This is a genomic window from Desulfosporosinus sp. FKB (genome assembly GCF_002196705.1).
Taxonomy (GTDB): domain Bacteria; phylum Bacillota; class Desulfitobacteriia; order Desulfitobacteriales; family Desulfitobacteriaceae; genus Desulfosporosinus.
In genome coordinates, this window is the sequence record NZ_NADJ01000040.1 from 57,672 (window position 1) to 288,357 (window position 230,686).

Annotated in this window: 225 protein-coding genes, 3 tRNA genes, 1 other RNA gene and 1 riboswitch (1 of these 230 running past the window's edge); of the genes, 22 read left to right on the top strand and 207 right to left on the bottom strand. The window is 43.7% G+C overall.

The features are described 5' to 3' along the window. Window positions 1-32: 32 nt before the first annotated feature. Both def and priA read right to left on the bottom strand, forming a co-directional pair. Complete coding sequence (def, locus tag B5Y67_RS21760; RefSeq protein ID WP_088228495.1) at window positions 33-485, bottom strand: peptide deformylase; 453 nt, start codon at window positions 483-485, stop codon at window positions 33-35. Between the two features lie 73 nt (window positions 486-558). Next, a complete protein-coding gene (priA, locus tag B5Y67_RS21765) occupies window positions 559-2,814 on the bottom strand; it encodes a primosomal protein N' (protein WP_088228496.1) in 2,256 nt (751 codons plus the stop codon). Between the two features lie 430 nt (window positions 2,815-3,244). Here priA and B5Y67_RS21770 point away from each other — a divergent pair, with 430 nt between their 5' ends. The 3 genes from B5Y67_RS21770 to B5Y67_RS21780 all read left to right on the top strand — a co-directional run bounded on the left by B5Y67_RS21770 (window position 3,245) and on the right by B5Y67_RS21780 (window position 5,561). Beyond that, a complete protein-coding gene (locus B5Y67_RS21770) occupies window positions 3,245-4,471 on the top strand; it encodes a solute carrier family 23 protein (protein ID WP_170932769.1) in 1,227 nt (408 codons plus the stop codon). Window positions 4,472-4,647: 176 nt separating this feature from the next. After that, window positions 4,648-5,196: an NADH peroxidase gene (locus B5Y67_RS21775; protein ID WP_088228498.1), complete on the top strand. Its 549-nt coding sequence runs from the start codon at window positions 4,648-4,650 to the stop codon at window positions 5,194-5,196. A gap of 41 nt (window positions 5,197-5,237) precedes the next feature. Next, window positions 5,238-5,561 (top strand): DUF1540 domain-containing protein, encoded by a 324-nt coding sequence (locus B5Y67_RS21780; RefSeq protein ID WP_088228499.1) that lies wholly within the window; start codon window positions 5,238-5,240, stop codon window positions 5,559-5,561. A 223-nt stretch (window positions 5,562-5,784) separates the two neighbouring features. Here the strand turns inward: B5Y67_RS21780 and B5Y67_RS21785 are convergent, their stop codons facing one another. The 10 genes from B5Y67_RS21785 to B5Y67_RS21830 form a co-directional block, all read right to left on the bottom strand. Next, entirely contained in the window at window positions 5,785-6,186 is a 402-nt protein-coding gene (locus B5Y67_RS21785) for an ACT domain-containing protein (protein ID WP_088228500.1), read from the bottom strand. Between the two features lie 12 nt (window positions 6,187-6,198). Next, a complete protein-coding gene (locus B5Y67_RS21790; RefSeq protein ID WP_088228501.1) occupies window positions 6,199-7,446 on the bottom strand; it encodes a phenylacetate--CoA ligase in 1,248 nt (415 codons plus the stop codon). 262 nt (window positions 7,447-7,708) lie between these two features. Next, on the bottom strand, window positions 7,709-8,899 hold the full coding sequence (metK, locus tag B5Y67_RS21795) for a methionine adenosyltransferase (RefSeq protein WP_088228502.1): 1,191 nt from the start codon (window positions 8,897-8,899) through the stop codon (window positions 7,709-7,711). Between the two features lie 7 nt (window positions 8,900-8,906). Beyond that, window positions 8,907-10,115 carry a bifunctional phosphopantothenoylcysteine decarboxylase/phosphopantothenate--cysteine ligase CoaBC gene (coaBC, locus tag B5Y67_RS21800; RefSeq protein ID WP_088228503.1) on the bottom strand — a complete coding sequence of 403 codons (1,209 nt, stop codon included), beginning with the start codon at window positions 10,113-10,115 and terminating at the stop codon, window positions 8,907-8,909. Further along, window positions 10,109-10,321, bottom strand: coding sequence for a DNA-directed RNA polymerase subunit omega (gene rpoZ, locus B5Y67_RS21805; RefSeq protein ID WP_088228504.1), 213 nt, complete (start codon window positions 10,319-10,321; stop codon window positions 10,109-10,111). Before rpoZ ends, coaBC begins: the two co-directional genes overlap by 7 nt. After that, the gene (gene gmk, locus B5Y67_RS21810; protein WP_088228505.1) at window positions 10,321-10,926 is read right to left on the bottom strand and encodes a guanylate kinase; all 606 of its coding nucleotides are present in this window, start codon (window positions 10,924-10,926) and stop codon (window positions 10,321-10,323) included. Before gmk ends, rpoZ begins: the two co-directional genes overlap by 1 nt. Window positions 10,927-10,935: 9 nt before the next feature. Further along, window positions 10,936-11,211 (bottom strand): DUF370 domain-containing protein, encoded by a 276-nt coding sequence (locus B5Y67_RS21815; protein WP_014828567.1) that lies wholly within the window; start codon window positions 11,209-11,211, stop codon window positions 10,936-10,938. A 13-nt stretch (window positions 11,212-11,224) separates the two neighbouring features. Beyond that, window positions 11,225-12,103 (bottom strand): YicC/YloC family endoribonuclease, encoded by an 879-nt coding sequence (locus B5Y67_RS21820; protein ID WP_088228506.1) that lies wholly within the window; start codon window positions 12,101-12,103, stop codon window positions 11,225-11,227. A gap of 174 nt (window positions 12,104-12,277) precedes the next feature. Continuing rightward, complete coding sequence (dapF, locus tag B5Y67_RS21825) at window positions 12,278-13,120, bottom strand: diaminopimelate epimerase (RefSeq protein WP_088228507.1); 843 nt, start codon at window positions 13,118-13,120, stop codon at window positions 12,278-12,280. 206 nt (window positions 13,121-13,326) lie between these two features. Then, entirely contained in the window at window positions 13,327-16,062 is a 2,736-nt protein-coding gene (locus B5Y67_RS21830; protein WP_088228508.1) for a calcium-transporting P-type ATPase, PMR1-type, read from the bottom strand. A gap of 210 nt (window positions 16,063-16,272) precedes the next feature. Between B5Y67_RS21830 and B5Y67_RS21835 the strand changes: the two genes are divergently transcribed. After that, complete coding sequence (locus tag B5Y67_RS21835; protein ID WP_088228509.1) at window positions 16,273-18,120, top strand: NFACT RNA binding domain-containing protein; 1,848 nt, start codon at window positions 16,273-16,275, stop codon at window positions 18,118-18,120. A gap of 49 nt (window positions 18,121-18,169) precedes the next feature. Here the strand turns inward: B5Y67_RS21835 and B5Y67_RS21840 are convergent, their stop codons facing one another. Continuing rightward, window positions 18,170-18,736 (bottom strand): class I SAM-dependent methyltransferase, encoded by a 567-nt coding sequence (locus B5Y67_RS21840; RefSeq protein ID WP_088229037.1) that lies wholly within the window; start codon window positions 18,734-18,736, stop codon window positions 18,170-18,172. Window positions 18,737-18,861: 125 nt separating this feature from the next. Further along, complete coding sequence (locus B5Y67_RS21845; protein ID WP_088228510.1) at window positions 18,862-19,545, bottom strand: DUF2225 domain-containing protein; 684 nt, start codon at window positions 19,543-19,545, stop codon at window positions 18,862-18,864. A 323-nt stretch (window positions 19,546-19,868) separates the two neighbouring features. On the opposite strand from B5Y67_RS21845, the gene B5Y67_RS21850 reads away from it, so the two are divergent. Next, window positions 19,869-21,893: a penicillin-binding transpeptidase domain-containing protein gene (locus B5Y67_RS21850; protein WP_170932770.1), complete on the top strand. Its 2,025-nt coding sequence runs from the start codon at window positions 19,869-19,871 to the stop codon at window positions 21,891-21,893. A gap of 53 nt (window positions 21,894-21,946) precedes the next feature. Here B5Y67_RS21850 and B5Y67_RS21855 read toward each other — a convergent pair whose 3' ends face one another. The 71 genes from B5Y67_RS21855 to B5Y67_RS22210 form a co-directional block, all read right to left on the bottom strand. Further along, window positions 21,947-22,405 (bottom strand): peptidoglycan recognition family protein, encoded by a 459-nt coding sequence (locus B5Y67_RS21855; RefSeq protein WP_088228511.1) that lies wholly within the window; start codon window positions 22,403-22,405, stop codon window positions 21,947-21,949. A gap of 176 nt (window positions 22,406-22,581) precedes the next feature. Further along, window positions 22,582-24,063, bottom strand: a complete 1,482-nt coding sequence (locus B5Y67_RS21860) for an alkaline phosphatase family protein (protein ID WP_088228512.1) — start codon at window positions 24,061-24,063, stop codon at window positions 22,582-22,584. Window positions 24,064-24,340: 277 nt separating this feature from the next. Next, window positions 24,341-25,195, bottom strand: coding sequence for a YihY/virulence factor BrkB family protein (locus B5Y67_RS21865; RefSeq protein WP_088228513.1), 855 nt, complete (start codon window positions 25,193-25,195; stop codon window positions 24,341-24,343). A 92-nt stretch (window positions 25,196-25,287) separates the two neighbouring features. Beyond that, window positions 25,288-25,881 carry an orotate phosphoribosyltransferase gene (gene pyrE / locus B5Y67_RS21870; RefSeq protein ID WP_088229039.1) on the bottom strand — a complete coding sequence of 198 codons (594 nt, stop codon included), beginning with the start codon at window positions 25,879-25,881 and terminating at the stop codon, window positions 25,288-25,290. Between the two features lie 84 nt (window positions 25,882-25,965). Continuing rightward, complete coding sequence (gene pyrF / locus B5Y67_RS21875) at window positions 25,966-26,676, bottom strand: orotidine-5'-phosphate decarboxylase (RefSeq protein WP_242976083.1); 711 nt, start codon at window positions 26,674-26,676, stop codon at window positions 25,966-25,968. 51 nt (window positions 26,677-26,727) lie between these two features. Then, on the bottom strand, window positions 26,728-27,648 hold the full coding sequence (locus tag B5Y67_RS21880; RefSeq protein WP_088228514.1) for a dihydroorotate dehydrogenase: 921 nt from the start codon (window positions 27,646-27,648) through the stop codon (window positions 26,728-26,730). Further along, window positions 27,635-28,483 (bottom strand): dihydroorotate dehydrogenase electron transfer subunit, encoded by an 849-nt coding sequence (locus tag B5Y67_RS21885; protein WP_088228515.1) that lies wholly within the window; start codon window positions 28,481-28,483, stop codon window positions 27,635-27,637. Before B5Y67_RS21885 ends, B5Y67_RS21880 begins: the two co-directional genes overlap by 14 nt. Window positions 28,484-28,534: 51 nt before the next feature. After that, window positions 28,535-31,708, bottom strand: coding sequence for a carbamoyl-phosphate synthase large subunit (gene carB / locus B5Y67_RS21890; protein ID WP_088228516.1), 3,174 nt, complete (start codon window positions 31,706-31,708; stop codon window positions 28,535-28,537). Then, complete coding sequence (gene carA, locus B5Y67_RS21895) at window positions 31,708-32,847, bottom strand: glutamine-hydrolyzing carbamoyl-phosphate synthase small subunit (RefSeq protein WP_088228517.1); 1,140 nt, start codon at window positions 32,845-32,847, stop codon at window positions 31,708-31,710. The genes carB and carA overlap by 1 nt, the downstream gene beginning before the upstream one ends. Before the next feature lie 76 nt (window positions 32,848-32,923). Further along, on the bottom strand, window positions 32,924-34,234 hold the full coding sequence (locus B5Y67_RS21900; protein WP_088228518.1) for a dihydroorotase: 1,311 nt from the start codon (window positions 34,232-34,234) through the stop codon (window positions 32,924-32,926). Then, on the bottom strand, window positions 34,221-35,156 hold the full coding sequence (locus tag B5Y67_RS21905; protein ID WP_088228519.1) for an aspartate carbamoyltransferase catalytic subunit: 936 nt from the start codon (window positions 35,154-35,156) through the stop codon (window positions 34,221-34,223). Before B5Y67_RS21905 ends, B5Y67_RS21900 begins: the two co-directional genes overlap by 14 nt. 218 nt (window positions 35,157-35,374) lie before the next feature. Then, complete coding sequence (gene pyrR / locus B5Y67_RS21910) at window positions 35,375-35,920, bottom strand: bifunctional pyr operon transcriptional regulator/uracil phosphoribosyltransferase PyrR (RefSeq protein ID WP_088229041.1); 546 nt, start codon at window positions 35,918-35,920, stop codon at window positions 35,375-35,377. Window positions 35,921-36,085: 165 nt separating this feature from the next. Next, window positions 36,086-37,120 (bottom strand): RluA family pseudouridine synthase, encoded by a 1,035-nt coding sequence (locus tag B5Y67_RS21915; RefSeq protein WP_088228520.1) that lies wholly within the window; start codon window positions 37,118-37,120, stop codon window positions 36,086-36,088. A 316-nt stretch (window positions 37,121-37,436) separates the two neighbouring features. Next, on the bottom strand, window positions 37,437-37,922 hold the full coding sequence (lspA, locus tag B5Y67_RS21920; RefSeq protein WP_088228521.1) for a signal peptidase II: 486 nt from the start codon (window positions 37,920-37,922) through the stop codon (window positions 37,437-37,439). Window positions 37,923-38,002: 80 nt separating this feature from the next. Further along, a complete protein-coding gene (locus tag B5Y67_RS21925; protein ID WP_088228522.1) occupies window positions 38,003-38,677 on the bottom strand; it encodes a TraR/DksA C4-type zinc finger protein in 675 nt (224 codons plus the stop codon). A gap of 363 nt (window positions 38,678-39,040) precedes the next feature. Further along, window positions 39,041-39,619 (bottom strand): phosphate propanoyltransferase, encoded by a 579-nt coding sequence (locus B5Y67_RS21930; protein ID WP_088228523.1) that lies wholly within the window; start codon window positions 39,617-39,619, stop codon window positions 39,041-39,043. Between the two features lie 167 nt (window positions 39,620-39,786). Beyond that, entirely contained in the window at window positions 39,787-40,599 is an 813-nt protein-coding gene (locus B5Y67_RS21935) for a lipoate--protein ligase family protein (RefSeq protein ID WP_088228524.1), read from the bottom strand. A 4-nt stretch (window positions 40,600-40,603) separates the two neighbouring features. Then, on the bottom strand, window positions 40,604-41,575 hold the full coding sequence (locus B5Y67_RS21940) for a radical SAM protein (RefSeq protein ID WP_088228525.1): 972 nt from the start codon (window positions 41,573-41,575) through the stop codon (window positions 40,604-40,606). Next, a complete protein-coding gene (locus B5Y67_RS21945; protein WP_088229042.1) occupies window positions 41,572-42,453 on the bottom strand; it encodes a radical SAM protein in 882 nt (293 codons plus the stop codon). The genes B5Y67_RS21940 and B5Y67_RS21945 overlap by 4 nt, the downstream gene beginning before the upstream one ends. A gap of 95 nt (window positions 42,454-42,548) precedes the next feature. Further along, on the bottom strand, window positions 42,549-44,009 hold the full coding sequence (gene gcvPB / locus B5Y67_RS21950) for an aminomethyl-transferring glycine dehydrogenase subunit GcvPB (protein WP_088228526.1): 1,461 nt from the start codon (window positions 44,007-44,009) through the stop codon (window positions 42,549-42,551). After that, window positions 44,006-45,346, bottom strand: coding sequence for an aminomethyl-transferring glycine dehydrogenase subunit GcvPA (gene gcvPA, locus B5Y67_RS21955; RefSeq protein ID WP_088228527.1), 1,341 nt, complete (start codon window positions 45,344-45,346; stop codon window positions 44,006-44,008). Before gcvPA ends, gcvPB begins: the two co-directional genes overlap by 4 nt. Before the next feature lies 1 nt (window position 45,347). Then, window positions 45,348-45,734, bottom strand: coding sequence for a glycine cleavage system protein GcvH (gcvH, locus tag B5Y67_RS21960; RefSeq protein ID WP_088228528.1), 387 nt, complete (start codon window positions 45,732-45,734; stop codon window positions 45,348-45,350). A gap of 37 nt (window positions 45,735-45,771) precedes the next feature. Further along, on the bottom strand, window positions 45,772-46,866 hold the full coding sequence (gcvT, locus tag B5Y67_RS21965; RefSeq protein WP_088228529.1) for a glycine cleavage system aminomethyltransferase GcvT: 1,095 nt from the start codon (window positions 46,864-46,866) through the stop codon (window positions 45,772-45,774). A gap of 204 nt (window positions 46,867-47,070) precedes the next feature. Further along, a riboswitch (glycine riboswitch) is annotated at window positions 47,071-47,181 on the bottom strand. Between the two features lie 328 nt (window positions 47,182-47,509). After that, window positions 47,510-47,986, bottom strand: coding sequence for a hypothetical protein (locus tag B5Y67_RS21970; protein ID WP_088228530.1), 477 nt, complete (start codon window positions 47,984-47,986; stop codon window positions 47,510-47,512). A 91-nt stretch (window positions 47,987-48,077) separates the two neighbouring features. After that, a complete protein-coding gene (locus B5Y67_RS21975; RefSeq protein ID WP_088228531.1) occupies window positions 48,078-48,539 on the bottom strand; it encodes a DivIVA domain-containing protein in 462 nt (153 codons plus the stop codon). 12 nt (window positions 48,540-48,551) lie between these two features. After that, on the bottom strand, window positions 48,552-49,349 hold the full coding sequence (locus B5Y67_RS21980) for a YlmH/Sll1252 family protein (protein ID WP_088228532.1): 798 nt from the start codon (window positions 49,347-49,349) through the stop codon (window positions 48,552-48,554). Next, window positions 49,350-49,613 carry a YggT family protein gene (locus tag B5Y67_RS21985; protein WP_088228533.1) on the bottom strand — a complete coding sequence of 88 codons (264 nt, stop codon included), beginning with the start codon at window positions 49,611-49,613 and terminating at the stop codon, window positions 49,350-49,352. Between the two features lie 13 nt (window positions 49,614-49,626). Then, the gene (locus tag B5Y67_RS21990) at window positions 49,627-50,064 is read right to left on the bottom strand and encodes a cell division protein SepF (RefSeq protein WP_088228534.1); all 438 of its coding nucleotides are present in this window, start codon (window positions 50,062-50,064) and stop codon (window positions 49,627-49,629) included. Window positions 50,065-50,129: 65 nt separating this feature from the next. Continuing rightward, complete coding sequence (locus tag B5Y67_RS21995) at window positions 50,130-50,825, bottom strand: YggS family pyridoxal phosphate-dependent enzyme (protein WP_088228535.1); 696 nt, start codon at window positions 50,823-50,825, stop codon at window positions 50,130-50,132. 78 nt (window positions 50,826-50,903) lie between these two features. Further along, the gene (locus B5Y67_RS22000; protein ID WP_088228536.1) at window positions 50,904-51,833 is read right to left on the bottom strand and encodes an HlyD family efflux transporter periplasmic adaptor subunit; all 930 of its coding nucleotides are present in this window, start codon (window positions 51,831-51,833) and stop codon (window positions 50,904-50,906) included. Between the two features lie 60 nt (window positions 51,834-51,893). Beyond that, the gene (locus B5Y67_RS22005) at window positions 51,894-53,264 is read right to left on the bottom strand and encodes a HAMP domain-containing sensor histidine kinase (protein ID WP_088228537.1); all 1,371 of its coding nucleotides are present in this window, start codon (window positions 53,262-53,264) and stop codon (window positions 51,894-51,896) included. A gap of 4 nt (window positions 53,265-53,268) precedes the next feature. Further along, a complete protein-coding gene (locus tag B5Y67_RS22010; RefSeq protein WP_088228538.1) occupies window positions 53,269-53,955 on the bottom strand; it encodes a response regulator transcription factor in 687 nt (228 codons plus the stop codon). Next, window positions 53,956-54,765: a peptidoglycan editing factor PgeF gene (gene pgeF / locus B5Y67_RS22015; protein WP_088228539.1), complete on the bottom strand. Its 810-nt coding sequence runs from the start codon at window positions 54,763-54,765 to the stop codon at window positions 53,956-53,958. It abuts the gene before it with no gap. Window positions 54,766-54,988: 223 nt separating this feature from the next. Beyond that, complete coding sequence (locus B5Y67_RS22020; RefSeq protein ID WP_088228540.1) at window positions 54,989-55,267, bottom strand: YlmC/YmxH family sporulation protein; 279 nt, start codon at window positions 55,265-55,267, stop codon at window positions 54,989-54,991. A gap of 229 nt (window positions 55,268-55,496) precedes the next feature. After that, window positions 55,497-56,270, bottom strand: a complete 774-nt coding sequence (gene sigG, locus B5Y67_RS22025) for an RNA polymerase sporulation sigma factor SigG (RefSeq protein ID WP_047810773.1) — start codon at window positions 56,268-56,270, stop codon at window positions 55,497-55,499. Between the two features lie 57 nt (window positions 56,271-56,327). Beyond that, on the bottom strand, window positions 56,328-57,053 hold the full coding sequence (gene sigE, locus B5Y67_RS22030) for an RNA polymerase sporulation sigma factor SigE (RefSeq protein ID WP_088228541.1): 726 nt from the start codon (window positions 57,051-57,053) through the stop codon (window positions 56,328-56,330). After that, window positions 57,053-57,970: a sigma-E processing peptidase SpoIIGA gene (locus B5Y67_RS22035; protein ID WP_088228542.1), complete on the bottom strand. Its 918-nt coding sequence runs from the start codon at window positions 57,968-57,970 to the stop codon at window positions 57,053-57,055. The genes sigE and B5Y67_RS22035 overlap by 1 nt, the downstream gene beginning before the upstream one ends. 337 nt (window positions 57,971-58,307) lie before the next feature. Next, a complete protein-coding gene (locus tag B5Y67_RS22040) occupies window positions 58,308-59,678 on the bottom strand; it encodes a methyl-accepting chemotaxis protein (RefSeq protein WP_088228543.1) in 1,371 nt (456 codons plus the stop codon). Window positions 59,679-60,134: 456 nt separating this feature from the next. Continuing rightward, window positions 60,135-61,199 carry a cell division protein FtsZ gene (gene ftsZ, locus B5Y67_RS22045; protein WP_047810777.1) on the bottom strand — a complete coding sequence of 355 codons (1,065 nt, stop codon included), beginning with the start codon at window positions 61,197-61,199 and terminating at the stop codon, window positions 60,135-60,137. A 246-nt stretch (window positions 61,200-61,445) separates the two neighbouring features. After that, window positions 61,446-61,775: a small basic family protein gene (locus tag B5Y67_RS22050; protein WP_047810778.1), complete on the bottom strand. Its 330-nt coding sequence runs from the start codon at window positions 61,773-61,775 to the stop codon at window positions 61,446-61,448. A gap of 20 nt (window positions 61,776-61,795) precedes the next feature. Continuing rightward, window positions 61,796-62,521, bottom strand: coding sequence for an FtsQ-type POTRA domain-containing protein (locus B5Y67_RS22055; protein ID WP_088228544.1), 726 nt, complete (start codon window positions 62,519-62,521; stop codon window positions 61,796-61,798). Between the two features lie 110 nt (window positions 62,522-62,631). Then, entirely contained in the window at window positions 62,632-63,897 is a 1,266-nt protein-coding gene (gene murA / locus B5Y67_RS22060; protein ID WP_088228545.1) for a UDP-N-acetylglucosamine 1-carboxyvinyltransferase, read from the bottom strand. A 43-nt stretch (window positions 63,898-63,940) separates the two neighbouring features. Further along, complete coding sequence (murB, locus tag B5Y67_RS22065; protein ID WP_170932772.1) at window positions 63,941-64,819, bottom strand: UDP-N-acetylmuramate dehydrogenase; 879 nt, start codon at window positions 64,817-64,819, stop codon at window positions 63,941-63,943. After that, entirely contained in the window at window positions 64,734-65,582 is an 849-nt protein-coding gene (locus B5Y67_RS22070; RefSeq protein ID WP_088228546.1) for a hypothetical protein, read from the bottom strand. The genes murB and B5Y67_RS22070 overlap by 86 nt, the downstream gene beginning before the upstream one ends. 100 nt (window positions 65,583-65,682) lie before the next feature. Continuing rightward, the gene (gene murG, locus B5Y67_RS22075) at window positions 65,683-66,792 is read right to left on the bottom strand and encodes an undecaprenyldiphospho-muramoylpentapeptide beta-N-acetylglucosaminyltransferase (RefSeq protein WP_088228547.1); all 1,110 of its coding nucleotides are present in this window, start codon (window positions 66,790-66,792) and stop codon (window positions 65,683-65,685) included. 17 nt (window positions 66,793-66,809) lie between these two features. Next, entirely contained in the window at window positions 66,810-67,904 is a 1,095-nt protein-coding gene (spoVE, locus tag B5Y67_RS22080) for a stage V sporulation protein E (RefSeq protein WP_088228548.1), read from the bottom strand. Between the two features lie 14 nt (window positions 67,905-67,918). Continuing rightward, on the bottom strand, window positions 67,919-69,289 hold the full coding sequence (gene murD / locus B5Y67_RS22085) for a UDP-N-acetylmuramoyl-L-alanine--D-glutamate ligase (RefSeq protein WP_088228549.1): 1,371 nt from the start codon (window positions 69,287-69,289) through the stop codon (window positions 67,919-67,921). 142 nt (window positions 69,290-69,431) lie between these two features. Beyond that, window positions 69,432-70,433, bottom strand: coding sequence for a phospho-N-acetylmuramoyl-pentapeptide-transferase (mraY, locus tag B5Y67_RS22090; protein ID WP_088228550.1), 1,002 nt, complete (start codon window positions 70,431-70,433; stop codon window positions 69,432-69,434). 3 nt (window positions 70,434-70,436) lie between these two features. After that, entirely contained in the window at window positions 70,437-71,870 is a 1,434-nt protein-coding gene (gene murF / locus B5Y67_RS22095; protein ID WP_088228551.1) for a UDP-N-acetylmuramoyl-tripeptide--D-alanyl-D-alanine ligase, read from the bottom strand. Beyond that, window positions 71,863-73,341 carry a UDP-N-acetylmuramoyl-L-alanyl-D-glutamate--2,6-diaminopimelate ligase gene (locus B5Y67_RS22100; RefSeq protein WP_088228552.1) on the bottom strand — a complete coding sequence of 493 codons (1,479 nt, stop codon included), beginning with the start codon at window positions 73,339-73,341 and terminating at the stop codon, window positions 71,863-71,865. Before B5Y67_RS22100 ends, murF begins: the two co-directional genes overlap by 8 nt. A 74-nt stretch (window positions 73,342-73,415) precedes the next feature. Then, window positions 73,416-75,470, bottom strand: a complete 2,055-nt coding sequence (locus tag B5Y67_RS22105) for a penicillin-binding transpeptidase domain-containing protein (protein WP_088228553.1) — start codon at window positions 75,468-75,470, stop codon at window positions 73,416-73,418. 55 nt (window positions 75,471-75,525) lie between these two features. Continuing rightward, a complete protein-coding gene (locus B5Y67_RS22110) occupies window positions 75,526-76,014 on the bottom strand; it encodes a septum formation initiator (protein ID WP_088228554.1) in 489 nt (162 codons plus the stop codon). A 30-nt stretch (window positions 76,015-76,044) separates the two neighbouring features. Beyond that, window positions 76,045-76,977: a 16S rRNA (cytosine(1402)-N(4))-methyltransferase RsmH gene (gene rsmH, locus B5Y67_RS22115; protein ID WP_088228555.1), complete on the bottom strand. Its 933-nt coding sequence runs from the start codon at window positions 76,975-76,977 to the stop codon at window positions 76,045-76,047. A 16-nt stretch (window positions 76,978-76,993) separates the two neighbouring features. Then, complete coding sequence (mraZ, locus tag B5Y67_RS22120) at window positions 76,994-77,425, bottom strand: division/cell wall cluster transcriptional repressor MraZ (RefSeq protein ID WP_170932773.1); 432 nt, start codon at window positions 77,423-77,425, stop codon at window positions 76,994-76,996. Between the two features lie 368 nt (window positions 77,426-77,793). After that, window positions 77,794-79,176, bottom strand: a complete 1,383-nt coding sequence (lpdA, locus tag B5Y67_RS22125; RefSeq protein ID WP_242976084.1) for a dihydrolipoyl dehydrogenase — start codon at window positions 79,174-79,176, stop codon at window positions 77,794-77,796. Window positions 79,177-79,554: 378 nt separating this feature from the next. After that, window positions 79,555-80,004 (bottom strand): LysM peptidoglycan-binding domain-containing protein, encoded by a 450-nt coding sequence (locus B5Y67_RS22130; protein WP_088228556.1) that lies wholly within the window; start codon window positions 80,002-80,004, stop codon window positions 79,555-79,557. Window positions 80,005-80,590: 586 nt separating this feature from the next. Then, window positions 80,591-80,791 (bottom strand): DUF1858 domain-containing protein, encoded by a 201-nt coding sequence (locus B5Y67_RS22140; RefSeq protein WP_088228558.1) that lies wholly within the window; start codon window positions 80,789-80,791, stop codon window positions 80,591-80,593. Window positions 80,792-80,840: 49 nt separating this feature from the next. Next, window positions 80,841-81,902 (bottom strand): methionine synthase, encoded by a 1,062-nt coding sequence (locus B5Y67_RS22145; protein ID WP_088228559.1) that lies wholly within the window; start codon window positions 81,900-81,902, stop codon window positions 80,841-80,843. Window positions 81,903-81,988: 86 nt separating this feature from the next. Further along, window positions 81,989-84,151: a glycosyl hydrolase gene (locus tag B5Y67_RS22150; RefSeq protein ID WP_088229046.1), complete on the bottom strand. Its 2,163-nt coding sequence runs from the start codon at window positions 84,149-84,151 to the stop codon at window positions 81,989-81,991. Window positions 84,152-84,304: 153 nt separating this feature from the next. Further along, window positions 84,305-84,733 carry a transcriptional repressor gene (locus B5Y67_RS22155; RefSeq protein ID WP_088228560.1) on the bottom strand — a complete coding sequence of 143 codons (429 nt, stop codon included), beginning with the start codon at window positions 84,731-84,733 and terminating at the stop codon, window positions 84,305-84,307. Window positions 84,734-84,862: 129 nt separating this feature from the next. After that, a complete protein-coding gene (locus tag B5Y67_RS22160) occupies window positions 84,863-85,033 on the bottom strand; it encodes a 4Fe-4S binding protein (protein WP_047810796.1) in 171 nt (56 codons plus the stop codon). A gap of 349 nt (window positions 85,034-85,382) precedes the next feature. After that, window positions 85,383-86,735, bottom strand: a complete 1,353-nt coding sequence (locus tag B5Y67_RS22165; RefSeq protein WP_088228561.1) for a VWA domain-containing protein — start codon at window positions 86,733-86,735, stop codon at window positions 85,383-85,385. Next, window positions 86,713-87,621, bottom strand: a complete 909-nt coding sequence (locus B5Y67_RS22170; RefSeq protein WP_088229047.1) for a MoxR family ATPase — start codon at window positions 87,619-87,621, stop codon at window positions 86,713-86,715. Before B5Y67_RS22170 ends, B5Y67_RS22165 begins: the two co-directional genes overlap by 23 nt. 37 nt (window positions 87,622-87,658) lie before the next feature. Then, window positions 87,659-88,795, bottom strand: a complete 1,137-nt coding sequence (gene bshA / locus B5Y67_RS22175) for an N-acetyl-alpha-D-glucosaminyl L-malate synthase BshA (protein WP_088228562.1) — start codon at window positions 88,793-88,795, stop codon at window positions 87,659-87,661. Between the two features lie 60 nt (window positions 88,796-88,855). Further along, window positions 88,856-89,215, bottom strand: a complete 360-nt coding sequence (locus tag B5Y67_RS22180; protein ID WP_088228563.1) for a YlbF family regulator — start codon at window positions 89,213-89,215, stop codon at window positions 88,856-88,858. Between the two features lie 82 nt (window positions 89,216-89,297). Next, window positions 89,298-89,993 carry a hypothetical protein gene (locus tag B5Y67_RS22185; protein ID WP_088228564.1) on the bottom strand — a complete coding sequence of 232 codons (696 nt, stop codon included), beginning with the start codon at window positions 89,991-89,993 and terminating at the stop codon, window positions 89,298-89,300. An 82-nt stretch (window positions 89,994-90,075) separates the two neighbouring features. Then, window positions 90,076-90,567: a hypothetical protein gene (locus B5Y67_RS22190; RefSeq protein ID WP_088228565.1), complete on the bottom strand. Its 492-nt coding sequence runs from the start codon at window positions 90,565-90,567 to the stop codon at window positions 90,076-90,078. A 12-nt stretch (window positions 90,568-90,579) separates the two neighbouring features. Beyond that, window positions 90,580-91,341: a histidinol-phosphatase gene (locus B5Y67_RS22195; RefSeq protein ID WP_088228566.1), complete on the bottom strand. Its 762-nt coding sequence runs from the start codon at window positions 91,339-91,341 to the stop codon at window positions 90,580-90,582. Between the two features lie 19 nt (window positions 91,342-91,360). Then, on the bottom strand, window positions 91,361-92,680 hold the full coding sequence (locus B5Y67_RS22200) for a metallopeptidase TldD-related protein (RefSeq protein WP_088228567.1): 1,320 nt from the start codon (window positions 92,678-92,680) through the stop codon (window positions 91,361-91,363). Continuing rightward, a complete protein-coding gene (locus B5Y67_RS22205; RefSeq protein WP_088228568.1) occupies window positions 92,677-94,170 on the bottom strand; it encodes a TldD/PmbA family protein in 1,494 nt (497 codons plus the stop codon). The genes B5Y67_RS22200 and B5Y67_RS22205 overlap by 4 nt, the downstream gene beginning before the upstream one ends. Before the next feature lie 275 nt (window positions 94,171-94,445). Beyond that, on the bottom strand, window positions 94,446-94,958 hold the full coding sequence (locus B5Y67_RS22210) for a GNAT family N-acetyltransferase (RefSeq protein WP_088228569.1): 513 nt from the start codon (window positions 94,956-94,958) through the stop codon (window positions 94,446-94,448). Window positions 94,959-95,087: 129 nt separating this feature from the next. Here B5Y67_RS22210 and B5Y67_RS22215 point away from each other — a divergent pair, with 129 nt between their 5' ends. After that, window positions 95,088-96,047, top strand: a complete 960-nt coding sequence (locus B5Y67_RS22215) for a Na/Pi symporter (protein ID WP_088228570.1) — start codon at window positions 95,088-95,090, stop codon at window positions 96,045-96,047. A gap of 119 nt (window positions 96,048-96,166) precedes the next feature. Here B5Y67_RS22215 and mobB read toward each other — a convergent pair whose 3' ends face one another. From mobB to selA, 7 genes are all read right to left on the bottom strand, one after another. Beyond that, window positions 96,167-96,718 carry a molybdopterin-guanine dinucleotide biosynthesis protein B gene (mobB, locus tag B5Y67_RS22220; protein WP_088228571.1) on the bottom strand — a complete coding sequence of 184 codons (552 nt, stop codon included), beginning with the start codon at window positions 96,716-96,718 and terminating at the stop codon, window positions 96,167-96,169. 1 nt (window position 96,719) lies between these two features. After that, window positions 96,720-97,934 (bottom strand): gephyrin-like molybdotransferase Glp, encoded by a 1,215-nt coding sequence (gene glp / locus B5Y67_RS22225; RefSeq protein ID WP_088228572.1) that lies wholly within the window; start codon window positions 97,932-97,934, stop codon window positions 96,720-96,722. A gap of 271 nt (window positions 97,935-98,205) precedes the next feature. Further along, window positions 98,206-100,152 (bottom strand): FapA family protein, encoded by a 1,947-nt coding sequence (locus B5Y67_RS22230; protein ID WP_088228573.1) that lies wholly within the window; start codon window positions 100,150-100,152, stop codon window positions 98,206-98,208. Window positions 100,153-100,279: 127 nt separating this feature from the next. Next, window positions 100,280-101,335, bottom strand: coding sequence for an LCP family protein (locus B5Y67_RS22235; RefSeq protein WP_088228574.1), 1,056 nt, complete (start codon window positions 101,333-101,335; stop codon window positions 100,280-100,282). Between the two features lie 373 nt (window positions 101,336-101,708). Beyond that, a complete protein-coding gene (gene bshC, locus B5Y67_RS22240) occupies window positions 101,709-103,286 on the bottom strand; it encodes a bacillithiol biosynthesis cysteine-adding enzyme BshC (protein ID WP_088228575.1) in 1,578 nt (525 codons plus the stop codon). A gap of 43 nt (window positions 103,287-103,329) precedes the next feature. Then, entirely contained in the window at window positions 103,330-104,403 is a 1,074-nt protein-coding gene (selD, locus tag B5Y67_RS22245; protein ID WP_088228576.1) for a selenide, water dikinase SelD, read from the bottom strand. A gap of 125 nt (window positions 104,404-104,528) precedes the next feature. Next, on the bottom strand, window positions 104,529-105,941 hold the full coding sequence (gene selA, locus B5Y67_RS22250; RefSeq protein ID WP_088228577.1) for an L-seryl-tRNA(Sec) selenium transferase: 1,413 nt from the start codon (window positions 105,939-105,941) through the stop codon (window positions 104,529-104,531). A 131-nt stretch (window positions 105,942-106,072) separates the two neighbouring features. Here selA and B5Y67_RS22255 point away from each other — a divergent pair, with 131 nt between their 5' ends. Continuing rightward, the gene (locus B5Y67_RS22255) at window positions 106,073-106,276 is read left to right on the top strand and encodes a hypothetical protein (protein ID WP_088228578.1); all 204 of its coding nucleotides are present in this window, start codon (window positions 106,073-106,075) and stop codon (window positions 106,274-106,276) included. A 174-nt stretch (window positions 106,277-106,450) separates the two neighbouring features. Here B5Y67_RS22255 and B5Y67_RS22260 read toward each other — a convergent pair whose 3' ends face one another. From B5Y67_RS22260 to B5Y67_RS22450, 39 genes are all read right to left on the bottom strand, one after another. Next, window positions 106,451-107,053 carry an adaptor protein MecA gene (locus B5Y67_RS22260; RefSeq protein WP_088228579.1) on the bottom strand — a complete coding sequence of 201 codons (603 nt, stop codon included), beginning with the start codon at window positions 107,051-107,053 and terminating at the stop codon, window positions 106,451-106,453. 235 nt (window positions 107,054-107,288) lie between these two features. Continuing rightward, window positions 107,289-107,735, bottom strand: a complete 447-nt coding sequence (locus B5Y67_RS22265; protein WP_088228580.1) for a hypothetical protein — start codon at window positions 107,733-107,735, stop codon at window positions 107,289-107,291. A gap of 458 nt (window positions 107,736-108,193) precedes the next feature. Beyond that, window positions 108,194-109,483: an Ig-like domain-containing protein gene (locus B5Y67_RS22270; RefSeq protein ID WP_170932774.1), complete on the bottom strand. Its 1,290-nt coding sequence runs from the start codon at window positions 109,481-109,483 to the stop codon at window positions 108,194-108,196. A gap of 23 nt (window positions 109,484-109,506) precedes the next feature. After that, window positions 109,507-110,130 carry a lytic transglycosylase domain-containing protein gene (locus B5Y67_RS22275; protein ID WP_088228582.1) on the bottom strand — a complete coding sequence of 208 codons (624 nt, stop codon included), beginning with the start codon at window positions 110,128-110,130 and terminating at the stop codon, window positions 109,507-109,509. Between the two features lie 43 nt (window positions 110,131-110,173). Beyond that, complete coding sequence (locus B5Y67_RS22280; protein ID WP_088228583.1) at window positions 110,174-110,638, bottom strand: chemotaxis protein CheW; 465 nt, start codon at window positions 110,636-110,638, stop codon at window positions 110,174-110,176. Window positions 110,639-110,650: 12 nt separating this feature from the next. Then, a complete protein-coding gene (locus B5Y67_RS22285) occupies window positions 110,651-111,400 on the bottom strand; it encodes a flagellar hook-basal body protein (RefSeq protein WP_088228584.1) in 750 nt (249 codons plus the stop codon). A 32-nt stretch (window positions 111,401-111,432) separates the two neighbouring features. After that, complete coding sequence (gene flgB, locus B5Y67_RS22290; RefSeq protein WP_088228585.1) at window positions 111,433-111,834, bottom strand: flagellar basal body rod protein FlgB; 402 nt, start codon at window positions 111,832-111,834, stop codon at window positions 111,433-111,435. Window positions 111,835-111,839: 5 nt separating this feature from the next. Next, complete coding sequence (locus B5Y67_RS22295; protein ID WP_088228586.1) at window positions 111,840-112,625, bottom strand: flagellar hook-basal body complex protein; 786 nt, start codon at window positions 112,623-112,625, stop codon at window positions 111,840-111,842. Between the two features lie 97 nt (window positions 112,626-112,722). Further along, window positions 112,723-113,529 carry a flagellar hook-basal body complex protein gene (locus B5Y67_RS22300; RefSeq protein ID WP_088228587.1) on the bottom strand — a complete coding sequence of 269 codons (807 nt, stop codon included), beginning with the start codon at window positions 113,527-113,529 and terminating at the stop codon, window positions 112,723-112,725. A gap of 78 nt (window positions 113,530-113,607) precedes the next feature. After that, entirely contained in the window at window positions 113,608-114,138 is a 531-nt protein-coding gene (locus B5Y67_RS22305; RefSeq protein WP_088228588.1) for a flagellar hook capping FlgD N-terminal domain-containing protein, read from the bottom strand. Between the two features lie 14 nt (window positions 114,139-114,152). Further along, window positions 114,153-115,940, bottom strand: coding sequence for a flagellar hook-length control protein FliK (locus tag B5Y67_RS22310; RefSeq protein WP_170932775.1), 1,788 nt, complete (start codon window positions 115,938-115,940; stop codon window positions 114,153-114,155). Between the two features lie 67 nt (window positions 115,941-116,007). Beyond that, a complete protein-coding gene (locus B5Y67_RS22315) occupies window positions 116,008-116,760 on the bottom strand; it encodes a FliA/WhiG family RNA polymerase sigma factor (protein WP_088228590.1) in 753 nt (250 codons plus the stop codon). A gap of 2 nt (window positions 116,761-116,762) precedes the next feature. Next, entirely contained in the window at window positions 116,763-117,146 is a 384-nt protein-coding gene (locus tag B5Y67_RS22320) for a hypothetical protein (protein ID WP_088228591.1), read from the bottom strand. 5 nt (window positions 117,147-117,151) lie between these two features. Next, window positions 117,152-117,634 (bottom strand): chemotaxis protein CheD, encoded by a 483-nt coding sequence (locus B5Y67_RS22325; protein ID WP_088228592.1) that lies wholly within the window; start codon window positions 117,632-117,634, stop codon window positions 117,152-117,154. After that, window positions 117,631-118,227 carry a chemotaxis protein CheC gene (locus B5Y67_RS22330; protein WP_088228593.1) on the bottom strand — a complete coding sequence of 199 codons (597 nt, stop codon included), beginning with the start codon at window positions 118,225-118,227 and terminating at the stop codon, window positions 117,631-117,633. Before B5Y67_RS22330 ends, B5Y67_RS22325 begins: the two co-directional genes overlap by 4 nt. Window positions 118,228-118,231: 4 nt before the next feature. Then, window positions 118,232-118,876 carry a flagellar brake domain-containing protein gene (locus tag B5Y67_RS22335; protein WP_088228594.1) on the bottom strand — a complete coding sequence of 215 codons (645 nt, stop codon included), beginning with the start codon at window positions 118,874-118,876 and terminating at the stop codon, window positions 118,232-118,234. 32 nt (window positions 118,877-118,908) lie between these two features. After that, the gene (locus B5Y67_RS22340; protein WP_170932776.1) at window positions 118,909-119,775 is read right to left on the bottom strand and encodes a MinD/ParA family protein; all 867 of its coding nucleotides are present in this window, start codon (window positions 119,773-119,775) and stop codon (window positions 118,909-118,911) included. Continuing rightward, window positions 119,768-120,922 (bottom strand): flagellar biosynthesis protein FlhF, encoded by a 1,155-nt coding sequence (flhF, locus tag B5Y67_RS22345; RefSeq protein ID WP_088228596.1) that lies wholly within the window; start codon window positions 120,920-120,922, stop codon window positions 119,768-119,770. Before flhF ends, B5Y67_RS22340 begins: the two co-directional genes overlap by 8 nt. Next, the gene (flhA, locus tag B5Y67_RS22350; protein ID WP_088228597.1) at window positions 120,912-122,981 is read right to left on the bottom strand and encodes a flagellar biosynthesis protein FlhA; all 2,070 of its coding nucleotides are present in this window, start codon (window positions 122,979-122,981) and stop codon (window positions 120,912-120,914) included. The genes flhF and flhA overlap by 11 nt, the downstream gene beginning before the upstream one ends. Before the next feature lie 72 nt (window positions 122,982-123,053). Beyond that, window positions 123,054-124,103 carry a flagellar biosynthesis protein FlhB gene (gene flhB, locus B5Y67_RS22355; protein ID WP_088228598.1) on the bottom strand — a complete coding sequence of 350 codons (1,050 nt, stop codon included), beginning with the start codon at window positions 124,101-124,103 and terminating at the stop codon, window positions 123,054-123,056. Beyond that, a complete protein-coding gene (gene fliR / locus B5Y67_RS22360; protein ID WP_088228599.1) occupies window positions 124,100-124,879 on the bottom strand; it encodes a flagellar biosynthetic protein FliR in 780 nt (259 codons plus the stop codon). The genes flhB and fliR overlap by 4 nt, the downstream gene beginning before the upstream one ends. Before the next feature lie 37 nt (window positions 124,880-124,916). Beyond that, window positions 124,917-125,189 carry a flagellar biosynthesis protein FliQ gene (gene fliQ / locus B5Y67_RS22365; protein WP_088228600.1) on the bottom strand — a complete coding sequence of 91 codons (273 nt, stop codon included), beginning with the start codon at window positions 125,187-125,189 and terminating at the stop codon, window positions 124,917-124,919. A gap of 18 nt (window positions 125,190-125,207) precedes the next feature. Beyond that, complete coding sequence (gene fliP / locus B5Y67_RS22370; RefSeq protein WP_242976110.1) at window positions 125,208-125,909, bottom strand: flagellar type III secretion system pore protein FliP; 702 nt, start codon at window positions 125,907-125,909, stop codon at window positions 125,208-125,210. Window positions 125,910-125,974: 65 nt separating this feature from the next. Beyond that, window positions 125,975-126,445 carry a flagellar biosynthetic protein FliO gene (locus B5Y67_RS22375; RefSeq protein WP_088228602.1) on the bottom strand — a complete coding sequence of 157 codons (471 nt, stop codon included), beginning with the start codon at window positions 126,443-126,445 and terminating at the stop codon, window positions 125,975-125,977. A 2-nt stretch (window positions 126,446-126,447) separates the two neighbouring features. Further along, window positions 126,448-126,795 (bottom strand): response regulator, encoded by a 348-nt coding sequence (locus tag B5Y67_RS22380; protein ID WP_088229048.1) that lies wholly within the window; start codon window positions 126,793-126,795, stop codon window positions 126,448-126,450. A gap of 137 nt (window positions 126,796-126,932) precedes the next feature. Continuing rightward, window positions 126,933-128,126, bottom strand: a complete 1,194-nt coding sequence (fliY, locus tag B5Y67_RS22385; protein WP_088228603.1) for a flagellar motor switch phosphatase FliY — start codon at window positions 128,124-128,126, stop codon at window positions 126,933-126,935. Further along, window positions 128,116-129,114: a flagellar motor switch protein FliM gene (fliM, locus tag B5Y67_RS22390; protein ID WP_088228604.1), complete on the bottom strand. Its 999-nt coding sequence runs from the start codon at window positions 129,112-129,114 to the stop codon at window positions 128,116-128,118. Before fliM ends, fliY begins: the two co-directional genes overlap by 11 nt. A gap of 33 nt (window positions 129,115-129,147) precedes the next feature. Beyond that, entirely contained in the window at window positions 129,148-129,576 is a 429-nt protein-coding gene (locus B5Y67_RS22395) for a flagellar basal body-associated FliL family protein (protein WP_088228605.1), read from the bottom strand. Window positions 129,577-129,584: 8 nt separating this feature from the next. Continuing rightward, the gene (locus B5Y67_RS22400) at window positions 129,585-129,785 is read right to left on the bottom strand and encodes a flagellar FlbD family protein (protein WP_088228606.1); all 201 of its coding nucleotides are present in this window, start codon (window positions 129,783-129,785) and stop codon (window positions 129,585-129,587) included. Window positions 129,786-129,800: 15 nt separating this feature from the next. Continuing rightward, window positions 129,801-130,256: a flagellar FliJ family protein gene (locus B5Y67_RS22405; RefSeq protein WP_088229049.1), complete on the bottom strand. Its 456-nt coding sequence runs from the start codon at window positions 130,254-130,256 to the stop codon at window positions 129,801-129,803. A gap of 61 nt (window positions 130,257-130,317) precedes the next feature. Then, window positions 130,318-131,625: a flagellar protein export ATPase FliI gene (gene fliI, locus B5Y67_RS22410; RefSeq protein ID WP_088228607.1), complete on the bottom strand. Its 1,308-nt coding sequence runs from the start codon at window positions 131,623-131,625 to the stop codon at window positions 130,318-130,320. Beyond that, window positions 131,582-132,448, bottom strand: a complete 867-nt coding sequence (locus B5Y67_RS22415; RefSeq protein WP_088228608.1) for a FliH/SctL family protein — start codon at window positions 132,446-132,448, stop codon at window positions 131,582-131,584. Before B5Y67_RS22415 ends, fliI begins: the two co-directional genes overlap by 44 nt. Beyond that, window positions 132,438-133,448 carry a flagellar motor switch protein FliG gene (fliG, locus tag B5Y67_RS22420; protein WP_088229050.1) on the bottom strand — a complete coding sequence of 337 codons (1,011 nt, stop codon included), beginning with the start codon at window positions 133,446-133,448 and terminating at the stop codon, window positions 132,438-132,440. The genes B5Y67_RS22415 and fliG overlap by 11 nt, the downstream gene beginning before the upstream one ends. Window positions 133,449-133,454: 6 nt before the next feature. After that, window positions 133,455-135,044 (bottom strand): flagellar basal-body MS-ring/collar protein FliF, encoded by a 1,590-nt coding sequence (gene fliF / locus B5Y67_RS22425; protein WP_088228609.1) that lies wholly within the window; start codon window positions 135,042-135,044, stop codon window positions 133,455-133,457. A 104-nt stretch (window positions 135,045-135,148) separates the two neighbouring features. Further along, entirely contained in the window at window positions 135,149-135,481 is a 333-nt protein-coding gene (fliE, locus tag B5Y67_RS22430; protein ID WP_088228610.1) for a flagellar hook-basal body complex protein FliE, read from the bottom strand. 6 nt (window positions 135,482-135,487) lie between these two features. Then, on the bottom strand, window positions 135,488-135,982 hold the full coding sequence (gene flgC, locus B5Y67_RS22435) for a flagellar basal body rod protein FlgC (protein WP_088228611.1): 495 nt from the start codon (window positions 135,980-135,982) through the stop codon (window positions 135,488-135,490). Between the two features lie 4 nt (window positions 135,983-135,986). Further along, window positions 135,987-137,171 carry a chemotaxis response regulator protein-glutamate methylesterase gene (locus tag B5Y67_RS22440; protein WP_088228612.1) on the bottom strand — a complete coding sequence of 395 codons (1,185 nt, stop codon included), beginning with the start codon at window positions 137,169-137,171 and terminating at the stop codon, window positions 135,987-135,989. 1 nt (window position 137,172) lies between these two features. Then, the gene (locus tag B5Y67_RS22445) at window positions 137,173-137,598 is read right to left on the bottom strand and encodes a chemotaxis protein CheW (protein ID WP_088228613.1); all 426 of its coding nucleotides are present in this window, start codon (window positions 137,596-137,598) and stop codon (window positions 137,173-137,175) included. A gap of 13 nt (window positions 137,599-137,611) precedes the next feature. Next, window positions 137,612-139,774 (bottom strand): chemotaxis protein CheA, encoded by a 2,163-nt coding sequence (locus tag B5Y67_RS22450; protein ID WP_088228614.1) that lies wholly within the window; start codon window positions 139,772-139,774, stop codon window positions 137,612-137,614. A 932-nt stretch (window positions 139,775-140,706) separates the two neighbouring features. Here B5Y67_RS22450 and B5Y67_RS22455 point away from each other — a divergent pair. Further along, window positions 140,707-141,753 (top strand): glycosyltransferase family 2 protein, encoded by a 1,047-nt coding sequence (locus B5Y67_RS22455; RefSeq protein ID WP_088228615.1) that lies wholly within the window; start codon window positions 140,707-140,709, stop codon window positions 141,751-141,753. A gap of 78 nt (window positions 141,754-141,831) precedes the next feature. Here the strand turns inward: B5Y67_RS22455 and B5Y67_RS22460 are convergent, their stop codons facing one another. The 23 genes from B5Y67_RS22460 to flgM all read right to left on the bottom strand — a co-directional run bounded on the left by B5Y67_RS22460 (window position 141,832) and on the right by flgM (window position 161,586). Next, a complete protein-coding gene (locus B5Y67_RS22460; protein ID WP_088228616.1) occupies window positions 141,832-142,323 on the bottom strand; it encodes a hypothetical protein in 492 nt (163 codons plus the stop codon). Between the two features lie 31 nt (window positions 142,324-142,354). Next, window positions 142,355-143,608: a 6-hydroxymethylpterin diphosphokinase MptE-like protein gene (locus tag B5Y67_RS22465; protein WP_088228617.1), complete on the bottom strand. Its 1,254-nt coding sequence runs from the start codon at window positions 143,606-143,608 to the stop codon at window positions 142,355-142,357. Between the two features lie 14 nt (window positions 143,609-143,622). Beyond that, window positions 143,623-143,979 carry a hypothetical protein gene (locus B5Y67_RS22470; RefSeq protein WP_088228618.1) on the bottom strand — a complete coding sequence of 119 codons (357 nt, stop codon included), beginning with the start codon at window positions 143,977-143,979 and terminating at the stop codon, window positions 143,623-143,625. 45 nt (window positions 143,980-144,024) lie between these two features. Beyond that, entirely contained in the window at window positions 144,025-144,765 is a 741-nt protein-coding gene (locus B5Y67_RS22475; protein WP_088228619.1) for an acylneuraminate cytidylyltransferase family protein, read from the bottom strand. Window positions 144,766-144,769: 4 nt separating this feature from the next. Further along, window positions 144,770-145,939, bottom strand: a complete 1,170-nt coding sequence (gene neuC, locus B5Y67_RS22480; protein ID WP_088228620.1) for a UDP-N-acetylglucosamine 2-epimerase — start codon at window positions 145,937-145,939, stop codon at window positions 144,770-144,772. After that, window positions 145,936-146,934, bottom strand: a complete 999-nt coding sequence (gene neuB / locus B5Y67_RS22485) for an N-acetylneuraminate synthase (RefSeq protein ID WP_088228621.1) — start codon at window positions 146,932-146,934, stop codon at window positions 145,936-145,938. Before neuB ends, neuC begins: the two co-directional genes overlap by 4 nt. Further along, on the bottom strand, window positions 146,927-147,571 hold the full coding sequence (locus B5Y67_RS22490; RefSeq protein ID WP_088228622.1) for an acetyltransferase: 645 nt from the start codon (window positions 147,569-147,571) through the stop codon (window positions 146,927-146,929). The genes neuB and B5Y67_RS22490 overlap by 8 nt, the downstream gene beginning before the upstream one ends. Before the next feature lie 4 nt (window positions 147,572-147,575). Beyond that, window positions 147,576-148,625 carry a sugar phosphate nucleotidyltransferase gene (locus B5Y67_RS22495; RefSeq protein WP_348982317.1) on the bottom strand — a complete coding sequence of 350 codons (1,050 nt, stop codon included), beginning with the start codon at window positions 148,623-148,625 and terminating at the stop codon, window positions 147,576-147,578. Window positions 148,626-148,745: 120 nt separating this feature from the next. Beyond that, a complete protein-coding gene (locus B5Y67_RS22500) occupies window positions 148,746-149,915 on the bottom strand; it encodes a LegC family aminotransferase (RefSeq protein ID WP_088228624.1) in 1,170 nt (389 codons plus the stop codon). Beyond that, entirely contained in the window at window positions 149,912-150,922 is a 1,011-nt protein-coding gene (locus tag B5Y67_RS22505) for an NAD-dependent 4,6-dehydratase LegB (protein ID WP_088228625.1), read from the bottom strand. The genes B5Y67_RS22500 and B5Y67_RS22505 overlap by 4 nt, the downstream gene beginning before the upstream one ends. A gap of 148 nt (window positions 150,923-151,070) precedes the next feature. Then, on the bottom strand, window positions 151,071-152,933 hold the full coding sequence (locus tag B5Y67_RS22510; protein ID WP_170932777.1) for a 6-hydroxymethylpterin diphosphokinase MptE-like protein: 1,863 nt from the start codon (window positions 152,931-152,933) through the stop codon (window positions 151,071-151,073). Window positions 152,934-152,948: 15 nt separating this feature from the next. Then, window positions 152,949-153,224 carry a hypothetical protein gene (locus B5Y67_RS22515; protein ID WP_088228627.1) on the bottom strand — a complete coding sequence of 92 codons (276 nt, stop codon included), beginning with the start codon at window positions 153,222-153,224 and terminating at the stop codon, window positions 152,949-152,951. After that, the gene (gene fliS / locus B5Y67_RS22520; protein WP_088228628.1) at window positions 153,211-153,645 is read right to left on the bottom strand and encodes a flagellar export chaperone FliS; all 435 of its coding nucleotides are present in this window, start codon (window positions 153,643-153,645) and stop codon (window positions 153,211-153,213) included. Before fliS ends, B5Y67_RS22515 begins: the two co-directional genes overlap by 14 nt. A 47-nt stretch (window positions 153,646-153,692) precedes the next feature. Continuing rightward, entirely contained in the window at window positions 153,693-155,189 is a 1,497-nt protein-coding gene (gene fliD, locus B5Y67_RS22525; RefSeq protein WP_088228629.1) for a flagellar filament capping protein FliD, read from the bottom strand. A gap of 14 nt (window positions 155,190-155,203) precedes the next feature. Next, window positions 155,204-155,572: a flagellar protein FlaG gene (locus tag B5Y67_RS22530; RefSeq protein WP_088228630.1), complete on the bottom strand. Its 369-nt coding sequence runs from the start codon at window positions 155,570-155,572 to the stop codon at window positions 155,204-155,206. A gap of 109 nt (window positions 155,573-155,681) precedes the next feature. Continuing rightward, window positions 155,682-156,509, bottom strand: coding sequence for a flagellin (locus B5Y67_RS22535; protein WP_088228631.1), 828 nt, complete (start codon window positions 156,507-156,509; stop codon window positions 155,682-155,684). Window positions 156,510-156,918: 409 nt separating this feature from the next. After that, complete coding sequence (gene csrA, locus B5Y67_RS22540) at window positions 156,919-157,158, bottom strand: carbon storage regulator CsrA (RefSeq protein ID WP_088228632.1); 240 nt, start codon at window positions 157,156-157,158, stop codon at window positions 156,919-156,921. Beyond that, window positions 157,159-157,626 carry a flagellar assembly protein FliW gene (locus tag B5Y67_RS22545; RefSeq protein ID WP_088228633.1) on the bottom strand — a complete coding sequence of 156 codons (468 nt, stop codon included), beginning with the start codon at window positions 157,624-157,626 and terminating at the stop codon, window positions 157,159-157,161. It abuts the gene before it with no gap. Window positions 157,627-157,692: 66 nt separating this feature from the next. Then, a complete protein-coding gene (locus tag B5Y67_RS22550; RefSeq protein WP_088228634.1) occupies window positions 157,693-158,250 on the bottom strand; it encodes a DUF6470 family protein in 558 nt (185 codons plus the stop codon). A 144-nt stretch (window positions 158,251-158,394) separates the two neighbouring features. Next, window positions 158,395-159,258, bottom strand: coding sequence for a flagellar hook-associated protein FlgL (gene flgL, locus B5Y67_RS22555; RefSeq protein WP_088228635.1), 864 nt, complete (start codon window positions 159,256-159,258; stop codon window positions 158,395-158,397). Between the two features lie 96 nt (window positions 159,259-159,354). Then, entirely contained in the window at window positions 159,355-160,800 is a 1,446-nt protein-coding gene (gene flgK / locus B5Y67_RS22560) for a flagellar hook-associated protein FlgK (RefSeq protein ID WP_088228636.1), read from the bottom strand. 3 nt (window positions 160,801-160,803) lie between these two features. Next, window positions 160,804-161,286, bottom strand: coding sequence for a flagellar protein FlgN (locus B5Y67_RS22565; RefSeq protein WP_088228637.1), 483 nt, complete (start codon window positions 161,284-161,286; stop codon window positions 160,804-160,806). A gap of 27 nt (window positions 161,287-161,313) precedes the next feature. After that, window positions 161,314-161,586 carry a flagellar biosynthesis anti-sigma factor FlgM gene (gene flgM / locus B5Y67_RS22570; protein WP_088228638.1) on the bottom strand — a complete coding sequence of 91 codons (273 nt, stop codon included), beginning with the start codon at window positions 161,584-161,586 and terminating at the stop codon, window positions 161,314-161,316. Window positions 161,587-161,996: 410 nt separating this feature from the next. Here flgM and B5Y67_RS22575 point away from each other — a divergent pair, with 410 nt between their 5' ends. Both B5Y67_RS22575 and B5Y67_RS22580 read left to right on the top strand, forming a co-directional pair. Next, window positions 161,997-162,812: a flagellar motor protein gene (locus tag B5Y67_RS22575; RefSeq protein WP_088228639.1), complete on the top strand. Its 816-nt coding sequence runs from the start codon at window positions 161,997-161,999 to the stop codon at window positions 162,810-162,812. After that, window positions 162,809-163,660, top strand: a complete 852-nt coding sequence (locus B5Y67_RS22580) for a flagellar motor protein MotB (RefSeq protein WP_088228640.1) — start codon at window positions 162,809-162,811, stop codon at window positions 163,658-163,660. The genes B5Y67_RS22575 and B5Y67_RS22580 overlap by 4 nt, the downstream gene beginning before the upstream one ends. Here B5Y67_RS22580 and B5Y67_RS22585 read toward each other — a convergent pair. After that, on the bottom strand, window positions 163,657-164,691 hold the full coding sequence (locus B5Y67_RS22585; RefSeq protein ID WP_088228641.1) for a M20/M25/M40 family metallo-hydrolase: 1,035 nt from the start codon (window positions 164,689-164,691) through the stop codon (window positions 163,657-163,659). The two genes, B5Y67_RS22580 and B5Y67_RS22585, sit on opposite strands and share 4 nt — an antisense overlap. A gap of 31 nt (window positions 164,692-164,722) precedes the next feature. Here B5Y67_RS22585 and B5Y67_RS22590 point away from each other — a divergent pair, with 31 nt between their 5' ends. Further along, on the top strand, window positions 164,723-165,160 hold the full coding sequence (locus tag B5Y67_RS22590; RefSeq protein WP_088228642.1) for a YaaR family protein: 438 nt from the start codon (window positions 164,723-164,725) through the stop codon (window positions 165,158-165,160). A 62-nt stretch (window positions 165,161-165,222) separates the two neighbouring features. Further along, window positions 165,223-166,011 (top strand): protein-glutamate O-methyltransferase CheR, encoded by a 789-nt coding sequence (locus tag B5Y67_RS22595; RefSeq protein ID WP_170932778.1) that lies wholly within the window; start codon window positions 165,223-165,225, stop codon window positions 166,009-166,011. Window positions 166,012-166,085: 74 nt separating this feature from the next. Here B5Y67_RS22595 and B5Y67_RS22600 read toward each other — a convergent pair whose 3' ends face one another. The 13 genes from B5Y67_RS22600 to dnaG form a co-directional block, all read right to left on the bottom strand. Further along, window positions 166,086-166,274 (bottom strand): hypothetical protein, encoded by a 189-nt coding sequence (locus tag B5Y67_RS22600; protein WP_088228643.1) that lies wholly within the window; start codon window positions 166,272-166,274, stop codon window positions 166,086-166,088. A 205-nt stretch (window positions 166,275-166,479) separates the two neighbouring features. Then, window positions 166,480-166,863 carry an EamA family transporter gene (locus B5Y67_RS22605; protein ID WP_088228644.1) on the bottom strand — a complete coding sequence of 128 codons (384 nt, stop codon included), beginning with the start codon at window positions 166,861-166,863 and terminating at the stop codon, window positions 166,480-166,482. 79 nt (window positions 166,864-166,942) lie between these two features. Then, window positions 166,943-167,149, bottom strand: a complete 207-nt coding sequence (locus B5Y67_RS26065) for a hypothetical protein (protein WP_242976085.1) — start codon at window positions 167,147-167,149, stop codon at window positions 166,943-166,945. A gap of 75 nt (window positions 167,150-167,224) precedes the next feature. Continuing rightward, the gene (locus B5Y67_RS22610) at window positions 167,225-167,962 is read right to left on the bottom strand and encodes an HD domain-containing phosphohydrolase (protein ID WP_242976086.1); all 738 of its coding nucleotides are present in this window, start codon (window positions 167,960-167,962) and stop codon (window positions 167,225-167,227) included. 486 nt (window positions 167,963-168,448) lie between these two features. After that, window positions 168,449-168,815: RNase P RNA component class A (gene rnpB / locus B5Y67_RS22615), an RNA gene on the bottom strand. 23 nt (window positions 168,816-168,838) lie between these two features. Then, window positions 168,839-169,000 carry a hypothetical protein gene (locus tag B5Y67_RS25490; RefSeq protein WP_162531698.1) on the bottom strand — a complete coding sequence of 54 codons (162 nt, stop codon included), beginning with the start codon at window positions 168,998-169,000 and terminating at the stop codon, window positions 168,839-168,841. Window positions 169,001-169,239: 239 nt separating this feature from the next. Beyond that, window positions 169,240-170,070, bottom strand: coding sequence for a Nif3-like dinuclear metal center hexameric protein (locus B5Y67_RS22620; RefSeq protein WP_088228645.1), 831 nt, complete (start codon window positions 170,068-170,070; stop codon window positions 169,240-169,242). Beyond that, window positions 170,055-170,855: a class I SAM-dependent methyltransferase gene (locus B5Y67_RS22625; RefSeq protein ID WP_088228646.1), complete on the bottom strand. Its 801-nt coding sequence runs from the start codon at window positions 170,853-170,855 to the stop codon at window positions 170,055-170,057. Before B5Y67_RS22625 ends, B5Y67_RS22620 begins: the two co-directional genes overlap by 16 nt. A 138-nt stretch (window positions 170,856-170,993) precedes the next feature. After that, window positions 170,994-171,068, bottom strand: a tRNA-Val gene (locus B5Y67_RS22630). A gap of 119 nt (window positions 171,069-171,187) precedes the next feature. Continuing rightward, window positions 171,188-171,262 (bottom strand) — tRNA-Ile (locus tag B5Y67_RS22635). Between the two features lie 18 nt (window positions 171,263-171,280). After that, window positions 171,281-171,355 (bottom strand) — tRNA-Asn (locus tag B5Y67_RS22640). Window positions 171,356-171,476: 121 nt separating this feature from the next. Continuing rightward, entirely contained in the window at window positions 171,477-172,664 is a 1,188-nt protein-coding gene (rpoD, locus tag B5Y67_RS22645; RefSeq protein ID WP_088228647.1) for an RNA polymerase sigma factor RpoD, read from the bottom strand. Further along, window positions 172,654-174,507, bottom strand: a complete 1,854-nt coding sequence (gene dnaG / locus B5Y67_RS22650) for a DNA primase (RefSeq protein WP_088228648.1) — start codon at window positions 174,505-174,507, stop codon at window positions 172,654-172,656. Before dnaG ends, rpoD begins: the two co-directional genes overlap by 11 nt. Before the next feature lie 385 nt (window positions 174,508-174,892). Here dnaG and B5Y67_RS22655 point away from each other — a divergent pair, with 385 nt between their 5' ends. Then, on the top strand, window positions 174,893-175,504 hold the full coding sequence (locus tag B5Y67_RS22655; RefSeq protein ID WP_088228649.1) for a GerMN domain-containing protein: 612 nt from the start codon (window positions 174,893-174,895) through the stop codon (window positions 175,502-175,504). 327 nt (window positions 175,505-175,831) lie between these two features. Here B5Y67_RS22655 and B5Y67_RS22660 read toward each other — a convergent pair whose 3' ends face one another. Continuing rightward, window positions 175,832-176,866 (bottom strand): deoxyguanosinetriphosphate triphosphohydrolase, encoded by a 1,035-nt coding sequence (locus B5Y67_RS22660; protein WP_242976087.1) that lies wholly within the window; start codon window positions 176,864-176,866, stop codon window positions 175,832-175,834. 320 nt (window positions 176,867-177,186) lie between these two features. Further along, on the bottom strand, window positions 177,187-178,038 hold the full coding sequence (locus tag B5Y67_RS22665; RefSeq protein ID WP_088228651.1) for a DegV family protein: 852 nt from the start codon (window positions 178,036-178,038) through the stop codon (window positions 177,187-177,189). A gap of 169 nt (window positions 178,039-178,207) precedes the next feature. Between B5Y67_RS22665 and B5Y67_RS22670 the strand changes: the two genes are divergently transcribed. The 6 genes from B5Y67_RS22670 (at window position 178,208) to B5Y67_RS22690 (ending at window position 184,262) form a co-directional block, all read left to right on the top strand. Beyond that, a complete protein-coding gene (locus tag B5Y67_RS22670) occupies window positions 178,208-178,684 on the top strand; it encodes an acyl-CoA thioesterase (RefSeq protein WP_088228652.1) in 477 nt (158 codons plus the stop codon). Between the two features lie 370 nt (window positions 178,685-179,054). After that, window positions 179,055-180,977, top strand: a complete 1,923-nt coding sequence (locus B5Y67_RS22675) for a sigma 54-interacting transcriptional regulator (protein ID WP_088228653.1) — start codon at window positions 179,055-179,057, stop codon at window positions 180,975-180,977. A gap of 316 nt (window positions 180,978-181,293) precedes the next feature. Beyond that, window positions 181,294-181,476, top strand: coding sequence for a hypothetical protein (locus tag B5Y67_RS25075; protein ID WP_140419140.1), 183 nt, complete (start codon window positions 181,294-181,296; stop codon window positions 181,474-181,476). 204 nt (window positions 181,477-181,680) lie between these two features. Beyond that, window positions 181,681-182,961, top strand: a complete 1,281-nt coding sequence (locus B5Y67_RS22680) for an ATP-grasp domain-containing protein (protein WP_088228654.1) — start codon at window positions 181,681-181,683, stop codon at window positions 182,959-182,961. Window positions 182,962-182,965: 4 nt separating this feature from the next. Continuing rightward, window positions 182,966-183,259: a hypothetical protein gene (locus tag B5Y67_RS22685; RefSeq protein ID WP_088228655.1), complete on the top strand. Its 294-nt coding sequence runs from the start codon at window positions 182,966-182,968 to the stop codon at window positions 183,257-183,259. A gap of 106 nt (window positions 183,260-183,365) precedes the next feature. After that, the gene (locus B5Y67_RS22690; RefSeq protein ID WP_088228656.1) at window positions 183,366-184,262 is read left to right on the top strand and encodes a CoA-binding protein; all 897 of its coding nucleotides are present in this window, start codon (window positions 183,366-183,368) and stop codon (window positions 184,260-184,262) included. A 140-nt stretch (window positions 184,263-184,402) separates the two neighbouring features. Here the strand turns inward: B5Y67_RS22690 and B5Y67_RS22695 are convergent, their stop codons facing one another. From B5Y67_RS22695 to B5Y67_RS22710, 4 genes are all read right to left on the bottom strand, one after another. After that, entirely contained in the window at window positions 184,403-186,475 is a 2,073-nt protein-coding gene (locus B5Y67_RS22695) for a hypothetical protein (protein WP_088228657.1), read from the bottom strand. Between the two features lie 432 nt (window positions 186,476-186,907). Continuing rightward, on the bottom strand, window positions 186,908-187,375 hold the full coding sequence (locus B5Y67_RS22700; RefSeq protein WP_088228658.1) for a VOC family protein: 468 nt from the start codon (window positions 187,373-187,375) through the stop codon (window positions 186,908-186,910). Between the two features lie 29 nt (window positions 187,376-187,404). Next, window positions 187,405-188,301, bottom strand: a complete 897-nt coding sequence (locus B5Y67_RS22705; RefSeq protein ID WP_170932779.1) for a slipin family protein — start codon at window positions 188,299-188,301, stop codon at window positions 187,405-187,407. After that, complete coding sequence (locus B5Y67_RS22710; RefSeq protein ID WP_088228659.1) at window positions 188,298-188,678, bottom strand: GntR family transcriptional regulator; 381 nt, start codon at window positions 188,676-188,678, stop codon at window positions 188,298-188,300. The genes B5Y67_RS22705 and B5Y67_RS22710 overlap by 4 nt, the downstream gene beginning before the upstream one ends. A 319-nt stretch (window positions 188,679-188,997) precedes the next feature. On the opposite strand from B5Y67_RS22710, the gene larA reads away from it, so the two are divergent. Beyond that, on the top strand, window positions 188,998-190,275 hold the full coding sequence (larA, locus tag B5Y67_RS22715) for a nickel-dependent lactate racemase (protein WP_242976088.1): 1,278 nt from the start codon (window positions 188,998-189,000) through the stop codon (window positions 190,273-190,275). A gap of 213 nt (window positions 190,276-190,488) precedes the next feature. Continuing rightward, window positions 190,489-191,910: a sodium:solute symporter family protein gene (locus B5Y67_RS22720; protein WP_088228661.1), complete on the top strand. Its 1,422-nt coding sequence runs from the start codon at window positions 190,489-190,491 to the stop codon at window positions 191,908-191,910. 299 nt (window positions 191,911-192,209) lie between these two features. Here B5Y67_RS22720 and B5Y67_RS22725 read toward each other — a convergent pair whose 3' ends face one another. The 33 genes from B5Y67_RS22725 to B5Y67_RS22885 form a co-directional block, all read right to left on the bottom strand. Further along, on the bottom strand, window positions 192,210-193,382 hold the full coding sequence (locus B5Y67_RS22725; RefSeq protein ID WP_088228662.1) for an iron-containing alcohol dehydrogenase: 1,173 nt from the start codon (window positions 193,380-193,382) through the stop codon (window positions 192,210-192,212). 93 nt (window positions 193,383-193,475) lie between these two features. Beyond that, entirely contained in the window at window positions 193,476-194,609 is a 1,134-nt protein-coding gene (locus tag B5Y67_RS22730) for an ATP-binding protein (RefSeq protein ID WP_088228663.1), read from the bottom strand. Further along, entirely contained in the window at window positions 194,557-195,246 is a 690-nt protein-coding gene (locus B5Y67_RS22735; protein ID WP_088228664.1) for a response regulator transcription factor, read from the bottom strand. Before B5Y67_RS22735 ends, B5Y67_RS22730 begins: the two co-directional genes overlap by 53 nt. A gap of 71 nt (window positions 195,247-195,317) precedes the next feature. Then, the gene (locus B5Y67_RS22740; protein ID WP_088228665.1) at window positions 195,318-195,935 is read right to left on the bottom strand and encodes a TlpA disulfide reductase family protein; all 618 of its coding nucleotides are present in this window, start codon (window positions 195,933-195,935) and stop codon (window positions 195,318-195,320) included. A gap of 15 nt (window positions 195,936-195,950) precedes the next feature. Continuing rightward, window positions 195,951-196,682, bottom strand: a complete 732-nt coding sequence (locus tag B5Y67_RS22745; RefSeq protein ID WP_088228666.1) for a cytochrome c biogenesis protein CcdA — start codon at window positions 196,680-196,682, stop codon at window positions 195,951-195,953. A gap of 149 nt (window positions 196,683-196,831) precedes the next feature. Continuing rightward, window positions 196,832-197,485 carry a hypothetical protein gene (locus B5Y67_RS22750; protein ID WP_170932780.1) on the bottom strand — a complete coding sequence of 218 codons (654 nt, stop codon included), beginning with the start codon at window positions 197,483-197,485 and terminating at the stop codon, window positions 196,832-196,834. Window positions 197,486-197,721: 236 nt separating this feature from the next. Beyond that, a complete protein-coding gene (locus B5Y67_RS22755) occupies window positions 197,722-199,626 on the bottom strand; it encodes an FtsX-like permease family protein (protein WP_088228668.1) in 1,905 nt (634 codons plus the stop codon). After that, complete coding sequence (locus tag B5Y67_RS22760) at window positions 199,613-200,377, bottom strand: ABC transporter ATP-binding protein (protein WP_088228669.1); 765 nt, start codon at window positions 200,375-200,377, stop codon at window positions 199,613-199,615. Before B5Y67_RS22760 ends, B5Y67_RS22755 begins: the two co-directional genes overlap by 14 nt. Window positions 200,378-200,466: 89 nt before the next feature. Continuing rightward, on the bottom strand, window positions 200,467-200,832 hold the full coding sequence (locus B5Y67_RS22765) for a hypothetical protein (RefSeq protein WP_088228670.1): 366 nt from the start codon (window positions 200,830-200,832) through the stop codon (window positions 200,467-200,469). A gap of 226 nt (window positions 200,833-201,058) precedes the next feature. Next, on the bottom strand, window positions 201,059-201,955 hold the full coding sequence (locus tag B5Y67_RS22770; RefSeq protein ID WP_088229053.1) for a hypothetical protein: 897 nt from the start codon (window positions 201,953-201,955) through the stop codon (window positions 201,059-201,061). A gap of 245 nt (window positions 201,956-202,200) precedes the next feature. Further along, on the bottom strand, window positions 202,201-202,776 hold the full coding sequence (locus B5Y67_RS22775) for a 4Fe-4S dicluster domain-containing protein (protein WP_088228671.1): 576 nt from the start codon (window positions 202,774-202,776) through the stop codon (window positions 202,201-202,203). After that, window positions 202,776-204,170, bottom strand: a complete 1,395-nt coding sequence (locus B5Y67_RS22780; RefSeq protein ID WP_088228672.1) for a [FeFe] hydrogenase, group A — start codon at window positions 204,168-204,170, stop codon at window positions 202,776-202,778. Before B5Y67_RS22780 ends, B5Y67_RS22775 begins: the two co-directional genes overlap by 1 nt. Window positions 204,171-204,221: 51 nt before the next feature. Further along, complete coding sequence (locus B5Y67_RS22785) at window positions 204,222-204,800, bottom strand: 4Fe-4S dicluster domain-containing protein (protein ID WP_088228673.1); 579 nt, start codon at window positions 204,798-204,800, stop codon at window positions 204,222-204,224. An 84-nt stretch (window positions 204,801-204,884) separates the two neighbouring features. Then, window positions 204,885-207,041, bottom strand: a complete 2,157-nt coding sequence (gene fdhF, locus B5Y67_RS22790) for a formate dehydrogenase subunit alpha (RefSeq protein WP_088228674.1) — start codon at window positions 207,039-207,041, stop codon at window positions 204,885-204,887. A gap of 168 nt (window positions 207,042-207,209) precedes the next feature. After that, window positions 207,210-207,584 carry a Na-translocating system protein MpsC family protein gene (locus B5Y67_RS22795; protein WP_088228675.1) on the bottom strand — a complete coding sequence of 125 codons (375 nt, stop codon included), beginning with the start codon at window positions 207,582-207,584 and terminating at the stop codon, window positions 207,210-207,212. A 169-nt stretch (window positions 207,585-207,753) separates the two neighbouring features. Beyond that, entirely contained in the window at window positions 207,754-209,076 is a 1,323-nt protein-coding gene (locus tag B5Y67_RS22800) for a radical SAM protein (protein WP_088228676.1), read from the bottom strand. A 266-nt stretch (window positions 209,077-209,342) separates the two neighbouring features. Continuing rightward, a complete protein-coding gene (locus tag B5Y67_RS22805; protein WP_088228677.1) occupies window positions 209,343-210,218 on the bottom strand; it encodes a DmsC/YnfH family molybdoenzyme membrane anchor subunit in 876 nt (291 codons plus the stop codon). Between the two features lie 35 nt (window positions 210,219-210,253). After that, a complete protein-coding gene (locus tag B5Y67_RS22810; protein ID WP_088228678.1) occupies window positions 210,254-210,805 on the bottom strand; it encodes a DMSO/selenate family reductase complex B subunit in 552 nt (183 codons plus the stop codon). Between the two features lie 14 nt (window positions 210,806-210,819). Continuing rightward, window positions 210,820-213,375 (bottom strand): molybdopterin-dependent oxidoreductase, encoded by a 2,556-nt coding sequence (locus B5Y67_RS22815; RefSeq protein ID WP_088228679.1) that lies wholly within the window; start codon window positions 213,373-213,375, stop codon window positions 210,820-210,822. A gap of 30 nt (window positions 213,376-213,405) precedes the next feature. Then, window positions 213,406-214,098 carry a molecular chaperone TorD family protein gene (locus tag B5Y67_RS22820; RefSeq protein WP_088228680.1) on the bottom strand — a complete coding sequence of 231 codons (693 nt, stop codon included), beginning with the start codon at window positions 214,096-214,098 and terminating at the stop codon, window positions 213,406-213,408. 193 nt (window positions 214,099-214,291) lie between these two features. Beyond that, a complete protein-coding gene (locus B5Y67_RS22825; RefSeq protein WP_088228681.1) occupies window positions 214,292-215,026 on the bottom strand; it encodes an FCD domain-containing protein in 735 nt (244 codons plus the stop codon). Window positions 215,027-215,139: 113 nt separating this feature from the next. Next, complete coding sequence (locus B5Y67_RS22830) at window positions 215,140-216,432, bottom strand: MFS transporter (RefSeq protein WP_170932781.1); 1,293 nt, start codon at window positions 216,430-216,432, stop codon at window positions 215,140-215,142. Between the two features lie 413 nt (window positions 216,433-216,845). Beyond that, window positions 216,846-217,790, bottom strand: a complete 945-nt coding sequence (locus B5Y67_RS22835; RefSeq protein WP_088228683.1) for an aminopeptidase — start codon at window positions 217,788-217,790, stop codon at window positions 216,846-216,848. 14 nt (window positions 217,791-217,804) lie between these two features. After that, a complete protein-coding gene (locus tag B5Y67_RS22840; protein WP_088228684.1) occupies window positions 217,805-218,479 on the bottom strand; it encodes an AroM family protein in 675 nt (224 codons plus the stop codon). Between the two features lie 36 nt (window positions 218,480-218,515). Then, complete coding sequence (locus tag B5Y67_RS22845) at window positions 218,516-219,451, bottom strand: DUF1177 domain-containing protein (RefSeq protein ID WP_088228685.1); 936 nt, start codon at window positions 219,449-219,451, stop codon at window positions 218,516-218,518. Between the two features lie 31 nt (window positions 219,452-219,482). Further along, window positions 219,483-220,445 (bottom strand): dipeptide ABC transporter ATP-binding protein, encoded by a 963-nt coding sequence (locus B5Y67_RS22850; protein WP_088228686.1) that lies wholly within the window; start codon window positions 220,443-220,445, stop codon window positions 219,483-219,485. Next, on the bottom strand, window positions 220,442-221,419 hold the full coding sequence (locus B5Y67_RS22855; RefSeq protein WP_088228687.1) for an ABC transporter ATP-binding protein: 978 nt from the start codon (window positions 221,417-221,419) through the stop codon (window positions 220,442-220,444). Before B5Y67_RS22855 ends, B5Y67_RS22850 begins: the two co-directional genes overlap by 4 nt. 62 nt (window positions 221,420-221,481) lie before the next feature. Next, window positions 221,482-222,738 (bottom strand): ArgE/DapE family deacylase, encoded by a 1,257-nt coding sequence (locus B5Y67_RS22860; RefSeq protein WP_088228688.1) that lies wholly within the window; start codon window positions 222,736-222,738, stop codon window positions 221,482-221,484. Between the two features lie 110 nt (window positions 222,739-222,848). Beyond that, window positions 222,849-224,417 (bottom strand): ABC transporter substrate-binding protein, encoded by a 1,569-nt coding sequence (locus B5Y67_RS22865; RefSeq protein WP_088228689.1) that lies wholly within the window; start codon window positions 224,415-224,417, stop codon window positions 222,849-222,851. 42 nt (window positions 224,418-224,459) lie between these two features. Further along, window positions 224,460-225,350, bottom strand: coding sequence for an ABC transporter permease (locus tag B5Y67_RS22870; protein WP_088228690.1), 891 nt, complete (start codon window positions 225,348-225,350; stop codon window positions 224,460-224,462). 18 nt (window positions 225,351-225,368) lie between these two features. Next, window positions 225,369-226,397: an ABC transporter permease gene (locus B5Y67_RS22875; protein WP_242976089.1), complete on the bottom strand. Its 1,029-nt coding sequence runs from the start codon at window positions 226,395-226,397 to the stop codon at window positions 225,369-225,371. Window positions 226,398-226,839: 442 nt separating this feature from the next. Beyond that, window positions 226,840-228,360, bottom strand: a complete 1,521-nt coding sequence (locus B5Y67_RS22880; protein WP_207652438.1) for a PucR family transcriptional regulator — start codon at window positions 228,358-228,360, stop codon at window positions 226,840-226,842. 423 nt (window positions 228,361-228,783) lie between these two features. Beyond that, window positions 228,784-230,199: an MFS transporter gene (locus B5Y67_RS22885; protein ID WP_088228692.1), complete on the bottom strand. Its 1,416-nt coding sequence runs from the start codon at window positions 230,197-230,199 to the stop codon at window positions 228,784-228,786. 130 nt (window positions 230,200-230,329) lie between these two features. Between B5Y67_RS22885 and B5Y67_RS22890 the strand changes: the two genes are divergently transcribed. Continuing rightward, on the top strand, window positions 230,330-230,686 hold the 5' portion of the coding sequence (locus tag B5Y67_RS22890) for a LysR family transcriptional regulator (protein WP_088228693.1). 516 nt of this gene lie beyond the right edge of the window; 357 of the gene's 873 nt are visible here — the first part of the coding sequence; the start codon lies at window positions 230,330-230,332; the stop codon falls past the right edge of the window.

Sequence of the window (230,686 nt, forward strand, 5' to 3'; positions counted from 1 at the left end):
AGTAGGAGTCTTACGATTGGATTAACCATCGTTTACTTCCGATAGGTCTTTTTAGCCAGATCGACAAACATAATTCCCTCGAGATGATCAATTTCATGTTGGAGTGCTCTTGCCATCAAACGATCGGCATGAATATCTACCATTTTCCCCTCACGATTTAACCCTTGAACATGAACTTTCGCCGCTCGCACCACGTCCCCTGTCATATTAGGGACGCTCAGACATCCTTCCTCGGCAACAGACTCTCCCTCTTTTTCTAAGATCACCGGATTTACGAGTTCAAGCAGAACATCTCCAACCTTAATGACGACGACTCTCTTGGAGACGCCAATCTGAGGCGCCGCTAAACCTACTCCATCTGCGGCTATCATGGTATCCACCATATTATCCAGGAGTTTGATGATCGAGGGATTAATCTCTTTAACCTCTTTTGCTTTCTCCCGTAATATATCTGCACCTATTTCAACAATTTGATAAACTGCCATAACCAGTACCCCTTTCTCTTAAACGATTTATTGTTCTGTCTTTATTTTACTACAATCAAACTAACCCATAGGCCTAATTTGTCAGTGGATCTACTTCAATATTTAATATAATACCATTACTCGCCGAAGTCTTGAAAAAATCTCGTATTCCCTGGTGTAAAAATTCTCTCAGTTCCTCAAGATTTATCCCGCGCACCGAAATTTGCCAGCGCCATTGATTTTTCAGCCTCGCCAAAACGGCTTGTGCCGGACCAAGGATATCTAAATCAGTATTTCCAAATTTAGGATTACACATTCTTTCTTTCAAACAGGCCCCTAAACTACTTGCTCCCATAATAACTCGTTCCTCCTTGTCATGAAGCAGCAGGACGCGAATGATATGGGTAAAAGGAGGATAGTTTCGGCCCTTGCGATAGCGAATCTCTTCCCAAAAAAACCCCTCATAATCATGATGGGAAGCCTTCTCAATGGCACTATCTCCCGGAGTATACGTTTGAATAATAACTTCACCCGCTTTTTCGCTTCGCCCGGCTCTGCCGGCGACTTGAGTTAATAGCTGAAAAGTCCGCTCTTTAGCTCTGAAATCCGGCATATTAAGCATTTGGTCAGCTGCGATAACCCCTACTAAGGTTACATTCGGAAAATCCAGACCCTTCGCCATCATTTGGGTCCCTACAAGGATTGACGCCTTCTGCCGGCGAAAACTTTCCAAGATCGTCGTGTGGGCTTCACGATTGCGAGTCGTATCAAAATCCAACCGAAGAATTGATGTTTCCGGCAATAGTACCTGCAGTTCCTCCTCAACTCTCTGAGTTCCTTGCCCAAAAAAGCGAATATACCGACTCCCGCATTTGGGGCACGTCAACGGCGGCTGTTCTTTATGATCACAATAATGACAACGCATGGACTGGCCTTGACTATGATACGTTAAAGCCACATCACAGTTAGGGCAGCTTACCACATAGCCGCATTCACGACAAACCACAAAGGTGGAATACCCTCTGCGGTTGAGGAAGAGCATCGCTTGCTCCCCTAGTTCTAATCGCTCACAGAGTTTTTGCTGCAAGACTTTTGAGAAGATACTTCGATTTCCCTGCATCAATTCTTTGCGCATGTCCACGATTTCAACGGGGGGCAATTGACTATGGCCAATGCGCCGAGACATGGTTAATAAACGAATTTTACCGGCTTTCGCCGCGGCGTAAGCCTCTAAAGAGGGTGTTGCACTACCAAGCAGAACCACCCCGCCGGCCTGCTCCATTCTTTTACGGGCCACATCACGAGCATGGTATTTAGGATTCTCGTCTTGTTTATAAGCGCCGTCATGCTCCTCATCCAAAATAATGAGCTGTAAATTGGCCAAGGGAGCAAACACTGCCGAGCGCGCGCCAATCACAATTCTCTTTGTCCCTTGCAGAATTTCTTCCCAAGCTTGCATTTTTTCTTTAGCACGCAAACCAGAATGTAAAATGATCACATTCTCACCGAATTGTGCCTGAAAATAACGAGCCACCTGAGCAGTTAAGGAAATTTCCGGAACTAAAAGAATCGCATCACCACCCCGGGAAAGTACTTGAGCAATTAGTTTCCGATAGACTTCGGTTTTTCCGCTTCCCGTCACCCCGTGCAATAAAATAGTCTCGCATGAGCCCGCTCTTAACGAAGTCATAACGTCCTTCACAGCCGCTTCCTGTTCCGCGGATAACGTGAACGTTCTTTCGCTAAACTCTTGCGGCCTATTCACCTTCTTCTCTCGTCTCTGTCCAACTCCCATGGAAATAAACCGGTATCCTTGCCTGATCATACCCTTTTGGAGTAGCAGCTCAACAGTCTCTTCAGAAATATGAGCTCGTTTTAAAAAGAGATTCCGTGAAATCTCTTTATTGCGGGTCCGGGCAAGCACTTCGATCCCTCGAAAGGCCTCTTCATTGAGCCAACGAAGAGTCTGGACATCAGAATCTTCCGGTGAGGCGAGAAGGAATAACCGTTTCTCCATCTTGCCTTTAAGAAGTGGCCAAACTGTATGTAAGCTTTGGGCCATGGAACAAAGTGTGGTTTTGGCCAGCCAATGCGATAATTCAATAAGATCTGGCGGCACAAGACTGTGTTCGTCTATGATTTCCAAAACCGGTTTGAGGGGAGTCCTCTCCAATTCTTCCGGCAAGTCCGATGTTATACCAACGATAAGCCCTTGGACCTTACGATTTTGGAGATTAACGAGCACTCTCATCCCGATCTTTAAGCTTAAATCCTCCGGAATAAGATAGTGATAGCTTTGATCTAAGCGTCGGTTAGCTACATCAAGCAAGACCTCAGCATAACGTAACATGACGACGCCTCCTTATCTGCAAAGAACTTCAATTCCAATCCTTATCAAGACACCTCCCTTATTTTATCATATTACTTGCTTCGAATATAATTAAAAGATTTTTCTATACTCCATCAGGATGAGAAATGCATAAAACTCTTGTCAAACCGATGTGAATTATGATATGCTCTTTACAGCAAAAAAACCTTTAAACCTTTAAATTAGTCCCGTGAGGCTAAGAAGGAAATGGCGGACCATGAATGTATATGGACACCTCTTTCTTGCTTGCGGGCAGGAAAGAGGTTTTTTAGTGCCAAAGAGGAGGTATAACGATATCAACCGCAGCCCAAATTAAAAAGGGAAACATCGACTGCAAGGAAGATTCCTTCAGAGTAAACCTGAGAGTTTACATGCCTGCAAGGCATTAAGTTGAATTAGGAGGATGACAGTTATGAAAGAAGTTCAAATTAACGAAAGGTTGCCACTAACACGAGCAATACCTTTAGGGGTTCAACATTTGTTTGCTATGACGGGTTCTACGATCCTTGTCCCCTTCCTTGTTGGATTGAGTCCTGCAACGGCCCTATTTTGTTCCGGTATTGGTACTATTGTATTCTTACTTCTAACACGCAGCAAAGTTCCAGCCTATCTCGGTTCGTCTTTCGCCTTTATTGCAAGTTTAACCGCATTTATTAAAGATCAGCATAATCTTGGTGGAGCAATGGCGGGAGTTTTGTCAGTTAGTTTAGCATATATTTTAATATTTATTATACTCCGTTTATTCGGTACGAAATGGATCAATAAACTCATTCCTCCCGTCGTTGCAGGAAGCGTCGTAGCAATTATCGGATTAAGCTTAACTCCAACAGCAGTTTCAATGGCTAGTGCAAATTGGATCATCGCCATATTTACTTTAGCAGTGGCAACTCTAGTTAGTGTATATGGAAAAGGGTTTTCTAAAGTTATACCAATTCTGATTGCGATTGTCGCAGGATACATCCTTGCTGGATTTATGGGATTGGTCGATTCAGCTAAGATTATGGCATCATTTAAAACCCCATTTGTTTTGCCTTTTCAAAGCTTCGGCGCAATCCACTTGAATGTGACCGCCATTATTACTTTCGCTCCATTAGCACTTATAACATTGATCGAAGATTTAGGACACATGATGATTCTTAGCAACATCACGCATACTGATATAATTGAAGACCCGGGTTTTGATAAAGTCGTCTTAGGAAACGGTCTGGCAACAGGTATTGCCAGTTTATTCGGTGGTGTTCCGCTTACGACCTACGCAGAAAATATCGGAGTCTTAGCGATAACGAAGGTATACAGCTCCTTGAACCTCTGGATAGCAGCGATTGCCGCGATCATCCTAAGTACCTTTAACCCCTTGCAAGCCTTAATTATGTCTATCCCAACCCCTGTTATGGGTGGTGTAGTAATCCTACTGTTCGGAATGATAGGTGCAGCCGGACTAAGAACTTTAATCGAGGCCAAAGTGGATTTCTCCAAAAACAAGAACCTTATTATCGCTGCGGTAATCTTCGCCATAGGAATTGGGTTAACCAATCATGGTATTATGTTCGCTACTCTAGCAGGAATCTTCTTGAATCTTGTCCTAAAGGATGAAAAAGAAGAAAATTCCTTGAGTTCTACTAAAGAGGCCGCAAAATAATAGAGTTAATGTTGCTATTCTAACATAAAAACATAGCCTAGCAGGGGAGTTACCCCTCGCTAGGCTATGTTTTTATGTCTTAAACTTCCCTTTGCTGGATAACAAATAGTTTTGAGGAAATAATATTACCTGAGGTTTTGGATACTCATACAAACCACTTTCTTGGAGGAATTTGCATGAAAAAATTTATTTGTACAGTTTGTGGCTATGTTCATGAAGGTAATAATCCGCCGGAAGTTTGTCCAATTTGTAAAGCAAGCAAAGACAAATTTAAAGAAATGACCACTGAACTAAACTTCGCTGATGAACATAGGATTGGAGTGGCAGCATCGGGATGTGACGATGAATTATTGGAAGGATTAAGAGCTAATTTTATGGGTGAATGCACTGAAGTTGGCATGTATCTTGCGATGTCCCGCCAAGCTGATCGTGAAGGTTATCCTGAGGTTGCTGAAGCTTATAAGAGAATTGCTTGGGAAGAAGCAGAGCATGCTTCAAAATTTGCCGAACTCCTGGGTGAAGTCGTGGTTGCTGATACTAAAGCAAATTTATCCGCTAGAGTTGAGGCTGAATATGGTGCTTGTGAAGGCAAAAAGAAGCTTGCCACAATAGCTAAGCAAAATAATTTGGATGCTATTCACGACACAGTCCATGAAATGTGTAAAGATGAAGCTCGACATGGCAAAGCTTTTAAAGGCTTACTCGATAGATATTTTAGTAAATGAGACATCTTAAGTGAAAATAAATCATAAAGGAGTGTGTATTAGTGCAAAGAATTAATTGCAGTGCAACAACTTGTTCACATAATAAAAGCGGTATTTGCTATTCAAATAGGGTTGATATCGGAGGCGTTACTGCTTCTACTGAGAGCGGAACGGTATGTGGTTCATTCTTAAATAAATATGAGTACAGCAGTTTAACAAATAATACGAATTCTTCAGGGCCATGTGATGCCCTTACTTGTAATGTGGTGAGCTGCAAACATAATGATAATAAGCTTTGTAATTTGGATTCTATACAAGTGTCTGGTAATGAAGCTCACATATATACTGAAACAGAATGTTCCAGCTTTAACGATAAAGATAAATAAATAATCACTCCTTCTCAGGACGATGACATTAAATCATTGTTAACAACTTTTCGTCGCAGCGCAATTTTTCCGGGAACACCTTCAATTTAATTACAACAAAGGCCGTGGGAAAACCAGTTTTCAGCACGGCCTTTGTTATATTATTGGAAAGTATAAACTTCAGTTAATTACTTCTTCCAGCCCACTCTTCAGCCAACGACTTCGCTTTCGCAAAGGCTCGTCACTACAACAAGGGCAGATTAAGTTCCCGCATAGCCTTCTCCATAACTGCCTGATCCTGAGCTCTGATAACAACGCGGGCTTGTTCGTTTTCTTTTTCCACAAACGCATACATGTACTCAATTACAACATCGTGTTTAACCAATTGATTAAGCACTTCGGCAAGTCCCCCGGTCCGATCTGGAACCTTAAGTACCCATACATGGGTTAATGAGACAACAACCTTACGTTCACGCAATTTTTCCGTAGTAAGTTCCGGATTATCGACGATAATACGCAGAACTCCGAAATCCTTTGTATCTGCTAAAGACAGGGCACGCAAATTTACCTTAAGTTCTGCAAGAAGACTGACGACCTCAGCTAAACGTCCTTTAGCGTTCTCCAGAAAAATAGATAATTGTAACATAAATTTACCTCCCTATCGACGTTTATCAATAACACGAACTGCTTTTCCTTCACTCCGCGGAATACTTTTAGGTTCTACTAAGCGAAGACGAATGGAAATGCCTAAGATTTCTTCAATTTTACGTTGTAAACGTTCCTGGCGGCCCTCTAACTCGCGGACTTCATCAAAGAAGCTGGTGTCATTGACTTCAACCTGTACTTCCAACTGATCCAAATTTCCCGAACGTTCTACAATAAGTAAATAATGGGGCTCAAACCCACCGAAGGACAGGATTGCTTCTTCAACTTGACTTGGGAAAACATTGACGCCTCGAATGATCAGCATATCATCCACCCGTGCTGAAACACGTTCCATTTTCCAGCCCGTATGTCCGCAGGAACAAGTCCCATAATGCAGAGTCGTCAGATCCTTGGTTCGATAACGTAAAACCGGAAAGCCCTCTTTATCTAAACTTGTTATAACCAATTCACCCTGGATGCCTTCCGCAACGGGATTCCCGTCAGAGCCCAACACTTCAGGATAAAAATGTTCATCGATATGCAAGCCATCATGAGCGGGACATTCCATGGCTACTCCCGGACCCATGGTTTCACTTAAGCCATATATGTCATAAGCCTTAATTCCCAGTCGAGCTTCGATCTGTTCCCTCATACCCTCTGTCCAAGGCTCGGCTCCAAAAACTCCAATTCTTAACTTCAACTCTTCGCGTGAAATCCCCGATTCCTCAAGGCTTTCTGCCAGATACAAAGCGTAAGAAGGAGTACAAGCCAACACTGTCGTTCCAAAGTCTCGCATTAACATAAGTTGACGAGCCGTATTCCCGCCTGAAATAGGGACAACCACCGCACCTAATTCCTCACAACCGTAATGCAGCCCCATTCCTCCCGTAAACAATCCATATCCATAGGCAATCTGAACAACATCCTTAGGAGTAACACCCGCTCTCCGAAGTTCGTTGGCGACAATTTTGGACCAAAGTTGAATATCACGTTTAGTATACCCCACTACGGTCGGTTTTCCAGTCGTCCCGGACGAAGCATGAAGCCGAACAATATTTTCCATAGGTTCTGCGAAGAGGCCAAAGGGATAATTTTGGCGCAAGTCTTCCTTTGTTGTCAGCGGAAGTTTTTGAAAGTCCCTAAGAGAGTGAATATCCTCAGCCTGACGAATCCCAAGTTTTCGAAACCTCTCTTGATAATAAGGAATCGGTAATACACGATCTACCGTCCTACGCAGGCCTTCCAGCCACTGTTTTTCCATTTCTACCATCCCTCTTTACCCATTATTTTTGAGTCTTTGTCATCATGCTATTGAGTATTACAACGGCTCCTCTTTTATAACTGCTATAATACAGTTTGCCTTATAATACCTAATTCTCTAACATTCTGTCAAGGAAACTTTAGGATAATAACAAATTCACTGGGGCAGAGGTTTAAAGGTATGAAAAATAATAGTTGCTGCTATGAAAGAAGGAGTCCCTCTCATAACATGATTGGAACTCCTCTAAAAGGACTCGGTCAATTTAAAGGCCGGCAAGTTTTTTCAAAACGTCAGCTTTATCAGTTCTTTCCCAAGGGAGATCAAGGTCGATTCTTCCGAAATGCCCATAAGCCGCTGTCTGACGATAAATCGGGCGTCGAAGGTTCAGACTCTTGATAATCCCCGCAGGACGGAGATCAAAGGTTTGCATTACCAATTCAACAATTTTCTCATCCGGTATCTTTCCGGTACCGAAGGTTTCAATAGAAACTGAAACAGGACGGGCAACACCAATGGCGTAGGCAATCTGAATCTCACAACGGTCCGCAAATCCCGCTGCAACTACGTTTTTCGCCACATATCGCGCGGCATAGGCAGCAGAACGGTCAACCTTTGTGGGGTCCTTCCCGGAAAAAGCGCCGCCGCCATGGCGAGCCATTCCTCCATAGGTATCAACAATAATTTTTCGCCCCGTTAAGCCGCAATCCCCTTGCGGTCCTCCGATAACAAAACGCCCTGTAGGATTGATAAAGTATTTTGTCTCTTCATTGAGCAATTCCTTGGGGACCGTCGGATAAACGACGTACTGAAGCAAATCCCGGCGGATTTGTTCTTGGGTAACATCCGGATGGTGTTGGGTGGAAATAACAATAGTATCAACACGCACCGGCTTATTTCCTTCATATTCCACTGTGACTTGAGTTTTACCGTCCGGCCGTAAATAGCCTAGAAGTTCAGTTTTCCGAACTTCCGTTAAACGACGGGCTAAGCGATGGGCCAAGTCAATAGGGACCGGCATATAACTTTCAGTTTCGTTCGTTGCATAGCCAAACATCATGCCTTGGTCGCCAGCACCGATTGCTTCTATATCAAGATCTGACATTTCCCCTGTTTTGGACTCCAAGGCCTGATTGACACCTAAGGCTATATCAGCGGATTGTTCTCCAATCGAGGTTAAAACGGCGCAGGTATCGGCATCAAAGCCATATTTGGCGCGAGTATAGCCTACTTCCCGAATGGTTTCGCGAACAACATGCGGGATATCAACATAACAAGATGTTGTAATCTCACCGCTGACAAGAACTAAGCCAGTCGTTACCATGGTTTCGCAGGCAACACGCGCATTAGGATCTTGAGCAAAAATCGCATCCAGAATGGCATCCGATATTTGGTCGCAAATCTTATCGGGATGTCCTTCGGTTACAGACTCTGAGGTAAACAACTTTTTTGTCATCAACATATCACTCCTTTACTTTAACTCCAAGGAGGTTAACAATCTCCTTAACGAGATGTCGAGCAACCTCAAGCTTGCTCATCTGAGGAAAATCTATTTTTCTTCCATCAGGAAAGAGAAAACTAACAATATTGGTGGGACTCCCAAACCCTGCCCCTTCCTTTGTAACATCATTAGCCACGAGAAGGTCAACATTCTTGCGCTGCATTTTTTCCTGGGCGTTAGCTAAGAGGTTTTCTGTTTCAGCAGCAAAACCAATTAAAACTTGAGTCGTCTTCTCTCGTCCTAGTTCAGCAAGAATATCCGGATTAGGAATTAACTCAAGGGTTCGCCCTGAGCCATCTTTTTTAATTTTTTGCTCAGCCTGCACTGCAGGACGATAATCGGCAACTGCAGCTGCTTTAACAATAATTTCAACATCCATAAAACGCGACAGGACTTCGTCACGCATTTGCCTTGCCGTTTGCACAGACACACGGGTAACTCCCTGAGGAACTGGCAAATCTGTTGGCGCGCTAACGAGTATTGTCTCAGCGCCGGCTTCTTGTAAAGCTTGGGCTACAGCATAACCCATACGCCCGGAACTGCGATTGCCTAAATAACGAACAGGATCTATGGGTTCTTGAGTTCCGCCCGCGGTCACAAGGGCTTTCTTTCCTTTTAAGCAAGTACTTAGATCAAAAAAACGCAGAAGCGTCTCCACAATCTCTTCCGGCTGACTCATGCGGCCGTCTCCCTCGGAACCACAGGCCTGAAAACCCGAATCAGGTCCAATGAAACGAATCCCCCGATCCTGAAGGATTGCCAGATTCTTTTGGGTTGCAGGATGATGATACATGGCATGATTCATAGCCGGGGCCACAAAGATCGGTGCTCTTGTCGCCAGCAAAACGGTTGAAAGAAAATCATCAGCTAATCCCATGGCCATTTTAGCTAAACTATTCGCCGTTGCCGGCGCAACAATTACAGCATCTGCCAACTCCGCTAAAGCTATATGTTCAACATTCCATACTTTTGGTTCTTCAAACAAGTCAATATAGACAGGATTTGCAGACAAGCTTCTTAAGGTTAGCGGGGTTATAAATTCCGTTGCTGATGGTGTCATCACAACATGAACATCAGCATGCAGTTTTCGCAAACGACTTACTATCTCAGCCGTTTTATAAGCCGCAATACCTCCGGAAACTCCAACCAGAATCTTGGTGCCTGCTAACATTGTGTATGCTCGTCAGGAATACATTCATAAGCACTCGTTGATCTAGAAATCTCTTCGAGAGATATACTTACGGATTTGACTCCCCTCGCCAAATCTTCATGCTTCCCTTCTTCCATAATTGCTCGTGCCCGCTTAGCGACCACAATAACCAGCGTATACTTGCTGTCAACCTTTTCCATCAGTTTATCTAGTGACGGTTGTTTCATCAGGATTCCCCCTTAAAGACAAACGGTTTTCGTTTAACCCGGCATTTTTCGGCGATAATAATACTCTTTAATTTATCAACAGCCACAGGAACTTCGTCATTAACAACAACATAATCATATTCACTGACGTATTCTAATTCCTGTATGGCAGTAGCTAAACGTTTTTGAATGACTTCCTCAGTCTCAGTACCTCGTTTATGTATACGCTCTGAGAGTACATCGAGGGAAGGCGGAACAATAAAGGTAAATACTCCCTGAGGAAAGCGCTTTTTAATCTGCAAAGCGCCTTGGATTTCGATCTCCAGAATAACATCCTGGCCGTCCATAATTGCCTGCTCTACAGCAAACCTGGGCGTACCATAGTAGTTTTCACAAAACTGAGCCCATTCCAGCAATTCATCTCTGGCGATCATAGCCTCGACGTCTTCCCGGGAGCGGAAAAAATAGTGAACCCCGTCCACTTCACCAGGACGCGGCGAGCGTGTCGTCAACGAAACAGAATAGTTTAAATTTGGCATCTGCCAAAGTAATTCTTTACATAAAGTTCCTTTCCCTGCTCCTGAAGGACCTGAAAGGACAATTAATAACCCATGACTTTTCTCCACACTACACCCCTAATCCGCTGGATCTTCCACATGATTGCTGGACTCTTTGGTGGAAAGACGATGAGCCACGGTCTCAGGCTGGACTGCAGAAAGAATAACATGATGACTGTCACAAATAATGACCGCACGTGTACGCCGGCCATAAGTCGCATCAATCAACATGCCCGCATCACGCGCCTCTTGAATGATCCGCTTGATTGGGGCAGATTCCGGACTCACAATCGAGATAATTCGGTTGGCAGATACTATATTACCAAAACCAATATTAATAAGCTTAATGTCCAAAATGAATCCTCCATTACTCTAAATTTTGAATCTGCTCACGTACTTTTTCGAGCTCGCTTTTAACGATAACAACCTGTTTTCCAATAATTAAATCATTGGCTTTAGACCCAATGGTATTGATTTCCCGGTTCATCTCTTGTACCAAAAAATCCAGTTTACGCCCCACTGAATCAGGGCTGTTCAACGCCTCACGGCTTTGAGCCAAATGGCTGTCAAAACGAACCAATTCCTCAGTAATTGATGCGCGGTCTGCAAAATAAGCCACTTCATTCGCCAAGCGAACCGGATCCAATTCTACCCCGCCCAATAACGTTTGAATCCGTTCCTGAAGACGTTCTTGATAGTCGGTCACAACATGAGGCGCTCGTTCAGAAATAAGGCGCAAATGCTCTGCCAGTTGATCCAATCTTTGCAGAAGATCGCAGGTTAACTTTTCTCCTTCAGCCCGGCGCATTTGTCCGAAACCCTCGGTTGCTTTCATCAGTGCCTCTGCACAAACATCCCATAGGGTATCCCCTTCGATTTCCGGTTCCTGCACTGAAAGCACTTCGGGCAAAGCCACTAAGCGATAAATATCCGTATCATAGGCCGTATGCAGAGCTGAGGCGAGATCCTTCAATGCCTTATCATACGACAGTGCCAATTCTTTGTCAACCTTCGCTAATCTCATTTTTTCTTCAGTTTCCACGATATTAATATGTACTTCAATCCGTCCGCGCTTAAATTTTTCTTGTAACGTTTTACGGACACGTTCTTCAAATTCCACAAAATTCCGCGGCAGACGAACAACGATTTCTAAAAAGCGATGATTGACTGCTTTCAGCTCCACAGAAAACTGATAACCACAGCCACTCGCTTCTCCCCGTCCAAATCCTGTCATGCTATATGCCATACTTAACCCGGCGAATCAAAACAGCCAGGCTTTTCACCCCTTTATAGTTAATGCCCTTACTATATTATAACAGATCAGCGAATAACTTTCCTAGTGAATCAAAGTTGGAAACCCGGACTAGGAGCTAAGCAAAATCGCATCTCCCGGCGAAGATGCGATTAAATGTTTTTTGTCTCAGCTTTCTAACCATTCTCCTTTAAACACGTAAGCCGCAGGACCAGTCATATAAACATGATTGTCAGACCCCCATTCTATCAATAAATCCCCACCTGGCAAATGAACCGTTGCAGAACGTTCAGTCTTTTGATTAAGTACGGCAGCAACCAAGGAAGCACAAGCACCTGTTCCACAGGCAAGGGTTGGCCCGGCTCCCCGCTCCCACACTTTCATCGTCATCTCCGTCGCAGAGTCAATCCGAATAAACTCCACATTCGTTTTACGCGGAAACAAAGGATGGCTCTCGATTGCCGGTCCTAGACGTTCAAAGTCCAGAGATGAATAGTCATCGACAAAAATGACACAATGAGGATTTCCCATTGAAACGGCAGTATAGGAAAATGTTTTTCCCAAGGCTTCAAGGGACTGGCCGACCACAGGTTCTCCAACACTAAGAACCGGAATAAGGTCCGCTTTTAAAATAGGCTCACCCATGTCAACCCTTACTCCACGAACCTGCCCGTCTTCGATATCAAGTCCCAAGGTTAAAACCCCGGCAAGAGTCTCCACCCGCATGGGGTTTCGGGAGACAATTCCTTGATCATAGACGTACCGTGCAAAACAGCGGATACCGTTACCACACATTTCCGGTTCTGATCCGTCTGAATTAATAATGCGCATCCGAGCGTCAGCAACTTGGGAAGGAAGAATGACAATTAACCCATCTCCCCCGATTCCAAATTGACGGTGGCAGAGTTTCTGGGCTAGCTGCGGATAATCTGCCTCTTCCTTCGGTGTATGAGAAAAATGATCCAGGAAAACAAAATCATTCCCCAGACCATGCATTTTTACAAAGTTCATTATGCTTGCTCCCCTCGCAGAATTTAGTCCCTATTATAATCTTAAACCATTCGCAGTGGAAGAATCCCCTTGCTAAGTATACCTAAAACGTTTAGATGGAGTTACCTCCATCTAAATCAAAAGTCTAGTATAGTTTACGTTATATCTCATTAAAGGATACTACGCAAGATAAAGGGGGTCAAGCTATTGAGTCAAGTATACACGGTTTATCCTTTGGCTATCGACGGTTTGCCCTGCCAGCTGTTTTTGAGAAGGCGGGCCAGACCAATTAGAATTGAAGGGCCTCCAGCTACGCAAAGAATTAAAATCCATTGCCAGCTGTGCAGGGCTGTCGTCTTAAAGATAGCTTGTAAAGGCGGCAGATAAATAACACTCAGCTGCATCATTGTCGAAACCAACACCGCCCCAACTAAGTAAGGGTTTGAAAAAAGTCCTACTTCAAAGATACTCCGTTCTTCAGAGCGACAATCAAAAACATGGAATAATTGGGAGAACACCAGCGTACTAAAGGCCATAGTTCGAGCCCCTAACATATTGGCTCCCATAAAGAGCCCGGCAACAAAAACGAAAAGTGTACCCAAACCTATCAAAGTTCCCCTGATGCCTATTTTACGAGCCAGTCCGCGGGCAAAAATGCTTTCTCCCGGGATTCTCGGAGGACGATTCATGATTTCCGGCTCCGCTCCGTCAACTCCCAGGGCCATGGCAGGCAAGCCATCGGTTACAAGATTTACCCATAAAATTTGAATAGGCAGGAGAGGCAGGGGCAGCCCGACAAGCGTTGCTAAAAACATGGTTAAAACCTCTCCCAGATTACAGGAAAGCAAGTAGCGGATAAACTTGCGGATATTATCATAAATTCCCCGTCCTTCTTCCACTGCGGCAACAATGGTCGCAAAGTTATCATCGCCTAAAACCATAGAAGACGCTTCTTTGGTAACATCTGTTCCGGTCACGCCCATAGACACTCCGATATCCGCTTCCTTGACCGCTGGTGCATCATTAACGCCATCGCCGGTCATAGCAACAACTTGGCCCTGGTTTTTCAAGGCTCGCACGATTCTTAATTTGTCTTTTGGAGTTACCCGGGCATAAACGGAAATATCCATAACCTTTTGGCTGAGATCCTGATCAGACATTCGCTCCAGTTCTTCCCCTGAGATTACTCCGTACTTCCCTTTGAGAATCCCTAATTCATGTCCAACTGCTTCAGCCGTTAGACGATGATCTCCTGTAATCATGACAGGCTTAACTCCCGCCTGCCGGCATAATTTAATTGCCCGAACTGCACTGGGACGCGGCGGGTCAATCATGCCCAATAAACCGACGAAGGTTAACCCCTGTTCAATCCCCTCATCATTCATCTCATATTCCGTTAACGATTTTTCTGCAACTGCCAGAACGCGCAGAGCATGCCTGGCCATTTCATCATTGGCCCGCATAATGCTTTGCCTGCGTGCGGAAGACAACTCCACAAAACCTTCCGAGGTTAATTCCTGCTTACAAAGCTGGACAATTTTGTCTGGTGCCCCCTTAACATAAGCTCTGGGCCCCTGCTTTGTCTTATATACCACGCTCATTCGTTTGCGGTCTGAATCGAAGGGCAATTCTCCAATCCGCTCTTCTTTTCGTTCCAAGACCTCACGCCAGATTCCTGCCTTAGCCGCTGCAACCAAAATCGCGCCCTCAGTTGGGTCACCTTCAATTCCCCAGGGAGCATCATTAGCTTTGGAGCGAAAGAGGCCTGCAACTTGAGCTCCCTTTTTCGTTAAGATGGCATTATTACATAAAGCAGCAATTTTTAAGCCTTCATGAAGAGGATCCTTTTCTTTCTCGGGATCGGCACCATAAAAATCCCCCTTGGGATCATAACCTTGGCCGGAAACGGTAATCTTTCTGCCATCCGAATAAATTTGACGCACGGTCATTTCATTTTGGGTTAAGGTCCCAGTCTTGTCGGAACAAATCACTGTCGCACAGCCCAAGGTTTCCACTGCAGGAAGTTTGCGAATAATTGCCTGCCGCTTTACCATTCGTTGAACCCCGACGGCCAGGGCCACAGTGACAATAGCCGGCAAACCCTCGGGAATAGCCGCAACGGCCAGAGATACTCCTGTAAAGAACATCTTATAAAAATCTTCACCCCGCAAAATCCCTGTAGCCACTACAGCTAAACAAACAAGAACACTAATTAAGACTAACCATTTTCCCAATTCCGCCAAACGTTTTTGTAAAGGGGTTTCTTCCTCTTCCACACTCTGAATCATCCCCGCGATAACACCCATCTCTGTATCCATACCTGTCGCCACGACGACACCGGCACCTCGGCCGTTGACGACAGAAGTCCCCATATAGCCCATGTTTCGTCGATCAGCCATGGGGGTCAATTCATCGATAAGAGGTGCGATACTCTTACTTACAGGATGAGATTCTCCCGTTAAGGCAGATTCTTCCACTTGAATATTGACGGCCTGAATCCAGCGCACGTCAGCAGGAATGCGATCACCCGCTTCCAAAAGCACGATGTCCCCGGGGACAAGCTCGGCTGCCGGAATTCGCTGCTCAAGGCCTTCCCTTAGAACCCGCGCTTCCGGAGCCGTGAGGGAACGTAAGGACTCCATAGAACGCTCGGCACGAAATTCCTGAATAAAGCCCAAAATTGCATTGACAATCAGAATTGTTAAAATCGTAACTGCATCTGCTATTTCTCCCAAAAGTCCTGAGACTACTGTTGCGGCCAATAAGACCAAAACCATAAAATCTTTAAATTGACCCAAGAACAGAAAAACAGGATGAACTCCCTTTTTTGCTGCCAGGACATTTTTCCCGACTTCTTGCAAGCGCTTCTGAACTTCTTTAACATTTAACCCTTTACCTGGATGCACATTCAATACCTTGGCCACATCAACCCAAGGCAGTACATGCCATGATTGTTGACGCATGTCTTAATCTCCTCCTCTTACCCAAAGAACTTAGCTCCTTCCTCTTTGTCCATTTCGTAGTACATGCTTATTCCGAAGACCGCTGAAAAATGCCTCCGTTGTCCAAGTGTGTTATACTAAAAACAATTCGCCCCCCACCGAAGCAAGGTAGGGGAACCACTCCCACTTGTAGAAGCGGGAGTCTTATGATTGGACGAAAGGAGATCCCTTATGGCCTTAGACGGTGTGACCCTCGCCTATTTAGTAAAGGAACTTGCTCCCCAGCTCAAAGGGGCACGTATAGATAAAATCTTTCAACCTGAAAAAGAAGAAATCCATCTTCAGTTGAGGCTGAGCCAAGGCAATAGGAGACTCTTGCTTAACGCTGGCGCTACCTCTCCACGCTTTCACTTGACTGCTGAAAACAAAAAAAACCCCCCTTCTCCGCCCATGTTCTGCATGATCCTGCGCAAACATCTCGAAGGAGGAAAAATAATCAGTATCTCTCAACGAGAGCTGGAGCGAGTCATCACCTTTGAAATTCAAAACTACAACGACCGCGGTGATCTCGTTACACTCCATCTCTATTTAGAAATCATGGGCAAGCACAGTAATTTAATTCTAGTGGATCAGGGTAGCGGAACAATCCTCGACGGACTCAAACGCTATTCCCACGCCCTTAGCCGCTACCGTGAAGTACTTCCCGGGCGCACCTATCTTGCACCTCCCTCTCAAGGAAAGAAACCTCCCCTTAAAGATGAAGAACTCTGGCGACAGACTTTCTCCATCGACGATCTCGACCGAAAGATCACAAAACTGCTCCTTACCCATTTCGCAGGAGTCAGTCCGGAATTGGCCCTGGAAATTGCCATTCAAGCCGGCTTATCTGCTGATACTTACCTCCATCAGTGTGGGGACATTGATTTTTCAAGACTTTTCCAAGCCTATCAAAGGTTATGCAACCCCGAAGATAAGACGGAAATCCAGCCCTGTCTCTACTATCCTCCTCAACCTAAATCACCTCCTATCGCCTTTACCTTTATTCCTTTTCAACAATACCAAACCTTAAAAAAAGTAAGTCCCGATTCTTTAAACGAGACTGTTCAGTGTTTTTATAGCGCCAAATCCGTCACCAATAATCTTGAAGCTAAACGAGGCTCACTACGGAAAATCGTCCAGGAACAGCAAACTCATCTTCACAAGAAGCTGAACGTCTATGGGGAAGCCATATCCGAAGCAAATTCCAATCTTGCCTATCAACGCTGGGGTGAACTCCTCACCGCCAACCTCCATCGAATTGCCCCCAGATCGAAGGAAGTTAGCGTTGAAGATTATTATGACCCCGCTCTTTCATCAGTTCTAATACCCCTTGATCCCCATCTTAGTGCCATCGACAATGCTCAGCGTTACTACAAGCTGTATAACAAAGCAAAGGCCACATTACTAAAAACCCAGCAGTTTCAAGAAGCTGCCCTCGATGAAGCCAATTATTTGAATTCCTTGCAAGTCAGTCTGGACCAGGCTTCCACTCTTTCTGAACTTGAGGAAATTTATGTCGAACTTATGGAACAAGGCTACGTAGCAGGTAAACATTTGCTCAAGGACACCTTCAAGGCGAACAAAAGCGGTTCAAAATCAAAGCCGCGACAGAAACCCAAGGTTAAATCCTCCAAAGAAATGCCTCATCCTCGCATCTATCGCTCAAGCCAAGACAGAATCATCTATGTTGGGAAAAATAATGCTCAAAACGATTGGCTCTCGCTGCGCAAAGGAAAACCTAATGATCTGTGGCTGCATGTCAAACAGATCCCCGGTTCTCATGTCCTGGTTCCCCTCGAGGAGGGAGAAGAGTTTCCTGACGACGCTACGTTAGAAGAAGCAGCTGCTTTAGCCATTTTTTACAGCCAGTCAAGAGGTTCTTCCCAGGTTCCCGTCGATTATACCCATGTAAAACAACTTAAAAAGCCCAACTCTGCCAAGCCTGGTATGGTCGTCTACGAGCAGAATTGGACCTTATATCTTACCCCCAAGCCAGAAATCCTGGAACGATTGCTGGCAACAGAAGAGGGGATAGAGTGAGTAAAAAAACAGCGCAGAAATTTCCAAAGTGAAATTTCTGCGCTGTTTTTTATCTCGGGAGAACCTTTTCAATACAAAGAAGTTCAGGAGGATTATTAACCTGATTGGTCAAGCATATATGAGCAACATTATAGGTTTTTTGATTTAAGGTTGAGGCAAAAGCGGCTAGAGCTTCTTGCTCCTCTCTTCCCCGTTCATGTCCCGGGTAGATAACCAATAAAATAAGGCCATCGGGCTCCAGAAGATCTAAACATTTCTGAACAGCTTGGAGAGTAGTGTCTTTTTGGGTTGTTATTTCATGATCTCCTTTAGGAAGATAACCAAGATTAAACATAAATAAGCGAATTGGCTCCTTGATGTAAGAATCAATGGTCTCATGCCCATCACGAATTAAGACAGCTCTGTCCTGAAGCTTTAATTGCTGCAGCTTCTCCCTGGTATTTGTAATTGCCTCTTCTTGAATATCGAAAGCATAAACCTTTCCTTCTTCCCCAACTAAGTCGCATAAGAAAGTGGTATCATTGCCGTTACCCATTGTGCAATCAACCGCTTTGTCTCCCTGCTTTAATTTTAACTGACAAATTTGCTTTGCTAATTCAACAACGTTCTTAAACATGTTCCTTTTGCCATTCAAGAATAATCACTTCTTCATTAAAGATTCACACAACTGAAGTGAACTTGTTATGTATAATTATACTCGAGGTGACGATGATAACAAGTTTCCAGCTCAATCCCCGAATGTTATTTAGACTCTCGATTTTCCTCCGCAGCAATCTGCCATTGAGTGCGAGCCATATTTAAGATCTTTGCTTCTTCATTACGCTTTGGATGTTCAATAATTTTGGAAAAATAGGAAACGGCTTTGGTATATTGGCCAAGTCGGCGACTTAGCTCCCCGATCATAAATAAGACTCGCAGTTCAGACATTGAGGTCCCATTAAAATCTGAATAAAGATAAGATTCTTCATATTCCTGAAGGGCTAACTGCAAAAACCGCTGTTCGTCGTTTTGCCTATTTTCCGTTCTGTATATCCAAGCCAACCGCAAACACAAACCAGCTAATACGGAATGCTTTTCTTTCTTCAAGGTAGCAGAGTATATCGCTAATTTTAGGGTTTCAATACCTTTAGCAGTATCCCGGAGCTGCCCAAGATCGTGCTTTCTCCATTCATAGGATATTTTGGCTTTAATGATTTCTTTGGTACCTGAAGGAAAGGTCTCGGAGAAATCATCTGAAAAGGCAAACCCACATTCCGGACAAACTCTAACATAGTAAAGATGCGGATTAGGTGTACCCTCTTTGTAATGGGGACAAAAGTCACTATCAATTTTATAGGGAACAGCCGACCTGGAACGTACTTTCAGGCTGCTAAAACTATGTCCGCAGCAAAGACAGTTTACTTCTTTTTCATAAAAAGCTTCCATTATATTCGCACTCCTTTTTGGGGAACCCATGACGTTACTGTAAGAAAAAACTTTATTATAGATGTTTAATTTCGACTCCATTAGCTATAATTCCTGCATATTTTACAAATCCAGTCCCTTGAATCCAAAAGATGGTTTATTTTCATGCTTATGGTTTAACATTTTTTTAATAGAAACTATATAGCTGATGAGCAAATCTAAGCTATAATAGTGTATGGACATTCTTCGGTTTTCCAAAGCCCCTCACAACGAGGGGACTTTTTGTAAATAAGAAACGATCTTTGTTCAACGGTTGACTAAAGAAGGGCAGGTAGAAGACAGCTTTGAAAATACAAAATAAACGTGTAACCTATTTTTCACGTAGCCGTTGGGTTCCATTATTCTTAGGAATTTTAATGCTTTTAGTCTTAGGCAGACTTATAGACTTGCAAATAGTTCAGGCTTCCGATCTCAAACAAAAAGGCATTGAGCGACGAACAAACGATGAAAATGTCCGACCCCAAAGAGGTGCTATTTTTGATGCTCAAGGAAATGTTTTAGCTCAAAGCATTCCCGTTAAAGAAGTTTATGCAGATCCCAAAACGTTGAATGACTTAATTTCCACGAAACAATTTAAAAGCACTAAAGAAGACGTTGCTAAAAAACTTGCAAGTCTCCTAGGGATCGAGCCCCAGAACATATTATCCGACCTTAATAAAACTAACCTTTCTTGGATTAGTCTGGCACATCACGTTGATGTTCAAAAAGCAGATCAGATTATGGCCTTAAAAATCCCTGGAGTCGGCCTGACTGATGAAGAGAAACGCGTAAATCCTATGGGTAGTTTTGCAGCCTCAGCACTTGGCATAGTAACTCAAGACGGTCATGGCGTGGAAGGTTTAGAAAACTATTACGACAAAGAGTTGTATGGTAAGCCGGGTTTTATCTCCCAAGAAGAAGATACCCGCGCGCGTTCCATTTTAGGTGCTCCTTCACAGGGAGAACCTCCAATTCCCGGCGACAACCTTACATTAACCCTTGATTCAACCATTCAATATTTAATTGAACAGCAACTTGACGGTTTAGAGCAAACAACTAAGGCTAAGAGTGTAACAATTTTAGCGATGGATCCGAAAACAGGCCGTATTCTGGGTATGGGATCTCGTCCAACCTTTGATCCCTCCAATTATCAAAAAGTAACCCCTGATGTCCGCCGCAACCTTGCCATCAGCATGACCTATGAACCAGGGTCCACTTTTAAGACCGTTACGGGCTCAGCCGCTTTGGAAGAAGGAGTTATAGCCCCGGATTCAGTATTCTTTGACCCAGGGTATCTTCAAGTGGGCCCTAAGGTAATCACGAACTGGGACTCTAATATAGCGTCCCGAGGAAACACAACCTTTACCCAAGGGATGCAATCCTCCTCCAACGTTGTTCTTGCGCAAGTTGGCATGAAACTAGGGATGAACGCCTTTTATACTTATCTCAGAGCCTTTGGATTTGGTTCTAAAACCGGCATTGATATTTCAGGTGAAGAAAGTGGTATTCTTGTTCCTCAGAACAAAGCCCGAGAACTTGACCTTGCAACCATGTCCTTCGGCCAGGCAAATTCAGTAACACCTATTCAATTATTAACGGCTATTTCAGCTATTGCTAACGGAGGAACTCTTTACAAGCCCTATATTGTTGACAAAATTACAACACCCGATGGACAGTTAGTCAAACAGCAAAAACCGACATCGGTTCGACAGGTTATTTCTAAAGAAACTGCGACTCAAATGACACAAGTCTTAGAGCAGGTTGTTAACAACGGAACCGGGTATCTGGCCAAAATCCCGGGAATTAATGTAGCTGGTAAGACAGGAACTGCCCAAAAAATCGATCCGTCCACAGGGGATTATTCAAGTACGGATTATATTGCTTCATTTGCAACTTATGCCCCCGCTGAAAATCCTAAAATTGCCTTGTTAGTTATTGTAGATACCCCCAAAATGGCGGATGGAGAACATGATGGCGGTCCTATCTGCGCCCTTCCGGCCAAAGCCATCCTCGAGGGAGCTCTGCAATATTACGGCATTCCGGTAGCGAGCAATACCCAAAGCAATGTCTCAATTTCTCCCACCGAAGCCTCTGTTCGTCCCTCTCCGAAACCTGTAACACCTGAACGCACACCAAGTGCCGAGGAAACCGTTGTCCCTGATTTAACCGGACTCACCATGCGTCAAGCCGGAATTGTCTTAGAAAAATCAGAACTTCACTTTAGTTTTTCAGGAAGCGGCCTGGCAAATCAGCAGTCACTCCCTGCCGGAAAAGTAGTCACCAAAGGAACAACGGTTACTGTCACCTTTTCTCCCCTAGCATCTCCGTAACGGGTCCTCCCACCGAAGCCCCGATGTTCAGCTTTAGCTGAACGAGTTCACTGTTAGGGTCCTCCAAGTGCTTCAAACTCAAGCTTCTTTTTTAGAGAATTCAAGGAGAAGTTTCGTCCCGGACATTCCGTAGCTGCTCCAGGCACATCCCGATGGAGCTCTACGTCATCAAGGCCTAAGTTATAATCCTGCAGCAGCTGTACGACTTTTTTCACTAACCCATTGAGTTGAGCTTCAGGTACATCTGTTTCACCAAAATTCCCCACCAAGCAAACTCCAATACCAATAGAATTTCGCTTACCTGCTTTGCAATGTGCCCCCTGTTGGGACAAGGGCCTTCCAGCTTGACAGTCTCCATCAGGCATGATGACAAAATTATATCCGATGTCTTTCCATCCCTTGGCTTTATGCCACTCTCGTATTATTTCACAATCGACAGGAACGCTCTTTCCTCCACGACGCACTGTCGTCGGACTTGCCGTATGATGAATCACGATCTTTTGCCAATCCATTTCGGATCCCCCTTCATAGTCTTTAAATTATGATTTATGCGTTTACCTTCGATCAAGTGAGAAAAAATAGTTTCCAGTACCTTCAAATCTTCAATCATAGTACAAAACGAAAAAGTATCGGTTGCCTGAACCGATACTTTTTTCTTCCTATGTAAACTTTTGGGCAATAATGTCCACTATTTTCCGACTCCAAAATACCTTAATATCAAAGGATAGAGATCCACAATCCGAGGATGTTTTAAATCAAAGGGCATTCCGGTCACAATCATAGGTACTGTGGAATCCTCTTTCTCCAACGAGCCATGGCTTCCTCCTCCGGGATGAGTCGGTGCTCCTTCCGCATAATACTCAAACCCTGAGAGGGCAGAAACAATCACGCGATCACCCTGGCGCGCTTCCAAAGCAGAGATAAGCCTCGAAAAAGCATCGGGATATTTACCAAACTCAATCATTTTCCCGTCGGTCACTTGGGCATCTACCACGGATAAATCTCCATCGCAAGACCAACTTTGCCCGTATTCATCCAGAATAGGACCCCCGCGGGAAAAGGAAAGCTGATTCTCACTACCGCCCTGTAGAACAATGTATTTATTATCAGCGACTTTCCATGAAATTTGGGCATTCCTCACATCTCTCGCTAAGATATCGACAATTTGAGGCAAAATTACCTCTTTTCGTTGTAAGACATAAATAAAAGCCATTCGTTCATTGGGACAAATAACAATTTCGTGATGTTCTCCTGCTTCTTCCCTTGGGCGTAACCGTTTGAAGGTCATTAAAGCCTGATCTAAATTGATCAGGTATTCTGAGCCTAATCCTACCGTAGACTGCGCATGATCTCCTGTAACGATGATGGCTGTTTTCTCGAGAGCAATTTCCCAGGAACCGAACTGATTCAGAATGGAAGCGATCTGCTGATCCGCCAGTTCTAAAGAGGGAGCTGTTCGCAAAGGGCCGTAATGGTGAGAATTCTTGTCATTATCCGGAAAATAAACAACTGTAAAATCCGGCAGGCCCCCCTCCTGAACAAGCTGGCGGGCTATCGTACCGGAAAAAACATCATTAAAACCAAAGCGGTGAAAAGGCCCCCTTGGATAAGCACATAACCGCTCAGAAAAAGGTAAATGGACAAGCTGGCCTAAGGTTAGATGAGAAGGTCCAAAAACGTCTGCCTCTTGGAGACGGAGTCTTGTGGCCAAAGCAATTGAAAAAGGAAGTTTTGCCTTAAACGCATGAGCGGCACGGTGCATAAAAAGATTGATATTCCCTGAGCTAACCCCTGAAGCTTCTAATACTTCGTAAAGTGTCGGCGTTTCCACGGCAAGATGCTCATCATTCAGCTTTAATAACAAATTACGAATAACCTTTTCTGGGCCAATCTTTAAAACATTTTGCCAGGTTGCACCATAATCGACTATTTTCCGTATAGTTTCATTATACCAAATAAACCCGGGAATGCCATGTCGATCAGGGCCTGCTCCAGTAATCATAGAACTCGTGGCCACAGGGGTCATAGTTGGGAACGTCGAAACAACCCCTTCTGTGTAAGTTCCATGTTCCGCTAAAAAAGCCAGAGCGGGAGCATTTCCTTCTGCCAGAATTCTTCCCAAGACGGTCGGATGCAAAGAGTCTATCACAAATAAGATGGCCTTTTTCATGATCGACCCCCTTTAAAATGTCCTGCAGAATTCATTATAGCAAAGTTTTCTCCCACTTGTCACGAAACACCTGTCATAACCGTTTTTTAAGAATATCTTAAGCTATTTTTAAGAATGAAATGATATTGTGAATGCAATAACACAAGCGAGGAGAGTTGGATATGAGCATCATTTCAGACCAGGGAACGAGCGCAGCCTTCTTTACTATAGTGCTATTCGTTGCAGCCTGGTATCATATTAAAAAAACAAAACAACAACTCAATCGGCAGAAAAATAATTAGCTTCTTGTAAAGGGTTTAAATAACATGTTCAGAGTGACTGCCACCTCGGCTCCAAACAGCACAATAATGCAGGAAATATAGGCCCAGAACGTAAACAGCATAATGAAGGTCAAACTCCCATAGATCATCTCATAGCGTCCTAAATGCTCTGTATACCAAACAAAGGCCACTCGTGAAAGATATATTCCTATAGTTGAAATCAATGCACCTACAAAAAGATAAGGGCTGCGAATAGCTTGGGAAGGTAAAAATCTGTAACAAAAAAGACAAGTCAGAAACAACAGCAAAGGAAAGGCTAAGTGCGATATCCCATGAAAAAGAGCTAACCATAAAGGGATACTCTGATTGGGAGTAAGGAAATTTTTTACGAGAGCCAGGGATACAATCGTTGCCAAGGAGGAAACAATCGTTAGACTGACGAGAATCATAAGCATACCAAAGCCAACGAGATACTGTTTAATAAAAGATCGTCTCTTGCGTACTTCCCAGATTGTATCTAAAATCCGCTGGAAGGATACAAAACCTCCCACGGTAGTCCATAGCAGCCCAAGGATTCCAAAGAGCCCTACTTTGTTCGAACCCAATAAAACCAATCTGGACACGTTTTGCGAAAGATAGAGTTTAGCATCCGGCAAGGCCGGAACATAGGACTGAAAAACAGCCGATATGAAGTTCTGTACGGTCTCCTGAGGAATAAAAATTGAAGCACCATAGATTAAAAGAAGCAGCAGCGGAATCATGGACGAAAAGCCAAAAAAAGCTATAACTGCTGCCAAAGCAGCAATATTATGTTCCATAATTGAAGTCACTAAAGTCCGGACAAAGGTAATGACCTTTTGGCCTATAATCATCTGTTAATCTCACCCGCCTCCTGGAAACAACTCTGACCTAGCATTCCCAAGAAACGGTTCCTTAAGCCAAATGCTTCCTAGAAAAGTTTACCTTAGAGTTTTCGGCTTCCTGGCTTTATAGCGGGGAGCCCTTGGACACAAAGAGGACACTCCTCAGCAGCATAGGACTCAATTTTAAGTTGAAGAACAGAACTCTGGGGCAAACCGAAATCCACTGTCCCACCGCTGCGATCAACCAAAACCCCAACTCCCACGGGAACAGCTCCCATCTCTTGAACCACCGCAATGACTTCACGTACAGATCCGCCTGTCGTCACAACATCTTCCACTACCAGAACCCGTTCCCCAGGTGAAAGCATAAACCCTCTGCGCAGCCGCATGATCCCATTTTCCCGTTCTGTGAACAAGGCACGTACGCCGAGAGCCTTGGCGACTTCATGGGCAACCAGGATCCCCCCCATAGCAGGTCCTATTACGGTTTGAATTTTGAAATCCCGAAAGAAATCGGCTAAGCCTTCTGCTAAAACTGCCGCTCGGTCGGGATACTGCAGGACTTGCGCACATTGCATATACTGCCCGCTGTGTTTTCCGGACGTTAAGAGGAAATGCCCCTCTAACAAGGCATTGCTTTTTCTGAATAAGTCAAGATATTCTTCAGTTTTAAGTGTCTTACTTTCCTTCTGCATCTGATTTTCCGTCATTGCTTTCGCTCCTTTTTCGTTTCTTTGCTTTACTTTACTTATCTTATCTGTGCTTTGCTTATCTGTGTCTTATCTTAGCCATAATCTCTCTAAAGCTTGTCTGGGATCCTTGGCACGCGTAATCGGCCTGCCAACCACAAGATAAGAGCTGCCCGCGGCTAAGGCTTCGTGTGGAGTTAAAACCCTCATTTGATCATCCGCTTCACTCCAAGCCGGTCGAATCCCCGGTGTAACGATCAAAAATTCCGACGCAGTATTCCTGCGAATTTCCTTGGCTTCCTGAGCAGAAGCGACAACCCCATCCAGGCCCGCCTTTTCAGCAAGCTTAGCCAGCATCACAACATGATCTTCCAGTTTACGCTCTACTCCTAGCTCTTCACGGAATTGGTGTTCCGACATACTGGTCAGAACGGTCACTCCTATAACTTTGGGCACTACTTCCAACATATCTCCTTCGTCATGAACCGCCGCAGCTGCCCGAGCCATCATCTCATAGCCTCCACTGCAATGGACATTGATCATATCTACCCCTGCTTGCACAAATCCTCGCATAGCCCGTTCAACAGTCGTTGGAATATCATGCAATTTCAGATCCAAAAAAATTGGGAATCCCAGTGCCCTTAGTTCACGAATCATTGCCGGGCCGGTATAGGCATAAAGTTCCATGCCGACTTTTAGCCAACAGCCGCTGCCTTGAAGAGCATTTGCTAAGACAAGAGCTTCTTCCCGCCCTTTGACATCCAAGGCGACCATAATTCTCTTATTTAAGTTGCTATCCACTCATAGCCCTCCCTTTTTTCTCTCGATCGCGTCCAATTAGGATTTGAAAATCTAACCCCGATGGGCTAAGCCTACTAATTCCTGTACTGAAGAATACCCTCTCTGTTCACAGTAATTTCGGATGCCTTCAACCACGTCCAAAGGAGCCTGCGGGTTATAGAAATTCCCTGTGCCGATACTGACAGCCGTTGCGCCGGCTAAGAGAAATTCCACCGCATCCTGCCAGGAAGTAATCCCTCCCATCCCGATGATGGGTAAATCCACTGCCTCAGCCACTTGCCAAACCATCCTCACAGCTACAGGCCGAACTGCAGGTCCGGAAAGCCCTCCAAAGGTATTCGCCAAAACTGGGCGTTGGGAATTCAAGTCGATAGTCATGCCTAAGAGTGTATTAATCAGAGAAAGCACATCGGCTCCCCCGCGCTGAACTGCTCGGGCCATCTCCACAATATCCGTAACATTAGGAGAAAGCTTGGCGATAATAGGCAAGTCCGTTTCAGCTCTGACGGCAGCAATAACTTCCTGTGCACTCCTGGGATCAGTACCAAAGTGCATCCCGCCATGTTTCACATTGGGACAAGATATATTAACTTCCAGGGCCGTTATTCCCGACCCCTTTTTTAAAGCCCGAGCCATACAGGCATAATCATCCAGGGAAAACCCCGATATATTAGCGATTACCGCCGTAGGGACCTTGTTTAGTTTGGGCAGATAAGATTTTAGAAATTCTTCCAGTCCCGGATTTTCCAGCCCAACAGCATTTAACAGCCCCGCCGGAGTTTCTGCGAGACGCGGCACAGGATTGCCCAAGCGAGGAAGCGGAGTAATTCCCTTTAAGGTTATCCCTCCCAACGCTTCTAGAGGACAGTAAGCCAGATACTCCTCACCAAAGCCATAGGTTCCCGAAGACGTAATTACGGGATTTCGGAGGGTAATTCCGCCAAGCTGAGTCGTCAGATCAACAGGTTTCATTCCACACAACCTCCTCACCCCTGAAAACTGGCCCATCTAAACAAACTTTCTTATGAATTTGACGTCCAGCCTTATCTTTTAAAGTACATACACATCCCAGACATGCTCCCACAGCACAGCCCATTCGTTCCTCCAAAGAAACTTCTATGGGAACATTGAACCTTTGGCAGAGTTCAGTAACGCTTTGCATCATTCCTTTGGGACCGCAAGCGGCCACACTTACTTTGACTTCCTTGGCTTCTGGTTTCGATTCTGTCGGTTTGTTTTGCGACAGCGCGCTTTGAACAAGTTCCGTCACTAAACCCTTTTCGCCCAGACTCCCATCCAAAGTGCTGAGACTTAGTTCAATCCCTAATTCTTTCCACGATGTCAATCCGGCGCTTTCCAAAAAGGCCTTACTTTCTCCTCCCCAAAACAGCCGTACTTTCAGCCCTTGACTTAGGGCGCTTTGGACTAAAGCAAACAACGGAAAAATGCCAATCCCTCCGGCAACTAACCAAAGTTCTCCCTCTTCAGGCAGTGAGAAACCATTTCCTAAAGGGCCCATGATACTGAGACTATCCCCGCAGCGGGCCTGAGCCAGAATTTCCGTTCCCCTGCCCTTGATCCGGTAAAAGAGCGTGATCTCATCACGCTCCTGAGAAATTTCAGCAATACTAATGGGGCGTCTCAACAAAGGATCAAAAGAAGTCCGCGCGGAATCCTGAACCTGAACCGTTACGAATTGTCCTGCCTTGGCAGTTTGGGCAACAGGCCCTTGGAGAACCAGCCGCCTGAGCTTTTGATTAGAGCTGCCCATTTGTTCATGACTAACGACAAGTCCTTGAGCAAGCATGGAATCCTCTCCTTTCTGAAAGAATTTAGTGAACTGAAGCGGGGGCCTTGCTTACAGCGGCAGGAGACTGGGAGAAATACTTTCTAAGACATGAAGCAGGGCTGCCGCCGTATCCAAACTCGTAAAACAAGGAATCCCGTACTCTACGGCCGCTCTCCGGATTGCAAAGCCATCGCTTTCCTGAACCCGGCCATGAGTCGTAGAATTTACGACATATTGAATTTTTTGTTTCCGGATCCCCTCAATAATTTCATCGGAACCGTCATGAATCTTAGCAATCGGATCAACTCTTATTCCCTTATTCTTTAAGTAGCGAGCCGTTCCTTCTGTAGCTAAGATACGAAACCCAAGTTCCACAAAACGGCGGACGAGATCGACTCCTTCAGCTTTATCTCTATCCGCCAGAGTGACAAGTACTGTCCCGTAGGGGGTAAAGGAAAGCCCCGCACTTAAGAGCGCCTTATACAGTGCCTTTTCATAAGTTCTGTCCATCCCCATCACTTCTCCGGTGGATTTCATTTCCGGTCCTAAAGAAGGTTCAACCTTTTGCAGCTTGGAAAAGGAGAAGACCGGTGCCTTGACAGCAACTCGATTCTCCAGCGGCCAAATACCATGGGGTATTCCAATGTCCTCCCAACCCCTGCCTAAGATAACCTGGGTTCCCCAATCCACGATAGGTACCCCTGTTACTTTGCTCAAAAAAGGCACCGTTCTGCTGGATCTCGGGTTGACCTCCAGAACAAATAGTTCCTTCTGATAAATGACATATTGAATATTTAAAAGGCCTTTGATGTTTAACGAACGCGCTAAGGATTCTGTCAAAGCAATAATTTTATTGTGCATCGTCTCTTCCAAGGATTGGGGGGGATATACGGCAATTGAATCTCCTGAATGGACTCCTGCCCGCTCCAAATGCTCCATAATGCCGGGAATAAAGACGTTCTTCGCATCGGAAATTGCGTCAACCTCCACTTCCTTGCCGAGGAGATATTGATCCATCCAGATTTCTTGATCGGAAGAAGCACTGAAAGCACGCCTGACGACAAACTCCAACTCTTTCTCTTCATAGACAATTTCCATAGCCCGTCCGCCAAGAACGTATGAAGGACGAACGACTAAGGGGAAACCTATCCGTTCTGCCACTTGCCAAACCTGTTCCATAGTTGTTGCTCCGCCGCCCCGCGGGCGCTTAGCCCCTAATTCCTGCAAGACACGATCAAAAGTACCTCTCTCTTCTGCCCGGTCAATATTTTCCACACTGGTGCCTAAAATACGGTAGCCCCGCCTCTCTAAGCCGCTGGCTAAACCAATGGCCGTCTGCCCGCCAAACTGGACGATAACACCCTCGGGTTGTTCTTTATCGAGAATCGCCGAAACATCCTCCAGCGTCAAAGGTTCAAAATAGAGCCGGTCAGCAGTATCAAAGTCTGTAGAGACAGTTTCGGGATTATTATTGATAATAATACTCTCATACCCTCTCCGCCTCAAGGCCAAGACGGCATGCACAGAACAATAATCGAATTCGATCCCTTGACCAATCCGGATCGGGCCCGACCCCAGGACGACCACCTTAGGCTTCCTATGGACTTCTCCCTCATCTTCAACATCATAGCTGGAGTAAAAATAAGGAGTCGTCGCTTCAAACTCTCCGGCACAAGTGTCAACCATTTTAAATACAGGTAAAATTCCGTTCTTACGTCTAAAATAATAGATTTCATCTTCTGTGCAATGCCAAAACTCTGCGATTTCAGAATCAGAAAAGCCCAATCGTTTGCCTTTTATTAATTTCTCTGCATCCCAAGGGAACATTTTTAAAACTTCGCCAAAGTCTGCCAAACGTTTAATGATCATGAGGAAGTAGGCATTCCAGCCTGTAAGATCAGCAAGTTCCTCGATGGGCCATCCTCGTCTTATTCCTTCGGCCAGAACAAACAATTGACGATCATCCGGCTGCTGACAGGCAGTTTTAAGTTCTTCATTCCTTAAGTTCTCCAGTTCCTGCAAAAGAACTCCGGAGACTTTAATATCCAGCGAGCGAATAGCTTTCAGCAAGGCCGTTTCTAAATTCCTGCCAATGCCCATAACTTCTCCGGTAGCTTTCATCTGCGTGCCTAACTTGCGGTCCGCATCTGTAAATTTATCAAAGGGCCAACGCGGAATTTTAACAACAACATAATCCAGTGCCGGTTCGAAACAGGCAGAGGTTTTACCCGTTACGGCATTTTTCAGTTCAGTCAAAGCGTACCCCAAAGCGATTTTCGCTGCAACCTTAGCGATAGGGTAGCCTGTAGCTTTAGAAGCAAGAGCGCTGGAACGGCTGAGTCGAGGATTAACCTCAATAACAACATATTCCATCGTTGACGGATGGAGAGCAAACTGAACATTGCAGCCCCCCTCAATCCCCAAGCCATTGACAATCCTGCGCGAAGCACTGCGCAGCATCTGAACCTCCCGATCGGTTAATGTTTGACAGGGCGCAACAACGATGCTGTCGCCAGTATGTATTCCCACTGGATCCATGTTCTCCATATGGCAGATGGTAATACAGTTGCCAATACCGTCCCGCAAAACCTCAAACTCAATTTCCTTCCAACCCGCGACGCTGCGTTCGACGAGTATCTGGCCAATAAGACTTGCTTGCAGGCCACTTCTGGCAATCTGTTCCAGTTCCTCATCACTCTCAACGATTCCGCCTCCTGTACCCCCCAGAGTGAAAGCAGGGCGCACAATCAACGGATAACCCGTTTCCCCGGCAAACTTCAGAGCATCCTCGATGTTTTCTACGATTTTGCTCTCTGGGATAGGTTCGCCTAAGCGCTGCATTAACTCCCGAAAACTTTCACGATCTTCGGCTTGATCAATGCTCTGCAAAGAAGTCCCCATCAGCGTGACACCACAACGTTCCAACACTCCGCCTTTAGCCAGTTGATAAGCTAAGTTAAGGCCCGTCTGTCCGCCCATGGTCGGGATTAAACCGTCAGGTCTCTCCCGTTCGATAATCCGCTCTACGGATTCTACGGTCAAAGGTTCAATGTAAATCCGATCTGCCGTCTCGCGATCAGTCATAATGGTCGCCGGATTAGAATTGACCAAAATAACTTCAATTCCCTCTTCACGTATTGCCCGACATGCCTGAGTTCCGGCGTAATCAAACTCAGCCGCCTGCCCAATTACAATGGGGCCTGAACCAATAACCAAAACTTTTCTCCACTCTTGCTTGGGCATTACCTTCTCCCCTTCCTCAGGCTATTTTCGTCCACCATTTTAGTAAAGCGATTAAAAATCTCACTATTTTCTTCTGGACCGGGAGCTCCTTCCGGGTGAAACTGGACGGATATTACCGGATATGTTGTATGCTCCATCCCTTCTACCGTTCCGTCATTAAGATTACGCATGGCCACTTCAAAACCGGATCCTTTTAAAGAATCTTCCCTGACTGCATAACCGTGATTTTGTGAGGTCATCGTTGCTTTACCTGTTCGCAAATCAAGGACCGGATGATTCCCTCCACGATGCCCATAAGGCAGCTTATAGGTCTCACCGCCAGCCGCCAGAGCGAGAAGCTGATGCCCTAAACAGATACCTAAAACAGGCAGCTTATCATACAATTGACGGACCACAGCAACTACTTCAGGCAACTCGCTGGGATCTCCGGGGCCATTGCTTAAGACCATCCCCCTTGGACGCTGCCTTAAGACTTCCTCAGCTGTTGATCCTGCCGGGAAAACCATAATTCGATAGCCTCTCTGCTGCAGAGAACGAAGAATATTTCGTTTGGCTCCGAAGTCAAGCAAAGCTATCAAAGGACCTGACCCCGGAATTTCATAAACTTCCTTAACTGTTGAGCGATAAACCCAATGTTCACTTGAACTGCAACTATGGCTTAATTGGCAGCTTCTCTGTATCTCGATGCCGTTTTTCTGCTTCTGCCAAAAATCAACCCCCGCTTCCCTTGTCTCTGTTAATACTCCCGGCAAGGTGCCAAATTCCCTCAGATAGCGCGTCAGTGCTCTCGTATCAACACCTTTTAGTCCTCGAACATCATGCTGCTGGCAATAGTCTTCCAAAGACCCCTCAGCATGCAGACTTCCCTCACCTTGGGAAAGCTCACGCACAATAAGCCCTTGCAGACGAGTTTTGTCCGCTTCATTTTCTTCATGATGCCAGCCATAATTTCCGATTTGTGGCTGAGTGAGTACCAGAATCTGCCCGGCATAGGATAAATCCGTAATCATCTCCTGATATCCACTCATGGACGTATTAAAGACTACTTCCCTTGCTGCCAATGAGGAAGAACATTTCTCCCACGCTCCAAACGTTTCCCCCTCGAAGGTTGTCCCATCCATAAAAACGAGATAAGCCACCTGCGACACTCCCTCTCAACTCTCATAACATTTTAGGCCTTAAATTAAATAGTACTAAGCAATGTTTCTCCATCAATTAAAGAAGCATGCGGTTTCTTTGGACTAACCGGCCCTCCACCCAGACCATCACTGGAAAGCCTTGCAGGGTTTTTCCCAAAAACGGTGTATTCCTGGCTTTGGATACTAAATTGCTCGGCTCGATAACTTCTTTATAGCCCGGATCAAAAAGGACCATATCCGCCGAAGTTCCCGGTTTGAGCGTTCCTCCCTTTAACCCGAAGCGCTTAGCCGGAGAATGACTCCAGGCCTCAATTACCCGCTCCCAGGAAAGTTTCCCTGTGAGCACCAGATACTGATAAACAGCACTAAGAGCCGTTTCCAAGCTGGCAATACCAAAGGGAGCTTCGGCAAAAGGACGAGCTTTTTCCGCCTGGGTATGCGGGGCATGGTCTGTCGCAATCATATCGATAGTTCCGTCTTGAAGCCCTTCAATAAGGGCAGCCCGATCTTCTTGGGAAGCCAGCGGCGGATTTACCTTAAGAGCAGTATCTGTAAGATGAATATCTTCGTCACAGAATATAAGATGGTGAGGATTAACTTCCGCAGTGACATTCACGCCTCGTGCTTTCGCCCTTCGAATCAACTCCACGCTTTCCGCTGTGGAAATATGGGCTAAATGAAGTTTTCCGCCTGTTTCTTCTGTTAAAATCAAGTCTCGGGCAACAATGACACTTTCGGCACTGGCCGGAATTCCTTTGAGTCCCATGCGTCCCGAGGCTGTTCCTCTGCGCATAAGTCCGTCTCCGGCTAAATATTTGTCTTCACAATGGCTAATGATCGGCAGTCCCGTTAATTTAACGTATTCTAAGGCCAGTCTCATGACTTCCGAATTTTGAATATTTTTTCCGTCATCCGAAAAGGCAACAACTCCGCCTTCTTTCATATCCGCCATCTCAACAAGTTCTTCGCCTTGCATCCCTTTAGTTACAGTTCCAATGGGCAGAACATGGGCATATCCGGCTCGTTCACCTTGAAGACGTACAAACTCCGCCAGGGCCCGCTTATCAATAACTGGTTGGGTATTGGCCATAGCTAAAATCGTCGTGAACCCTCCGCGCACGGCAGCGCGAGAACCGCTTAAGATATCCTCTTTGTCTTCCTGCCCAGGTTCACGCAAATGAGTATGGACATCGATTAAGCCTGGGAAAAGAAACTTGCCCTGACCGTTAATAGTCTCTATAGCTTCGCCCTGTGCTTTGAATTGAACCTCTTCATCACTCATGGACGAAGAAATTGCCAGGATTTTTCCTTCTTTAACAAGAACGCTCTGCGGACTCGATAGTTTTTGACTAGGATCAACAACCCAAACATCTTTAAGCCACAACATTAGCGGACCCTCCAATCAAGAGATAGATTAAGGCCATACGAATTGCCACACCGTTTGTCACCTGACGCTCAATTAAGGCCTGAGCACTGTCTGCCACCTCATCGGAAATTTCCACACCGCGGTTCATCGGACCGGGATGCATAACCACGCTTTGTTTGCCGGTCTTCTTTAAGCGCTCAGTCGTTAAACCATAAAGATGACTGTATTCCCGCAGGCTGGGAAATAGTCCGCTTTTTTGACGTTCCAATTGTAAACGCAGGGCCATCACCACATCGGCGCCCGGTAAAACGCTGTCCAAATCATGAGTCAGTTTAACCCCCAAGCCTCCCATCTCCGCCGGTGCCAAAGTCGGAGGACCCACCAAGGTAACATTGACTCCAAGTTTTCTAAGGCCCCAGGCGTTGCTCCTGGCCACACGGGAATGTAAAACGTCCCCAACAATAACCACATTTTTTCCTTCCAGGTCTCCCAGCTTTTCCTCCATCGTAAATATATCCAGCAAGGCTTGGGTCGGATGTTCATGTTGACCATCTCCCGCATTAATAACCCCTGCATCAAGAATATCCGCCAAAAAGCTTGCCGAACCTGAACTTGAATGTCTGAGAATGACTAAATCAGCGCGCATAGCCTGAATAGTTTTGGCAGTATCGTACAAACTTTCTCCTTTGCTCACACTGCTTTGAGCCACAGCGATGCTTGTCGTATCCGCACCTAAGACTTTAGCCGCCATTTCGAAGGACGTTCTTGTCCTTGTACTGGCCTCATAAAAAAGATTGACAACGGATTTTCCTTTAAGTGTAGGCAGCTTTTTTATGGGCCGCATCAAAATCCCCTTCATCACTTTTGCTGTCTGCAAGATCTGACGAATTTCTTCCACATCCATCTCTTCTAACCCAAGAACGTCTTTACGCTGCAATTTCATCGTAACCCTCCTAATAATGCTGTCACTTTTTGGTATCCCCTTCGCTGCAACTTTTATCCAAAACCAGATTGAGACTGAAAATCAAAAGTCCTCTCCCAAGAAGGGAGAGGACTAAAATAGGCATAGCCAAAAATCCTACTCGCCCCTTGCCCATCTCTCTGGATGGAATTTAAAGGGTTAGGTCACATTTCGTTGGTTATTCACTTGTTAACTTGCAATTAAACCCGTTCCAGGAGAAGTACCTCTTCTGCTTCATCAACTTCCTGTAATTGAACCGCGACGATTTCCCGGCGAGAAGTAGGCAAGTTTTTGCCGACATAATCTGCGCGAATGGGAAGTTCCCGATGTCCACGATCAACTAATACAGCAAGCTGAATCCGCTCCGGCCGGCCTAAATCCATGGTGGCATCTAAAGCTGCACGGGCAGTACGTCCGGTATACAAAACATCGTCAATCAGTATTACCGTTTTCCCTTCAACACTAACCGGGACATCCGTTTCATGGACAACCGGCTGAACATCAATCGTACTCAAATCATCCCGATAAAGTGTTATGTCCAAAATCCCCAGGGGTAACTGTACTCCTTCAAATTCCAGGATATACTTTTGGATACGCTCTGCTAAAGGTACGCCCCGACGTCGAATCCCAACTAAAATCAGTTTATCAGTTCCTTTATTTTTCTCCACAATTTCATGGGCAATCCTGATAACCGCCCGCCGAATTCCATCAGCATCCAATATTTTGCTTTTAACCGTTCCCTCCAAAGTATCCATCTCCTTCCTTCTGGAGTAACTTTAGAACACAGATCAGAGTGACAAAACAAACAGGACCGTCTCCCCCAGGCAGACAGTCCTTAGCTTACTTCCGTCTGCCTTCCCAAGCCTCACAGGACTTCATTTAAAGGCCATTCAACTGTCATTAAGTTTACTTTAGGTTGGCCAAAATGTCAATCCTTCCTGCAAACACTTGAGGAGGTTAGAGAACACTTCAGGAACCGGAACGTCAAACCTCATCCATTCCCCGCTCCGTGGATGTTTAAACCCTAAATGTGCCGCATGGAGAAGTTGGCCATTTATCCCGAACCTGTTTTTCGCAGGTCCGTAAACAGGATCCCCTAAAACGGGATGCTTAAGATAATTCATGTGCACACGGATCTGATGAGTCCTGCCGGTTTCCAGGTGCGCTTCTATGAAAGTCATATCCGGATAACGTTCCAGAACTTTGTAATGAGTGACAGCAGTTTTAGAATGATTCATAACAACAGCCATGCGCTTGCGATCCGACGGGTCACGTCCGATGGGCGCATCAACAGTACCTGAAGGTTCATGGATCACACCATGAACCAGGGCCAAATAGATTCGTTCCATACTGTGTACTTTAAGTTGGGCAGCTAAGTTTTGGTGAGCATCATCATTTTTAGCCACTACTAAAATTCCTGAAGTATCCTTATCAATTCGGTGTACGATCCCAGGCCTTAAAACCCCGTTAATTCCTGAGAGATTACGGCAGTGGCATAACAAAGCGTTAACGAGAGTGCCTGTCCAAGCACCGGGCGCCGGATGGACTACCATACCCTGCGGCTTGTTGACGACTAAGACATCCTCGTCCTCATAAAGGATATCTAAAGGAATATCCTCTGGTTCTGCCGTGGCCGGACGAGGTTTTGGAATTGACGCTTCAATTCTGTCACCCTTGTGGACTTTATAATTTCCTTTTTTAATCTGTCCATTAACTTTAACGTATTCCCTGGCAATAAGATCTTGAACAAAAGACCTGCTTTTTCCTAAGACTTTAGTAACCCCAACATCAAGTCTTATACCTTCCGAAAGCTCAAACCCCAAGTTCTCAATTTCGTCAGAACTTTCTTCTGCTCCCAACTCAATCTCGTTAATTTCTTCGTTGAAGTCTGCATCAACCTGTTCTGAGCCAATAACTTTTTCTACTTCCACGCCAATCCTAACCATCCCAAATTTAAAATTCTATCATCTGCGTTCACTCATGAATAGCCACTCTTCATGACTAAATTCGCCTATAATCTTTAGCCAATCGTAAGACCCCCACTTCAGTGAACTCGTTCAGCTTAAGCTGAACATCGGGGCTTCAGACACAATAATGTCCAGTGGACATTATTGCCGAGCCGCCTTTCCCAATAGGAATACTTAGCGGCGAAGGAGGACTCTACCCCACCTGAAGTTAACGAAGGACCCACCCCCACTTATAGAAAAACTCGATAAATGGGAGCGGTTCCCATAACAAGTTCACTTAACAATTACCTTATAATTATTCCTCAGTACTGCTGGGCTTGAGATCCTGGTCAAGGGTTTTGTGATCTTTTTCGTCCCAATATAACTTAAGCATAAGGAGCCCAACGCCAACAACGATCATACTATCAGCAAAATTAAAAACATAGGGCCAAATTTGCACGTCGATATAATCGACAACACGGCCAATCACAAGCCGGTCATATAAGTTACCAAGCGCCCCTCCGCCAATCATACCAATAGCCAATCGCAGAAGCACTTCTTTTTTGGGAATTCGAAATTGACCATAAATTACCCCGCCGACAACCACCAGAGCTGTAACAACAAAAATCCAGGTGCGTCCAGCCATCAAGCCGAAGGCGGCTCCTGGATTAAGGACATAGGTAATGTGAAATACCTTGGGAATGACTATCAGCGATTCGCCCGGCATAAAATTCTTCTGAATCAACACTTTTAAGAGGCGATCAACGATCCATACGCCAATCATTGCAAACCAGACCAACAATCCTTTAACCCCCCTGTTCTTTTTCATCTTAACACAGGGTTTTAAGGAGAGCAAATTATTCCTTATCGCCGGCAATTCATCTAAGTGCGCCCGTGTTTCTCACTGTAGTGGATTGTATTCCCTCGCCCTTCCTGTTCTCGGCCTGTCTCAATGGTTTCTATAAATTCGCTTGCTCCAATAACCTCATCAGAATCCTCATACAAATCATTGGGATCTGATATATCTCTATTTGTCCCTAAATCCTGAAGTGAATCAGATGTTCCATAACGTGCTACAGCCTGCCAGGCATCTTCACCGTCAAATTCGACTCGAGCCGTCCCGTCATTAAACGTTCGGGAAAAGGGACGGTTTAGAATTTCATCTTCGACAGGTTCACGATGCAAAGAATGCTGCTCCTCTTTCTCTTCCTCACGACTACATTGAGTACATACCGTCGTATAGGGCACAAGTTCAAGCCGTTCATAGGGGATCTCTTGACCACAGCGTTCACAGACTCCATAAGTCCCTTTCTCAAGACGCTCTAAAGCAGCATCAATAGCTTCAATCCTATGTACAGACCGATCATGATAGGCAACATCCTGGGAACGCTGATATACCTCCGTCGCTACGTCAGCTGGATGGTTGTCCGCTAGTGACAGTTCACCTAAGGACTCCCTCATATCCCCATTAATAAGTTCTGTTGCTGTCTCCATTAAGCTTTGCTTTTCAGCGCGCAGCGTATCCATTAATTTTCTATAACGAGAACTATTATTCATCTCACTGCCCCTTTCTAATGTACATAATTATTAAGGATTAAAAGATAAGCTGTTTCGCAATTACAAAAATAATCATTTTGATCACATTCTAATTATTTCAATTATCTCCAAGCAAACACCTGAATTTTTGATCTCGTTTCAATAATCTTAGTGTTCCCACGCGCTGACTATTTACCCAAAAAAACTAAATAACATAAAGAAAACTTAGCTGGCACTCGAAGACACTGTCTTCGCACGTATTAACTCTTCTTGCAGTATACAACCGAAAGTTATACTTTCTGATAGTACAAAAAAGAACTCCGCGCCACATAATTGTGACGCGAAGTTCACCATTTACCACAGAATATAAAGAATTTCAAAAACCTAATCCAAAAGAACCTCTAACTGCATGCCATTGGCGAGACTGAAAGCATTACCTTCATCTGTATCAATGTGCATATCTAAGGAATAATTCGGGCTGACACGGATAAGAACTTGATCGAAAATTCCGCCTCGTACACCTGGAACCACAACCCGGACATGGTCTCCATCCTTTAAGGAATATTTTTGAGCATCTTCAGGTGTCATATGAATATGGCGAGCTGCAATAATAGCCCCTTCATCGAGATGAACTTTTCCCTTAGGACCTTCAACATCGAGTCCTGGCGTCCCTTCAAGCTTTCCGGAGTCCCGAACGGGAGGTTTAACTCCTAACTTAAAGGTATCCGTGGCTGCCAATTCTACTTGAGACGCCTTTCTTGCCGGTCCTAAAACGCGTATTCCCGGCATGGAACCTTTGGGACCAATAAGCGTCACCGTTTCTTCACAGGCAAACTGACCCGGCTGACTTAAATCCTTTGTTCTCGTCAAAGTATGACCGGCGCCAAAGAGCTCTTCAATATGCGCCTGGGACAAATGAATATGTTTGTTGGAGATACCTACCGGAACCATAAAACTAGCCATTAGATTTATCACCCTCCATAGTTACTGCGAATGAAATGATAACATCTGCCCGAAACAAATTCCGGGTGTAAAAATTTCATTAAATAATAGTATACTCCATTTCAGCATAAAACGACACAAATCCAAGCGTAAATCCCAGTTTAAATTTATGTTAATAATTTCCTAGCTTAGCGTTTCTTATTCCACTCATCAGATCGATATTTGGGACGAATTTTTTGCATCAAAAGTCTTTCAGTATCTGTTAATTGACTTTGAAGCAGATCAATTTTCATAACTCTGGAAAACCCGCAGCAAATCTCCCGTTCCAAATCCTCTCGTCCAATGGGCTGGGGCCAAATTTCATCCAAAGCACACGCTTTCCGTTTAAATCGTTTCAACAAACGCTCCCTCAGCTCTTCATCGGGGAATTTCAGAAGCCGAAAGAGAAGATCGGCATCAAAATGGAGTAGGATGGACCCATGCTGCAAAAGCATCCCCTCTTTCCGCATCTGAGCGCTCCCCACCAATTTTCGGCCGTTGACAACAAGCTCATACCAAGAAGGAGCATCAAAACAGGCCGCAGTAGTTGTTTCTTTGGCAACCCCGCCAACGGACATCTCTGCCGGAATTCCCAGGGCTTGAAATCCTGATAATAAGGCTTTGCTGATCTTTAGATAGGATTCCGTTACAGTCCCTGAAACGTTAGGGTCCTTTTCCGTGGCTATGACACTATAGGTCAGCTCATATTGGTGCAAAACCGCCCGCCCCCCCGTCGGTCTGCGCACAATGTCAATTCCTTCGGCCTGACAGGCCCTTTCATCAACCTCTCGCTCATAGCTTTGAGCATAACCAAGGGATAAAGCTGCCGGGTCCCAGCCATAAAAGCGCAGAACGGGTTGAGGATCAGAAGCTTGAACCATCGTCAGTAATAATGCCTCATCAATAGCCATATTTTCAGCTCCCGAGGCTGCAGCATAAGGCAGGTAACGCCAAAAATCCATAGGATCACTCACTTTCCGTTGATTTCTCTAAACCTTTCCGAACTTGATCCCAAGCCCTTACCGCTTCATCTTGAGTCAGGGGCCTCGGATAATTATAGAGCTCTTCACCGGGTGTTTCGTTATAATAGGGACGATTGCAGCCTGTGCAACCCGAAGTTTGAAAGGGTATTCCTCCCCTTTTTTCTTTCAGCACGTCAATAGAAATACCATAGCTGATCAACTTTCCCTGTTCAAATGTAAAATTGTCCTTCCTCTCTAATTGATTTCGGAGGAGATCGTGGGCAACCTGTATCCGACGATAATGAGACAACTCAGGTTGAGCGACTCCTTCCATTCGCGTCCCCCGTACAGGGGTAAAAGCAAAGAGTGCTGTGGTAACACCGTGATCGTAGAGAGTTTGCAGGCAATGGATCATTTCCTCTTCACTCTCCCCTAAACCGACGATCAAATGAGTTGCTATATGACCAGGAAACATCTGAGCAGATCTAAAAAGCAGATCCCTTCGTTCCTGCCATGACCCGTCTTTACTGCGGGCATAGATCTCAGGAGTTGCGGCATCTAAAGCTATGCTTACATGGTCAACACCGAGATCCAAAAGTTCCTTAACCTCCTCGAGACTTCGGGGACCTGCCGACACGCAGATTGGCAGTCCAGTTTCTGATTGAACAGCTTTAACCCAATCCTTAGTTTCTTCTAGAGCCGCTTTATCCTGAACCACTTGAAAGCAAATTCGCTGCAGCCCAATATTAGCCTTGGTGGCCCTTAATCCTTGGAGGAACACCTCATTGGCATAATCCGGCCAGCTAACCCTCGACAGAAGATCTGCCCGAGCACCACTCTCGCGGGCTTGTGCACAGAAGGCACAATTAAAGCGGCAGCGTTCTCCGACCATCAGATAGGCGGTTGTAGGCAAAACATCAACCCTAACCCTTTTTAAGCCCAAGACTTTAGCTGTACCCAGAGAACATCGTATCATAATGCACAACACTCCTCACCGCGTATAACCTTAAGACCCAATTCTTCTGCTCTTCGCCGAGCTCCCGGAGTCGGCATAACCAAACGATTCAGACCTAAATCAATGGCGGCTTCATCCAGAACCTGTCGGTATTTTCCCTTGGGACGCATGCATCCCAAGACTAAAGGTATCTTGGAGAAACGGATCCTTGCCTTAGCCAAAAAATCAATAACCTCCTCCACCGGCAGCGGCCGCCTATCGGCATAGCGTGTTCCTGGCGTCGGAATAAACACATTAAAAATCAAGCCCCGGATATCCAGTTCAGAAAGCACTTCCAAAGCCACCTCTTCCCCCTGCCACTCTCCACCTTTCAAACCTAGAGTTACATGGGGCATCACCGGCAATACGTCCTGCAAAGCAAGAAAAACCCGACGGTAATCCTCCGGGCCAAACTCCAAGCCATATACTTCACGTATCGTTTCCCGATCGGCTACAAAGTCAAAGGAGATGACATCGGCTAAATCTTTTAGCAATGGAACTTCCTCATTGCTTAATAATCCCACGTGAAAATTTAAACGAACATTTCTTTTAAGCCCGCGCAGAAATTCCAAATGTTCCGGGAAAGGGACCTTCCCCTCCCGTGTACACCCTCCGCTGATAAGTGCACTGCGAAATGGATAACACTGATTAAGAGCCCCACGAATTTGAATCTCCTCAACACTAGACATCCCCTTCAGGTAGTGTCCGCCGCAATGAGCGCAATTTAGAGCACAGGAATGACCCGTAAGAGTGATGCTCTCTGTCTGAGTGGGAAAGTCAAAGAAGATCTCATCGTTAAAATTCGCCCGTCGCACCATCCATGCCTGTTGAATCAGGCTCAAGCCATCATCTTGCTCCATCTCTTCATCCTCACTTAACTTAAAACTCATGGGTGTGGAAAAAAGCCGCCCCAAAGAGCGGCATATTAAAAACACCCTAGTTCCCTGACAAAATGTTACTTCTTCCGATACCGCAAATCCGGTTTCCGCACCGCTGCCACCTCATCTAAACGAGTCACTAAAGTAGTATGGGGGGCGTTCTTAACCAAATCCGCATCTTCACGGGCTTCCTCAGCAATCTTAATGAGGACCCGGGCAAATTCATCGAGAGTTTCTGCGCTTTCCGTTTCGGTAGGTTCAATCATCATTGCCTCTTCAACGATCAGCGGAAAATAAATCGTGGGCGGGTGATAACCATAATCCAATAAGCGTTTGGCAATATCCAAGGTGTGAACTCCCGTCGATTTCAAGGTCTTCGGTGTAATTACAAATTCATGCTTACAAGTACGGTCGAAGGGCAGGTAATAATGATCTTTGAGCACTTGCATTAAATAGTTGGCATTAAGCACCGCGTTTTCTGACGCGGCCCTGAGCCCCTCTCCTCCCAAGGCTCGAATATAAGTGTAAGCCTTAACAAGTACCGAGAAATTGGCGTAAAATGAACGTACCCGGCCAATTGAAAGGGGCAGATTGTCCTCTAAGCCAAAGGTACCGTCATTTCTTCTAACCACAATAGGCTTGGGCAGGAAGGGCAGCAAAAATTCCTTTACGCCGACGGGACCGGCACCTGGACCACCTCCCCCGTGGGGCGTCGAAAAGGTCTTATGCAGATTAAGATGAACAACGTCAAACCCCATATCTCCGGGACGAGCAATACCCATGATGGCATTGGTATTGGCACCGTCATAGTACAATAAGCCGCCGACATCGTGAACGATCTTGGTGATTTCCAGAATATTTTCGTCAAACAGGCCAACGGTATTGGGGTTTGTCAACATTAGAGCAGCGACCTCATCGTTGGCAACTTTTCTTAGAGCCTCCAGATCTACGCCGCCACGCTCAGTAGAAGGCACCTGAATGATATCATAACCGACCATAGCAGCCGTCGCAGGATTGGTTCCATGAGCTGAATCGGGAACGATGACCTTCGTACGTTTCCGATCCTGCCTATGTTCATGATAGGCTTTAACAATTAACATCCCCGTCATCTCTCCATGAGCGCCGGCTGCAGGCTGGAGAGTAAATCCATCCATTCCCGCCAGCTCACAAAGATCTTCCTGAAGCTCGGCCATGAGCTGCAAAGCCCCTTGAGTCAAGACCTCCGGCTGATAAGGATGGAGGGCCGAAAACCCAGAGAGACGAGCCAAAGTTTCATTCACTTTGGGGTTATACTTCATTGTACAAGATCCCAGGGGATAAAATCCAGTATCTACTCCATGATTAAAGGTTGAAAGCCGGGTAAAATGCCGCACAACATCAACCTCGGACAGTTCGGGAAGCTGCGGTTCCTGACGGGTAAGCATATGCTCGGGGATCATTGTCTCGACGGGGATTTCCGGAACGTCACATTTTGGTAAACTGACTGCATTTCTGCCACCAGCGCTGAGTTCAAAAATTAGCGGTTCTAATGCTTTCATTGGATTTCCCCCAATCTGGCCACAAGCCGATCAATGTCAGCTTTACATTTAGTCTCGGTCACACAGAAGAGAAGATGATGATCAAGTTCTGGGTAGAATCGCGCTAAATCCAATCCGCCAATGATTTGATCTTTGAGAAGAGCCTCATTGATTTTCGAGGGTTCCATTGCTGTCTTTACTACAAATTCGTGGAAGAAAGGCCGTTGAAAGGCTAAACTCATCCCTGAAAGCTTGACGATCTCCCGAGCGGTATAATGAGCATTTTGGAAATTCAGATTGGCTAATTCTGAAACTCCTTTTTTTCCCAAAGCGCTCAAATGCATGGTAAAAGCTAAGGCACAAAGGGCTTCATTGGAACAAATATTGGAAGTAGCTTTTTCCCTTCGAATATGCTGTTCGCGGGCTTGCAATGTCAGAACGTAACCTTTTCGCCCGTTTTTATCTGTTGTTGCTCCTACAATCCTTCCCGGCATTCTCCGCACATACTTGTCCCGGCACGCCAAGAAGCCTAAATATGGACCGCCAAAATTAAGCGGATTTCCAAAGGCCTGACCTTCTCCGACAACAATATCTGCCCCGCATTCTCCCGGAGTCTTCAGCAGACCTAAAGACACGGGATTAACTGCCATCACAGCAAGTGCCCCTTTTCCATGAGCAGCGAGGGTAATTTGTTCTGCTTCTTCTATATTGCCGAAAAAGTTTGGAGTCTGCACCAAAACGCCTGCTATGCCTTCCTGAAGCTTAGTTTCTAAGGCTTCAAAGTCTGTGGCTCCACCCTTGGACGGAATTTCGATCAGTTCTACACCTCGCGGCGGCAAATATGTTTTTAGAACGCCACGATATTCCGGATGTACTGTTTCCATAACTAAGATTTTGTTTCTCTTTGTGGCATCGCAGGTCATGAGTGCGGCCTCAGCTAAGGCGGAAGCGCCATCATACATTGAAGCATTTGCAACATCCATTCCCGTTAACTCACAAACCAACGTCTGATATTCATAGATCGCTTGAAGCGTCCCTTGAGAAATTTCCGGCTGATAGGGCGTATAAGCAGTATAGAATTCAGAGCGAAGCAATAATTGATCCACAAAACTCGGGATATAATGTTCATAAGCACCCGCTCCCAAGAAGGAACTATACTCTTCAACGGTCTTATTTTTAGCGGCTAATCCTTTAACATGTTTGACTAATTCTTGTTCTGACATTCCTCCGCGAATATGGAGAGGCCGTTTTAAGCGAACTTCTTGGGGAACATCTGCAAAAAGGTCTTCGACGGACTCAACCCCAATACGGGCTAAGAGCCGCTCTTTTTGGCTGTCCGTATTTGGCACGAAGTTCATTCTAATGTTCCTCCTCAGCCACAAACTCCTCATACTCAGCAGCAGTCATTAAGGTATCCAGAGGGGACAAATCCTCTGCCTCAACTTTTATCAGCCAGCCGTCTCCATAGGGGTCACTATTTAACAATTCCGGCGAATCGATCACTAAAGTATTTACTTCAACGACCTTACCGCTTACCGAAGCCGTGATATCTGAAACTGCCTTCACCGATTCAACAGTCCCATAGGATTCTCCTGCAGTTACCGCAGCTCCCACTTCAGGCAGTTCAACGAAAACAACGTCTCCCAGACTTTCCTGAGCGTGATCAGTAATTCCAAAAGTTACTATATTCCCTGCTATCTTCGCATATTCGTGTTCTTTGTTATACTTTAATTCTACTGGATTCATGGTATCATCCTCCTCAATATTTTAGTTATTTTATCCGCTAGCCCCGTTTATAAAACAAACTGGGAATAATCTTTGCTTGAACAGCCTTTCCGCGAATCATCACATCCAAGGTTTCACCTAATACTGCTAAATCCGCTCGCATAAGACCCAAAGCGATATTTTTATCAAGAGTCGGGGAGTAGGATCCCGAAGTAACAAATCCGATCTCTTCCCCGTTCTTTTGCAATAGATAATGAGAGCGGGCAATTCCCCGTCCGATCATTTCCAGACCAACAAGCTTGCGTGGTACGCCTTGCTCCTTTTGCTTCAGCAGTGCATCCCTGCCAATAAAATCCGTCTTATCCAGTTTGACAAAGATACCTAGTCCGGCTTCTAAAGGAGTAATGCTCTCTCCTAATTCATTGCCGTATAGGGGTAAGCGGGCTTCAAATCTTAAGGTATCTCGAGCACCTAGGCCAATGGGTTGTATCCCTTTTGCTGAACCGACTTCCAAAATCCTGCGCCACAATTGTTGGGCAGACTGAGGAGATACATATATCTCAAAACCATCTTCTCCCGTATATCCTGTGCGAGAAATCAGACACCTAATATCATCAACTTCCCCATAGCGAAACGTATAATACGTTAAGGTCGACAAATCAACATTGGTCAGTCCTTGGAGGATTTTTTCCGCTTGCGGCCCTTGCAAAGCAAGCTGGGCATATTGGTCCGAGATATTCTCTGCGGTGACTTGAAAATTTTGAACTTGCTCAAGCATCCAGGCAAAATCTTTTGCTGTATTGGATGCATTGACAACAAGCAAAAAATGCTCCGGTGTATGCTGATAAACCAATAAATCATCTACGATTCCGCCATTCGGATAGCACATGGGAGAGTAAAGGATTTTTCCGTTTTCCAGCTTACTGGCATCATTTGTAATTATCCTTTGCACAAAAGCCAGAGCATCCTTTCCTCGAACATCAATTTCACCCATATGGGAGACATCAAAAAGACCTGCGTTTTTTCGTACTGCCTGATGTTCTTCGATCACTCCGGAATACTGAACCGGCATTTCCCAGCCGCCAAAATCAATAAGTTTTGCCTTGGCTGCTTTATGTTCTTCATAAAGTGGAGTTCGCTTCAGTTCTGCCATTTTGGCACCTCCTCAATTCTGTATAGTTTTCACTGAAAACTGAAACTTAACCTCTCCCATCGTAAAAAATTTGCTAGCCGCCTTAGATACAAAAAAGGACAGAAAAAGATGCCTTTCGCATCTTCTCTGTCCTTTAACCTGAGAGATTCGCCGTCTCCGGCTTCCCCTTTGGTGTTCCCTTTGAAGAGAAACTCTCCAGAGTACCGTCTACTAGCAGTACCTTTGCCTGAGAGTTTCCTCCCTTGAAAAGCGACTTCAAGAGATTTTCTCCTTCGGCGTCTGGAACTTCTCCCAGATCTCTCCTGCTAGTATCATTCGGTGACTATTACGTTATACAATATACTATGCCTTTTTTTCCATTTCGTCTATACCCTTTTTAAAAGTTTGACTGATTTTTTTCAATATTTAATTACCTAATTCGACAATTACCATTTTTCCAAAGATACTCAACCGTACGATCGTTCACATTTTTGCCCTTGGGCCGGCTGAACCAAGGTTTCCAAACCTTGGACCTTCTGTAATTCAAACTCCATAAATAACTAAAATCCCGTCCCTCCATAAAGGGACGAGATCACTCGCATGCCAACCGTTTCGCTAACGATTTCATCAATAATAATTACTAGTCTACTTATATAATAATTAGTTATGAGTCCTTCAAGATTACCTTACGTAAAATCGTGACTAATTTCGCCTGTCCCTCAGAATCGATGGGATCAACCATCCAAAGACACAAAAAAGAGACTTTACGTTGTTTCCATTCCTGAACCAGCGGCTCCATCGCTTCCTTAGAAAGGTATAAATGAGTGGAATCTTGATTAGGGATCAGACTTACCACAACACAACGCTGCTCAAGATCATCCATAATTTGAAATGCACGATCAAGCAAATCGTCGCTTCCGGTCATCAGTACATCCCCCGGGCGAAAATGATTACTGGCTTCAGCAATTCCCACACAAAGAATTTTCAAATCTTTGGTCTCTAAGTCTAAATCATGAAAGTCAGGTAAAAGCTGGATCTCTTGGCCTCCTACTTTACCAACAAAAATCTTCCTTTCATCCTCATGCAACCCAAATCCTTGAATGAGAAAGTCAGAAGATATCTCACTAATCAATCTATTCATCGGTGACAATCCTTCTCTTTCCAAGTTCTCTTTTAGAACATTTTACCACGAATGCAGACAGCTTAGCAACAACTGCAGTAGCCTTGACCCTTTAGGCTATACCTTCATTTCGCTCTTGCATCGTTTCTAAATCAAGATGGGAGAGCAAAAAGGACTTGAGTTGACTTCGAATCAAATCGCGTTTCCTTGATAATTCTTGTATGTCTCCCTGTATTTCTTCCCATTTTTCTTGAGCTTCAGACACTTTGGCTAACTTATTCTGTTCAGCCTCCTTCAACAAAAGTTCGGCCTCATGACGTGCAGCTTGCTTTACTTCTTCCGCAGTTTGCTGGGCTAAGACCAGGGTTTGCTGCAATGTATTCTCAATTTGACGGAAATGACTAATTTCAGATTCTAAAGCTTTTACTTTTTCGCGTAACTCGAAGTTTTCAGTGTAGGCAGATTCAAATTCCTGACTCACAGCATCCAGGAATTTTTCCACCTCTCCGCATTGATACCCTCGAATCCCTTTATTGAATTGCTTATTGCGTATATCAAGAGGAGTCATTTGCATCTTTGTTCCCTCCTACTGGCGTTGTGACTTATAAAGAATAAGCTGCCAAGCCGTACGTTCCTTGCGGGTCTGAGTACACTCCAATAGCTTAATGCGTCCGCGGCCCCGGCAGGAAATGGTTTCTCCAGGCTGCGGCTTAAGCTCCGCTTTGTTAACTACCAGGCCTTCGCGCCGTACCTTGCCCTGGTTAATCCATTCCTGCGCTAAGGCCCTCGAGACACCAAAGGAATGGGCAAGAAGAGCATCTAAGCGTGATGAACTTACTGTAACCCGTTTCTCCTCTCCCTCGTCAGACGAAATATTCGGTTTTTGGCTGCATAGTGCTGCGTTAATTCTTTCCCGTCCGGCTAATTGCCAATAATCGATTATAAAGGGAGCAATATCGGCCGAAGTTACTATATAATACTCGCCTTGACCGGCACGGATGTCTCCCAAAACCTCCCGCTCTATACCCAAACCCAACAGAGATCCAAGAATCTGACGGTGTTCGAGCCGAGCTTGAGGATTCGCAGGCAGAACCTCAAGAATTGACAAATTGGCATCCTCAGGATCTAGTGTCTCTCCCCATGGGCCAATAACGATACGAACACGTTCTGCGTCTGGAAACCCGCCTTCCAGTAAATACGCTAACCCTTCTTTCCTGAGAATCCCTTCAGTCCAATCCCGCAGGGCAAAACTTAAAAAAGGAGTGACCTGTTTAGTATTATGACGAAGTACTATATCGAGTTGATCTAAAAGATGAGCAGCCGTCAAACGTTGGTCTTTCTCGTTCCAAAACCCAAGCGCACTGCGATCTATAGAAGGTTTCATCTAATAGAAAAGCCTCCCAATCAATGACTGAATCAGGTTTAAGACGATAATAGCGATCAAAGGAGAAAAATCCAGCCCCATACCCCCTGAACTAATCTGAAAACGCTGAAACGGTTTCAGTAAAGGGTCGGTTATATCATATATGATCGTGATTAGAGGGTTCGGTTTTAATCTTGGAATATATGAGAGGAATGCTCGAACAATTATGGCGAAAATCAGGATTGTAATCACTTTATCAATAATCTGCGCAATTAGAGAAATCAATTAATAATCCCTCCTATTTTGACCAAAACAGACCTTTAACTTTTAGCTCATCTCGCATTTCCCCAGAAATATCGACGTTATTGGGAACAAACAGGAAAATCCCGCTGCCAACCTTCTGCATATTGCCATTTAGAGCATAGGTTGTCCCGCTGATAAAATCAACAATCCGTTTTGCTAATACCTTCTCGGCATTCTCCAGATTGACAATAACCGGCCGTCGGGATTTCAGCTGATCAGCGATATTTTGGGCATCTTCAAAAGTATTCGGTTCCAAAACGACCACTCGCATTTGTTTTTGCGTATGAATACTTACAACGGGAGCATTTTTTCTGCTAGTACGTACTTCTTCTTGGTCAATTTTCTCTTTTTCCTGTTCTTCAAAAACTTCATCTTCCTGTTCATCATCCGCAAATCCCATAATCCCAATCATCTTATCAATCAATTTTGCCATACCTGGCCCTCCCTTTCATATATCTCTTTACTTAGAGCTGAATACTACTTAACCTAACCTACTGGCTATCCGCGTTCACCAAAAATCTGACGTCCCACTCGAACAAGAGTGGCTCCTTCTTCAATGGCCAATTCAAAGTCTCGGCTCATCCCCATTGAAAGGTCCAGCAAATCAACACCAGGCCAGCTTTGAGATTGCAAAGAATCACGGAGATTTCTCAGTTGGCGGAAGAATTCCCGAGTTTCTTGCAAGCTTGCCTCCAGAGCTCCGATGGTCATCAAACCCCGGACGTTAACATAAGGATAATCCTTAATAGAGTTTAAAAAATCCGGAACTTCTTCGGGCGCTAACCCAGCTTTAGCAGGATCTCGAGCAATATTGACTTGGACCAATGCTGCCCAGATCAAACCTTGTCGTCTTCCTTGTTCATTTAAGGCTTCTAAAAGTGAAAGGCGATCCAAGGAATGAATGAGAGCAACTTTGTCATTCAAATATTTAATCTTATTAGTCTGCAGTCTTCCCACAATATGCCATTCGCAATCATCCGGCATATACGGAACCTTCTCCTGCCATTCTTGGATTCGGTTTTCCGCGAAAGCTCGCTGCCCAACCTGATAAGCCTCCTGAATTTTTGGAATAGGCTGAGTCTTGGAAACCGCCAACAATTTTACTGCGGCATAATTTCTATTGCTCCGCTCAACAGCCCGAAGAATTCGCTGACGAACTTCTATTAAACGTTGTTGAATACCCAAATCTTCCATTTCCTGAATATCCCCTTCGCAAAGAATTCTACGCTTTTCCTCCGTTTCCTGCTACGAAAGTCTGAAGCTTAATATTTTTTACCTTGCAATTAGCCCCTCAAGCCCATTTCGCGGATTCGTTACAACAGGTATTCCCACCGGTAAACTGTCTACGCAAGCTTGTTGATCATTTTTATCAAGTACTTTAACTTTTTTAAAATGGATTACCCCTTCAGTCGAAATAAAGACACCTTGTTCCTCTCCCTGTGTCCAAAGAGCGCTTCCAGGTATAAGAACGCCACTGGTCTGGGGCGCATAGATCCAAGTTATTTCTTGGTGTCTTTCAGTTGCTGACCCATCAACGTAATGAGGAAACTGAACGATTATACCCATGGGTTTTTCAGATTTACGCATAATCTGAGCATCCATCGTTTGATTTCCTGCTGTTAAACGGATGGTTTTTCCAACAGTGATATCATCAATACTTGGCAATTGGAGGAAAGCCAGCGTCGGCGAAAGATTATTCACGATTTTACCCACAATCTCTCCCGCCTGAACCGTCTGACCAGGGACTTTAACCTGGGAAGTTTGAGCAACTAATTTTTCCAAATCCATAGACATTATGTTCTCGCTGGTAATAATTGTTTCTAAACCATCGCTTTGATGAAAGAATAGCCCTCCCATATCAGCAGTTACCACAGTGCTGCTTAGCGAACTCTGATTACTTCCGGAAGCAGCGCCATTTTGATGAACTGCTGCCAAGGTTTCGCCTCGTCTAAAACGCTGACCATCTTTGCCGACAAACTGTATTGTTCCTGAACTGGGAGCTTTGACAGGCTGCTCCTGATTCGCAAAAACAGCAGAGACCTTTCGTTCATGAGTAATGATCCCCGGCTGAGCTGCAGTAAAGGTTATATTCCCAGAGGAAAAATTCTCTCGATAGTACCAAAAAGCTCCCCCAAATAAGATTAAGAATAAGATGATCCAAAGCCCATATGGGTTTCTTTTTTTTCGCTTTTTTTTCTCCATGGCCCCCTCCCAGAACCCGTCTCTTTTTTGATGTTCGATGCATAGGATCGTCAGGGAGCACTACCTGGCTCGGGGTAAATCACAGGTAAAAACAGTTCCGACACCAAGTTGGGATGTAACATCAATAGTTCCCCCCACTCCTTCGACCATATGCTTTACAATACTTAGACCCAAGCCTGTCCCTCCTTGTTCTCGGGATCGGGCTTTGTCCACACGGTAAAAACGCTCAAAAATTCTTGGCAGCATCTCTTCAGGTATACCACAACCGGTATCACCAAACTCCAGGCGAAGATACTCTTGAAAAACTTGCGCATTCAGCCATACTCTTCCTTCAGTTGTATATTTCACAGCATTCTCTAAAAGGTTTAAGAGAAGTTGGCTTAACAGATCTTCTCCTAAGGAAAGAGGCGGTAAATCCTCCGGAAGATTGACTTCAACCTCAATGTTTTTGACTTGAGCGAAACTAAGAATAACCGGCTGAATCTTTTTATAGGCTTGCTGAAGATAGCTTATTTTGCCGGAAACGAGTCCTCCCCGGTTCTCCCGCCCTTCAAAATGAGCTAACGTTAATAGATCTTCAATTAAGCGCTGCAGGCGCAAAGTCTCGGCCTGAATAATTTTCAGGAAACGTTCGCGTAACGAAGGGACATCCGCCGCACCATCCAATAATGTTTCCACAAACCCTTTAATGGACGTTAAGGGAGTTCTTAATTCATGGGATACATTAGCAACAAATTCCGTGCGCATTTGTTCTAAACGACGAAGTTCAGTAACATCATGCATGACAATCACAGCCCCTCGCGGCTGGCCATGTTCATTTAAAATCGGGTTTACTTGACTTTGAATGGTCTTTTGCCCAAAGTGGGTTTCCCTGGTCGCACTCGGTTCTCCGGAAAGGACGTTATGAATTAAATGTTCCAGTTCTGAATCATAGGTCAGCTCCAGCAAATATTTTAACTTGCGTTCCGTATCCTGACGTCCAAAAATTCTATTCGCTGCTGCGTTAACTAAAACAACCCTGCCTACATGATCAACTGAGACAACGCCTTCTTGCATTCCTGCTAATATTGCCTCCATCTTGTGAGCTTCTTGAGTCCCGCTTTGGACAATCATCTCCACATGCCTCGAAAGACTATTCAGTTCTGCCGTAAATTCTCCGATTTCATCCGTAGAGTCTGCAAAATCAATTCGTTCAAAGTTGCCTCTCGCAATACGTTGAGTGGCCAGATGGAGTTTTTCCAATCGCTTAGCCAAATAGCTGGCATAAACATAAACAGCCCCCGCCGGAAAGCAGATCGCCAGGATCACGACTTCAATGTCTATTTGCTGTCCGATCGTTTTTAATTTTACGCTCTCACCAACCCAAAACAAAAGCAAGGACAAGGCCGTCATAACAATGTACAGTCCCGTTAAGCGCCATTTTATGCTCATATTCTTACCCTTTAAAACGGTAGCCGATTCCGCGCAGCGTTTCAATGTACTCCGGATTCGAGGGATCACGCTCAATTTTTAGCCGCAAATGCCGCACATGAACATCAACAGTACGGGTATCCCCATGATACTCATAGCCCCAAATGCGTTCCAGAAGTTCATCTCTTGAATACACTTTGCCAGGATGGGCAGCAAAAACGCGTAAAAGCTCAAATTCTTTTGGCGTCAGCTCAACTTCTTCACCTCGGATGAGAACACGGAAACCGTTAATGTCAATACGCAGCTCTCCTCGTACAATTATAGCTTCCGAATCTTCCGGGACGTTTATGCGGCGTAAACGAGCTTTGATTCTCGCCAGTAGTTCCCGGGGACTAAAAGGCTTTGTCATATAATCATCTGCCCCAAGCTCCAAACCCAGAACCTTATCGATCTCTTCACCTTTCGCCGTTAACATAATAATTGGTATCTGCTGAAACTTTGTATTTAAACGAAGTCTGCGGCAGACCTCTAAGCCGTCCATTCCCGGCAGCATGACATCAAGAACAAGCAAATCCGGCTGTTCCTTTTCAATAGACACTAAGGCTTCCGGACCATCTTTTGCCACCCGAACCTGATATCCTTCTTTTTCCAAATTGAATCTAAGCAGTTCTTGAATGGGTTCCTCATCATCCACAACTAATATTGTTGCCACTTAAATCCCCCCAATTCTAATCCAACCTGCCATTCGTCCTGTTCGAGCACCATCACGACGATGAGAAAAAAACCATTCCGGGTTATCTTTTGTGCAAAGGGCCGCCACTGCAATATTATCCGGGCAAACACCTTTTTCTAACAATGTAGTCCTATTAGCTTCCCACAGATCAAGCTGGTACTGTCCTTCAGAGATCGGACGCAAAAAGGGAGTTTCTGCGTAGTTGGCGCGAAATTGACTAGCAACACGTTCATCGACAACGTAACAGCAGGGGCCGATACTGGGTCCGATGGCAGCCCAAGCCTTTTCCGTACAGCCTCCGGCTTCTTCAAAACACTCTAAGGCTCTGCAGCCAATTTTCTGCATCGTTCCCTTCCAACCCGCATGAGCGATGCCAACCGCCTTAAGATCAGGATAATAGAAATAAAGAGGAACACAATCTGCATAAAATGTCATGAGACCAACGGAACTCTTTGTAGCAAGACCATCGACACCTGGGATAACAGTTTCTTGATCACGAAGACCTCGGCCGCCATCTTCCTCATCAACCCATACAACCTTTGCTCCATGAATTTGTTCTCCCACGACAGCTCCCGACCAGGAGACGTCCCACAGACCAAGCCAACGCGAACGATTCTCCAAAACATCCCCAGCTTCATCCCCAACATGAAGTCCTAAATTCAAACTGTCATAGGGGGAGTGACTAACACCTCCCTTGCGCGTCGAGAAGCCTATATCAATTCCTTCTTCAAGCCACTTTGAAATTGTTAGAACGGTAAATTCTCCTTTTCTTTGCCAGTTCCAGTTCATCCTCTGACTCCTTTAATTTCTTTTTTAATATATCATTTAATAACCATAAGAACAAACCTGCTATTAGTCCTATTTCGACTAGTACTAGAAAAACATTGGCGAATATCCGGATAATATGTAGATAAAACCTGTCCTTTGCGGAACAAATATAAATAAAAGCATAAGCACATGTTCTTAGATTTAAGAACTATGACTTATGCCTATTGATTCAACTTAAGTACTCTTAGCGATGGTCATCATTCTCCGGATGGTATTCAGGCAGATCATGGGCATCAACTAAAATAACATCCACTCCAATTTTCTTAACCCGTTCCCAAGGAATTATAAAATCCTCAGGTTTTCCGCCGCCAAAAAGTCCCCAACTACTTCTTGCAGGCCCTGGTACCACCATTCCTTTAACAATACCCTTCTCTAGATCCAAATCGAGATCTTTAATTGGGCCTAACCTTCGGCCATCCTTGATATTGACAATATCCAATAAGCGCAAATCTGAGATTCTCATAGATTAATCCCCCCTGATGAGGCTCAACTGTCATATATCATTATATGTGGGATGGTCTTTAAATAGCCTTCGATTTTTATATTTTTTAATTTTCAGCGGATGATCAGTGAACCACTCCCATTTGTAGAAGAGGGAGTCTTACGATTGAATAAACTGACTCAGTTCAGGCAAATTTAGCCGCAGTGGCTGTAAAGGGTTCAGTTGGGATGACCTTGATCTTGCACAGTGCTTAAACGTACTTGCGCATATGCTGCATAGCCGCCTTTTCTAAGCGTGACACTTGGGCCTGGGATATCCCTATCTCATCGGCGACTTCCATCTGTGTCTTGCCATTAAAAAACCTTAACGATAAAATCAGCTTTTCCCGTTCACTTAAACGTCTAAGGGCCTCGCGGACTGCAAGCCCCTCTACCCATCCATTGTCTGTCTGTTTATCATCTCCGATTTGGTCCATAACAAAAATAGGGTCCCCGCCGTCATGATAAATCGGCTCAAACAAAGAAATCGGTTCCTGAATGGCATCCAAAGCAAAAATAACGTCTTCACGCGGCAAGGACAGCTTACTGGCGATCTCCGCAACCGTTGGTTCGCGCGAGCACTCACAAACTAATTGATCCCTTACTTGTAAGGCTTTATAAGCAATGTCTCTAAGTGATCGGCTTACCCTAATGGGATTATTGTCCCTTAAGTACCGGCGAATTTCTCCGATGATCATCGGCACAGCGTAAGTTGAAAACTTTACGTTTTGGCTAAGATCAAAGTTGTCAATCGCTTTCATCAATCCAATGCATCCAACCTGAAATAAGTCGTCAACATACTCGCCTCGATTTGTAAATCTCTGAATTACGCTGAGTACAAGGCGAAGATTCCCGTGGATTAATTTTTCTCGGGCACTGCGATCTCCGGCTTGATAAATCACAAACAGCTCTTTCATTTTTGCACTGGATAAAACAGGTAGCTTCGAGGTGTTCACGCCACAGATTTCAACTTTATTTAATGCCAACTTAAGAGCACCTCCCCAGACAATTCTGTTGGAAAGTATGCCCGTTGACCGTTTTACTTATTCTAAACGACAAAATTCTTTACGCAATCTGCGAATTATTCTTTTTTCGAGTCGTGAAATGTAGGATTGTGAGATACCAAGTCGATCCGCCACCTCCTTTTGGGTTTTCTCTACCCCATTATCTAAGCCAAATCTTAATTCCATAATAATTTTTTCTCGGTTCGTTAGTCTTTCCATAGCTAAATGCAATAACTGCCGGTCAACTTGTTCTTCAATAGGTTTGGAGATGACATCATTCTCTGTTCCCAGAACATCTGAAAGCAATAACTCATTTCCATCCCAATCAATGTTCAAAGGTTCATCAAAAGATACTTCAGAACGAGTCTTATTATTACGTCTAAGATACATCAAAATCTCATTTTCAATACAACGGGAAGCATAAGTTGCCAATTTAATCTTTTTCTGCGGATCAAACGTGTTAACTGCTTTGATTAAGCCAATGGTTCCGATAGAAACCAGGTCTTCAATGCCTATCCCGGTATTTTCAAACTTTCTGGCAATGTACACGACGAGCCTGAGGTTACGTTCAATTAAGATATCCCTGATCGAAGGATCGCCCATTTCCAGACGCTCTAAGAGCAGCCCTTCTTCGTCTGAATTTAGAGGAGGGGGCAAGGCTTCACTGCTTCCGACATAATAGATACCTCGAGCCGAAAAGAATTTCTGGCGAAACACGACCCAAAAACGGCTAATTTTATCGACAACATTACTCCACCACATAATTATTCATCTCCACCTTTCTGCAATAGTTCCGGGTGCAGTAACGCTTGATATTCACCCTCCGAACTTAATATTTGTTTGACAAGAGCCACAGTTGCCTGGATTTGGCGAGGGCCATCCTTATCAAAACAAGTGACCCGAGCAGGTCTGATCCCTAGAAGCCAACTTCGGCGATCAATAGTTTGAAAGGGAATAAAAACAAGACGTCTCATTAAACTAGGATTTTCTTTCCATAAGAATGGCCATGGATCCTTACTTTCCTCCCAGGGTATTTCAAGAAAGGACTGTATTTCCTGGGGTATCGAGGTCGCTGCAGCCTCTTCTTCCACAAGTAAGACAGGATTGCCATTCAACGGGTCCCTCAGCTGATTGCCCGTATCCAACAAGGCTTTAAAATTGACGAGTTTTTGGCCATCACCTTCAAAATCAATTTCCAGTTCAAAAAGGTTTTTTTCTAAGCGAGAACGTCCTGTCTGCCATCGCTGCCAGCGGTCTTGTAATATCCACCATAAAAATCCTGACAAGGGCAAAATCCAAAAAGTTCCTTTGACAAGGGTAAGCATGTCATTACCCAGACCCTTATCAAACTGTATCCACCCCCATAAAGCATAAACAAACCCCCCGAGTCCGGCGGAAAAAAGCCAAAACCCCAGGAAGACCTTAAGAAAAACCTTTATACTCCGGATCGGGTAGGCTGCTAAAACCATGAGGAAAGGGATGAGCCACTTGCTCAGAGTCGTCCAGGGCGGACCGGAATAACACACTAAGATTACCGGAATTTCCCCAAGCAATACCCCAGCCAATATTCGTTTCGATCGAATTGGCAGATGAAGCATTCGGCCTGCTAGAATAAGAAGTAGTGCATCTACGCCTCCATTCACGAGCATATCTAAATCGAGATAAGTCATCGCTCCATTCATTGACGCATCCTTTCCAGATCTATACTAAAAATTATAGCTTAGCGACGGAGGAAAAAGCTGTCGCTTTCAGTGACCTTGTTTGGGATTTTTTAGGAGAATGAATACGAGTAGTGTAGTTTTAGATCAAACTTGGCTGCTGCCAAGCCCCCAAGTATCGACGACACTCTGAATTCCCTAAGCACTTAACTGGCTGAAAATCTCAACAGAACTATTTAGCTGATGCTCGAAGACACAGTCTTCCACCCGCCAGCCTCTGGGGAGAAGTGAATAAAAAAAACCTGTCGGGAATGCTTGATTCATTCCCGACAGGCATAAAATGATCTTACGTAGAATTACGTTAACACTCTTGCTGTAGTTCTTGTAAAACAGCAACCACCTCTTGTGATGCTTGAGCCATTTTATGCAGCAGTTCTCCCCCTCTCGTTTTATCACCTTGTTCAATCGCTGAGGCCGCCTCTCGAGCCAGTTCATGAACTAGTTTATGCGGGGCTTCCAGCTTGGCCAAAACATTGGTGGAACGGAATTGGAGCGAATGGTCGCTTTCAACCCATTGACCTAAACGACAGCCATGATGGTCACCAATTTGTTTGGCAGTCAGATGTTCGTACCCCAAAAGTAAGTTGTAAATTCGCCATGTCCATAAGAGATGGTCTGTCTTACACAATTCTAAAGCTTGATAATCGGACATAGTAGGAACTCGTGTAACTTGTTCTGAACGAATTGTTTCTAGTTCCCGACTAAGATCATAAATTCCTTGACCGGTTACTTCAGCTATGTTTTTAATTTCTTCGGCAGCCAGAGTCAACGTGGAAATGCTTCCGGCTGCCTCTTGAACGGCTGCACTCTGCTCTTCACTGCTGGCTGCAATATTTTGGATATCCTCTGTGATAGACGTAAAGTTTTCGATAATTCCTTCTAAGGATGATGCTGCTTCCTGCATTATCGTTTTACCATTATACATCGTTTGCGATAGTGTCACAATTTTCTGGTTTGTCTCAAAAGAATTCTGACTAAGAACAGCAATTTTCTGACGAATATCCGTCACCGATGTCGTTGTATGTTCGGCAAGTTTACGAACCTCATCCGCCACAACAGCAAATCCCCGACCCTGCTCCCCGGCACGGGCCGCTTCGATAGCTGCATTGAGAGCCAGTAAGTTTGTTTGATCAGCCACACCGGCAATAACCGTCACAATCTTTTCAATGTCCTTCATGGAATTCAATACTTCTTGAACCTGTTGGCTGACTACAGAAAATTCATCAAAGGAACGTTCAACGAAGAGAATGGCTTCTTGTATTTTTTCACCTCCGGAAACAGCTGCCGAGGTTGCTTGTTCAACAAACCCCGAGGAATTGGTAGCAGACTGGGCAACCTGATCCGAAGAAGCGCCCAATTCTTCAGACTGAGCAGCAAGACCTGTTAAATGATCCGCTTGTTCCTCGACCTTATGCAGCATTTGGCGGATTGAGGTCATATCAATCAATCGCTTGACAGAATTATCGATATCCTTCAGGGAAGCCGAAGATGCCTCTTGTCTCTCGGCAATGACGCGGTTAAGAATTTCCACCACAGGGTAAAGGGGACTTGAAGGCTCAATATCGACTTCCAAGGGCCTGGTAAAATCAGATTGGCTTAAAGCCTTATATATTTTTTCACAATCGGAATTAGGCGTAAGAACTTCGGAGGTCTTACCTTTGAATAATCCCATACAGACATCATCCTTCTTATCTTAAATTCCCGAATTATTCTGCAACATTCTACATTATTCTTCGAATTCCTTCGTGGTAAACCAAGTTTCTAAAAATAATTACTATGTAAAACTTATAATACGAGGTTGATTAGCATACTCCTTTGTGACTGCCTGCCTTAGTCAATTCGATAATTAAGGATAAAACTAGCCAAAAGGACCTACCAAAACTTGTTAGCACCCTCCTTGAATCTCCAATTTTGCTTGCCAAATCATTAAATAAAGGCGTTCTTACTCCACTACTAGTGAAGCGAGAACGCCTTTGGTTATTTGCATCCACTTTGGATTTTTTGAGTTAAGTTTGTACACGGCCCCCAGCTAAGATCGATGGTTCATTTAAATGTTTCATTCAATCGCAAGGCTCCTACTTCTTCAAGTGGGAGTGAAGCCCCGATGTTCAGCTTTATCTGAACGAGTTCACTTTCGGCGCCGCAGAAACTCGGGAATATCAATATCCACTTCTTTTGTTACCGGTTTAATGATGGTAGTTTCCTGAGACTTACTTTGCGCTCCCGAAAGGCCTGCGTATTGCTGGTCAAAACCAGTGGCAATAACAGTAACCCTTAATTCCTCTTTAAGATTCTCATCGATTACAGCACCGAAGATAATGTTAGCCTCAGGATCTGCCGCTTCAGAAATAATTCCTGCCGCCTCATTGACTTCAAAGAGTGTTAAATTGATTCCACCGGTGATGTTAAGCAACACTCCCTTGGCACCTTCGATTGACGTTTCCAGCAAAGGACTGGAGATGGCTTTACGGGCCGCATCAACGGCTCGATTCTCGCCTGTAGCTTGTCCGATTCCCATTAAGGCAGAACCGGTATTGGACATAATAGTCTTCACATCTGCAAAGTCTAAATTGATCAGCCCAGGTACTGCTATTAAATCCGAAATCCCCTGTACCCCTTGGCGCAGAACATCATCGGCAATCCGAAATGCTTCATGGATCGTCGTGTGCTTGTCCACAACCTGGAGCAAACGGTCATTAGGTATTGTGATTAATGTATCTACTTTACTTTTAAGTTCAGCAATCCCCTTTTCGGCTTGCATAGCCCTTTTACGTCCTTCAAAAGTAAAGGGTCTGGTAACAACACCAACTGTGAGGGCTCCCATCTCCTTTGCCACTTCAGCAACAATTGGTGCTCCTCCTGTGCCTGTACCGCCGCCCATGCCAGCTGTTACAAAAACCATATCCGCGCCCTTAAGAGCCTTAGCCAATTCTTCGCGGCTTTCTTCCGCCGCTTTAGCACCGATATCAGGATTTGCGCCTGCTCCAAGACCTTTAGTTAACTTTATCCCAATTTGCACTTTTTGGCTCGCATGTGAAAGCTGCAGAGCCTGTGAATCTGTATTAACAGTTATAAAATTTACACCTTGTAAACCAGCGGTAATCATACGATTCACCGCATTATTTCCTCCGCCACCCACACCAATTACCCTTATTTCGGCTATTTGGTTTAAATCAGTTTCAAATTCTAGCATCTAGGTTTAACCCCCTCGCTTATTCTGACCGAACACAAAGAAAAATGAACCATGTTATAACAATTCTCTCTAAAAGCACCTTAGTCAATAGGTTATAATTCCTAACAAACTGCCGGTGCGAAAACTTAAAATCTCTTGCTCAACATTTTAATACATATGACCTTACAAATTCTATATGTACAGGCGTTATCCCTTTTTTTTATAATAAAAACTTTCAGCAAAATGAATAACTCATGCCCGGTATTGCTACTTTTTTAATAGGTGACGCCGAATACTTCCAAGGTTATTGAACAAGCGCACACCAAAGGCTACAATTGCCGCTAAATAAAGATCAACCCCAATTCGATCTCCGACGTAGGCTAAAGCTGCTGCTAAAAGCATGTTGCTGAAAAACCCGCTTAGAAATACGGTACTGTCGAAATGGTCCTCCTGAGCTGAACGAATGCCTCCTAAAACGGAATCCAAAGCAGCTAAAATTCCTACAGAAAAGTATTTAGCGTATTCTATCGGGACAGAAAAAGGGCTGACATACCCAATAGCTAACCCTAGCACTAAGCCTAAAAGCGGTAACCACATTTATAAGATCCTCCCCCGACTTAGCGGCCAATAACCGGTTTTGCCGCTGTAAAATCAATATAGCGTACCCCTTGTTGGAATGATTTATACTCTTTATCATTAATTAATTGCCAAAGAGCATTTAATTTATCCTTCCATTCTTTTGCTTGTCCAAGCCGAACCTCAACACCACTTGTTAAGAACAACGTCATTTGCTGGACTGAGTTAACATTAAGTTCTCCAATCTGCCCCAATAGTTCCTTAGGAGCTTGTCCTAATAAACTAAGAGCCGCAGTTAGAGAAGGATTACTTAAATTCTGACCCGGCCCGATAGTATCCGAGACTTTAACTCCCGTTATGACCGGATGATCTGTTTTAGGCCAACTCTCTAACCGCCGTAAAAAAGTTCCCTGGGCATCTACCTCCAATACTCCTTTTGGAACAACGACCAATGCTACAGGCGTCCGTTCAGTAATCTGGATCACTAAAGTGTGAGGCAGCACCCTCGTAAAGGTTACGTTTTGGACGAGAGGATGCAGAAAAATCTTATTCTTGAGGTCTTCTTGATCGAAGAGTAACAGATTCTGTCCTTGAACTCCATTGGCTAATTTTAGGATCTCATTTTCCGGAATAATACTTAGGCCTTGAACCTTAATAGTTCGTACGACAAACGCACTGGAGCGAAAGAATAAGGCCAAACCCAGTGCGAGTAATATAGTCAATGCCGTCAGATAGAGGAAGGTTGTATTTGTTTTCTTGGAAGTCATGGTGATTCCTCCTTGTTCCAAGTATAACGAATACAAACCTATTCTGTCATGCCCTTTGAAAAATTTTTTTCCCAACAAAATATTACAGATTCCTCATTAGTGAAGGAATTTTAACTTTTAGGCGCGACCCTCAGCAATTTGGCTCCTATATGACGGTATTTTTCTTCTAAATTTTCATAGCCACGATCGATATAATCGACTCTTTCCAAGACCGTCGCTTCATCAGCAGCTAAAGCGGCCAGAAAAAGAGCTGCCCCGGCCCTTAGATCTGTGGCCTCTACGAAGGCTCCCTCCAAAGTTTCAGCTCCGCGAATAATGGCAGTTCTGCCTTCAACCTTAATTTGAGCGCCCATCCGACACAACTCATCGACATGCTGAAAACGGTTTTCAAAAATCGTTTCAGTGATAACGCTGGTCCCCTCCGCGCAGGCCAACATAGCCATAAACTGCGGCTGCATATCGGTCGGAAATCCGGGGTATGGCATTGTTTTAAGATCGATGCTATGAATTTTGCCTTTCCGCACAACCCGAACTGCATCATCGAGGAGCGTGATCTTAGCCCCTGCCTGTCGTAATTTAGCAATAACAGGCTCTAGATGTTCCGGGACAACATTCTCGATCGTTAAATCTCCCCCAGTCATGACGGCTGCAATCATATGCGTTCCAGCCTCAATTCGATCCGGGATCACTGTGTGCTCAGCCGGTTTAAGGAAGTCTGCCCCGTCAATTCTCAGGACATCCATTCCCGCCCCACGCACTTTGGCTCCCATTTTATTGAGGAAGTTTTGCAGATCAACAATTTCCGGTTCACGAGCCGCATTTCGGATCACCGTAGTTCCCTTTGCTAGAACTGCTGCCATCATGATGTTTTCGGTAGCCCCTACGCTCGGTACATCAAGATAAACTTCCGCCCCCTCTAAGCGATCTGCCCAAGCTTCTATATAACCATGTCTTTCTTTAATTTTCACTCCAAGCTGCTGCAGCCCTTTAATATGTTGATCCATCGGCCGAGATCCTATAGCACACCCGCCGGGCCTTGAAATTTTCACCCGTCCGTAGCGTGCCAATAAAGGCCCTAAAATTAAATTAGAGGCACGCATTTTCCGCATCAGCTCTTCATCAACATCACAAAATTCCAAGGCTGCTGCATTGATGGTTAACCCTTCATTTTGACGTTGTACTTTGCAGCCCAAGTGTTCCAGAACCTCAATCATATGTCTGATATCTGCCAAGGCCGGGATTTCTAACAATGTGGAGGTTCCTTCGGCAAGCAGAGTTGCGGCTAGTAAAGGAAGGGAAGAGTTTTTGGCCCCACTGACACGAATTGTTCCCTCTAACCTTTGTTTTCCCGTAATGACATAGCGATCCATAGCCATAGTTTTTCTCCTCCTTGGTGTCACTACTTTACTGATAAACCTTTTATTTCCCCAAAAATTTTATTTCTGTCTGCAAAGCAATCCCATATTTATGTTGAATATCCTCCTGAATCTCCCCGATCAGAGCAAGGACATCGTAGGCCTTAGCACCACCCGTATTAACAATAAAATTAGCATGTTTCGTTGAAACCAGAGCACCTCCGACGCTCTTTCCTTTCCAACCGGCAGTTTCAATCAAACGCCCTGCAGAATCACCGGGTGGATTTCGAAAGATGCTCCCGGCATTAGGAACCTCAAGGGGCTGATTAATAGCTCTCTGTCTTAAATTTTCTTGCATACTGTGAAGAATGGTCTCCTTGTTCCCCGGCGAAAATTTAAGGGTAGCTTCCATAATCCAAGCCTCTCCGCTCAAAGAGCAATATCGATAACCGAACAGTATTTCCTCTCTCTTAAGCCTTCGCCAAGATCCCTCTGTTGTGAGTATCAATACACTCTCGATTTGCGAAGCCATTTCTCCACCGTGCGCACCGGCATTCATGATCACCGCTCCCCCAACAGAGCCGGGAATCCCACGTGCAAATTCCAAGCCGCTCCATCCACGCTCTCCGGTTTCCTGAGCTAAGCGTGCCAAAGGGTACCCTGCTTGAACTCGAACTGAATAATCATCCCAGTGAATAGAACGCAGTGACGTGGTTACCAGCGTAATTCCCGGAAGTCCTTGATCAGAAATTAAAAGATTAGAACCCCGCCCGATCAGCCAAAGGGGAACTTTGGCCGCCATAGCCCGTTCTATGACCTCTTTAAGATCGTCTGTCGTTTGCGGCCAATAAGCGAACTCAGCAGGTCCGCCGATTTTCCATGTCGTTAAATCCTTCAGCGGATAATTCCTCTCCACACGTCCGGGCATTCCATCCAAAACCATTACCATTCCACCTCAAATTATCCGTCATTATGTTATCTGTCCAAGCAGACTTAAGGGCTAATGTTATGTCAAACCAAGAAACTCCCAAGTTCAGGCACATTGCTATTGACGCCGCTGCGGAGGGTTCCTCTGCAGGATTGGGACGCCTGGGCAAATGCCCTACATAAGTCTCACCCTCTCCCCTATAAAAGTCAATCCCCATTTCGTTTCGTTTCCATAGGACTTCTGGACCAGAGTCGGCCACGCTTCTTCCCAGGGTCTCTTTTCCCGTCAGCATCAATAACCAAGACTTTGGCAGAACCCAGATGAAACCGGGCCTTTCCTCACATTTCCAAGTTCCATCCTTAGTCTGCCAAAGGATAGAAGGTTCAAAACCTGCTTCCTTCAAGATATGTCCAGCCAAGGGGTAACCTTCTGCCAAAACTTCCTGCTCAGAAAACGGTATAACGATTTCGTCTTCAAAAAAATTATGTAAATATACATTAATAGATTGGACCGGCAGGCTGTACTCCAAAATCTGCTGAGGCCGCCAATCATCGTCAAGACCTGGCCAAACAACGCCTTCGGTAAAAGGGCCTGTTTCATTGGCGCCGCAGGCAAATGGTTTTTCCAGCCAATCCTGGAACGAGACAGGGCTTAATTCTGTTGCTGCAGGATCAATTTCGTGAAAATCGAGATTGATCTCCTTAAAGAAAGCTCGAGCCCCATCAATTCCCGGAGCTCCGGAAGGAGCAATTAAAAGCAATCTTCTTCTCGGCCACACACGCCTCACTCCTCTTCTTTGTTACTGCCATATCCTATGCATTGAGGCCAGAAGGTGTGAGCAAAGGAGAAGTCGGTTATTCATGTTCGAGACATAAGGACTAGTGCCATGCCGTCTCTAAACAAAGATCCACAATTTTATTTAACGCTTGTGGTTTAGCCATGACACGAGATGCGCTGCCCATTTCTTTCAACCGAGAGGGGGAAGAAATTAATTCCTCAACATCCTTCCATAACTTTTCCCCAGTTAATTCACGGTCTAAGATCATTCGGGCAGCGCCGGAATTCACCATAGCTTGGGCATTATATTCCTGATGATTCTCAGCAGCGAATGGATAGGGTACCAAAATACCGGGAACGCCGGCAACTTGTATTTCAGCTAAAGATGCGGCTCCGGCACGGCCTATAAAGAGGTCAGAACAGGCCAAGGCTTCAGGCATATCTTTTAAATACTCAAGGATACGCCATCGGGGACTTTTCCAGGGGATCCCTTGGGCATCCAACCCCTCAATGGTCTCCTGATACGTAACATTCCCGGTAGCCCAAATCACCTGTAGCTCCGGATGTTGAAGCAGATGTTCCAGGACCACGGTCATAGCCCGATTCAGAGTTCTGGCACCGCGGCTTCCGCCTGTAACCAGGACAGTTAACTGATCCGGCCGCAATCCTAAATGCTTAGCACCAATGCTGCGAGTCACCCGGCCAATGTCCGGACGGACCGGCAAACCAACTAATTCCAACTTTTTTTGGGCTCCAAAACGAGCCATGCTTTCCGGAAACGTAACCATCACCCGCTTTACAACCCTGGCCAGGAGACGATTGGTAATACCCGGTAAAGCGTTTTGCTCATGAAGCATAGTTGGAACATGAAACAGGGCTGCCGTAAGCACAACAGGCCCGGATACATATCCACCCGTTCCAACAACTAAGTCAGGATGAAATTTACGCAATAATTCCTTGGTCTGCCAAAGAGCTTTTGTACTTTCCCCCATGACCTTAATCGTATCCAAGCTCAGCTTCCGCGGGAGACCTTTACCGGAAATTCCGGCGAACTCTATGCCGGCCTCTGGTACCAAGCGAGCTTCCATTCCCTCTCGAGTTCCTACATAAAGGATCTTAGTTCCGGAATCCCTTGCCAATAATCCCTTAGCAATAGCCAAAGCAGGATAAATATGACCGCCTGTTCCTCCGCCTGTCAGCATTACACGCACCGATCTATACCCCTTCCTTACCTAATTTCCCGGGAAATCCGAAGCAAGACTCCGACACCCAGCATTGTAAAAACCAAGGAGGTTCCTCCATAACTGATAAAGGGCAGCGTTATCCCTGTTACAGGCAATACGCCGCTTACAACCCCCATATTGATCATGGCTTGAATGGATATCATAGCCGTTAGACCCACTGCCAACAAACCGGAAAAAACATCTTCTGATCTCATGGCCACGCGAAATCCTCTCCAAGCGAACAGGAAAAACAACATGACTACTAATGTAGCCCCAACGAAACCAAGTTCCTCTCCAATCATAGCAAAAATAAAATCCGTATGATTCTCAGGCAAATAGAGAAACTTTTGCCGGCTTTGCCCTAATCCCAAACCAAATAGCCCTCCCGGCCCTAAGGCTAACAGGGCCTGAATCGTTTGATATCCGTTGCCGAGAGGATCTGCCCAGGGATCAAGGAAGGCAAAAATCCGCCGCATTCTGTAGGGTGCAGCAGCAATTGCCGCTACGACCAAACCTAATCCACTTCCGCCCAATCCCAAAATATGTGAAGTTTTTGCTCCAGCAGCAATCAACATAAAAAAGGTTGTCGCTGCAATTACTAAGGTTGTTCCGAGATCCGGCTGGAGCATAATTAGCCCTGCAATTAACCCCATCAGACCAAGAACGGGCAAAACTCCTCTGCGAAAGGATTGAATCTTATGAGGGTTTAAGGCCAGAAGATGCGCCATCACTAAAACCATGGAAAGTTTGATTACTTCGGAAGGTTGTATAGATAAAGGACCAAGGCCGATCCAACGATCGGCACCATTTACTCGCCGACCAAGTCCAGGCACTTTAACTGCCACTAACAGGACAATAGCAATGTATAGGGCTGGTTTCGCGAATCGGCGCAGCATTTGTAAATCAACCCTATAACTCACAAACATAGCCAAGAGTCCCAAAGACACCCAAATCGATTCAGCCTTGAGAAAATGATAGGGATCGTCAAACTGAATGTATCCTCGCACTGCGCTCGAGCTATAGACCATAATAAAGCCTATCCCCAGTAAGGCAATAATCGCGCCCAACAAAACCAAATCCGGTCGGTGATACCTTCGCACATAGAGTTCCCCCTTTATTGTTCAATGGGTTCCCTATAATGCCTACGCACTAACTCCTTAAACAATTCCCCTCTTTCCTCATAACTTTTAAACATATCCCAACTTGTACAAGCAGGAGACAGGAGAACAACATCACCAGGTCTTGCCTCAGCAATTGCTTTCTCAACACCGTCAGCAAAACTCGAAGCCCGAACAATTCTCTCAACGCCTTCATCGTTTGCCGCCTGTTCCATCTCATCCGCCGCCATTCCCAACAAAACCAGACTTTTAACCCTCTCTTTAACAAGTTTCATAAAATCATGAAAATCAAGCCCTTTATTTTTGCCCCCAGCAATTAGGACTAAGGGTTCTTCAAAAGCCAACAAAGCTTTGGCAGCCGCATCCGTGTTGGTTCCCTTGGAATCGTTCACGAAAAGAATATCGTCAAAGGTCCCGACAATTTCCTCTCTGTGCTCTACCCCCGGAAATTCCGCAAGTCCTTCGGCAATCTCAGTCCAGGAAAGCCCCAAGGCCTTAGCCGCTGCTGCTGCTGCCATGACATTTTCCAAATTGTGCGCGCCGCGTAATTGCAGCTTCCGACGTGAAATAATGGGAATGATTGTACCGTTTTGCGCGTAAACGATGTTGTCTTGATGGAGACTAATCCCATTTTCCAGCAATGATGTGGGGCTGAAATAAAGAACCTGGCCCTTTAATGTCGCTCCCAACTTACGAACATAGGGATCATCCCAATTTAAAATGGCTAAATCAGTTTCCCTCTGATTCTCAAATATTCGAGCTTTTGCTGCCAAGTAATTTTCTATCGAACCATGTCGATCCAGATGATCAGGCGTGAGATTTAATAATATTGCAATATGAACACGAAGTCTATGTATAAACTCTAATTGAAAACTTGATAACTCTGCAACAACGATTCCCTTTTCATCCAATCCTTCAACTTGTCCGCTCAGAGCGACTCCGATATTGCCCGCAACGATAGTTGGCCTGCCTGTCCGTTTGGCTAATTCTCCGATTAAGGACGTCGTTGTCGTTTTGCCATTGGTCCCTGTAACACCAACACTAAGAGCAGGACAATCAAACATCGCCAGTTCAACCTCGCTCCACACCTCTGCCTCCTGACTTAAAGCGTCTTGAACCAGGGAAAGTTTGGGCGATACTCCCGGCGACAATACCAAAAGATCCGGGTTAATGTCTCGATACTCTGGCACAAAGCCCGTCAGCAAATGTTTATCATCGAGATTCAAGCGTTCGACGCCTTCAAGTTGTTCTAAAGGCTTGCCATCAGTCAAGAAAACTTCCGTCCCCAATTTCTGGAGCTTACGCACAGCAGCCTGACCGCTAAGGCCTGCCCCGATCACCAAAACACGTTTCTTTATCCAGTTCACTTTAGTATCCTCCATTATCAAATTATGTTACGTATGTTACGGGGACGGTCCTTTTAACACATTTTTATGTGTGTTACCGGTGTGTTACCGGGAGGGTCCTTTTAACGTGTTAAAAGGACCCTCCCCCCGACACGCCCGGCTTTTAGCTTAGGGTTGGCATGTAGGCAACAATTCCCAGAATCGTACATGCTAAAGCCACCGCCCAGAAAACTAGAACCACCTTCCACTCGCTCCAACCTCCAAGTTCAAAGTGATGGTGGAGAGGGCTCATGCGAAAAACCCTTTTCCCGGTAGTCTGAAAGGAAGCAACTTGAATAATAACTGAGAGTGCTTCCACGGCATATAACCCACCAACTATAATAAAAACAAATTCGCTTTTAGTAAGAACTGCCAGGCAAGCTAAAGCCCCGCCCAAAGCAAGAGATCCGGTATCGCCCATAAACACGCGGGCAGGGTGAGCATTAAAGCGCAAAAATCCTAAACACCCGCCGGCCAAAGCAGCGGCGAAAACGGCCATATCCGTCTCATGAGCTAAAACCGCCACTCCCTGAATAGCTGCCATCAGGGCGATCACAATATAGCCCATTCCGGCAATCATTGTACTTCCGGCAGCTAAACCGTCCAAACCATCGGTAAGATTTACAGCGTTGGTCATAACCACAATGACTAGTGAAATTACAATATAGTAAAACCAACTCAATTCAAGATGCACTGAGGTAAAAGGAATGGAGACATCAGTCCCTCTGCCTAACCAATGAACCGATATCCACATAAGCACAAAGGCCAAGGCAAACTGGCCAATAAGTTTTTGATAGGCGCGAAGCCCCAAAGAACGATGCATAACGACCTTAATGAAATCATCAATAAACCCGATGAGTCCAAAACCCAGCGTGGTTCCGACAAGAGTCACCATTTCCAGGGAGGTAGGTTGTTCTGCACAAAACAGCGAACTGGCAATAATCCCCACGAGAAAAATTATGCCTCCCATAGTCGGTGTCCCGGTCTTTTGCAGATGTCGTTTGGGACCATCATCCCGTATCGTTTGACCGAACTTTAGTATTCTTAAAATAGGGATTAAAAAAGGGCCTAAAACTAATGTGATTATTAGGGCTAACCCTCCAGCCATGACCAAACGCTCAGACATGCGCTATTCCATCCTTTTCTCTGATCTTTCGAGTTGTGAGGTGATCTCTTCCATTCTCATTCCCCGCGAACCCTTTATGAGCACCCAGGTTCCGGGACCGCAATCTGTCAGAAGATCGCGGGCTATGCTGACAGCCTCTTCACGAGTTTCCAACATATATATCTGATTTGTAGGGTATCCGGCCATTCGCGCTCCATAAGCTATATCCTGAGCCAATTTCCCCACCGTAATCAAAGCACCGATTCCAAGTTCGGCAACAGTTTGGCCAACCTCACGGTGTCCGGATACTGCAGAGGAACCCAACTCGTACATTTCCCCCAAAATGGCAATAGTTTTATTTCCCATTGCCCTTTCCCTAAGAATTCTCAAAGAAGCTTGCATGGAGACAGGATTGGCATTATAGACATCACTAATCAGCGTCGTTTCAGAAATTCCGGGCCGCAGCTCTAAGCGCATTTTGGACAGTTCCAGTTCGCGCAAACCTTTGCACCCTTCAGCTAAAGAAACATTAAAAACTGTCCCGACGGCAAGGGCTGCCAGAGCATCCAAAACATTATGCCTGCCCGGCAAGGGCAGAAATGCATCTTCATTCTGCTCGCGGTAATTCACTTGAAATTCCGTCCCCAGAGCTCCCTTGGGAGCAAGCTGTGAACCTCGGATATCGGAAGAGATTAATCCCTCACTAAGACCATAGAATAATTTCACATGGGAGTCGGAACTTGCCTTCCGAACAGATTGTTCATCTTCAGCATTCAAAATGGCAGCACCTTCAAGGGGAAGAGCGTCAATAAGTTCCCACTTCGCTTGCGCAATCCGTTCCTGAGTCAAAAGCAATTCCAAATGAGTTGTGCCGATATTCGTAATCACTCCGACGTCAGGCTTCCCGATGTCACACAAGGCCTTAATTTCACCCAGTCCCCGCATCCCCATTTCTAAAATTAAGATCTCCGTCTCCGGAGGAGTATTTAGAATCGTTAAAGGAAGGCCTAACTCATTGTTATGATTCTCTTTACTGCGATAGACATGAAAACGCTGAGCAAGAACTGCGGCAATCATATCTTTAGTTGTGGTTTTCCCATTGCTTCCCGTGACCGCAACAACCTTCGCTCCAAGTTCGATGCGCCAAAAACGGGCCAGCTCTTGAAGAGCTTCCTGCCCGGAATTAACCAAAAGGAGCGCTTTCCCCTCAGGGGCCCGTGGGATCTGTCCTCGGTTTTTAAAGTATCCCTCTTCCGCAATAACCAAAGCTGCCCCTTTTTCCCAAGCAGCATTAATATACTCATGTCCGTCGACTCGTTCGCCGGGAAGAGCAAAGAACATCTCTCCGCCCCGTGCCAGACGACTATCAAGGATACATCCTCTCACTTCAATCTTCGGATCTCCGTATAAAGACCCGTTGGTGATCTGAGCTGTTTTCTCAGCCGTCCATTTAAGCATATCCCAGCCTCCTTAAGGATTCCCGGGCAACTTCACGATCGTCAAAGGGATGAACCTCTGTTCCAAAAATTTGATAGGTTTCATGACCCTTGCCGGCGATTAAAACCGTATCTCCCGGTTTTGCCATATGGCATGCTTTTTCAATGGCTTCTCTGCGATCAGGCAATGCCAGGTAATCTATAGTTGAGAGGCCCTGAAGTATTTCTTGAATAATCAGCTGCGGATCTTCAGTTCGAGGATTATCCGACGTCACAATCAAGAAATCACTCCCTTGGGAGGCAACCTTCCCCATTAGAGGCCGTTTTCCCCGGTCTCGGTCTCCTCCGCAGCCGAAGACCGTAATCAGCTTTCCTTGAGTAAAATCCCGAGCTGTACGAACAACATTTTCCAAGCCGTCAGGTGTATGGGCATAATCAACAATCACCTGAAAAGGCTGCCCACAGCGAACGCTTTCAAAACGCCCCGGAACGCCGGGGATTTCTGCCAGAGCCTCAGCCACGTCTTTAGGATCATAGCCACGCTCCACTCCCCAGGCAAAAGCCGCAAGGGCGTTATAGACGCTGAAAAAACCCGGTGTAGCGTAGGTGATGTCCTGAATCTTCTCCTTAAAACAAACCTGAAAACGCACGCCGTCAGCAGTAACTCGCACCTTCCCTGCCCGAAAATCTGCCTCCTGATTATTAATTCCATAAGTTACCACTGGAGCGCTCGATACCTTAACTAATTTCAAAAATGCCGGATCATCTCCATTAAGGATACTAAATTTCGGTTGTTTTTCACCCCTAAGATTGACAAACAGTTTAGATTTGGCATTTAGATATTCTTCCATAGTTTTATGATAGTCCAAGTGATCTTGTGTTAAATTAGTAAAAATACCCACATCAAATTCACAGCCGGCTACCCGTCCTAAATCCAAGGCGTGGGAAGAAACTTCCATGACGGCCACACTTACCCCTTCAGAGACCATTTCTCCTAAGAGCTGCTGAACCTCTATAGCTTCCGGTGTGGTTCTTTCCCCCGGAATTTCCCGCCCGCCGATACGAGCACCCAAGGTGCCTATAATACCGACTTTTTGCCTCTGATGCGAGGCGATTTTTTCGATGAGATACGTTATCGTTGTCTTTCCGTTGGTTCCCGTCACACCGATCAATTCTAAACGCTCACTGGGACGACCATAAATGACGGCTGCAATTGGTCCCATAGTTTGACGAACACTCGCGACTTTTACCTGCGGAACTTCGAGGGGCAAAAAGCGTTCAACAAGCAAGGCTGCTGCTCCCGATTCAACAGCAGCTGCAGCAAAATCATGTCCATCCACTTTAAAGCCGGGAACACAGGCATAAAGGTCTCCTTCTTTCACGCGGCGGGAATCCATGGCTATTCCTTTAATTAAAACTTCAATATCCCCCGATGAATCCTGAACTTCAACGTCACTCATTATTTCAGACAGTGATTTTGCCATCGCTGGCATACCTCATCATCCCTTCATACGCTTTTTTTAATTAGTATAGACAATTAATACCAACAGCAGACCTGACTTTTTCATTATTGTCCCAAAGGGCTCGCCGAAATAGGGATACGCCCTGCCAAACTATTAATCGCTTCGACGTCTTCATCGTCATCCTCCCACCAATGAGCAAGTGTGGGCGCAGCTGCGTCCTTGCCAAGATAGAGAAGTACATTTGATCCCTCCTCAACTTGGGAATCTCCATGAGGAATCTGATCAAGAACCGTCTCACCCTGACCCTCTATTTGAACTTTAAAACCAGCTCCATTTAACGCTTTTTCAGCCTCAGCTACGGTCATTCCCAAGACAGAAGGAACCGTTGCGGCTTTCTTCAGCGGCGGAAACTCCAAACCGGGCATCGGTTTTCCTGGTGTCAAAGGCGCTTGGGAGTCCGGTTTTACTCCTAAATATTTCAAAGAGTCAAGCATAACACTTTGAACCACCGGCGCAGCAACAGCACCTCCAAAAAAGGGCACTCCATCAATTACCGCCAGGATAGCCAAGCGTGGCTTATCTGCCGGAGCAAAGCCCACAAAGGACGCAATGTATTCTCCTTGAATATAGGCTCCATTGACGACTTTTTGAGCCGTTCCTGTCTTTCCCGCCACCCGGTATCCGGGAAGAAAAGACCGTCGTCCCGTCCCATTCGTAACAACAGACTCCAGAATTTCCCGTTCCAATTTGGAAGTATCTTCACTGATGACGCGGCGGACCTCTTCCTTCTTGAAAGGAGTAACGACTCGTCCGCTTGGTCCGACAATATCTTTCACCAACTGTGGCTTCAATAGCGTTCCGCCGTTGGCCACAGCAGAAACTCCCGTCAAAAGCTGAATAGGCGTGACATTATTCGTCTGCCCTATGGACATGGTTGCCAAATCTAAAGCTGTCGCTTTTTTCTTATTTGCTAAAATGCCCCGAGCCTCTCCGGACATCTCAATTCCTGTTTTTTGTCCAAATCCGAATTCGCGCAAGTATTTATAAAACGTGTCCATTCCCAAGCGCTGTCCCATTTCGATAAAACCGGGATTGCAGGAATTCTCCGCGACCTGCACAAACGTTTGATCACCATGCCCTCCAGCTTTCCAGCAGCGCACGTTCTTACCTAAAACCGTATAAGCACCCTTGTCAAAAAAATGTTCCGTTGGTTTAATTTTCTTTTCCTGTAAGGCTGCAGCCAAGGTAATGATCTTAAAAGTTGATCCCGGTTCATAACCATTTTGAACGGCGATATTTCTCCTCGCGCTGGGATCAGCATCCTGATAATGATTGGGGTCAAATCCAGGAGCGGAAGCTAAAGCAAGCAATTCTCCGGTATTAGGATCCATTACTAAAATCGAGGCACTTTTCGGAGATTGTCCGTTCATATTAGTACCTTGACCGGCCATTAATTTCTTCAATTCCCGTTCGGCAAAAGCCTGGATATTGGCGTCAATAGTTAAACGCACTGTATCCCCCTGCTTAGGCGCCAAATACTGATGCTCAGCTTGGGGCAGCGGGATGCCATTGGCTCCGAATTCCTGGAGTATACTCCCCGGAACCCCTTTCAGCTCCGAATCCCTGGTTAACTCTATTCCTTCAAGCCCCTGATTGTCAATCCCAGCAAATCCGATAATATGACAAGCTAAGGTTCCTTGGGGATAATACCGTTGACTGTCCTCAGTAGTCCCTATTCCTGGGAGCGCTAGCGCTCTAATTTGGGCCGCAACTTCAGGCTTAACCTGCTTTTGGATATATTCTAAAGCTGAACGCTTAGTAATTCGCGTTTCTATCTCTGCTTCAGATTTTCCCAAGAGTTTAGACAAAGTTAGGGCTGTTTCCTTTGCTTTGCCTGACTGTCTCACCTCGGCAGGAATTGCGTAAACCGTCTCACTGCTGATGCTCATGGCTAAAACATTTCCATTCCGGTCCTCAATATTTCCTCGTTTTGGAGCTACCGGAACCCCCCGATAATGTGAATCATCAGCTTTCTTACGCAAATCAGCCCCTTGACTTAGCTGTACAAAACCCAAACGAATGATTAGGACAACTAAAAAGGCACAGACACAGAAAAAAAGAAAAGCGATTCGTTTACGCATGACAACTAAAGGACTCACGTGTCCTCACCCCTACCTTTCCGGGGATTCCTGCGTACCCAAAGCGCCCTTCTTCTTAACGTTGTGTAGAAGCAAAGAAACTCGTAAATAGCTTTGAAAATTGATGCAGTGGTGTTGGTTTAGCCTCAGCAGTTTGTGTGTTGGTAGCTTTGGGCGGCGTATTCCCCGTTTGATTTTTGACTGCAGAAATAGTACCTGCCATATACACTGTTCCCGCTGGCTTTTCCATGCCCATAGACAGCGCAACGCTTTCAATCCGACTCACCGAACGCAATTTATCAGCCTCTAACTGGAGAAGATCTTTCTGCTCCTTAAGCGTAGAAATATCCTTCTGTAAAGATCTGATTTGTGCGCCTTTAACAACCGTCAGTTGAATCGTTTCTGCTCCGACAGCTCCAGTCAATCCAACTACGAAGGCCAGCATCAAAATACTTCTCCCATGATGAGACGACCTTTTTCTCTTTTTTACAATTCGTTGGCTTTGTCCGTCAGATCTTAAGTCTATCGGCTCTTGATACATTATCTTTTCCTGCGCCACTACCAAGGGTATTCCTCCTCCTTTTGCTTTAGACCCTTATATTTTTTCAGCAATCCGCAATTTTGCACTTCTGGCCCGCGGATTTGTTTCAATCTCTTCTTCAGTAGGGAAAATGGGTTTGCGTGTTAACACTTTAGCCACTGCCTTAGCTCCGCACCGGCAAAGCGGTAATTCCGGAGGACATGTGCAGCGCCCCAGCCAAGATTTCATTCGTTCCTTGACAATTCGGTCCTCAAGGGAGTGAAACGTAATCACGCCCAAACGACCTCCCTGGTCCAAGCACCTTAGAGCTTGATCCAAAACACGATCGAGGACTCCCAGCTCATCATTTACCGTTATGCGAATGGCCTGAAACGTTCGTTTAGCCGGATGGGGGCCGTCTCGTCGAGCGGCCGCAGGAACTGCGGCTTTTATGACGTTTACTAAATCTCCCGTCGTTTCCAGCGGCCTCTCCTGGCGTTTTTGGACTATAAATTGGGCAATTCGCTTGGCCCATTTTTCCTCCCCATAATCCCAGATAATCTTAGCCAAATCTTCTTCGTGCCAGGTGTTCACGATCTCTTTCGCTGTGAGAGAATTTTCCGAATCCATACGCATATCGAGAGGTGCATCCTGCATATAACTGAACCCCCTCTCAGCTTCATCCAGCTGAGGAGAGGAGACTCCCAGATCAAAAATAATACCTTTGACAGGTCGGAGATCCAGTTCTGCCAGGGTCTTCTCTAAATTTTCGAAATTCTTTCTCACCAACAAAACACGTTTATCTCCGCCAAAAAGTTCTTGAGCGTGATAAATCGCCTGCTCATCCTGGTCAAAACAAATCAATTTCCCCTTGGAGTCAAGTTTCTCCAGAACTCTCCGACTATGCCCGGCTCCGCCAAGGGTGCAGTCAACATATATTCCTGAAGGATCAGTAACCACTCCATCGACGGTCTCTTGCAACAAAACCGTTACATGCTGAAAATCCAAATTAACCCGTTCCTTTCTATATACCAAGCTCTACCAAGGATTCAGCAGCACTAGCGTAATCAGTTTCTGCCTGCCGACTGTAGTCTGTCCAAAGTGTCTGACTCCAAATTTCTACCCTGCTGGACACCCCGACAAGAACTAAATCCTTTTCTAATTGCGCATATTCGCGTAAATTAGCCGGCAATAGAATTCTGCCCTGCTTGTCCAGTTCACATTCTGTCGCTCCCGAAAAAAAGAAACGGACAAAGGCACGAACATTAGGTTGAGTAAACGGTAAAGCGCGAAGTTTCTCTTCCAACACATTCCACTCGGCGATGGGATAAACAAACAAACAATGATCCAAGCCTTTGGTAACAATAAACCGTTCTCCTAAGGCTTCGCGGAACTTTACCGGTATAATCAGCCGGCCTTTCCCGTCAATTGTATGAATGTACTCCCCCATAAACATGTTGTTCGCCCCACTTTACCCCACTTCATCCCACTATTCTCCATTCAAAAAGATTTTCCTGCTCTAAAATGAAAGTTTTCCAAAGAAAATCAGAAAATAGGAATAAAGTCCTTGGCTTCAGGCACACTCGGCCTATCCACACTGCAGGGGTATGCATAATAAGCTGCAGTATAATGATAAGCTCGTCCACTTACCGTTATGGCCAGCGGTTCACATCAGGTATACCTGAAGGTTTGGCGAAAAAAATGGCTGCAGCCATAAATAGCAGCAACCATTGTTAGTAAATAATTCTCTTAAATTTTTGATCATAGGCACCAAGAAAAATACTATAATCCCTTAAGTTTGTCCCCAGGTACAAAACAGCTACCTCAAACCATATGCAATGGTTTTCCCATAATCCCATGGGCAGCCTCCATGATAGTCTCGGGAAGTGTAGGGTGGGCGTGTATTGTTCGGGCGATGTCTTCGGCGTGAAGTCCCTTTTCCACAGCGACCCCCAATTCTGCAATTAAGCTGCTGGCCTGCGGTCCCATAATACTTGCTCCCAGGACAATCCCTTTCTCATCCGCTAAAATTTTAACCATTCCAATGCTTTCGCCCAGGGCCAGGGCCTTGCCATTCGCCGAAAAGGGGAATTTGCTGACCCGATAGTCAATGCCGGAAGTCTTAAGCTCCTGTTCAGAATATCCGACAGCGGCAATTTCCGGATGGGTAAAGATTGCGCTGGGGATAGCTTTGTAACTCATAGAAACAGAACGCCCTGCTATGTGTTCTGCGGCAACAATTCCTTCTGCTGAAGCAACATGGGCCAACATGATTCCTCCGATCGCATCTCCGATCGCATAAACATGGGGAAGGTTTGTCTGCATTTGCGCATTGACTTTCAAGGCGCCTCTTTCTAATTCCAAGCCAAGCTTGGCCGTATCAATGCCTTGCAAATTAGGCTTGCGTCCCGTCGCAAAGAGGACACGGTCGGCTGGAATCTCCTTTATTCCCTTAGCATCTTCGACCCGCACAATGAGGTTGTCACCCTCTTGACAGATCTCTTTGACAGCCGTCCTGGTAAAAATCTCCATCCCGCTGCGTTTAAACAACGGATTTAAACGCTTAGGAATTTCCTCATCAATCGTCGGCAAGAGTGTCGGAAGCATCTCCACGACGGTTACTTTTACGCCGAAGGCCTGAAAAATGGAAGCAAATTCCAAACCAATAACGCCCCCGCCTATGACGACCAGACGCTTCGGCAATTCCGTTTCATTCAAAAGTTCATCACTCGTCCCCACACCAGGAAGAGCTGCACCTGGTATAGGAATACGAACTGGTACTGACCCCGTAGCCAGTATAATATTGTCCGCCTCGATTGTTTCAAGCCCTGAGTCCGTCGTCACTTCGAGCTTTCCCGGCTCTTTAAACTCGCCCCAGCCTTTAATCACCCGGACATTGGCAGCTTTGAGTAATTTCTCTATCCCTCCGACAAGGGTATTAACCACTTGATCCTTACGGGCCATTACTTTAGCATAATCTACTCCTTTTTCTCCTATGGACAGCCCAAATTCTTCAGCATGCTGGATTTCACGCCAGAGATCCGCACTTTTAACAAGAGCTTTTGTCGGGATACATCCTTTGTTTAAACAGGTACCTCCCAAGCGCTCCCCTTCAATCAGCACAACAGATAAGCCTAGCTGAGCAGCCCGTAAAGCACTGACATATCCACCTGGCCCGCCGCCAAGAATCCCAACCTGATAAGACACAGCTTCCACTCCTTCCACCATCTTTCTATGATATTTCGACTTTCCCCAACATTTTCCCTGCATAAAAGCAATACCGCCTATACTATTCGCTGAATGTAGCTTATGTATACGATTAGGACTATTGCAAAATGATTATACAATGTCAATTCGACCAAGCATTCTAACTTTTTGGGTACAAAAAAAGCCCCTAAAGACGTAAAAAATGAAAGTGCTCCTCCCTGTAATAAACAGTTTACCATCTTGACTGTTTCACAGGGGGAGCATATCGAAATCGAAACGCAATCTATAGGGCTAATTTACTTTTTATATTTTTGCGAAAGCTATTGCAGCGTCTCCGTGGGATTTCAATGATACTTTCTTTCAGAGATCAAAAAAAGTCTAGTAAGCAGAAGCTCCAGGGATAAATAAGATTTGACCGGGATAAATCAGGTCTGGGTTACGCAAGTCATTGGCCAGTATAATCGCCTGCATCGTTGTTCCATAACGTTTAGCAATTTTGTAAACAGTGTCACCTTTTTTAACGACATAAACCTCATGAGCAGGAGTTGGCTCTGGCATAGGGCAGTGCACCATTGGTTCCGGAGGGCACGGCATCGGGGGACAAGGCATCGGACAACAAGGATCTACATACATTCCATGATGCATTCCCGCTTCCGGCATACCCATCATTCCGGGCATTGCTTGACCACCCATCATTCCAGGCATTGCTTGAGCACCCTGCATCCCTGCCATTCCTTGAGCATCCGGAGCCATACCTGACATTCCCGACATGCCGGTCATGCCACCCATACCAAGTGCAGGATTATAAGCAACGGAACGTAATTCCATATTAATTTCCTCCTTCAGTGTTCAGATCATTTAGATTAAGCAGATGTTTTTCTCTTTGATTAATAACAATATATGGTTTATTAGTTATATTGTGTATGTACCACGAATTTCTTGCAATTTATTTGCAGAACTATTTTCGCATTTGATGAATGTCCTATTTTAAAGAATGTATGTACCGTTTCTTTGGCATATAGCGAGAAAGGTCAACAGTAATTTATAATATTCACTTTGTATTTATCGCTTTCCAATTGACAGTTTATAGTTAGTCCAAGTTTTTCGCTATTTCTTTAAAGAAATCTCGTTTTAGCTAGCCTTAACTTAAGTGAACTCGTTCAGCTAAAGCTGAACATCGGGGCCACTCCCACTTGTAGAAGTGGGAGTCTCACAATTAAATGAAGCCGCTGGCTGTACCATATGCCGGGGAAAAACTCATTGCATGGAGAGCCGGTAAAGCCCATCAAGATTGCGTGGGGGGGATAGCAGAAAAAAAGAGCCGACGCAAGTCAGCTCCCCTATGTTCCTACAGCGCTAAAAACAGCTTATGTTCTCCCTCTATTTTCTTGTTTTTCCTCACCAAGAAAGCACTTTAACCTTTCCCCGCAATTGCCTCATTAAGCTGAGCAACTAATTTATTAGGATCCCGCCCATGGGTCAAGGCGGCTCCTTCCAGGCTTTCCGTAGCCGACGAAGGGCAGCCCAGGCAATGCATACCCAACTCTAAAAAAATCTGAACCGTTTGAGGATATAATTTCAAAACTTGACCAACCGTCATCTCTTTTGTCAGCATTCCCATGCTCTCCTTCTTGAAACTGTTCATTCACTGTTATCCATATCCTTTAATGACTCCCGATGTCCCCTAACAATTGATAAATATGTTCAGCTAATTCTTTACTTAACGTTCCTGTTCCGCAGCTGGGGGTAAGCATACTTTGCTGCCGCAGCAGGGACTCATCCACACCCCGTTTAACAAGCTCCCGAATATTCCCTTCCAGGCGTCTTCTAAGGCTGTCACCATTTTCCTCCCAGGCATGATGATTTGTAGGTACAATCCCCCAAGAAAGGATTCCCCCACGCTGCAAAAATTGATTGAGAGGCTCCCCTAAGACCATCATACTAGGCATATAGCCATAGGCATCAAAATTAAGGACTTTGATTTCGGAGTCAAAAATTAGTGTCCAATCCATTCCCGCACAAACATGAACACCCGGAATTCCCTGCTGCCTAAGAATTCCTCCGGCGATGATATTCAACTCCTCAATAAGTTGAGTTCTGTCGAGGGTCACGTGAGTCGAGGCACCAAAAGCATAGAGACCAGGATCATCAATAGTCATCAGTACAGGTAAGCCAAAGGATTGGAGTCGTTTCGTCTGCCACTCCGCATGCATTGCCAAGTTCTTGACCAGCATATCTCTTAAAGTTTCGTTATAATAGCTGGCTTTTCTCTGATTATCCGTTATCTGCATTCCCAAAGTCAATGATCCACTAAGCTGTCCCTTTAAAAGGACCGCATTGCGAGTTCCGTTTAATTCCAAGTCGCGGCAGAACAATTCAAAACCTTCCCCGCCTGCGTCACTAAAACCGAATTTTTGCAAAGCCTCTTCGCTACCCTCAAGGGCCTTTAAATATAGTTCAAAGAAAGCAGTCATCCGTTCCGTCCAGTCTTTCGCTTCAATCTGAAACTTCGGAGCATTGACATCTTCGATAACGCCTGTTTCCAACAAAGCATTAAGATATTGGGCAACAAAGGAACTTTCAGCCCCCAGTCCCGGGAGCTGGGGCCAATGAGGTGCTCGCGGGATACCCGACCAGATCAACTCCAAAGCCTCTTTGCCCCTGGTATGAGGGACACTGCCAACCCCCGAGGTCAAGAAATTCGGTTTAAACTGAACGTTATTCATTGGCCATACCCCTTTCCGGTTAGTACTTTATCTTTTTAAAGACATAACTATAGTGGCATAAAGTTTTACAGATTCTCTCCGCAGCCTTAAAGAGAAAACTTAAAGGATAAGGACCTTAAATCTAAATTTCTCAGCAGATGCCACAAATAGATTCCATCTGCATAGTGAAAAGCTCCCCAGACCAGGATAAAACCCGCGAAAATTCCCGGTACCAGCAAGAAGGGCAAGTAACGCCCCCCAATACGATGGATATCATGAACACGAAGAGGAAACAGCAAACAACTAAACAGCACATAACCGAGCAATGGAATATAAACTGGAATTCCCCAGGACAATGCAGCCCAGCCAAGGGCAACGAAGACCGCAAAGTAATAACGACGTTCAAGCCAATAAAGAACTCCTAAGACATGAGGAGCATTAGGCAAATGGGGAGCAGCAACACCAACCTGCAATAGCCTGATAAGCAAGCCCAGCAGGCTTAACAATCCCCAGATCAGCCAGGGAGATTGCCCCTGCAAGGATTCGATGCCTGGCGATAAATGAACAAACCAAGGGCTGAAATTCGTAGGAATACGATATAAAACCGAGGTGATCAGACCGCCAATTAAACCTTCCCGTGCCAGCACAAGCAATCCGTTCCACAGCCAGGCATTGCGCAAACGCCTTCTCGGTTTAACTGCTCCTAATTCCTTATAACGCCAAGTAACGGATCGGATATTCATCCAAGTTAAAAAGATCATCAGCAAAGCCCAGAATCCCGAAACTATCGGTTCTTTTGCCCAGGCAGGACTGGGCTGAGGGGAAGATTCTGCCTTGACCTCTCCCCAAGATCCTTGAATCTTATTGCCTTGCACCACCAAAGACTGGGCATCGGACAGTCCGGTAACGGAACTCGGCATGGTTTTAATGGCAAAAGCCAAATCAGGCTGAACCTTTGTTGCTGTTTGTTGCAAATAGGTCTGAGCCGCTGAATCGGAGTCTAACCCCTTACCCACTGTCCAAGCCCAGAGTGAGGGATGGATCATTTTTTCCGAGGTAACCCTAAGCGCATCTTCAGGTTTAGGAAGCCGACGGGAAGGAACCCCGACAGCGGGTAATTCTGCCCATATACCCATCCCCGTCTGATCGGCCGTTTTCAGCCAGAGATCATCAGGGTACTGGCCTATGAAGTAGATAAGATTGATCCCTTTGCGCTGTTCACCCTTAAGCCAAGACGCCAATTGACCGGTATGACGAATCTTGTATTCCTCATCAGGCGTTAAAGCCTCGCCTTTAATGGCAAGCACCTGATCATTTAAAAGCCATTTCCCGGACGAAAAAGCAATCGTCCTTAGTCCCAGAGGAATTGCTAAATCATCAATATCACCCCGATTGTTCGTTACCGTCAGATGCAGCTGATAGAGAAAAGGCGATTGAGGCGTCCAGCGCCGGGCATTCGGGACTGTAAATATGAGATTGACCGCTTGATGATCAGCATTATTCTGAGGCTGAACCGTAATGGTCTGTTCGGCAACACCTGCTGATCCATCGGAAATAACGCCGTAAACCGTCCAAGGACCTTCGGGGGTAAAGCCATGGTGCCAAAGCCCTGTTGTAATTGCAACCTGGGCAGTCGTTTCATTCCAGGTAACCTTGAACTGCGGTTCAGTCAAGGTCGTTTCAACCACGGCCTCTAAATTAACGTCCCCTGTAATTCGTCCCGATTCCGGCCAGGATGACCCTAAAAACATGGTTCGCTGCTGAATACTTGAGGAAAGTGCAACGATTAAAACATTATCTTCCCCATAGCGAAATGCCTTGGGAGGTATCTCCACAACGTCCGCCCCGCCGCTTCCCTCAAAGTCTCCTATTTTATCAGGACTTGTTGTCCCATTTAAGTAAACCGACACATGCCCCTGTACCCCGTTTAAGGTAAGCAGCATGGTTCTGGAGCTCCATTCTGCCGGTACACGAAAGCGCTTCGCCCCTATGGAAAACATTTCACTTGAAGGTATTGTCAGAGGACGTCCGGCAGTTAATATGGATTGGTTAGTTTTCCCTTGAGAACGTTCAGATTCCGTTGTCCAGGCCTGCCGTAACGAAGAAAAGCAATCCCACGTCCCATCCAAGGCTTGTATATAACGGCTTGAGCTTGTTCCATTTTGGCTCCCTTGAAGAGCCAATCCTGCAGGATTGTGCCAGTTCCACCATAATGATCCGATGACTAAAACGAATGCTGCTAAAAAAATTATGATGCGTCGATTGAACATAATAGCTCCTTCAAAACCCAGAAGATTTATACGCATTTATATTCGTGCAAAACCTCAAAAACCCTTGCCATTAAAAAAATAAACCCACTTGGCATAAGGTGACTTTGTCACTGCTGCACAAGGGGGTTCATTGGTCGTTCATAGCGATCCTAATCAGTTCAGCACCTCATCCTGGCGGCACTCCGGACAGACACCATAGAATTCCAGACGATGGCCAAGAATCACGAAGCCGGATTTTTCCTGAGCTTCCTGAGAAAGATCAATGAGGGGGCGATGAAAATCTACGACTTTACCACATTTTGAACAGACTATGTGGTAATGGTTATGAGGATTGCCGTCAAAGCGGCTTGACATATCCCCGTAAGACAATTCTAAAAGATGTCCATGAACTTTAAGCATGTTCAATGTATTATAAATGGTCCCTAAACTCACACCTGGAAACTTCGCCTTGACATGATGATAAATCTCATCGGCAGTGGGATGAGTCGTAGTACCAAGGAGAAATTCCAAAATTGCCTGCCTCTGAGGTGTAAAGCGGACACCTTTATCTTTTAGTTGTTTAAGAATTTCTATCGCATCCAAAGAGAAAACCCCCTTTCCCGTGTAATTTAAAATGACTTTTAATTAGATTTTAAACTAATGTAAGTTGTTTGTCAATGAAAAAGGAGAGTTATAACTCTCCTTTTTGAGATCCTTCAATCGTGCTGTCAATTAAGCTGGATTTGGTGCTTCAACAGGACAAACACTCGCACAAGAACCGCAGTCAATGCAGAGATCTGCATTAATAACGTATCGATCTTCGCCTTCGCTAATAGCTGAAACTGGGCATTCCCCTTCACAAGCACCACAACTGATACAATCGGTACTAATAACATATGCCATGAATAAACATCCCCTTTTTCTCCAACTTCAAAGTCAATATACCAAAGCTTAGGAAAAAAGGCAAGCATAAAAACGATGTTTCAGGGCATGATGTATAATTTAGCCCGAATTATAGATCACGTTCCGGCCTATAAGGCACCTGGTATAATCGGCGCATACAATGTGAGCAATAAGGTAGGACACGATTACTCACATGATTTCTTCGAAAAAGTACATGTTCCAAATCTTCATGTTCAAAACCGCAGGCTCTACATTTTTCTAACATTTTTCTTCCCTCACTTTGTGTAATTGAGAACAAATAGTTCATATATAGTATGCTCTGTTTGCTCTCAGAATAAACACTCCCAGCCTAGAATTGTTGCTTCAAAATTTGAGTTAAATGGCTTAGGGTGTAGCATTCATACATTTGACAGCTCGGCAGAAATGCTTGAACAAAAGGAGTCTCCTGCCAACGTCGTTTAGGAAGAGTATTCAGCCAGAGAACTTCATGAACATGGCGCCGAATCTGTTCTAATAAAGCCGCCGCCTTTTCTCCTTCTAAGGTTTGACCGTCACTGACAATGATTAAGAGTGTTTGTTTCGCCAGAGCTGCCGGAAAGGCCTGTTGCAGAGTCAGCAAAGCATTGGCAAAATTTGTCCCTCCGCCCCATTCTTTTCCCGAAATTTTCAGGGTTTCCTTAACCATTTCCTCAAATGTCTGCTCTTTTTTTAATTGTCCTGATAAAGGAATGAGAGCTTCGCCAAAAGCAAAAGTTTTAATCCCCTTGACGACTTCAGAAAGTCCATAAATAAATTGCCAAATAAACTCGGTATATTTGAGCATAGACCCCGAAATATCACAAAGCAAAACAATTTTAAGTCGTGCCCTGCGCCGGGAGCGGTAACTCCGTTCCACGAGCACTCCGCCATAACGCAGATTTTTGCGCAGCGTTGCCCGCATCTCCACCCCCCCGCGCCTGTGATCAGCACGATAGCGCCTTGTAACCTGGGTGGCAAGACGCTGACTGAGACGGCGAATCAGGCGTGTCACTTCCGGCCATTCTTCTGGGGATATTTTTTTTAAGTCCCGGCTTAAGACATCTGCTTCGCGTTCCCGCAGTGCCCGTTCAACTTCTGACAATAAAGCATCAGTTGAACCCGGCGAAAGAATCGGATCGTCCTCATTTAACCGTTTGCGCCAATATTCCAAAGAACCGCGCAAAACCCGTTCAACCATAGGCTGATATGTATGATCAACGGGGATCCCGCTTTTTGTCCCCTGTGCTGACTTATCCAGAAAATCCTTTATTCGCTGTTTATCGTTCTCAGGCAGGCTTGCATAAACAGCCCTCTGTTCTTCCGTAATCTCCAACTCATTTCCCTGAAAACGCAAATCCTGCCTTGCCTGCTCCAACTGTCCCTGCCATTGGCTGGCTTTTTCTGCCGTTTCCTTCTGCCACACTTCCTTTTGCTCCTTACTGGCAAAATAGGCCCGAAAGGCTTCTTGGAACGAGGGGATATATCGGGCATCTTTAACAAGGGTTGCCTGCAATACCGCTTCAACCTTGTTCTTATCTGCCATCCCCAGTATCGTTAATCCTTGCGCAGCATCAGAAATCTCCGAAGGGCTGATCTTTAAGCCAACAGAGCGTAATAATTGGGCAAATTCAACCAAATGGCGGTCTAATTCACTCACTCTCTCAGGATTGTTTTCCATGAGCATGCCTTTCCTCTTGTCCCAGTTTGCTCGCTTCGAAGAGAAGGCGTTCCGCCCCCATTTCGCGATAAAACAAGTCTACATCGTCTTGACTTTTTAATAACAAGGTCAAGGTTGCCTCCACCCAGGCAGGATCCAAATCGTTTTTTCCCATAACCAGCAGAGCCTTAGCCCAATCCATCGTTTCCGAAACTGAAGGCACCTTATTTAAGGAGAGCCTGCCCCGCAAAATATGAACGGCGCGAGCCACTTCTAAAGCCAAGCGTTCCGGCAAATCCGCAACCTTTTTACGCAAAATTCGAACTTCTTTGTTGACAGATGGGGGCTCTACATTAAGAAAAATACATCGCCGCTTTAGCCCATCGGAAAGATCTCTTTCCCCGTTGGAGGTTAAAACAACGATCGGGGGTTCTTGAGCCCTGATTGTTCCCATCTCGGGGATGGTCACCTGGAATTCCCCTAATAATTCAAAGAGAAACGCCTCGAATTCAGAATCTGTCTTATCGATTTCATCAACTAACAAGACACTTTTTTCGGGATTGACAAGGGCTTGCAGCAATGGCCGAGGAAGCAGATAATCCGAAGAAAAAAGGTCTTCCTCCTTTAACTTATCCTGACTCATCTGAATTTTCAAAAGTTGCCTTTGATAATTCCATTCATAAAGTGCTTTCGTTTCATCTAACCCTTCATAACACTGTAAACGAATCAAAGGCGCCCCAAAAACCTGGCTGAGAACTTTAGCAATCTCTGTCTTGCCAACTCCCGCCGGTCCGGAGATCAAAAGAGGCTTGCCTAACTCCGTGGCTAAAAAGGCCGTAAGGGCGATCCGATCATCCCGCTCTGTAATATAGCCTATTTCCTCCAAAGCATCTTCAAACTGATCAAGGGTCATCCTGTTCATAGTCCTCCCCCTTTCACATTTCCTAAAATCATGTTCTCAATTCATGAACCACGCTCTCATACACCTTCTCATACTCCGAGACCGCCCGCTCCACCGGGAATGTCTCTCTTGCCCAGCGAACAGCTTGTTGAGAAAATGTTCTGTATCGAGCTTCATCAGTCAGCAGCTCCACGACCGCTTCACTCATTCCTTGAATATCTCCTGCCTTCTTCAGGAAGCCCGTTTTCCCATGCCGGACAACTTCCGGTAATCCACCGACTCTGCTGGCAACGACGGGAACTCCGCATGCCATTGCTTCAAGTGCTGCTAACCCGAAGCTTTCTTGTTCCGAAGGAAGCAGAAAGATATCGACCATCTGGAGAATCTCATGAACGCTTTCCTGCTTGCCTAAAAATTGGACCTTGTCTTCTAAACCCAGTCTCAGCACCTCTCGTTCTACCCGGCTCATCTCAGGCCCATCTCCTACCAGCAATAAACGACAATCTACCCTCCTCTCAACCCGAGCAAAAATATAGACAACGTCAACCACGCGTTTTACCTCTCGGAAGTTGGAAATATGGGCTAAAATCTTCTCGCCTTGAGGAGCAAAATACTGTCCGCATCGTCGCGTTGAACTGCTTAAAGGACGATAAACTTTGGGATCAATGAAATTAGGAATTACTTGGATTCCTTGATCTGTTTTTCCAAACGTCTTTTCTGTTTCCAAAGCTAGAGCGTGAGAAACAGAGGTCAGGCGGTCACTCACCTTTAAGGCTAAGCGTGTTAATTTAAAAAACTCTTCATAGGCTCCGACCAAGGTGACATCCGTTCCATGCAGTGTCGTAACCAATGGCAGCGGCTTCGCCATCATTTGCACAGCTAAATAAGCACTGATACTGTGAGGAATTGCATAATGGGCGTGAATAATATCCAACTCTGCATAATTGGCGACATCAACAATTTTATTGGCCAGCAGCAGGGTATAAGGTGCCGTTTTAAACAAAGGATAACTTACCTCAGTTACCTCATGAAAAAAAAGCTGCTCATGATAGCGATGTAAGCGAAAAGGGCGAGACGAAGAGATAAAGTGGACTTCATGACCTCGCTCACCCAATGCATAGCCGAGCTCAGCAGCGACAACACCGCTTCCTCCATAACTCGGGTAACAAACCATTCCAATTTTCATTCTCAAGCACCCACTTCGAATCTGGCATAGTCTTTGTCAAACCAGCCAAGAGGCCGCCTTTCAGGAATTCATATCCTCAAAGCCGATAGGCATGGCATCCTGAATGGCCTCTCCGATGATGTTCTGGATATCATTAACCATTCGTGACACTTCAAATTCAGCCTCCAAATATTCCCTCGCTGCCGGATTAATGCTCACCAGACTATATAAACGTTCAAGCTCTTGCTGTTTTTCCTCGCTGACTTCTTGTTCCAACATTTGCGCCTCACGTATCTCCCACTGTTTTAATTGAAATTCACGAACCATCTTATGATTATTAGCATCACTCATAACCTTTGCTTTTGATTTGTGAAACTGCTTGAATTCAGCTGATTCTTTAAGTGTACGGGCCAATTCGTGAGCCAAATCATGTGCCGCCATTTCTTAACCCCTCTTTCCCTCTTTATCTAAATGATTGTCAATATTATATAAAAATTTGCGGTTTGAAACAAATAGTAAGTTTTTAAATTGACGAGCTATGAAAGACGAGTTTTGCTAAGAGCTCAAATGCTTGCAAACGACTGTAAGCCAAAAAATCCTGCCATTGTTCCCTGCTGATTAGCCAAGGGCAATGAACCGCTTTCCAGCTTGCAAACCCTAAGGGATTTCCGCCATACATTTTCTCCAAGCGACGCTGCGATAGACTAATGATTCCCTGTGCATGACAATTAACTGTAATGGGTTCAAGGCAGAGAACAGGCTCTTCTTCATAGGTAACAAGCAAGGAAAACTTAGTAAGTTGTTGGATGCCCACCTTTTCTCGTTGAACGTCATCTTCCAGCGGAACAGGATCCGGCCGCAGAACTCCTCCGATTTTCTCCCAAAACGCTCGTTCATCGAGGCTTTGGATAGAGGCACAAACTCCGACGGCGCCCATCTGACCGGCGAAACGAACGACAAAACGGGCAAAATCGTAATCGACCGTATCTTTCAGCTCTAAGCCGTCTAAAAGCACCAGGCGTTCTGCCCTCCGCAAGGTCAACGCTCCGACCCCTTCTTCTCCCATATGAACCACATTATATCCCAGCGACCTGCAAATTTCCGGCTTCAACCCTGTTCCTTTTTCTGTCAGAAACGCCCCCAGAGCTAACGCCCAATCTTCCAGGCCCTCTTCATTCCAATCCGATGAAGAATCAATTTCTATTTCCATCCAAGGCATAGACACAACACCTCTCCTTTACCAAAACACTAACACTTGGTAGTGTTGCACCGTTAAGGAGAGTCTATGCCCAAAAAGGCAATTAGCGCAGTCGTTCAAGCAGTGTCCAGGCACGGGCTTGAAAATTATAAAACAACAACCAGATTATTGCAAAATCTGAAGGAGGAACCTGGATTTTAGAGGCATATACTTCAAAATCAACCATGTGAAAAACCGGAGAAACTACTCGAATCAAAAGAGCCAGGGGATTTTCGTGACTATACCCTTTTGCCTTCTCACTTTTTTGTTCAAGAAGGACATTGAGGCGTCTAATATATTCTTCAATATATTCAGGTGAGTGACTTTGAGCATGGGATCTGCCAAAGACAGCTCTCGCCTCATCGGAATCGTAAAAAAGGTGCGTTACTTCAACTCCCAAACGACTTCCATTCCGTTGATTCTCGATGACGATATCCGGTCTGTCAGCATGCTTAATAATCTTATAGTCTTTTCCTTGCTGACTGTTTAAGAGAGCTACCAAGGCCTGAGCGGCACCCTCCTCAATCAGCCATTTTTCGTTAAGCGGATATGACAAGGCTCCTCCCCCTTATGACAAGGTATAGGTAAGTTTTTCAAAACCTCTGAACCCTATGACTGTTGACACCCCAATTTGACGCAGCATAAGAATCGCTTCATCAATGTCTCGGCCGACAACTTCCGCGCTATGAGCATCAGAACCTAAGGTAACGCTGATTCCTCGCCGCTTGATTTCTTCCAGCAGCCGTTTCTCCGGATAAAATTCCCGGACAGGTTTATATCTTCCATTGGTATTTATTTCTAAAACCAGGCCCTTTTCAGCAACCGCCGTTAACGCTTCATCGGCAAGGGCTAAAATATCCGTAGTTGGCCGCACTCCAAAAATTTTAATCAGATCGAAATGGCCGATTGTTGTAAATAGCCCGCTTTGAGCCGCCTTGGTCACGAGGTCAAAATAATCCCGATAGAGTTTATCCGCCTCTTGCTGATGATGCTTCGGCTCTTCTTCCGGAACATCAAAAGCCCAACCCGCAATTTCATGAACAGACCCTATGACAAAATCGAAGGGAAACTGGCGCAAGAGGTTTTGAATTCTCTCTTCTTCCCTTAGCCGATAGTCAGCTTCCAGACCAATTCGAACCTTCAGATGCGGGTACTCCTCGGCTACCTCTCGGATCAGGGGGAAATTCATTTGCTCCCAATAATAATCATGATCGGCAAATCCGATTTCCTTTAGCCCTTTGCGGGAAGCCTCCTCTAAAAAGGCCCGAATGTTTTGCCGATTGGCCTCACGGTCTTCGTGCCCCAGAAGATGAACATGTAAATCCAACATCTCTTTTAAACCCCTCTCTCTATAATTTCTGCACCCCGGTCCTTACCACGAGGTATGGATGCAGGCTCAAATCAGAACGTCCTAACCTAGTCGTGGCTGCGGCCAGATCCCTGAAGAAATTTCCTGATAATTTAACATCAACGCGTCCAACAATCTCTCCCTTAATAATTCGCAAGCTATGGGGAGCGCTGAGAGAATACGATCCCGCCACAGCATCTTGAGTATGTAAACCAAGGACTGATAAAATCAAAACACCGTCCTCAATAGTACTTAGAATCTTATTCCAAGTTTCCTCAACGGTATGCCGAAGATATAGCCCTGCAGCCCCGTGAGGCAGCCCTGTCGGTTTCAAACCCCAACGAAGGGCATCTTTTACCCGCAGAAAAGGCGTTTGCAGCTTTCCTTCTTGCACCAAAGTAGTTTGAACGGCCGGCACTCCCTCAGAAGTAACCATGTAGGAGCCTATTTCAAGCGGCTGAAGGGGATCAATCGTCAGAGAGAACTGGGGATGAAAGACTTCTTTGTGTGTTTCGAAATTTTCCTTGGAAAAGGCTCCCTGCCCTTCGATGACTCGTTCTCCAGAGAAATTAGGCACGATAAACTGTCCCAAAAGTTCCTCAGTCATGGCCGGAGCAAAAATCACCTGAGTCTCAGGATTAACAGCAGACGCTTCTCCAGCCAGGGCTTCATAGCGTTTCACCGTCTGTGCCCATAACTTTTTTTGTTCTTCCGGAAGAATAAGTCTGCGTTTGGCAAAGCCGCCCCCAACTAAACTGTCAAAGGAAAACCAAGACACAAATTGAGATTGTTGATACGTCACCGCCAGGCCTGTAGAGGTTCGGACATTGCGATATCCCCATGCAGCTTGGATGCTGCCTTGAACTTTGGCCCTATCCGGTTTTTCCTCAAGCCACTGCTTGGCTAGATCAAATATAACGTCATCATCACCCTCGATAATTTCCCGGACAATTCTGTCTTCAACGGCCACGAGAGGTAACGGTTCGGGGGCAGGAATATGGGAAGCTTCTGGGTCCGTGTAAGCAGCTTGCTTCCACTGCTGCATTTTCTGCTCCCAAAATTCTGCCGTACTCTGAGGCTGGAGCTGGACTATAGCCTCGCTGCAAGTTCCATCTGCCCAGACTAAGAAAACCTCTCCGCTTTCCTTCTGCCGATAGCTTGGAGGGGTATATACTCCTCCAGGAGAATTATCTTTAATCCCCAAAGAGACAACTTGTGATTCATTGACTAAAAGGCGCCATGCGGATAAACGCAAATTCTCGTCCTTCGGGGCCTGTTGACAGCGATAAAAAAGATCCTCTAATTGCGCAACGAGTTTCATCCCAGTGTCCCTCCCAAACTGACTTGTTGATCAGGGTCCATTAGCAGATAGCGATGACTTCCGCCACTTGATGGAACCGCTTGACCGCCCTTGCCGCATGTTCCAATAGCATCAAAACAACCTTCACCCAAGCCGCCCCGAATTGCTTCCAAAGCCGAAAGGATCTTGCCGCTGAAAATCGAAGGTTGGTAAATCGCTAAATCAGGATCAGCAACATCAATGATTCCATCGCATTGAAAGACAAAATCTCCGGTTTTGGGATTAACTTGCCCGCCCCGATATCCCAAGAGAAGAAGGTTTTTCTGTCCTTCCAGAAGTTCCCCGTTGGTTAAGAGGATTTCGCGAATTGACTTCACCTCATCCATTAAGGGCAGGGATGACGGCAAAGGAAGTAGTCGATCAACCAAGAGGCGAATATTACTCATGCGCGGCAAAGGAACATTGGTATAACTTTCTGCCCTCCCGGCTCCGGTAACCGGCATACCGGCTTCAGGTCCCGAAAAAACATCTCCAAGTCCGGCTTCCAGGACTCCATTTTTAACAATCGTCACCGTTTCCCGCAGGAGCCCGTTGGCTGAATAGGGCTGATAGGCCCAATCTCCCACAAGAGGCCCGTCAATAATATGGACGCCGGGTCTTGCTACTCGCAAACCAATTCGCAGTTTTCCTTTTTCTCCAAGTACCGACTCATTCATATGATCGGATTCTACCGCATGCCCAAAAGCTTCGTGAGCCAAACCTTTAGCCAATCCATAGTCAATGATGAGGGGATAATGACCGCTTGGCAGCTGGGGAGCGGTACATACGGCCTGAGCAAACTTGGCCCTGTTTACCGCTTTCTCTTCCAGGCTATGATCCGCTAATTCTGCATAAAGAATTGAAGCATCCATCCCACTGCGGTGACTAAGTGTGCTTTGTGCTTTTCCTTCGGCCCGTACCGTCCCTTGATGCATTAGTACCGCTCTGGGAACTGCAAAGGATACCAGGGTACCATCAGTTCTTCCGATACACCAGACCTCTTCGGCTTGTCGGTAACTGGTCTGCCAGACAGCTTGAGAAAAGGCTGTTTTCATCCTTGAGTGCAAGGTCATAACCTGCTCCTCCAGATCAGCCAAAGGGACTTCTCCGAAAGCCTTTTGTGCCGGATTCACCTCTTCTGCTATAACCTTTGACGTATCCCAAATCTGACGATTGAGCTTCGTCCCAAGTGCTTCATTTCTGCGGGCAAGCTGAATAGCCTTTGCCACCAGTTTTCGCCCGACCTCTTTCTCTAAAACATCAGAGCTGGCAAAACCTGTCGCCCCGCTCTCGGTAAAAGCCTGAACCCCAAAGCCATGGTCTTCGCCCGTTGAAACACGCTCAAAACGACCGTTACTAAGACGCATGCTCCATTCCCGGCGAGACTGAGCACGTACTATCACATACCCCTCAAAGGTTGAGGCTTCAGTCAAGACTGTCTGAACGAATGTTTTAAGCTCCTTTTGTTCCACAATTGCCCTCCTGTTTCCCTAGACTATAGTGTTGACCTATAATTTTCCTTATCGATAGGCTTATTATACCATAGAGACAGATGAAACTCGTCTGTTGCCAAACTTGCAAGGCATCTTCTCTGTGGCTAAAGAGCGAAAGAAAAAATATCCCGGGGTCTGTATAAACAAGAACTCCTCGGGATACACTTTAATTAGTCTCACGTTTTTCTTTTTTAATCCCCACTCCTCTCTTTTACTTCACTTGCGGCGAAGATTTGGATCGTCGCAAGCTTTTTTTATAAACATTTTACCATGATTTTGCGTTCCTCGACGAAACCGGACTTTTCATACAAATGAAGGGCCGGAATATTATGACTGCTGCAGGCCAGCCCCAGATAAGCGATATTATGCTGGCGACAATATTCTTCTGCCGCCTTGAGCAACTTTTCGCCAATCTTTTGGCCTCGCCATTCCGGAAGTACGCCAAAATCCATGATCCATCCCTGATAAACACCCGTCAACTCTTCGCGGGAAGAAGGATGAAGCACCAAATACCCCAGCGACTGATTCCCGCCCGGCTCCATAATTGGAGTATTGTCATTAACATCCTCCGCCGCAGCTTCTGCTATAAAGACAATTGATCCGGTCTGTTGAATCCAGGTCCAAAAACCTTTAAGAACAGCTTCCCGATATTTGAGAGTCTCCTCCAGCGGTTGCTTGCGCCATGGCGAAGCACTATCCGGTATATTTATTTTTCCCAAAGAATACATAAAAGGCCAATCTCGAATACTCCCTTGACGAACTCTCATATCATCACCTCTTAAGGTAAGGTATGCAAGCGTCAAGGGAGTGTCACTTTAATCCCAAATCAACGATTATGTTTATATGATAAGTTCTTGACGCAGTTCCACTTCATATACTTTAACTGGCGGTGAACCATGGCAAACGAAAGGTATTCAGATCTTCCGAAAGAAGGTGATTCCTTGTACATAATTACTTTGCTCATAGGGCTGGGTCTTCTGCTCTGGGGAATGAAGGTATTAAGGCAGGGGCTTCAATTCTTTGCAGGACATCACCTGCGCAAATTTCTCCTTTGGATGACGGAAACCCCCAGCCGTGGATTTTGCACCGGAGCGATCACGACTGCCTTGCTTCAATCCAGTACTGCCTTAACGGTCATGGCTGTCTCCTTCGTCGATGCGGAACTGCTTCCCTTCGAAAATGCTCTGGCCTTAATTTTAGGCAGCAACATCGGGACAACGCTAACCACACAACTGCTCGCTTTCCCCATAGAATCGTTTATCCCTTACCTCTTGATTCTTAGCGCCCTTGGTTATCTGTTTATCCCTGGACGAATTCGCTCTCTTTTTTTATCCTTCTTCGGCCTGAGTCTTCTCTTTTTTGCCTTGAATATGCTTCAGGCAAGCATGGCCCCTCTCGCCGACAAACCTTCCATCCGGCTATTTCTTCAGCAATTAGGAGATAACCATCTCAAAGGCGTTCTCGCCGGTACGATCCTTTCAGCCCTGCTTCATTCTTCCAGCGCCACAACAGGCATCGTCATGGTCTTGACGGAAGATGGCCGGATAACCCTCCCAACTGCCCTCGCCTTTATTTTTGGTGCCAATATAGGAACTTGTTTCACTGCCGTTTTAGCTGCCTTAGCCAGTTCAAGATCCGCTCAAAGAGTAGCTCTCTTTCATGTGCTGCTCAACGTTTTTGGCGTTCTGCTCTTCTTGCCTTTTGTCAGTGCCATGGCCAAAGGCCTTAACCTTATGGGCGGAAGTCTCGCTCGCCAGGTTGCCAACGCTCATACCATATTCAATGTTCTTTCCTCTCTCTTAGCCTTTCCGCTCTTGCCCAAAACCGCACAACTCTTGGCAAAGATTCTTCCGTAAAGCCCTAGGATAACCATAATGTCCAGTGAACTCGTTCTGCTAAAGCTGAACATCGGGGCTTCGGTGACGAAAGCGCCTAGCCTATAACAAATGCTATCTATCGCACTGAAGGATGGACTCTACCCCCAATCCTCTCCCTCTGATGACTTTTCTCTCGCCCTAATTCCAAATAAAGATTGAATTAAATCACAAATCCCCGAGGCATCATCTAAACCAAAGGTAGGAATTCCAAGTTCAAAGGTTAGATCACTGACAATGGCTATAAGTTCTTCGGGAAGGCAAAAAAGTTTCTGGTGCACACCTGAGCGAAAAACTTCGATTTTTGGCTTGTTGCCCGACTTATAGCCTTCCGTAAAAATAACATCAACACCCTGGATTCTGGCAATTACCTCATCTAAGGGTTGATCTTCAGTTACCTTTTCCATGACGGCAATCTTTTGGGGTGAACTAATGGCTACAACATCCGCTCCGGCTTGGGCATGCCGCCAGGAGTCCTTACCCGGCTGATCAAGATCGAAGCCATGAATATCATGTTTCAAGGTGCCAACTCTCCAACCACGCTGCTTGGCCTCACGAATAATTTTTTCCAGCAGCGTTGTCTTGCCGGAATTTGAGCCACTGCCTACGATTGATATAACAGGAATCCGAGTTTCCCCATGAGTTACGTTCATATTAGTTCTCCCAAGCTTCTATCCAATTCGCCCATAATAATTCTCCCGGATTCACCGGACCATGATTCGCAGGCACATCGACCAGCAGTTGACTGTCGACCATGGAACGAAGGACTCCTGATCCTTGGGCAGGCGCTAAATCCGCCCAAATTTCTCCATCCTTAAACACCGCTCGAGCCCGCAAAAATCGTCGTTGTTTTCCTCCCTTGGCAAAGCCGTTAGCCATTTTAACGAAACTTCTTTTCCCTTCGATTACTGAATAACCCGCTAGTTTGCGCAAAACCGGACGAACCAAAAGTTCAAAGGTCACTACAGCGGCAGCAGGATTCCCGGAAAGTGAAAAAAATAGTTGCTGCCCCTTTCGGCCCGCCGCTAAAGGGGTCCCCGGCTTCAGACGGAGCTTCCAGAAAAGCATTTCACAGCCAAATTGGGCAAGGGCATGGCGCATAACGTCATAATCTCCTACGGATGCGCCTCCCGTTGAAATTACAATGTCAGCATCCGCCACTTTTTCTAAGGCTGCCAACGTATCTTCAATTTGGTCAGAAACAATTGGAACCGCTATCACCTCACAGCCGGCGTTCTGAATCATGCCGCGAAGCGTATAGCTGTTACTATTATAGATTTTAGCCGGAAGCAAGGGCTGCCCGATATTCATCAGCTCTGATCCTGTAGCAAGCAAACCGACACGCGGCCTTCGGTATACCTTAACCTGATCCCAACCCATTGCAGCCAAGAGGCCAACGGCAGGCGGTGTCAAAAAGAAACCACGTTTGAGAAGCAGGTCCCCATTTTTGATTTCTTCTCCTCGATAGACAATATTTTGGCCGGGCATGATGGGACGCAGAATGGTTACCTGATCCCCATCACGTTCCGTATCTTCCTGACGTACTACACAATTTGCTCCGGGCGGGATCGGAGCGCCCGTAAAAATCTTTGCCGCTTCGCCGGCCATAATTTCTCGCTCGGAAAAAGTTCCGGCAGGAATTTCACTCACGATCGCCAGTTGCAGAGGGGTATCTTCCAACCCCGCAGACCGATAAGCATACCCATCCAGCGGAGAACGGTCAAAGGGAGGCATATCAATCTTGGCAGTCACATCCTGGGCTAAGATTCTCTGAAACGCATTAGCCAGGGAAACGCTTTCCTCCCCGACAGGCCTTATCTCCTTCAGAACTTGTTCCTTAGCTTCTTCCAACTCAATCATAATTTTCATATACTATCCATCTCAATTTTCCTCTCAAACTCTATTTCATCATTTATATTAGTGTATCGGCAATTCCAATCATTGTCAAAGAGGGAAAATGAGCAAGAGGGACGGTCCCCGTTTTGTCGATACGCTGTATTATAAGGACCGTCTCCATCTTACCATTGTGCATTTTGGGCATAAAAAAGGGGTGTCGCTCTACGAAACTACTCAAGTTCGTTTTGCAACCCCCCGTTCTGCAACGTCTGCACGCCCGTTTTGCGTGTTGTGACGTTTTTCTCTAAAAAGGATTCACCTTGAGCTTATCAACGTGTACGCGTCCATCCTCCCGATAAATCTCCAATTGCTTGCAATTCTCTTCTATCTGAATAACTTCCCGTCCCACTGTTACGACAACATTTTGATGACAATACGTCACAGAAAGACGACTGTCAGAACTTATCTGAACATAGGTGGCACTAACTCCTGAGCCTCCCAATTCATTGATCTTAACATTTCCTCCGGCAAAGATTTTCCCGCCCCGGCATACACCTTCAATGGTCACATCTTCTTCAATATGAATTTCTGAGTTGTAAATTCCCTTAGAACACTTAAACGATCCGCCGCATTCAACGTTTGCACCTTGCAAGTAGCCTACTTCTAAGCTAAGTTTTTCCGGAATCTCGACGGACATATTTTCAACATATTGTACCAGAGCTTGATCAACTCGTTGTAAAGCCTGCACTGATTGAACTTCAAGAGGGCCTAAACCAACCAAAAAACGTTTTGCAGTTTGGATCGAAATAATTAAACCCTCGGAAACCATTTCATCATCTTTATGTTCCTGGATATATTTCTCGATTCGAGCACATAGTTTGGGAAGATTGGAATATTGTCTCTCCAGGATAAGTTTCAAACATTGTCCCGGTTTTGGGTTGTTGTTCCCCGAAGCTTTGAGCAAAACGGCGGTGTTGGCTAAACAGCTGTTCAGCTGATCCTGCAGATCAGACAACGATCGTAGAAGTTGAGAGCGAGCAACATATTTTTCTCCGATAAAGGTCTTGCCGCCCATAATGTTCCCAAAAATCTTAGCACCTTTTTCAGCCCTGATCTCGGCGCGGGAAACTGAACCTTTAATTTCTATTTTTCCCCCGGCCAAAATATGAAGCCCATCATGGACATTTCCATTGACATAGACATCCCCGGGAAAATCAATGCTTCCACTTGCTAAATCAACATCCTGATTTTGTACATAGACATTTTCTACCATGTACGTCTTTTCATCAACACGTACCGGCTGCCCTGAACATGAGGCAATAACTTCAAGCCCATCCTCAGAAAGATAGACATTCTTTTTTAAGCGAAATTGAAAATCCTTGACTGCAGCTGTTCCAAGCTCTTTGCCAAAAACATCTTTTCCGGGAACTCCCGGTTTCCCCGGTATTTTTCGGGCTAATACTGTTCCCTCTTCAACTAATTTTACTTTGGAGGCATAAAAATCAACCTTATTCTCATCAGATGCAATACTTTTCTGAGGCTCCCCTACGAAGTCCTCTAATTGAGCGTGCTGAGGCGGGACCACTGGAGTAGCTTCAGCAACAATAACCTCGCCAAAACCTTTCACGGACATTATTTCTGACCAGCTTTGGGGCCGTCGTCCGTGAACAACCTGTAACTGTTCCAGATCCTTATTGAGCTTCGCCTCATCCCAGACCTCGCTGTCCATAGGCAGGGTCTCCCAATAGGCAACTTGGGCCAAATCTATAACTTCAGAGGCTGGAAGTTCCTCCGGAATAAGATAATGTCCCGGAAGTTCATGCCTGACTTTAGCTGAAACAGCCCCCCCCTGATTACGAATTTGCAATTCCCAGGTCAATTGACCGGTTTGCTGCAAAGGATAAAATTCCACTTGATCTCCAAAGTCAACAAAAAAGGGCTTGTTCTGAGGACTGCCATTCCGTTGAACTTCTCCCGCTCGAGGAAAAGGGATAAAGCGTTTTACACCTTCGCCGAAAACAAATGTATACTTGTTATCCTCCCGCTTAACTTGAGTAGGGGTTAGATGCAAATCCTCGGGGGTTTGCTCAATAACATCATTCCAAGACAAACGTACCTTCCATTTTTTCGAAAAAAAATGAGGTTTTTCGAGAACTTCAATTCTGATCTCTTCTTGTGGCAACTTAAGTTTAGTCGCCCAGTCTACTCTAATTTCTTCGAGAGAATTACCATGAACGACTTCTTCCGGCATCTTTATCTCCCCGCTCATTGAAAAAATTACCTTTAAATTTAACATATCAGAAATTTATCGAAAACCACATAGGTCTTTGGTCCTAAAAGCTAATAATATTTTATAATTTAGAATAATCTTCTGAAAATCAGGGAGTATTTTGGCTTGCTTCGACATTAAAAATTTCATAATCTGAGGATTGAGTCCCGTTCGGATCCAGACTGTTCCCTGGGACTTTGGGCAGTGGCTTACTGGGTGTTGGAATAACAGGTTTTAATAAGTCAACAGGCTCTTCGTCGATAACTCTGTCCGTCGTCAACCCCTGCTGCAAATTTGCAACTACTTTCTTAACATCCATAGAATTAACCTGCCAATAACTCACTCCATCAACCTCTAAAAATGACCCCGGTAAGGTCTGGGAAATAACATTTGAACTATTAAAACCTACGGCAGTCTTAGCTACGGCTAGGATATCCTTGACCGATAAATTGGTCGTTACAGCCTGCATCAATTCAGGGACAAGATAGGGCAGCTTTGGTAACGTGCTCAATTGAACCATTTCTTTAGCCACAGCCTTTAAAACAATCTGCTGTCGAGCCGTCCGGGAAATATCGGATAGAGCATCATGCCGAAAACGAGCATACTCCAAGGCCTTCTCACCGTCAAGGCGCTGCAGCCCTTTATGCAGATTAATATAGCCATCCTCCTGATCACCGGTTTCATAATACATATCCTTTTCCACATCAACTGGGACCCCGCCCAAGGTATCAATTATTTTCTTGAAGCCTTGGAAATTTGTCAGAATATAACCTGAGATTGTCTCACCGGATAAATCTTCCACGCTATTTTGTAACGCATCCAAATTTTCCAACGATGCTGCAGCATTGATTTTTATATATCCATGTCCTGCGAGGAAAATTCTTGTATCTCGGGGAATAGACAGCAAGCTTATCCTCTGTGTTTTAGGGTCGATGCTTGCGACAATAAGAGAGTCTGTATTAAATTTTGTTTCCTCAAGTCTCTGATCAGCGCCGATGAGCAAAACATTGACCCGCTCGTCTATGTTTTTGGCTGAATCATTAAAGGAATTCTCCTTGGTAATGGTTTTTCCGGAGCCACTAAATCCCTTATACCCCCAAAAACCAAGGGCTAGCACCCCACAGATCGTGATCGCAGTCAGCCTTGAGACCCATTTATTGATCATTTATAACAACTCCATTATAAAAAGCTCTTTCTTGAATTATAACCAAATTTTAGCATCTAAAAGCCCTGCCTTTACATTTAAATTAAAAATGATTTATTAATTTTTAAGAATCTCAAAAAATATACAAAAATAGTCCGAAAGGATGCGTTTAACGCTTTAATACCTTTCGGACCCTTTCCTTTTTTCGAAAATACTATAGCAAATTCCTCATAGTGTTATCCAATCGTAAGACTACCACTTCAAGTAGGAGTGGGTCCCATACCTTGCTTCGGCGGGGGTAGAATTCATCCTTCAGCGCGATAGCATTTGTTATGGGCTTCAGCTTCAGCTTTAGCTGAATAAGTTCACTTTGCAGCTCCTTTTAATAATAGGTTCACAGCAAAATCTTCTGTTCGCAAAAATCCCCTGTTAAAGGGAGTTCAGCAATACGATCAACAAAACCCTCACCAAACAGTATAACAAAGTACAAAGGATTCAGGATCCGCTCCTGTCTCCCTTTATTAGGGGTAATTCCATCCTCGAGCACCCTCAAACCCTCGAGAACTGCACTATGGTTCTTGCGCTGAGCCTGCCAGAGTTTTTTTCTTAAGTATTCTATTTGGAGATTGACTTTCATTTCATTCCGAATTAACCAATCATGGACGTTAGCATGAATATCCTCAAGAGGCCCCAATTCTTTATAACCTTTTTCGATCACAGACCTCAAGTGCTGTATACGTTGCTCAATATCCAGAGAATCCCGGTCGCGAATACAGCGTTCTTTATAACCATCTAACCCCTGATAAACATCAGTCAACGTCAATCCTGCTTTGCTAAGAGTTTTCTGCCAGGAAGGTGTCACGATAACTGCCGACAAACGGGGGAATAAGATGGGCATAACGAACCCAAAGGATGAAAACACGTCACCAAGCTGAGCCCAATAATTCAATTCTCCGGGACCGGGAACATAGGCTAAGGTGGGGAATAAAAATTCCTGAACAATTGGCCGAGTAACAACATTGGGAGAAAACGTTTCAGGGTTTTTCCTTAACAACGCGGGCAAAAGGTCATCATCCAAGATTTTGTCTTGGCCCCTTAAATAAAAACCGTGACCCTGATTTAAAATCGCCCGGCGTTCAGGATTGGCCAGGAATAAGTTCACTTCGCCTCCCAGTGGCTGAATCTGGGCTGAAAAGCCAAGTTTTGTCCAAGCCTCAGTTCGCCGGAACAGAGCCTCCCGAACATCACCATGTAGTTTAAGGATTTGTTCATACATTGGAGCCGCCAGACATTTGAATTCCGGCAGCAAAGGATCAAACAAGATCAGGCCCCATTTTTTGAGCAGCCACTGTAGGGTTAAGGCAAACCATTGGGCAAGATTTTCTGCTTGATTAAGAAATCGCCGGCAATCCCGGAGCACTGAGGCTCTAAATTCAACATCCGGCAGCTGCAAAAGTTGCTGCTCAATAGCTTCCCAGGCAGGAACAGGCAGAATTCCTACTGATTTTCCTTCTCCGTCACCCGGAAGACTGCAGGAAAAAGGCTTCCCCTTATAATTTAGAAAGTAGGTTTTATGTATTTCTATCCAGTCATGATCCTCACTGGCAATCCAAAATACCGGTACAACAGGCCGCCTAAGCCTTTCCCTTTGTTCCTCAGCAAGACGAATAATCGTCATAGCCTTATATAAGGTATACAAAGGTCCGGTAAAAATCCCCGCTTGTTGGCCGGTAATAACGACTAAGGTTTCATTACGCCTCAGCTCTTCAATCATTTGCAGTGTTTTCCTGTTTGCCCCTAAGAATTGGTGATAGGCTTTTAAAGAATCAACAAGTTTTTCTCGAGGATAATTCCTCGTATCTAAATACCTTGCTCGCTGTTCAAAACTTTTTTGAAGCTGAGGATTGCCGCTGGGGAAAAAAAAAGCTACTTGTTCAAAACAAGTAGCCAAGGCTTGCATCGGATCTCTCATAGTTCATCCTCCCCGCTACCTTTCCAATATACGGGGTATTGTATCATGGGTGCAGGGAAATCGCAATTCTTCCGGGCTGACCACTGCAGACTCGTCCGATCACTGCAGCTGCCGGCGTCTGAGCTAAAGTCAGCTGTCTTAACAAAGGTTCCAGACGATCTTGGGAAACCGCAATTAGAAGTCCACCTGAAGTTATGGCATCACAGAGCACAACCTGCAGCTCCTCGGATACATCGGAAGTAAACTCTATCCAGCCTTCAAGGTGACGCTGATTGGCTCTTGTTCCTCCGGGAATTGCCTGTTGCTCTATGCATTGCCAAACACTCTCTAAAACCGGGACATCTTTAGCATATACTTCAGCACTTAAACCGCTTGCCGAAAGCATCTCATGTAAATGTCCTAACAATCCGAAACCTGTAATATCCGTGACCGCGTGAACACCTGCTTCAACTGCAGCTTCAGCAGCTCCTTTGTTCAGAGCAGCCATGACCTGAATAACTTCTTGTTCCGCCTTTGCAGAAACAATACCACGCTTTATTCCAGTCGTAATAATTCCTACGCCAAGAGGTTTGGTAAGGACTAAGTAATCGCCAGCCTCAGCTTTAGCATTGGAAAGAACGTTATCAGGATGAACAACTCCAGTGACGGAAAGTCCATATTTCGGCTCAGAATCGTCAATGGAATGTCCTCCGACCAAAACCGCCCCCGACTCCCGGATTTTGTCACTGCCGCCCTGAAGAATTTGGGCTAATACTTCCATTTTTAATTTACTAATGGGAAACGAGACTAAGTTCATCGCCGTCAAGGGTTTGGCCCCCATGGCATAAATGTCACTTAAAGCATTGGCCGCAGCAATTTGTCCAAAAGCATAGGGATCATCCACCACGGGAGTAAAGAAATCGACACTCTGCACAAGAGCCTGTTCATCGTTGATACGATATACTCCAGCGTCGTCAGAAGTATCCAGGCCTACAATCAAATTGGCATCTTCTTGATTTGGAGGTAAACAACACAAAACTTGTGCCAGGTCCCCAGGACCTATCTTGCATCCTCAGCCTGCTTTTGTTGAGAACTGGGTCAAGCGGATTTTATCTTGACTATTGAGATCAAGTTCCATTCTAGTCACCCCAAAAATTCAGTATACGTTATAACTATGCATCACGTTGCAATTATAATTATAGCCTTATTACTCTCAACGTCAACCTTACACAGAATGAACTCATTCAGCTAAAGCCTACCCCTCTATTTCCAATCATTGAGGCGTTGCGCTATATCCTCAATGTCACCGTCAAGCAAAGTTCGCACATCGAAAAGTACCCAATCCTTCTGGATGCGGGTTAGAATCGCTGCAGGACCCAAACGCAGGAACTTTTCCAGTTCGTTAACACTTCCTTGCTTAGGACGTACAGAGCAAACCCATGTTGGGAGATTTACTGTAGGCCATGCCCCGCCTCCTACTTGCGATACATCCTCTTGGATTACCACAGAAATAGTCTTATTCAGTTCCAAAACAGATTTCAGCTCCTCTGCCTTGGCTTTCAAGTCCTGGGAAGAATAGGAAAGCATTCTCCAAACAGGGATTTCCCCGCCCTCTCCATTTAAGTACATTCGGAGCGTTCCTTCTAAGGCAGCTAACGTCAACTTATCAATTCTCAGAGCTCTCGTCAATTGATTCGTTTTCAGGCGATCAATAAAACGTCGTTTGCCGACGATAATCCCGGCCTGCGGGCCACCTAACAATTTATCACCGCTGAAAGTGACCAGGTCCAGCCCAGCCTTTACTGTTTGCTGAACCGTTGGTTCAGGAGGGAAACCCAAACTTGTCCCATCAAAAAAACTCCCGCTTCCTAAATCCTCCATAACAGGAATACCCCGTTTTTCTCCAAGCTCAACCAACTCTGCTCCAGCAACGGCATGAGTAAAGCCTTCCAGTCGATAATTACTGGTATGAACCTTCAAGATAAGGGCTGTTTCCGAGGAAATCGCATCTTCGTAATCTCTGTACCAGGTCTTATTTGTACTTCCCACCTCAACGAGTTTTGCCCCTCCGGCTTTTAAAACTTCAGGTATTCGAAAGGATCCTCCGACTTCAACTAATTCGCCGCGGGAAACAATAACTTCTTTGCCCAAGGCAAACGTATTCATCATCAGCAGTACAGCTGCAGCATTATTATTGACTACCATAGCCGCTTCTGCACCGGTAAGTTCACAAAGGAGCTGCTCGACAAGAGAATAGCGTGAGCCCCGTTCTCCAGTCTCAATATTCAATTCCAGATTACTATATCGTTCAGCTTGAGCAGCCACGAAGCGGGCAATTTCCGGAGCAAGAAGTGCTCGGCCGCAATTTGTATGTAAGACAACGCCAGTGGCGTTAATCACGCGGCGCAAATTTGTTTCAGGATTAGCCAAGGCTTGAAACAGTTCGTCCAGCAGCCACGGCCAAAGCTCCGCTTCAACATCCTCACCCCAATCCGATGTATTTCTGTAGACATTTTCCCGCGCTTTTTGTAAAAGCTGTCGAACGCAATGTTTTATCCGGGGCAAGCTTCTCTTATTCGTCAAGAAGGGACCGAATTCCGCCTCTGCTTCCAGACGAGCCAGCACTTCATGAACTGCAGGAAGTGCTCTTAAACGCCGTTGTTTATCTTCCTCCATCGGTTAACACTCCTTACAGGCCGTTTTTTAAGCGACCAATTATACATTCTTAAGGCTTGCACACTTTTTAGGATTTCGACATCCAAATTAGCATATGATATAGTCACAAGCTTAATTGAGGAGGAATTTCATTGTCCAGCACAAATTTGACTCAGCCATTACGCCAGCCAGCTCAACAAGCTGTTATCATTTCATTTTCTGAACTTGCTCGCAAGAAAAACCGATTCCAGCCCTGCATCTTTTGCGGAGAAACCATGGAGGTTCAAAAGTTTAAAGGCAAAAATGTTTGCACCCGCTGTTTACACCAGATACCGGCAATATTTTCCTTCGGCTGAGGCAAATTACCTTTGCTAATGTATGTCTTATCCTCGAACTTATGGGAGCTGAGGGTAAGCTTAATATTTAAGATTATAATTAAGAGCCTTCCGTCACTTACGTGTCGTGAAGGCTCAATTTTTTTAGATAGCATTACTATCTTATTGACAGTCCCAAGTCTTAGCTTATCTGTTTTATTTGTTCTCCTTCGGCTCGAGCTTATTAAAGGAATTATTGAGTACCTGCACTGCCTTTTCGGGAATAATAACCGTCCCATGTTCGCCTAAGAAAGCGCTCGCAATAGCTACAATTTCCCCGTATTCATCGAGAATAGCTTCGGCCAAGAGTCTCTTCTTCCCTGCTCCCATCCGACTTAAGATAAGGTAATATTCATCTTCAAACAGATAGAGGCTTGAACGCAATTGGTTAAATGCAGGTAATCTTCCCACAGCAGAAACCACATCTTCGAAATCAGCAAAAACATAAACTAATTCCGTTACACGTCCCTTTACGGGTTTGCGTACAGCCTTTTCCTTGATCAACCCTTCGAGTTGTTCTTCTTGCTTCATAATGGTTATGACAAACTCATCATTGGTCGCCACAGTAGCCTGAATCCAAAAGGGTTGGTCTAAATTGAATTCAACTTCTTCTCTCGCTTGCGCAATGAGTTCCCAAAACAATTGTTCCGTTTTTGCTGATCGTTGAAACAAATCAGCCATCGTAATATCCCTGTCAGTTAGTTCTGTCAAGGAGATAAAGATGCGGATGGTATGCTCATTAACTTTTTGTACACGCATATCCCCACTCTCCTTTCCGCATCAAGCTCATACCCTATCTTATTCTCATTATATCATATTAAGCCAGTACTTTTTCAGATAAAACCATAGATATTGACGATCTTTATAAAACTTTAATAAATTCAAAATATCGGTCATTAATCCCTAAAATTTTTTCCAGTACTGAAAGTAGTCTTTCCTGGTTGAGGCTTAATCAAACCCCCTCTTTTTATCCAATTTTAAAGGAATTTTTACTTTAATGCAAACTTTTAAGAACCTGACAGCTCACAACATCTCTCCGCACCGGTAAATACGTTAATTTAACCTGGTCTTCAAGCTTAATCTGCCCATAAGCCTTCTGATCAATATAAAAGGGCTGTTGTTTCTTCTTGTCCCCGACTTCCAGAACATAGGCCCCTAACCTCGAATCATATACTTTACCCATAACTGAGCCTTGCATAACCCCTGGCTGCTTAAACCAGTCCGGCTGGGACAGTAATAACAATTCTGTATAGATACCTAATACTCCTGTCCAAATCAGAACTTTCAGCCCAAGCACTATAAAACCCAAGACATCATGTTCAAAACGCCAGGTATGCCTGGATTTCCATCCCAAGCGCCCAAGAACAACCCCCCAGATCAAAACAAGCCCGATCAGATTAGGCCAGGTCGCACTCCAAAGATAGCGATAATAAGCTGCCATTAGTTACCCTCTTTAAAAAGTTTGTTTATTTAAGATTGTTATTAATCATCTTAGTTTTGACAAGATTTAAAGTTGATTGTTCAAACTTTAATTAAATTTTTTCGTATCCCCCATGATAAATTTATATTAAGGAAAATTATTCACGACTAAAGAAATACGTAACCATAGGGGTTGAGTTTAGCAGCAAGCAAATTCTTCCTTAAACTTAAATATACCGTCCTATAAGCAGTTTTATATCTTTTATATCTTATGTATCATTTTTTATCCTTTTGGCATTGTTTTGAATCCTTATTAACAATGTTACCAAATAATAATTTTTACTTAATAACTTATTTCTTTAATTTTATAAATTGTTTTCTTTAAAGTCAATATAAATCAGCTTTTCTTTGAGGAATTATCTTTCATTCCTAATGATCTGCTCTAAAACAAAAATAACCTCGCATAGAGGTTATTTTTGTTTATGATACAACAGAGTTCATATCCAGTGTATAAGTATTACCCGAGCCGTCAATCACCTGGATCTCTATTTTTTTCCCTTTTAACGAGCTCAGTTTTGCAGTGAAATTCCCATTGTTATCAGGTTTCACCGATTTTAATAATTTCGGAGTTGCCGGCAAAGTATCGTAGATATTGACGACTGCATCAAGATTTACACTTCCGTCAATTTCAGTGGTTGCAGCGTCAATTCCGCTTAAAACGCCTGATCCATTGTCCATGAGCGGAGGGGTAAGCTGTAGTCCAAGTTTATTTATGGGCTGCTCTACATTGATGAACGTCTCCAGCGGGGTAGCCATTTGCCCGCCCGATACCGTCAATTTATAACTGTGTTTCTTATATTCGGAGCTTTTCCCATCAACCACTAAAGTGTAAGTTCCGGTAGGCAGGTAAACATTAAAATTTCCATAGGAATCAGTCGTGGTGCTCCAAGTGGTCGTGGAGTTCGATATGTTGACTGCTACAGGTGCGGGTCTGATTGACTGTTGGTCCAGATTGTCAGGCACAATACTGCCGCCGATTGAACCTGATTTTCCCTTAGTTATCCCTGCTTCTGTCGGTATAACCAGGGATACCTTCCTGACCGACGATGACCCATTTGTCGGGACTGTAATCTTTGATAATTTAACAGTTTCTGTCGTCAACATATTATTGACTGTACTGATATATTTGATAAAATAATCGCCGCTTTGGCCTATAGAAAAGGTGAATTTTCCAGTTGCATAGTCATTGAAAGTCGGTGCCATAGTATTCCCATTGGCATCAACCAGGGATAGAGAGCCAAAGTTGTAACTTGACGGACCCAGCTTAAGATCGTCAGTAACATCAACTTCAAGTAAAAGCCCTGCCAAAGAGTCTACACTAAAGGGGACAACAATCTGCTCACCGAGGGGAGAACCGCCTTGATCCGTTACGGCATTGGTTATATACAAAAAATAATCCTCGCCCGACTTATAAGGACTCGAAGGCGTTACTATGGCAGAAAGGCCATCATCCGACACCTTTACCGTTGTCGAAAATTTCTTTTGTTTACTGTCCGTTACATACAATGTTTTGTTATTGACACTCGAACTCAAAAGGGGATTATTAAAGGAGATTTTCCATACCTTGTTGACATCGTTGACAGTAACTGTCGGCCATATCTTAAAACCTAAGGCAGATGCAGGTGAGGTGGCCGCTAAAACTGACGCAGCAGGCAGAAGCAGTAAAACAATTGTCAAAAAGCAAGCGATCCACCGAGTTCTTTTATTCACGCTACCATCCTTCCTGAAAAATTCTACGCTTCCCAATCTCTTTGATTCAACCCGGACATTATTTTTTGTACATAATTTTGAGTTTCTTTATAGGGAGGAATCCCCTGATACTTATCAACAGCGCCGGAACCGGCATTATAGGCGGCTAAGGTGAGGGGAATGTTCCCTTGATAATGATCCAGCAAGTTCTTCAAAAGATGGGTTCCGCCGTCCAAATTTTGAATCGGATCATAGGCATTCTGGACACCATACGATGCAGCAGTACCGGGCATGAGCTGCATTAAACCCATAGCCCCTGCGGGCGACGTAGCGTTGGAATTAAATCCCGATTCTGCTTTGACAACCTGGCTTATAAGGTTTGAATCAACTCCATATTTTTGGGCCATGGAATTAATGAGGTTATCTAGGGAACCAGAACTTTTATTGACAGACTGAAGGTCAGATGAATCCTGATGATCATTCACTTGTGACCCTCCAGATCCGGCCGTTCCGCTTCCTATAGCAGCCTGGAGCAAGGCAGCAAAAAGCTGAGACCCGGAATTCCCGCTGTCTCCAAGATCATTCAGCCCATCATTCCCTTGCCCGGACTGCCAAGAAGCATTCATCTGCTGAACTTGAAAAAGAAGAAGCATTTGGGCAATATTCATTCCGATACCTCCTTTCTTGCTCTGATCCTAATTTCAACTACGATTATGATATCAATTGACTTAGCCCTTCAACCTCGCTGCTGCGCAGAATCTCCTCTGGGATAAGTTGAATGACAATCCTGTCGGGAAGATTGGCAATACCACCAATGAAAGGGGCGGTCAAGAGCGGAGGCGGAGGTGCGATATTCTCTAAAATCCGAACCTCCCGGACTTGATCCACGGCAAAACCAACATTCTCGCCATGAACCTCGGTAATTAAGGCAAAGGTGTTGCGTTCCTCCTGCTGAGTATCCTGGTCCGAATTATCCTTTGATCCTCCGAAACTAAACCGCTCGTGCAGATCAATAATGGGGATGGCCTCGTCCCGCAGGTTGATCAAGCCGCAGACATAGGAAGGCGCCTGCGGAATCGTTCGCAGCTCTCCCAAACGGGTAATTTCACGAATAATATCTATGGGCATGGCATATTCTTCTTCATTCAATTTGAAAATGACAACCTGAACTGACATGAATCCACCTTCTTAACTAATCTTCCCTACTTCATTGACAGCTTTGTCCAGCATACCGTCTTGAGTCTGAATTACTTTTTGATTCGCCTCATAGGCTTTCATGACCGTCATCATTTGAACCATTTGACCCGAAAGATCGACGTTCGATGCTTCAATAGAACCCTGAAGCACTTGGGGGGTTGCAGACCCTTGAACCGGCTGAGAGGAGCTGTATAGTGATTGTCCTTCACGAGTTAAGGCTGTTTCCGGGATATCAACAACCCGCAGGCGATCGACGACCTGCCCTTTATCCATAACAGTCCCGTCAGCCGTAACGCTAAAATCAGAACTAAGAGGACCGATTGAACCTTTCTCACCCTGCACTGCATACCCATCGGGAGTCTGCAGCATTCCATTGGCATTGAGCTGAAAATGACCGTTGCGGGTATATCGTTCTCCTTGCGGCGTCTGAACTACAAAATATCCCGGCGAGGTTAAAGCTAAGTCTGTCTTAAGATCTGTCTTTTCTGGAGCACCCTGGACATTAGACACCGAACCGCGGTCGACACTAACCCCTGTTACCATGGAACCGATAGGTGTAACCTCCGAACCCATGTTTCCAGATTCTATACGATCCGTAAGAATGGAGTCAAAAGCCCGATTGCTGGCCAGCTCTTCTTTATACCCCGGTGTCCTTACATTTGCAATATTATCGCCAATAACTTCACTTTGGGTTTGAGTTGCCAGCATTCCCAAAGCTGACGTATATAATCCTCGAATCACTCGACTCCCCGCCTTATCGATCTAATTTTAACTTATTTCTCAATAACCATCCGCAGTAATCCTAATTGTGAAGAGATTGTATGGGCGAGAGACTCATAATAAAGGCCGTTTTCGGCAACATTGGACATTTCCTTATCAATATCCACATTGTTGCCGTCATTCCGTAATGATGTGGATTGATCGATAACAACTCCGTTATTATCCGGTCCTAAGACACCGGAAAGGTGCTGGGAAAGAGTTTCTTTCATAGGTAATACTCCGCCGTCTTCACCTAAGGCTGCCCCTAACACCGTTTGAAAGTCTACATCAGAGCGTTTGAAATTTGGAGTATCGGCATTGGCCACATTATTGGACAATACCTGTTGCCGTAAACTAGAAGCCTCAAGGCCCTTTTGCAAAACGCTTAAGACCGGACCATCTAACCAACCGGGCATAGTTCTTACCTCCTAATGGTATTGGCAATTCCCCACATCTGATCTCCGTCAGAGATCAAGCGAGCATTCAATTGGTAGGCCCGCTGAGCCTGGATAAGATCTGCCATCGAAGTGGCCAAATCTACATTGGATTGTTCCAGAGACTGGCCGCGAATGGTTCCTAAGGTGACATTCCCCATGGTGCTCCCAGGTTGTCCAACCTGGGGCGCCCCGGAATTAGCCGTTGCCGTATAGAGATTATCGGCAGTTTTAGATAATCCTTCAGGGTTTTGAAAACCTACCAGAGAAATTTGTCCGAACGTCGTCTCTCGGCCTGCAACATCTCCAGTTACTTCTCCCTTGTCTGAAACCTTTAAGTTTGTTGCTCCGGCAGGAATCGTGATGCCAGGCTGAAGCAGATTTCCCTGCATATCCGCAAGCTGCCCCGAACCATCAGCCTGAAAATTCCCCACCCGTGTATAGGCTGTATTTCCATCCGCCGTCTTAACCTGAAAGAATCCCGCCCCATCAATACCCAAATCCAAGGGGCTATCTGTGGGAGAAAGTGTGCCTTGTTGGAAGTTAGTTCCGATACCATTTGTCAGAACCCCGGCCCCAACCCCGGTAGTAATCGCTGTATTCCCGGTAAATTTGGGATTAGCCGTCTGAACTTGCGTCGACAAAGCCTCGGCGAAATCCACTTGACTTTCTTTATAACCCAAAGTATTCACATTGGCAATGTTATTGCCTATGGTATCAATCGCCACCTGCTGCGCACGAATACCCGCCGCACCAGTTCCTAATAGGCGCATAAAGCAGCCCTCCGTGTTCTTTCGCTGTGTTTATGTACTTTTAATCATAGCGAAAAATAGTATTCTAATGTGATTACTTTACTTAATCAGTTAATCATTAACTACGTTTAAGGTCAATCAATTCTTGTAAAAGGGTATCCGATACGGTGATTACCCGGGAGTTGGCTTGGAAACCACGCTGAGCAGTAATCATATCGGTCATCTCCTGGGAAAGGTCAACGTTGGACATTTCCAGAGCGCTGGTGACTAAGGAAGTTCCCGTAGGATAATCATTACCAGAACCTCCGTAGAGTGTAGCAGCACCGGAGTTGTTAGAAGGTAAGTAATAATTATTACCAATGCTTGTCAGTCCAGCATCATTTGGAAATTCTGCAATCGCAATATTAGCCGTCGTCACAGTTCCACTGCTATCAGTAATTGTTACAGTTCCCGTTGAATCGATTGTATAAGAAGAACCAGTTGGAATATTTATAAGACTACTACCATCTGCTTGTAGTACGTATGCGCCTGTTGCCGGATCTACTAAATTTCCATCAGCATCTTTTGAAAATGCACCTGAACGCGTATAAACTGTCTGTGAACCATCCTTTAAGGCAAAAAATCCCGGCCCCTGGATCATCATATCCAAGGGGTTACCTGTAGTCTGATTACTTCCCTGAGTCATAATTTGGTTAATTGCTCCTACCGAAGTCCCTAAACCGACCTGAATCGGATTTGTACCTCCTGTAGTACCAGTGTTTGGCGTAGACGCACCTCTCATAGATTGGCTCAAAGCAGTAGCAAAGGTCACATTGCTCCTCTTAAAGCCCGCTGTATTGACATTGGCAATATTATTACCAATAACATCCATTTTTGTTTGGTGAGCTTTTAATCCAGAAATTGCCGAATAGAGCGAACGCATCATAACCGTATTTCCTCCTCTTTATGTTTCATGCATTTACTGTTATGTCAAAGGTTAATGACAAAGTAATCATAAGTAATATTAGTTAGTAGTGCTATTTGTAGCACTACCCGTACCGGTAGTATCAGTCGTACTCGTTGTACTGGCAGTCTGCTGATCCTGAACTTGAGTAATCATGCTCATTTCCAAATCTACCAGCGTTCCGTCGGACTCGCGAACCTGAAGCTTGGGGTCGCCGTCAAGCCACTTTACCGCTTCGACGGTACCGGTAATTGGAGTGGTGCCATCTGTATCCAGCCCGCTTACCGACTTGCCAATCAATGATGCACCTTGAGCAAGCAATGATTGTTGATTGTAAGCAGAAAAATTTGTATTCAGCGTATCCATGGCAGTGGCAATATTGGTCATCTGCTCCAACGAACTGAACTGAGCCATCTGGGCAATAGACTGAGTATCATCCATAGGATTCATGGGATCTTGGTTTTCCATCTGAGTTACGAGCAGCTTGAGAAAATCATCTTTTCCAAGGGTTGAATTGCTATTTGTCTGTTGTGTATTGCTCGTATTGCTTGTACTAGCTGCGGAATTCGTTCCATCGATTGTATTACTCAAGGCTATGCCTCCTTTTAAGCTGTAACATTGAGCTGGTTAGCCCCATCCTCTTCTAACGAAGAAATGTTAAGGATTGGTGCAAGATCTTCGTTCTCAGCAGAGGTTGTACTCCGTTGTTGAGATTGAGTGGATTCTTGCCCCTGAGAGTTCTGTTTGTGATCCCCACCCAAGCCCATTTGCAGCATACCGCAGTTTATCCCTTGATTTGCCAGAGCTTGACGCAGATCCGGCAATTGATTTTGCAGCAGCTGGCCAGTTGCCGCTTGAGAAGCCTGAACTTGAAGGTGAACCTGCCCATTTTCCCAGCGCAAATCAATTTGGATCTTACCCAAATCCGCCGGCTGAAGCTGAATGTCCAGCTGTTTCAAATCCTGTGGCTTATTCATAAGCTGCTCAGTAACTGCCGCAGAAATTTGTTGATAAACTGGAATAGCGGCTGTCTTGCCGTCTGTGACGGTAGCCGCCGTAATATTACTGGTTAACCCCATATTTAAAATAGGATTTTGATTTTGATTTTGCAAAGTTTTTACTTCTGAAGGTTCATTGGATTTCGTACCTGTTCCATTAATAAGTTCTTCGTTAAGAATCCCCTTGGCCTTTGTCAGCAAAGCTGTATCCTTGGAGCCGTTGTCTCCATTACCCAAGAGTGAATTCAAGAATGTTTGCAAGAAAGCCTCTGCGTTGGATACAGAACTGTTCTTAGCAAATCCAGTTACCGAACCATCAGTCTTTGGCGACAAAACTATATCTTTGGTTTCCCCGTTGTCATCACTTAACAAAGTGCTTAGAGCTGCCAGCAAAGAAGTCTTTGTGTCCTGCGCATTGTTATTCTCGTCAAACCCGGACCCCGTGGCTGAAACATCGCCTTTTGCCGGCAAAAGCGTATCCTGATTCCCTTTTTCCTCTTCACTCATTAAAAAGCTAAGAAGAGCTTGCGAAAAAGTATTCAAATCCAAATTAGAGGCGTTATCCTTGCCAACCCCTATTGCCAGACCAGCAGCCGATTCTTGACTTACCAATTGCCCGCTTACATCTTGCTGAGCATTTTGAACAATTTGAGATGCTTGGGGGTCTTGACCGCCATCGCTTGCAGTCATAAGCCATCCCTGGATGATTTTCGCGAAATCTTGGCTGAACGCAGCATCACCATTTTTCAGGTTAATTCCTGAATTTGAGACCGTACTTTTTCCTGAAATATCAGTAATCTCACCAGAAAGTTTTTCCAAAAGATCTGCGATAACCTGTTTATAATTATCCAATTCCGAAATTACGGGGTTATCCCCCTGAGATTTCACCATCGTCGTCCCTAACTGGGAAGAAACCTCATCTGAAGACTGAGAAAGAAGATTCATCAGAGCTAACTCAAGATTCTTACCTTCTAACAGCGAATTCTTAGCTGTTGATGAGTTAGCAGTTACGGAATTTCCCGTCCCCAGGCTTGCTTCGTTTCCGGAATTGGCCTCCTTGCCTGCCGGAAGTTCGTCCTGCAGCATCAGCTGAGCAAGAAAAGGCAACGCCAAATTAGCATATCCTATCACACTTCCCTGTTCATTGGATGTGTTCTCTGAGATATGCTTGGAGTCTTGGCTGTTCTGCTTTTCCTGTTCATCGTGACTTGCTCCAGAACTCTGCCCTTTCGTATCTGCGGCTGACTTACTTTGAATCTGACCGTTAAGCATTTGTGCAAAAGCACTCGCTGCATTGCCGGAACTGGCTGCCGCAGTTTTTCCCTTGGTGGTTGATGTATTTCCTATCTTGCTGCCGCCCTTAGGGACTTCCGAAAGGACATCAATACTTGCCATGCCTGCCATCACCTCCTTCATAACTCTATTAGTTTTATCGACAAAGTTCCCCTAAAACATTAGAACGTTAGAACAAATTTTTCTTCTGGCGGCTGAGCCTTCCGCGCAAACGCATAATCGCTTGAGAATGCAGCTGAGATATTCTGGATTCCGATAATTTCAAGACAGCAGCAATTTCTTTTAACGTAAGTTCTTCTTGATAATAAAGAGCAATGACTAACTTTTCTTTCTCCGGCAATTTTTCTACAGCCAGAGCAAGGATCTTTTTTTGTTCCTCTTTTTCAATCGCCTGGTAAGCCTCTTGAGCGTCATCATCAATCAATAAATTAAGAGGCGAACCGCTGCTGTCGCCTTCATTATCGACTGTTGTTTCATCAAAGGACGTCAAGGTCAGCACCTGAGCTTGAGCCAAAATCCCTTCGATTTCCTCAACCTTAACGTTCAGCATTTTAGCCACTTCTTCAGAAGTAGCTGCACGTCCCAGCTGGCATTCCAGCTCTGCAAAGCCGTCTTGAACTCGCTTTACTTTTTGTCTGGCAGAATGAGGAACCCAATCCATCGTTCGTAATCCGTCGATCATAGCTCCTCGAATCCGGATGGAAGCATAAGTCTCGAATTTAAACCCACGAGCAGCTTCGAATCGATCAATGGCATCGAGCAGCCCGAAAACCCCATATCCCATGATATCATCTTCCTCAATATGGGGCGGGAGGGACATGGATAAACGTCCGGCAATACGTTTGACTAAAGGCAAATACCGTTCAATATACTCTTGTTTCAATTGTCCCCGTGAAACGGATTCATAAGCATTTGGTATCAAGTCTACTCACCTCCCCAACCCATTCGACGTATAATATCGGCTTGTTTCTTGCTGTCCGGTAAGCCTAAACTTAAATCTTTGTCAACCTGCCCGGGAACATCAGAACTTTGCATCAATGATGTAAGATCATCCTCTCCGACGGAAATATCAACTAAACCGCCGCGTCCTGCCTCGTCCTTATCCGGTGCAGGTTCCGGCAAAGCAGTCTTCTCAAAGGCTCTCAAGGTTCCTATAAGCAGAAGGAAAATTATCCCAAAAGAAACTCCCGCCCGAACAATGACATTAAAAATCTGTACTCCATTCAGCCAACTAAGTAAAGCAACAATCAGAGCAACTATAAGGGAAATGCGCATCAACCAGACCGTGAAATTCGGGTTGCTTTTCATGGTCACTAAACCACCTTTTCCCCATGATTAATGGTTCGAATGCGTAATTCCCCGGTTGCCACATCAAAATGGATCGTTCTGCCAAAACTTCCGCCAACATCAGCAACCAGCAGAGGAATTCTGTGTTTTTTCAATTCTTGTTCTACAGCTTCGGCATTGCGATCTCCGATCTTGAGAACAGGAGTTTTTCCCGGAAACGAAAACATCTGTGCGCCGCCGGCTATTTTAGCTTTAAGACGAGATTGGCTTGCTCCCATATCTAAGATTTGTCTCAACATTAGCTCCAGAGCAGTATCTGCATATTTCATCGGGTTCCCGCCTTGACTTCCTGTTGACGAAGGCAGCATAATATGAGCCATTCCACCCAATTTTAGAGCTTGGTCATAGACACAAATTCCGATGCAAGATCCTAATCCGGCAGTCATCAAAAGATCCGGAGATTTCGCAGTTTTATAATCAGCCATGCCGACAGTGATAATCCCACTCATAATCCCATTGCCCCTAATAATTTTTCCAAAGAACCTTCATCGGGCAGAAAGATGAATTGTCCTTCAATTTTTGGCAATCCGGAAAGCTGCGTATCTATAAACAATACCGTATCATCCAACGTCCCTTCCTCGAGAAAAATCGCGTCTAAAAGTGCCCCTATCATATCTACGGACAGTGCTGGCACTGAGGCTTGAAGAGGGATACCTGAAAACTCGGTTAGAGCAATCAGAAAAGAACTCACCAAGATGTTTCCAACCTCTTTTAAAGCCGACTGTGCCATCTCATCGCTGAAGAGATCCCTTTCTTCGCTGGTCCCGAAAAGAGCCTGAACGACAACCCCAGCACTTTCGACAGGGAAGAAAAAAACCGCTTTCCCGGGAGCAGCCCCTTCAACTTTGACATAGACAACCGCCTGAGGGGTGTCCAATTGTCCCACGATAGCCGTAATTTGTTCAAAGGGAACCGCCCAGACTTCTGGTACAGACATATCGATCCGTCGTTGTAAGAGGGTAGATAAGGCCGTAGCAGCATGGCCGGAACCAATATTTCCGATTTCACGCAAGGCATCCAGTTGGCACTGTGTGACTTCCATAGTTCTACATCAACCCTTTCTTTCGCATCTCTCTTTGTCGTTCAAAAACACAACGAATGATATGGTCTCTTTCTCGTTCTGAAAGATCGCTAAACTCGACAGTAACATCATAGCGCTTAGTTTCTTCGCTCTTCGCTGTCCGGCAAACACGGCCTGAAGTCTGAATTTCACCGTTAGGAAGACCTAAGAGAATATAAAGCAGTGCTTTATTCTCCACCGTCTCATCGGTAATGAAACGTACACCCCCGCCGCTTAGATCAACCATCGTACCTCTGGAAAGATCACTTAACCCTTCATCGGTCACAGTTCTGAAGGAAAGAGAAAAGGAGGCAGGTACTCGAACATAATTACGACGCTGAACCTTGGTAATGGAATCCGGGAATTTTAAAACGAGAAGCGGTATGGGAACCGCAATCCGCTGCATAATCTCTCCTTCAAACTCATAGGCTGAGAAATTATCCCAAAACGTGATAACAACCTTCGTCCCTTCTCGCAGGGGCACAACTTCGCCCTTTTCGTAAGGTACGCCTACTGTGAGAATTTTTTCTCCTACTTCCTCAATGCGGCTTCGATATTTTCCACAATATTCTCCATCATATACGACAAGATCAATAGCAAGACCGTGTGCAAGCTTCTCACTATATGACAAAATCATCCCCCCTTTAACTTATTGACTTGGCCTTACGAATGGGAACGAAGCAATTTACTCAAAAAACCCTTGATTCCCTCAACTTGACGAGGCGGATGATTGTTTGCCCCAATAATCGTACTGGCAATCCACTGTATGCAGCGATAGGCTGAGCTTTCAGGATAGCCGATTCCCAAAGGAACCTGCTGCATCACGGCTCGGCCCATTAAAGGATCATCATAAACCCAGCCCCAGGAATCAATCGATTCCTGGAGGAACCTATTCGCTGCAGTTTCCAGGCGCATAAAGGTGGCCTGTGCTTCACTTTCTGTTCGTACCCTGTTGGCAACAACATGCGTTGGTACCTTTATTGCTTCTTTATTCAAGGTTTTAAGTACACCGTAAGCATCAATCAAAGCCGTAGGTTCCGGCGTTGTCAGGAGGATAATCTCTTCAGCTCCTCTCAGAAAGTTGGTTACCGTGTGCCCAATCCCCGCTCCCGTATCTATAAGCAGCACATCAGCTAACCCCTCCAGCCGTCCAAGATTCGTTATTACATTAGCAATCTTGTCTCTTTCCATGTTGGCGAGGTCCTGGACTCCGGCTCCGCCCGGAATGATCATAATTCCCTGAGGACCCGGAAGGAGAATCTGCTCGATGGATTTTTCTCCGGCCAATAAATGTTCAATCGTATACTTAGCTGTAAGGCCAAACGAAATATCAACATTGGCAAGACCTAAATCTCCGTCAAGAATAATGACGCGTTTTCCGTATCCAGCTAAGGCTAAAGCAACGTTAACCGTGAAATTAGTTTTCCCTGCCCCTCCTTTGCCGCTGGTTACAGCAAGAACTCTCATTTTCGTTTGTTCGTGTTTTTCATTCGAGACCAACTTACGCAAGGCGCTAGCTTGATCATTCACAGCGCTTCTCCTCTCCAAACACAAAGCGTACCAACCGATTCGAGTTAGCAGCAACAATATCATCCGGGACATTTTGACCGTTTGTCAAATAGGCTGTCGGGAGTTTTGACTGATCCAGGAAATTCAAAATCATTCCAGGACTCTCGGTCTCATCGAGCTTCGTAAAAATAAAATGTGTCGACAAGTCTTTGAAACGTTGATAGATCTTTAACTGATCCGCAAGCTGTGTCGTCGCACTCATAACAAGCATTGTGTAATCAGGATTTGCCTTTTTCAAAAAAGCTCTCAATTCCGACATGTGCAAATCATGGTGGGGACTTCGACCTGCGGTATCAACAAATATTAAATCCTTATCCTTATGACGGTTCATGGCCACCTGAAGTTCAGAGGGTGTCATCACGACATCCACGGGCACTCCAATAATCTCACCAAAGGTTTTGATTTGCTCGACAGCTGCAACACGATAAGTATCTGCCGTGATCAAGGCAACATTCCGCTTATCAACAATACTAAAACCCGCCGCCAGTTTTCCAATCGTTGTTGTTTTGCCGACGCCTGTCGGACCAATGAGAGCAATGACCTGCGGTTTCTCCCTATCTGCCTGGATCGGACCCGTTGCTCCACAGATTTGTCTCATTTCTGCTTCAATCCGGGCGTATACCTGGCTGTCGTTTTCCCATTGGTTTTCCGGCAGAATTTGTTGTACATGTCCGATCAGGCGCATAATCAAAGCTTCACTGACTCCTCGGTTTTGGAGACGATCTGCCCATTTTTGCAGAACCGAAGGCCAAACCTTTTTTTCGCTTCCCAGAACCTCGATCTGCTGATTTAATTTTTCCAATAATATATGCATGGACTTTAAATCATTTTGCAAGGTTTCCTGTTGGCCTGGAGTATCTGAAACCGGAGGAACTTTGCTTGCTCTTTCCTCCTCGCGCTTAAATTCATATCTTGGAGTGTCCAGACTAAGAGCCGGTTTATCCTCGATAGCTGCCGTAATTTCAACCTTCATCGTGCCAAAGAAACCGAGAAAGCCTCCTTCGCGAAATTCGCGGGTCTGAAGAATGACGGCTTCTGATCCAAGTTCCCGTTTAACTTTCCCCATGGTTTCGGCAACGTTATCACCTACAAACCGCCTAACTCGCACGATCCATCCCCACCATTCCTATTGCTTGAACTTGTATACCTTGGACCAATTCGTTATATGAAAGTACAATGAGATGTGGAAGCTGCCGCTCAGTAACTCGTTTGATGTTAATTCTGACGAGCGGAGCACAAACCAACACGGGTGTAAGCCCTTTAAGCATAAATTTTTCCACCTCTCGCGAAAGATTTTGGGCAAAGACTTGTAATATCTTCGGATCAAGTGCTAAGAAAGAGCCATAATCTGAGGGCTGAATACTGTCGAGAATTTGCTGCTCGCTTTTCGGGTCCAATGTCAGGACAGACAAGGTTTTATCTTTGCCAACCAGGGGCTGCGTGATCTGACGCGCTAATCCCTGTCTTACATGTTCCGTCAGACGGTCAATATCTTTAGTTGTCTGGGCTTGATCGGCTAAGGTTTCTAAGATTGTAACCATATCACGAATGGAAACTCTTTCTCGCAATAGGTTCGCCAGGACTTTCTGAACTTGTCCCAGACTGAGCATGTCTGGAATGAGCTCTTCGACCACGGCAGGAGCTTGTTCCTTGGCATGATCGATAAGCGTTTTTACATCCTGGCGATTGAGAATCTCCCAGGCATTCGTCTTAATGACTTCCGTAAGATGGGTGGCTAAAACTGTCGGAGCATCAACAACCATCCAGCCCTTAAGCTCTGCCTGTTCGCGGAACATGGCATTGATCCATTTCGCTTCAAGTCCAAAGGCCGGATCCTTAGTCGGCGTTCCCGGAATAGCATCGTCATCCATCCCGCTGCTCATGGCCATATAATGATCGGCCTGGATCTCACCGGCAGCAATTTCCGCTCCCCTGATCTTAATGACGTATTGATTAGGCTGTAAGTTCATATTGTCGCGAACCCGAATCACCGGAACAATAAACCCAAGCTCGCTGGCTATTTGCCGGCGAATCAGCACGATTCTGTCCAGCAAATCTCCTCCCTGCTGAACATCAACTAAAGCAACCAGGGCATAGCCAAGTTCCAGTTCCATATGGTCAACCTGCAGAAGGTTCAGGACATTTTCCGGTTTTTTGCTCTCAGCAAGCTCCGATTCCCGGGCGGCAACAGTTTCCTTAACAACAGAAACCTTGGAATTTTTTCGGATTGCCAACCCGGCAAAAACCAAAAATGCTGCTACGGTAATCATGGGGATGGGCGGTAAGCCAAGGAGAGCTAAGGTTAACAAAACTCCGGCTGTAATAAAGAGCGTCTTAGGATTTTGAAACAACTGTTTGCTCAAATCCTGGCCTAAATTGTTTTCTGAGGCTGCCCGAGTCACAATAAGGCCTGTCGCTGTAGAGATTAACAACGCCGGTATCTGGGAAACCAGGCCGTCTCCGATGGTCAGAATCGTGTATTTGTTCAGGGCATCAAGCAAAGGCAGACCTTGCATGGCCACACCAATAATAAAACCTCCCAGGATATTAACAACCAAAATGATAATAGCAGCGATAGCATCCCCTTTTATAAACTTCGTCGAGCCATCCATAGCTCCATAGAAGTCAGCTTCCCGCTGAATACCTTTTCGTCGTTCACGGGCCTGCTGTTCGTTAATCATCCCGGCGTTAAGGTCTGCATCAATGGACATCTGCTTTCCGGGCATTGCATCCAAGGTAAAACGAGCAGCCACTTCCGAAACACGTTCAGCGCCTTTGGTGATAACAATAAATTGCACAATCACCAGAATAAAGAAGACGACAAAACCGACAACTGGGTTGCCGCGAATGACGAATTGTCCAAACTGCTGGATGACTTGTCCGGCATAACCGTCAAGAAGGACAAGGCGTGTTGTCGAGATATTTAAGGACAGCCGAAACAAGGTCATGGTCAATAATAAGGAAGGGAGAGCTGAAAACTCTAAAGGTTCCTTGGCAAAAAAGGCAATCATTAAAGTGAGGACTGATCCCGTAATATTGAGAGTAATTAACAGATCCAATAAGGCTGCCGGCAGGGGGATAACCATCATGACCACGATGCCTACCATCCCGATTGCTGCTATAACGTCCGTATTATTTAATAACCGGCGTTTCATCGATACGGCCAAAAAAGGTTCCTCCTTTAACGATTCATGATTGAAATAAAACTGTAAGGGGCTGCAATTTTATTTCAGTCATCCTTATGCTCGTTTCCTTTTCTTCAAACGATAAACAAAAGCCAGGACTTCGGCAACAGCCTTGTATAGTTCTTCCGGAATCCCCTGCCCAATCTCCACTTGAGCGTAGAGAGCCCGAGCTAAGGGTTTATTTTCCATAATTACAAGGCCATAGTCTTTGGCCAATTCCCGCATCCGCAAAGCGATTTCATCTTGCCCTTTGGCAACAACGTAAGGTGCGCTCTGCACCTGCAAATCATAGCGCAGGGCAACTGCAAAATGCGTCGGGTTGGTGATGACAACATCAGCCTTTTTCATATCCTGCATCATCCGGCTCAAAGCTAAAGCACGCTGTTTTCTCTTGATTTCCCTTTTGAGCTCTGGATTACCCTCGGTTTGCTTAAATTCTTGTTTCAATTCTTCATGGGACATACGTAATTGTTTTTCATGATCCCAGCGCTGATAAAGATAGTCCAAAATTGCTAAGCCGAAAAAGGCAATTGAGATTTTCCAACCGAGTTCCAGCAAAGCCTGACCTAAAAAAACCGCCCCCTGCCCCAGGTCCAGTTGCTGAAGAGCAGGATAGATCTGAAGTCTGTCACGAACACTTGCATATAAGAAATAGCCAATAAGAATTACTTTCGTCATTGATTTCGCTAATTCAACCCAAGCCTTGACGCCAAACATTCGTTTTGCGCCACCGATGGGACTTAAGCGGGAAATTTGCGGTTTCAGGGGTTCAAAGGTAAACAGAATCCCTACTTGAAGATAATTGGCTGCTAAAGCAACGACAAAGCCGGCAGCTAAAATTGGCCCCACGATTTGAATCCCAATCCACAGAAGGTTAACCATGAGGCTGGCAACAGAACTCGCAGTCCATTCGGATGAAAGGTTCAAAACATAGGGGAAGAGTTCCGCCATACGCTGCAGCATAACCGGAAGCCAGAACTTGAGAACCGCCACAATGCTTAAAAGCATAAAGGAAGATATAACTTCCTGACTCTTGAAAATCTGACCTTTTTTACGCGCTTCGCTGCGTCGTTTGGCAGTAGCCGGATGTTTTTTCTCACTCACTGCTTCCACCCCTGATAAAGATTCAAGAGCCAGGTCATGTCGGTATTGAAGAGATGAGAAACAGCTTCACCAAAAAAAGGTACGGTAAGTAATAAAATAATAAGTCCGAAGATGACCTTTACGGGAAAAACGACGGAAAAAATATTAAATTGGGGCACGGTTCTCATCAAAAGACCCACCCCGATATCTGAAACAACAAGGGCCCCTAACACTGGCAAAGCAATTTGTGCGGATAAAGAGAAGACATGGGCAACAAGCCCGACGTAATAAAGATAATCACTAGGCAGTTTTGACGGGTTAAGAGGGATATATGCATAACTCTTGACCATAGCAGCAATCAGATAATGGTGAGCATTCGTCGCTAATAAAAGCATCGTTACTAAAACCATTTGAAAGTTGCCCATCATAGGGCTTTGTGCCCCAAAAACCGGGTCTATGGCTGAAGCTACTGAAAAACCCATCTGAAAATCTATAAGCTGCCCTGCACCCTGAAATATTGCAGTTAGTAAATAAATAACATAGCCAATAACCAGTCCCACAAAAACTTCCTTAATAACAACTGCTACGTAAGGCAATAGTTCACTGGGAATTGCCGGATGGGTGGCCAAGATCAAAGGGTAGACAATCACTGTAAAACAACCTGCCAAACTGAGCTTTATAAGTGCCGGAACACCTCTGGCGCCAAATACTGGAGCCAAGATTATCATTCCAGCCCAACGAGAAAGAATCAGTAAAAATAAGGAGAGGTTCCATTGGAGAATCTGCGCTAGACTCAATTTCTTCCCTCCAGTGTCAGACGTAATTTTCAAGGCTCTATAAATTCCCAAATGAAGCCAGCTGATTCAGCAAATTTGTGGTAAAGGCTGTGATGACAGACAACATCCAGGGACCCAGCAGAAGAAGAACGGCAATTACCGCAATTACTTTAGGAATGAAGGAAAGGGTTTGTTCCTGGATTTGAGTCATAGACTGAAAGATGCTGACCAAAAGACCTACGATCAAGCTGGCGCCAAGGACAGGTCCGCCCACGAGAATCACTGTTCCGAGAGCTTCTTTGGCTAAATATAGCACTGTATTCTGACTCACATCACGTTCTCCTTTTCCTTATTTAAAACTGGTTACCAGGGACTGCACGACTAAATGCCAGCCATCCACGAGAACAAATAGGAGTATTTTAAAGGGCAAAGAGATCATCATCGGGGGCAGCATCATCATGCCGATAGACATGAGCGTACTGGAAACGATCATATCGATAACCATAAAGGGAATAAAGATGGCAAATCCCATTTGAAAGGCTGTTTTTAATTCGCTGATTACAAAAGCAGGAATGAGAACATAGGTCGGAATATCACGATAGGTTTTGGGACGCTCCATTTTAGCCAGTCCTACGAAAAGCTCCAGATCTTTTTCCCGAGTCTGCTTAAACATGAAATCTCTTAAGGGCTCCTCAGCTTTGGTTAAGGCTTCAGTTTGGGTAATCTGATTTTTCATATAGGGCTGAATGGCATTGGTATTAATCTGGTTCCAGGTCGGAGCCATAACAAAGAATGACAGGAATAAGGCCAATCCCACTAAAACCTGGTTGGGAGGGAGCTGCTGGGTTCCCAGGGCATTGCGGACAAAGGACAACACGATTACAATTCGTGTAAAGGAGGTCATCAGCATGAGAATTGACGGTGCCAATGTTAAGACCGTCAAGGCCATCAATAATTGCAGAGATGTCCCCATTTGCTGTGAGGTAGACGTTCCAAGATCCAAGGTAACTCCAGCCGCAAAAGCATTTTGCGGATTCGCCAACATCCCCATACCCAGAGCTAAACCCAAAGGAATTCCCCGCACGAACAATTTCCGAAGTCTGTTTGAAGAATGCATTATTTTTCGGCCTCCTCAAGCAAACGATCTAATTCTTCCGGAAAAATCCCCTTCCGGCGGAGATGTCTTCTGCGCCAAAGCTTTGCCAAATTCATAATCCAACCCTCAACTTTTTCAACTGGGCGTGAAGCAATCTCTTCCAAAATTTCTGCAGCAACCTCAGGATCATTAATCTCACTGAGCTTAAGGAGATGATGGTCAGATCCCCCCAAGACCTGTAATTGACCTGCAATTTCGACCAGGTATAAGCTTTGTTGTCCGCTTAAGACCTGGCGGTCAAGAACCCTGGCCCAGGGAGCATTGAGGCTTCGAATCTTCGCCTGGTTGAGACGTCGAATAATCCAAAGTGACACAAGCAAGATTAAGAGAAAAACCACAAACGTTCCTATAAGTCCCCACATGGAGGGGCTGGATTGTGCTACAGGCGTAATGCTGCCACTTGAAGGAAGCGGTTGGTCTTGGTTGAACATGACTATTTCAACGCCTTTGTGACAGCCTCAACGACACGATCAGCTTGAAAGGGCTTGACGACAAAATCTTTCGCCCCGGATTGAATAGCTTCAATGACCATAGATTGCTGGCCCATAGCACTGCACATAATGATCTTAGCCTTCGGATCCCGCTTAATGATTTCCTTAACTGCCTGAAGTCCATCCATTTCCGGCATTGTAATGTCCATAATTGTTAAATCCGGTTGCAGTTCCATATACTTTTCCACGGCAATAGCCCCATTTTCTGCCTCACCAGCTACGTTAACCCCATTCTTAGTCAAAATATCCTTCAACATCATACGCATAAAAGCAGCATCATCAACGATCATTACAGAACTCACACAATTTTCCTCCTTTATTCATTAAAAATCCATTAACTTTTTTACATTTTCCATCTTCATAAATTTGTTTTTATGGATAAAACATTTCTCCAGTATGCGTTAGCATCATCTTATAATACTCTTGCCTAAGATTTCAGCGAAATCCGTTCCGTCGGCTGAACAATATCAGTAATACGAATACCAAAGGTTTCATTGACGACAACCACTTCACATTTAGCGATCAGCTTACCATTGACAATCATATCTACTGCTTCCCCTGCCAAGCGATCAAGTTCGACCACTGACCCCGGACCCATTTCCAGGATCTCTTTAATTGTTTTTTTCGCACGGCCCAATTCGACGCTGATTTGTAAGGGCACATCGAGAATTAAATTAAGGTTTTCAGGCTGCTTCGACATGACACTGTGCTGCAGAGGTGCAAACTGAACCGGTTGAACCGGGGTCTGGTTTCTAGTTTGAGTATTAATTTGTCCACCCCCATAAGGCGGGTAGCCTCCCGGCGGATATGTGTCTTCATAAGACGACGATGGTGATGGCGGTGGTGACGACGGCGGAGCTTGATAGGATTCCTGGTTAGACATGCTCTGCAAGGGAGGTGCGGGTTGTGAGGCCGCTGCTGCCGCCGCACCGCCGCTCATGGCAGTCATTAACTTATTAACCATTCCTTGCGCAACGCTAAGAGGAATTACTTGAATCAAAGTACTGTCAATAACATCTTCAACGATCATCCGGAACGAAATCCGCACCAGGGGTTCATCAGGAATTAAGATATCATGGATGACATCTTTGTTCGCCGCCAAATCATTCAGCACTAAATCAGGTGGAGTAATATCGACGGTGGCTTTAAACATTGTCGACATGGAGGTGGCTGCAGACCCCATCATTTGATTCATAGCCTCTGAAATCCCACTAATCTGCAGGTCTGATAAGCCGGGGGTCGGATTTTTTCCGTCTCCGCCCATCATTAAGTCGACAATTACTGACCCATCTTGCTGAGAGAGAATCAAAAGGTTGGAACCCTCGATCCCCTCTTTATATTTGACATTACAAATCACAGATGGAACAGGATAATCTTTCATAATCTGTTCCGAATTTGTAATATCAACTTTCGGTGTAGTAATATCAACCTTTTTGCCTAAGAGCATTGATAACGTAGTCGCTGCGGTACCCATGGAGATGTTGGCGATTTCGCCAAGAGTATCCTTTTCCATTTCGTTTAAAGCGTCTTCAGGCGGCTTTGAGACAGAATTTGAATCGATATCTAAAGTCCCCTGCAGCAACGCGTTAATCTCTTCTTGAGAGAGAATCTCATTCCCCATCTTCTTCCCTTCCTTCCTCTATGACTTCAGTAATCTGAATGGCGAGATGGTCTCCGTTTAGTCCCGGATTAGACTTAAATTTCATGTACTTTCCAACATAGATTGGAAGCGGTTCCGCCACAACCTGCCGGAGAGGGATTACGTCCCCTACAGCTAATTCAAGAAGATCCCTCACAAGAATCTCAGAGTGGCCCAAAAATGCAACAACATCCACCTTGGCCCATTCGATTTTTTTACGAATAGCAGCAATTTGTTCCGGAGAGCTGACTTTAGCCTTGGTGGAGAAGAGGAAGTAGGTACTTAACTTTTCCAGGATAGGTTCAAGCACCAAATAGGGTAAACATACTTCAATCATACCAACTGTATCGCCAACAGTAACTTCAATGGTAACTAAGACAACCATTTCGTTAGGAGCAACGATTTGCACAAACTGTGGATTGGGCTCCATGGCAATGAATTGAGGTTTTAATTCATAAACTTCAGCCCAAGCCTCCTCGGTTAGATTGATCATATGGGTAAGACGGTGTTCGACAAGAGTCTTTTCGATTTCTGTTAAATCTCTGTTTTTTTCGACTGCCTGTCCTTGACCTCCCAGGATTCGATCCACAATGGTGAAAGCAAGTGAAGGACTTACTTCCATTAAAACAGTTCCCTCCAACGGTTCCAAGGTAAAAATCCCCATAACTGTCGGACTCGGTAAAGAACGTATGAATTCATCATAAGTGATTTGTTCAATGGAAAGAACTTTACTTTCAACGGCCGAATGCAAGTTTCCTGAAAGGTAGTTCGTAAGTGCGCGACAATAATTTTCATGAATGTTTTGGAGGGAATGAATCTGATCCTTTGAAAACTTATTCGGACGCTTAAAATCGTACACTCGAACCTTTTTCGTATTATCAGTTGTCCGCATCTCTTCAGCGCTCAATTGTCCATCTGACAGTGCACTTAACAAAGCATCAATTTCACTTTGGGATAAGACGTCTCCCATCGAATTCCCCCTCTCATAAAAGAATTGCACTAGTTATTGCTGATAAACTATTTTCTCAAATAAAACATCGGTAATTTTATCGTTTGCAACGTCATTAAGTTTCTTCAACAATTCTGTTTTTAACTTTGCCAGATTTTCAGGAGTTTGCACATCGGCAAGGGGTCTGTTCAATAATACCGAGTTGACTTTGTCATTTAAAATCGCAGTTTTAGCCTTGAGATCTGTCAATGCTTTATCGTCCACAACCTCCAACGAAATTGTCGTTCTAAGGATGGCACCACCTTGCAAATTGATTAACAACTCACCGAGAGATAGCAGCGGTCCGTCTTGTTTCGGCTGACTTACCTTGGCAGTACTTTGAGTTTTAAAGATCGTTTTCTGAGCTAGAATCGTCCCGCCTACACCGATTCCTGACCCCAAGATAACAGCTATAATGATGAAAATAAGGGTTTTTCGATTCATTAACTTGATCACTCCTCAATCATTGGAAACTGTTTACAATTGTGTCGAAACTCAATGATACGTTCAATCAGAACCTTGATACTCTCAGATACCACGTATTTATTTCCACCCGTCAACGTAATAACCGTATCCGGAGTTTCTTCCATCGTTTCTATCATGTCGCAATTTAAGGCAAAGACTTTGCCGTTTAAGCGCGTGACATAAATCATAGCTTCATCCTTCCGTTAGCACTGTAGAGAATGCTTTCTCTGCTGCCAGTGCAGAATCTGGCCTGTTTCATCGAGGATTTTTTGTTCCTTAAGTAATTCGTTCTGTAGAAATGCCTTAAGTTGTTTCTCTTTCAGGCGCCGGAATTTCTCTGCTTCTCGATGCGCCTCGATCAAAATAAGTCGTGTCTTCTCCACAATCTCTTCTTGTTCTAATTTCTCTGCTTCTCGGTTTTTAAGCCGACGTCGCTGTTCAAAAACGAAGTTCTGCCAAATAGCTAAATCTTCCGGTGAGTGCATTCCTGCACTCCTCTGACCCTCTAAAGCATTATTAAAGATGTCTCGCTGAGCTGCCAAGGCATCGACACAGGTTTGCCAGCGCTGCATCTCTTGCGCAAACTCCCGCTTAGCCATGTCTAGAAGTTGATCGGCAAGGCGTTGACTTGCCTCAAAACGAAAATGGAATCGGGCCACTTCCTTCACCCTTTCAGCCAATGTTTTGCCAATAATCACCTTCTCTTAGGCTTCAAAGCTCTTAATCTTGGGCATAAATTTTCTCGAGGTGCTGAAGCATATCATCAAATCCGCAGGTTTCACTGACATCTTGTCGGGCAAAGCCTTGAATCCGATCTATATGCGCCACAGCAGAATCAATTTTAGCATTGCTCCCTGAAGTGTACGCTCCAATATCAATCAAATCCTTAGCATCACGGTAAACTGCCAAATGTTCCCGCAATCGAGAGGCTAACTCCTTATGGAAGGGGCTGGCCACATCATTCATTACCCGGCTCACCGATTGTAAAATATCAATGGCAGGATAGTGATTTTGCATTGCCAATTCCCGGGTTAACACGATATGTCCGTCAAGAATTCCGCGCACAGAATCGGCAATAGGCTCATTATGATCGTCTCCGTCAACCAGCACCGTATAAATCCCCGTAATACTCCCCTTTTCTGCCATCCCGGATCGTTCTAATAATTTAGGCAGGAGCGCAAAGACTGAAGGGGGATATCCCCGAGTCGCGGGAGGTTCACCGACAGTAAGCCCCACTTCCCGCTGAGCCATGGCAAAGCGAGTTACAGAATCCATCATTAAGAGTACGTCCTTGCCTCGATCACGAAAATATTCTGCAACAGCTGTAGCAGTGAAGGCAGCTTTTAACCGGACTAAAGCCGGCTGATCCGACGTTGCAACGATAATTACGGATCGCGCCAAACCTTCAGGTCCTAAATCTTTTTCAATAAAATCCCGCAGTTCACGGCCACGTTCTCCTACCAGAGCAATCACATTAACATCGGCTGCAGTATTTCTGGCCATCATACCCAGCAAGGTACTTTTGCCTACTCCGGAACCTGCAAAAATTCCCATCCGCTGCCCGCGGCCAATAGTGAGCAGTCCATCAATAGTTCTGACGCCGACACTAAGTATATCTGTAATCCGCGGACGCAGAAGAGCGTTCGGCGGCTTATTCTGCAAAGGATATGGGGTTTCAGTCTTCAGCGGACGTCCATCAATGGGCTGCCCCAATCCATCGAGAATACGTCCCAAAAGTTCGGGACCCACAGGAACTGTCAGCCTTTGCCTTTGAGGGATCACGCGATCACCCGGAGCAATCCCTTCAAGTTCTCCTAAGGGCATAAGAAGAGCGGTTGAATCCCGAAAACCAACAACTTCAGCCGGGATCTCCTGTCCATTGTGGGTAAAGATATGGCAATATTCGCCGACACTAACTCTTGGTCCAGCTGACTCAATCATCAGGCCCACGATTTTGGAAACCCTTCCTTGAGCCGAGATCGGGTCAAGCTGCCCCACCTTTTGAGTCATTAAGGTCCAGGCTCCCATAGTTGAACTCCTCTCGTAAGGTGTGCTCTAATTTATCTAATTGGGCATTTAGTCGGGCATCAAAGATTCCTTCCTGACACTCCAGGAAACAATCACCTTGATTTAACGATTCATCGGCAATCCAAGGGCAAGGTAATTGATATCCCTGAAGCCAGCCGGCATCTTCTTTCGCTACATGAAGAATCCATCCTTGGCGTTCCTGTGGCAAGAGGGTGAGAGCTTGAATCGTGCTTAGCATTTTCTGGGGCTCGACAATCAAGGTCGATCTCACGATGCGTTCAGCAATTTTTATCGCCAGATGCAGCAGCTCTGCATCAACTTTAGCATATTCCTCTTGGACGGCATGCTGAGCCAACTGCAAGAGCATGTTTGCGTTTTGGGACAGACGGCTCCCCTCAGCCTGGCCTTCCGCCATCCCTGCTTGATACCCTTCTGCTTTGGCGGCTGGATAGACTTCAGCCCTCACTGACTGTATAACCTCAGAGCGTAAACGTTCCACCTCATTTTGGGCTTGGGAACGAACAGTCTCAGCTTCCGCCTCAGCTTGTTTCAGTATCACTTGAGCTTCAGCTTCTGCCTTAGCCTTGATCTCCTGAGCTTCCTTCTTTGCTTGGTCCAGTGATACCTTGATAGCCTCTTGCGTTTCAGGCGTAAGGGAAGACTCCGGAAGTTCATCCTCAGCCGAACTCTGGGCTGTCTGATCATCACCACTTAATTCTTTTAAAATAGGATCAGCATGGACTGCTTTCGGAGTCCATTTCACAAGATGTGGCGTAGATACCTCGACATCCCAACTTTTTACGATGCCTGCTTTAGTAAACAATTTCGTCTGCGCCTCCTCTTGAAATAACGATCGCGCCGCCCTCTTCCAGTTTGCGGATTACTTTGACGATACGCTGCTGAGCTTCTTCCACATCCCGCAGTCGAACCGGACCCATGAATTCCATATCTTCCCGCAGCATCTGTCCGGCCCTGGAGGACATATTGGCCATAACCTTTTCCACAACTTCGGGATTGCTCCCTTTCAGCGCCAAGCCCAAGTCCTTTGTATCTACTTCACGTAAGACCATTTGAATACCGCGATCATCAAGAGTGATAATATCTTCAAAGACAAACATTTGTCGTTTGATTTGTTCTGCTAACTCCGGATCGTCTTGTTCCAAAGCATCCATAACCACTTTAACCGTTCCGGGATCAGTCCGGTTAAGAACATCAACAATATTTTGGATCCCGCCGGAACTTGTATAATCGGTCGGGGCCAGACTGGAAATCTTCCGTTCCAGAACTTTCTCGATTTCTTTGAGCACGTCAGGGCTCGTCCGACCCATAATCGCAATTCTTTTCGCCACATCTGCCTGTCGTTCTTGGCTAAGGCTGGCCAGTAAGGTTGCTGCTTTATCGACAGGGAGATGGGTCATAATAAGGGCAATCGTCTGAGGGTGCTCACCTTGGATAAAGGAGAACAGTTGTTTCGGATCTGTCCGCCGCACCAAATCAAAGGGACGCATTTTCAGATTACTTGCCAGACGGCTGATAATCTCATTGGCCTTAGACTCCCCAAGGGCCCGTTCCAACACTTCCCGCGCGTAATCTACACCCCCGTGAGAAATATAATCATTTGCCAAACACATCTGGTGAAATTCTTCAATAACTTCATCCCTCTGTTCCGGCGTAATTTTACCCACATTAGACATTTCCAACGTCAATTTTTCAATTTCTAATTCATTAAGATTTTGCACTATTTTAGCAGAATTCTGTGAACCTAAAGAAATCATCAGAATTGCTGCTTTTTGGATTCCCGTTAAAGGCTGCGCTTGAGCCATTGTCATCTAACTCTCCTCTGCTAACCAGGTCTTAACAAGACGAGCGACTTCAGCCGGGTTATTCTGCGAATATTGTTCAACAGCCTCTTTCGTTTGTTGAATGAGGATCTCTTCCTCAGTTTTTACCTGTTTCTTTGCCATTTTGGCCTTCGCCTCTTGCTCCAGTAACTCTTGGGACATCATCAGTTCGGCATCAGCGAGAGTTACCGGCTGTTCACCATTCATACCCAACATTCTATCCGCACGGGCTTTCTTTGCTCGTCTGACCAGAAAGGCAATGAGTGCTGCTAAGCCAAGTAAAACACCGACCCCAATTTCGGCATAGGTCATCATTTGCTGCCGTTGTTGTGCGCTTGCCATGGCCTGTTTTGCTTGATCCAAATCAGAATTATTAAAGGGAAGGGCAGCAACTTGAATTTGATCTCCTCGAGTTAGATCAATCCCGGAGGCAGATGCCACGACCGTCTTGATTTGATTAAGTTGGTTCTGGGTAACGACTGAGGAATCCGCCATCACTGACACGGAAAGGCGTTTTATTGCCCCTGGACTCACCACTTGTTCTTCTTGGCTGGAATCAACTTGGTTATTAATTGTGTTCGTTGTTTTGGTCGAAGACGATACCCCCTGTGTCGCCGTTTGATAGGTAGGGGCTCCATTTGCCGTCACACCTGGTGTTCCGCCGGCCGCAGAACCGTTCGTAGTGTTTTCTGTAGAATTTTGCTGACTTACGACTGCGCCGGGGCCATAAGTTTGTTTGGTACGTTTGATTTGATCAAAATCCAAGACCGCATTGATCCTAACGATTGCCGCATTTGGACCCAGTACCCTATCCAGCATACTTTGAACAGATTTCCGTGTGTTTTCCTCCACGGTTTGTTCCAGCTGATACTGAGTTCCCGTGAGACGATTAGGATCATTGCTTTTACCAAGAACATCCGAGAGAACATTGCCTTGAGTATCCACAATGGTCACATTAGCCGTCTGCAGTCCTTCAACTGATCCTGCAATAAGATTAGCGATCGCACGAACTTGATCATCGCTCAGTTTATTTCCCGGAGCGATTTTAAGAGTTACCGATGCGGTCGCCGCTTTTTGATTATCGGCAAAGAGTGAGTCATCAGGCATGACTAATTGAACTCGAGCATCTTGTACACCATTCAGAATTTTTAAGGTAGTCTCTAATTCATTTTGTAAGCCAAGGGTGTAGCGCAATTTGCGGTCGGCATCAGTTTCACCGAGGTGCATTGTGTCCAAATAATCAAAACTAAATTTGCTGTTTTGGGGAAGTCCGGCGTTAGCCAGTTCTAAGCGGACGTCTGCAGCTGACTGTTGAGGAACCATAATTGTGGAGCCGTTATCAGCTAATTGGTAATTAACTTTCAAGTCTTTAAGCTTCGTCGTTATCGCTCCGGCATCCGTGTCGCTAAGTTTTGTAAAAATAGCTACATATTGCGGACGGCTCGCCCACGCAAGTAAGGACACCAGCGCAATCAAGACCAAAAGAGGAGCAACAACCGTAATTACTTTCTGTGGCCGAGAAAGCTTATCCCAAAAATTCTTTACCGAGGCCTTAATCCCGGCCCAAGAATAATCCATTCTTCACACTCCTTTCCTTAAAATTAAAAAATATAAAAATATTTCCCCAAAGACCCACCAAAAGCAATAATTCCATACGTATTAATAAATAAGAGCATTATTTTTTACATTTGCATTTGCATAATTTGGTGGTAGGCGTCAAGGACTTTATCACGGACTTGAACGGTCAAAGATAAGGACAGATTGGCTTTTTCCAAGGCCACCATGGCTGTCGACACGTCTTGGATCTGACCTGACGCTAGCTGCAGGCTGGCTTTGTCTGCATTGTCCTGGAGAGCATTGACCTGTCCTAAAGCATCGTTTAAAAACTTGGCAAAATCCGTTCCCGCCTTTTGAGCCCCATCTCCTAAAGGAAGAGCGGTTTTATTCTCAGTACTTGCCGAAGAAATCGGATTCAGGATTCCTGGCGACGAAATAGGTGCTATAGAAATGCTCATTTAATCTTACCCCTTTCCAATTTCTAAGGCTTTAGAAGCCATTGACTTACTGACATTAAGAGCAGTAACGTTTGCTTCATAGGCCCTGGAGGCTGAGATCATGTCCACCATTTCTGTTACAATATTTACATTTGGCTCTCGTACATATCCTACAGGGATTCCGGGTTCAGCCACTTTAGCAGCGTCAGGCGAATCCGGGTTGTACTCTAAACGAAAGGGGGCTTCTGTATCCGGAACGCTGTTAATATTGGAGACCTCTACTCCATTGCCAACATTTTGCCCGCCCATTGTTTCTCCAAGCACATCAGAAAACGATGCTGCCGGGGAACGCGGGACAAACACAGCCACTTCCCGCTGATAGGGTATAGGGTTTCCGGCAGGAGTCAGCTGTCCCGTTCGAGTTGTATTAATGTTGGCTATGTTACTGGAAATCAAATCCATGCGCAAGCGTTGAGCAGTTAGCCCGGAAGAGCTGATATCCATCGAACCAAATAGACTCATTTCCTTACCCCCTTTTCATAACGCACTCCACAATTGATCGTCCGATCTCACCAAGCGGTACGATTCGATCAGCTAAGCCGGCTTCAACAACAGACCTGGGCATACCATAAACGACACAAGTCTCCTCAGATTCTGCAATAGAAAATCCTTCTGAGGCCTTAACTTCTTTCATTCCCTTAGTCCCATCATTGCCCATACCGGTCATGATGACCCCCAAAGTCCCTTTACCTACAGACTTTGCCAGAGAAAGCAGCATAACATCCACTGAGGGATGATAAAGTGTAGGGATCGGAGCTTCATCTCCGATGTTAAGAACAAGCTGCCCCGACTTACGCTGAACTTGCATTTGCTTCCCAGCCGGTGCAACATAAATTGTACCGGCTTTAAGAGTTTCCCCGTGAATGCCTTCCCTAACATTTAATGGGCAAAGTCCGTTTAAGCGTTGGGCGAGAGGCCCAGTGAAACCTGCAGGCATATGTTGGGCTACAAGTACAGGTACCGGAAAATTAGCGGGCAGAGAAGGAAGGACCGTTTGTAAAGCTGACGGCCCCCCCGTGGAGGTTCCAATCGCCACAATCTCAACCCCATGCTTAGGCAAAGAGGAACTTTTTCCCATGCCAACTGAACGGGGAGCTTGCCCCCTTGCCGGAAGAATACCCGATTGAAGGATGGCCGAAGATTCAACCTTTCTTCCAGGCGTTTGATTAACAGGCCCTTTGTACCCAGAAACTCCGGAACTAATAGTTAATCCCTTCCGTCCAAGACGAGAAGGATTAACACCGGCGGCTGCCAATACTTTTTCAATTAAATCACGCGACAGTGCCTGGAGATCATTTCCTTGTGTCCCTGTCGGCTTAGCAACGACATCCACGGCCCCTAAATCCAGAGCCTTTAAGGTTGCTTGTGCTCCCTCTGTTGTCAGAGAACTTAAAATGATTATCGGCGTCGGCTGCCAGCGCATAACCTCGTCTAAAGCCTGGAGGCCATCCATTACAGGCATCTCGACATCCATGGTGACTACCTGTGGACGAAGGGACTGGATTTTCAAAACTCCTTCACGCCCATCTCGTGCAGTATCTAAAACCTTAATATTTGGGCTTTGATTAAGGATTTTTTGTAAGGTCAAACGCATGAATGGCGAATCATCAACGATCAGCACCCCAACGGATGTATTTGGCCTTTCACTCATATTAATCCCCGCCCATAATTTGGTCGAGTTCTAAGAGGATGAGTAAGCGCTCACCAGTTTTCCCAACTCCGCGAATGAATTGGGAATCGACACCTACCGCTATCGGCGGCGGGGGTTCAATACTGTCGCTATCTAAATGTAAAACTTCCGTTACGGCATCCACACGAATTCCGAAGACTTTAGATTGTACTTGGACCACAATAATTCGGCTAAGATCCGTTTCTTCTGCACGAGCCATGCCGAAACGAGTGGACAGGCTCACGACCGGGATCACATTCCCCCGTAAATTTATGACGCCTTCCACATAGACCGGGGCATTAGGCACCCGCGTAATCGGTGGAATTCGAATAATCTCCTGAACGCGCATAATGTCAACGCCAAATTCTTCAGAACCCAAACTAAATGTTACCAATTGTTCTTCAGCCATGCTTTTCTCCCCCTTAGATTTTTCTCGTAACTAAAACGTCTTGCAGAAGAGATCCTATATCAAGAATCAACGTGACTTTGCCATCGCCTAAAATTGTTGCGCCGGCAATTCCGGGCAGATTATTAAGAAAATCGCCCAGGGACTTGATGACAACTTCCTGTTGTCCGCGCAATTCATCAACAATAAGTCCCAGCGCTTTGTCTCCAAAACCCACAACAACAACAAAAACCTCGTTATTAGTAGTTTCCGCATCCGGAAGGCCAAACTTTTCTTGCAAAGAAATCAAAGGCAAGGTGTTGCCGCGCAGCTGAACCATCTGCAAACCGCCTACAGTCTTAATATCCGAACGGTTAACCAGCAAGGTCTCAAGAACCGAGGACAGCGGAACAGCATATATCTCATCCCGTACTTCCACGAGCAGAGCTTGTATGATCGCTAAAGTCAAGGGCAGACGAATTGTAAAGGTTGTTCCCTTACCTTTGCGGGTTGTAATATCGACCATTCCTCCGAGATTATTCAAGGCCTTTTTCACAACATCCATGCCCACGCCCCGCCCGGAAATGTCAGTGACTTTATCCGCCGTACTAAAACCGGGCAAGAAAATGAGGTTGGCGATATCATTTTCGGAGAGTTCTTCCCGCTCATTGATAAGGCCCTTGGAAAGTGCTATATTTTTAATTTTGTCAAGATCTAAACCGCCTCCGTCATCGGAGATGAGAATAGCGATATGGTTTCCATCATGATACGCATCCAAGGTAACTGTTCCGTGAACCGGTTTGCCTGCTGCCCGGCGTTCTTCCGGAGATTCAATACCATGGTCCACCGAGTTGCGGATGAGATGCATGAGAGGATCGCCGATGACTTCAACGACAGTCTTGTCAAGTTCAGTATCTTCACCCTTTAACACGAGATCGATTTCCTTACCCGTCTTTTTGGCCAGATCCCGTACCAAGCGCGGAAAACGATTGAAGACTGTTCCAATGGCGACCATGCGCAGTCGCATAACACTTTCTTGCAGATCATTCATTAATCGCCCTAAGTAAACATTCGCCTCATTTAAATTATTTACCATAGGGTCCGTGCTGTATTGAGATTTTAAGTCTAAGCCAATTTGCACCAATCTGGTCCGGGTAATAACCATCTCACCAACGAGGTTAATAAGATTATCCATTCTTACCGTATCAACACGAATTGTATGAACCTGAGTGCTGCTTTCCCCATGCGTTTGGGCTTGTTCAGGAACAGCAGGCGTTACTGCAGATCTACTTTTTTCATTAGGGCTAACAGGCACACTCTGTTTTACAATTTCATTATTCTCGGTTTCACGATTAACAATTTCGTTATTCGAAATTTTCGGTTCTTTTACGGCACTCTCCGCCGTTACATGGGGGAAAATCGTAACACTTGTTATGTCGGTGATTTCTAAAACTTCTTTTCGAATCTCTTCACTTGGTTCATCACTTAAAAAGAGAATAGAAAAACCATCAGCCTGTCCTGCTTCCAACTCTTCAACACTCGGAAGGATCTTTATGACCTTCCCCATTCCTTCGAGCCGTTGGATGGACATCACGGCACGAACTGCCTTCATGAGAGTATTAGGGGAGAGCTTGATATCAAGTTCGTAAACACCGTGACCCATACCATGGGCATCGTTAACTTTTTCACGTTCCTGCTCAGTAAGAGAAAAGTCTATAGGTTCAAAACTGGCAGGCGCTTCCTCTTCATGGGTAGAGATCAGCTCGGTTTTCTTTGCAGCTGCAGGGGTTTCCCCATTTAATAAGGCTTTCATAGAATTCACTAAATCCTTAGATCCATATGTAATCTCTTGACGCTTCTCAACCTGTTCAAGCATAGCTTTGACCCTGTCAGTCACAGCAAGCAGAACATCAATCATTTCCAAGGAGACATCAATTTTCCCCTGTCTTAAGCGATCCAATAAGTCCTCGGCGGCATGAGTTATTTCAACAATCGGAGTAAACCCCATCGTACCTGAAGCACCCTTCAAACTATGTGCCGAACGGAAAAGATCGTTAATTAAGCCAATATTTCCGCCCTCTTTTTCCAATTGTAATAACCCGGCTCCGAGCCTTTCAATCTGTTCTTGAGAATCCAATAAATAAAAATCCAAAAATTCCCCTAACTCAACCCCTTGGTTTTTGTCATCGTCCTGGCTCATCCATGTCACCTCAATCATTCAGGTTATTCCACAGTTAATAACTTTCGCTCTATTTCCTAATCCGAGACATTGCAAACATTGTAAATCACCAGTTATCGACACATATCTTGTGGATTAGATATGTTCCTTCTATATATGTCTCTTCTATTTAAATTATTAACTCAGATACTTTTATTCGCCATCATTTATCATACTCCTCCACATATTCTTATGAATTTCCTAAATATGATAGCTCGAATTAATAATAAACCTTTTTTCGCATCCTGTTATATAGGACCTTTGGGTATAATTCAATAGTACAGGTCGCATCTTTCAAAAGAGCAATACACCAATGAATAAGATTGTAAATTTGTATTTTTCTAAATCATTATTAATTTTTTAGTTAGACTAATTCTAGCATCTACTTTGTTTTCCGTATATAGCCTTTTCGACAAATTTTTCAGGAATATCGTAGAAAGAAATCAGCAAGATTGGAAAGGTATGGATGGAATGATTTGAAGATTTCACATAATCATTTTTTAAATAAATTATTTATTCAAATCAATTGCTTAAATACTTTATAACGAAATCAGCCACTATATATAGCGGCATTTGGAAAGATGCATCTATATATAGTGGCTAGATATCAGTGATTTGAAATTATGAAATTGATTTGTTCACATTTGGCTTTAATTATAAATATATTTAATGAACCTATTTGCATTAAAGGGTATTTAGACTCCCCCCTTAAGAACTACTAATTTGATGAAACTATGGCCAATGATTAAGACACAACCTACTATATTAATGTCTGTAATTTTGCAATCAAATTAATCTGAACTTTATTCTAAATCCCTAAATACTGTTGTATTACTTTTTGCGCATGTTACAATAGCAACGGAGCTTAAATTTAATAAGAAATTTCAAGGTACTATGGATAAGGGGATAAAAGTATGATTACACTCAGTGTTTGCATGATCGTAAAGAATGAAGAGCAGCTAATTGCCAGGTGCCTTAATTGCATAAATGATATCGCCGACGAAATTGTTATTATTGATACAGGATCAGTCGATAACACTAAAGAAATTGCCCGCCAGTATACATCTAAGATTTATGATTTTGAGTGGATCGACGACTTTTCTGCAGCTAGAAACTTTTCTTTCTCCAAAGCCACCATGGATTATATTTACGCAGCCGATGCCGATGAACTGATCGACGAGAAAAACAGAGAAAAGTTTAAGCGCTTAAAGTCCACCCTTGATAAAGACGTAGAAATTGTAGAGATGAAATACGGCAATCAGTTAGAGAAAGGCAGCACCTATAATTTTGATGTAGAATATCGGCCAAAACTATTTAAGCGGGTTAGATCCTTTAAGTGGATCGACCCCATTCATGAAATAGTAGATTGTCGCTTAAACTCAATGAAATCCGACATTCTTATTACGCATAAACCTCTAACCAGCCATGCCTCACGTGACCTTTCACATCTCCAGAACCTCACCGCTAAAAATACCGTCTTAAATTCAAGATTACATATGATGTACGCTCGGGAATTACTTATCGCCGGCACCGAGGAAGATTTCTATAACGCCTTTGAGTATTTCAACAGATCTTTACCAACTATGAATAAGGATGATATTCGACTGTCCCACTGCGTTTTAGCTCGGTACTTCAATCTAAAATCAGATAGCTATAATCTCTTTAAAATAGCAGCTAAAAACATTCAAGGAGCTGCCAGTGCCGAGATCTGCTGTGAATTAGGCAGCTATTATATGAAAGAAAAGGACTATAATGAGGCTGTCTACTGGTACTATACAGCGGCAACAGCTGCATCAGCAGACTTGTCCATAAATTACGTCCAATTTATACCCAATTTGCAATTGTGTCGTTGTTTTATTGAACTAGGTGATCTTGCTGAAGCGGCGAAATATAATGATATGGCCGGCATTTTTAAGCCGGATAGCCCGGAAGTGGCCGCTAATAGGAATCTATTTAGTTAGCAACCATTGCCGTGAATTATAATGAATCTGCAGGACCAGACCTTTGAACAATGTACCTTTGATCGCCCTGCCTTTAATCTATCTTTTTTTGTCAACAAATCTCGGCTCGGGGGCGTAAACTTTATGGTAAAAACGGCCCGGGTGAAGAACACTTCTAACGCGGAGAAGCTGGAGTTTTGCTCCTTCTCTGACCATTTTAGCGTTCTTTAGATATTCCTTATCCAGGTTCTGTATTTGCAGAATAAGTTCACGTATCATAGCAGATCGAGTTTTTAGGTTCTTATATAGGTCTTCGGAGATATATGATTGAATTGACTCCAGATTAAAATTTTTTTGACCGATTTTTTGGATTATTTTACTCTGAAGCAAATCAATCTCTATGTTTACTTGATCAATTTGATCGATCACACCTTGACGCTGTTCTAATATTTCTTTGGATAATTCAAGTTCATTATCCAGTGACTTTGATTCAAGTTTTTGGGTTAATTCGAGCATTTCCTTAAAATGAGCTAGGTTTATACTCGTTTTTTCGTAGATATCCTGACATTGATTACTTATACCCAAATCCATCGTCACTTGTTCCTTTCTCGTTTCCCTGAATTCATTCGAATATTTCCTCTAATTTCCTATCGATTGTCCCCTTGATTTTTGCACCTTTACTTGCATTAAAAAAGGTGATTTGAGGATTTGCTTCTATAACTCGTTCTATCCAACGTTTATAACTCAATAGACCTGAATTTGTATACAACAGATCTCCGCTAACTCCTACGACTGTTTCAGAATGCCCCTGAAGAAACGCCTCATTACTCTCCCCGTATATTTCAGTAAAAGTCTCAGTGTGGTGTTTGTTGTCAATAAACGCTAAATCTTGGCCTGTAAAGATAATTGGGTTCGCTCTGGCCATAAGGGCAATCGATAAAATTGCTGTGGATACAGACTTGCCGGTTTCAATGGTCAATTTCCCCTGAATTGTTTCATTACAAAATATGTACTTCGGCCCCCGATAATTTGATACCGCTAAATGAGAAGCCGAACTTAAAAAGCAAAGGGGGACACTAAGATTTTCATATCCACTAAGTTGCTTTGCTACGAGATCAGATGCATCAATAACGCAAATCATGTCAGGTTTAACTCGATATTTCATGAGAGTCCTGAGGGCACTTCCTGCACAGAACAGATTATACCGGCCTCGAAACCTGGATAAACACTCAACACTTAAGTCCAGAGATGGGCCGGAAGAAGCAATAACTACTGGCTTAGCCTCAAAATTATATTTATTAAAGAAATCATCAATGATATTGTAACCATCTGTTAGGTTAAGTTCATCATTTTCATGAAGAAGAGACCCAAAGCGTTCTATACCAATTTTACTCAATTCAAAATCAAGTATTGCATTTTTAAAATCCTCATACTCATTTGGTAAAGCCCGCAATGAAGGTTTATATATTATAAGATCACCAACATAGCCAAGCTTTTCAGAAAACCTACATAGGAAATTATGATCATATCCCTCTATCAGTTTTACACGATGGTCATTCAATACCTCTTGTACCATGTCAAGAGTCTTAACTATTTTCAAAATGGCCTTATCTGCCTCGAATAAATACACTCTGCAATCCGAGCCGATTTTTTTTAATAATTCTTTAATATGATACCCAAAACCCAACCCGTAAACAACAACACAATTTTTATCCTGGTATATCATTCTGTGATGATCGATAAATGCTGTGGCCTCCTTATAAGGATCATATCGGCTATGAATCAGTATATCATTAATCGCCAAAGTGGGTTGCCCATTTTTGGTTTCGAAAATTTTTAGAACACGACCGTCATTTAGTGTAAAGACTCCATTCAAATAAAATCGCCCCCTTAGATCAAGGCCAAAGGAATTGACTTTTGAACACCACTCTGCCACATCTGAAGTATGGGAACAACTTCGAATTCCAACAAATCGGCAACTAACACAATGTCCTTTTTTAGCATGGCATTATTTATTTCATTTATTTTGGCTAAAATGCCTTCTGTGGTGATCTGCTCTTTTTGAACAAGGCGCGTTAGTTCTATAGCTTCAACCAACCATAAAATCCCATCGGCAATCAAGGAAACGGATTGAAAACCTTTATATTCCTGACCACTATGGAAATATTCTGCAGCTTCAAGAGTTCCCTTTGTTAATTTATTAAGGTATTCGTATGCTGTTCGCAATACCTCAATTTGTTTTTCCATTTCTTACACCCTTCTTGTTATTGAATTTTATTAATAGGATTATATTTACTTTTCCGCTCTTAATAATGGACAATTGCCAATATTATTCTGTAAAATCATCAGTCGATGCTCAGCTATAGAAAAATCAAATAATGTATCTATATCAACTGAATTTTCCCTTGGCATTATGTAGGCATATGATTTGCAATCATAAATATTTTGTGATTTTGAAAAATGCTTTACTTTTACGATGTAAAGTGCTCCATTAATCCTGTAGTATGTTGGTAAATCTTGTCTCGTTTTTGTTAGAATTTCATTACGCAGAAATCCATTTAGTGATTTACTCTTTGGTAGTGTATTGTACCATAATGGAGAATGATCAGCTTCACAAACTGAAACCACAGCATCCGCATTTTTTAACATCATGGTATTAATAGCAGCTAATATATCCTGAGATGTTCTTAGAGGCGATGTTGGTTGTAAGATAACAAAGATGTCAAATTCTTTGCCAATAGTATGATATTGATCAAGTGCCTCTTTCACGCAATCCCAAGTCGAAGCTGTATCAGTAGCCAGCCCATTTGATCTTAAAAATGGAACATTTGCCCCATTTTGTATTGCAATATCAGCATATTTCTGTGAATCGGTGGACAGAAATATTTCATCGAAAATGCCAGTCTCTTGGGCCGCAACAATACTATAAGCAATCAAGGGTTTCCCATTAAGAATGCGAATATTCTTGTCGGGTAAGCCTTTTGAGCCACTACGTGCAGGGATTATAGCTATTACTCTATTGTTATTGAACATCGTCCTACCCCCTCACATCATAAAAGCTCTTTTTAAGGTTGATCTTGTCATTATCTAGAAAATCCTTAATAACTGCTATAATTTTTTGTGAAGCCTTCCCATTCCCATAGGGATTTACCTGATTAGCAATCTCGAGCAAAAAACGCTGCGACTTTGCTTTCTTAATACTCTTGACTATAGCGTTCTTATCCGGTTTACAATTTATAACTGATTTTGCACAAATCCTACCCTTCTGCCTGTCTCCAATATTAATCGTAGGTTTCTTGAAACTTGGGGTTTCAAGAATTCCACTGGAAGAATTGCCAATTACCATTTCACAATATTTCATAGCAGAAAGGTAACGTAAAACTCCCATCGAAGTTTGAGCAATAGCATTTTTCCTTGGCTTACAGTATGCATCAATCTTTTTATTGATTGCCCGACCACTAGCATCAGCATTAGCCTTTGTAAATATGTAATTCAGCCCGTTTATCTCATCCAAAGCCAATAATAGGTCTTCAATTTGTTTTATAGCAGTATTTTTTTCTAATGTTACCGGATGAAAGGTTACAAGGGCATATGGGCTATTTAAGTCAAATCCGATGCTTCGGATCAGCTCTTCTTTTGTCATTAAGGATATGTTTTTAATATTCTCTACACCAATTGCCCCCACATTGAATACCCGATCCGGTGCTTCCCCCATCTTAATAACACGCTGTCTATATTTTTCCGTTGATGTAAAGTGCAAATAACTCATTTTACTTATTGAGTGACGAAAAAATTCATCAACTGCCCCTTCTGTGGTTTCCCCACCATATAGATGAGCAATTGGTATACAATCCACAGCTGCAGCTATGGCAGCAGCAAATATTTCAAATCGGTCACCTAAAACAACCACCATATCGGGTCGAAACTGTTGAAAATACTCAGCAAACCCTATAACACCAATTCCGATAGCTCTGGAAATACCCTTATTTGAATCATCATCATTTCGCAAAACATCAATTTTAGCATCTATAGAAAAGCCATCCGCTTCTATCTCCTTATATGTCAAACCAAAATCTTCTGATAAGTGCATACCTGTTGCCACTATTTTTAGTACAAAATCGTTAATAGCGATAACTCGCTCGATAATAGGCCTTAAAAGGCCATATTCAGCTCGCGATCCCGTGACAATACAGATTGTTTTTTTCATAAATCAATCAACTCGTCCTCATAAAAATCTCTCTTAGCTTTCTTCCCTAAAACTTCATACCATTTTAAGGGCGAAATTCCACTTCCCGGACGCTTAACGGTTAAATTATCCTCAGCAAAGATTTCACCTGTAAAAATATTTCGTCGGGCAACAATACTTTTCCGCGCTACTTCCTTATTAGGAGTTTCGGATTCTGAAGGCCGTTTTATGCCATCTCCCAAAGCAACTTCTATATTTCTGATAGATTTCACCATATCTTTGAGTTCTTGAGGGTTGAGACTAGATTTATGATCTGGTCCATCCATATTTTTATCAAGAGTAAAATGCTTTTCGATCACTTCAGCTCCTAACGCTACTGCAGCAATAGGAGCTTCAATCCCAGTGGTATGATCTGAATAGCCGACCGCAACGCCAAAGCGTTGTTTCAAAGTTAGCATTGCCTTTATGTTGGCATCTTCAAAGGGTGTGGGGTACTGAGTATTACAGTGTAGTAAGGTTATCGTTCCAGCGCCATTTTTCCGTAGAACCTCTAAGGCAAACCCCACTTCATCCAAATCACTCATCCCAGTTGACATTATCACTGACTTGCCCATCTGTGCAATTTTTATCAGATACGGCAGGTTAGTAATCTCTCCAGATGGCACTTTGTATATAGGGATCTCTAGACCTTCTAAAAAATCTATGCTATCTAAATCAAATGGTGTAGAGAGAAACAATAGCTCTTTTTCCACACAATACTTCTTAAGTTCCTGAAAATCATTAAACGATAACTCTAATTTCTTAATCATTTCCAGCTGACTTTCATCAGACCCAGTAGATTGTTTTTGATAGTCCGCTTTACGAGCCACTTTTGACACCAGATTCTCTGCTTTAAAGGTTTGAAATTTGACGGCATCCGCTCCAGCACTTTTTGCGGTGTCTATCAATTTTTTAGCCAGTTTTATGTCGCCGTTATGGTTTACTCCCGCCTCGGCTATAACAAAAGTCTTAGCCATTATTTCTCACCACTTTACAAGGATTACCGAATGCAACAACCTTACTTGGCACATCGTGGATAACAACGCTTCCAGCTCCTATGATACTGTCATTTCTGATATTCACGCTTTGAATAACCGTAGCATTAGCACCGACATGTGTACGAGCACCTATTTTAACGTCTCCGCATATAACAGCACCCGGTCCAATATGGGTGAATTCTTCAATACAACAACCATGTTCTACAATAGCCCCCGTATTAATTATCGCCATATCTCCAATAGTGCTCTTTGTATTAACTACAGTGTTCTTTCCTATAAAGACACCCGAACCAATTGATACATCGCTTCCGATATTTGAAGAGATATCGATTATTGCAGGTAAAGTAAATCCTATATCCTTAAGTAGGCGAAATAGTTTTTCTCTTAAAAAGGTATTTCCTATACTTCCAACTGTTACAAAAGCGTGTTGAATACCACTATCAAATAGTGACTTCAGTATGTTATCATTACCTAACATCTTATAACCTAAAACCTTCTCACAGCCAACATAACGCAAATCAGTAACCCCAACGATTTCATAAATTCCATTCGAGTTGATGCTATCTATGACACTGAGTGCATGTCCACCTGCACCTACAAGAACAATTTTACTCACGCTTTTACACCTCTAATTCTTTCCTCATCTCCTCCAACGTTTCAAACTGTCCCATATCGAGCCAGCATTTCTCACTAACTGGGAAAACCCCAATTTTTCGGCCAAGACCTTTTTGCTGCTCAATTATGTCAGGAAACCCAATATCTTTATCGTTTTCAAGCTTATCTACAACTTCGGGTTCTACAACATAAAAACCGGTATTGGTTAAAAACGAATATTCCGGTTTTTCTAACATTGTATCGATTTCACCGTTGGTGTTGAGATTTATTATTCCATATGGAATAGAGAAATGTTTATATGCTGCTACGATTGTAATTATGTTTCCATTTTGCTTATGATAATCATATATTTCCTTATAATTGGCTCTGATTATGACATCACAATTTGTCAAGAAAAAGGATGTTTTCATCTTTCCTTTAAGTAGACTAAGTCCGCCTCCTGTGCCTAAGGGTCTATCTTCATCATGAAATTCTAATTTATATACTTTCTCAATTTCACTAAAATAAGCCTTAATCATATTTTTTTTATGATTAACAATCAGATGGAACTCGTTGCATTCAAACTCCATAAAACGATTAATTATATGTTCAGTTATAGGTAATTCGCCAATAGGAATGAGTGGCTTTGGTAATATTTTTGTATACGGGTATAGTCTTGTCCCCAATCCGCCTGCCATTATTACAACGGGTGCACCGACAGAATGATTGCGCCCAATTTCATAATCGTTTAGAAAAACAATGGACTGTATTTCTAGCCTTTCATTCACAACTGGAAGCGATAAAATTGACCATTTCTTCATATATTCTCGATAATTATCTTTATCTTTTTCATGTATATACCGCGGATTATAGTTGGCGATGTCTTTAACTTTGTCCTCTAATTTCCCTCCGCGTAGTAAATGCCTTCTAACGTCACCATCAGTAATTATTGCTTTTAATATATTGTTTTTTACAACCAGCAATATTTGCCTAGCTGTTACATCGATTTGTTTCATTGCTTCCCGAACACTTCGTTCTTCATGAATAAGCAGTGTTTCTATATCCAAAATTCCCACCCCCATCTAAAAAATTGTGCTGCTTTTTTATCACTCATCCAAACCTTCAAAGTAGACAATTTACTACCGGTGTCTACAAGTTTGGAAATCCATATTTTCAGGGTGGTAACGAGACCAAGTTTAACCTATCGCCACTCCACTTGGAATATTGATAAGGCGGTGTTCTATACTCTCTGCAACAGTTAAATCCATTTTGGGACACTCGCCAAACATTGGCAATTTACTCATAAGCGTCCATACCGGTCTCGTCATTATGCCCAAGTCATTGGTTTCGGACAAAATTGGGTCGCGTAACTCAGCGCTCTCCTCGTCTAACAGCAACGCATTCAACCAATAGTTACTTTGGGCAAAGCTTGGTTCCCCAAAAAATTTTACATGGTCCATGCCTTGAAAGACCGCCCGATAATTTTCAGCTAACGCTCGCTTTATTTTAAGAAAGCTGGGCAATTGTTCTAATTGAGCACATCCTAATGCAGCATTAATATTGGGCATCCGATAATTATAGCCTATCTGATCATGATTAAATGCCCATTTGTGCGGTACTTTGGCAGTCGTTGTTAAGTGTTTGGCTAATTTTCCCAGACTTTCATCGTTAGTTAAAATGGCCCCGCCGCCACCTGTAGTAATAACTTTATTACCATTAAAGCTTAATGCTGCCAGTTTACCAAAATTACCTGTATGGCGACCCTTATAATATGATCCTAGTGATTCAGCAGCGTCCTCAATTAGAGCTAACTTATACTCTTGACATAGCTCGACCAGTGGATCAAGGTCAACAGGATGGCCAAAGGTATGCATAGGCACTACAGCCTTGATCTTCCTGCCTGTCTGTCTGTTATAACACCCATCCTGACGTATTTCAGCAATGTCTTCCAAATAACCTCTTAGTTTGTAAGGATCTAACCCTAAAGTATTAAAGTCACTATCCGCCATGTGGGGAATAGCTCCGCAATAGCATACGGCATTCGCGGTGGCAATAAAGGTTAACGCAGGGATGATCACTTCGTCACCATTTTCTACACCTGCTAATTTGAGACATATATGTAAAGCTGCAGTACCGTTGGCTACAGCAACCACATACTTTACGCCTGTAAATTCGGCTAATTGGGATTCAAACCTATCGACAAATTTACCGACTGACGATACCCAACCAGTATCTAAGCACTCCTTAACATAATCCCATTCATTACCCTCAAACGTTGGTTCGTGAAGGGCGACCGAACCCCTTTCGGGTAATATTACTTGCCGGAGCGCCTTGACAATGTTTAGTACTCTAGTATCTTCAATCATATGTTATACCTATTGGCCTTATAGCCTTGTAAATTTTCCGAATTAGTAAACCATTTGATGGTCTCGGATAAACCCTTTTTAAACCCTTCACGTCCTCCATAGACAGGTTGCCATCCTAAGATCTCCTTGGCTTTTGTATTATCAGCCCAAAGCCTTTCGACCTCACTCTTTTCTGGACGAAGTCGGACCTCTTCAGTTTCAATATCGATTTTAGCCCCCATGATTTCTGCGATAAACTCTACAGTCTTTCCAATCGATATTTCGAAATTACTTCCAATATTTATCACTTTACCTATCGATTGTTCAACCTCTGCTATCGACATGAAAGCACGCACAGTATCTTTAATATAATTAAAATCGCGAGTTGGATGTAAAGAACCTAATTTGATCTGCCTATGCCCATTGGCGATTTGAGTAATAATAGTAGGAATAACAGCTCTTGCTGATTGACGTGGCCCATAGGTGTTAAACGGCCTAATAATTGCTACCGGTGTATTAAAAGATGTATAAAAAGACATGGCAATCTGATCTGCTCCAATTTTAGAGGCCGAATACGGCGATTGGCCTTGTAATGGGTGTTCCTCGGTTATAGGTACGAACTTAGCGGTGCCATATACCTCACTTGTCGAGGTATGTACCACTTTCCCTACTCCCAACTCCCTAGCCGCTTGCACAACATTCAGAGTTCCTTTAATATTGGTATCAACATATGTATCCGGGGAATGATAAGAATATGGAATAGCTATTAAGGCCGCCAAATGTAATACAATATCGCACCCCTTCATGGCTTCCCTAACTCCATGTGGATCACGTATATCCCCTGTGAAAATATCTAAACTCTTACGAATGTCGGCAGGAGATTGATCCAACCATCCCCACGAATTAAATGAATTGTATAAAACAAAAGCGCGGACATCATACCCTGACTTCACGAGTTCCTCAGTTAAATGTGAGCCAATAAAACCATCTGCGCCTGTAACAAGTATTTTACTATTTTTAAGTCCCATTTATTGACCCCCTTCGCAATAGAATAATGACTTAAGTTCTGTCCTAGCTTACGGAATAGACAATGAGCCGTTACAGGGTCATATATAATTATTTTGATATTTAATGTATGCAAAATTCGAAGGCGCCCATTTAATAAACGTCTTTATCTCAGATTAATGATTCCGACTCTAGATTCAGTTTTTCAACTGCATCCTCGAGAATCCTTCTAAGTTTTCCCAAGAACAAACACATATCTAGAAACATATCATGCAATATTTTGGCTCTATTTATTATTATCTTTTCCGGGTTTTTTTCATTCCCATCTGTGTTTAAATTAATATAATCTCCCATCATTCTAATATACTCAGGTCTGAAAAGAGAAAATATCCAGTTATCTGCCATAATATTGTGAGCTATTTCGTACATTTTGTCTAAATATCGTTTTTTGAACTCTAAAGGAATATTAAAGTCGTGGACATAATTATACAAATCCGATGCTCTAGTATAAACCAGTTCGGCTATGTCCAGCTTCTTAATGCGTGCCATAAATGATTTCCGAATCTCTTCAATTCCATCTTCGTAAACTATATCCCGATCTACAGTAGCAAGCCAATCCACAAAAGAATCTTTCTTAGGTGATTGAACTCCTACGTATTTCTCCAAGGCTTCCTGCAACGTCAATTGGATAGTCCCTTTAATTTTAACCCCGCCCTCAGTGGCATTGATGACTAAAGACGGAAAACGCTCTAAATTTATTTCATACCAATCTCTGAACATTTTCCAAGTTATATTTGAAGGGACTTTTTCTCCATAATAGCCCTCTAAATAGATTATCTTAGCTTCAGTCTCTAGATTTACTTTAACTTTGTCGTAGACACTTCCTGAACTATGAGTTCGCCCTTCTGGGCTAAACGCTAAATCCTGACCTATCAGAATAATAGCCGGGGCGCCAATTTGGTTTGCAAAATTATAGGCAAAATGAGTTACGGACAACCCCATTGACAAGGTGCAGTTACCCATATCCTGAGCTAATTCGTATTCAAAATATTCTCCTCCTCCAAAGCAAAACAAATGATGCTTAAACAAACTTGCACTACGCGAATCGACAACGGGATTAGCGACAAAGACAATAGATTCGGGAATGGGTTCATCTCGCTTATAATGTTGCTCCGGAATAATCGGAGCTCTATCTATACTAAAAGTAGCATCCGGTATAATCCCATAATCCAATAATTTATTAAAAACGGTATTAACACAGAAAATCGTCACCCGATCTTGCCATTCCTTAAGTACCGCAATATTCTTAGTCAGCGACGGCCCTGCCAAAACAATCACCACAGGTTTATGCCACGTATTAGTAATCTGATAAACAGACGGTGTCTTAGCCAGATAAGGAATATGCTTTACGAAGTTAGTTAAGCCTTGAACAGACCAGCCTATATCTATCCCATAACCATGGCGATGATACTGAAGCACACCAAGTACTGAACTTCGCATTTCTTGTATAACGGAATATTCGGTGCGATATTTCTGAGCGAAATACAGGAAACCAATTCTTTGAAGTTTAAGCATGACTTCTCCCATAACAAAAAGGCCATCTAAAATCACCCGGATTTCTGACATTTTTCCAAAAGCCAAGACAACCCGACCGGTTGCTAATATTTCTTCAAAATCAATCACATGCATGGCCGCCCTCACGACATCCCAATCGGACTCTAAAACAAAAATCAGACTTGAGGGCGGTGTTCGCTCTAACAGCTCAATTAAATGATATCCCAAACCTAGGCCAAAAAGAAAAATGGTCGAATAGGAGGCAACATCTTCTCCAACGATCAACCGAGAAGCCTCATCCAAAGGGTCATAAGCACTATGCAGGAGAAATTCTTGCCCCTCAATCTGTTTTGTCGCGGTATAGTATCCTGTCTTTCCTGTAAAAAGACTGACCGAGGAAGATTCCAGCGGTTGGTTTAAGACCTGTTCTTCGAATCCTTGGGTCATAAGAAAAGCTAAATTCTTTTCAAAAAAAGTCAAATTAATCATCCCCGTTCAGTCTTTAAACAAAGGTTTTATTTCAAAGATAAGTACATCCATGAGCCGAACATAATCTTTAGTTTCCAGAAACTTCAACGCCTGTAATAGTAATTGCTGAAACGTCTCTTGTACAAGAGCAGGCATCTCCTCTACTAGACTTCCCATTTTTTGCAAAACAGGATCAAGCTCTTTGAGAGCCTGACTATCCTCATTGCGGATAAATAAGTTATGAACATAATCTAGGGTAAGAATCAATTCTTCTTTAAGATCTGAATGGTTAGTAGTCTGCATTTTCTCTTTCCCCAGTCTGCGTATGGATATGTTCTCGATTAACTATCTTGATGGCCTCAACCCAAGTCTCCCGGAAAGTTCGCAGAAAATCCTCGACTGGCTGAAGACGATCTATGCTCTTTTCGACATTAGCCATGAGCACTTCCTTTTGATAGAATTCATAGAGTTTCCTCAAATTATACGCAACTTCTCCTTGGTTCATATCCAGCGTCATGTTTAGTTCCATAAATATGTCTTGAAGTTTTCCAAGCCACTTATTCGCTGCTTCAAAATCATCTTGTTCCATCGAAGCGCGTGCTTGATTAAGGAAGCGAATCGCTCCATCATATAACATTAATAATAATTTTTCCGGTGAGGCTGTGGCTACTGAAGTTTGTCTATATGCGCTATAGGGATTGTTTTTGGTTGTTGTATTAGGCACGATAGAGCGATTCCTCCCTTGATAGTTTCAAATGAGTAGTTCAAGCTTTAGGTCTTCGAACTTGATGAACTTGACGAACTTGACGAACCGGACATCGCATTGACCTGGCTTGTTAACCAAGTCCCTTGCGCATTTAGACCAGACAAGACAGTCTCCAAGTTAGCAAACTTTGCATTCAACATGGTTTCATATTCTGTAGCCTGCTCTTCAAAATTGCTAATTTGATCCTCTACATCTTTAATTTGTCTGGTATAACTATCATCTATTTGAGATAAAGTTCCGCCATACATAATGACCGGATTGAGATAAGCATGAAGGGTATTCCCCATTCCCTGATATACATTGTTAACCGTGTCGTTTTGCGGAGTAACCCCATTATAAGAAGCGCTAAACAGATTGGCGACACTTTGTGGATTATTCGCAAAAGCCTCCGTGAATTTCGTCGTATCAAAGGTCAGAGAAGCATCTTCCCCAAAATTGTCAGCCGATGTTGAAATACCCACATCACTTAAAATGCTATAGGGCGACGTAGGATTATCAAAAGTTCCTCCCATCATCCCCCTTAGTCGGGATTGGATACCCTGAAGCTGGGCATCCCCAAATAAATCCCCCGACGTTTTCGTTGTGGTATCATAACTAAGTTCTGAAGCAATGAAACTTTGAACCGAATTATATTGATCCACAAAGGCCTGAACCGCTTTCTGAGCTACAGAAGGATCCGCCGCCACCGTAACAGTAGAGGTCGAATTATTACCAGCAACTAAGTTTAAGGTTACACCTTGTATTGCGGTTGTGACAGTATTCGATGCGCTTGTAATACTGACGCCATTAACCGAAAAGCTAGCATCCAAGGCTTGTTGGGATATCCCTCCACTTCCTGCAGTCCCATCAAAAGCGCCCGGGTTTGCACCTATTCCCAAGGCCGTTAGTGTCCCATTCGGATCGGCAAATGTAATAGCGTTAGCTTGGCCAGTCTTATTGCTAGTGATCGAAAGGCGGTAATTACTACTATCCACTTGAATAAGGGATGCTGTAACTCCTGCTTGAGCACGATTAATTGAATTAGCAATATCAGATAACGTAGGTGATGATCCCGAAGAACTTTTCACAGTAACGTTTGTTCCATTAATATTGAAATCCCAGTTCGAAGTACTGTTTCCTGAGTTGTAACTGTAAGTGGGCATACTGGCAGGGAACGTTGTATCACTGGTTTCCTTACTAACGACGACTTCAGCAGTGGCAGTATTCCCCACAATGATCGAATAATTACCCGCCAAAGCCCCGCTCCCTCCGGTTGCCGTTACACTGTTTGTATTACTGGAAGCAGCGGTGGTAGCCGTCCAAGTATCTGAAGATTGCAGGGCCGTGATCGTTGCATCTAAAGCGGATAAACGAGTGTTCACATCCTGCCAGGCAGATTGCTGAGTTTGCAGAGTACTTTCTTGGGTCTGCATTTGAGTTTCCGGAAGCTTATAAGCATTAACCATTGAAGTGACAATACCAGAAAAGTCATATCCCGACAATCCTGTTAAAGCGCTTGACATAAGTTTCCTCCTTCCTACGAATGTTTATCAAGGAGTAACCCGGACATATTGCTGAATGAATTTAACAAATCAAAGATACGCTTGGGGGGAATCTCATTAAGGACTTCACCAGTTTTGCTATCCACGATCTTTACCATCACCCGATGGGTTTTATCATCGACGGCAAATTTCATGTTCTTTTCAATAATTCCCATCAATCGATTGAGCTTTTCCGTCGCCTTTTCAATTTCCTCTCGAGGAATTTCTTCACGGGCCGACGGGGTCTCTTGTTTACGATCGACGATGGGAACTAATACTTCTTGATTCATTTCAGACTTCTGTCCAGGAAACGCGTCTATCGGTGGTACCGTTACTCCGATATTCGATTGAATTGGATTAACCACGTTCGTTCCTCCCACTCAAGCACATGGGCTGAATTCTCAATTAATAAAAGGAGAGCCGTCCGGCTGACCGCCGACCGGCTCTCTAGTCTAAGATAAGTTTTAAAAAGCATTAACCCAACAGTTTAAGAATCGCTTGAGGAGCTTGGTTTGCTTGAGCTAGCATGGCAACCCCTGCCTGACTCAGAACTTGATTTTGGGTGAATTTAGACATCTCAGAAGCCATATCCACATTAGTTATTTGAGCTTCAGCAGCTGTCATATTTTGTGAGGCTGTGGTCAGGTTGGAAATCGTGTGGGTGAGCCGATTTTGTAAAGCACCCAACTTCGCTCGAGCTGAAGAGACCGAGTCAATTGCATTACTAATTTTTCCGATCGCAGCAGTTGCAGCTGTTACTGTACCAACAGATAAAGTAGCAGTACCTACTGTAAGTGCAGAAGCACTCATAGCACTGATTGAGAGCGAAATAGTTTGGTTTGCCTCCGACCCAATTTGGAATTTTATACCCTTTGCGCCCGACAAACTTCCATCGAGTAAGTTTTTAGTATTGAATTGGGTTGCGGTCGCAATCCTACTAATTTCTTTTTGCAGAGCATTTACTTCAAGTTGGATTTGCTTGCGGTCAGCAGTTGTGTTCGTACCATTGGCAGACTGTACAGCAAGTTCTCTCATCCGTTGAAGAATCGATTGGGTTTGACCCATTGCACCTTCAGCCGTTTGGATAAGGGAAATGCCATCCTGTGCATTCCTATTTGCTTGATCCAAGCCGTTGATTTGCGCTGTCATCTTTTGAGAGATTGCTAACCCGGCAGCATCATCTGCAGCTGTGTTAATCCGATAACCTGAGGATAACTTTGCCAAAGAACTTTGAATATTATTCTGAGTGCTGTTTAAATTGTTTTGAGCAATTAAACTGGATATGTTGGTATTAATAATCATATTTGTTCCCTCCATGAATCTTATTTTCCCACATCCGTGTGAGAATTTTGCCTATCCGCTTCTTTGTCGACATAAGAAGTAGCTTACATATTATTTATCGGATAATCGTCTTTCTTTCTAAAGGGCAAAAATTATTAATATATAGCAATTATAATGCAAATCCTCTATATTTCTTTCTTATTCTGCCAATATTAATCCTCTAGTTTCCTCATGCCTTTTTTTCTTGAGCATAAGGATAGACAGGGCACATCCTCGCCCAATATTCTTCTCATCGGGTCTGAAGATATTTTAGTTTACACTGGTCTTGCCCTATAACACTACAACCTTACAGCAAAAAATCGAATTCAATCCGGGCGAATTCCTAAAGAAATCTCTTCTCATACATATCACAGCAAGAATTAGAATCATTCTACTTCTCATTTACAATCTTGTCTTTTAGAAGCTGCAGGGATCGTCCAAATTCTTCCACATTGACCGCTTCACGGTTTTGCCTCTGAATTTCTACATAGACCTCACTTCGTAGAATTTTCACTTCCCGAGGGGCTTCAATTCCAATACGAACGTTATCACCAGAGATACCTACCACTGTAATTTCAATGTTATCTCCTATTTTAATGGTCTCATTTAACTTTCGTGTAAGAACCAACATTTAATCAACGGCCCCTTCCTGTTCCCGTGCACTATCTATCGGTTGCTTCGTAAGATACCGTTCATCCACTAAGATAACCTGGGCCCCCACTTTATGCTTGGTATTTAAGAGTATTGGAGCTCTTAAATTCACGGTACTTTTCGCCACGTCCTGTCTATTTAATGTTACTATTGCCCAGACCTCTACGTGATCATTAGGGTTTCCATCAGGGGGAATACTAATACTGTCATTCCCATTCTGTGTTTCATTTAATTTTAATATTTCTTCATTCTCCGAGTTAACAACTACACTGTAATCAGGGAATAGTAGACCTGGGCGCATTAGAATAAAACCAATTCTCTCTTCCTCAACGGAAATTAATTGAGCAAAAGGAACCCCTTTTTCTTCAACAAAGCGGAATTCCTTATTGGATTCAAAACCTGGGATACCTTGAACAAAATAGTAAATATTGCCTTTGTCTTTCATCATCTATTTCCTCCATATTTATATCGAATTATGGAAATTCTTATGTTCACCTTTACAGATACAGAGGCGTCACTTCTGCACATCATAGATAGCCCCCACTGTATGAAATTTTATATACGGATTTTGTTCCATAAAACTGTGAACCGAACCGTATTGTGAGTCCCCGTGAACAGAACCAAATCTCGCATTAACTGAAACTCCACCAATGTTTACCTGAAAATTAACAGGATAGTTTTTTACAGAGATCTGAATCGGCTGAGTACAAGCAATCTGAAGTTCCTTTTGACGAGGTTCTGCATCTTGCGAAACGATTTTAGCCACAGAAACTTTTTTTGTAAGATCAGCAAATTGCTCCCCTTCATTAACCCTTCGGGAGATACCAGCATCAACGGTCGATTTGGCTTCTTGATCAAAGACGCGCTGTTCTGCTGCTATACCATAATACCCCAGCGATTCGCGCGCCGGGGTATTATCAATCTCTATTGTGGCAGCGGGCTGTTCTAAAGAAATTTCTGCCGGACGTTGTTGCACCTCTAGATCTGCCGGTGTAATCGTTAAGTTATATTGAAAAGGAGTGATATTAAGTCCAATTCGTCCAAATTGTTGCTGGATTTGAAGATCTACCATACTCGATCACCTCAACTTCTTAAACATCCAACAAAAGTTTTTCGATGAACGTTTCAAGAAAATACAAATAAATACTTTCTTAATTGGAAAGTTTAGAAAGTGAAACCGCGAAATAAACAATTACCAAGCAAAATGGCTCTTTTTTTATTTCATAAAATCAACCAAAGAGGGTTGAATAATCTTAGTTCCAATGGACAAAGCAGCCTGAAAGGTATTTTGCTGGGTCTGGAAATCTAAAATAGTTTTTGCCACATCAGTATCCTGTACCGTCGAAAGGCTCGATGTTAAATTAATATTCATGGTATCCATTTGACTGCTTATAGCCTGCACTCGGTTAACACTGGCACCTAAAGTCGCACGGCTCGAAGAAATATTATCAATGTTGGTCTGAATTTGATTCACATATGAACTTAAATCCGAACCTGAAGTCAAAGCATTTGAAATATCACTTAATAGGCTCATACTTGCGGGAAAAATACTCGAACCATCAACCGAGATAGTTACTTTCGAATTATTATTGCCAACATCCAATTGAATTGGGGAGTAAGTTGCAAAGGAAGCTGTTGAAGACACAACAGGGGCGTCAGTTGTCGACGTACCGTTGAATATATATTTATTCCCTACCTTAGTATTGGCAAGTGTCTGGATTTGCTGATTGATCTGATCAATCTCCGCAGCGATATCTGCTCGTGATTGATCATCATTGGTACCATTTTCCCCTTGGAGGGTAAGTTCATAAGCACGGTTGAGCATTGACTGAACATCTGACAAGGTGGAATCCGTTGTACCCATAAAGGATAATGACTCATCAGCATTACTTTTCAATTGAGTAATCATTGCCATATTCGTTTTAAGGCCTAAGGCATTGTGGGTCCCTGCCGGATCATCCGAGGGCTTATTAATCCGATGCCCTGTAGACATCATGTTCTGCATGTTTGTCATATTTTCCTCGGCAGCATTAAGATTTAGAAGCAAATTCCTTGACATCATATTGCTGGTAATTCGCAAAATGTTCCCTCCTTAATCAAAGATAAATACCTGGAACTATATACATAGTATTATTTTCAAAAATAAATATATGAATTAATAAACTGTGCCGTCTTACTACCTTGTAACACCCAACCCAGTCACAATCGTATTAAGCATATCGTCCATTGTGGTAACCACTCTCGCTGCAGCCGTATAGCTCTTTTGATATTGAATCATATTTGTCATTTCTTCATCTAAGTTTACTCCGGAGACAGAGTCCCTTTGGTTTGTCAAATTATTAACTAAAACATCCTCTCCGGCTTTTGTTTGATTGGTTTCTTGAACTTGGACTCCAAACTGAGAAACGATAACACCATACTCATCTCCCAAGGATGAACCCTTGCTTGTTAATGTTGTATCTGTGATGCTCGACCAACCCGTCGCCAAGGCAGCGATCGCGGCGGCAATACTCCCGTCACCAGAAGTTCCATCGCCTGTAACTATGTTATTCATGTTGGTGTCTGCTGAATCATCGACTGGTGCCGAACCCGTCGAAGTCAAGGAGATGGTACTCGCGGTTAAATTCGAAGGATCAAAAAAAGTATTACCTGTTGTAGTAGATCCGGTAACTGATCCGGTTCCATAAATGCTATTAACTGCATCGACAATATCTTTAGCCAGTGAATTATATTGATCTAATAAATTATTCAAATCCGTGTCACGAACCTGTATATCTGCTTGAAGTGTCCCCTGTTGTGGGTTTAACGTAAGGGAATTCCCCGATTCCCACGTAACGTCATTTCCATCAAGTCCGGAAGTCTCATCCAAATGATTAGCCGTTCCATTATCCACCAACGTCGCTGGAGGGACACCTCCCCCGATACTTATGCTGAAATCATCATTGGTTTCCGATACCTTCACATTGACTATTTTCGATAATTCATCAATCAAATTATCTCGGCTGTCTAAAAGATCATTCGGATTGTCCCCGGTTAGCTTTGCGGATTTAATTTGATCGTTAAGTTTCGCAATTTGATCCGCGTAGCTATTAATTTGTTGAATCTGTGTTGTCACATCTGAGTTAAGGTTACTCTGCATCGTCTGAATCTGCTGAGCAATAGCATGAAAGCTATCAGTTAAAGTTATGGCACGTCCTTGAACAACCGAACGAGCTCCTGAATTTCCCGGGTCCTGAGAAAGACTGCTCCAAGCTGTCCAGAAATTATCCATAGCAGCACTCAAACCATTATTCGAAGGTTCATTCATAAAACTTTCTATATTAGATAGGCTCGTTTGCCTACTTGTCCAATATTGCTGCTTTGACGTTTCATCACGGAGCTCCATATCTACAAATTTATCCCGTGCCCGGGTAACCGTATCCATGGATACCCCAGATCCCAGACTCAGATTCCGACCTGTTGCGTATACCGTATAAGGGGTGGTTTCTTTCAAGTTTGCAATCTGTCTGGTGTATCCTTGAGTATTTGCATTGGAAATATTATTCCCCGTCACATCTAAGGCAGCTTGCTGTGATGCCAGTGCTCTGCGTGTAATTTCTAAACCAAAAAAAGTAGAAGTCATGTCTTAAATCCTCCAATCCAAGAGATGCAGTTTTTTATCCATATCATTACCATTTCTGCTTGGATGCGTATACGTGTTCTTTTCTTGATGCATGAATAGTCCTACGGTAAACTCAACAAGTTTGATAGATTGCTGCAAAAGTTGGGTATTAATATCATGAATTCCCTGCAACTCACCGATCACCCGCTCCAGATCAGTATGCACCCCCTGCAGGACTGGAAAACGCCCCGCCAGCACAGCTAGCGTTAGATCTTCAGGGGCCATACCTAGTTCAAGACCAATCTGTTCCGTAAACAAGATACGTTCTTTTTCCAAATGTTTTACAACTGGAAAAAGCTGCTCCTCGCGGACCGTGATTTTGTCAATTTCCTGGACACTATTTTCAATCAGGGCTTTTTGTTTGTCTTTTTCCAAGTCATAAAGTTCTGTATAGCATTTAACTTGTTCCTTTAAATTTCTATCTAAGTTCTCAAGCACTTCAGACACGGAATCTTCCTCCTAGCATAGACGCTCTTAGAAATTTGGCGGAAGCAATTTAGCGGCAATTTTATGGGCATCCACTTTAAACTCTCCCCGTTCAATCTGCTTAGACAGAGTTTGGACACGGTCTTCGCGAATGTCAGCAACTTCTTTTGCTTTTTGCAATAACGTCTGAAATGTTTGAGCTTTGTCTGAAACAGCAACATTATCCGTTTCGCTCGTCGATCTATTTTTTTCTGCTGGCTTCAAGCGATTAGTGGCTTGGGTACAGCTCACCAGCGACATAAATGTAGGATCTACCTTCATTTCATTCACTCCAAGATACATAGTCTTACTTTGCTTATCGAATAAAGCAAGGCAAAACTTGAGAAAAACTTTCTCCACATTAATTACTTAAATTACTCAGTAAATACTCAGTAATTACTAAGTAAATACTCAGTCTTTTTTCAGGCAGTAAATACTTATTTGTATTACGTAGAGTTACTAAAGTTTAGGGTAAATTTTGTCGATATTAAATTGTAGAGATACTTTTCCTCTTCCCCTAATATAAGATTCTACGCTAAAATCATGTAATAAACGCAAAGGGAGGTATGTCGCAGCCCTTTATTTAGAAAAGCAATTAGGCCGGCGGACCCAGTTTATTCCCCTTTCTTTTTTGATTAAATAGAACTATGGTCTCTATTGCTAATGTATAAAGGAGTGTCGTGGCAAGAAACATGGATTTATCAACGTTAATTGGCGTCATCGCCGGAATAGGCGCTCTAGTCATCGGATATCTTCTGGAGGGTGGCTCTCTCGGTTCCCTTTTCCAATTTTCCGCAGCAATTATTGTTTTCGGAGGAACTGCTGGAGCAGTTTTGACCAGTTTTTCCCTCTCTGACCTTAAACACCTCCCGTATTGGCTAAGGGTTGCTTTTAAAAGTCAAACTTTTGGCACCGCAGAAGCTTATGAAGCTCTGGTTGGCTTCGCTGAAAAAGCGCGCCGCGAAGGATTATTAAGCCTTGAACAAGAACTCCAAACCGTTGACGATCGCTTTACTCGTCAAGGCTTACAGTTAGTCATTGATGGGACAGACCCTGAAATCACCGAGGAGATCCTGGAATCAAATATCGCTGTCCTGGAAAAACGTCATAAAGTTGGCATCTCCGTCTTTGAGGCAGCTGGCGGATTTGCGCCGACCATGGGGATTATCGGGACCGTTATGGGACTTGTCAGGGTGTTAGGAAATCTTTCTGATCCCTCATCACTCTCTGAATCAATCGCATCTGCTTTTATTGCTACCCTTTATGGAGTTTCCTCTGCCAACCTTCTCTGGCTTCCTATTGCCACAAAGCTTAAAATGAAAGACAAGGCGGAGGTTGCCGCAATGGAAATGGTTCGGGATGGAATCCTCTCGATTCAGGCGGGCGATAACCCATCCATTCTGAAGGAAAAATTAAAAACCCACGTCGGATCTCTGCTTCCCTCTGAAGAAGATGATGAAGAAGGCGCAGCGGCGGCGGGCCGTCCTGCAGTTAGTGAAGGCCGATGAGTAGAAAACGCGAACATGAAGCCGAAAAGGAAAATGGAGAACGCTGGCTGCTCACCTATTCAGACCTTATTACCTTACTTATGATTTTCTTTGTTGTCCTTTACTCGATGAGTAAAGTTGATTCTGAAAAGTTTCAAGCCGTGGCCGAAGCTTTGAACTCAGCCTTAAGCGGAGGCAGTTCTGCCAAAATACAATTGGCAACCAGTCCAGCAGGACCGGCTGCCATTCCTCCTAAAACTCCTCAAAGTGACATGACCAAACCCTCCACAACCACTCAGAATAACAACCAAAAGGCCGGTCAAGGAAATGTGGACGCAGATAACCAGTCTATCGATACCATTAAGGCTAAACTCGATAAATTTGCATCTGATAATGGCATTCAATCCACCTTAGTAACGTCTGTCGAAGAACGAGGCCTTGTGGTCAGAATTCAAGAAACCTTGCTTTTTGATAGCGGCTCGGCGGATATAACTCCTTATGCCCGTAATATCCTGGAAAAAGTCTCCACGGTCCTTGAATCATCCACCAACCAAATCAGGGTTGAAGGTCACACAGACAATTTGCCGATTCATACTGCTCAATTCCCCAGCAACTGGGAATTGTCAGTAGTCCGTGCTACTAATGTGGTGCAAATTTTGCAGCATGACGGCATTGACCCTAATCGACTCTCCGCAACCGGTTACGGAGAATACCGGCCGATTGCCTCCAATGATACAGAAGAGGGACGAAATAAAAACCGACGCATCGACCTAATCATTCTCCGTTCCAAATATGATGTCACGGAACCCAGCAGCGGGGCTTCTTCAACAACATCAAATTCGGCTTCGACAACAACGGTAACGCATTAGAAGGCAAGACTATGAAGTGCCTGATAGATGATCTCAGAAGCAAGATGGATCTGTTCGGGCTTCAATATTGCCGGAGTATCCTCTGGAGTGTGATTTTTATCCAGCCAATCCCTGGTCATGAGGGTAACCGCCGGAATACCCGCCGAGGCGAAACTAACTGAGTCGCTGTTATGTCCTCCGGGCGGAGTTATGGGGGCAGTGGCACCGTATTGACCTGCTGCTTGCTGAATAGCCTTAACAGCAATATTTTCACCGTCTCCCCACAATGCAAAGTCTCCCTTAGAACCGTTGCCGACAGTATCAGCATTGAGTACAGCTTTAATCTGACGCAGGGGAAATGGGGGACTATTGACAAAGGCTTGGGACCCTACAAATCCCATCTCTTCAGCGCTCCAGAATGCAATCACAATGGAGCGCTTTGGAGTTTTTCCTTCACTAAGGATTTGGCGAATAACATCCAGAATACATCCCACACCTGATGCATTATCGTTCGCTCCGGGATACACGTGCCCTTCAAATACACCCAGGTGATCATAATGGGCTGATATAAGGATCATTTCATGTTCGTTTTCTCCCATTAGTCCTCCGAGAATATTTGCACTTGGAATCCTTAAGTCTTTCGACTGCCCGGGCCTGAACGTTAGTCGTCCATTAACCTTGGTTTCAATGACCGGATAGATCGTAAAGGCTTGAGCAAAACCTGCTTCCGGCGTTCCCATTGGCTTTAAGCCAAGAAGACTTAATTGCGAGGTTAGATATTCTGCCGCTTTAGCTTCTCCTACTGATCCTGCTTTGCGTCCTTGCATCTCAGGTGCAGTTAAGGCAATAATATCATCCATCGCTGTACGCTTGAGGCTTTCCGTGGTTTCTCCTTTGACTTTTATCTCAGTCTCTGGGAGCTGTAATATGGCAGGAGGGTGTCCTAGTTCCGACTTAAGAAATTCTCCCATACGGGCAGGAAAGACACTCCAGGGCAAAAGGCTTGCCCCAAGTCCTAACAGCGTTTTTAAAAAAATTCTACGAGTTTGCATTTCAAAATATCCTTTCTAAAGGAGAATGACTATGTCTATTCGCATTGAGACACCAGCACAAGCCTCTTCTCCCACGATTGATTCTCAAAGCTCTTCAGAACGTACAATCGATTTTAAAGGAGTCTTGTCTCAAGCTCAAAACATTCAAAAGACTGAACTTCAAACCTTTCTCGAGCGTCTTGAGACCCAGGGCAAAAAATTATCTCAATCTCTTTCCATTCGAGACTTAAAGGATTTTCGTGATATGGTTAAATCCTTCCTGCGTTCAACCTTTGGCCAAAGCCGAAAAATGCAGGAAGAGTCCTCCTGGGATTTCCACGGTCGTCCGAAAATTATGGCTCGAATCTCCAAAATTGACAACGCTTTAGAAGATCTAGGAAAACAATTGCTCGACCAACAGGCTAAGCCTTTAGAAGTTTTAACCAAGGTCGATGAAATTAAGGGACTCATTGTAGATCTTTTTGCCTAATTTAGCCTTTAGTGAAGTTACAATAGCATACTAATTTATTCAAAGAGAGAGAGGTCATCCTTTTGGCTATAGCACCCATTTCCAATACCTATGAGGACTTTATTAAAGCCTTTCACCCTAAAAGCGGACTTGATCTTAAATTTTATAAACAAAACCAAATGCAGCGAAGAATTCTTAGTTTTATGAACTCCCATGGTTACCCAACGTTTCCTGAGTTCTTCAAAGCCCTCAATTCAGATCAAATTTTATATGACGCTTTTTTCAAACATCTGACCATTAATGTCTCTCAGTTTTTTCGCGACGCAAATCAGTGGAAAACTTTGAAAGAGTCCATTATCCCCCAGCTCCTTCAGAGCAAAAGCCCTCTAAAACTTTGGAGCGCCGGATGTTCGAGCGGGCAAGAGCCTTATTCTCTGGCCATGACCTTGACGGAATACTTTCCGAATAGCAAATTTACAGTCTTAGGTACGGATATTGACATTAATGTTTTGAATCAAGCTAAGGAAGGCCTTTATAAACAAAATGATTTTGCAAGTACTCCCCCTGAATTCCTGCAAAAGTATTTTATCTCAACTGACAAAGGCTATCAAATCAAAGACTCCGTAAAACGATTGGTCACCTTCCAGCACCAGAACCTCCTAACCGATCGTTTTCAATCTGGTTTTGACTTTATTGCCTGTCGGAATGTCGTTATTTATTTTACAGACGAGGCTAAAGAAATGCTTTATAAAAAGTTCACAGATGCTCTAAAAACAGGAGGAATCCTTTTTACCGGCAGCACTGAACATCTCTTTGGAATGAAACACCTCGGTTTAAAAGCAGTTTCTTCTTTCTTTTATCAAAAAGAATAAATATTAAGAGGAGCTATTCTCATAAAGCCAAGAGAAAAGCTCCTCTTTATTATTTCACCTTTAGAAAATTACATTTAAGCAGTAGGACAGATCCTCTCGTATTGCTGGATAAACTCCTCTAAGGGATAAGTAACACCTTTGCCGTGAACCTCAAGGGATACTTGCTGATCCTTTGGATTATACCCGATAAACTTCATACCTAGTAACTTGGCCATTTTGGATAACTCGATCCGTGCTCCGCGCCCAAAATCTTTGAATTGCATCCAACACACGCCCCTTTTTTAGTCTAAAGACTTTATAAAAGTTCTAGGGTTTAGATTATCTTATCCTATTCATATTTTTCTTGCAACTTTCGTTTTCGACAAAATTTACTCTCTTTCGCCTCGACACAGCTCTTTTTTTCTTAATATCTACACGGATCTTCCGTTGTCAGCAGCTTATAACTGTGCTTTAAAGCTCCCTTTATCGCTATGTCGCCCACAGGCCTAAAACACTAATACCCGCCAAAATAAGAATACTGCCAATAATTTTAGGAAATGAAAGATTTTCATGAAGAACCAATGTGCCATAAAAGATGGCAATTACATACCCGAGAGCAACCAGAGGATAGGCATAACTTAATTCCCAGCGTGATATCACCACAAGCCATAGAAAAGAGCTTAACCCGAAACACATAAATCCTAAAAAGATAGCCGGGGTAAAAATAATCGCTCCCAGTTGCCGCCAAATCCCCGTAACTGTAACTTTTCCATAAGTCAGCATGCCTAGGCGAAATAGAAATTGTCCCGTAGCCCCCAGCATAATCGAACCTATGGCCACGGCCATTGGAGAAAGTTCTGAATTAAGACCCATAAGAAAGAGTACTCCTTGTCTGATTATCCGATTTTTAACCTCAGTTTTCGCACCCGCTCTGAAATTTATACCTGCTTTCTCAGTCGAATTGATTGAATTCTAATCGCCTAATAAAACGGGTTAAATCTTGCATTAAATCGACATACATTGTCTGATTGAAATATTGTCCTTCTTTATCGAATAAAAGACGGAGGAGTGGCCGAGTCGGCATGTTTAGCGGTATCGCTGCCACAACTCCTATTTCACCAGTATTTAAGGTAACCAGGGAACCTTCTGGGTAGAGCACCAGGGCTTCCTGGAAGGCTTTAACGAAAAGGGGATTAAAGTCAGTCCCAGAACCGCCAATGATCATCTCCAAAGCCTAGTATGGGGGAAGACCTTTACGATAGGGTCTATCAGCCGTGAGAGCTTCATAGACATCTGCCACTGCTACGATCTGGGCATCTTGATAAATCTCCTGGCCCTTCAAGCCGAAGGGATATCCTCTTCCATTCCAGCGTTCATGATGTTCTTTAATCGTAGCGAGCACTGAAGATATAAGCCGGGCATCTTTCAACATTTCTTCTCCTAGAAGAGGATGTTGCTTAATAACGTCTCGCTCTTCCTCCGTCAAAATTCCGGGCTTATTTAAAATTTCCTTTGGCACTTGTAATTTCCCTAAGTCATGAAGCAGCGCTCCTAAAATCAAGTTCTTAAGCTTATTTTCATTGTAACTCAGCTGTAGTCCTATAATTGCAGACAGCAAAGCCACATTCAGAACATGCGTATAGATTCCAAAATCATGTTGTTTATACCTTTCAAGATTAATTCGATTCCCTTCCAAATCCAAAAACGTATCTTTTGTCCGTAATTCTTCCATAATTACGTTAACCAAAGCAAGCATCTTCTCAATATGCTGAGGCTGTAAGAGTTTGGCCTCATGGTAAATGATCCATAAAGAACCCACAAGTTTTACATAAACGTCCTTAGAAAATTCCTTAATGGTTTTAGTAGTCTTGATTAACGTTTTTTTTTCACTCCGAGTTTCCATCTTATATACTTCTTGTCGCTTAAGCTTTGCCAAGACATTAGAGGTAATTAAGCTTCCCTTTGCAAGCAATAGCCTACCCCTTGAATCAAATAAGTCCAATGGTGTTCTTTGCTCTTCAATTAATTTAGGACTAATTTTTTTTAAAACCAGATCCACGGTCATTGATCCCCGCTTTCTTTACCAAAGAGCCAACATTTAATCTAATATCGAATCTTGAAATAAACTAAATTTCCCCACATTTGTTATATATGTATATATAATAGGCCAAATTCTCGTATAAACCAACATTTATTTATCAACACATTTCGACTTATTTTTACCTTTCATTCATTCCCTATGTTAGTAAAACTCATATTAATCGACTAAGGTTTATAGAGAATTTCTTTACTTTTAATTCATGGATTATTCTAAAAAGAGAAGGGAGAACCAAATCTTTGATCCTCCCTCTACTAAGCAAATAACTATTTTTCAGGAAATTACGGAACGAAAAAACCCCGGAAAAAACTGAAGGGAAACGGCTATGTATAAATATACATGAGCAGTTTCCCATAAGCATGGCGAAGTGAACCTATAAGCCGAGTTCTGTCTCTCCTTGCGGAGGTGATGATCATCTATCTCGAACTGCCGTTACCGACAGCCTCCAGCGACCTTACCCGGGAACAAAAACGGGCCGTTCATCGTTCCCCTATTCGGTCTTGCTCCAGGTGGGGTTTACATGGCCAGCCAGTCACCTGACTGCCGGTGAGCTCTTACCTCGCCTTTCCACCCTTACCCATCCATCAAGAATGGGCGGTATATCTCTGTTGCACTTTCCTTGGGGTTCCCCCCACTGGGCGTTACCCAGCACCTTGCCCTATGGAGCTCGGACTTTCCTCAGGAGCGACTTTTCAGTCCCTGCTCCCGCGATCATCTAGTTTACTTCGCTCAATTATCTTACTAAAAAAATCAGTTTTGGTCAAATGGAGAGTTTTGGTTCTTTTCCATTTCTTCCATCTCGTCATCAATGTCCATTAGGGCTGCTAACCATTTTGCCCGATTTGCATTATCTTCTTTAAAATTTGTTAAAACCTTTTCGCGTTCCATACGGAGAACTTCTGCTCGATTCATGATGCTCTCAACTCCTTCAGTTATTTTTACTAAAAATTTCTAGACCAAAAACAATTCCAAATTAGTGGTTATATTTTGGTCTTAATTTTATTTTCTGATTATTTTCTATATACCTACAATACATGATTCGTCATTCAGTGTCAAGTATTAATTATCACTTTCACAAATTTTTTTAATTAATTCTTAACTACAATTCATTTTTATAGCTGGAACTTTCGCTAACAAAATATCCCCCCAGCCTAGAGCCAAGGGGATGCATTTTTTGAACTAACTTTAAATTCTATACCTTGCAGTGACCTTTCAGAAGTAAGGTAATAGTATAATGCCTGAAGCATAGGTGCCTCACTTAGAAAATGGCCAAGATCACCTACAGCCATTCCCCCTTCAAGGGCATCAAGTACCGCATGATGATCAACGTCTCCTGTGATAAGTAAGTCCGCACCTTTAAATAGTGCTTTCGGCACAAACCGGCCTCCGCTGCCATTGACAATCGCCACTTTGCGTATGTCTTTTTTTAGTGACCCGGCTAAGCGTACGCCTGTCAAATTATAAGGGTGGGCATAACTATTTGACTGCAGCAAACGTTCCAAAAAGTTCTGCCATACAGCCTCTAATGGTTCCGGGCGCTCCAAGTAACCAATAACACCATACCCGCGAAGTTCCTCCGTACTATTATAACTTTGCTCTTCAAGAAGCTTTAGTTCTTTTAAGCCTAAAATCTCTCCTAATGTTATGCTGGATGACAGCCTCGACTGATCAAGATTTGTATGTGCCGCATAGTATCCGATCTGATAATTGAACAATGTCAAGGGAATCTTTGCCGCAGGATTATCCGATCTCAAATTTTTCAATGGCCGAAACATAATCGGATGATGGGCGACAATGAGTTGTGCCCCAAAGTCTTTAGCCTCCTCGATGACCTCTAAAGTTCCGTCTAAAGCAATCAAAATGCGCTCAACGGGCGTAGAGCCAGATCCGACTAACAGACCAACATTGTCCCACTCTTCAGCCCAATATTTTGGGGCAAGTTTTTCAATATGTTGCGCTACAAGGCCTATCGATACTGCCATTTTTTGATTCCCTCCACCAAGACCAACTCCTCAGATACGTCTCTGATTTTTTCCAGGGTTTCCGATTTATTGGATTGCTTCATCTGTTCTAAGCGTCGTCTAAGCATCTCGCTGTAATCATCCAGATATTCTCTCAGAAGGTCTGTAGGTTGCTCTAAAATCAACGGGCCAAAATACCAGACTAGCTTGTCAACGATCATTGAATACCCCAAAAACTTGTTATCCTCTTGTTTTGGAGGGCTTAATCGTTGAAGCCAGACCTCCTTTTGTAAGGATAATTCAGCCATAGTTTGGCCTTCATCTCGAGAAAAGGCCATAACTGTATAGATGCGCCCGTCTTCTTTTACCAATTGTTCTGTTTTTAAGCGCCACCCACAGTCTAATAAAGACAAGCGTAACGTTCTTTCCCCTCCTTGAGGCTGAACAATTAAATGAGTTACTGCTTGCAATACATCCGGTCGAGCAGCAAAGATCTCTAACATAGTCTTTCCGCCCATCCCGGCAAGGGTTAAGACATTCACTTCCCCCACTGCCAGAGGCTTCAGTCCGTCGCCCATCCTGACATCAATAACCCGTTCTAATTGCCTCATTTTAACCGCTGCTAAGGCGGATTTAAAGGGCCCTTCATGAACATCAACGGCAACTGCCTTGGCGATTTTCTGGGCTTCTACAAGAGTAATTGGTAAATAAGCATGATCTGTCCCAATATCGCCAAGTCTGGCGTCCAAAGGAACCAGGGATGCAACCAACTGAAGGCGTGGACCCAATGTCATCGAAAAGGTCATAGGTCACCTCGTAATATAATAATTCCTTCTTCGAAATTTAATTATAAAGTATTATAACCAAATACGCGCATGAGAAACAATAGGATCAAATCAAAAATGGACTCCGGCATAGTTGCCACAGTCCATCATTTGCGTCATTGGTGGGCGATATTGGTCTCGAACCAATGACCTCATCCGTGTGAAGGATGCGCTCTACCGCTGAGCTAATCGCCCGAATCGATATTCGATATTCGAGTTTGTGGTTCGATCCATTCAAACAAGAACTTTGCGCTTCACATTATTAATCTTATTCACCGTTCGAACTACGAACCTCGTATCTCGAACTACGAATGTGGTGGGCCCACTAGGATTCGAACCTAGGACCAACCCGTTATGAGCGGGGGGCTCTACCGCTGAGCTATGGGCCCGAAAAGGGAAAAATAAATTGGCTCCCCGAGTAGGACTCGAACCTACAACCTACCGGTTAACAGCCGGTTGCTCCACCATTGAGCTATCGAGGAATGCCCTTTGCACGCATTATTATAGTTAATCTATCCCAAATAGTCAAGCCTTTATCTCAAAAATCTTAAATCTTGTTACTATTTAATTTAGCCTATTTAATTTAACTTCGGCAATTACCCCTTACTCCAAGTAATCTTTCAGCTTCTTGCTTCGGCTCGGATGACGCAATTTCCTTAAAGCCTTGGCCTCAATTTGCCGAATTCGTTCACGAGTTACGCCAAATTCCTGCCCGACTTCTTCCAGGGTACGGGTCCTGCCATCATCAAGTCCAAAACGAAGCCTAAGGACCTTCTCCTCACGTGGCGTCAGCGTTTCCAAAACTTCCTCCAATTGCTCTTTTAAGAGAATGAACGAGGCTGCCTCAGCTGGAGCAGGAGCATCATCATCGGGAATAAAATCTCCCAAGTGAGAGTCTTCTTCTTCCCCAATGGGAGTCTCTAAAGAGACCGGTTCTTGAGCAATTTTCATGATTTCCCGCACACGTTCAACAGGAATATCCATCACTTTGGCAATTTCTTCGGGAGCAGGTTCACGTCCCAGCTCTTGTAAGAGCTGCCTGGAAACCCGGATAAGTTTGTTAATCGTTTCAACCATGTGCACAGGAATCCGAATCGTACGGGCCTGATCGGCAATAGCGCGTGTGATAGCTTGGCGAATCCACCAAGTTGCATAGGTACTGAACTTGTACCCCTTGGTATAGTCGAATTTTTCTACGGCCTTGATTAATCCCAGATTGCCTTCCTGGATTAAATCCAAGAAGAGCATACCTCGGCCAACATATCGTTTAGCAATGCTAACTACCAGCCGTAAATTAGCCTCAGCAAGACGACGCTTTGATTCTTCATCTCCCGCCTCCATGCCTTTCGCTAGCTCAATCTCATCTTCAGCCGATAAAAGAGGCACCCGGCCAATCTCTTTCAAATACATTCGGACAGGATCATCAATCCCTACCCCTTCCGGTACGGAAAGATCTACTTCTGTCTCCTCTTCGATATCATCCGGATCATCCACGAGATCATCATCATCGTCAGCTTTGCCCTTTTTTAAGACTTCCTGTTCAACATCCTCAGGCCCAGGCACAACGTCTATTCCCATTTGAGCAAGTTGTTGGTAAATATCATCAATTTGATCCGCAGAAAGCTCAATTCCTTGAAGAGCGTCCATAATCTCTCTATAGGTTAGGGAACCTTTCTTTTTGCCATTCTGTATAAGAGCCTGAACGTTGTCCATTTGCTGCTCTTGTTTCAATTGTCCCCCGTCCTCCTTAGGATCTTTCATTTGAGTGCCTTTAACCTTACTATTTGCCACGTTTCAACCGCTCTCCTATCTCTTTCAACAGAGCCATGGCACCAGCCATGTCACCGGATTTTTCTAAGGCAACCATACGAGCCTGAAGATCTTCAACTGTATCCTCTGTTTGAGCAGAGAGAATACCTTGAATACAATCTTCAAGCAGCCGCTCAGTTTGGGATGTATCTAACTCTTCCAGGAGTAGGCTTGCCAAACGACTTTGAACCGTTTCATTGCTTCGGTTAGGTAAACTGCCTTCCTGATCGAGATAATCAAAAATTTGTTGATGCGTGGAAACTCTCCAGAAGGAGGTTCCTAATTGCTCCTTAATTTTTTTTGTTAAGGAGATATCTTCTAATAACAAGCGCAAAAGTGTCCGTTCCGCTCTATATACCCCCAGATCAACGGTTGGCTGAGGGGCTTCCGGATCACTCTTACATATAATGGCATTACTAATATTATCCCTATTTTTCTCAGAACTAATCGGATTTTGTGGAGAATATTCACCAGAACGTTCTTTTTTACTATTTTTCTGTTCCAGGCTTTTAATCTCACGCTGTACAGCTTCTAATGTCAGCCCTAGCTCTAAACTTAAGAACCGTTCGTACCCTTCTCTCTCAACTGGACTGACCACCTTAAGGACATCAGGAGCGAGCTTATGCACTAGCTCGGCTTTCTCTAAAATGTTCTGAGGAGGTTGGTTTTGAGTCAATGTTTGATATTTGAACTCAACATATGTCACTGCCTGTTTAACAAGTTTGTCAAAATCTTCGCGGCTGTGATTTTTCAAAAACTCATCGGGATCTTTTGCTCCTTTCAAGGTTACGACCTCAACCTGAAGTCCTGTATTGCGAAGGATCTCTCCTCCGCGTATGGCAGCATTGAGGCCAGCATCATCAGAGTCATACAGAAGAACGACGCGCCCAGTATACCTTTTTAAGAGGTTAGCCTGTTCCCGTGTTAAAGCAGTTCCTAAGGATGCTACGGCATTAGGATATCCTGCATTCTGAAGCGCAATAACATCCATATAACCCTCAGCCAAAAGGGCATAACCTTCTTCCCGAATTCCTTGATGAGCTCGATGCATTCCGTAAAGATGATGCCTCTTATTAAAAAAGGTTGTTTCTGGAGAGTTTAAATACTTAGGAACAGAATCATCTAAAACGCGTCCGCCGAAAGCAATTGGTATATTGCGGTGATCAAGAATGCTAAATAGTACTCGATTGCGAAAACGATCGTAAAATTTTCTTCCATCCTTGCCTGGCTTTCCTCTTTCCAAGGCTAACCCAGCTTCGGCAATTTCCTGAGGCTGTACTCCGCGTGTTTGCATATACTCAAGTAAACCGTCCCACCGCTCCGGAGCATACCCTAAACGGAACTTATTCATTGTCTCGGAATCTATACCGCGCTTTTTAAAATAACTTCGTCCGGGCTCCCCTTCGGGTGACTTTAACAGGAGATCATGATAGTAGTTGGCTGCCCATTCATTAATTTCTTCAACGCGTCGTCGGAGCCGAGCTTTTTCTCGCTCTTGAGTCGACATTTCTTTTTCTGGGAGCACAACACCGCACCTCTGTGCTAACCTTTGAACGCTTTCAATAAACGTCCAATTTTCCTTTTTCATAAGAAAAGAGAAAACATTTCCCCCCGTATGGCAACCGAAACAATAAAACATTTGTTTTTCGGGAGTCACCGTAAAACTTGGTGTTTTCTCAGCATGAAATGGGCAAAGGCCTAAGAAATTTTTACCCTTGCGCTGTAAGCTGACATATTCAGATATGACCTCAACGATTTCAGTACGCATACGCACTTCTTCGATAACTTCGTCTGGAATTAATTCCTCATGACCCCTATTTTCCACGTTCTTCGCCCTTCGATTTGCTCTCACATTTCAGATGGTTTGTCAACCCTATCTCTATACAATTCTTCGCCGAAAATTCACGGAATCCTCTTTTTTAAACCCCTTATCAAGAATTAGTTTTAAAAAGGATGCAATTCTCATTTCAAGACCTATTTAATTCTCTCTTTTAGTCCATAATCCCTCTTTTCTTCGACAAATATTTGTCGCCTAACTATGTCTTTTATTCTTAACAAAAGTCCTTTAGAGGCACCAATAATAAGGAAGAATTTTCCACGCCCTTTAACATTATCAAAAAGCATGTTAGAATAAGCAATAAACCAAACTAGTTTGATCGTCGCTCCTTTATAGACCCGTTAAACAGCACGATTTTAAGGAAGGAGAAATTATGACTAAAGGTATTATTCATAAAGTACATAGTCTCGTGTTTATAGCCTTATTACTTATGGTCACAGTTTTGACGGGATGTAACTCTGTAAAAACTCAGCAAACCCAGTCGTCATCAGATAATAATAACCAAACAACAAGTACAACAATAACACCCTCATCCCCTTCAACGAGTGAACCCGATAGTTCAGCAACGCAAGCAAAAACAGTAAAACTAACACTTTACTTTCCTAATACGGATGGGAGCGCTTTAGTTCCTGATCAACGGACTGTTGAAGTTTCAAATCAAGAAGTTATTAAAGCTATATTTAAAGAGCTATCATCTCCTCCTTCAGGTTTAGAAACTCCCCTTCCCAAAGGAACGATCCTGCGGAGTGCTGTTGTTAAAGACGGAGTTGCTACCCTTAATCTTTCGAGTCAATTTCGAAAGAATTTTGGCGGCGGATCGGACGCTGAAATAATGACTATCTATAGTATTGTAGATAGCATAACGAACTTGCCTGATGTTCAAAGCGTTCAATTCCTTTTAGAAGGGCAAAAACAAGATGGTATTCTTGGAAACCTGGATACCAGTGTTCCGCTTAAGAGTAACTCAAGTCTGATTCGTAAATAATTAAGTAAGTAGTAAGTATGCTATGCAAATCATTTGTTGACATTTCAGACTTTTGCCCAAACCTTAGTTTGGTTATCTTTTCTAAAACTTATACTCCTGCAGCAAAAATAATCCTATATCCTATTGCTAATTGATAAGATTTAACATTTATTTTGCTTACTCCATATTCTGTAATAATAGTTATGTGCGATTTTCCTGTTCTATGAAGAATATCTTTTGCATTTTAAGCGTTTCTTCTGCAGAATTAATAATGAGAAAGGTTATAGCAAACGAATTTCAGTTTCTATAACCTTTCTCTTTTTGTACTCCACTTTACCCCCGCCGGTCTTAGCGCGGGATAAATAAAGTTGTAAAGAGATCAATAGCATAATTATCTGTCAATCCAGAAATATAGTCGACTACAGCTTGAGTTTTGTCGTCTTCAGCCCAAGCTAAATAACTGCTCGGCAATTTTTCGATATTCTTTATATAATAGTCAAACAGTGCTTGAACAATGTACTGTCCTTTTCGGCGTTCCTCCCGTAAGGCAGCACTGTTATATACTTTGACGAACATAAACTGTCTAAACTCATTCATTGCACCCCCAACTTCAAGGGTCTGCCGAATCTGAGATCTTCCCTTCGACGCTTCAATCATATCAACGACCATATTAGAAATCATTACACTGGGTTTTCCCCCCAATATCTTCTTCACGTTTTGCGGCAAATCCTCTTGGGATAATAACCCTGCCCGTAAAGCGTCGTCATAATCATGGCAGAGATAGGCAATACGATCACCGGTTTTGACAATCTGACCTTCAAGGGTAAACGGAATTCCCTCTCCGGTATGGTTCAAGACCCCATCAAGAACAGGCTTTGTCAAATTCAACCCTAAGCCGTCACGAGCCAGTACCTTCATAATTCGAATTGATTGTTCATTATGTTCAAAGTGCCCAATGATCTTCTGCAAGGCTTCTTCTCCAACATGTCCAAAGGGGGTGTGGCCGACATCATGCCCTAAAGCGATCGCCTCAATTAGATCTTCATTTAATTGTAAACCTCGTCCAATGGTACGACAGATTTGTGAAACCTCAAGACTGTGAGTCATTCGCGTACGATAATGATCCCCTGAGGGGGCGATGTACACCTGAGTCTTATGCTTTAAACGCCGAAAGGGTTTGCTGTGCAAAATCCGATCCCGATCCCGCTGAAATTTTGTTCGGATGGGGCATTCTTCTTCCCGACGTTCTCGCAGGGCCATTTTACTCCTGGCCGCATACTCTGATAGTCGTTCTTCATCCTCTTCTGTTCGTTCACGTATATTTAAACGAATGTCTAAGCTAGGAGAATTTTCTTGCAAAGGGTCTATTTTTCTTTCAGGCATAGACATATCTCCTCTTTTTCTAGACAAGCGAACTTCCCATCTTGTCTGTATTTCGAAAAGTCATCTCTATTTTAACATATTATTTAAACCTTTTACTGTTCCCCGTTTAACTCACTTTCCGCAGGGAAACTTCACTCACTCCATAAGCCAGTATAACCAAGGTTATAACTTTAAAAAACGTAGTGTTGCACTCGCTCAGCATAATTATTTCAGTCGCCTATTATACCTTTCCTCTGCAATAAAAAAAGCCATAATCTCGTTGTAACTTCTTGATTATGGCCTAAAATTCTATTTTATTAGAGCAGGTGTTTTTGCCAAAGTTAATGGGTCATGAACATCACGCCAAGAGTATTTGGTCCGCAGTGAGAAGAGATCGTACAACCAGCCTTTGCAATTAATACTTCCTTAAAACCGGCTATTTCTTCGACAGTTTTTCGAACAAGGTTGATATATTCGGAAGATATACCTGAATGAACTATAAAAACCCTACCTAAATTTATATCGGGATGACCATGTAACTTATCGATTGTATAGGATTTCAGAACCTTATCCAAGGCACCTCGATATTTTTTGCCGACCTTCATTTTTCCACTGCTATTGTCTACTTCAATACAAGGTTTAATATTCAAGATATTAGCACCGAAAGCGGCAAGAGCTGAGCATCTGCCCCCTTCATAAAGATAGGTTAAGTTATCCAGGACAAAGCTTGCCTGAGCCTTGCTTCTTAAAGCTTTAACCTCCTCAGAGATCTTCTCTGCCGGCATTCCCTTTGCTATACGCTCAGCCGCCTCAATGACAAGAAGACCTATACCTGTAGAAAGATTACATGAATCGATGGGATAGACGCTTTTTAATTCCTGAGCAGCTATACAACAATTCTGGTAAGAAGACGAAAGTCCCGAGCCCAGGCTCAAATGGATAACCTCATATCCTTCATCTGTCCACCTTTTAAAATAACTGATATATTCTGCAGGATTCGGAGCTGCTGTTTTAGGCAAGATACGTTTTTTTTGAAAAGTAGCGTAAATGTCATCTGGTGTAATGTCAATTCCATCCCGAAAATCATTGTTGTCTAAAAGAACATGCAATGGACAACAATTCACCTCATATCTTTCTTTTAGTTTATCATCAAAATCACAGGTACTATCTGCACTTAGAATAATCTTTTTCATTTTTTCACTCATCCTTTGAAAGCCCATTTAAAAAACAACTGTCCTGTCTACGTGATTTCCCAGACCAAAATTTTACGTCTTTAGTTTTTACAAAAACAATACGAATAGTAATTAATTGTAAAATAATTGGATACTATAATTCTATTCTCTCTTGAAAGGAATTGAAGCTATGGCAGAAAGACCATTATCTGAAGCCAATTTAGTAATGAGTGTTGTTATGCAGCCCAGTCAAGCCAACTATGTAGGTAATATACATGGGGGAGAAATAATGAAGCTAATGGATTCTGCAGCCTATGCCGTCGCCCGGAAGCACTCTCATACGAACGTGGTAACTGCAAGGGTTGATGAAATTCAATTTCATCTGCCTATTTTTGTTGGGGAATTGATTACATGTACAGCTCAAATTATTTTTACCGGCCGCACTTCGATGGAAGTCGCCGTAACAGTAAATGTTGAGGACCTGGACTCAGATGAACCACCTAAAAAGGCTTTAACTGCTCATTTTACCATGGTAGCCTTAGATAAAAAAGGTATACCTACTCCTGTGCCTCTCTTGTCAGTTCAAACTGAAGAAGAAAAAGAACTGTTCGAACTAGGTAAACGAAGATACGAATATTATAAGTCAAAAAAGGATGAAGTTTCCTAGATAGCTCATCCATGTGTCTTTCTTATTGTAATCTATATTGCTTAATAAACAAAGCAGAAAACTATCACCTTTAGTTGATGCATAAGCGGTATTTCCTTAAAAGGCTCTGTATAAAAATTGGAAAAATTAATTATTGAAAAAAAATTATAGATATGTTACTTTCAATTCATATCTATTTTTATGGAAAAATTTTTTTATCTACTATGGAACTTGGGTTATAGCCCATAACATGAGTAGAAAATCAATTTATTATTCATATAATGAAACAACGTATCATAATGAGAAACATATGCATTTGCGACTATCTAAGATGATGAAATGCCCCTCTGGAGCTGTTCTTACCTGGCTAATCTTATCTGGGAGGGATTGTATGGACAATAAACGTGATTTGGATCAACTCAATCTTGCCCTAATTGCTAGTTATCCAAAACTATCTGAGGTCTTTGAAAAAACAGCAAAACGCGAAGACATAAAGTATGTCAATTTATGTGCTGCCTTCGAGGAAGCTGCAAATCTTGCGAAGGAAATTGAACCTAAAGTAGATGCAATTTTGAGTCGAGGAGGTACTGCCGAGTATATTAGACAAGTGGTAGATATCCCTGTTATTTCCATTCCAATTACCCAGTTTAATATCGTTCGGTCTATGTATCAAGTTCCCAAAGAAGTAACTGACATCGCTTTTTTCAACTATGGTCGAAACATATATGGCATACGAGATATTGAAGCAATGTTCAACAAAACTCTTCATGAATATATATATTTGAATAGACAAGATATTATAAAGGCAGTAAGCGATGTTAAAAAGCGTGGTCTAAAAGTAATTATCGGCGGCAATGTTGCCGTCCAGTTAGCTCAAGAAGAAGGTTTAGAGGGAATTGAGGTATGTTCCGGCGAAGAAACTGTTTATCGTTCAATCCTTGAAACAAAACACATCGTTCAAGTGCATCGACTTGTCAGAAACCAAGCCATCCGCTTAAATGCAGTCTTGAATTCCATAGCTGAAGGGATTATTGTCACAGATGAACAAAATCGAATTGTCACCTTCAACCCCTCAGCAGAACGGATTTTCCGTTTGCCTAAAGAAGATGCCCTCGGAAAACAGGTTTTAGATATCGTTCCCAATACCGGAATTCCTAATGTCTATAGGAATGGCGAACCGGAAATCGCTTACCTCCAAAAGATCAATGGAGGGATAATAACGGCTACTCGCCAACCCATTTTTCTCGATGACAAGCCGGTCGGTGTCGTAAGTACATTTCAAGATGTTACAAAAGTCCAGAACTTAGAGCAACAAATTCGCAAGCGGATTTATCACAAAGGGTTTATAGCCAAGCATCATTTCGAAGATATTCTGACGAACAACTCCAACATGCTTGAACTTAAAGAAATGGCTGCTTTGTATGCGACCACCCATTCTTCTGTCCTGATCGAAGGCGAATCCGGAACCGGTAAGGAACTATTCGCTCAGAGTATTCATAATTCAAGCCAACGTGCCAGTGGGCCTTTTATTGCCGTGAATTGTGCCGCTATTCCTGAGCATCTACTGGAAAGTGAATTATTTGGTTATGAAGGCGGCGCCTTTACAGGCGCTAAAAAGGAAGGGAAACAGGGGTTATTTGAACTGGCTCACAACGGCACAATATTCTTGGACGAAATCGGCGAAATACCGAAATCATTGCAAGCCAGGTTATTGAGAGTCTTGCAGGAAAAAGAAATCATGCACATCGGCGGCGATAAAATTATACCTGTTGATATTCGAATAATCAGTGCCACGAATAAAAACCTCGAAGAAAAGGTCAAGCAGGAGGAATTTCGCAATGATTTATATTATCGTTTGAAGGTTTTCGGAATAAAACTCCCCCCCTTAAGAGAGCGCAAAGAAGATATCCCCTTACTAACGGGAGTTTTCTTCCGGAAATTCAGCAAAGAACTCGATGCCAAAACCGAAAACGAGTTGTTGCCATTATTGCTTGAATATACTTGGCCCGGAAATATCAGGGAACTGCGTAATGTGATCGAACAGTTATCGTTATTAGTTGATCATTTTAAAACTATACCCAGCTGGATTGGAATATTAAACAAAGTATTAAATAAAGAGATCAGGAAAGACAACAAATCACTTTCATTACAAGTCAATCTTGAAAATGGCCTTAAAGATGCCTTAGACCAAGCCGAAAAACAAATTCTAGATTCGATGTTAGCACAGTATGAAAATGACCGAAATCTAGTAGCCCAAAAATTAGGTATTGGGCGTACCACTCTATGGAGAAAACGTAACGGATTAAAAGACTAGTAATCATTTGTTCCAAAGATGAAATGATAAATTTCATCTTCGGAACATCTCTTTTTATTGCGGGCATTAATCAGATCATTTCAAACCAGCTGGATCTCCCCGGAAATTATTATTTCTAATGAAACTGTGACTAATAATTAAGCCACAACCCACAAATATCAAGGGATTGTAAGCAACCCTATTGGGGCAAATGACCTCAATAGGGTTTTTCTCGGGGAATCCCTCTAAGCATTGGCATCATAATTGCAACTCTTAAGCAGCAATCATTTAAATGAGTTATTCTCTTACGAATGCCCCAGAAGGAGGGATAAAGAAAATGAACTTCGATGGTTTCTGTCTTCAATGTCAATGTGCTAGTTGTGCGGACAGGGGTACCTGTGAAATCCTTCATCCAAGTACTGAAGATTTTTGCATGTATTATTGTCAAGGCGGTGAATTTTCGGTCATCTCATGTGTCCACTACAAAGAAAAGGCAGCGAGTCCACCTCCAAAAGAATAATAGTATTTCCACTCTTTAAAACGGCGTTTTGTTTTTGCGTCAATAACCATTATTACTATGATAAATGTTACTAGGCAGTTTTCAAAGAACATTTTGTTCAAAGATTTCATGAAAGGTCCAGTATGTCCAGTTATTTAACAGTCAAGGGTATTGGTATCTGTAAATAAGAAACAAATCAAAATTTTACGTTTTGGAGGAGAAATTATGGCAAGATTTTTAGAGTATCAAGGTAAGGAATGGCTTTCTAAAGCCGGTATACCTGTTCCCAAAGGCCGTTCAGCTGCTACGCCCGAAGAGGCAAAGCAAGTTGCTGAATGGATCGGCGGCCCTGTTGCCGTTAAAGGTCAGGTCCAGGCAGGAGGACGCGGCAAAGCAGGGATCGTAAAATTGGTGAATACTCCGGAAGAAGCAGCAAGTGCAGCTGCCGAAATTTTGGCTAAGACGGTCAAAGGATTACCGGTGCGTCAGGTACTTGTTGAAGAAAAACTTGATATCAAAAAGGAATTTTACGTCTCACTCGTGATTAATGGGGCAAGAGAAGCTCGATCTCCCATGGTCATGTTTAGTACCGAGGGCGGCATGGATATTGAAAGTGTACCCGAAGACAAGATTATCAAAATGTTTGTCAACCCAGTAAACGGACTGCAAACCTATGATGGAGTTGATTTAGCGAGTCAAGCGGGAATACCGGCCAAAGACTTGAGTAAATTTGCTTCCTTCTTTGCCAAACTTTCGCAAACGTATAAAAAGTACGATTGTCAGACTCTCGAAATTAATCCTTTAATTATGACAGGAAACGGTGAACTTATTTGCGCTGATTGCAAGATGGAAATCGACAATAGTTCAGTTAGCCGGCACCCGGAATTCGGGATTAAGATTGCCCGGGATCTTCCCGGAGAACCGACGGAACTTGATTATATTGGCTGGAGTATCGAAGAGACGGATGCCCGGGGAACAGGATTTCTAATGAATATGGGATATGACGAAGTTAGTCCTTACCATATCGGTTATCATCCCATTGGAGGCGGTTCTGCCATGATGGGTCTTGATGTCTTAAATCAAGTTGGCTTAAAACCTGCGAACTATGCCGATACCAGCGGAAACCCCGTAGGTTCTAAGATTTACCGGGTGGCAAAATGCGTTCTCTCGCAGCCAAATATTGACGGTTATCTCCTTGGAGGCTTCATGATGGCCAATCAGGAGCAGTGGCATCATGCTCATGCTATTGTCAAAGTTCTCCGCGAGATTCTGCCGCTCCAAAAACCAGGTCTTCCCTGTGTTCTTCTTCTCTGCGGTAATCGGGAAGACGAGTCCTTGGAAATCCTCAGGACCGGCCTAGCAGATTTAATGACCCCGGATGGGCCTGGAAAGAGAATTGAAATTTACGGAAAAGAACACGTTACGGATACGAAATTTATCGGGGAACGACTCTTAGCCTTAAGCCAGGAATACCGAGCAGAGAAAGATGCAAGGAAGGTAGGATAAAATCATGATGGAATTTTCAGAGAAAAGCTGTACGATTAAAATTGACACCGATAAGTGCCCAAGTTGTGAAACAAAGGCCTGTGCAGAAGCTTGTAAGAAATTTGCCAGAGGTATCTTAGAAATTGATGCTGAAGGCAGGGCCTCTGTCGGCCAGCGGAGTCAAGAAGAGATTTTGCGGCTGGGTACGGAATGCTTGGCCTGTGAGTTTGCCTGTCACTTTAAAGGCAAGGACGCAATTCGAATTGAGATTCCGATTAATGGATTCGATGAATATCTTCAAAAGCGTCAGCAGGCCTAAGTGAACTCGTTCAGCTAAAGCTGAACATCAGGGCTTAAAAACTGGATAAAGCTGATCTAAAATATCAGACTTTGTGATAAGATTTTATGAAAATGAGGGATAGAATATGGGCATTTTGATAAGTAAAGATACGAAAGTCATTGTCCAAGGGATTACCGGACGTGAAGGATCAGTTCGTACAAAATATATGAAAGAGTATGGAACTAAACTGATTGGCGGAACAAGCCCCGGCAAGGCGGGTGAAGAGATCCATGGCGTTCCCGTCTATAACACGGTCAAAGAGATTGCGCGTGAACACGGGGAGATAGACTTCAGCGTACTCTTTGTCCCGGGAAGAGGGCTGAAAACCGCTGTTATGGAGGCGGCAGATGCTGGAGTTAAATACATCATTCCTTGTGTTGAGGGAACGCCAATTCACGATATAATGGAAATGATTGCTTACGCTCAAATGAAGGGTTCGCGGGTCATTGGACCGGGGTCTATCGGAATTATTACTCCTGGAGAGGCGGTTGTCGGTTGGCTCGGAGGCAACGTCGACTGGGCTAATAAATTTTTCCAACGGGGCAATATTGGAGTATTTTCCCGCAGCGGAGGACAGTCAGGGACGATTCCCTGGGTCTTACGGGAAGGCGGTTTTGGCGTAAGTACCGTGGTGCATACCGGTACGGAACCGGTACTTGGAACATCCATGGCAGATCTTCTTCCTTACTTTGAAGCTGATCCAGAAACAGCAGGGGTTGCTGTCTATGCTGAAATTGGGGGATCACAAGAAGAGGAATGTGCTGAAGTAATCGCCTCAGGCCAGTTTACTAAGCCCTTCGTTATCTATGTTGCCGGCGCCTGGGCTCCAGAGGGACAGCGCTTTTCTCACGCTTCCAATATTGTCGAGCGTGGACGGGGTTCGGCCAAAAGCAAAATAGATGCGATTACAAAAGCAGGCGGCTATGTTGCTGAAACTCCAACGGATATTCCTAAAATCTTATGGGAGAAGATTAAGTCATAATACAATCCTTATCCTTAAATCTTCGAAAAATTAATCACGAGTTAAATTTCTAATTTGTCTAAGCCTTAAATAGTTACTCTCATCAGAGATGATGGGAGTTTTTTTATCCAATTTCCTACCTTTCGCTAGGCGAAAAATATTTATTGAAACATAGGAACAACCGTTACTGTAGTCTTTGTTGAAACCCCGCTAGCCGAATCCTTTGCAGTTATCACTAAAGAAGGAATAGAGAGAAGATCATAATTTGTTTTCGGGGTTAAAGTAAGTAAACCGTTGTTCCATGTTATTTTACATTCCGCACAATCGCTTTCAAATACAATCCCCTGAGCGAGGGGAGAATTTGTAATATCGTTTCCATATTGATCTGTTACAATATAGGTTAAATATCCAACTCCGTCAGTAGGTGAAATGCCTGTCCTAGGAGCAATACTAATTTTCGCGATTTTGGAGCTTTCAGCTTCGCTTGAGGATCCAGGTTCAGCTATTTTTAAGGTTGAGCTTGTCTTTTCACCCGTTACTTTATCAGTAAGCGTGATCGAAATAGGTTTATCCATGTCGGAAGCAGAATTATAGTGGATTGCACCTATTCCCACTAATGGATTGAAGGTTATTGATGCACCGAGAGAATTCGTGACCTCTAGCTGAGAAACAGGAATAGCTTCAGTGATTTCCAAGTTGTTATTTGTTAGTAACCTGTAATGAAATATGGCAGTCTTATCTCCTGCTTTCGTTAATGATCCTGAAGCAAAAGCAATTTGCTCAATCTTCTTATCAATATCTTGTTTCCAAGAGTGTATATGCCCTAAATTTTCGGAGACGTCCACACCTGTGAGTTTGTCTTGCAATTTAAGGATTATATCTTTGTTCGTATTATAGGAATCATATCGAAAGTTACATGATCCTGTAACGGGATCCAAACTTATTATAGAATTCACAGATGAACTCAAAGCAATTTGAGAAGACGGAATTTTACTAGTAATATCTTGGCCATATTTATTAAATATCTGATATTGTAATTGATCTGTTAAGAGAAAGGAGATTTGAGCAACTGATAAATCATTATCATCTACTGTTGTTTTATTCTGCGCCTCCAACTGCGCTTCTGATTTGCATAAATTGAGCGAAGCTGTTGCCCCAACATCTGTCTTATATAAGAGCTTGACCATGACACTTTTATCCGTGTCCGTGAAATTATAATTTATTGTTCCTGTACCTGTTAAAGGATCCAAAGTGACATCAGCTTTTGTCGATCCTATCCAGGCAGTCGCAGTAATATCAGTGGCGGGAATTTGATTTGTAATCGTTGCATAACCGTTATCTAGGATCTTGTAACTAAAAGTCGCTGTTTTATCATCAGTTTTCAGAGCATTATTCGAAGGAAACAATACTTTTGCTGGTTTGACAGCATCTTCATCCTGGTCTGTTTCCTCGATATCATTGGGATTTAAAACAGCCGTTGTTCCCGTCAGCTGATCAACCAATGTAATAATTAACGGTTTATCGCTGTCAGACGAGCTATCAGTTATTGTTCCGGTCTCTGTTAATGGGTCCAATGTTATTTTTGAACCGGATGATGATGTTGCGGTAATCTGATCATCAGGGATTGAATTAGTAATATCGATACCGTATTGATTTAATGCCTGGTAGGTAAATGTGTAAGAATCTTCACCTGTTTTCTTCAAAGTAGTTGTCGTAAAAATTATTTGAGAGAGCTGATGGTCATTATTCTCAGCTTTCAAAAGTTCAGCAAGATCAGAAGCTTCGGCAGCGCTGTTATCATTGATGCCTTCAATTACAGCAAATTGGGAGGCTACCCGAGTTATGCTGTCACCTAAGGCAAATGTTATCGTCTTCTTAGGATCGGCCTGAGAATTAAGGGAAATTTCGCCCGTTTGACTCGCAGGGTCCAGAGTAATTGTTCCGTCCTTTAAAGCGGTAATTATTTGCGAGGCCGGTATCTGCTGAGTAATTACTACTCCGTATTTATTATCTATTTCGTATTTAAAGGTGAAATGAGTTTTATCTTTTTGTACCACATTAACAATTTCAATAGAGGCAACTACGTGATCCTCTCTAGCTTGGGCTTGGGCTTGAGCTTGAGCTTCGACTTCTGATGCACCTAATTGCCTAGACTCCCCCGCAAAAGCCGATGTTGAGTACAATAACGAAAATAACAGTATCGGGAGAAAAATTAATATTCTGATTTTTTTCATGGTTATACCTCTACCTCCGCATTATTATTACGTATACTTAGGACATCAACTTATTCCAAGATGATATTCTTCTGTATTGTCGGATAGCAAATAGTTAATCTAATTCGTATCATATGAACGGAATTCTCCCTCCCTTCTATTGGGCAATCCATTAATCCGGTCCCATAATATAGAGTGTTTGACATAGTTAAGAGGTTACATAGAAATTTATTAGAAATTTATTAAATTTTTATTAACATTTATAATGATATCAGTTACCATTAAACTTCATCATTTAACTCGAATACAGAATCTGTCACTTACTAATATTTATTTCGACCCAAAGCAAATAATTTCCTTCTCGAAAATATAATTATGAAAATAAGGAAATTTAATCCATATGCTCAGAATTAATAAGAGGACGCCGAAGCGTCCTCTAAATGGTAAAATTTCTTACAAGCTTTGCTTACATTTTTCCACAAATTCAATAGGATGTTGGATGATTTTAGAAGTTTCTTCAATCGAATAGCCCTTAGCAAGATAACGTCTGGCAATAACCGCCATAGACTCACCGATTTCAATCATGTGATAGTCAGGATCATATATACGAACTACTCTTTGCTGCCATTCATGTTTCTTCGGCAGATGAACGTATTCAATTGACTCATAAGCACTAAGCTTTACAATAAACTCCTCAAAATCCTCAACCTCAAAATACAATTCCATATTATTAGATTTTTTAATAACTGATCCTGACGATAAGTTTGTCAACCAGGCAAAATCCTCTTGAATAGCGAAACCGCCGCTAAAGGTTACATTTTTGCCCAAATCAAGAACAACTTCTTGATCAAATAGGTCTTTATAAAACTGTTTAGACTTTTCAACGTTCTTTACAGCTAGAAGAGCCAACTTAAACTCCATCCCTAACACTCCTGACCTTTAATCTGATTTTAATCATTCTCAGACGGTGGATATTTTGTCATTGATGTGAGTCCAGTAATTGTTCCTAAGCCCATCGTCTCAACTGCGGTACTTGGTACGACCACCAAAGCTCCTTTTTCTTTAAGTCCCTCATAGAGCATGTTCATAGCCCTAAGATGCATTGCGACAGGGTTATTCTCATAAGCTTTTGCAGCTTCCGCAAATTTGGCAGCGATTTCTGTTTCTGCTGTTCCTAAAATAACCCTTGCTTTACGTTCCCGTTCAGCCTGAGCTTCTCGAGACATTGCATCCTGCAGATTTTTAGGAATAATGACGTCGCGGATTTCTACCGACTGGACCGAAACTCCCCAGGGTTCAGTACGAAGGTCAATTATCCTCCGCAATTCTTCATCAATATTCTCCCTACCAGCTAACATTTCGGCAAGTTGAGTCTTGCCTATAATATCCCGAAGAGCTGTTTGAGCCGCCCAGGTTACTGCATCTTTGTAGTTTTCCACTTCTAAGGCGGCTTTTTCCGCATCCCATACCATCCAGAAAAGTACGGCATCAACATCAACTGGAACTGTATCCTTAGTCAAGGTTTGTTCGGCATTAAAAGTAGTCGTTATTATTCTTTGATCAACCCAGCTCGAGACGGAGTCAATTACTGGAATAATAAAAAACAGTCCTGGTCCAGACAATTTATGAAACTTACCCAATCTTAAGACTACAGCTTTTTCCCACTGACTGGAAATTTTTATCGCAGACGAAACCAGAGCACCTAAGAAAAAAGAACTAACAACAAACAGTGGCATCTCAAAAATGATACCCGTTATTAAACCAAATCCAAAAATAATAATAAACAAAGCAATGGCAAGCGGAGGTACTCTAAAGGACAAAAAACTGCCAAAATTTAAATCTTTCAAACGTCTCCACTCCTCTTCATTTTTTTCTCAATGGCATTCAGTAATTCCGTCGGGGAAAAACCTAGGGCGGAAGCCTTAATGATAAAATCATCCATTAGTTCATTCAGGCTACTCTCCTTTATCGTGGTATCGATTTTTGGATGATCCTTAACAAATGTTCCTTTGCCTTGTTTTGTAGACAGTACCCCCTCGCTTTCTAACTCTAAATAAACCCGGGAAACCGTATTGGGATTAATTTTTAACTGCACTGCAAGTTGACGGACAGTAGGCAACTGTGAACCTGCGAGAAATTGACCAGTCGCAATAGCAAGTTTTATTGCCTCTTTAAGCTGAATATAGATTGGGATTCGGCTATCAGAATTTAGTTTGAATGTCATCTAAAACCTCCTTTCAGCTTCTATTGTACTAATATATTAGTACATTTATATAACCTTGTCAAAGTACTTTTATTTTTGGTTTTCGTTACTTTAGGCTCATATATTTATGGTCTATGTCCGGTGGTGCATTCATGTAACTCGATATTTATACGAATTATACTTCAAGAGTGAAAAAAGTATGAGATATGGTTTAATTCAGAACAAACCTGTTGTATAATAGCAATAATACTCGTTAATTATTATATGATCATTCGATAATTGAATTGATCTTAATCTATACACCCTATGGGGTGTTATGTTTTTAGGAGGTATTAAAACGTTGCATAGCTACAGACTTAAATATGGTGAGACAGGAATTGAGGTTCAACTTCCGGAGGAAAATTTGATTAAGATTCTTAAAACACAGGAACTAACCCCAGTTCATAATATTGATCTAGAAGTTAATAACTTGCTGGAACAGCCAATAGGCTCTAAGCCCTTTAATGAGCTCTTCCAGGCAGGAGATAAGGTAACCATTGTTGTAAGTGACATCACTCGTCTTATTCGGCTCTCACAATATTTGCCTCCTGTTGTTGATCGACTTAACCAACAGGGAATTCCCGACAAAGATATTGTTGTCCTCGTGGCTACCGGAACTCATCGAGGAGGAACACCGGAGGAAAAGAAGCGAATTATTGGTGAAAACTTATTCAAGCGATTAGATGTTATTGATCACGATTGTGATCATTCAGAGATGGTGTATGTTGGAACGACCTCCCGCGGAACTGAGGTAGAAGTAAATAAACTGGTCATCGACCGGAAGGTCATTTTAACCGGCGGAATTGTCCACCATTTGATGGCAGGCTTTGGCGGAGGCCGCAAATCTGTTGTTCCCGGAGTATCAAGCCGCAAAACCATTGCTCAGAATCATTTGCATTCTCTTGACCCTGAAGCAGAACAATCCAATCCGCTTATCGGAGTAGGAGCTGTTCTCAATAATCCCTTGCACTTAGATATGGTTGAATGCACAGAGTTTGTAAATCCTGATTTTCTTATCAATTCTATTATTGATACTAATGGAGATATCGCCAAGCTTGTCGGAGGGCATTGGCTTACCGCTTGGGAAGAAGGATGCCGATGGGCAGACGAAAAGTTTGGAGTTCCAATCCCTGAACTAGCGGATTTAGTCATTGCCAGCTGCGGAGGATTTCCTAAGGACATCTCTCTTTATCAATCAACGAAGTCATTATTCAATGCAGCTCTGGCCGTTAAACCAGGAGGAACTATTCTCTTGCTTGCTGAATGCCGCGAAGGAGCTGGAGCCGACGAGTTCTTTAGCTGGAGTAATCCTTTAAAAAATGGTTGTCTTGATCCCGAACTGCGCAGGAATTTCACCATACCAGGTTATATCTTCTATGCTGCTGTTGAATCTACCCGTAAGGCTAAAGTAATTCTCTATTCTTCAATTGCCCCCGAGCTTGTGGAACCCATGGGAATCCTTGGGACCAACTCTCTGGATGAGGCCTTTAAACTAGCTGATATTGCAAACCCGAAGTCTAAAACAATTATCATGCCTTATGGCGGAAGCACCATCCCCTTAATTGATTCAAACGGTTAAAGTCACCTAATTTAAGGTGCTGTGGAAACAAACCACAAACGGGTTTAAAGCTTTCGATCAAGGCTTGAAACTTTATCCGGTTTTTAAAACCCCCGCTTCTATAAGTGGGGGTGGGTTCTTCGTTAACTTCAGGTGAGGTAGAGTCCCCATGGTAAAGCCCCGATGTTCCGCTTAAGCTGAACGAGTTCACTAAGATAAAGGAGGATGGTAGGAATGAACGTGCCCATGATTATTGTAGCACTCTATATCGTTGCTTTGTTTGCGATTAGTGCTTATGCTCGTAAACTTGCCGCAAAGGGGAAGGACGGTTATTTACTGGCAGGACGTCAGTTGACAACTCTTCTTGTGGCTGTATCAATTACCGGTCTCGCCATTGGGGGAGCATCAACGATTGGTGTTTCTGAACAAGCTTACTCAGTGGGGTTAGCTGCAGGTTGGTACAATGTTGCTTGGGGACTAGGTGCTATTATTATGGGATTTGTAGCAGCAGGACATTATCGCAGGCTTAATATTACTACAGTTCCCGAAATGTTTGAGCGCTTTTATGATGCTAAAGGCAGAGTTATTAGTGTAGCGAGCCAAATCACCATTCAGCTCGTCATCACTTCACTTCAATACCTTGCCGGAGGAGCGATTCTTGCCTCCATGTTACCCTCAGTCTTCACCCTGAAAAGTGGTATGGTTATGAGTGCCGTAGTGTTTATCGGCATCACCTTTGTTGGCGGAATGTGGTCTGCAGGGTTAGCAAATATTTTAAATGTACTCCTCATCTATATCGGAATTACAGTCGCTGCGATTTTTACCGTAATTAGTCAAGGAGGAATCCATCAGATTGCCCTAAAACTTCCCCAAAGTGTTCCCTATTTTCATCCGGTTGCAGGCCTGGGTTGGGGTATCATTGTTGGCTGGCTTGCTGTAATGATTACCATGGGGATGTCAACCCAAAGTATCGTCCAAATCTCTTGTGGAGCTAAGGATATAAAGACTGCTCGCCGAGGCTTTGTCATCGGTGGAATGCTGATGATTCCAATTGGCTTTTTATCCGCGCTTATTGGAATGGCTGCCAGAGTTGCCTATCCTTCGATGAGTGCTACTTTAGCGATGCCTAAAATTATTATGAGTTTAAACCCTCTTCTCGCTGGGATTACTCTTGCAGCATTATGGGCGGCCGATGTGTCGACGGCAGGAAGCTTGTTGCTTGGTTCGGCAACCTTGTTCTCCCAGGATATCTATAAACGTTTTATCAACCCCAATGTCAGCGAAAAACAATATGCACTGATCACTAAAGCATCGGTCATCATCCTTGGGCTCTTAACCTTTTTCTTAGCCATGAATGTGGCAGGGATATTAAAAACCCTCATGGTTGGTCTTAGCCTGACAACAGCCTTCACTGTGGTCTTCTTATTTACTATTTTTGCCCCAGGGCTTGCACGTAAGAATTCAGCTTTCTTTACTACCTTAGTTGGAGTCTTAGTCATTGTCCTGTGGCAGCTGGTTCCTGCCATTCGTGTTGTTTCCAATGTCATTTATTTTGAATGGATTGCCTGTGTCGGTACGTATTTATTTACGGCCATCATCGATTCCAAGTCGGCAAATATAAACCCAGAATCCTTAGTGTCAACTTCAGAAATGTAGCATTAAAAGACTTATTGAAGTGGAGGTCTTAAAAATTGGATAAACCTAAGCAGACCGGCAGAAAACTGTCGGACTGTTTAGGTAAAAAGGGTACTATCACTAAATCAAATAGGTGACAGTACCCTTACTCAATTTTTGAGGAACTTACTAACCCTCACCGGCCTAAACCTTTGCAATCAAAAAGGAGCAACTCCAATTATTGTAATGATTATTCTTTTACTCTTAATACTCAAATGGTCAAACATTAAGAAAAGTTACTACTTAATAAAAATTTAAGCAATTCTTATCGAACCTCAGAACTAAATAACAACGTCATAACCGTAATAAGCTGCCTTATATACTTGAATCAAATCTTCGACGCTAGGCTTACGTGGATTAGTTCCAGTACATGGATCTTCCAAAGCGGCCTTAGCATAGGTTTCTGCGTTTTCCAAGAAAGAATTTTCGTCCATACCTAGTTCCTTAAGACTTGCCGGTATTCCAAGTGAAGTATTTAAATTTTTAATAGCTGCGACTAATGAACTGACCAATGCCTCATTAGAAGAACCGGGTAATCCTAAATATTTGGCGATTTGTGCATAGCGCTGACCGGCAACCTTAGAATTGTACTGGATTACAGCGGGCATTAGGATCGTATTACAACGTCCATGGGTAGTATTAATTGTCGAGATTTTATGAGACAAGCTGTGGTCTATGCCTAAGATTGCATTGGAAAATGACATGCCGGCATAGTTTTGGGCGATATGCATTTTGGTTCTGGCTGTGATATCCGATCCATCTCTAAATGCTTTGGGAAGCCACTCAAAGATTGTCTTAATAGACTCTAGAGCTAAGGTATCAGTATAGTCATTAGCCATAGTTGAAACGTACGCTTCTAGTGAATGAGACAAGGCATCAACTCCGGTATCAGCAGTAACATTAGGGGGCATGGAAAGGCAAATTTCCGGGTCTAAGATTGCAATATCCGGAGTGATTTCATAGGAAGCCAAAGGATGTTTAATCCCGCCCTGTTCAGTAATTACTGCTACGCAGGTTACTTCTGTTCCCGTACCGCTGGTAGAGGGAATAGCTACAAATCTGGCCTTATTTCTGAGTGGTGGAATACTAAACGGTGCCTTGATATCTTCAAATCTCTTATCGGGATATTCATAAAATACCCACATAGCTTTAGCGGCATCAATTGCGGAGCATCCGCCTAAGCCCAGAATTAAATCGGGAGCAAACTCTTTCATTTTCTCTGCGCCGCGATAAACAGTCTCAACAGAGGGATCGCCCTCAACTCCGTCAAAGATTGTATAGTCGATATTTGATTCTTTGAGATATCCTGTTACCTTATCCAGTACTCCATTTGCTCTCATTGAATTTTTGCCCATGCATATAAATGCCTTTGAACCCTGAACTTGCTTTAGGTACTCTAAGGTACCTGCACCGAACACTACATCTCTTGGCACTCTGAACCATTTTAAATCCAATGTTCTCTCTCCTTCACAATAATCCTTTTCTAATCGGCTGTCTCTATTCGCCGCCAAAAAAGACTATGTGTCGCTGCTTAAATTTAGAACCGCCTATTTCTCCTTTTCTTGATTTGCTAATTGAACTGTAAACCAGAAAGAATGTTCATCTTCCCTCGAAATCAATCCGACCTCTCCCCGGTGTTGGTTAATAATTTCTTTAACAATCGCCAGCCCAAGGCCCACTCCTCCTGTCTTGCGATTACGTGCGGAGTCCAAACGGTAAAAACGCTCAAACACCTGATCCGCTTTGTTTTCAGGAATGGGTTGACCCAAATTGGTCACCACCACTTTATAAACAGAGTTCACTGGTTTTCCAGCGATTTTCACCCAGCCGCCCCGATCATATTTCAGAACATTTTTCAGCAGATTGGCGATAACCTGTTTAAGGCCCTCTTTATTTCCTAAAATATTGGCAGCTTGGATATTCGCTTCTACTTTTATTTGCCGATGATCCAATTCAAGTTCAAAACTTTTTAACGCAGAGGCAATTACATCTTCTACAGGAATTATCTGCAGTTCATTCCAGCCCAGTCTTTTGGATTCCCAAATATTTAATTGATGAAGTTCTTCCACCAAGCCGGTCAAATGCAGTGCTTCCTCATGCAATGAATGGTATAGTTCCTGGTTTCCCTGAATCACACCGGTGTCTAAGGCTTCCAGATATCCTGTCAGGTTAGTAAGAGGCGTCCTCAGTTCATGAGCTATGTCACTCACCATTTTCTTTCGAAGTTCCTCTGTCTGCTGCAGCTTGACGGCTAAATGATTAAAATCAGAAATAAGACGGCCTATTTCATCATCCGCCGAAATCTCTTGACAAGGATAAAACTCCCCTCTGGCCATCTTTTGAGCACATACTCCCAAGTTCTGTAATGGTAAGATTAACTTTCGCACCAGAAAATAGTAAAGGATACAAGCGACGATAACTGCCAAAATAATTGCCCGGATTAAATAAAATTGCATAGTCTGGTCAAACAAACTACCTGATGCTCCGCCCATAACTTGATATTGCTTAGTCAGCAAACAGGCAAAATCCTTTACAGAAACGCCTGCCAGCCAAATAACAATAGCAATTACAAGCAAATTAATCAGAATTAACTTAAGCAGAAAACTCCTTCGCCAAAAAAACAAGCCCTTAGTAGGCAACAAAACGATACCCCATTCCCCTGACCGTTTCAATGATTTCATGGTTACCATCATATCTGAGTTTTTCTCGCAATTTGCCGACATGCACATCGACCGTTCTTTCTGTAACGATTTTTTCCTGATGAGGATAAAGTTCGTCGACAATTTGTTCTCTGGTTAAGATCTGGTCGGGATGACTCATAAGAAAATACAATAAGCGAAATTCATGGTGCGTCAAAACAAGGGATTCTCCCTTGTAATGGATTTCTCCCTTTAACGGTTTTAGAGTAAGTCCTCTGTAAGTTACTTTCCTGCAGTTCTGAGCGGTTCGCCGCAAAACGACCTCGACTCTTGTCACCAATTCTTGTGGGCTGAAGGGCTTTGTGACATAATCATCCGCGCCCATTTTTAAGCCCTGAATACGTTCAGCCTCTTCAACTTTGGCTGTTAACATAATAATTGGCACAGTGCTTCTCAAGTCTGTTCGGATCATTGTACAAACTTCTTCTCCGCTCAACTTGGGCAACATAAGATCGAGAATCAGCATACAGGGATCAAATTGTTTAAATATTTTCAAAGCCTCTTCTCCATTTTCTGCTTCCAAGGCTTCATACCCTTCTCTTTCCAAGTATACTTTGACCAGTTGGCGGATTTTAGCATCGTCTTCGACAATGAGTACAGATTTCCCCTTTGGTGTCATGAACACGCCTCCATCCGTTCAGCAATAAATCTTAACCACATATCCATCTTCACAGCCTAAAAACGACTGCCTTATTTTATGGTACCCAACATTTCTTGCATAGACTCATTGGTCATAGGTCCAACAATTTTATCACGGATTATCCCCTGAGAATCCAGGATAAAGCTGGCAGGAATTGACGATATATTATATAACCGAGCAGCATCTCCGCTTTTATCCAGTAGTACCGGGAATGTAATACCATCTGCCTTCATAAATGTGGTAACCTCTGCCTGACTCTTTTCTGCTGTAGTTAAATTGACGGCCAGAATTTCAACCCCCGTATTTTTATTCTTGGCATAATAGTTTTCCATTTCCGGCATCTCCAAGCGGCAGGGGGGACACCAACTTGCCCAGAAGTTGACAATGACCTTCTTTCCTCTCAAGCTGGAGAGTTTCACGGTTTCTCCATTGACACTCTGCAGTTCAAAATCCGGTGCCAGGTTCCCATTTTCCAGGCCGACAGTCAACGACTGTCCTTGATCTGTATTTGTTGACGCTCCCGCAGAAGTTGAAGCAGGCTTTGAGTTCTGTACACTGGCTGAATTGGCCGCTGGTGAATCCGGACTCTTACTCTTATTCCCCCCCACATCATACATCCCCCAAATCACTAATCCAATCAAAACTACAATCGCTAAATATTTTTTCATTGCTCAATCTTCCTTTCAACTAATAGGTAAAATAATAGGTAAAAAAGCTAAAGCTGTCAGCCAGGCACTAATCTTTTGCAGCTGATCTGTATATAACAATAGACCCATACCAATGAGAATCCAGCCGTTAATTATGGAAAGCAGACCTAAACTCCGATTAACTTTTTTTACCAGCCGTAAAGAATATGTAATAATCACTGAAATCGCCAGAAAGGGAATGCCTAAACCCAACGAATAAACAAAAAGCATCATCATCCCACTATAAACGGTCTTGGCAGATCCAGCCAAAAGGAGAATCGAAGATAAGGCTAAACCAACACAAGGGGTCCAACCAGCTCCAAATGACATACCCAAAATAAAAGAACGCCAAATATTTCTTTCTCCTGTTTGTTTAGCTTCCCAGCGTTTTTCCCTCATCAGAAAACGCAGCTTTAGGATTCCCGCCATTTGCAATCCAAAGATGATAATCAGGAGTCCGCTTATTTTTTGAATAATATCCCGGTTATGGCTGAAGATCTGTCCCAGGGCGCTGGCTGAAGCCCCCATCATCACAAAGATTATACTAAATCCCAGAATAAAACTGAGCGAACGGGCCAGCAACAATCCCTTGGATACCTCTATCTTATTATTTCCAAGTGTTGAACCGGTAAGATTAGCGACATAAGCTGGAATCAGCGGAAATACACAGGGCGATAAAAACGATAACATCCCTGCCGTAAAAGCAAATAGCACTGAAACATTCTCCACAGAACTTCACCCCCATGCTGGTATTTATATGAAGTAACATTTTCTAATCCTAAGATAAGTTACTGAGTCATTAAGATCAATTGTATTTCTTTAAAATAACTATACTCTACAATAACTACACTTTACAAAGATCGTCCCTTAATAATCATCTAGTTTAAAGAAGGCCTTTTTCTCTCAACAACCCAATCAATACTAAGACAAAGTATAGCGACGCTTAAATAGAGAATTTGCTCTTGAGAAAACCCCCGCCAATAATTATGGTTGAGCGGGTTCAAAAATTGAATAAACACTTGCCCCAGACTAAACCATAATAGACCCTGATTTAGCTGCTCAGGTTTGCCGATTGTCCTGCTCCTCCGAAATATTAGCAAAAGAATAAGTAAAGAAATGACAAGTTCGCTCCCATGAACCCGTGCCATTTGTCTAAGCAAAACCAAATCCAGCAAAGCATACATTGCTGTAGCAGCCAAAAAACCTATACTTAATAAATCCCCGTAAACCCAAATTGAATCGTGTTCCTTCTGCGCACGAAAAGCAATATAGATGCTCGCAATTGCCACCGCCAACCAGAATCCATGCTCCCCTCCCGAAAAATAGAGTAAAGCTAGAGGGTTGGTGATAACAGTTATCGGTTCGAAAAGAATCAAGCTAAATTTCCATATTACAAGTGCAATAATTAGACTGTTTTCAATAGTGTCGATCATCCGTTGAACCGGATACTCATCTCTAGGCAAACGGTTTCTTATAACAAGATAACCCACGAATATGGAAAAACTGATAATTAGCCATTGAGTTTCCATCATTTCCCCTCCTTGGTCATGAATCGAGCGCGGCTTTTATATGAATAAGCATCTTATGGATAAACTATACCATCCAATTTTAAAGATTGTATAAAGATTGAGAAACGAGAAAAGCAACCGAAGTCTAGTTAAAACTCGGTTGCTTTAGTTATTTAAGTTCTAAATCTGACAGAGAAAATAAAATCTTTAATTTGTAGCTTTCACTAATTTTCCTACCGTTGATTTCTTTAAACATAAGCTTATAGGCCAAAACCCAGCAGTTCTCTTTTGGAATATCTCAGCACAATAACGAATTGAAGCGCCGCTAAGCCTAATCCAATAACCAGACTGTAACCGGCAGCCTGCCATCCATAGCCATAAAATTCATTGACTGCGTAGCCATAAAAACTCCCCATAAACAGACCGGCGATTACCTGAGGCATGAAGTAATAGGTGTTTTTATGACGTATCATTGCCAGCATCTCCTCTGCAGTTACGCCCAGCCGGCAGAGACCGGACAATAGTCTCTGCTCTTCTTCCCCTTCAGCCATTATCTTAAAATGAATCATGATATTGGCGGCAGCACAAAATAAAACCTCAACAAAGAACATCACAAACAGCAAAAATTCTGCCGACTGTTGGGCCAAGGTGTAGGATTCAATCCTGGATGTTGCCCGGTAATAATGTTGCTGTACCGGCTGGTCAACTCGATTCTTTTTTAATAAATAGTTCTGGACAGCAGCAATTCCTTTTCCCGAATTCTGCCACTGCTTAAAAGAGTACAATTTAATAATCCCTGCCGAATAGTCAGAACTATGCGCGGCTATTTTCTGGAAATCAGCATCATTCAAAACCAAAGTACGATCAGCCAAGGTCGGATTTCGGTTGAATAAGATACGCACGTCACTTCCTGCGGACTTTAATTCCATTGTCTCCTTGCCACAATCAAAACCGACCGTTGACGGTGAAGTCAGATCATGTTGGTATCCGTCCTGAAAGTCAAACTGGAAAACCGTCAAGAACTCACCTTTGGGAATTTGATAACTGGTGCAAAATTCCTTATTTACTTCGGAAAGCGGAAGCAAATTATAGACTCCGTTTCGCAAATAATCCACCTGCTTGACCCTTTGAACTGTTACCCCATTTTGCGCCAATAGGTTAACGATATTACTGTCAGCCACCTGGTTTTTGCCGAAAATCTGAGAATACACCAAATCATAGGGTGAATTGCTGACAGCATCCTTGGTAAGAGCCGGATACATAATCCCGGTCGATCCGGCAAAAAAAATACAAAATCCAAGCAGCCAGGCAGCTATGATGCCAATCCTGCTTCTTGACCCGGCATGCTGCCTGTTAAAAGCGATCCCGAGAAAATGGTGCTCCCGAAACCCCGGAAATACTTTAGCCCAAACGTTATCCAACGCCTCCACCTGGGCCAAAATGAAACCGGAGCCTGCCAAGATAACGCCAAAACTAATTTCCAACCAAAGCACTGAATTAGCATGAACATAACCAATTAGCATCATCGGAACAGAAACGGAGACTAAGATCACGCCAAAGATAAATCGTCCCCTGCTTGATTTTCTTTTCCTTTCGCCGCGAAATTTATCTTTGATCAGATCGATAAGTTCCATCTTTTTGAATCCTATGACACTCATTATCAGGGTGAAAAGGATCGTCAGGCCATAGAGCAAAGCCGTCCATTTATAAGACTCGACGTTAAAATACCAATGCAATCCGGATACCCCAATCACGTGTTGAATTACGAAATAAAAGGCAAAGGCTATCAACGTGCCCAGGAGCAGCCCGGCGAGCAGCGATATCCCAGCAATCAGGCACTGCTCCAAGAGCATATTGGTTAAAACTTCCGTTTCACTCATTCCCATGGTCATTAAAATGCCATAGTCATGTTGGCGGAGCTTCATAAATTGCCGGTAGGAATAGGGGATAAAGAGAACGAAAAAAATGCCGACAAATAGGCTTGGGGCATAAATATTGCTGGAAATATAGCTGTTTACGTTTTTAGGATTCATAAACGCCTGATTGGTAAAAATGGCGGCAAAGCTATAAAACAGGACAATAGAAAAAACATTGCATAAAAAATACAGCCGGTAACGCCGAAAGTTGGCCATTAACATTTTCCTGGAAATATCAAAAAATGTCATCCTGCTCACCTCCTATCAAGGTAAGCATTTCTGTCAGGGAATCAAGAAATTCCCTGCGGCTGCCTTTCCGCTGTTCTTCGGCCACAAATTCACCGTCTTTTAACAAAACCGTCCTGTGGCAATGGCTGGCAGCAAAGGTGTCATGAGTGACCATTAAAAGACTCGAGCCAAATTCATGATTAACCCGAAGAAAATAGTCCATCACTTCCCGGGTGGACTTAGAGTCCAGGTTTCCCGTCGGTTCATCAGCCAAAATAAGAGCAGGATTATTGATAAGCGCCCTGCCAATAGCTGTCCGCTGTCTCTCTCCGCCGGATATTTCCGTAATACTTTGGTCCTGAATATCTTCGATGCCAAGAATCTTGAGGATTTTTTTCACTTGTTCTTCCTGTTCCTCCGCCGGCTTTTTCTCCAGGATCATCGGCAGCAGGACGTTTTCTTTCACGGAAAGGCTTTCAATCAAATTGAAGTCCTGAAAGACCATTCCTAAGCTTCTCCTGCGGAATAAGGCTATTTCCGCTTTATTCATCTCTGCCAGATACTGACCGTCAATCCAAACACTTCCCTGATCAGAACAGTCCACACCGCTGATAATATTTAAGAGGGTTGTCTTGCCGCTTCCCGACGGTCCCATGACAGCAACCATTTCTCCTTGTTCTACCCGCAAATTTAGACCTTTTAATATCGTAATTTGTTTGCCAATCCTAGTTTGATAATGTTTCCATACATCTCGTATTTCCAAACTGATCATACCCTTATCCCCAATCTTTCATAAAAAATCCGCACACCAAAATAAAGCCGGGATATCCGGCTTGAAAAATTGTTATGATTGGGCAGGGTTCATTCGTCCATACGAACGCACAACGATACAAGGGTATAGTTTCTTCTCCAGAGCAATTTGCTCTTGTTTTTCCAAATAAGACATAGTAATGGTAAAGAAAAAAGGATATCAACTCTACCACCAGATCCAATACCCTTGATATTGTCTCTGCTATAGGTATCCTTAATCTTTTCCCAGCCATATGTATCCGTTAAAAAAGTATGATTTAATACGATCGACTGACTGCTTGTAATTCCTTCGTGATCGACACTATTAGAAGAAGTTCCGCTTGAGACAGTCACATTTACAGCCAAGAAAAGAATAAAAGCCAACGGAATCAATGCGATTCTCGTTAAACATTTTTTACTTCTGTAGATTAATGTCATCCTATCAAAATCCTTTAACTTGAATATACATTCATTTACAACTATATGAAGTCTAATTCCACATTTATTATATCATAAGCAGAAAATTTCAGTTCAAAAATACGTAATCGCTGCACGATGCTAAAACATAATAAATTAGGGTACAGTCTCCTAAATTATTAGGTAACGGTACCCTTTCCCTTTTATCAGCAACCCACAAACCCATAAAAATATAAGACCTTGAGTTCTATTTTAATACCTTTCTTGATACATGTTTATCTTTGGCTACACAACTATAAAAATTGTCAATTATTAATACTGAAAGGTACGTCCAACAAATTGAAATTGTTGAGACCAATACAAACCGACCTTCCTTAACCAAAACAATATTCAGTTTGCAGCCAATATAATAGATTATATATAGCGAGATTATCACTAAGGCTTTCCAAATCCCTTTAAGTCGCAAAAAATGTATCAGCATAACTGAACCCGATAACAAAAAGAAATGTCCCAAGGCTCCATAAAGACGACTAACTTCCGGATCTAAAATTAAGGTTGTGTTGAAATCCTGAAGTCTAGATAACATAAATAAGCCCCATACCAAAGTAAAAACATTACATGTATAAAGAGCCAAAAAGATATAACCATAATAAAATACAGGCTCAATACCCTGTATTGCTTTTACATACATTTTTTTAACTACCCAGAAGAAAAGCGGAATACCCATGACAGTCATCCAAGTTTCATACCAGTTATGGCGATAGATACCCAAACTTAAAAACAATTCCTCAATAAGGCCATATATCAAGCCAATTATAATAAACCAATAAAATCTTAAATGAAAAACTACAACTAATAAGGCTGAAGCACCTACGGAAAATTGAGAAAATAAATTACCCGCCAGTACGTCGTCAAACGGGCGTGGGGGATTTTTCAGTATCATTGGATAATAGACATAAGCTTTTAGAAAAAACAGGACCATCGTTTCAAATGCAAGAGCTATCCCCGTTATCGTCAGATAGAATGCGATTGTCAGTTTACGGCGATTTTTCGCCTTAATCATTGCGAGAATTAATTCTATAATAGTAGAGATACCTAAAAGTATGTACCATATTGTATTAGTCCAAAATGTATTGTCATGCATAAGACCACCAGAAAAATACAAGCAGCACTTTTAATCCCTCCAAAAGTCATTTTTCATAGCTTGCCCAAAATTTTCAGAAAAGCACAATGGGCAATCAATATTATCCTTGATTTTAATGTTTACGATTTTTCACCCCATAAAATAGGGTATTGTCTCTTAATATCATAAAAGACAATACCCATTCTCAAGTTTGTAGATAGGAATAATCCCTGATTATACTGTGAGCCAGTGTTAATACGCCTAGATCAATTCACCCGGTAGCAAGATAAGCCGCTCACACTCCGACGTCTCTTCTCTCTTGTTGCTCCTGCGATGCCATCGGAATTAACGATTCTTAAAGCATCTGTAGGACACACTTCCATACAGGCAGGTCCACCTTGTCTTCCCAGGCACAGATCACATTTGTTCGCTACCATTTTCTCTTTAATGCAGAGCTTGCCGCTGTCATCACATTTTAATCCCGTTTGCTGCTTTTTCTCTCCGTCTTCAGAGCATGAGACCATGTCTATAGCACCAAAAGGACATGCCACAATACAGGTTTTACAGCCGATACAAGTCCTCTGATTAATATAAATAACACCCTCCGTATTCACAATGCACCCTTCGGAACAAGCATTGGCACAAGGAGCATTTTCACAATGTCTGCACTGGATAGGAGCGCTTACAGCTGCGGTTTTTATAACACTTAGCCTGGGATTAAATTCAATTTCCCGTTGTGTCGAAGTAAACATATTCTTACTTGAATGCGCCACAACACAGGCTACTTCACAGGTTCTGCAGCCGATGCACTTATTGGGAGCTGCAACAACAAAGCTATTCATTAGTTCTGCCCCTTTCTTGCTACATATTCCGTATGCAATAGATGATGAGATTGATGTCCCAAAGGTTCTCCCAAGAATTCCACATACAGTTTTTGGATATCCGGATTTTCATGAGACTTCCTTATATTCAGCTGGGAATCATGCTCATAAAGTGAAGCTTTTCTGCTCTTTGTCGCCTCTTCTCTGTACTCCGGTAAAAGAAACTTTGGCTGTCCTCCGCCGTTGATACATCCACCTGGGCAGGTCATTACCTCAATAAAGTGGAATTGGCATCTTCCTGCCTTTACATCTTCAAGGATCTTAGCAGCATTCTTTAAGCCTGAAACTACAGCAACCCTAAGTTCCAGCTCACCCGCCTGTATCATTGCAGTCCTAATACCCTCTCCGCCTCTTACAAAATTCAGTTCTAGTCTTGGGGCCGGCTTTTTAGTCATTAATTCATAACAGGTCCTCAAGGCTGCCTCCATAACTCCGCCGATTGTACCAAAGATAGCACCTGCTCCTGAATAGTTTCCTAATGGTAAATCAAAGGCTTCATCCGGCAGATTGGCAAAGTCAATTCCTCTATCCTTGATCAATTGTGCTAACTCCCTTGTTGTTAAGACGACATCCACATCCCTATAGCCGCTGTCAGCCATCTCTTCACGTGTACATTCAAATTGTTTGCAGGTACAAGGCATGATTGCAGCGCTCAGGATTTTAGCAGGATTAATATTATCAATCTTGGCCCCATAAGTCTTGAAAATAACCCCGGACATCTGCTGAGGCGATTTACAGCTTGATAAATGAGCAAGCAATTCCGGATATTCCTGTTCAACGTATTTTACCCAAGCGGGACAGCAGGAGGTAAACATCGGAAGATCCTTACCATCTCCCTCTGCTATCCGTTTTACAAGCTCATTGCCTTCCTCCATAATCGTTAAATCAGCTCCAAAATTTGTATCATATACACGATCAAAGCCTAATCTTCGCAGTGCCGCGGCCATCTTACCGGGCGTGAGAGAACCGTAAGGAAAACCGAATTCTTCTGCCAGGGAAACTCTCACAGCCGGTGCACATTGCACAATTTTATAAAGTTCGGAAGAAGCTAAAGCCTCCTTTACTTGTTGAGCATGTCCTATATTATAAGCAGCAAAAAGAGGCTCCTTGACTGTTTCCAGCATATTCCTTTCCTTAAGTTTAATTGCTCTTGGTGTTATACTTTCATCAAAGATTGAAGCATAAACACTACATATCTGTACACATTGACCGCAGAAAACACAACGTTCCCTATTGATGGACTGCGGGGCATCCTTTTCCCCTTCAATAGCATTCACAGGACAAACTTCTGCACAGCGTCTGCACCCTGTACATAATTCCCGATCTATATTAATCAAATAATCTCTGCTGACCATCGTTATTTTTCCCTTCCCTTAGCTGCAAATTATCCCTTACAGTTTACGCCGCTATTTTAATGCTGCCAGAAGATTTACAGCGGCCTGACGGTTTCGCCGCTTTTTTTCTTCTGCAGGTATTACCAGAGTTAAAGCTTGCTGCGGACAAGCAGCAACACATGCCGGCTCACCATGTTCTTGACATAAATCACACTTATAGGCAACGGTTTTAGCCTTTTCTTCGAGACCAAACTCGCCTTCCTCTTTCAGGTTGGCCTGAATTACAGCTTCACCGTCCTTGAACTGCGGCAATAAATCTATAGCCCCAAAAGGACAAGCGAGCAGACATGTTTTGCAGCCGATACATTCATTCTCGTCTATTACAATCCTATTGTCCTCCTGCTTAATCGCTCCAATGCGGCAGGAATTCGCACAGGGTGCATCTTCACAGTGCCGGCATTGAATAGGCATCTTAAGGACTTCACTCCGGACCAGGTATAACCTTGGAATGATCGGAGCTGCTATAGTTCCCACAGCCATCGCCACTTGATCTTTCTTGTCATGAACTGCAAAGCAAACCATTTCACAAACTTTACAACCGATGCATTTAGTTGGATTTGCCACTACAAATGAATTTAAAGTTCCGCTCATCTTGCCTCGACCTTTCCTCTGCCATCTTTAACCTTTTATCCAATCATACGACTCACACTTCTCCAAGCGGGAGTGGTTCCGAGTTCACTCTTTGTCCCTTGAAAGGAGTGTATTTACACCCATCTGTTTCCTTAATTTATCGTATTCGTCTCTTACGTGCTGCTCCGCCCATGCTTGGTCCTTAATTCGTTCCACTTTAACAGCGCAATACTTAAATTCAGGGGTTTTGGTAATCGGATCAACATGATCACTCGTCAATTCATTGCAGGCTCCAATCCACCACTGATAGGTCATATAGGTTGCACCTTTTTTCACTCTCTCTGTTACAAGAGCCCTGGCCATAACACTTCCTCTGCGCGAACTGATTCTTATCAGCTCCTGATCTTTAATATTAAGTTCTTCAGCGTCTTCGACACTCAGTTGTACATATCCGGGTTCATCTGCAAGCTGCTGCAGAGCGCGGCAGTTTCCCGTCATCGTTCTGACAGAGTAATGGCCAACCTCCCGTACCGTTGACAGGCTCAGGGGAAATTCCTCATCTGCCAGTTCCAGAGGAGGTCTCCAGTCACAGGCAAATAGTTGTCCTTTTCCATTGGGCGTTGAAAATTGATTGCCTTCATATAAATAGGGAGTTCCGGTATGCTCCTCTGTTGGACATGGCCATTGAATGCTTCCCAATTCATCCAAGCGCTGATAACTTGCCCCTGCAAAACTTGGGCAGAGACCTCTCATCTCGTCCCATATTTCTTCGGTATCCTTATACTTCATCTCATACCCCATGGCCGTGGCTATTTCACATATAATCTGCCAATCAGGTTTGCATTCTCCCTTAGGTTCCACTGCTTTTTTGAATCTTTGGAAACCGCGGTCAGCAGAGGAATATACCCCTTCATGTTCTCCCCAGGAGGTAGCCGGCAGTATAACATCGGCGTGAAGCGCCGTCTTGTTCATAAAAATATCCTGCACAATGACCAGCTCCATCTTATCAAGGACTTCTCTTACCTCACCGGCATTAGGATCACTCTGTACAGGATCCTCTCCCATGATGTAATACGCTTTAACCTTATCCTTATGGAGCACCAAATGAGGAATTTCCGTAAGCTTATAGCCGATCCGCCCGGATAATTTTACTCCCCAGGCCTTTTCAAATTTCCTCCGTGCTTTGGCATCCGTCACCGCTTGGTAACCCGGAAAGACATCAGGAAGCGTTCCCATGTCACATGTTCCCTGAACGTTATTTTGCCCTCTTACAGGACCAATTCCCACATTCGCCCTGCCCAAATTACCCGTCAGCAGGACCAGAGAGGCCAATCCCCTGACAACGTCGACAGCCTGAGAGAATTGACAAACGCCCATTCCATAGAGAATCATAGCGTTTTTCGCTCCGGCATATTCTCTCATCGCTTTTCTTATATCATCTGCCTTAACACCGGTGATTGTCTCAGCATATTCAGGAGTGTATTTAGCCACCGCAGTTTTATACTCTTCAAGACCTTCAGTATACTTACTCACATATTCCTTGTCATACAGCGCTTCATTAATCAGGACATTACCGCAGGCATTAACTAAAGCCATATTGGTACCTCCTTTTAAGGGAAGCCACAAATCTGCAATCCTTACGGATTCAGTTATTCTGGGATCCACGACAATAACCTTGGCCCCTTTTTCCTTGGCCTTAATGATTCGCCGGGCAACAATCGGATGAGAGTCCGCCCCGTTGTAGCCGAATATCAGCAATAAATCTGCATTTTCTATCTCGGGGATAGAATTAGACATTGCACCATTACCTAATGACTGGGCCAGACCGGCCACAGAAGGAGCGTGTCAAACTCTGGCGCAGTGGTCGATGTTATTGGTGCCAATCACAGCCCTCATGAACTTCTGCATGACATAATTCGCTTCGTTTCCGGCTCCTCGCGCTGAACCGGTACCCATAATAGCATCCGGGCCGTATTTCTTTTTAATTTCAGTGATCTTCCCTGCAACAAATCCTATGGCTTCCTGCCAAGAAACTTCTTCTAATTTCCCATTTTTTTTGATAAGCGGTTTTTTTAACCTTGAGGTCAAGATTTGAGGATCATTCAGGAAATCCCATCCATAGTAACCCTTTAGACATAGGTTTCCTTCATTGGTTCTGCCATCGGCAGCCTCAGCTCTGATTACTTGCCCATCCTCAACAACAAGATACAACTTACATCCTGTACCACAATAAGGGCAGACTGTTAATACTTTTTTCCCCATGTTTTCTTCTCCTTTTAGATAGTTATCAAAGCCCGGCTAGATATAATTTCCGCTCGGACCTTGAATAAAGCAACAGTTAATTCGTATAAGCAATAAAAACAAAAAACCAGTACAAAGCGTATTAAAACGCAACTGTACTGGTTTATTTAAAAGCTAAAAAGTTTTATTTCAAACCTTTTTCTTTTCAATCGAACCATCGGCTATTAACTTTAGAAATAAAGCAATCGTTCTGTCGGAACTTTCCAGGTTATTAATTTGCCAAGTATATTCAAAATTCCTGCCTATTAATTCATAAACTTCTTCTGCAAATTGATTTTCCAGATAAGGCCTCAAGGTTTTCCAATATTCTTTGACCCGATCAACGTCGCCCTGTTCGACTAAGATTTCAGATAGATTTGAAAGAATCCCCTTAATAGTTATAGTTATCAATTCATCGTCTATTCTTACTATAACATACTCGGGGCCCTTTCCTCTATAGTGTTTCACTATTTTTACGGCTAATTTTCTAATTTTCTCCTGCATTTCAGGGCTTTTGTCGAACATAACGATGACACCTCAACTAGCAACCTAGGTAAAGAATGATGAATAGATTCCATACAGCATTTAGGAGGTTGACTACTCATATTACAACATTCTACACTATACAATAGAGTTCGACAAGTTGCTCAGTATAAGGCAATGTCTCTTGATATCCCTTCTTGCAATATTACCTTTATAATTCGTTTTGCCACCGAAAATCACTAGGATAAATTAAATCTAATTTGAGTTCCCGCAAATATTTGCCATCATTACGTTCTTCCATAACATTTGAGGAAATAACTACCTCTATATCAATACCTTTAAGAAAATCGATGTCTTTTACATTGAACTCCAAAAAGTCATAGCATTTGCTAAGATTATAAGTTTTAATGTGATTTCTATCTAAAACCTGTTTGACAGTTAAAATATCTTTACCGAATACCTTAGCAGATTTGTAATAATGATCTTTTCTCGATAAGTAATAATAACTTTCAACACGCTGCCCAAGGTTTTGTTGATAAATTTGTCCAGTCAGCTTATTTTCAAGCGAACAGTAATGAACTCCTAACTTAAGATGTTGTTCAACCGCATATTCCAGCAGATCAAGACATTCTAATTCACTTCTATCTATCGGCAGACCTCCGGCATACCAATAATCGTACAGCACATTAAAAGGTGGATTTTTAATTTCAAATCCTCTGCTGCGAAATTCCCCAGCATTATAGAAAGGATAGCAAAACTCCAATAAATTAATACCGTTAATGTCCAGATCATTTAAGCGAGATAATAATTTTTTCATTTCCTCTAAAGTTCCCGGAATTATCGGCATCTCAACCATGACAACAGGAATATACGATTTAGCTAATGCGATATAATCGAGAACCCGGCTGCGTACTTCTTCAGGATCTTCCAGCTTAAGACTAAAGCGAATTTCATTCAGTCCATTTTCTCGAAGTACTCCTAATAAATCCGGATTGAGAAGATCCCCAGCTGTGTAGAGTCGCGTATAGACCTTAGGAAATAATTCTAGCGCTGTTTGGAAAAAGTTGACGACTTCGACTGGATAAAGCAGTGGTTCTCCCCCGGATAAAGCTAAGTGTGAAATTTTTATTCCTTGTTGGTGAATTTCCTGTAATTCTTGGACACAGTTTCTCAGATTCTGACGATAATATTCATATCCCTCTTGGTTAGGATTAAAACAAAAATAGCATTGACGCGGGCACTGAAGAGAAAAAAACAGGGTTGTCGATCCCACTCCAGTCTTACAATTCTCACAAGCAGGTGACAACCAATTAAGGAAAAGGCTTTTATCATCGTTACGGAAGACTACACCCAAATCTCGCAATCGTTCGATTTTATGACTTATCTCTTTTTCTTGATTAGAGCCTAATTTAACACCAGAGGCAGTAATTTGAGTCAGAAATCTTTTGTAGATATCGCGATAGATCTGTGCATAACGAAGCAGACTTGAATTCTTAATAATTACATCTTGTTCATTATAGAGATTAATAAGCATTTCTTTACCTTTCTTGATACATAAGATCATGCCATTTATGAAAGCTTAGCTGATACTCAGTTGTTAGCTGGACACTCTTATCTTCTAATTAAAACAGCTCCTAAATTTACACTTAAGCAACCAGAAACCCGTAGTGTCTTCAAAAGGGGATAGGTAAAAACTTATCTCTAAAAATCAAACATGAGTGCAAAAAGCCAAAGGCGTTCTCACTTCACTAGTATAGTGGAGTGGAGTGAGAACACCGATATTTAATGATTAGCATCTCATCACTTTAAGCCAATCATTATTGATACTGCGGATCCGTAAAATACATAGCGGCCTACAAATTCTCCGACTGCGATCAGAGCCAGTGAACCGTAAACCCATTTCTGGATGGGTACCTTATTCCTAGTTTGTTTTAATGCATAGTAAAGCAAACCTGCTCCAACAAGAGATATAAGCCCTCTTAGAATTAAGGGGAATAGATAGCTTCCCGTAAGAAGCTGGGCTGAGGCCACTGAGGCCATATCACCGCTGTCAAGGCTGCGAATAAAAACTGGCAGATATATCAGAGGGAGAATAACCGCAGCCCCGGTTATTAAGCTGATTTTCTTTAAATGTGCTGCGACTTTTTCGGAAAGTTGCATCCCTTTTCCTCCATATATAACTAAGGCAACACATCCTGCACTTCCCAAAGCCAACGTAGCTCCAAAAAAGGCAACATACGTATCAGCATTCATCCAAGCTGGACGGACCGAATGGCTATAAATATTCGACATACTCAAAACAGCTGCCAAGCCAACCAGTGAAGTAATCCATCCTAAAGCACTGCTCGCCTTCTCCTTTTGAAAGGCTTGATAACTGATAAAGGATAAAACAAGAAACCCTCCGGCAGTTAAAATTTCACGACTAAGCCAGGATGTTTTCAAGTTAAGAATAGAGCGATAGGCTCCTGTTGGTGTTCCTAAGTGGAAGAGAGAAAGGACAAGGGCAACGACCATAATTCCCACAACCGCTTTGAAGCCTGGCTGGGTTAATTTTGCTGCCTCTTGAGGATTTTGCTTCAATAATAAAGAGCGAACCACCATTAACATCAGAAAACTTCCAATGGCCAATTGGCTAACGAGCGTAAACATCATCAAAGGCCATTCTTGAGCAAACATGAAATAGGCCTCCTTCCATAATTTTTAGTTCTTCGCTATTTCATCGCTTCTTTATTCGCCTTAATGGTTAACGATGGATGGGTTATACCAGAGTCAGGCAAGGGTTTAATATCCGCATTATTTCCGTATTTTTTTCGCAGTTCCTCAATATCGCCGAATTGCAAAGCTCTCATCTGGCAAGCATCGACACAAGCAGGGTTTTGGCCCTTATCAATGAGGTCAGCGCAAAAAGTGCACTTACCCACCTTACCCAACTTCTCTATATACTGTGGTTCTCCATACGGGCAAGACCATGTACAGAGTTTACAACCGATACATTTATCGCGGTCGTGCATAACAATGCCGTCCTTCTCTCTCTTATACAGAGCTCCGGTCGGACAGTTCTGGGTACACTTAGGCTGAGCACAATGGTTACAAGCAATTGAAAGGTTATATTCCCAAGGATTCGGGTATTTGCCGCCTTCAAAATTGTAAACCTTGCGGAAAAAAATTCCGGCATCGAGATCATTTTTATCTTTACAAGCAATCTGACAAACCTTGCAGCCAGAGCAAATTGTCATATCATAATAAAACCCGAGTTGCGCCATTATTTTTCACTTCCTTAGAAAATGATTCGTTGAGGCCATTTAACATCCGGATCGAGAGGTTGGTTATATTTCTCGAGCTTCACATTGCAAGAATTAAAGCCAGTATGCCCTTGACCGGTTGGGATATGTCCGTCAAGAATTCCCGTACAGCCGGCTTTATCAACTCCGGCTTGCTCATCCATTTCCACCCAGGCACCTTCGCCAAGCGCAACGACACCTGGCATAATACGCTCAGTGACCATAGCCTGACGAATAACTGAGCCATGACGGCTGGTTACTTTGACAATATCATTATTTTTAATTCCTAGTTTTTGAGCGTCACTGGCATTGATTCTCAGTTCCTGAGGAAAGGCTTCCCGCAGCCAGAGTACATTATCTAAGGTCGAATGAGACCTCCGATAGTAATGAAGAGTAATGACTTGGAAAGGATAACCGTTCTTAGCACCATCTTCATAGCCCTCACGCGAAGGTTCGTACTTAGGTAAAGGTGATTTCGTCGTAAAACCTACTTTTTCAATGGCCTTAGCGAGAGAGTCACAATAAATCTCAAATTTTCCGCTTGGAGTTGCTAATTTCTTGCCAACCGGATCGCCAATAAAGTCCTCAAAACTTGTAAATTCCAATTTGTCGCCGCGAGACCTCGGAATTTGATAAATCCCCTTTTCTTTGAACTCCTTATAGGAGATGCGTCCCGTTTGCGGGGTTCCTTTCGCTCCCAATTCCTTGATATCTTCCGCCGTCAAGGTGACTAACTTTTCATAACCCGTTCCGTCTGCCTTCATCACCTTAGCGCCAGCTATCTGGTTATACAGCATTTGCGCTTCAGACAACGGGTTGATCGCCTTCGTTGGATTAATCCCCAGCCTTTTAGCCAATTCCGTTGCAATCCACATATCACTTTTGGCTTCAAAAAGCGGCTTCATGATTTGACGAAAATAAATAAGAATTTCACGATTCCCGGTAAGCAATCCCCCCAGACGCTCCCACTGCGAGGTAACCGGTAAAACAACATCTGAATACCGGGCGTCCGTCGATAAGAATAGGTTTTGCGCAAGGACGAATTCAACTTTACGGTGTGCCTCAATACCCCGTGTGGTCCCCGCTCTCTGGTTCAAGGTATTCCCAAACCAATTCCAAACCATTTGGATATTGATATTTTTCTGGACACCTTTACTTGCAGTATATTTACCTGTGAAAACGGCGTTCCACATTTCACCACTATTAATTTTACTTTTCGCTAGAGGATTGGGAATCGCAGGCAAGCCGCTGGCCCCAGGTTGTACTAACACCGGTCCGGCATTTGTTGCCCGATTGTGCATATTAGGGCTAACTCCTGCACCAGGTTTGCCAACATTACCTGTCATAAAGGCAAGGGTCATTATCGCATGGGGAAAATGCTCTCCATTGTTTATGCGGGCGGGTGCTCCACCAGTAATAATAGCTGCAGGTTTTGTCGTTGCATATTCCTGAGCAAGTTGACGGATCTTATCCGCACTTACACCACAAATCTTGGCTGCCCACTCCGGTGTTTTCGGGGTTCCATCAAAAGTACCCAAAACATAATCTTTAAAGTTATCCTTGGGATCTGCCCCATCCGGCATATGATCTGCATCAAAGCCCACACAATAAGTATCCAAAAAGTCTATATCCAGTAAATTATTCGTTAAAATATGATGGGCCATCCCCAGAACTAATGTTGTATCAGTAGCCGGGTGAATCGGTATCCATTCATCTGCCATAACTCTCGCTGTTTCAGAATGGACAGGATCAATCAAAATAAATTTGGCTCCTGCCTTTTTGGCCTGTAGATAATTAAACGTTGGCGTTCCCTGACTGGACTGAGCAGGGTTTGCACCCCAAAGAAAAATCAGTTTTGAATCGCGCAATCTGAAGCGATCGTTGCCGGCCATCGATCCATTATCGGTTGTGATGCCCGTGACCTTTTGCCATACTACAGGCCAGGCTCCCCAAGAAACATCTCCCCAACGAGTTGTACAGCCGCCATAGGCACTCATGAGCCGAATAGGTTCCATGTCCCCTCCTGAACCGCCAGGGGGTAAAAAGAAACTGGCATTACCATATTTTTCTTTAATTCGTTTAATCTCACTAGCAACGATATCCAGGGCTTCGTCCCAAGAGATACGCACCCACTCATCTTTTCCGCGAAGTTCTTTTTTGCCGCCTCCCGGTTCCCAATTTTTCCGTTTCATCGGATATTTGAGGCGATCGGCGCCCAGTACCATCTTGCGATGAGAACGACCGCGTGCACATCCTCTTTGTTGAGGGTAATCCGGACTGTCCTCATGGGTATCGTCCGTCTTTTGACGAACGACAACTCCATCCGCAACATAAGCCTTGTTTAAACAGCGTCCTCCACAATTATGCCAACAAGCAGCAGTAATCCACTCACCCTCCTTATCAGCTAACTCTGCAACACTTGAATCCACTTTTTGCAGCCCGCAGCCCGGCAGGGTTACAGCTGCTGCAGCTCCGGCAGCCAATGTTGCCGTTGCACCGAGAAAGGACCTTCTGCTCATTATGTGGCTTTTTGCCTTCTCGATTAAACTCATATTTTCCACCCCCACGAATTGTAAGAAATACTAAGAATTTATTGTTAAAAGCTCGAGAAGAGCTTCTAGATCAAGAGTTAAGAAGCCTTGAAGAATTTTGCCCATTCCCTGATAGAAATCCGTCTCGGCGTGCTGGATCATGTCTTGACTGAACTTTGGAACCCATTGCAAAAGATGCTCTTCTAAAAAAGACTTTTGATCTATCAAGAGTTGTCTGAGATCAACGCCATTTTGATCGTTATCCTCTAAACATAGTTCACTGAGCCGGAACATAAAATCCAACTCTAGTCCTAAGTGATCATCTGCCTCATGACCAAACTCTACAGGAAGAAACGAATACTTTAGATAAGCCTTCCTAACGGCTAGCGTCTCCTTCTGAAAGAGCAAACGCTCCTCGTTTAAATAAGTGGATTCCCAGGGCGGAGAAGGTAATTGATACGGACCGATAAAAAGCCGAGTGTATTCCCAATGCAAATCATTGCAAACAGTTTCGCTCTGTATATCGTTTTTAGAAAGGTAGTCTTTTATTTGTTGAACACCTTCTAAAATCATTCCACTTTCACTTGCCAAAGGAAAATCCGGTGCGATCATGCTATTTTTCACAAATACAAGGAAATCTTTTGTAGGTTCCATTAAGAAAGTACGGCGCAGAAAATCGTAGTAAAAAAGACGCAACTCCAGTAATGGAGTCACTCGACTTGATGCATGATTCACTTTTGTCATAGTTTTACTCCTTAGTGTATAGCCACTTACTAATACCTAGTTTCACATTAGTAAGTTAGTCAAATTGATGGGATTGCTGTATATTGTCTAATTGATTACCTGTTAGTTGTCATACAACTGACCAAGCACTATCTTATCAGTTTTTTCTATGAAGTCAATAGAAACTTAGGATATAACGCATCGCCCCTTACTGTTAGCGAATCATTGAAGCCTCTTGTTCTGCATTCCTGAACATTTCAAGTTTAGCATCGATCATATCGACATAAGCCTTAAGGGCCAGCTCGAGGTTCCTCGTCTTGAGACCATTAAGAATGTTATAATGCTCATCTTCCTCTGTCGCCTTGGGTACTCCATCAACTTCCCAACTTTTTTGAACGGTCGATTCATAATGCGCCAGCAAAAGGTTGCCCATGAGGTGAAAGGTGCTGATAAACAGACTGTTTTCGGATAAACGAAAAAGCCATTCATGAAATTGTCTATCCAGATAAAAATACTCCTCAAGATCCGATTTTTCAGAGGCCTGGCACATTTTTATATAGATTTGCTCCAAGTGGTGAATTCCTTCTTCACTGGCCCGTTGAAAGGCAAGACGTATGACTTCCGTTTCCAAAGCCTTTCTAAACTCTAAGATCTCGATCTGGTTATGCGGTTTCATCATGATGGGGGCAAGTTCGGTTAAATAAACACTGGGTGTAAATTCCTTAACAAAAGTCCCTTCCCCCACCTTGGCTTCCAGTAACCCGAGGGTAATCATTTTCTGAATGGCAACGCGAACCGATACTCGGCTTACGCCAAATAATTCGGCAAGTTGGTTTTCTGAAGGGATTTTATCCCCCGGCACCCATCGTTCATTTACAACATTTTCCTTCAATTGATTATAAACTAGTTCTGACACACTATCTTTAGAAATCTTCGTGATATTGTTCATTCGTTTACCTACTTTTACAAGATTAAAGAAAACTCATTATTACACATTTCTAGAGCTTCTGTTAAACAAGCCCATCTACTTTCCATCATAGCATTCTGTGGGATCCTGTCAATTTATTCATTGGCAGTGTTTGTTGATTTCCGCTCATTAAGTTTTAGAATCAAAGTAAGTAAGAAAGCTGCCAAGCTGCAGGCAATCAAAAATCCCAGGACACCATTAATGCCCATCGAAGAACCGTTAATGATGCCAACCAGCTTATTGCCGAGGAATCCTCCGATGCTTGATGATGAATTAATAATTGCTACCCCCACCGCTGCCCCTTCTGTAGTGAGGAACGTGGCAGGAACGGACCAGAAGGGGCCGTAGAAGCAAGCATTACCCATTCCGTTCAAAACTACACCCAAAATTTTTATTGCTACACTCGAGGAAGTTCCTGCGAGTGCCAGCCCCGTAGCTGAAACAAGCATTGGGATCGCAATATGGTACTTTCGTTCTTTCATGCGATCGGAATGGAGTGCCCATAAAGGCATGGCAATGGCACCAGCAATTCCGGGAAGCATCATGATAAATCCAATATCTGTATTAGAAAAGGTAGTTGAAAATTCTTTGACTAAGGTGGGCATCCAAAAAGAGACGCTTTGGAACATCATTTGAATCGTAATGTGAATTGCAACAAGATGCCACACTCTGAAATGGGCAAAGACCTTGGCTGCTGAGTATGGCTGAACTCGGTTTTGGTGTCGTTCCGCTTGTATTGCCTGAGTTAACCATTTCTTCTCGTCGGAGGTAAGCCACTTCGCATCTTCCGGTTTGTTCGTCATATAAAAATAAGTCAAAACACCTAGAAGAACGGCAGGAATTCCTTCAATAACAAACAGCCACCTCCACCCCGCATAACCCAACCAGTGGATATGATCCAGGACATAAGTAGCCAGAGGAGCCCCAACAATATTGGAAATAGGACTCGCCACCATGAACAGTGACGTAGCCCAAGCCCTTTCTTTTGCAGGAAACCAATAGGTAAAATAGTATATGATTCCCGGGAAAAAACCGGCCTCGGCCATACCCAGCAAAAAGCGAAGAAGATAAACATGGGTAAAATTCTGAGCAAAAAAAGTTAAGGAGGTAATCATTCCCCAGGTAACCATGATCCGTGCAATCCATTTGTTGGTTCCGATTCGGTGGAGAAGAATATTGCTAGGAACCTCGAAAATCAAAAATGTTATAAAATAAGCAGCCGAGAGCGATCCATAGGCTGCCGAAGAAATATGCAGCGCTTTATTCATTTCCAGGGCCGCAAATCCCAGATTTACACGATCTATGATATTAACGATATATAGAATAAAGGCAAACGGCAAAATTTTATGTTTAACCTTGGTCAATGTTTGTTTCGCTATATCTGACAAAATAAATTTTCTCCCTTGTTATGTGTTGATACCAAAGTTTTTTATTCAGTCGAACTTATTGACGAACGCCCTACTTATCCTGTATTAGTGTACTTTAAGACGTGCCACAATACAAGCAATCACTAAGGTCATTGGCAGTTAGGTTTACCGTACTGGTTATATTGAACATAGCATCGTTGATTATATCATTGCAAATTTATACTGACAGTTGACTATAAACTTTATGAAAGGCTAGTATTCCTAAATACAAGGAATCAATAATAATAGGGTATTATTTCTTATAATCACTTAGAAATAATACCCTCACTATATTTCATGCTAAACGCCTCAAAGTCATGGTAAGTGTTCTGGTTTTATTATACGGTTATCCTCTTGCTATCTTGTATTTTTTGTTTAAACCTTATCAGCATGAATCAGATATTGATAAAAACGCCTTGTTTCAGCACTAATTTATCGTCCAGATAAACGTCAGGTTGAAGAACAATCCCATCGAAGTGACAGTTTGCTTTGACTGTACCGCCGAAGGATGTATTAGTACCAAAGGCAACATGAATCGTTCCGTAGACCTTTTCGTCTTCTAAAATAATGCCGCACAATCTGGCATTTCTGTTTGTGCCAATCCCCAGTTCGCCCACACTGCCATTCTGATCATTGGCAAAGAGAACATTCAGTTTATCGGCATCCTCTCCGACAAGCTTCTTCAATTTTCCTTCAGAGATCACAGCATGCAAGGGTTTGGAAAGCTTTCCTACTCCAACCATACTCCCGTCAATGTCAATCTCGCCGGAGGCTGTGCCTTCAAGAGGCGCAATATAGGCTTCGCCTGAAGGTAAATTCCCCGAAGCCCCAGGTTGTTTATAAACACCGGTACTGGCAATTCCGTTTCGTCCCTTAAGACTCATCGTTAACGTACAGCCGTTTTTGACAATCTTAGCTGTCTCGGCCTTTGTCAGCAATTCTGTCAATTTGAGCGTGAGTTCTTCGACTTCTTGGTAATCAGCCGTGATCGCTCCTTCTGCGAACATCTCTTCCGTGATACCGGGCATAGTCGCAACTCGCGCACCACGCTGAACCGCTTTGATGCGGGCATTGGTATGCGTTAAAGAAGCAACGGTAGGACAGATAACCACATCTGCTTCCGCCATAGCCTTAGCAACCGGTTCAGGCGGTTCTTCTCCACTCACTTTTCTGGCCTTTGTGACCATGAGTATCGCCTCAGCACCCATCTCTTTTGCTTCTTCATAAAGCGCTTGACCTATGTTCAATTTTAGATCATCCGTAACCACTAAAACCTTTTCACTTTCTTTAACCGCCAAGCAGTCTCTTAAGACAACCTGACACCCTTTTTTCAATGACATTAAAGCCACCTCTTCTAATCCAACATTTCTCGAATAACCCCTGCCAACAAGGTCCTTGCCAAAATAACCGGCTTTCCTGTAATCTCCTGAACGGCTTGTTTCATCTCAATGGTATAACCAATGCAATCCATGACAATCACATCAACATCTTTCACTTTTAACGCTTGAGCTGCATCAAGAACCTCTTGAAAATCTCCATAAGGTGAACCCGCTACAGCTGCTACGGTTTCGACATCCTTGCCCCAGGTTTCCAAACACTGTTTTATTTGATCTAAATCCGGATTGATCACGCCGATGCGGCTTCGTGGGGTTAGCTTAGGCACAACTGCATGAAGAATGGTATATGGATAAAGTAATATTTTTGAGGATTTAAAAGTTGCCGGGAACTTTCCTGTGCAGATAAAAGCGATGACCTCTGCGCCTTCGCTCTCCAGCCGGGTCAAGCATTCTTGCAGACGGGGTAAAATATAGCGTTCTCCAAACTTCACACTTGATCCGTCTCTTAACCGCGAGACAAGAACAATATCCCCCTCCTCGGGAAGGAACTGAGCAATTTCATCTTTGCTTAAACCATCTAAGGCACCCGCTTCAACAATTTCAATGTTTTCACCTAGGACATCCTTCATCTCTCCCGTAACATCGATGCGCGGCGACTGTCCGATGGTAATAACCCCTACTTTTTTCTTCATCGTTCTTTTGCTCCTTTAACCTCAACAAGAAAGACTTTATCTTCCTAAGGTTTGCAGGTGATTCATTGAGCCATATTTGGCCACGATCTTTTCATATTCTTTTTGATCATAAAAATGACATTGGCCTCTTCCAAAGTATTTCGCAGCCTCCAGCATGAATCGGGCGGCTTCTTCCATATCCATGAGATGACTTGCTCCGGAAGCTGATCCCGAAACAGGTGCTTCCGTCGTTATGGCTACACCAACTACAGGAGCTGCCGTCGCTGTTGCAGGTTGAAGAATGCTATTGAGATGATATAAATCATTGCCATACGGCGTAATATCCTGAGTCGATAACGCAAATACAAAGGGCAGCCGTCCGGTAGTCGTTTGCATTAAGTTAAGAAGATCATCACTGACTTTCAAGATATAGCCATCCTTGACGGTCGGCGAAATCGCAAATCCGCGGGTATTGATAATCTTATTACCTTTCGTCGTATCACAGGAAAGAATGGCATCTAATTCACCATCGACTTCTTCCTGATTAACCACGGACATTTCCACAGGAGAGTCCATAAAGGGAACCGGAAAATGAGGCTGAGTGGGAGCATCGGCGCAAATATGCGTACTCACAACAACATCGCCCTCTAAAAAGTCTCCTTTTTGCTGCATATCCAGCAATTTGGCAGCTGCGGCTAGAGCGACCAAGGCTCCGTCTCCATCCGATACCATACCGATAATCTCGGGCCGAGCCCCAAGTCCGCCAAGTCTTCCCAAGATACCTAAGGTCGGGGCATTGCCTCCACTGACCTTACCTTTTGTTCCTGCTATGCGAACACGGATGAAATCAGTACTTCCCTGAGCACCCGTAATTTTCTTGACGGTAACATCTTTCGCATTATACTGCTTCTTTAAAAATTCCTTGACCGCATTTCCGTTGGCATCTGCGCGATCAACGAGTTCATAAATCTCCATTAACTGTTTCACTAACATTGACAATTCTCCTCAATTTTAATTTCTTCATTTAATATAAATGACACGCCAAAAAGTGCTCAGGGGATACTTCTTTCCACTCAGGTGCTTCACAACTGCAAATTTCATTCGCCATGGAACACCGAGTATGGAAGGTACACCCCGGCGGCGGACTTGAAGGATTAGGAACATCCCCGCTTAAAACAATCTGATTTTTGGTAGCATCTGGATCGGGAACCGGAACTGCTGACATAAGTGCCTTCGTATAAGGATGAAGGGGTTCTCTAAAAAGCTCCTTCGTTGAGGCTAACTCAACCATTCTCCCCAAATACATTACACCTACCTGAGTGCTAATAAAGCGAACAACCGATAAATCATGAGAAATGAGCATATAGGTGAGAGAAAATTGATCCTGAAGGTCCCTCATAAGGTTAAGCACCTGAGATTGGATCGAAACGTCAAGTGCAGATACGGGTTCATCACAGACAATAAACTCCGGATTAAGGGCTAGTGCTCTGGCAACTCCAATTCTCTGACGCTGACCCCCAGAAAATTCATGAGGATAGCGTTGGGCATGATAGCTGGAAAGCCCGACAACCTCCAGCAAATTCGCTACTTTGTCTTTCACTTCAGCTTCCGGAAGTTTCATATGAGTCCGTATAGGCTCTTCCAAAATCTTTTGGATGGTCCATTTGGGATCCAATGAAGCAAACGGATCTTGGAATACAATCTGCATATGAGTTCGAAAACGCCGGAGTTCCTCTGGCTTTAACCTGCTTACATTCGTCCCATTGAAAAGGATTTCACCCTCAGTCGGCTCTATTAAGCGTAGAATAGCTCGCCCTGTTGTCGATTTCCCGCAGCCGGATTCGCCGACAATTCCTAAGGTTTCTCCCTTTTTAATATTAAAACTAACCCCATCAACGGCTTTGACCGCCCCAACCTGTTTGCCAAAGATACCTTTGCGAATCGGAAAATATTTTTTTAATTGGGATACTTCCAATAATGCACTCATGAATCTTCCTCCTGACAAAGCAGACATCGACAATAGTGTCGATGGCCTAAATCGGCCAGTTCAGGTTTGAGCTGATCGCAGCGATCCATTTTAATGGCACAGCGCGGAGCGAAACGACATCCTTTGGGTATATTCAACGGGTTAGGCACTTGACCAGGAATTGATTCCAGTCTATCCTGGCTGCCGTCAAGCCGAGGCAAAGAAGCCAACAGTCCTTTTGTATAAGGGTGTTTGGGATTGTTAAACAACTCCTTGACCTCTGCCTCTTCAACAATCTGGCCTGCATACATAACAACAACCCCTTTACACATTTCAGCGACTACACCAAGATCATGGGTAATTAACAAGATCGCCGTCCCTTTTTCCGCTTGAAGCTTACGCATTAGGTTAAGAATCTGAGCCTGAATTGTAACATCCAATGCAGTCGTCGGCTCGTCTGCAATCAAAACACTCGGATTACAGGCCATAGCCATAGCAATCATAACCCGTTGCCGCATCCCGCCCGATAGCTCGTGGGGATATTCTTTAGCAATTGCCTCCGGTCTAGGAATTCCGACAAGTCGTAAAAGCTCTACGACCTTCTTCCAGGCTTCCGTCTTTTTCATTTTTAGATGAAATTGGAGTGCTTCCGCAATCTGATTTCCAATTTTAAACACAGGATTTAATGAGGTCATCGGCTCCTGGAAAATCATCGCCATTTGATTGCCACGGATTTGCCGCATCTGAGACTCTGGCATAGCTAACACATTTTTCCCGTCAAATTTGATTTCTTGGGCAGAAACTCGGCTTTGCCCTTTTGGTAAAAGCCCCATGATGGAAAGCGAGGTCACACTTTTCCCACAGCCAGATTCACCGACGATTCCCAGCGTTTCACCAGGATAAAGGGTTAGATTAATACCATCGACGGCCCTAACCACTCCAGCTGGGGTCTGAAATTCAGTTTTTAAATCTAAGACCTTCAATAGCGGCTCCATATTGAATCCCCTTTCCTGCTTATTTTCCGACAGTCGCACGGAATTTTCTGGTTTTGTAAAGGTTATTTAATCGTTCTCAGATATTCAAGAGCAGTTAAAGCATAAACTTTGGCGGACTCAATCAAATTTTGAATCGGTACGCGTTCATTAAAAGAATGAATTCCTGACAATTCAGCAGGTCCATATTGTAAAACAGGAATGCCATGCATACGGAAATAACGAGCATCACTTGAGGCCCATTGTAAAACTCCATAAGCATCTTCTTGAGTTACCTTGGCAATATTCTTAACGACAAGATCAACGATCTCATCGTTATCCGAGGTCCAGTTCGCATTTCCATAAAAGCCAAACGGTTTAACTGCAGTCTCAATACCTGCTTCACGCAATAAACGGTTTGCTTCAGCTAAGACCTCGGTATAATCCAACCCAAAAGGAACACGAGAATCCACTTGTACCGTACAGCCATCAGCAACCATATTGACTTTGGTCCCGCCTTGAATAGTCCCAATGTTGACGGAAACATGATCGATGATATCACTTAAATCTTTGGGCTCTCTTTCCCGGATATATTTCTTGGTGATATTAATAATTCTTTGTTCCTCTTCAGGGATATCCGGCTTCAGCTCCCAAAGCTTTTGGAGGGCCTGAATTCCCTTACAGGCCTTAACGATTGCGCTGTCTCCATTTAAGGGAGACAGACTGCCATGTCCCGGTACTCCTTTGACAGTAAACTCAAGCCAACAGCTTCCCTTCTGTCCGATCGTGGGATTCAAACGCGAAGAAGGCTCAGCAATCAGCGCAGCTGTACCTGTTATTAACCCTTGATCAAGAACCCAGGGTACGCCAAACTCTCCCCCAGTTTCTTCATCCGCTACAAGCAGCAGGGAGAGTTGACCGGCGAGGGGAATCCTTAATCTCGCAAATAAAGCAACTGTAAAGAGAAGTCCGGCAACGCCGCCTTTCATATCACTGGCTCCCCTGCCATTGATATATCCATCCTTGACGAGTCCGCTGAATGGAGGTATTTCCCATCGGGATAAATCGCCTGCAGGCACAACATCAGTGTGGCCGCAATATAAAAGATGCTTATCTCCAGGATTCCCAAGTGTAGAAACCAGATTTAACATCGTTTCATTCCCCGGATGTACAGTTACGCTGATTCCTGATTCCTTCAAATAATTCATGATAAACTGACTGATCGGACGCGAATCTCCCGGCGGATTCTCATTAGGAAACTGTAAAAGTTTTGAACAGAGTTGAATCAACTCTTCCTGATTTTTATCGATCTCTTCGAGAACAAGTTCTTTCCAGTCTTTCATCAAAAAAACACCCCTAAAACTAATTCATTAATTTCCCCCATAGATTCTCAGCCATTAATTCTTAAAATTACCCCCGGTCTCCAGAACCGGGGGTAATCATCGAGTATGCCTTACTTCGATAGTGAATAGAAGCGGATAATTTCATCAGGGTAGAAGACATAACCCTTCAGGTTTTTATTCATCCCTACGACCCGGTTGTACTCATATAGATAAACCCAAGGTGCATCCGTTGTAATGATTTGTTGTGCCTGTTTATATAACTCGTTGCGCTTTGCTTGATCCGGTTCGACATTCGCTTGTTCCCAAAGCTTATCCACCTGAGCATTTTGGTAGTTGCCATAGTTGGACGTACCTTTGCCGTAGAGCAGGAAGCCTAAATGATAACCCGGGTCATTGACGAAAGAAGTCCATTTGGATATATACGCCGTAAGATTATGGGTTTTTTGGGCCTCTAAGAATTGTGCACGAGCCATGTTTTGAATGTTCATCTTAACTCCGATTTTCGCCAATTCAGCTTGAATGAGTACTGCATCATCCTGCCAATCCTGGAATCCGGAGCCCAAGGTGAAGTCAAAGCTAAATCCATTTTCATAGCCAGCTTCTTTTAGCAACTGTTTTGCTTTATCTAAGTCATATTTATAAACGAAACCTGCATCTGTAAAGCCTGGAGTATTGCTGGCTACTGCACTCTTCATTTGTTTTGCTTGATCATACATAACATCATGGACTAATTTGTCATAAGGAATAGCATACGAAATCGCTTGACGTACTTTTGGATTATCAAAAGGTTTAACCTTAGTATTAAAGGCGAGGTAAAGAATACGGTTACTTGCATCGGAACGTACTGTTAAATTAGCATTTTTCTTTAAGTCAGCAACGTTTTGAGCCGGGATTTCAATCGCCATATCGGCATCACCTTTGTCGAGGAGGGTAACACGGTTTGAAGCTTCCTTAATAAATTTCATCGTTACTTTACTGATTTTTGCAGCTCCCTGCCAATAATTCGGGTTTGCTGTAAAAACGGCTTCTGTTGCCGGATCCCATTTTTCCACCTTGTAAGGGCCCGATCCAGCTTCATTGTTTTTCAGATAATCTGCTCCTTTGTCTTTGACGACGGCAGGGTCAATAATAGAGAAAGTATACATCGCAATGATTTGCAGGAACAGATGATTAGGTTGACTGAGTTTAATTTCAACGGTTTTGTCATCTTTCGCTGTACAGGATTCGATCTCAGCCATTCCATAAAGAAAAGAACCCGACTTGGAATTTTTAACGTGGTCTAAAGACCAAACAACGGCTTGTGCATTAACGGGGTTGCCGCTTTGGAATTTCGCATTGTCTTGTAATGTAAACGTATACGTCTTTTGGTCATCAGATACTTTCCATTCCTTAGCCAGCATCGGCTTAAGTTCTTCAGTATTTGCAATATCTGCGCCATTTGCTTTTTTTACACCATACGTGATTAACTGGTCATAAGCTGCCAGAACAAGCGTATCTGACGTTAAGTCATTCGCTTCAGCTGGGTCCATCGTTTGTCCCCCGTCGGAATAGGCAAGCACAATTTCTTTTCCGGCTGCCGCACCTGCATTAACGGCCTGATTCGCATTGGTGCCGCAGCCTGCTGCAGTTAGAAGCATCACTGACGCTAGAACTACAGCCAACCATTTTGTTTTCTTCATAACTGTCCCCCATCCAAAAGTTTATTTTTTTCTATAATGATTCTATTTGCCAGTACGAATCCGGGGATCAAGAACATCCCGTAAACCGTCCCCCAGCAAATTAAACCCTAAGATTGATGTAACGATCGCTAATCCCGGAAAACTAATAATCCACCATTGCCCTGAAATAATGTATTCCCGGCCTTCGGAAATCATCGCTCCCCACTCAGCCGTAGGCGGTTTTACACCAAGCCCCAAGAAGCTAAGACTTGCAGCAGTAAGAATGGCAAATCCTAAGCCCAAGGTTGCTCGAACAAGTAAAGGAGCAAGTGCATTCGGAAAAATATGCTTTCTAAGAATAACACTGTCCTTCACCCCAATTGCTCGGCCGGCCTCAACAAATTCCTTTTCGCGAAGCGAAACAGTCTGTCCGAACATCAGACGTGCGAACTCCGGAATTCCGACAATTCCAACCGCAATCATGGCACTGATTAAGCCAGGTCCAATCGAAGCCGCAATGGCCATAGCTAATATCAAGGAGGGAAAGGCCAAGAGAGTATCCATTACACGCATGATGACGTTTCCAAGTTTACCGCCATAGTACCCTGCAATCCCACCTAAAGGAATTCCAAGGCAGCAGGAAATTCCGACTCCAATTATCCCTGTCCACAAAGAAATCCTTGCACCAAAGATCACTCGGCTGAAGATGTCCCGGCCAAAGTTATCTGTACCCATCCAGTGAGCCGCACTTGGAGCCTCAAGCTTGATCGCCGTATTTGTCGCAGTTGGACTATAGGGAGCAATGATGGGAGCAAATAGTGCAACAAAAGTCCAAAATAAAATGAAAAACAGACCTATCATTGCAAGACGATTTTTGAAGAGGAGTCCAAAAAAAGAATTCGGTTTAGAGGCAGAATTCTTGATTGAAGATGAATTTTCAGCGATACTCAACATATGATCCCTCACTTAGAACTATTCATAACGGATTCTCGGATCAATCAGCCCGTAAATCAGATCGACACTTAAATTGATCAACATGTAAAGTATCGCACTGACAAGCGTAAATCCCTGAATTGGAGCATAATCTGTTGCCAATATCGATTCGGTAATATAACTTCCAACCCCTGGCCACGAAAAAATCGTTTCCGTAATAACGGCTCCACCGATAAGGTATCCAAACTGCAGTCCTAAGATTGTCAAGGTTGGAATCAAAGCATTTACCAAAGCGTGTTTATAAATGACAATTCTCTCGGGAAGACCTTTGGCTCGCGCAGTTCTAACATAATCCAACCCGATAACCTCAAGCATGCTGGAGCGAACCATCCGCGCGACAATCGCAATAGTTCCCGTTGATAGACAGATTGCAGGAAGAATAATATGACTGATCGATTCTTTCAGAGCCACCATATCTCCGGTAAGCAGACTATCGAGAATATACAATCCTGTAAGGTGTGTGGGGGGGTTGATATCTTGTCCAATCCTTCCCATCGGTGCTGGACTCCAACCTAATTTAGCATAAAAGATATAGATCAAAACCAAACCCAGCCAAAAAATCGGAATTGCTGCTCCCAGTAATGACAGTACACGTGAGACATGATCCACTGCCGAATTTTTTCGGGTAGCTGAAATCACACCAACCGGAATCGCAAAGCAAACCGCGATAAACATGCTGACTAATGTTAATTCAAGTGTTGCGGGAAACCGTGTCGCAAAATCCTGAGCAACTAAATGCCCCGTATGCCAAGCTGTACCTAGATTCCCGCTCCCCAACTGTCGGATGTAATGAAAAAACTGTAAATAAAGCGGATCCTTCAATCCCATTGAGATTCGTATGTTTTCGATTACGTCAGGCGGTGCTTGCTCACCAGCAATCATCACAGCAGGATCCCCCGGCAAGACACGAGACAAAATAAATGTAATTAATATAATGCCTAATACCCCAGGAATAGCATAGAGTAGGCGCTTTAAAACATACCTGATCAAGAGATTCAGTCCTTTCAACGTTCTACCCGTAAATTTAATGGTATTATATCTGAACAGTTTGTATACAACCACGTTCTGTATTACAAAAAGAAAGAGGATTATTTATATCGGGTGCACAAACATCCTTTCATAACATACCTTGATTTCCCTATTTTCAATATATCAATTAAATTCTGCAGAATAATACAGTGAACTCATTCAGCTAAAGCTGAACATCGGGGCTTCAGATACAATAATGTCCAGTGGACATTATTGCCGAGCCGCCTTTCCCAATAGGAATACTTAACGGCGAAGGAGGACTCTACCCCACCTGAAGTTAACGAAGGACCCACCCCCACTTATAGAAGTGGGGGTCTTAAAAACTGGATAAAACAAAGGCTGCCGCCGTGCTATACAACCACGTTCTGTATTATAAAAAAGAAAGGATCATTTATGTTAAATGCACAAATGATCCTTTAATTTATTTCAGCAAATACCAAGTTAAGCAAAGATGGTAGATAAAGCACTGTTGTGCTGAGCTAAGGTCGAGCTGGGCAATTTCTTCAATTCGTTCCAACCGATATTTTACAGAATTGCGATGAATAAATAGCCGTTTTGCTGTTTCCTGCATGTTCTTGCCTAACTCAAGATAAATAAAAAGTGTTTTTAAAAGTTCACTCCGTGTTTCTTGATCATAGAGCAAAAGTTTTCCCAATTTTTTTTGAAATAGATTGGAAAGCTCTTTATTCTCCGCTACATCGGCGATAATCTCATAGACCTCGACATTTTCATATTGAATAAGTGAATACTGGGAATACATCTTCCGGCCAATTTCTAATGCTTTTCTCGCTTCTCGATAACTTTTATACATATTCCACAGGAAATACTTATTCCCCATTCCTACCCGAATTCGCGCCTTGTCCTCCTCAAGATGATGATCAATCCATAACTTGAGAATATCTAACCAAAGCGTACTTTCTTCTTCTACTGCGGGCAAAAACAGAAGTATCTGCGCTCCCCTTATTTCCATATGGGGCCGAAGATTTTTTTTCTTGCCCTCACTCATTAACAAGGCACGCAAATCGGAAAGAACGGCTTCATCAAGTCTAGAATCATAGCCTTCTATAAGGCTAATCTCCCAAAACTTATCTGCATCGAAATCTAACTGCCGGCCTTTTTTCTTGACCTCAAGCTCAGAAGGCGGCAGATCTGAAAGGAGTTCATCAATAAAGTTTCCTCTCAGCCTTATTTCCGTTTCCTCTGCTGTTTTTTTACGCATGAGTTCAAGCGAAAAAACAACTCTGGCTTGATCAACGCAAATCTGTTCCATCGTATCTAAAGATTCCTTATGAACAATGAGTTGACCTGCAAACTGCTTGTTGACTGTTATATTCCATTTCATGCCACTGCCAATATCCAGTATTCTCGCTTCAGGAGATTGAGCCATTACACATCCCTTATTATCCAGCACAGAAATCGGCGCATCTAATAATTTTGACACATTTCCAGCAAGAGCCTGAAGTCCTTGATTTTCCAGAACCATTGTTGTCAATTTCGTTCCAATCTCTTCAGCTCGGCTGAGAAGTGCGGTTCGCCAATTCAATACCAATTCCATAACAGAATGCGTTATATCAATTGAAGGAATCTCGGCAGGAATTGCGATTACAGGCAATTGGTAACAATTGCTCACCTCAATCATCTCTTCAGGGATCTGGTGAATAAACCGTTCTGGTTTAAAGGCCAGAGCAGCTGCTCCGGCCTGAGCTAAATCCTCAACCAACTTAGGTAAAAGATTAGGCTCATTACGAATAGAATACGTTGTTGTAAGGAGAATTTCACCTTCTCTTAACCATGGTTTTATTTCCGGTATCTCCATAATATCAATGGAGCGAACGATTCGATTTAACCCCTCAAGTCCGCCCACTAATTTTGCATTTTTAAGAATTGGGAGCCGTAATATATCCTTAACTGTCACGCCATGCTGCTCTTTAATACTCTTCACCGGCGAACCCCCTTTTCACTTTATTTTAACATAAAATGTTTTAAAACCTAACTGGAAACCCTATTACATAAAGAAATACACAGGATTCTCTCTTCATGAAGTCAATGATATCCTAGGTGAGTTGGAAATTTACAGAATCCCAATCAACAACGTTTTAGGATGAAACAGCCAAAAAGACTACATCCAAATAGAAATAGGGTGTTGGTACACTAAATCACTCAAGACTTTAGCTACCAACACCCTATTGGTTATGCGGCCGGAAATAGAAAGTACAGCAAACGGCGGTTTTGTTTGGCAAGAAAATCAAAGCCGCCGTTACTCTTTTGAAAAATTGAGTTACGGAGGGCGTGATATGTGCGTTGGGGCAGGATTCCGTTTTAACTGAGTTTGATGAGGAGTTATTTCGCAGGTTCGTTGAAAAGGTTAGGGTGCGGTTGAATGTGTTTTCTTATTCATTGAGAAAGAGCAGACAAACCCTATTATGCCGAAAACAGCCCCTATCCACATTACGATTGAAAAAGTGGATAAAAAAGCTTGTTGGGCGGGAATGCCCTTTCTAGATAGGTTCAAGAGTATAAAACTGAATAATGAGCCTCCGATTGTCGTGCCTGCAATCATTCCGATATTTCGAAAGGTAGCCACAACGCCTGATGCAACACCTTGATAGTCTTTCGGTGCAGCGCCCATTATGGCGGAATTATTAGGTGCCGCAAAAATACCTGTGCCAAATCCGGCGCATATCAGTCCAAGAATCAATAGTAAAAATGCTATAGAAGACGTTGTTTTTGCCATAATTACAAACAGAAGGAGACTAAGAATACTGAATCCCATTCCGGTCATTGAAAAAATTCGTGAGCCCAGACGGTCGGATAAAGCTCCCACAATCGGTGAACATACCGTCATAATTAAGGGAGTGATGGTGAAAATAATGCCAGTTCGCATGGCGGAACTATGTAAAACCCGATCAAAGTAAAACGGAATAATAAATAATGTAAGGTAAAAACATAGATAATTAAATGCGGCTCCGAAAGCACCAAAACCAAAGTTTCGAATTCGGAATAGAGAAAGAGGTATCATAGGGGATACAGCCTTTTGCTCCGTACGAAAAAACAGCCAAAAAGAAAAAATCATGAGAATAAAAATCAGCAGTAAAATAACATGGGAGCTCGTTATGGAAGCGGCGTTTGAAAGCAGCGTAGCTGTTGTCATCGCAATTGCAAAGAAAATCATACCACGAACATCTATTAATTTAATATCTGTTATCGAAACTTCCTTAACAAAGAGAATTGCTAGTAATAATCCGACTAAACCAAAGGGGACAGATGTAAAAAAGGTAAATCTCCAACCCCAAAGCTCTGTAATACTGCCTCCAAACAAGGGCCCGAGCGAAAGCCCAATATATGTCATCAAAGCCTGAATTCCAAGTGCCTTGCCTCTTTCTTCAGAAGAAAATGTGGTAGTTATAATCGCAGGGCCGACAGACAGGATTATCGATCCGCCAAGCGCTAGTATAGCTCTGCCTAAAATCAAAGACCAAAAACTTGAAGAACTTCCGCAGATGATTGCTGCGCATGTAAAAAGTGCAAACCCAAATAGGAATATTTTTCGATGTCCCAAAAGATCGGAAAGCTTTCCGATTGGGATTAACGTAACCGTCATAATGAGCAGATAAATTAATACAATCCATTCAGACTGGCTGAGTGTAGTTTTGAGAGAAGATTCTATTACGGGTAAAATCGTGCTGGTAATGCTTGTGTTTAAAGAGGAGAGAAACGCACCGATACCCACACAGAGAAGGATAAGCCATTTATGTTGTTTAGATTGCGTGGCGATTTCCATCAAACAGAACCTCTTTCATTTCAATTTTATCGAACGGCTTTATATTCATTATATTTAAAAACAATATATATGTATAATACGTAAATATGATATTATTGATATAAAAAAACATATAAGTTGGTGACTTGGATTGGACCAAAAACAGCTTGTGTACTTCAAGGCAATTGTTGAAGAAGGCAATATTTCAAAAGCGGCAGAAAGACTACGTATTCCGCAACCCTATTTAAGCAGTCAGTTAAAGAATATAGAGACTGAGATAGGTGTGCAGTTAGCGGTCAGAAGCACTCGGAAATTGCAACTGACGGATGCCGGTAAGCGATTCTATATTCGAGCGACACAAATTCTTGACCTGATGGATACAACGATAACAGAGTTGGAGGCTTTTGAAAACGGATTGCAGGGCACGCTTACAGTTGGAACGATTGCTACATCCGCTACAATTCTCCTGCCAAGTTCGATACAAAAGTTTCATCAGAAATATCCACTT

Excerpts from the sequence above, each read along its gene's own strand:
- def (WP_088228495.1), bottom strand. The coding sequence starts at position 485 with ATGGCAGTTTATCAAATTGTTGAAATAGGTGCAGATATATTACGGGAG.
- priA (WP_088228496.1), bottom strand. The coding sequence starts at position 2,814 with ATGTTACGTTATGCTGAGGTCTTGCTTGATGTAGCTAACCGACGCTTA.
- B5Y67_RS21770 (WP_170932769.1), top strand. The coding sequence starts at position 3,245 with ATGAAAGAAGTTCAAATTAACGAAAGGTTGCCACTAACACGAGCAATA.
- B5Y67_RS21775 (WP_088228498.1), top strand. The coding sequence starts at position 4,648 with ATGAAAAAATTTATTTGTACAGTTTGTGGCTATGTTCATGAAGGTAAT.
- B5Y67_RS21785 (WP_088228500.1), bottom strand. The coding sequence starts at position 6,186 with ATGTTACAATTATCTATTTTTCTGGAGAACGCTAAAGGACGTTTAGCT.
- B5Y67_RS21790 (WP_088228501.1), bottom strand. The coding sequence starts at position 7,446 with ATGGAAAAACAGTGGCTGGAAGGCCTGCGTAGGACGGTAGATCGTGTA.
- metK (WP_088228502.1), bottom strand. The coding sequence starts at position 8,899 with ATGACAAAAAAGTTGTTTACCTCAGAGTCTGTAACCGAAGGACATCCC.
- coaBC (WP_088228503.1), bottom strand. The coding sequence starts at position 10,115 with ATGTTAGCAGGCACCAAGATTCTGGTTGGAGTTTCCGGAGGTATTGCG.
- rpoZ (WP_088228504.1), bottom strand. The coding sequence starts at position 10,321 with ATGAAACAACCGTCACTAGATAAACTGATGGAAAAGGTTGACAGCAAG.
- B5Y67_RS21820 (WP_088228506.1), bottom strand. The coding sequence starts at position 12,103 with ATGGCATATAGCATGACAGGATTTGGACGGGGAGAAGCGAGTGGCTGT.
- dapF (WP_088228507.1), bottom strand. The coding sequence starts at position 13,120 with ATGAACTTTGTAAAAATGCATGGTCTGGGGAATGATTTTGTTTTCCTG.
- B5Y67_RS21830 (WP_088228508.1), bottom strand. The coding sequence starts at position 16,062 with ATGCGTCAACAATCATGGCATGTACTGCCTTGGGTTGATGTGGCCAAG.
- B5Y67_RS21835 (WP_088228509.1), top strand. The coding sequence starts at position 16,273 with ATGGCCTTAGACGGTGTGACCCTCGCCTATTTAGTAAAGGAACTTGCT.
- B5Y67_RS21840 (WP_088229037.1), bottom strand. The coding sequence starts at position 18,736 with ATGTTTAAGAACGTTGTTGAATTAGCAAAGCAAATTTGTCAGTTAAAA.
- B5Y67_RS21845 (WP_088228510.1), bottom strand. The coding sequence starts at position 19,545 with ATGGAAGCTTTTTATGAAAAAGAAGTAAACTGTCTTTGCTGCGGACAT.
- B5Y67_RS21855 (WP_088228511.1), bottom strand. The coding sequence starts at position 22,405 with ATGGATTGGCAAAAGATCGTGATTCATCATACGGCAAGTCCGACGACA.
- B5Y67_RS21860 (WP_088228512.1), bottom strand. The coding sequence starts at position 24,063 with ATGAAAAAGGCCATCTTATTTGTGATAGACTCTTTGCATCCGACCGTC.
- B5Y67_RS21865 (WP_088228513.1), bottom strand. The coding sequence starts at position 25,195 with ATGATTATAGGCCAAAAGGTCATTACCTTTGTCCGGACTTTAGTGACT.
- pyrE (WP_088229039.1), bottom strand. The coding sequence starts at position 25,881 with ATGCAGAAGGAAAGTAAGACACTTAAAACTGAAGAATATCTTGACTTA.
- B5Y67_RS21880 (WP_088228514.1), bottom strand. The coding sequence starts at position 27,648 with ATGAAACCTGTTGATCTGACGACTCAGCTTGGCGGAATTACCCTCCGA.
- B5Y67_RS21885 (WP_088228515.1), bottom strand. The coding sequence starts at position 28,483 with ATGCTTGCTCAAGGACTTGTCGTTAGTCATGAACAAATGGGCAGCTCT.
- carB (WP_088228516.1), bottom strand. The coding sequence starts at position 31,708 with ATGCCCAAGCAAGAGTGGAGAAAAGTTTTGGTTATTGGTTCAGGCCCC.
- B5Y67_RS21900 (WP_088228518.1), bottom strand. The coding sequence starts at position 34,234 with ATGTTGTGGCTTAAAGATGTTTGGGTTGTTGATCCTAGTCAAAAACTA.
- B5Y67_RS21905 (WP_088228519.1), bottom strand. The coding sequence starts at position 35,156 with ATGAAATTGCAGCGTAAAGACGTTCTTGGGTTAGAAGAGATGGATGTG.
- B5Y67_RS21915 (WP_088228520.1), bottom strand. The coding sequence starts at position 37,120 with ATGGTTAGGATTGGCGTGGAAGTAGAAAAAGTTATTGGCTCAGAACAG.
- B5Y67_RS21925 (WP_088228522.1), bottom strand. The coding sequence starts at position 38,677 with ATGAATAATAGTTCTCGTTATAGAAAATTAATGGATACGCTGCGCGCT.
- B5Y67_RS21930 (WP_088228523.1), bottom strand. The coding sequence starts at position 39,619 with ATGGCTAGTTTTATGGTTCCGGTAGGTATCTCCAACAAACATATTCAT.
- B5Y67_RS21935 (WP_088228524.1), bottom strand. The coding sequence starts at position 40,599 with ATGGATTTTTGGCGTTACCTGCCTTATGCTGCAGCCTCGGGAGCTGAA.
- B5Y67_RS21940 (WP_088228525.1), bottom strand. The coding sequence starts at position 41,575 with ATGATACGATGTTCTCTGGGTACAGCTAAAGTCTTGGGCTTAAAAAGG.
- B5Y67_RS21945 (WP_088229042.1), bottom strand. The coding sequence starts at position 42,453 with ATGGAGCAAGATGATGGCTTGAGCCTGATTCAACAGGCATGGATGGTG.
- gcvPB (WP_088228526.1), bottom strand. The coding sequence starts at position 44,009 with ATGAAAGCATTAGAACCGCTAATTTTTGAACTCAGCGCTGGTGGCAGA.
- gcvPA (WP_088228527.1), bottom strand. The coding sequence starts at position 45,346 with ATGAACTTCGTGCCAAATACGGACAGCCAAAAAGAGCGGCTCTTAGCC.
- gcvH (WP_088228528.1), bottom strand. The coding sequence starts at position 45,734 with ATGAATCCAGTAGAATTAAAGTATAACAAAGAACACGAATATGCGAAG.
- gcvT (WP_088228529.1), bottom strand. The coding sequence starts at position 46,866 with ATGGCAGAACTGAAGCGAACTCCACTTTATGAAGAACATAAAGCAGCC.
- B5Y67_RS21970 (WP_088228530.1), bottom strand. The coding sequence starts at position 47,986 with ATGAATAGATTGATTAGTGAGATATCTTCTGACTTTCTCATTCAAGGA.
- B5Y67_RS21975 (WP_088228531.1), bottom strand. The coding sequence starts at position 48,539 with ATGCAAATGACTCCTCTTGATATACGCAATAAGCAATTCAATAAAGGG.
- B5Y67_RS21980 (WP_088228532.1), bottom strand. The coding sequence starts at position 49,349 with ATGAAACCTTCTATAGATCGCAGTGCGCTTGGGTTTTGGAACGAGAAA.
- B5Y67_RS21990 (WP_088228534.1), bottom strand. The coding sequence starts at position 50,064 with ATGGCAAAATTGATTGATAAGATGATTGGGATTATGGGATTTGCGGAT.
- B5Y67_RS21995 (WP_088228535.1), bottom strand. The coding sequence starts at position 50,825 with ATGGAAGATTTGGGTATTCAACAACGTTTAATAGAAGTTCGTCAGCGA.
- B5Y67_RS22000 (WP_088228536.1), bottom strand. The coding sequence starts at position 51,833 with ATGGAGAAAAAAAAGCGAAAAAAAAGAAACCCATATGGGCTTTGGATC.
- B5Y67_RS22005 (WP_088228537.1), bottom strand. The coding sequence starts at position 53,264 with ATGAGCATAAAATGGCGCTTAACGGGACTGTACATTGTTATGACGGCC.
- pgeF (WP_088228539.1), bottom strand. The coding sequence starts at position 54,765 with ATGAACTGGAACTGGCAAAGAAAAGGAGAATTTACCGTTCTAACAATT.
- B5Y67_RS22020 (WP_088228540.1), bottom strand. The coding sequence starts at position 55,267 with ATGAGAATCTCAGATTTGCGCTTATTGGATATTGTCAATATCAAGGAT.
- B5Y67_RS22035 (WP_088228542.1), bottom strand. The coding sequence starts at position 57,970 with ATGAATGGAGCGATGACTTATCTCGATTTAGATATGCTCGTGAATGGA.
- B5Y67_RS22040 (WP_088228543.1), bottom strand. The coding sequence starts at position 59,678 with ATGGGATTATTCAAAGGTAAGACCTCCGAAGTTCTTACGCCTAATTCC.
- ftsZ (WP_047810777.1), bottom strand. The coding sequence starts at position 61,199 with ATGCTAGAATTTGAAACTGATTTAAACCAAATAGCCGAAATAAGGGTA.
- B5Y67_RS22050 (WP_047810778.1), bottom strand. The coding sequence starts at position 61,775 with ATGTGGTTACCGCTTTTAGGCTTAGTGCTAGGGTTAGCTATTGGGTAT.
- B5Y67_RS22055 (WP_088228544.1), bottom strand. The coding sequence starts at position 62,521 with ATGACTTCCAAGAAAACAAATACAACCTTCCTCTATCTGACGGCATTG.
- murA (WP_088228545.1), bottom strand. The coding sequence starts at position 63,897 with ATGGCTATGGATCGCTATGTCATTACGGGAAAACAAAGGTTAGAGGGA.
- murB (WP_170932772.1), bottom strand. The coding sequence starts at position 64,819 with ATGGTTTTGGATGGAATGCCCGGACGTGTGGAGAGGAATTATCCGCTG.
- mraY (WP_088228550.1), bottom strand. The coding sequence starts at position 70,433 with ATGTCTGAGCGTTTGGTCATGGCTGGAGGGTTAGCCCTAATAATCACA.
- murF (WP_088228551.1), bottom strand. The coding sequence starts at position 71,870 with ATGCTTAAATGGACGGCTGAGAAAACAGCTCAGATCACCAACGGGTCT.
- B5Y67_RS22100 (WP_088228552.1), bottom strand. The coding sequence starts at position 73,341 with ATGCCAGCGATGGCAAAATCACTGTCTGAAATAATGAGTGACGTTGAA.
- mraZ (WP_170932773.1), bottom strand. The coding sequence starts at position 77,425 with ATGTTTATGGGGGAGTACATTCATACAATTGACGGGAAAGGCCGGCTG.
- B5Y67_RS22130 (WP_088228556.1), bottom strand. The coding sequence starts at position 80,004 with ATGGAATTACGTTCCGTTGCTTATAATCCTGCACTTGGTATGGGTGGC.
- B5Y67_RS22140 (WP_088228558.1), bottom strand. The coding sequence starts at position 80,791 with ATGCTGACAAAAGAGATGACGGTTGGTCAAGTTTTGAAATTATATCCT.
- B5Y67_RS22145 (WP_088228559.1), bottom strand. The coding sequence starts at position 81,902 with ATGAATAACGTTCAGTTTAAACCGAATTTCTTGACCTCGGGGGTTGGC.
- B5Y67_RS22150 (WP_088229046.1), bottom strand. The coding sequence starts at position 84,151 with ATGTTCAATCGACGCATCATAATTTTTTTAGCAGCATTCGTTTTAGTC.
- B5Y67_RS22160 (WP_047810796.1), bottom strand. The coding sequence starts at position 85,033 with ATGGCATATGTTATTAGTACCGATTGTATCAGTTGTGGTGCTTGTGAA.
- B5Y67_RS22165 (WP_088228561.1), bottom strand. The coding sequence starts at position 86,735 with ATGCTCATGGAAAACAATCCTGAGAGAGTGAGTGAATTAGACCGCCAT.
- B5Y67_RS22170 (WP_088229047.1), bottom strand. The coding sequence starts at position 87,621 with ATGACCCTTGATCAGTTTGAAGATGCTTTGGAGGAAATAGGCTATATT.
- bshA (WP_088228562.1), bottom strand. The coding sequence starts at position 88,795 with ATGAAAATTGGAATGGTTTGTTACCCGAGTTATGGAGGAAGCGGTGTT.
- B5Y67_RS22180 (WP_088228563.1), bottom strand. The coding sequence starts at position 89,215 with ATGGCGGCACATGATTTGGCTCACGAATTGGCCCGTACACTTAAAGAA.
- B5Y67_RS22185 (WP_088228564.1), bottom strand. The coding sequence starts at position 89,993 with ATGCCTTGGATGGAAATAGAAATTGATTCTTCATCGGATTGGAATGAA.
- B5Y67_RS22195 (WP_088228566.1), bottom strand. The coding sequence starts at position 91,341 with ATGTTGGATTTACATGTTCATCTTCTGGGGCACGAAGACCGTGAGGCC.
- B5Y67_RS22200 (WP_088228567.1), bottom strand. The coding sequence starts at position 92,680 with ATGAAACTCGTTGCGCAATTAGAGGATCTTTTTTATCGCTGTCAACAG.
- B5Y67_RS22210 (WP_088228569.1), bottom strand. The coding sequence starts at position 94,958 with ATGAGAGTTCGTCAAGGGAGTATTCGAGATTGGCCTTTTATGTATTCT.
- B5Y67_RS22215 (WP_088228570.1), top strand. The coding sequence starts at position 95,088 with ATGGCAAACGAAAGGTATTCAGATCTTCCGAAAGAAGGTGATTCCTTG.
- mobB (WP_088228571.1), bottom strand. The coding sequence starts at position 96,718 with ATGAACGTAACTCATGGGGAAACTCGGATTCCTGTTATATCAATCGTA.
- glp (WP_088228572.1), bottom strand. The coding sequence starts at position 97,934 with ATGAAAATTATGATTGAGTTGGAAGAAGCTAAGGAACAAGTTCTGAAG.
- B5Y67_RS22230 (WP_088228573.1), bottom strand. The coding sequence starts at position 100,152 with ATGCCGGAAGAAGTCGTTCATGGTAATTCTCTCGAAGAAATTAGAGTA.
- B5Y67_RS22235 (WP_088228574.1), bottom strand. The coding sequence starts at position 101,335 with ATGATCAATAAATGGGTCTCAAGGCTGACTGCGATCACGATCTGTGGG.
- bshC (WP_088228575.1), bottom strand. The coding sequence starts at position 103,286 with ATGAGAGATCCGATGCAAGCCTTGGCTACTTGTTTTGAACAAGTAGCT.
- selA (WP_088228577.1), bottom strand. The coding sequence starts at position 105,941 with ATGGAGGAAGATAAACAACGGCGTTTAAGAGCACTTCCTGCAGTTCAT.
- B5Y67_RS22260 (WP_088228579.1), bottom strand. The coding sequence starts at position 107,053 with ATGCGTGTACAAAAAGTTAATGAGCATACCATCCGCATCTTTATCTCC.
- B5Y67_RS22265 (WP_088228580.1), bottom strand. The coding sequence starts at position 107,735 with ATGGCAGCTTATTATCGCTATCTTTGGAGTGCGACCTGGCCTAATCTG.
- B5Y67_RS22275 (WP_088228582.1), bottom strand. The coding sequence starts at position 110,130 with ATGAATATTGCCCAAATGCTTCTTCTTTTTCAAGTTCAGCAGATGAAT.
- B5Y67_RS22280 (WP_088228583.1), bottom strand. The coding sequence starts at position 110,638 with ATGTCAGTTCAGGTTGTCATTTTCAAATTGAATGAAGAAGAATATGCC.
- flgB (WP_088228585.1), bottom strand. The coding sequence starts at position 111,834 with ATGCCCGGTTGGTTAGATGGTCCGGTCTTAAGCGTTTTGCAAAAGGGC.
- B5Y67_RS22295 (WP_088228586.1), bottom strand. The coding sequence starts at position 112,625 with ATGCGCCTATTAGGAACTGGTGCGGCGGGTATTCGTGCGCAGCAGGTG.
- B5Y67_RS22300 (WP_088228587.1), bottom strand. The coding sequence starts at position 113,529 with ATGATGCGTTCGCTCTATTCGGCAATTTCTGGATTAAAAGCTCACCAA.
- B5Y67_RS22310 (WP_170932775.1), bottom strand. The coding sequence starts at position 115,940 with ATGGCAAGTATTGATGTCCTTTCGGAAGTCCCTAAGGGCGGCAGCAAG.
- B5Y67_RS22320 (WP_088228591.1), bottom strand. The coding sequence starts at position 117,146 with ATGAAAAGCAACCCGAATTTCACGGTCTGGTTGATGCGCATTTCCCTT.
- B5Y67_RS22325 (WP_088228592.1), bottom strand. The coding sequence starts at position 117,634 with ATGAGTGGGATTATCACTGTCGGCATGGCTGATTATAAAACTGCGAAA.
- B5Y67_RS22330 (WP_088228593.1), bottom strand. The coding sequence starts at position 118,227 with ATGGAAGTCACACAGTGCCAACTGGATGCCTTGCGTGAAATCGGAAAT.
- fliP (WP_242976110.1), bottom strand. The coding sequence starts at position 125,909 with ATGGGGATGTTGGCGAATCCGCAAAATGCTTTTGCGGCTGGAGTTACC.
- B5Y67_RS22375 (WP_088228602.1), bottom strand. The coding sequence starts at position 126,445 with ATGTTCAACCAAGACCAACCGCTTCCTTCAAGTGGCAGCATTACGCCT.
- B5Y67_RS22380 (WP_088229048.1), bottom strand. The coding sequence starts at position 126,795 with ATGATCGTTGATGATGCTGCTTTTATGCGTATGATGTTGAAGGATATT.
- fliY (WP_088228603.1), bottom strand. The coding sequence starts at position 128,126 with ATGGGGAATGAGATTCTCTCTCAAGAAGAGATTAACGCGTTGCTGCAG.
- fliM (WP_088228604.1), bottom strand. The coding sequence starts at position 129,114 with ATGGGAGACGTCTTATCCCAAAGTGAAATTGATGCTTTGTTAAGTGCA.
- B5Y67_RS22395 (WP_088228605.1), bottom strand. The coding sequence starts at position 129,576 with ATGAATCGAAAAACCCTTATTTTCATCATTATAGCTGTTATCTTGGGG.
- B5Y67_RS22400 (WP_088228606.1), bottom strand. The coding sequence starts at position 129,785 with ATGATTTATGTCACGCGCTTAAACGGCAAAGTCTTTGCCTTAAATTGC.
- fliI (WP_088228607.1), bottom strand. The coding sequence starts at position 131,625 with ATGGGAGCCTGGACCTTAATGACTCAAAAGGTGGGGCAGCTTGACCCG.
- fliG (WP_088229050.1), bottom strand. The coding sequence starts at position 133,448 with ATGGCTCAAGCGCAGCCTTTAACGGGAATCCAAAAAGCAGCAATTCTG.
- fliF (WP_088228609.1), bottom strand. The coding sequence starts at position 135,044 with ATGGATTATTCTTGGGCCGGGATTAAGGCCTCGGTAAAGAATTTTTGG.
- fliE (WP_088228610.1), bottom strand. The coding sequence starts at position 135,481 with ATGAGCATTTCTATAGCACCTATTTCGTCGCCAGGAATCCTGAATCCG.
- flgC (WP_088228611.1), bottom strand. The coding sequence starts at position 135,982 with ATGAGTCTATTTGGTTCGATGGATATCAGCTCTTCCGGGCTAACTGCT.
- B5Y67_RS22440 (WP_088228612.1), bottom strand. The coding sequence starts at position 137,171 with ATGAGTGAAAGGCCAAATACATCCGTTGGGGTGCTGATCGTTGATGAT.
- B5Y67_RS22445 (WP_088228613.1), bottom strand. The coding sequence starts at position 137,598 with ATGGCTGAAGAACAATTGGTAACATTTAGTTTGGGTTCTGAAGAATTT.
- B5Y67_RS22450 (WP_088228614.1), bottom strand. The coding sequence starts at position 139,774 with ATGAGCCAGGACGATGACAAAAACCAAGGGGTTGAGTTAGGGGAATTT.
- B5Y67_RS22455 (WP_088228615.1), top strand. The coding sequence starts at position 140,707 with ATGATTACACTCAGTGTTTGCATGATCGTAAAGAATGAAGAGCAGCTA.
- B5Y67_RS22460 (WP_088228616.1), bottom strand. The coding sequence starts at position 142,323 with ATGGATTTGGGTATAAGTAATCAATGTCAGGATATCTACGAAAAAACG.
- B5Y67_RS22470 (WP_088228618.1), bottom strand. The coding sequence starts at position 143,979 with ATGGAAAAACAAATTGAGGTATTGCGAACAGCATACGAATACCTTAAT.
- B5Y67_RS22475 (WP_088228619.1), bottom strand. The coding sequence starts at position 144,765 with ATGTTCAATAACAATAGAGTAATAGCTATAATCCCTGCACGTAGTGGC.
- neuC (WP_088228620.1), bottom strand. The coding sequence starts at position 145,939 with ATGAAAAAAACAATCTGTATTGTCACGGGATCGCGAGCTGAATATGGC.
- neuB (WP_088228621.1), bottom strand. The coding sequence starts at position 146,934 with ATGGCTAAGACTTTTGTTATAGCCGAGGCGGGAGTAAACCATAACGGC.
- B5Y67_RS22500 (WP_088228624.1), bottom strand. The coding sequence starts at position 149,915 with ATGATTGAAGATACTAGAGTACTAAACATTGTCAAGGCGCTCCGGCAA.
- B5Y67_RS22505 (WP_088228625.1), bottom strand. The coding sequence starts at position 150,922 with ATGGGACTTAAAAATAGTAAAATACTTGTTACAGGCGCAGATGGTTTT.
- B5Y67_RS22515 (WP_088228627.1), bottom strand. The coding sequence starts at position 153,224 with ATGCAGACTACTAACCATTCAGATCTTAAAGAAGAATTGATTCTTACC.
- fliD (WP_088228629.1), bottom strand. The coding sequence starts at position 155,189 with ATGTCAAGCGCTTTAACAGGATTGTCGGGATATGACTTTTCTGGTATT.
- B5Y67_RS22535 (WP_088228631.1), bottom strand. The coding sequence starts at position 156,509 with ATGATTATTAATACCAACATATCCAGTTTAATTGCTCAAAACAATTTA.
- csrA (WP_088228632.1), bottom strand. The coding sequence starts at position 157,158 with ATGTTGGTTCTTACACGAAAGTTAAATGAGACCATTAAAATAGGAGAT.
- B5Y67_RS22545 (WP_088228633.1), bottom strand. The coding sequence starts at position 157,626 with ATGATGAAAGACAAAGGCAATATTTACTATTTTGTTCAAGGTATCCCA.
- B5Y67_RS22550 (WP_088228634.1), bottom strand. The coding sequence starts at position 158,250 with ATGGTAGATCTTCAAATCCAGCAACAATTTGGACGAATTGGACTTAAT.
- flgK (WP_088228636.1), bottom strand. The coding sequence starts at position 160,800 with ATGACTTCTACTTTTTTTGGTTTAGAAATTACACGCAGAGCACTGGCA.
- flgM (WP_088228638.1), bottom strand. The coding sequence starts at position 161,586 with ATGAAGGTAGATCCTACATTTATGTCGCTGGTGAGCTGTACCCAAGCC.
- B5Y67_RS22575 (WP_088228639.1), top strand. The coding sequence starts at position 161,997 with ATGGATTTATCAACGTTAATTGGCGTCATCGCCGGAATAGGCGCTCTA.
- B5Y67_RS22580 (WP_088228640.1), top strand. The coding sequence starts at position 162,809 with ATGAGTAGAAAACGCGAACATGAAGCCGAAAAGGAAAATGGAGAACGC.
- B5Y67_RS22585 (WP_088228641.1), bottom strand. The coding sequence starts at position 164,691 with ATGCAAACTCGTAGAATTTTTTTAAAAACGCTGTTAGGACTTGGGGCA.
- B5Y67_RS22590 (WP_088228642.1), top strand. The coding sequence starts at position 164,723 with ATGTCTATTCGCATTGAGACACCAGCACAAGCCTCTTCTCCCACGATT.
- B5Y67_RS22600 (WP_088228643.1), bottom strand. The coding sequence starts at position 166,274 with ATGCAATTCAAAGATTTTGGGCGCGGAGCACGGATCGAGTTATCCAAA.
- B5Y67_RS22605 (WP_088228644.1), bottom strand. The coding sequence starts at position 166,863 with ATGGGTCTTAATTCAGAACTTTCTCCAATGGCCGTGGCCATAGGTTCG.
- B5Y67_RS25490 (WP_162531698.1), bottom strand. The coding sequence starts at position 169,000 with ATGAATCGAGCAGAAGTTCTCCGTATGGAACGCGAAAAGGTTTTAACA.
- B5Y67_RS22620 (WP_088228645.1), bottom strand. The coding sequence starts at position 170,070 with ATGGCAGTATCGATAGGCCTTGTAGCGCAACATATTGAAAAACTTGCC.
- B5Y67_RS22625 (WP_088228646.1), bottom strand. The coding sequence starts at position 170,855 with ATGACCTTTTCGATGACATTGGGTCCACGCCTTCAGTTGGTTGCATCC.
- B5Y67_RS22655 (WP_088228649.1), top strand. The coding sequence starts at position 174,893 with ATGACTAAAGGTATTATTCATAAAGTACATAGTCTCGTGTTTATAGCC.
- B5Y67_RS22660 (WP_242976087.1), bottom strand. The coding sequence starts at position 176,866 with ATGCCTGAAAGAAAAATAGACCCTTTGCAAGAAAATTCTCCTAGCTTA.
- B5Y67_RS22665 (WP_088228651.1), bottom strand. The coding sequence starts at position 178,038 with ATGAAAAAGATTATTCTAAGTGCAGATAGTACCTGTGATTTTGATGAT.
- B5Y67_RS22670 (WP_088228652.1), top strand. The coding sequence starts at position 178,208 with ATGGCAGAAAGACCATTATCTGAAGCCAATTTAGTAATGAGTGTTGTT.
- B5Y67_RS22675 (WP_088228653.1), top strand. The coding sequence starts at position 179,055 with ATGGACAATAAACGTGATTTGGATCAACTCAATCTTGCCCTAATTGCT.
- B5Y67_RS25075 (WP_140419140.1), top strand. The coding sequence starts at position 181,294 with ATGAACTTCGATGGTTTCTGTCTTCAATGTCAATGTGCTAGTTGTGCG.
- B5Y67_RS22680 (WP_088228654.1), top strand. The coding sequence starts at position 181,681 with ATGGCAAGATTTTTAGAGTATCAAGGTAAGGAATGGCTTTCTAAAGCC.
- B5Y67_RS22685 (WP_088228655.1), top strand. The coding sequence starts at position 182,966 with ATGATGGAATTTTCAGAGAAAAGCTGTACGATTAAAATTGACACCGAT.
- B5Y67_RS22690 (WP_088228656.1), top strand. The coding sequence starts at position 183,366 with ATGGGCATTTTGATAAGTAAAGATACGAAAGTCATTGTCCAAGGGATT.
- B5Y67_RS22695 (WP_088228657.1), bottom strand. The coding sequence starts at position 186,475 with ATGAAAAAAATCAGAATATTAATTTTTCTCCCGATACTGTTATTTTCG.
- B5Y67_RS22700 (WP_088228658.1), bottom strand. The coding sequence starts at position 187,375 with ATGGAGTTTAAGTTGGCTCTTCTAGCTGTAAAGAACGTTGAAAAGTCT.
- B5Y67_RS22710 (WP_088228659.1), bottom strand. The coding sequence starts at position 188,678 with ATGACATTCAAACTAAATTCTGATAGCCGAATCCCAATCTATATTCAG.
- B5Y67_RS22720 (WP_088228661.1), top strand. The coding sequence starts at position 190,489 with ATGAACGTGCCCATGATTATTGTAGCACTCTATATCGTTGCTTTGTTT.
- B5Y67_RS22730 (WP_088228663.1), bottom strand. The coding sequence starts at position 194,609 with ATGAAATCATTGAAACGGTCAGGGGAATGGGGTATCGTTTTGTTGCCT.
- B5Y67_RS22735 (WP_088228664.1), bottom strand. The coding sequence starts at position 195,246 with ATGACACCAAAGGGGAAATCTGTACTCATTGTCGAAGACGATGCTAAA.
- B5Y67_RS22740 (WP_088228665.1), bottom strand. The coding sequence starts at position 195,935 with ATGAAAAAATATTTAGCGATTGTAGTTTTGATTGGATTAGTGATTTGG.
- B5Y67_RS22750 (WP_170932780.1), bottom strand. The coding sequence starts at position 197,485 with ATGATGGAAACTCAATGGCTAATTATCAGTTTTTCCATATTCGTGGGT.
- B5Y67_RS22755 (WP_088228668.1), bottom strand. The coding sequence starts at position 199,626 with ATGACATTTTTTGATATTTCCAGGAAAATGTTAATGGCCAACTTTCGG.
- B5Y67_RS22760 (WP_088228669.1), bottom strand. The coding sequence starts at position 200,377 with ATGATCAGTTTGGAAATACGAGATGTATGGAAACATTATCAAACTAGG.
- B5Y67_RS22765 (WP_088228670.1), bottom strand. The coding sequence starts at position 200,832 with ATGACATTAATCTACAGAAGTAAAAAATGTTTAACGAGAATCGCATTG.
- B5Y67_RS22770 (WP_088229053.1), bottom strand. The coding sequence starts at position 201,955 with ATGCATGACAATACATTTTGGACTAATACAATATGGTACATACTTTTA.
- B5Y67_RS22775 (WP_088228671.1), bottom strand. The coding sequence starts at position 202,776 with ATGAATAGCTTTGTTGTTGCAGCTCCCAATAAGTGCATCGGCTGCAGA.
- B5Y67_RS22780 (WP_088228672.1), bottom strand. The coding sequence starts at position 204,170 with ATGGTCAGCAGAGATTATTTGATTAATATAGATCGGGAATTATGTACA.
- B5Y67_RS22785 (WP_088228673.1), bottom strand. The coding sequence starts at position 204,800 with ATGAGCGGAACTTTAAATTCATTTGTAGTGGCAAATCCAACTAAATGC.
- B5Y67_RS22795 (WP_088228675.1), bottom strand. The coding sequence starts at position 207,584 with ATGTTCGACAAAAGCCCTGAAATGCAGGAGAAAATTAGAAAATTAGCC.
- B5Y67_RS22800 (WP_088228676.1), bottom strand. The coding sequence starts at position 209,076 with ATGCTTATTAATCTCTATAATGAACAAGATGTAATTATTAAGAATTCA.
- B5Y67_RS22805 (WP_088228677.1), bottom strand. The coding sequence starts at position 210,218 with ATGTTTGCTCAAGAATGGCCTTTGATGATGTTTACGCTCGTTAGCCAA.
- B5Y67_RS22810 (WP_088228678.1), bottom strand. The coding sequence starts at position 210,805 with ATGGCGCAACTCGGGTTTTATTATGATATGACAATTTGCTCTGGCTGC.
- B5Y67_RS22815 (WP_088228679.1), bottom strand. The coding sequence starts at position 213,375 with ATGAGTTTAATCGAGAAGGCAAAAAGCCACATAATGAGCAGAAGGTCC.
- B5Y67_RS22820 (WP_088228680.1), bottom strand. The coding sequence starts at position 214,098 with ATGACAAAAGTGAATCATGCATCAAGTCGAGTGACTCCATTACTGGAG.
- B5Y67_RS22825 (WP_088228681.1), bottom strand. The coding sequence starts at position 215,026 with ATGAACAATATCACGAAGATTTCTAAAGATAGTGTGTCAGAACTAGTT.
- B5Y67_RS22835 (WP_088228683.1), bottom strand. The coding sequence starts at position 217,790 with ATGTCATTGAAAAAAGGGTGTCAGGTTGTCTTAAGAGACTGCTTGGCG.
- B5Y67_RS22840 (WP_088228684.1), bottom strand. The coding sequence starts at position 218,479 with ATGAAGAAAAAAGTAGGGGTTATTACCATCGGACAGTCGCCGCGCATC.
- B5Y67_RS22845 (WP_088228685.1), bottom strand. The coding sequence starts at position 219,451 with ATGTTAGTGAAACAGTTAATGGAGATTTATGAACTCGTTGATCGCGCA.
- B5Y67_RS22850 (WP_088228686.1), bottom strand. The coding sequence starts at position 220,445 with ATGAGTGCATTATTGGAAGTATCCCAATTAAAAAAATATTTTCCGATT.
- B5Y67_RS22855 (WP_088228687.1), bottom strand. The coding sequence starts at position 221,419 with ATGGAGCCGCTATTGAAGGTCTTAGATTTAAAAACTGAATTTCAGACC.
- B5Y67_RS22860 (WP_088228688.1), bottom strand. The coding sequence starts at position 222,738 with ATGAAAGACTGGAAAGAACTTGTTCTCGAAGAGATCGATAAAAATCAG.
- B5Y67_RS22865 (WP_088228689.1), bottom strand. The coding sequence starts at position 224,417 with ATGAAGAAAACAAAATGGTTGGCTGTAGTTCTAGCGTCAGTGATGCTT.
- B5Y67_RS22870 (WP_088228690.1), bottom strand. The coding sequence starts at position 225,350 with ATGTTGAGTATCGCTGAAAATTCATCTTCAATCAAGAATTCTGCCTCT.
- B5Y67_RS22885 (WP_088228692.1), bottom strand. The coding sequence starts at position 230,199 with ATGGAAATCGCCACGCAATCTAAACAACATAAATGGCTTATCCTTCTC.